The organism is Pseudomonas sp. NPDC007930 (assembly GCF_042958985.1).
Lineage (GTDB): Bacteria > Pseudomonadota > Gammaproteobacteria > Pseudomonadales > Pseudomonadaceae > Aquipseudomonas.
The window spans coordinates 1-227301 of the sequence record NZ_JBIBKC010000007.1 but is presented as its reverse complement, the minus strand read 5'-3'; the positions used below and the strand labels follow the sequence as shown (position 1 = coordinate 227301).

The window sequence follows — 227301 nt, the reverse complement described above, 5'->3', positions numbered from 1 at the left end:
CCGGCGGGTAATCGCGCTGATCGCTGCTTGCAGGATGCCCTCCGCCGCGCCTACGTATTGCGCGGCGAACCCGAGGTCAGCCTTCACCGACCATTGCCCGCTGAAATGCTCGTTGCAAGCCCCGATGGTATCGGCCCAGCCTACCTTTACCGCGTCCAGTTTCACTGTCGGGCTCACGGCGGCGCGCATGCCGAGCGGGTCCCACGAGCCCTCCACGAACGAAACGCCCGGCGCCGAGACCGGTACGGCGAACGCAACCCGCTGCTGGGCAACAAAACGCTCACCCTCGGGGCTTGTTGGATTGACCGCCGCGCCGAATACTCCGTCTGCCAGTACCAGCAAGTATCGCGAAGCACTGGCCAATGTGGCGTAGTTCTTTACACCGTCCAGCTGCCAGCCCCCCTCACGCGCCCGGGCGGTCGTCTGGTGGCGCGCGCCGCGGGCCGTTCGCCCGGGCTCGCTGCCCAGGGTTGTCATCAGCGCGCCGTTGTCTATGACATCGCCCAGAATACGCTGGCGCTGCGCTAGGGTCGCGGTCTGGTCGATGTAATGTGCAGCGTGGCAGTGCACCTGCAGGCAATGGCTGGTGGCCAGGCATACCTGGGCTATCTGCTCCAGCGCTAGCAGGTAGGCCAACGGGTCATCACCTTGAATGCCGCCCCCCGCCCCACCCACGTCGCGGCCGATGACCAACCCCAGCAGCCCGTGGTGGCGAAGGTCGGCCAGGTTCTGGAGAGGGACTTCGGCCAGTTGGTCGTAGTGCTCCGCGCGCGCGGCAAAGGCATCTCTGGCCAATTCACGTGCCAGCCCCTGGACCCTCGATTGTTCGGCGCTCAGCGATAGGTTCATGCCGCCCCCACGCTGGCGTCTGAAGTACGGGTTACACTGCTTTTGCCATCGATGGCGGTCGCGAAAGTACCGCTGACGGTAACCCGGCGCACCACCCGCGGAGCATCGTTGTAGTCATCGACAGCCTTGTGCAATGTCGCGCGGTTATCCCAGATCGCCACATCGCCTGGTTGCCAGCGCCAGCGCACGATGTTCTCGTGAGCCGTGGCGTGGTCGTGGAGAATGGCCAACAAGCGGGCCGAGTCGGCGCTGTTGAAGCCCACCAAACGCTTGATGAAATGACCGAGCAGCAAAGCGCGCTCGCCGGTTTCCGGGTGTACGTGAACGAGCGGATGCTCGGTCTCGATGACACGTTTTTTCGCCAGTTCCGCGTGAAAGCTGGCAGCCGTGCTTGACCCCGCGGGCACCAGCGCGCTGCTGTCATAGACGTTACTGTGCACCGCCCATAGCTCGCCCACCAAACCTTTCAAGGGTTTGGGCAAGTAGGTATACGCCGCTGCGGTATTGGCCCACAGCGTGTCACCTCCGAGCGCGGGAATCTCCACGCCGCGTAGCACCGATAACGCAGGAAATGCATTGAGAAAGGTCAAGTCAGCGTGCCAGGTGCTGGAGCGGGTATCGCGGCTGTCCAGGTTCAACGTCGCTTTCGTGCCTTGCAGCGCAGCGCGCGCGGGGTGCCCCTGAAGCGGGCCGAAGCGCGCGGTAAACGCTTCATGGTCGGCCTCGTCAAGGTGCCCCTGCCCGCGGAAGAACAGTACCTTATATTTCAGCAGCGCCTGGCGCAGCGCAGCCACCGTGCTTTGCGGCAGGTCACCAGCCAGCCGTACTCCGTGAACTTCGGCACCGGTGCGCACGGTCAATGGGCGTATATCCAGCTCGGGCGTCGTGGCGGGCAGGGTCATTCTCGGTATCTCCTCGTGAGGGTCGGGCAATCAGCCCGCCGGTGCTTCAGGGGCGCCCGCCACGGCATGGGCGTAGTCGTCGAAATGCAGCTCCGCCGGTACTTCGCTCAGCAAGCGGGCAACCTGTTGGTCGATGTCCTCGAGAAAGAAATCCTCGACCAGGTGGCGCACCAGCCTCGGCACGCCAAAACGAATGCTGCCGACGTCACCGACGTGGCGCCCGAAGCTGGTGATCGCGGCGAAGTTGAAGCAGTAGATGTTTTCAACCCAGGGTGTGGTGCCCGGTACCCGCGGCTGAAACTGGTACCCCGGGCCTAGGTACGGATAACCGGCGTTGGGGCGCAGCAACTCGGCATCAGGCATTGCATAACGGTCGCGCCACAGCGCGATATGCTCGGCAACCCCTTTGAGCTCGTCGCGCAAAGCCAGATCGCAGCGGTAACCAGTGCCGGCAATGACGTGGTCCGCCTGCACCCGCAGGCCACGGCTGGCGAGCACGGCGCGCTCACCATCGAAGCCAGCCTTCAGGTCGCTGGCCTCCAAGTGCACGGTAAAGTTCTCGAAGCGGGTCGCGCGGGCGACCACCTCCGGCGTCGGCCCCGGCGACCGCTCGCGAAAATGCCAGGCCAGCTTCCAACGCACCGCATCGGGCAGGCTGGCAAAGTTCTCCTGGGCCGCTGGATACTTCAACGTGCCCATGTTCGAAGCCGCTGCCAGCCGCGCATGCCGGCAATACAGATGGACCCACGCCGCGCCCGCCTCCAAGGCCGTCGCCGCGGCATCGAACGCCGCGGAGCCCGCGCCGATTATCGCCACCGTGCGCCCAGCCAGTGCCGCGAAATCGATAGGTGCGTCAGTGTGAGCAACGATCCGGGCGGGTAGCGCCTCGCTGATGGCCTCGGGAATATACGGCGCGCCACTGCCCGCGATACCGGTGGCCAGCACCACCTTGCGGGTGGTCTCGGTAAACGTCCGGGCGCCCTCTCGCAGGTGCAAGCGCAACAGCCCGGCGTGGGGTTCGATACGCAGCAGCTCAATGCCAAAACGCACTTCAACACCGGCTTGCTCGCGCAACCACTCCAGATACCTGGCCCACTCGCTGGTCGGGATCCGTGGCAGCGCGTCATAGGCCGCCAGCCCATGCTGCGCCTCGTACCAGGCGCGGAAGGTCAGCGAAGGAATATCCAGGTCCGGGCCCGCGCTGCTTTTTGCGGTGCGCAGGTTGCGCATGCGCGCTTTAGCGCGCCAGGCACCGGTGCTCGCCGGCCGGCGGCTTTCGATGACCGAGGTGCGGGTCACCCCGGCACGCGCCAAGGCAAACGCGGTGGTTACACCACTCTGCCCGCCGCCGACCACGACCACATCGTGATCACTGCCCAGATGATCGGGAACCCAGTTTTCGGGTGCCTCTCCCAGCAAGCGCAAGTCGTCGTGGACGCGTTGTTGCAACAGCTCAAAAGTGTTCATGGGTATGCCGTACAGGTTGTCATCTTGGAAAATGAGGTGGCCATCACGCCCAGCGCGCTTCATGGAGGCGCAGCGCGGCAGTGCCTTCGGTGGGTGACCATTGCAGGCGTTTCTTGCGGCCATAGACGCGATGAATTTCTGAAATGAAAATCGCCGCCGCATCGTCATGCAGGATCCGGCTGATGCGCTGGAACAACGCGCTGCGCCCCGCGGTATCACTGGTGCGCGCAGCCTCGGCGAACAACGCCTCTACCTCGGGGTGGCTGTAGTCGGACCACGCACCTGACTTCACGAACAGGCCGCCGACCGGATGTGAAGGGTCGTAGATGGCGTTGGCCACCTGTTGCACCGTCATCGGAGTGGTCCGACGGGTGTCGTTCCAGCTGACCCAAGTGGCGTAATCGACCACTTGGATCTGTGCGATAACGCCGACCTGCGACCAGTAGGCCGCCACAGCCTCGGCGACTTCCTTGGGCGTATCGCTGGAAATAAGCAGCTTGGTGTTGAACCCCTTGGCGAAGCCTGCCGCCTTGAGCAGCTCCCTCGCCTTCGCCGGGTCGTAGGGGTACGGCTGCAAGGTGGCGTCGAAGCCGTAGGGGTAGTGGCGCGAAATACCGCTGGCCAAGGGCTCGCCGATCCCCTGCAAGACGGTTTTGATGATGGCGTTCTTGTCCAGTGCGTAGTTCAGTGCCTGGCGTACCTTTACTTCGGAAAGCGGCAGCTGAGGGTCGGTGGTGTACGGGCGCACCAATAGCGGCGCGGCCACCGGGTTGGCGACGGCGGTAAAATCCGCGGCCGCCTTCAAGCGCGAGAAGTCCTGCGCCGGGACGCCCACCACGAGGTCAATTTCCCCGGCCAGCAACGCATTCAGGCGGTTGGTGGGGTCTTTGATGGCACGGAACACTATGCGCTTGATCGCGGGCTTGGCGCCCCAGTAGCCCTCGTAACGCTCCAATTCCAGCAGGTTGCCATCAGCACTCAACGACACCACCCGATAGGGGCCGGCAGCCACCGGGCTGCGCGCGAAAAATTCCAGCGCGCTCACGGCGCCGGCGTTGCCGGCCAGATCGTAATGGCGCGGGATAATAGGCAGGTAGCCGGCAAGCTTGTTATGAAAGGCGCCGTCTGGCTGGCTGAGGTGAAAGCGCACGGTGAGGGGGCCTAGCACTTCGACGCGCTCTACGAACGGCGCGAAAAAAGCACGCCGCGCGCTCTTGTTGGCCGGGTCAAGGGCGAATTCCATGGTGAACTTGACGTCATCGGCGCTCAGCTCACCGCCGTGATGAAAGGTGACCCCGGGCCGTAGCCGATAGGTGTAGCTGAGGCCGTCATGGGCAATTTCGAAGGCGGTGGCCAGGCTTGGCTGCAATGTACCTTGAGCGTCGAAAGCATAGAGCCGGTCAAACACTTGCAGGGTATAGCGGTCAGAGTCACCGGTGCCTGCCACCACCCCGTTCAGGTTGACGAAACCTTTGTCGAGGCCGATCACCAGCGTATCGGTGTCTACCGCCGGGCCTTGCCCCGCCGCCGCCCAGGTGGCCGTGGCGGGTGCGAGGCCCGCAGCCGCGGCCAGGGCCATGGAGGCCTTCAGCAGGCTCCGGCGCCCTAGCGCGGCGGGCCGTTCAACCGCGTGTTCGTTGTCGTGCTGTGTATCGCTCATGGTAGGTTTCCTGAAACGTCAAAGGGCGGTAGCGGTGCTCAAGCGTGGTGGCAAGCGGCAAAGTGCGCCGGTGCCACTTGCCGAAGTGGGGGGGCCTTTTCGCGGCAACGCTGGGTCGCAAGCGGGCAGCGCGGGTGAAACGCGCAGCCCGAGGGCGGCCGTAAAGGCGACGGCACCTCACCCTGCAACGCCGCGGTGAGGCTGCCGCGAGCAGGCTCCGCCGCCGCGATCAGCGCGCGCGTGTAGGGATGGCGAGGCGCCTCGAGCACCGACTCCACCGGCCCCTGCTCCTGCACGGTGCCCAGATACATCACCCCGACGTAGTCACTCATGTGCGCCACGACGGCCAGGTCGTGGGAAATCAGCAGGTAGGTCAGGCTGCTGGCCACCTGCATGTCTTGTAGAAGGTTAAGCACCTGCGCCTGCACCGAGACATCGAGCGCCGACACGGGCTCGTCAAGTACCAGGCACTGGGGCGCCAAGGCCAGTGCCCGCGCGATCGCCACGCGTTGCTTCTGGCCTCCGCTCAACTCGGCGGGATGGCGCGAGGCCAATGCCTCCGGCAGGCCCACCTGTTCCATGAGGTGATTGACCCGTAAGGTCATCTGCCGGGCACCGAGGCCCTTGCGGTGGATGCGCAACGGTTCATCGATCAACTCACGCACCCGCAATGTGGGGTTGAGCGAACCGTACGGGTCTTGCAGTACGGGCTGCAAGCAGGTGCGCAACCAGGCCAAGGCGCGTTGGCTGCCGTCCATTGCCCGGCCGTCGATCTGCACAGCGCCCGCGCTGGGCCGCTCTGCGCCCATGATGATCTTCGCCACGGTACTCTTGCCTGAGCCAGACTCGCCCACCAGGCCATAGGTGCCGCCACGCGGCACCTCCAGTGACACACCTCGCACCGCGTGCAAGGCGTGCCCGGCGCGCAGCAGGCCGGCGCCTACCGGGTAGACCTTGTGCACATCCTTGATGGAAATAAACGCGCTCATTGAAGGCTCACCTTCCCGCTGAGTAGTTCATCGCTGCGCCAACAGGCAGCGCCTTGGGCCCGGCTGCCCTGCTCCGAAAACCTGGGCTGCCAATCAGGGTATTGCTGATGGCAGCGTGGCTCGGCGAGCGGGCAGCGGGGGGCGAAACGGCAGCCATCAGGCAACGCCGAAAACGCCGGCGGTTGGCCTTCGATGGCCAACAGGCGTGGGCGCCGACGTGAAAGCTTCGGGATCGCCTGCAACAACGAGGCGGTGTATGGGTGTGCAGGTGCCTCGAACACCTGCTCCACGGGCCCCTGCTCGACGATGCGGCCGGCGTACATCACCGCGATGTCGTCGCTGAAGTAACGCACGATGTGCAAGTCGTGGGTCACCAAAAGCATCGCCATGCGGTGCTCGGCCTGAAGCTCTGCGAGCAGCCGCAGAACCTGCATACGCAGCGTGACGTCGAGCGCGGTAGTCGGCTCGTCGGCGATCAGCAGGCCAGGATTACACGCCACCGCCATGGCGATTGCCGCGCGCTGGCGCATGCCGCCCGAGAATTGATGGGGGTAGCTGCCATAACGTTCCTCGGCCGCCGGGATATGCACTCGGCGCATGGCCTCGACACTGCGCTGGCGGCTCACGCCGCGGCCCGGCGCCAACTGGTAATCGATGATCTCGCTGATCTGCCGCCCCACGCTGAACAATGGGTCGAGCGAGGTGTGCGGGTCCTGCAGCACGGTGCCGATGCGGCTGCCGCGCAGGCGATGCATCGCGTCGTCCGGCAACCCCAATAGGTCCTGCCCTTCGAAACTGATCTTACCGCCCACCACCCGCGCGCCCTGGGGTAGCACTCGCAGCAAAGACAGACAGCTCAGCGACTTGCCCGAACCGGACTCACCGACCAACGCCAGGGTACGGCCAGCCTCGACGGCGAAACTGACGTCATCGACGGGGCGTATCACACCATGGGCAGTCACGACCTCGACAGCCAGGTTCTTGACCTCAAGCACAGGGCTAGACAACGGCCACCTCCAGCCTGGACCCATTGCCCTGGCGCAGCCGCTTACCGGTCACATTGACCGCCAGAATGGTCAGCACCAGCACCGCGCCGGGCATAGCAGTGAGCCACCAGGCCTGGGTAAGGTATCCACGGCCATCGGCAATCATGGTGCCCCATGACGGGTCTGGCGGCTGCACGCCGAGGCCGAGAAAGCTCAAGGTGGCTTCCAGGGTGACGATCAAACCAATATCGAGGGTAACCAGCACCAGCACGGTGTTCAGCATGTTCGGCAACAGGTGGCAGCCGAGCACTCTTGCCACCGAAGCACCGCCCAACTCGGCGAGCAGCACAAAGTCCCGTTGGCGCAGATGCAGGGCCTCGGCGCGCACGATGCGCGCAAAGCGTGGCCAGGTGGCCAGTGAAATCGCCATCACCAAATTGAGGATGCCGGTGCCGAGCGCAACCGTCGCGACCAGCGCCAGGATCACCGGCGGCAAGCTGTACTGCAGATCTGCCGCGCGCATGATGATCGCGTCGAACCAGCCTCCGCGATAACCCGCCAGCAACCCCAACAGGCAACCCAGCCCGCCGCCGGCGCCCACCGCGGCGGCGACAATCGACAGCGAGGTGCGGCTGCCATACACCACGCGGGTAAAGGTGTCGCGGCCCAGGTTATCGGTGCCGAACCAATGCGCGGCGGAGGGGGCCTGCAACGCCGCGCCCAGGTCGATAGCGTCACGGCTGAACAGCGGCAACCAAGGTGCAAGCAACGCGGCAAGCACCACCACGGCCAGGAAAGCCGGTGCCAGGTAATGATCAATTCGCAAGACGAATCCTCGGGTCGAGCCAACCGTACAAGACGTCGACGATGAGATTGATGAGCACGAACAACAGCACCACCACCAGCGCAACGGCCTGGATCACGCTGTAGTCGAACTGTGAGATCGCATCGACCATGGCGCCGCCGATGCCAGGCCAGCCAAAGATCACCTCGACCGACACTGCACCTGCGATCAGCAAGCCGAACTGCGATGCGGTGAACGTCAAAATCGGCAAGCTGGCGTTCTTCAGCGCGTGCTTGAAGATGACCGCGCGTTGCGAGATGCCCTTGATACGCGCAAAGCGAATGAAGTCAGCGCGCAGAATGTCGGCCATGGTCGACTGTGTGAGTTTGTAGAGGGCGGCGGTTGAATAAAGGCTCAGCGACAGCGCCGGAATGACCAGATGCGCGAGCGAACCATAGCCATTGGTGGGCAGCCAGCGAAGGTCGACTGACAACCAGCGAATCAGCAGTAACGCGACCAAAAAGGCTGGCGCGGCCAGCCCAAGGGCGGCGATTCCATCGGCGACACGGGCAAGGTTGCCCCGCGGGCGTTGCGCGGCGGCGATACCCGCTGGCACGCCGAACACCACACTCAACAGCAAGGCGGTACCCGCCAACAGGATGCTGGGCACCACACGCGGGAGCAGCACCTCAAGCGCCGGCTGCCCGGTGATAAAGGATGCTCCCACATCGCCACGCAGCAGGTTGCCGGCATAGATGCCGTACTGCAGCAGCACGGGTTTGTTCAGCCCCATCTGCTCGCGCAGTACTTCACGGTCTTGGGCAGTGGCTTCAGGGGGTAACAACAGGTGAGTGGGATCGCCGATCAGGCGCACGCTGACGAACACCAGGACTGACATCAGCCATAGCGTGACCAGCGCGGAGCCTATGCGTAGCAGCAAGTATTTTTTCATGTGCCGTCGATCCCTCAAGCCCAGGCAGGGCAAGTTCGGGCTGCACAATAGAAAGGCTCCGTTACCTGTCAAAATACTTTGTACGCATTACCTAATAACCACGAACCGTTATGTTCAGAACAAATGAACATAACCAGGAATTGCCATAAAACGCTTCTAAATAGGTATATAGGGAAGGCACAGACTCCATGGATTTATCCTGGGCGATCACATAGAGTGGCCTGCCGGCGTACACGGCCGTGATCATATTTTTATGTTTTCAGATATGTACCTACGAGTTCCTCCGCCCTTCCCCGCTGCTCAGCCAGCGCAATTCAGGAGACCGCTGTGCTACAGCCAGTGCAAAGCCTGTGGTTAGCTGGCCACATAGAATCCGTGGCCAGTGATGGCATCGCCACGGCCCTGGCGGAGTTGATCCAAGCAGGTACGGTGCCCCACGGTGCGCGCTTGCCAACCGTGCGTGAATTCGCCGCTGTGCTGGGTACCAGCGCGGGCACCGTGGCCGCGGCCTGGAGTGCGCTGCGTGATCGGGGGCTTATCGAAACACGCCGCCGCGGAGGCACCGTTGCCGTCAGCCCGGCCGCTGTACCGGCCCAGGGCACCGTCACTCTTGCTCCCAGGCAATGGCTTGCGGTGCAAGAGCCCCACTGGGCAGCGATCGATCTGTCACGCGCAAGCGCCGACCCAACCTTACAACCGGACCTGGCGCCGGCCTTGGCGGCCGGGCTACAGGTCAAACACCTGCACGCAGCAGAAAAAGAGCACATGATCGAAGCGTTGCGTACGGCGGTTGCGCCGACCTGGCCGGCGCAGGTGCAGGCGTGGACCACCGCTGGGGGTGGTACCGAAGGCATGCTGCTGGCGTTGCAGGCATCGCTGCACCCAGGTGACGCGCTCGCTATCGAAGAACCCACCAGCCCACGGTTGCTCGGCTTGCTCGAGCTGTTGAAGGTACGGGCAATTGCCGTGCAGTGCGATTACCAGGGCCCGCTGCCTCAATCGTTGCGAGCAGCGCTGGCGCAAAGCCCCACCGCGCTGCTCTACCAGTTGCGCGCGCAACTGCCGACCGGGTCGGCGTTGACGGCGCAGCGCCGCGACCAATTGGCAGAAGTACTTGCTGACTACCCGCATGTGGTGGTGCTGGAAGACGATCACATGGGCACGGTTTCCACCGCGCCCGCGCACAGCATGGCCGAACGGCTGCCTGAGCGTACCCTCTTGGTACGCGCCTACTGCCGGGCGTTCGGCGTTGACCTGCGAACATCCGTATTAGGCGGGGCGGCCAGGCTCATCCAGGCCATTGAAAACTACCGCAGTGACCGCGTGGCGATGACCAGCCGGATCTTTCAGGGCGCGCTGGCGTTCTTGCTGACGGATCCCTCCGCGGTTGCAACGCTCGAAAATGCTCGCCAGCGTTACGCCTGGCGCCGGCAAACGCTCACCCGCGCGCTGGCGGAGCGAGGGTTCAAAGTAGATGAAGGCACCGGCTTGTCGCTCTGGCTACCGGTCGCTGACGAAACCGCGGCGATCGTCAGCCTGGCGTCGCAGGGCGTGGTGCTGGGCAGCGGTTCGCATTGCTTTAGCGGTGACCAGCCACAGCCTGGGCTGCGCATTGCGATCAGCCGGTTGCCTGATGATGAACAGCGTATTGCCGAGCTGGCGCAACTGATCGCCGAAGGTGTCAAGCGGCCACGCCAAGAGGGGTTTGACTGATGCCAATGCTGGCCGTTGCCCATGGCGCTCGGCGAATGTGTAAAGCGTCCTACTTCATCCCCGCCAAATATGCCCAAGGGTAAATCCCCCGGGCATGGCCATCGCTGAACACCAACTGCACCCCATAACCTTGGGCCACCACCTGCTCCACGCGAACCCCCGCCTGGGCGCTGTCGATGCGCCCGCCCAGGCGCGCGGCGCGGCAGGCCGAGCACGGGCAAGCCGCACGCAGGCGCGCATGGGCCAGGGCCTGGGTGCCCTGCCCCGGCCAGTCGAGCTCCAGCACGCCCTCGCCGCGGCGGTTACGGATCGCCCTCGGTGCGTTCATCGCTGCAATTGCACCAGGGCAATGCGCACCGCCTTGCGCACCTCCGGGTCGCTGTCTTCGGCGGCGGCCTGCAGGGCGCTTACGGCCAGCTCATCGCCCAGTTCCCCCAAGGCCAGCGCGGCTTCTTTGCGCAGGTTGCTGATGCCATGGCCGAGCAGGCTGATCAATGCCGGTTGTGCTTCAGCCAGCTTGAGGCGGCCAAGGGCGCGCGCCGCGCGCAGGCGCACTTGCCAGTAGCCATCGGCCAATGCCTGCACCAGGGCCGCGCCGGCGCTGGCGTCGCCCACCTTGCCCAGGGTGGTGGCGGCCTCTTCGCGCACGGCCCAGGCCGGGTCACCCAGGGCGCCTTGCAGGGCCTGCACCACCGCTGGCTGAGCGGCAAAGCCGAGCGCACCAGCGGCGGCGCGGCGCACTTGGTCGTCTTCATCCTCGGCCAGGCGCTGGGCCAGCGCCGGTACCGCGGGGGTGTGGTGCAGCCAGCCAAGGATGCCGACCGCTTCACGGCGGATCGCCGCGGCGGGGTCCGCCAGTGCGGCCAAGGCCACCTCGGCACTGGCCGGCAAGCGTAATTCGCGCAGCGCGCGCAGGGCGCTGACCCGCACGAACGCCTCCGAGTGGTGTGCCCAGGGCAGCAGCAGCGCCCCGGCCTCGCTGCTTTTGAGCTGCGCCAGGCTTTGCGCGGCCGCCTCGCCGACCGCGCGCTCGCGGTCGGCCAGTGCTTCGCACAAGGCCTGAACCACGGCCGGTTCCTCCCAGGCCTCCAGCCGCGCGGCGGCCTCCAGGCGGACACTGGGGTCGCTGTCGCCGGCCAGCGCGGCGGTGAGCCAGGGCAGCGCCTCAGGCTCGCCGAGGTCGGCGAGCTCAATCAGCGCAATGCGCCGCACACCGGGGTCGGTGGCGGCCAGGCGCGGCAGCAGCGCGGCGATGTCGGGGTTGTCGCAGGTCACGGTCATAAGGCTATCTTCGTGTCGGTGAAATCGGTCGGCAGGCCGAGCGGCGTGAGCCGCGGCAAGGGCCGGTGATCGGGGTGCAGCAGCGCCAGGCAGTGGCGCTTCAGCGCCATGAATTGAGGGTCGCCCAGCAGCGCCTCGGCCCGCGGCCGGGCGAACGGCAAGGCAATGTCGTCGATCAGCCGCCCGGGGCGCGCGCTCATCATCAGTACCCGGTCCCCCAGCAGCAGGGCTTCGTCAAGGTCGTGGGTCACAAACAGCACCGTGGTCCCCAGGCGTTGCCAGATGCTCAGCAGCAACTGCTGCATGTGCGCGCGGGTCAAGGCATCGAGTGCGCCGAAGGGTTCGTCCATCAGCAACACCCGCGGCCGGTTGATCAACACCCGGGCGATCTCCGCGCGCTGCTGCATACCGCCAGACAACTGCCGCGGCCAATGCCGTTCGAACCCCTCCAGGCCCACCCAACTGAGCATTTCCCGCGCCCGGGCGTGGCGCTCGGCGCGGCCGATACCTTGCATCTTCAAGCCGAAGGCGACGTTGTCGAGCACCGTGCGCCACGGCAGCAAGGTGTGCTGCTGAAACACCATGCCGCGCTCTGGTGCCGGGCCAGCAATTGCCTGGCCGTCCAACGCCAATTGGCCGCTGGAGGGCCGCAGGTGCCCGGCCAGGGCGCCCAGCAGGGTCGACTTGCCGCAGCCCGAGGGCCCCAGCAGGCAGGCGAACTGCCCCGGCTCAACGCTGAAACTGACCGCTTGCAGTGCCTCGAAGGCCTGCGCACCCTCGCCCAGGCGGAGGCTCACGCTGGCGCCGGTGACGCGCCCGGCACTCATGAACGGGCCCCGCCGGCGGCATACCAGGGCATGGCCCAGGCCCCCAGGCGCTTGACCAGCAGGCTGCTGAGCAGGCCGAACAGCCCGATCAGCAGCATGCCGACGATGATGTCGGGGTAGTTTTGCAACGTGTAGGCCTCCCAGGTGTAATAGCCAATGCCCCATTGGCCGGAGATCATCTCGGCGGTGACCAGGCAGAACCACGAGGTGCCCATGCCGATCGCCAGGCCGGTGACTACGCTGGGCGCGGCGCCGGGCAATACCACCTCGCGCAGCAAGGCCCAGCGCCCGGCGCCCAGGCCGCGGGCGGCGGCCACCAGGCGGCGGTCGATCGCCTCGACACCGTGCACGGTGTTGAGCAGGATCGGGAACAGCGCGCCGGTGAAGGTGATGAACACCATCGACAGCTCCGACGATGGAAACATCAGGATCGCCAGCGGGATCCACGCCACCGCCGGGATCGGCCGCAGCACCTCCAAGGGCGGTAGCAGCACATCAGCCGCCCAGCGCGAGCGGCCAATCGCCACGCCCAGGGCAATCCCCAGCAGCGCCGCCACGCCGTAGCCTTCGCCAACCCGCGCCAGGCTGGCGAGCAGGTGCCGGCTCCAGGTGCCGGAGGCGAACAACGCCTCCAGCGCCCGCAGCACGTCGGCCGGCGGCGGCACGTTGCGGAAGGTCACCAGGCCAAGGTCGGCGTGCTGCCGGGCCAGCAACTGCCAGGCCAGCAGGCACAGCAGCAACGACAGCCCGCGCACGCCCCAACGGTAACGTTCAGCGCCGGCCATGGTTCAACGCACCGCCACGGCGGTGGCGGTGACCCCGGCGTAGTCTTTCACCTCACCGCCGTGGGCTTGGGCGTAGGCCGTGGCATCGGCCTTGAGCAAAAAGGCCGTCAGCGCACCGGCCTGGCCTTGCACGAACCAGGCTTGCTGGGCCAACAGCTTGATGCCGCTGCCTTCAGCCTGGGTGTACACCGCGCGAATGCCCTTGCCGGCGGCCTTCAGCCGGGCCACCTCGGCCAGGGCCTGCTGGGCGCTGCTGTAGCTGCGCACCAGGGGCTCGCCCTGCACCCACACCTGGGCCAGGTGGCGTACGTCGGTGATGGGCTTGCCGGTGCCGGCGTCTTTGCCGCTGAGCGGTTGTGCCGCGTAGTTGGCCAGGGCCGCGTTGTAGTCCAGGCCTTGAGCCTTGAACGCCTGGCGGATGTAACGGTCGTCGATGAAGGTCTCGGTGTTCAGCCCGCGGTCGGCCTTTTTCAGCAGCTTCAGCGTATCGATCGCGGTGCTCACCGCTTGGCGATACTCAGGCTTCCAAGTCAGGTCGCGGGTTTGCAGGCCCAGCGGGCCGTGATAGAGGTAGGCCACGCTGGCATCGATGCCGGTGACCTTTTCGATCAGCTCGCTGTACTTCTCTGGCTCGGCCGCCAGCAACTGGTTGGCCTCGATCGTGGCGCGCAGGTATGCGACGACGATTTCCGGGTACTGCCTGGCGAAGTCTTCTTCGACCAACGCGCCGTGGAAGGTCGGTGCCTTGGCCTGGGAGCCGTCGTAGATCTTGCGCGCGAAGCCCTTGCTCTCGAACAGCTCGGCGAACGGCACGAAGTCGGCGTGGGCCGCGACCTTGTTGGCCTGCAGCGCGGAACCGGCGACTTCCGGCGGCTGCGCGATGATCGTCACGTCGGTTTGCGGGTCCCAGCCTTGCGCGGCAATCGCCCGCAGCAGCATGCCGTGGGCAGTGGACGCGAAGGGTACGGAGATCACCTGGCCCTTGAGGTCTGCCAGCGACTGCGCGGGGGAGTCCTTCGGCACCACGATGCCGTTGCCGCTGCCCTGCACACTGCCGCTGAGCACGTTGATGAACAGGCTGTGGCGCCCGCCGGCTTCATGGGCCACGCCGTTGAGCGCGCCGGGGAAGTCGGCCATGGCGCCGAAGCCGAGCTTGCCGGCGACCATTTCATTGGTCAGTGGCGCGCCGCTGGTGAAGTTCTTCCATTGAATGTCGTAGTCGGCATTCTGGTACTGGCCACTGTGGGGCAAGTACTTTTGCAGCAGCCCCAGCTCACGGATCATCAACCCGCCGGCGGCGCAATTGATGGTGGTGTCCTGGGTGCCGATGGCGATACGGATGGTCTGCGCCTGGGCGCTCAGGGTAAAGGCGGCCAGGGCAAGGCCGGCCAAAGCGGTGCGTAGCATGGGTGGTTCCCCTCGAGTCTATGAAGTGCTGTCGCTTCCGCCGGGCGTCGGGCCGGTGGGAAACGAGGGGGTGCGGCGGTCAGGCTTCCGGTGGTTGGCCGGTGGGCATTTTCTTGATTTTCTGGGTGTTCAGGGCTCAGCGCAGCAGGTACGGGATCTCCACTTTCACCGCGCCGGTGGGGCAGTCGGTTTCACAGGGCATGCAGTACCAGCATTCGTCGAAGGCCATGTAGGCCTTCTGGCTGGCTGGGTCGATGGCCAGCAGGTCCATCGGGCACACGTCTACGCACACGGTGCAGCCCTTGTCGGCAATGCACTTGTCGGCATCGACGGTGACCGGGGCGCTGCTGCGCAGAAAAATATCCTGGGGTTGGAAGGCCATGGGCAACTCCGCCAGTCAGGCCGCGTGGCCGGGCGCGACGCGCAGCCGGTCATAGGCGGTGAGTTCGTCTTCAGCCAGTGGCACCACGTAGGGCTCCACCGGCACTTTGCTCGAGGCCATCGCGCCGTCGGCGCCCTTGGCCAGGTGGGTGTGGCAGAACCACTGGGCATCGTCACGCCGCGGATGGTCGACGCGGTGGTGGTACAGGCCCCAGCGGCTCTCTTCGCGGAACAACGACGCCCGCGCGGCCATTTCAGCGCAGTCACGGATCACGCTGACTTCCAGCGCGCGCATCAGTTCGTGGGGGTTGTGCGCCTTGATCTGGTCGATGTCATGGGCAATCGCGGCAAAGCGCTCCAGGCCGATTTCCATTTTGCGGGTGACCTTGGGCGGCTGCAGGTAATCGTTGACCATGCGCCGCAGCTTGTACTCCACCTGGGCTGGGGCCAGGCCGTGTTCGCGCAGCAGCGGCGCGTACACCCGGGCGCGCTCGGCGGCGACCTGGGCGGCCGGCACCGGCGGGTGCTCGCGGCCGGCCACATAGGCGGCGGCATTGACCCCGGCGAACCAGCCATAGGTGAAGGCGCCCAGCATGTAGTTGTGTGGCACCGCGGCCATGTCACCGGCCGAATAGAGGCCTTGCACCGAGGTTTCGGCGCGGGCGTTGACCCACACGCCCGAGGCGCTGTGGCCGCTGCAAAAACCGATTTCGGAAATGTGCATCTCGACCATTTTCTGCCGGTAGTCGGTGCCACGCCCGGCATGAAACTGGCCGCGGCTGGGGCGCTCGTTGCTGTGCAGAATGGTTTCGATGGTCTGGATGGTTTCTTCGGCCAAGTGATCGAGCTTGAGGAACACCGGGCCGTTGCCGCCTTCGAGTTCCTGGTGGAACTCCCACATCATCTGGCCGCTCCAGTAGTCGCACTCGATGAACCGCTCGCCCTTGTTGTTGGCGGTGTAGCCACCCAGCGGGCCGGTCACGTAGGCGCAGGCCGGGCCGTTGTAGTCCTTGATCAACGGGTTGATCTGAAAGCACTCGAGGTTAGCCAGGCGGGCACCGGCATGGTAGGCCATGGCGTAACCGTCGCCAGCGTTGGTGGGGTTCTCGTAGGTGCCCATCAGGTAGCCAGACGCGGGCAGGCCAAGGCGGCCGGCGGCGCCGCAGCAGAGGATCACCGCCTTGGCCTTGATCACATGGAACGCCCCGCTGCGGCAGTCGAAGCCCATCACGCCGCTGGCGGCGCCGTGTTCGTCGAGCAGCAGGCGGGTGGCGATCACGCGGTTGGTGATCTCGACCCGGCCACGCTTGAGCTGGCGGTACAGTACTTTCTTGATGTCGTGGCCTTCAGGCATGGGCAGCACGTAGGCGCCCATGTGGTGGACCTTCTTCACCGCGTAGTCACCCGTTTCGTCCTTCTCGAACTTCACGCCCCAGCGGTCGAGCTGCTCGATCGTGGCAAAACTGTGCTCGGCGTAGGCCAGCACCGCGGCCTGGTCGACGATGCCGTCGTTGGCGACGGTGATTTCCCGGGTGTACTGCTCAGGCGTGGCGTGGCCGGGGATCACCGCGTTGTTCAGGCCATCCATGCCCATGCTGATCGCACCGCTGCGCTTGACGTTGGCTTTGTCGAGCAGCAGCACCTTCAGTTCACGGTTCTGCTCCTTGGCCTTGATCGCCGCCATGGGGCCGGCAGTGCCGCCGCCGATGACCACGATGTCGTACTCGCGCTCCAGGGTTGGGTAGTCGCTCATTGGGTCGCCCCCTTGTGGCGGTCGATGCGCAGCCGATATTGAAAGGCATCGCCGCGGTAGTAGAGAAATTCGTAGTCCAGCGGCGCGCCCTGGGCGTCGTGGGTCAGGCGTTCGATGCGCATGATCGGCCCGCCCTCCTCTACCCCCAGCGCGGCGGCCAGTTCGCTGTCGGCAAGGATCGCATCGACCGCCAGGTCGGCATGGCCGAGGGCGATGCCGGCGTCGTTTTCGAGGATCAGGAACAGGTCACGGCTGGCCAGGTCGGCGCGGCCGACCACGTCGGCCAACGATGCCGGCAGGTAGGTCACTTCCAGCGACACCGGCTCGCGGTTGATCAGCCGCACCCGTTTGATCTGCAACACCGGCGCGCCTTCCTTGAGCTGCAGGCGCTGCGCGACCGCGGCATTGGCCGGCAGTGTGCGCAGGCTTCGCACCTGGTTGAGCACTTCATAACCCTGGGCCTGCACCGCCTCGCCGAGGCCGCGCAAGGTGGTCACGTTCTGAAACGCCTTGGGCTTGGCGACGAAGGTGCCTTTGCCGGGAATCTTGAAGATCAGCCCGTCTTTTTGCAGGTCACCCAAGGCCTGGCGCACGGTGATGCGGCTCACTGAGTAGCGGCTGCACAGCTGGTATTCAGACGGCAGCTTGCTCATCGGCGGGTATTCGCCTTCGAGAATCTTCTGCCGCAGCGTATCTTTCAACTGCGTGAACAGCGGCACGGGAGACAGCGGAATCAACGGGGCCATGGCTACTCATAACTTGTCATAACAGGTTGTTACGCAAAATATAAGCAGGGTTTTTCTTAGGCCGAAAGACTCTTTCGGAATAGCCTTAGGCCTGCCGGCCCCCGATGATCGACTGTCCGTTGCCGTCAGCCAGCCCGTGCGTTCTGGGCCTTGGCATGGGTCGCCGTAGCGCGCAGTCGGGCATTTTCGATTTTCTCGATGTCCTCAACGCTGACGTAGTAGCCTTCGTCATCCCGCGCAGCATGGCGGATGAAACACGCGATGCTTGCAACCAGCGAAGCGATCACTAGCCACCAGATGTGCCAGACCATCGCAAACCCGAACAGGCCGATCAGCCCCCCGAGCACCACACCGGTGGCGGTGTTGTTGGGCATATGGATCGGCCGATAGGTCACCGGCTGGGCCTCGCCGCGCTGCTTGATCTCATGCCAGGCGTCGAGGCCATGTACCTTGGGCACCACTGCAAAATTGTAGAATGGCGCCGGCGACGAGGTAGACCACTCCAGGGTACGGCCGCCCCAAGGGTCGCCAGTGGCGTCGACATGCTCGTGACGGCGCTTGAAGCTCACGTACAACTGAATCAACTGGCAGGCGATACCGATAGCGATCAACACCGCACCAACCATCGCGATATGCAGCCAAGGCGTCCAGGCGGGGTTGTCGGTATGGTTCAGGCGGCGGGTCATACCCATGAAGCCCAGCGCATACAGTGGCATGAAGGCCATCAGGAAGCCCACCGACCAGAATGCAATGGCCGCCTTGCCCCATTTTTCATCCAACGTGAAGCCGAACACTTTCGGGAACCAGAACGCCATGCCGGCCAGATAACCAAATACCGCGCCGCCGATGATCACGTTGTGAAAGTGCGCCACCACGAACAGGCTGTTGTGCAACACGAAGTCGGCACCCGGCACCGCCAGCAGTACGCCGGTCATCCCACCCAGGGTGAAGATCACCATGAAACTCAGTGTCCACCACACCGGCGTGGTGAAGCGCAGCCGGCCACGGAATATCGTGAACAGCCAGTTGAACAGTTTCGCGCCGGTCGGAATCGAAATCAGCGTTGTCGCAATGCCGAAGAAGGCATTGACGTTTGCCCCGGACCCCATCGTAAAGAAGTGGTGCAGCCACACCATGAAACCCATGAAGGTGATTGCACCGCTGGCGTAGATCATCGAGCGATGGCCGAACAATGCCTTGCCGGCGAACGTAGACACCACCTCCGAATAGATGCCGAAGGCTGGCAAAACGAGGATATAGACCTCCGGGTGGCCCCAGGCCCAGAACAGGTTCACGTACATCATGGGGTTGCCGCCCAGATCGTTGGTGAACAGGTGGAAGCCCAGGTATCGATCGAGCGTCAACATGGCCAGCGCGGCAGTCAGGATCGGGAACGAACTGACGATCAACACGTTGGCCCAAGTGCAGGTCCAGGTGAAGATAGGCATGTCCAACAGCTTCATGCCCGGTGCGCGCATCTTCAGCACCGTGACCAGAAAATTCACCCCTGTCAGCGTTGTACCGATACCTGAAATCTGCAACGCCCAGATGTAGTAATCGACCCCCACCCCAGGGCTGTAGCCCAGTTCGGAAAGCGGCGGGTAAGCGATCCAGCCTGTTTTGGCGAACTCGCCCACGCCCAGAGAAATGTTCACTAACGCCGCGCCCGCGACCAGCAACCAGAAGCTCAGCGAGTTCAGAAACGGAAAGGCCACGTCGCGAGCACCGATCTGCAGGGGCAGCACGATGTTCATCAAACCGGTGAAGAACGGCATGGCCATGAAGATGATCATGATCACGCCGTGGGCGGAGAAGATCTGGTCGTAGTGTTCCGGGGGCAGGTAGCCGGTGCTGCCGTCGGTCGCCAGTGCCAATTGGCTGCGCATCATGATGGCGTCGGCAAAGCCGCGCAGTAGCATCACCAGCGCAACGACGATATACATCACACCAATGCGTTTGTGGTCCACGGACGTCAACCACTCACGCCACAGGTAACCCCATTTTTTGTAATAGGTGATCGCCATGACCAGTGCCGCGCCGAGCACGGCGACACAGGCCAGCGTCATCATTACGATCGGCTCGTGCCATGGCACAGCCTCCAAGCTGAGTTTTCCGAACATCTTGATTCCCCGGCGGGTTCGCGTCCGCCATTGATTTAAGGCAGGCGCATGATGAACCTCCGGAACTGACCTGTTTAGCTTCAGATGAATGCAAAAAAAACGGATCAGATAAATTTTCCACACTCGATGCTATCCACCGAGCATGGCCAAGCTGTGCTCCTTTATACTGCCGCCTTTGAACCGGAGGCAGATCAGATGATCAAGCTCAAGCGTTATGAAAAGCTCGCCGATGAAATCTCTGCCTTGATTCGCGAAGGCGTGCTGGCGGCGAACGATCGCATCCCTTCGGTTCGCCAGGCGTGCAACACCTATAACGTCAGCCCGGCCACCGTGTTCAAGGCCTATTATCTGCTCGAAGATCGCGGCCTGATCCAAGCGCGAGAGCGCTCTGGCTACTACGTGCGCGAGCATGTACAGCAAGCCCTGGCCGAGCCCGCCATGCAGGCGCACGACGCCGCCGCCACCGATGTGGACGTCAGCGAGTTGGTGTTCTCGGTACTCGGCTCGTTGAAAAACCCGCATACCGTTCCGTTTGGCTCAGCCTTCCCCAGCGCCGACCTTTTCCCGCTGGCTCGGCTGGCACGCTCGATGAGTCAGGGCCTGCGGCAACTGTCCCCGCACGCCATCATTGCCGACCAGACCGATGGCAACGCCGAGCTGAAACGCCAGGTTGCCATGCGCTACATGATGACCGGGGTGATGCTCCCCATGGAGGAACTGGTCATTACCAACGGTGCGATGGAAGCGCTGAACCTGTGCTTGCAGGCGGTGACCGAACCCGGCGACCTGGTGGCAATCGAGGCGCCAGCCTTCTATGCCTCCTTGCAGGTACTCGAACGCTTGAAACTCAAGGCGGTCGAGATCCCGATACATCCGCGCGACGGCATCGACCTCGACCGCCTTGAAGAAAGCCTGGCGACATTGCCGATCAAGGCCTGCTGGTTCATGAGCAGCTTTCAAAACCCGATCGGTGCCAGCCTGTCCGACAGCAGCAAGCAGCGCCTCAGCGACTTGCTGCATCGCCACCAGATCCCCCTGATCGAGGACGACGTTTACGCCGAGCTACATTTCGGCTTCCGCCCTACCCGCCCGCTCAAAGGGTACGATAACGATGGTCTGTTCATGCACTGTGGCTCGTTCTCCAAGTGCTTGGCACCGGGTTACCGGGTGGGCTGGGTGGCCGGGGGGCGGTACACCCAGAAACTCGCCCAGCTCAAACTGATGACGACCATTTCCCCGGCGATCCCCAGCCAGGCGGCGCTGGCAGATTACCTGCAACATGGAGGCTTTGACCGGCACTTGCGCAAACTCAGGCACAGCCTCGAGTTGCAGCAGCAAGCCATGCTCGCGGCAGCGGCCCGGCACTTCCCGAAAAGCACGCGGGTCACCCGGCCGAATGGCGGGTACTTTCTCTGGTTCGAGTTCCCGGAGCAGGTGAACGCCTTGAAGTTGTTCCAGTTGGCGCTCGCCCAAGGCATCAGCCTGGCGCCGGGGCCTATCTTTTCCGCCAAGCGGGCATTCAATCACTGCGCGCGCTTGAACTACGGCCACCCATGGGGCAAGACGTCGGAGCGCGCCATGGAAGTGCTCGGCCAGATCATTCACTCATTCTGACCTGTAACGGGCTTTAGCACTCGCTGGGGCGGCGTTACTACAGCTGTAGTGTGGTGAGTTGGCGTGCGCGAGGGTACGTTGTTGTAGTCGCGCAGCCGTGGGGCACAGCGAGCGCGGTAAAAATCCGACAAGGAGTACCCATGCAACCCGTACCCATCGCCCGCTGGGCAATCCTGTTGATCAGTGGCTTCACCCCCTACGCACTGGCAGGGGGCGCCTGTAACGATTACGGCTGCACGTCCGGCGGCAGTGATAACGGGCAAAAGCAGCGCGTGATTAAAGGCGCGGTGCAAGGCTTGGGAGATTTCCTCCAAAATAACGCTGACCGCCAGGCCGAGCAGGAACAGCACGCACGCGATGCAGAAAACGCGCGGGAAGCGGCAAAACAGGCCGATGCTGCCCGGCGCGCAGCCCAGTTCGACCAGTATGTGAACCAATTGGGCGGTGACGATTGGGAGGCGGACGCTGCTCGCCAGGCGAATACCGGCAAAGCCGTCGGCGCGTCGTCAGGCTGCAACTGCCGGCAGGTGATCGGCCAGTGCCAGGCCACACTGAGTGACCTGAAGAAAACCGGAAAAACTGGCTGGACCGTGCGCGTAAGCTCATCTGAAGCCCAGTGCTCACGGGTCAGTTGGTACCTCGATAACACGCCACAACTGACCGTACTCAACCACCGCGCCAGCACCGTCGAGGCGATCTCGAGTCAAAAACCGCTGAGCCGAACGAACTTGGATGTCGAGCGCTGCGAAATTTGCGCACCGCAGTAACCGCACTGGAGCTGATGATGAAGCGTTGCATGGCTGCTGTAGTGATCATTGCGGGCCTGCCAGTGCAGGCCGCTGACTTACCCAAACTACGTAACTTCCCGGTGAACCTGCCCGGGGTACCGGCTGAGCTGATACGGCAATATGAGTACAACCCCGACATCGGCCCCTACGGCACCCGTGAGCACAAGCTGATCTCTTTAACCGACGCAAAGACCGGGCAAACGTCAGCGAGCACGTGGGGCATTGATTTGATGCAGCAGGGCGTACATACCGTGGTGGTCTATGTCTATAGAGGGTTCACCGCTCTCAGTTGGACCAGCATCCCAGTGCCTGCGATGAACTGTGGCCCGCTGCCAAACACCAGCGCACCCACGCAAATGAAACTGATCAAAGACGGCCCGTGGCCGAGCCGTTCGTTCAAAATTTACACCGAGCAGGTGAATGAAAATTACGCACTGACCTGTGGCTACTATAAAGACGGCCGGCGTGAGCGCTTTCACACTAAAACGCTAATGGAATGTGCCCAACAGCACACTTCAACCCTCAATGGGCTGCCAGGTAAGGTCTATGCGTACCGCTGCGACATCACCAACTCTGGCGACTATGAGGGCGCCAATCCCACCACCCAGCAGGGGGTGCGCTATCTGTATTCGGACTACCTAGACACCGTGATTGCTGTGCGCGTGCCGGGGCTCGATGAAGCCACAGGGCGCACTCGCACGCAGTTGAATTTCAAAGGGCTTGATGGGGGTACACAAGGTGTAATGGTGGACAACTTTGACTTTTAGCCTTGCCGCATGGCAACGCCAGTGGTTGCGCTGCGCGCCTGGCCTGACTGGCCCATCGCGCACTACCCAATCCACAAACAAAAACGCCGCCCGGCTTTCGCCGGGCGGCGTTTTTGAGAATCTGGAGCGGGAAACGAGACTCGAACTCGCGACCCCGACCTTGGCAAGGTCGTGCTCTACCAACTGAGCTATTCCCGCGCTGTGTTGCGGGGGCCATTCTATAGAATCCTCAAGCCCCGTCAACCCCTTGATTCAAAATACTTTTATGAATCACTCCCCCGCCATCGGCGAAAGGTGCGGCCAAGCCGCGCGCAGGTAGTTGACCATCGACCACAGCGTCAGCGCCGCGGCAACGATCAGCAGGCCGTAGCCGATGAGCACCCACATCAGCGAAATCGACGGCGGGTTGGCCAGCAGGATGACCAGCGAGGCCATTTGCGCGGCGGTTTTCCATTTGCCCAGGTTCGACACCGCCACATGGGCGCGGGCGCCGACTTCGGCCATCCATTCGCGCAGGGCCGAGACCACGATTTCGCGGCCGATGATCACCGCCGCGGGCAGCGTGAGCCAGATGTTGGCGTGTTCCTGCACCAACAGCACCAAGGCCACGGCGACCATGAGTTTGTCGGCCACTGGGTCCAAAAACGCCCCGAATGGGGTGCTTTGGCCCAAGCGCCGGGCGAGGTAGCCGTCGAGCCAGTCAGTGGCGGCGGCGATGGCGAAGACCGTGCTGGCGGCGGCGTAGCTCCAGGTGAACGGCAAATAGAACAGCAGGATGAAGATCGGGATGAGCACGACACGCAGAACGGTAAGCAGGTTCGGGATATTCATCGGCACGACTGGCGGCTGGTTGAAGGGGCATTCTACTCGCTGTGCAGGTTGGCATAAATCGACTCGGCGAGCTTTTTGCTGATGCCAGGCGCCTTGGCGATTTCCTCGACGCTGGCGCGAGCCAATTCCTGCAGGCCGCCAAAGTGCTTGAGCAACTCCCGGCGGCGGGTGGGGCCGACCCCAGCCACACCCTCGAGCGGCGAGGTGCGGCGGGTTTTACCGCGGCGCGCGCGGTGGCCGGTGATGGCGAAGCGGTGGGCTTCGTCACGGATTTGCTGAATCAGGTGCAACGCCGGCGAGTCGGCCTTGAGGGTGAACTCATGGGCGGCGTCGTTGAGGTACAGGGTTTCAAAACCCGCTTTGCGCGTGACCCCCTTGGCCACGCCGAGCAGGATCAACTCCGGCACGGCCAGCTCCTGTAGCACTTCACGGGCCATGTTCAGCTGGCCCTTGCCGCCGTCGACCAGCAGCACGTCGGGCAGCTTGCCCTCGCCGTCCTTGAGCCGGGCGAAGCGCCGGGTCAGGGCCTGGTGCATGGCGGCGTAGTCGTCACCGGCGGTCACGCCCTCGATGTTGTAGCGGCGGTAGTCGCTTTTGATCGGGCCCTCGGGGCCGAACACCACGCAGGAGGCCACCGTCGCCTCGCCGCTGGAGTGGCTGATGTCGTAGCACTCCAGGCGCTGCGGCGCTTCGTCGAGCTGCAGCACCTCGGCGAGGGCGTCGAAGCGCGCGGCCAGGTGCTGGCGGTTGGCCAGGCGCGCGCCGAGGGCCTGCTCGGCGTTGGTCACTGCCATCTGCTGCCAGCGCGCGCGGGTGCCGCGCACCCGGTGGCTGGCGCTCATCTCGCGGCCGCGCAGGGTGGCCAGGGCCTCGACCAGCGCTTCGATGTCTTCGGGCAGCACGTTGAGGATCACCTCGGCCGGCAGTTCACGCTCGCTGCTGCCCAGGTAGTACTGGGACAGAAAGGCCGACATCACCTCGCCGAGTTCTTCCTCGATGCCCACCTGCGGGAAGAAGTTCTTGCTGCCCAACACGCGCCCGCCGCGCACGCTGATCAGGTGCACGCAGGCGCCGCCCGGGTTGGTAAAGGCGGCGATCACGTCTACGTCGCCGGTGCCGCCTTCCATGCTCTGCTGGTCTTGCACGCGGCGCAGCACGCCGATCTGGTCGCGGATCTCCGCGGCTTTTTCAAACTCCAGGCCCATCGCGGCCTGTTCCATTTCCTGCGACAGCTCTTGGGTCAACTGGTGGCTGCGGCCTTCGAGGAACATGATCGAGTGGCGCACGTCCACGGCGTATTCGGCCGGCTCCACCGCCGCCACGCAGGGCGCCTTGCAGCGTTTTATCTGGTATTGCAGGCACGGCCGGGTGCGGTTCTTGAAGTAGCTGTCTTCGCACTGGCGCACCAGAAAGGTTTTTTGCAAAAGGCTCAGGCTTTCACGGATGGCGCCAGCGCTGGGGTACGGGCCGAAGTAGCGGCCCTTGCCCTTTTTCGCCCCGCGGTGGATCGACAAGCGCGGGTAAGGCCCGTCCGACAGGTACACGTAGGGGTAGCTTTTGTCGTCGCGCAGCAGGATGTTGTACGGCGGGCGCCACTCCTTGATCAGTGTTTGCTCAAGCAGCAGCGCTTCGGTTTCGTTGCTGGTGATGGTGGTTTCAACGGTCGCAATGCGCCCCACCAGGGCGGCGGTTTTCGGCGCCAGGCCGGTTTTGCGAAAGTAACTGGCCAAGCGCTTTTTGAGGTTTTTCGCCTTGCCCACGTAGAGCAGGCGCGCGCCCTCGTCGAACATGCGGTATACCCCCGGCCGCCCGCTGCAGGTGGCGAGGAAGGCGGCGGGGTCGAAGGTCTGGGCCATGTCAGGAGTTAGCGTCGACCATGCCGTGGCGAACGGCCAGCAACGCGAGTTCAACGTCACTGGTGATGGAAAGCTTTTCGAAAATACGGTAGCGGTAGGTGTTCACGGTTTTCGGCGACAAACACAGCGTATCGGAGATGTGTTGCACCTTTTGGCAACCGACGATCATCAACGCGATCTGGATCTCCCGCTCCGAGAGCAGGTCGAACGGCGAAGCGCTGGTTTGCGGCTGGAACGATTTCAACGCCATCTGCTGGGCGATCTGCGGGCTGATGTAACGTTGCCCGGCGAAGGCCAGGCGGATCGCCTGGACCATTTCCTCAAGCCCCGCGCCCTTGGTCAGGTAACCGGCGGCGCCGGCCTGCAGCAGGCGGGTGGGGAATGGGTCTTCCTCGTGCACGGTGACCACCACCACCTTGATCTCGGGGTAGCTGCGCTGCAACTTGCGGGTGGCCTCGAGCCCGCCGATGCCGGGCATTTTCACGTCCATGAGGATCACATCGGGCTTCAGCTCGCGGGCGCACAGCAAGGCCTGCTCGCCAGACTCCGCCTCGCCCACCACCTGGAAGCCGTCGATGTCGGCAAGCATGCGGGTAATACCGGTGCGCACCAGATCGTGGTCGTCGACCACCAGGACCTTAATCAAGCGGACACCTCTCGTTACGCATTTGCAATCGGATCCCTACCTTAACAAACATCCTGGCATGAACCTAGCCGCGGCCACGCAGCGCCTGGGCTACACGCAGCACCACGGCCTGGTCGGCCGGCGCCAGCGCGCGGTAATCGAGCAGCAGGTTGTTTTCTTCGGCGGCCAGGCGGTCGGCCGGGGCCGGCGTGCGCCGCCCGGTCAACACATAAAGCATATCCACCCCAGCCTCGGCGACCTTTTGCAGATAGTCGGCCTTGGGGTGGCGCTCGCCACTCTCATATTTGCCCTGGGCATTGGGTTCTACGCCGCCGATTTCACCGAAGCGGCGTTGGGTCATTGCCAGGCGTTCACGTTCTTCGCGAAGACGCGGACCAATTACTTCCATTTGAATGTATAATCCGCTCTCAACACCCCAAATGGGTGGAATCTTACACTTAAATGAGTCATTCGACACGGATTTGAACTATGCACGGTATCAGGACCCCCGCACAAGCGAGAGCATGGCTCGACCGCCAGGGCAAGTCGGTTCAGCAATTCGCCCGGGAACATGGCGTAGACCCCGCCACCACCTATCAGGTGCTGTCGGGCAGAAAAAAAGGCCGCCGCGGCGAAGCGCACAAGGTCGCGGTGCTGCTCGGGATCAAAGACGGGATCATTCCCGAACCGGCGCCGCAGGCGCCTGGCTAGGCGCTGGGCAAGGGCATTCCATGCGCCAGAAGCAGCCCTCCTCGCCCACCGTCACGAAGCCCTGGCGGGCATACAGGCGCTGGGCGGGGTTGTCCTTGAAAACGGTCAGGCGCACCGCCGGGAGGCGCCGGCGCCGGGCGTCTGCGTGCACTGCCTGGAGAATTTGCCCGCCGTAGCCGCGGCCACGGGCGCTTTCGAGCAGGTGCAGTTCGCGGATGTACAGCGCCCGGCCGTCGTGGCTGAGGCTGATGAAGCCCAGGTCGGCGCCGGCGCCCCGCAACCGGTAGTTTTCCCGCCAGCTCCAGCCGGCGTCGAAGTCTTCGTCGCGCCACAGCAGGCCGTGGCGGGTGTAATACGGCATCATCGCGCGCCGCGCCAGGGCCTTGGCAAAGGCCAGGTCCTGCGCGTTGTCGGCCGGCGCCCACTGTACTTCGCTGAGCATTTTCTCTCCCAAATACCGTTGCAGGTGTACGGGCTGTCTTGTAAGCTCGCCGCAACACTTGGAGACATTAGCATGCCGCTAGCCCTGCACACCGCCCCCCTCGCCGCCCGCGCTTGCCGCCCGCTGCGTGTGGCTGTGCGCGCGGCCGTGGCAGCGCTGTATTCCTATTATGGGTATTGGTTTAGCCACTGGCGCGCCTGACTCCCATACAGGCGCCCAACACCCGGGCCGCCTGCCATAGCGTTTGAAAAAACCCCCGGTCGGCCCTCCCGCCCGGGGGTTTTGTTTTTTCAGCGTTCAACCTTTTTGGATTATCACGAGGACACCCACCATGTATTACGCCTATTACCGCAGCTACCGCACCCAAGCCTGGCGATTTAGCCCCCTCCGCTCGGATCAGTGCGCCACCTCCGACCGGCCCCTTATGGGTGGCGAACCCCTTTGCCCGGCGCTAGGCCGAACACCCTCATTATCCCGCTCGCTCAGTTGACGCAGCGGGCGCTCAAGGACGCCCCCATGAACGTATCGCTCAATACCGCTACCCTGAATTCGGCCCAGGCCCACGCTGGCATCGGCCAACGCTTGCCCACCCCGTTCACCCTCAAGCAGCAACTGCCCCTGCCCGGCCGCCTCGCCGCCCAGGTGCACAGCGACCGCCAGGCCATCCGCGCCATCCTCGAAGGCCACGACCCGCGCTTGCTGGTAGTTGCCGGCCCATGCTCGCTGCACGACCCACAAGCCGCCCTCGACTACGCCCAACGCCTGAGCAGCCTGGCCCGCGAATGCGCCGACCAGTTGTTGATCGTGATGCGCGCCTACGTGGAAAAACCTCGCACCACGGTGGGCTGGAAAGGCCTGGCCTATGACCCCCACCTGGACGGCAGCGACGACATGCTCACCGGCCTTACGCTGTCGCGCGAGCTGATGCTGGAGATCCTCGGCTGCGGCCTGCCGGTGGCCACCGAGTTGCTGCAGCCGCTGGCCGCCGGTTACTTCGATGACCTGCTGGCCTGGGCGGCGATTGGCGCGCGCACCACTGAATCGCAGATCCACCGGGAGATGGCCAGCGGCCTGGCCCTGCCGGTGGGCTTCAAGAACGGCACCGATGGTTCCACCGCGGTGGCCTGCGACGCCATCCGCAGCGCCGCCCACGGCCACCGCCACTTCGGCCTCGACGCCCATGGCCACCCGGCGGTGGTGCGCAGCGAAGGCAACCCCCACGGCCACCTGGTGCTGCGCGGCGGCCACGCCGGGCCCAACTACGATGCCGCCAGCGTGGCCCGCGCCCGCCAGCAGCTGGAAAAAGCCGGGGTGGCGCCACGCATGGTGGTCGACTGCAGCCACGCCAACAGCGGCAAAGACCCGCTGCGCCAACCCGAGGTGCTGCGCGAGGTGCTGGCCCAACGCCGCGCCGGCGAGCGCAGCGTGGTCGGGGTGATGCTCGAGAGCAACCTGTTCGAAGGCTGCCAGCCGCTGGGGCCGAACCTGCGCTACGGGGTGTCGATCACCGATGGCTGCCTGGGCTGGGAGGCGACCGCCGCGCTGTTGCGCGAGGCGGCGTTGGGGTGAGCCTGTAGGGGCCCTTCGCCCGGCACAGCCGGCCTCCCACGAGATTTGTGTAAGCACTTGATTTACAAGGCAACACAGAACCCGTGGGAGGCCGGCTGTGCCGGGCGATAGGCCCTGAAGCTCATGCACACAATCAGCAGAGCTCACAGATTGATCCCTTCCATGAAGCCGTGAAATGGCTCAAGTGAACACCATTACGGCGCTGCCAGGCGAAGGGCCATCAAACCCCACCAACCCGCTATACTCCCGAGCCATTCCAGCCCGCGAGACGTTCCGCCTTGTCGTTCAAGCCCTCCTGGTTCAGCAAACTGCGCCGCCCTGCCCCGCTGCCTGCCCTGCCCGCCGAAGGGCCCGGGCAGGCGCTGGCCGAGCACTTCGAACAGGCCGCCGGCCAGCGCGGCTACACCCTCAGCGCCGGCCAGCGGCAGGTGGTCGATAGCCTGGCGCGGCGGGTCGGGCCGTTGCTGGCCTGCGCTGAAGGCAGCGGCCCAACCCCGCAAAGCCTGTACCTTCATGGCAAGGTGGGCCGCGGCAAAAGCTGGCTGCTCGACACTTTCTTCCAGGCAGTGCCGCTGGCGGCCAAGCGGCGGGTGCACTTTCATGTGTTCTTCAACCAGCTGCACCAGGGCATGTTCAGCCACCGCGCCCACGCCGACGCCCTGGGCGCCACCCTCGATGAACTGCTGCACGGCTGCCTGCTGCTGTGCTTCGACGAATTCCACGTGCACGACATCGGCGACGCGATGCTCATCACCCGCCTGTTCAAGGCGCTGTTCGAGCGCGGCGTGTTGTTGATCGTCACCTCCAACTATGCCCCCGAAGGGCTGCTGCCCAACCCGCTGTACCACGAGCGCTTCTTGCCGGTGATCCGCCTGATCCACAGCGACATGCAGGTGCTCGAGGTCGGCGGCGAGCAGGATTACCGCGCCCTCAGCGGCTCCGGCACGGGCCAGCGCTTCGTCAAGGGCGCCTACGTGTGGCCTGGCGATGCCGAGCAGCGCCAGGCCCTGGGGTTGGCCCCCACCGGGCCGGGGCAGCCGTTGGCGGTGGGCCACCGCACCCTGCGGGTGCAGTTCGCCGAGCAGGGCCGCATCGGTTTTACCTTCAGCGAACTGTTCGAGCAGGCCACGGCGGTGATGGATTACCTGATCCTCTGCGAGACCTACCACGACTGGACTATCGACCAGTTGCCGCTGCTCGATGACTGCCCGATCGCCGTGCAGCAGCGTTTTATCAACCTGGTCGACGTGCTCTACGACCAAGACAAACGCCTTACCCTGATCAGCGCCTACCCGCTGGCCGAGGCGCTGCACGCCAAGGCCATCGACCTGATGCGCAGCCAGAGCCGGCTTGGCCAGTTGCAGGCGCGCGGCCCGCTAGAACAGCCCTAGCTGGGCGCCGACGAACTCATCGAAGCGGCGCCCGAGAAACGGCAGGATGGCCTCGGCCACCGGGCGCAACTGGCGCTCGAGGTAGTGCTCGTAATCCAGCGGCGACTGCCGCGCCTCCAGCGGTTCCGGCCCGGCGGTGGCCATCACGTAGCTGATCCAGCCGCCGCGCTGGTACTGCCGCGGCCGGCCGAGGCGGTCGTTGTGCTCATCGGCCAGGCGCGCGGCGCGTACCTGCGGCGGCACGTTGCGCTGGTAGTCGGCCAGCGGCCGGCGCAGGCGCTTGCGCAGCACCAGCGCGTGGTCCAGCTGACCGGCGAGCAACTGCGCCAGGTACTGGCGAATGTAGTCATCGAACGGCTCACCCATGAACACCCGCCGGTACAGCTCCTGCTGGAACGTTTGCGCCAGTGGCGACCAGTCGCTGCGGGCCGTTTCCAGGCCCTTGAAGACCAGCTTGCCGGTGCCGCCCACCCAGCCGGCGTAACGCTTTTTGCTGCCCTCTTCGGCGCCGCGGATGGTCGGCATCAAAAAGCGCTGGTAATGGGTTTCGAACTGCAGCTCCAGCGCGCTGGCCAGGCCCAGCTCGGCCTGCAGGTGCTCGCGCCAGAGGCCGTTGATGTTCCGCGCCAGGCCCTGGCCAATCGCGGCCGCCTCGGCCTGGGTGTGGGCGCGGCCGAGCCAGACGAAGGTCGAATCGGTGTCGCCGTAGATCACCTCATAGCCCTCGGCTTCGATCCAGGCGCGGGTGCGCGCCATGATCTGGTGCCCGCGCAGGGTGATCGAGCTGGCCAGGCGCGTGTCGAAAAACCGGCAACCGCTGGAGCCAAGCACCCCGTAGAAGGCGTTCATGATGATCTTCAGCGCCTGCGACAGCGGCGCGTTGCCATCGCGCTTGGCCGCCTCGCGGGCTTGCCACACCCGCTCGACGATCAGCGGCAGGCAGTGCGCCGTGCGGGAAAACCGCGCATCGCGAAACCCCGCCACACTGTGGGCGTCGTCTGGCGCCGCCAGGCCCTCGATCAGCCCCACGGGGTCGATCAGAAAGGTGCGGATAATCGACGGGTAGAGGCTTTTGTAATCGAGCACCAGCACCGAGTCATACAGCCCCGGGCGCGAATCCATGACAAAACCGCCAGGGCTGGCCTGGGGCATTTTTTCGCCCTGGTTCGGCGCCACGTAGCCCAGCCGGTGCATGGGCGGCAGGTACAGGTGGGTGAAGGCCGCCACCGAGCCACCGCTGCGGTCGCCGACCAGGCCGGTGACCGCCGCGCGCTCAAGCAGGAACGCCAGCACCCCGGTGTGGGCGAAAATCCGCGTGACCAGCTCACAATCCTTGAGGTTGTAAGTGGCCAGCGCGGGTTTGTCGTCGCGGAACATGCGGTTGATTTCGTCCATGCGCTGGTACGGCGTGGAGATCGCCTTGCCCTCGCCCAGCAGGGTTTGCGCAACGTTCTCCAGGCTGAACGAGGGGAAGTGCCAGGTCGCCGAGCGCAGCGCCTCGATGCCGTCGACCACCCAGCGCCCAGCGACCTCAGCGAACAGGTGGCCGCCGTTGGGATGTTCGCGCAGGCGCAGCGCGCCGCCGTCACGCCCCCAGGGCAGCGCGATGCCCAGGCGCTGGGCGTGTTCCTGCAGCACGCGCAGGTCGAACTGCACCAGGTTCCAGCCGATGATCACGTCGGGGTCGTGCTCGGCCAGCCAGGCGTTCAGGCATTCGAGCAACTGCCCCGGGCTGGCGCAGTAGTGCAGGGCAAAATCCACCTCGGCGGCCTGCGCCGGTTGCGCGCCGAGCATGTACACCTGGCGCTGGCCGCAGCCGTGCAGGCCGATGCTGTACAGCGCGCCGCGCTCACTGGTTTCGATGTCGAGCGACACGCAACGCAAGGCCGGCCGATAGTGGGGCTCCGGGCGCAACTGCACCGCCTGCTCGGCGCCGCTGAAGCTGACCCCAGCGGTGATGAAGCGCTCCATCAGGTAGCGCTCCGGCGGGCGAATGTCGGCCTCGTACACGTCTACCCCGCCTTGGCGCAGGCGTTTTTCCAGGGCCAGCAGCTGCCGGTATTGCACGCAGTACAGGCCCACCACCGGCCGTTGGCGAAAGTCTTTCAGGGCCAGCTCGCGCCAGTGAATGCCCGCCTCGCCGGCCAGCAGCGCCTGGGCCCGCGGCCACTGCGCCTGGGGTATGAACGCCACCTGCGGCTGCGCCGCCAGGCTGACCCGCAACGGGCCCTGGTCAGTGGCCAGCCAGCAGTGCACCTGGCAGCCGGCGTCGGTGTCTTGCCAGTGGCGGGTGAGCAGGAAGCCTTGGCGGGGGGCGGCGTTCACGGGCGGTAAGGGGCCTGAGGGCTGGGTGGCGTATCTTACCTTGAAAAGGCTTCCGGGCCCTTCGCCCGGCACAGCCGGCCTCCCACGGGTTCTGTGTTGCCTAGTAAATCAATTACTTACACAAACCTGGTGGGAGGCCGGCTGTGCCGGGCGATAGGCCCTGAAGCCAGTTACCGATACACCAACCCGCCATCGATCATCACCGACTGCCCGGTCATGTAGTTGGCGTCGGCGCTGGCCAGGTAGCTCACGAACGCCGCCACGTCTTCAGGCGTCTCGGCCCGGCCCAGGGCGATGTTACCGACGAAGCGGTCGTAGCTTTCACCGAGCTTGGCCCCGGTCACCTCGCTCATGCGCCGGTCGATCTCCACCCACATGTCGGTGCCGACCACTCCAGGGCAGTAGCTATTGACGGTGATGCCGTCGTGGGCCAACTCCTTGGCGGCGGCCTGGGTCAGCGCGCGCACGGCGAACTTGGTCGCGCAGTACACCCCCAGCAGCGGATAGCCTTCGTGGCCGGCGATCGAGCAGGCGTTGATGATCTTGCCGCCACCGCCCTGGGCGCGAAACGCCTCAGCGGCGGCCTGGATGCCCCACAGCACGCCTTCGAGGTTGATCCCGAGAATCCGCCGCACATCATCGAGGCGGGCGTCGAGCAGCGGCGCCACTTGGGCGATGCCGGCATTGTTGACCATCACGTTCAGCGCCCCCAGGCCCTTGCGCGCCTGCGCCACGGCGGCCAGCACCTGCTCGCGGTCGGCAACGTCACAGCTGATTACCTCGCTGCGCCGGCCAAGGGCGCGCACCTCCCCGGCCACCTGGTCGAGCTTGTCGGCCTTCACGTCGGCCAGCGCCAGGTCAAACCCATCCCCGGCCAGGCGCAGCGCAATGGCGCGGCCAATGCCCTGGCCGGCGCCGGTGACCAAGGCAACGCGTGCGGCAGTGTTCATGGTGTAGCCCTCTTTTGTTGTTGTGGTCCGGCCATGGTGCCCAGCTCCGGCGCGGCGTCCAGCAGCGCGTGCGGCGCTGCCGATCTGAGACCGGGCGTCTCAGCGTCTCTCAGCGTTGCACCGGCGCCAGCACGGTTGCGTCACCGGCGGGGCTCTGGTACTTAGGAACGCTGTTTTGCGCCACTCAAGGAAAGCCTGCCCATGACCGTCGCCTCGGTTCGCGCCTGGTTCGAGCAACACGCGCCTGACCTTCACCTGATCGAAACCCCAGAGCCCACCGCCACCGTGCAGCAGGCCGCCGCCGTGCACGGCGTGGAGCCGGGGCAAATCGCCAAAACCCTGAGCCTGCGGGTGGCCGAGCGCACCCTGCTGGTGGTGGCCCGCGGCGATGCGCGGCTCGATAACCGCAAGCTGCGCGAGGCCTTTGGCGCCAAGGCGACCATGCTCGATGCCGACACCGTGGTGGCCCTTACCGGCCACCCGGTCGGCGGCGTTTGCCCGTTCGGCCTGGCCACCGCGCTGCCGGTGTACTGCGACCGCTCGCTGCTGGCCTTCGGCGAGGTGATGCCGGCCGCCGGCGGCACCCACACCGCGGTGCGCATCACCCCACAACGGCTGGCCGAACTCACCGGCGCCGAGTGGGTAGACGTGACCCAGGCCCTGCCCGCCACCGCTTGATACCCCAACCCCCAGCCGAGCACTCCACATGGAACCTCGCAGTAAACTCGCCCAGCGCCTGTTGCCGGGCGGCACCGAGCCAGACCCGCGTTTCACCCTGGCCAACGAACGGACCTTCCTGGCGTGGATCCGCACCTCGCTGGCGCTGATGGCCGGCGGCATTGCCGTCGAGGCGTTCACCGCCGACGTGTTCATCCCCGAACTGCGCAAGCTGCTGGCGATCGCCCTGCTGCTGCTGGGCATGCTGCTCAGCGCCAGTGCCTGCGTGCGCTGGCTGAACGTCGAGCGGGCGATGCGGCACAAAGCGCCCTTGCCGTTCCCGCTGCTGGTGCCGCTGCTGTCGTTGGGCGGCGCGCTGGTGACCGCGGTGCTGGTGGTGTTCGTCGCGCTGCGCGGGCTGTAGCCGATGGCCCCGCCGCGCGGCCACGAAGACCTCGGCCTGCAGCCGGAACGCACGCTGCTGGCCTGGCGGCGCACGTTGCTGTCGTTGGTGGGGGCCAGTGTGCTGTTCTTGCGCTGGGTGCCACACCACGGCGCGCTGGCGGTGTCGCTGGTGCTGCTGGCGCTGCTGGCCGCCGGCGGCATCTGGCTGGGCCAAGGCCACCGCTACCGGGTGAGCGTGGCCGGGATCAGCGCCGACCGCACCCCGCCGCCGTTACTGCCGGTGCTGGCGCTGGGGCTGGCGGCCTGTACGCTGGGAGGGTTGGGGGTGTTTGTGGTGCTGGTGCTCGGCTGAAGGGCCCATCAACCCGCCTCCTTCGCCTCGTTTTCCTCGTCCGCGGCAAACAACCGCTCCAGCTCGGCGCGCGCCTGCTGTGCACTTTGCAGCACCTTGGCTTCGTCGTCGTAGACCAAATGCTGGGCGCGCAACACCTGCTCGTCGTGCTGGCGAAAACGCTGGATGCGCGCCTGCGCCTGGGCTTCGCTGAGGCCCAGGCCGACCAGCGCGAGGCGGCTCATCTCCAGGCTGGAATGGTAGGTTTCGCGCACCGGGCGGGCGCCGAGGTCGACCAGCTTATGCACGTGCTGGCGGTTGCGCGCGCGGGCGATGATCTTGATGTGCGGGTACAGCCGCGCCACCACCTCGGCGGTTTTCAGGTTGGTGTCGGGGTCGTCGGTGGCGATCACGAAGTACTCGGCCTGCTCCACCTTGGCCGCGCGCAGAATGTCCTCGCGCAGCGGGTCGCCATAGAACACCGGCATGCCGCCAAAGCTGCGCGACAGCTCGATGGTTTCGACCGAGGTGTCCAGCGCCACGAACGGCACCTGCTGCGCGCGCAGGATCCGCGCCACGATCTGCCCCATCCGGCCCATGCCGGCGATCACCACCCGCGGGCCGTCGGTGTCGATCGCGCGGTACTCCTCGGGCACCGGCTTGGCCGGCCGCGGTTGCTGGGCCAGCCAACGCTGGCCGAGCAGCAGCATCAACGGCGTCAGCGCCATCGACAGGGTGATGGTCAGTACCAGCACATCGTGCAGTTGCTCAGTGAACAGGCCCTGGTCGCGGCCCAGTTGGAACACCACGAAGGCGAACTCGCCGCCGGCGGCCAGCACCATGCCCAGGCGCAACGCGCTGCGTTTGCTCAAGCCGCCGGCCAGGCGGCCGATCAGCCACAGCAACGGCAGCTTGGTGAGCAACAGCAGCAAGGTCAGCCCCACCACCAGCCCCGGCTGGGCGGCCAGCAGGCCAAGGTTGGTGCCCATGCCCACGCTCATGAAGAACAACCCCAGCAGCAACCCCTTGAACGGCTCGATCTGCGCTTCCAGCTCGTGGCGGTATTCGGAGTCGGCCAGCAGCAGCCCGGCGAGGAACGCGCCGAGGGCCATCGACACCCCGGCCAGGTCCATCAACCAGGCGGTGCCGATCACCACCAGCAACGCCGTGGCGGTCGACACCTCACGGATGCCGGTGCGGGCGACGATGCGAAACACCGGGCGCAGCAGGTAACGGCCACCGATGACCACCACGGCGATGCTGCCGGCGGCCTTCAAGCCCTGGTTCAGCCCGTCACCGCCGCCCAACCCGGCGCCCGCCAGCAGCGGCACGGCGGCGATCAGCGGGATCGCGGCGATGTCCTGGAACAGCAAAATGGCAAAGGCCAGGCGGCCATGGGGCGCGGTCAGCTCTTTGCGTTCGGCCAGGCTTTGCAAGCCAAAGGCGGTGGACGACAACGCCAGGCCCAGGCCCAGCAGCACCGAGGTCGCCAACGGCTGGCCAAAGCCGAGCAAGGCGATCGCGCCGATCACCAGCCCGGTCAGCAGCACCTGGGCTAGGCCCACGCCGAACACCGCCTTGCGCATCACCCACAGCCGCCGCGGCGACAGTTCAAGGCCGATGATAAACAGCAACAGCACCACCCCCAGCTCGGAGATATGCGCGATGTTTTCAGTGTTGCTCACCAGCCCCAACGCCGCCGGGCCAATCACCACCCCGGCCAGCAGGTAGCCGATCACCGCCCCCAATTGCAGGCGGCGCGCCAGCGGCACGGCGATCACGGCGGCGAACAGAAAGACGACAGCGGCTTCGAGCAGGTTGCCCTCGGCTGGCATGGGAGCTCCTTATCCCGATTGAGGCGGGGGTATCAGTAGGAATCGGGCAGCACGAACTCGCGGATTTTGCTGATCACCGCTTCGATGTCGAAGGGTTTGTCGAACACCGCGGCGAACAGCTCAGGCTTGGTACGGCCGATGCCGCCCTGAGCGCCGCTCATCAGCAGGATCGGCAAGTGCGCCGAGGTGGGCCGCTCGCGCACGGCCTTGGCGAACTCGAGGCCGTCCATGACCGGCATCATGAAGTCGGTGATCACCAGCGCCGGGCGCTCGCGGTCGAGCACCTCCAGCGCCTTCTTGCCGTTGCTCGCCTTGACGACCATATAGCCTTCATCCTCCAGGGCGTAGCCCAGGATGTCGGCAATCAGGTACTCGTCGTCGACGATCAGGATGGTAGACATTGTCGGATCGATTCGGCTGGCATTAACGGCTCTCTGTGGTCGAGGCGCTGCCGGTCAGTACGGCCTCGGCCTGGGTAAAGGCTTTTTTCAGTTCCACGCCCTGCCCGCCGATCACCAGTTCCCTGAGCGACGCATCGTAGTCACTGTCTCTGATTTTCAGAATGGTCAGGCAACGTTTAAGTTCAGAGACATGTTCAACGAAGCGCATCACCACCACGTTGTCGACGATGCTGGAGAGGTCTGGCAGTGGCGAACTCACCTCGGGGCCGAACAGCCCGCGCAGCTCGTAGGTACCCACCACGGTCACGCCACGGGCGCGCAGCTCACTCACCAGCGCGCTGAAATAATCGCCCAGCCGCGCCGGGTTGCCGTTGGTGCGGGTCAGCCCGCCGAGGCTGTCTATCAGCACGCGGCGGATGCCGTGGCGCTCGACCAGCGCGAGCAGGCGCGCGCCGAGGCCGTCCATCATGCCCTGGGTGATCGGCTGCCATTCAACGAACAGCGCGCCGCTTTGCTGCAGCGCTTCGAAATCCACGCCCAGCGCCTTGGCCTTGGCCGTGAGCCGCTCCGGGCCTTCATAGAAGCCGAAATGCAGCGCCGGCGCCTCGGGCGTGGCGGCGCCGAGAAAGTGAATGCCCAAGGTGGTTTTGCCCACCCCGGACGGGCCCATCAGCAGCGTGGCCGACGCTTGGGGCAGGCCGCCGCCGATCAACTCGTCGAGGGCCGGCACGCCACTGCTGACCCGCTTGGGGTCGTAATGGTCATGGCTGATGAAGTGCGGGAACAACGCTTCGAGGCGCGGGTGAATGACCAGCCCGTCGTCGTTGATTTCGCACTCGTGCAAGCCCGACAACGCACCGCTGCCACGGGTTTTGCGCATCTGGATGCGGCGCACCGAGCGGGTGCCGAACAGCTCTTCGCCCATTTCGATCACGCCATCGACCATGGTGTGCTCGGGGCTGCCGTCGTCGAGCCGGGCGCTGGTGAGAAACAGCACCGTGCAGCCGGCAAAGGCGGCATGGCCCTGCAGCTCGGAGATGAACTTCTTGGTGTCGATTTGCGAGTCGGCCTTGGAGCGGGCATTGAGCAGGCCGTCGACGATCAGCACCGTGGCCTTTTGCCGGCTGATTTCACGGCGCAGCAGCTTGACCACTTCGTCGAGGCCTTCGTTCTCGAGGGTGTCGAAAGCGCTGACGAACTGGATTTCATTGCCAATGCGCGCCGGCTCGAAGAACGACAGCGTTGAAAGGTACTGGAACAGCCTCTCGTGGGATTCGGACAACAGCGTGACCACCAGCACCCGCCCGCCCTGGCGCGCGTGGTTGAAGCCCAGTTGGTTGGCTAGGATGGTCTTGCCCGAGCCCGGCCGCCCCTGAACGATGTACGAAGCACCCGCCACCAAGCCACCCTTGAGCAGGGCATCGAGGCCCGCAATCCCGGTTTCTAGGCGCTTTAGCTTATCCACGTGAGGTCCTGCCTGTAGAGATGAACACGAACAGGCACGCCCACACGCGCCCGCCTGAAAACTTGAGTGGCGGTAAGCTTACATGGCTTTGCCACAAAGCGGGAGTAAAAGCCCCTCGCCGCAACCTTTAGTGCGGCAAACAGTGAACGGGTTCAACTCGTGGGCGCCGGTGCAGTCATAACACTATCACCCTCCCACCAAGGACCCTCATGACGTTCATCCTGTGCCTGAGTGTAATGGGCGCGCTGCTGTTGATGCTGGCGCTGGCCTCGGCCTACCTGCGCTGGCTGCCGGTGACCACCTCGGCGGTGTGCCTGGCGTTCGGCCTGGCGATCGGCCCGGCGGGCCTGGCGCTGATCGACCTGAACCTGCGCGACGCCAGCGGCTGGCTGGAGCGGCTGGCCGAGGTGGCGGTGCTGTTCTCGCTGTTCGGCACCGGCATCAAGTTGCGCCTGGGCTTTCACCGCAGCGCCTGGCGGGCCGCCTACTGCCTGGCCGGGCCGGTGATGCTGGCGAGCATCGCCGGGGCCTGCGCCGCGGCCCATTACCTGCTCGGGCTGGGCTGGGGCGCGGCGCTGCTGGTGGCGGCGATGCTGGCGCCGACAGACCCGGTGCTGGCCAACATCGTGCAGGTCAGCGATGCCCAGGACGACGACCGCCTGCGCTTTGGCTTGAGCGGCGAGGCCGGCTTGAACGACGGCACGGCCTTCCCGTTCGTGCTGCTGGGGCTGTTGTTGATCGAACACGGCCAGTGGAACAGCCAATGGCTGACCACCTGGCTGCTGCAGGATGTGCTGTGGGCGGTGCCGGTGGGCCTGGCCAGCGGTTACGGGCTGGGCCGGTTGATCGGCCACTGGATGATCAACCTGCGCGTGCGCCACGACGACAGTACGCTGTCGCCCAATGACTTCCTCGCCCTGGCGCTGATCGCCGTGGCCTATGTGGTGGCCTACGCGCTGGGCGCCTTTGGCTTTCTTGCGGTGTTCGCCGCCGGCCTGGGCCTGCGCCAGGCCGAGGCGCGGTTGTCCGCCTCCGACGTGCCCTCCGAGCACCTCACCCAACCCGTGCTCGGCCACCACGACAAACCGCTGGACCAAGCCACCGCCGCCGACGCCAGCGCCCTGGAAAAACCCCAACTGGCCGCCGGGGTGATGATGGGCGACATGCTCGCCTTCGGCAGCCTGGTGGAGCGCAGCATGGAGGTGGTGCTGATCACCCTGCTCGGCACCCTGCTCTACCGCTACTGGGACTGGCACGCGGTGGGGTTGGGGCTGCTGCTGTTCTGTGTGATCCGCCCGCTCGCGGTATGGCTGCTGGGCGGCGGCCGGCGCCTGCTCAGCGGCCACCAGCGGGCGCTGCTGGGCTGGTTCGGCATCCGCGGCATTGGCACCCTGTATTACCTGTGCTTTGCCCTGAACCACCACCTGGCCGCGGCGGTGGCCGAACAGGTGGCGCCGGTGGCGCTGACGGTGGTCAGCCTGAGCATCCTTGCCCATGGGGTGAGCGTGCAGCCGTTACTCGAAGGGTACCGCCGGCGCCAGGCTTGAGGGCCTATCGCCCGGCACAGCCGGCCTCCCACCGGTTTTGTGTAAGTACTTGATTTACGAGGCAACATACAACCCGTGGGAGGCCGGCTGTGCCGGGCGATGGGCCCTGAAGCTCAAGCACAAAATCAGAAGAGCTCACAGATTGATCTCTTTCATAAAGCCGTGAAATTGCTTAAGTGAACAGCATTACGGCTGTGCCGGGCGAGGGGCCAGCCGCCCCTAGCGCAAATCAAACCGATCCAGGTCCATCACCTTGGCCCAGGCCGCCACGAACGCCTTGACGAACCCCGCCTCGCCATCGCTGCTGCCATACACCTCGCTCACCGCGCGCAACTGCGAGTGCGAGCCGAACAGCAGGTCGATGCGGCTGGCGGTCCATTTTTGCGCGCCGCTGGCGCGGTCATGGCCGGTGAACCCCTCGCGCGCGGCGGAAGTGGGCTTCCACTCGGTGTTCATGTCCAGCAGGTGCACGAAGAAGTCATTGCTGAGCACCCCCGGGCGCTGGGTGAACACCCCCTCCTCGCTGCCGCCGTAGTTGCCACCAAGCACGCGCAGGCCGCCGACCAGCGCGGTGAGTTCCGGCGCGGTGAGGGTCAGCAGGTTGGCCTTGTCGATCAACAGCGCTTCGGTCATCTCGCCGTAATGGCCCTTGCTGTAGTTCCTGAAACCATCGGCCAGCGGCTCGAGCACGGCGAAGGCTTCGACGTCGGTCTGTTCCTGGCTGGCATCGACCCGGCCCGGGCTGAACGGCACCACCACCTGGTGGCCGCCAGCCTGGGCGGCCTGCTCCACCGCGGCGCTGCCGGCCAGCACGATCAGATCCGCCAGCGACACCTGCTTAGCCCCACCGACGTTGAAGCGCGCTTGCACCTGCTCGAGCGCCGCCAGCACGCTGGCCAACTGCTCGGGCTGGTTGGCTTGCCAGAACTTCTGCGGCGCCAGGCGCAGCCGCGCGCCGTTGGCGCCGCCGCGTTTGTCCGAACCGCGGAAGGTCGAGGCCGAGGCCCAGGCCGCGGCAATCAGCTGTGCCGGTGGCACACCACAGGCAAGCACCTGGGTTTTCAGGGTGGCCACATCGCTGCTGTCGATCGGCGCGCCGCTGGCTTTGGGCAATGGGTCTTGCCAGAGCAGTTCCTCGGCCGGGGTGTCGGGCCCCAGGTAGCGCGCCAGCGGGCCCATGTCGCGGTGGGTGAGCTTGAACCAGGCACGGGCAAAGGCATCGGCCAGTTGTTCGGGGTTGTCTTTGAAGCGCCGGGCAATCGGCTCGTAGATCGGGTCGAAGCGCAGCGCCAGGTCCGAGGTGAGCATGGTCGGCTGGTGGGTTTTGGCGGGGTCGTGGGCATCCGGCACGGTGCCGGCGCCGCCGTTGTTTTTCGGCCGCCATTGGTGGGCACCGGCGGGGCTTTTGAACAGCTCCCAGTCGAACTGGAACAGGTTGGTCAGGTAACCGTTGCTCCACTGGGTGGGGGTGCTGGTCCAGGTCACCTCCAGGCCGCTGGTGATGGCATCGCCGCCCACCCCGCTGCCATGGCTGCTGCGCCAGCCCAGGCCCTGTTCCTCCAGCCCGGCGGCTTCTGGCTCGGCGCCCACCGCGGTGGCCGGGCCGGCGCCATGGGTTTTGCCGAAGGCGTGGCCGCCGGCGATCAACGCCACGGTTTCTTCATCGTTCATGGCCATGCGGCCGAAGGTTTCGCGGATGTCCTTGCCCGAGGCGACCGGGTCGGGGTTGCCGTCAGGGCCTTCGGGGTTCACGTAGATCAAGCCCATCTGCACAGCGGCGAGGGGGTTTTCCAGGTCGCGGCCGGGCGCGCTGTTACGGCTCTGCTCGCTGCCGTGCAGCTCGGGCTCGGCCACCAGCGGGCCGTCGCCGCTCTTGCCGTAGCGCACATCGCCGCCCAGCCAGGTTTTTTCGTTGCCCCAGTACACCGAGTCGTCCGGCTCCCAGGTGTCGGGGCGGCCGCCGGAGAAGCCGAAGGTCTTGAAGCCCATGGTTTCCAGCGCGATGTTGCCGGTGAGGATGATCAAATCCGCCCAGGAGATTTTCTGCCCGTACTTCTGCTTGATCGGCCAGATCAAGCGCCGGGCTTTATCGAGGCTGACGTTATCCGGCCAACTGTTGAGCGGGGCGAAACGCTGCTGCCCGGCGCCGGCGCCACCGCGGCCGTCGGCGATGCGGTAGGTGCCGGCGCTGTGCCAGGCCATGCGGATGAACAGCGGCCCATAGTGGCCGAAGTCCGCCGGCCACCAAGGCTGGGAGTCGGTCATCAGCGCGCGCAGGTCTTGCTTGACCGCTTCGAGGTCGAGGCTTTTGTAGGCCTTGGCGTAGTCGAAATCAGCGCCGAGCGGGTCGGACAGCGCGGAGTGCTGGTGGAGGAATTTCAGGTCCAGGCGCTTCGGCCACCAGTCGTGGTTACGGGTGCCGCTGCCGGCGGCGTGGTTGAACGGGCATTTCGATTCGCTTGCCATTGGAGGTTCCCTCGGTCGTCATCAGGTGGCGGGCCTTCGCTGGGCCGGCGCGCCCTTTTTATTGTGGATGGGCTTGGTGAAGCTTAGCCCGGTGGCGCGAGGGGGTTATTGGATGGATTGATCAGGGGGATAGGGGCGGGCTATCAACCGGCCTCCTGAGGCCGACGCGCAGTAATTGCAAACCGTTATCACTCTCCTGGCACTCGGCGTTTTGCTATTACCGCCCCTACCGCCATGCCCACCCCGCCCGCTCACCTGCACACGTTTCTCGGCCTGCGCCGCGAACTGGTCGGCTATGCGGCGAAAATCACTGGCGACCGCGCCCAGGCCGAAGTCATCGTGCAAGAGGCCTGGCTGCGCTTCAACCCCGCCACGGCGCTGGGTGGCGGCGGCGGTGGTGCTGGTGTGGGTGGGGCTTGCGCTGTGGGCGGTGGGGTGGTTTATGCGGGGGTACCTGGAGCGGCCCATCGCCCGGCAGCTCACGCACACAATCAGCAAAGCTCACAGATTGACCCCTTCAATGGAGCCGTGAAATGGCTTAAGTGAACAGCATTACCTGAGCCCATTCCTGACCCAAAAGAACGGATCACTGACCTGCCGCGCGACTTGACGCGTCGTATCCATCAACGCCCGCACTTGCAGCCCTGTAGGCTGATAATCGCCTGTAAAGTTTGGCGGTAATGCCCGATCGATTGCCGATTGGGCCCAAGCCCAATCAGGCGGAACATCACCTGCCGCACCATAGAATCGACTCATGCGTTGCGCTTGATCCCGATCACTCATGCCCGCCAAATTCGGCATCCTGCGCCGGTGGTCTGCCTTGCTCTCTCCAGTGAGCATCAGGCTGGCACGCTCAGGCACGCTGCCATGGGAAAACACATCATGCATCACGCCCGGGCTGCGGCGAGGGGGCCGATAAAACTCTGTCCCGATGATTCCCATGTATTGCTCAGCGACAGAGGGCATGTCCTGCCCAAGAGCCGCTGCGGCGCGCCCCAGTTTCTTGAATCGAGCAGTTCCGGTGATCGCGGTTCTCACCGTTCGGGAAGTGTTCTTCAGCGCAACCATTGCCTTGGGGTCCAGCCAGGATGCCAGCTCCTCAGCAATCAGGTGGTTTTGCATCAGCGCCTCGAATGGCGCCAATACCGCCTGGGCCAACCCGTGCACGTGCCCTGAAGGGTCCACCCTGTTCACGGGGTCGGCGCGACAAAAAGCATAGGCATTGATTCCGCCCGCGCCGAACGGGCTGAGGTTGTCTGGAGCATTGAAGCGCCCGAGCGTACCGAGCAATGCCCGGTAGCCGTTACCCAACAGGTAACGCCCCCCGCCCTCCAACCACTCACCCTGCAAGCCCGGCCCGCTGCGCTGCCCATGCACATAGCCCCAGGGCGTAACCGGCAGTGCCGCGCGCCCGTTGGCGAAAGTGCCTAGCACCGTGCGTGTGGTGTCAGTCTGGATCAACATGCTGAATGCTCCCGTTGCGGTGCACTGAGCATATCTGCCGTGGCCGGCCAGGGGACCTAGTGATGTTGAGGGGTAGGCGTGTGTGCCTGAGCGCAAGGGCCCTTCGCCCGGCACAGCCGGCCTCCCACGGGGTCTGTGTTGCTGCAAAAATCAATGGCTTACACAAATCTGGTGGGAGGCCGGCTGTGCCGGGCGATGGGCCAGTCAGGTCATGCGCTCAGTAAAACCACCTGAAGTCATTAGGGCTTTTCACCCCCGATTTAGCGCTCTGATTGCTTAAGTGAACAGCATTACGGCTGTGCCGGGCGAAGGGCCGGCCAGCCTTACACAGTAAAACGCCGCACCAGGCTATTGAACGACGCCGCCAGCCGCGACAGCTCCTGGCTCGAGGCGCTGGTCTGGTTGGCGCCGGCGGCGGTCTGGGTGGAGAGGTCCTGGATGTTCACCAGGTTACGGTCCACTTCCCGGGCCACCGCGGCTTGTTCCTCGGCGGCGCTGGCGATCACCAGATTGCGCTCGTTGATCTGCGACACGCCGCTGCTGATGCGCTCCAGCGCCTGGCCGGCTTCGCTGGCCAGGGCCAGGGTGCTTTGCGCCAGCGCCTGGCTTTTGCCCATGGCCTGCACGGCGTGGTCGGCGCCGCTGCGCACGGCGTTGATCATGGTCTCGATCTCGCCGGTGGAGGCCTGGGTGCGGTGCGCCAGGGCGCGCACCTCATCGGCCACCACGGCGAAGCCACGGCCCTGCTCACCGGCGCGGGCCGCCTCGATGGCGGCGTTGAGCGCCAGCAGGTTGGTCTGCTCGGCAATCGCGCGGATCACGTCGAGCACCTTGCCGATGTCCCGCACCTGCTCGGCCAGCGCGCCCACCTGGGCGGTAGAGGCGTCGATCTCGTGGCTCATGCTGCTCATCGCGCTCACCGCTTCCTGCACTTGGCGCTGGCCGCCCTGGGCCTGGCTGGCGGTGTCGGCGCTCACCTGCGAGGTGCTCGAGGCGTTGCGCGCCACTTCTTCGACGGCGGCGGTCATTTCGTTCACGGCGGTGGCGGCTTGCTGGATTTCATCGTTCTGGCGCACCAGCCCGCGGCTGCTGTCGTCGGTCACGGCGGTCAGTTCTTCAGCGGCGCTGGCCAGTTGCTCGGAGGCGCTGGCGATCTGCGTGACGGTGGTTTTCAGGCTCGCCTGCATGCCCGCCAGGGCGCTGAGCAACTGCCCGGTTTCATCGCTGCCGCGCACCGCGATGGCCTGGGTCAGGTCACCGCTGGCCACCCGCTGGGCAGACGCCACCGCCTGCTGCAACGGCCGGGTGATCATGCCGGTGACGATCAGCCCCAGGCCGATGGCGCAGCACACCGCGATCAACGCGCCGATGGCCAGGGTCCAGGTCACTTCGCTGTTGGTTTGCACCGCCAGCGCCCCGGCTTCACGGGCCTGGCGGCTGTTCGAGTCGATCATGATCTTCAGCTCGCCGATGGCCTTGCGGTAGGCCGGCGTGGCCACGTTCAGCGCCTGGTCGCGGGCCTGGTCGAGGTTACCGGCGCGGGCCGTGGCGATGGCTTGGTCCAGCGCGCTGATGTACGCCGGCCAATCCTGCTCGAAGGCATCACCGGCGGCGCGCTCATCGGCTTCCAGTGGGGTCGCGCGGTACACGCGGAAGTCCCGCTCGGCCTCGGCCTGGTTGTCCTTGAGGGATTTGAGCGTGTCGTCCATCAGTTGCGGCTCAGCCTTCAACGCCGCCAGCGCCAGGGCGCGGTAAAAGTCGCGGTTGGTAGCGATGGCGTTGGCCTTGACCGAGTCGGTCTTGACCACCGACATCAGGTTGTCGTTGAGCAGGGTGTCGACCTGGCTGTTCAGCCGGCTGATGCCGAACTGGCCCAGCAGGCCTACCACCACGGTGATCAGCGCACACAGGCAAAAGGCGACCAACAGTTTTGTTTTGAGTTTCAAGTGGGAGAGCCAGGCCATGGGTGGGTACTCGGCAAAAGGGCACGGGGCGGCCCACCGCGCGGGGCGGGCCTTCAACCGGGGTATCGGCGCACCGGCGCTGGGCTTGAGGGGCGGTACTGCAGTTTCCCACTGCGCACCTAACAATCCATTTTTTCTACACTCTAAAGCCACTAAAAAGGCATTTTATTCAGCACTCAACCTTCCCAGAATGGTTTCACGCGCGGCGTAACGGGCCGCGACAACAAGAATTCGGGAGCCCCCCATGCACCAGCCCTCTTCCGGCCCCCTGGCCGGCATCACCGTCCTCGACCTCAGTGCCTACATCGCCGGCCCCTATGGCTGCTCGCTGCTGGCCGACCAAGGCGCGCGGGTGATCAAGATCGAGCCGCCGGCCGGCGACAACCTGCGCAAGTACCCCTCGACCCTGGCCAGTGAAAGCCGAGCCTTTCTCGGCGTGAACCGCAGCAAGCAAGGCGTGGCGCTGGACCTGAAAACCCCGGGCGGGCGCGATGCGCTGCTGGCGCTGGTGCGCGAAGCCGACGTGCTGGTGCACAACTTCCGCCCCGCCGTGCCGGCGCGCCTGGGCATCGCCTATGAAGACCTCAAGGCGATCAACCCGCGGTTGATCTACTGCAACGTCACCGGCTACGGCAGCCGCGGCCCACTCAAAGACAAAGCCGGCTACGACCAGGTACTGCAGACCATGACCGGCATGTGCGCGGCCCAGGCCAGCGCTGGCGGCGCGCCGGAGATCCTCTACGGCTCGGTGGTCGATTACTACGCCGCGGCGATGGTCGCCGGCGGGGTGAGCTCGGCGCTGTACGAGCGCGAGCGCACCGGGCTGGGCCAGGAGGTGGGTGTGTCGCTGCTGCGCAGCGCCCTGGCGATGCAGTCGGCGCGGCTGGTGTGGGCCGCCAGTGAACCCCGCGCGCTGGACCGCGACATGCGTTCGGGCGGCATCACTGGCCTCCACCCCACCGGCGAGGGTTACCTGTACATCTCGGCCAACACCCCGCACTTCTGGAAGGCCCTCTGCGAACTGACCGGCCTGGGCGAGCTGGCCTTGGACGAACGCTTCGACAGCGTGCGCAAGCGCGCGGAGAATAAAGACCTGCTGATCCCGCAACTGCACCAGGCGCTGCAAGCGCGCAGCGCGCTGGGCTGGGAAGCGCACTTCGGCGAGGCAGTGCCTTGCGCGGCGGCGCGGCGGGTGGAAGACATGTTCGACTTCCCGCAATGCCAGGCCGAGGCACTGGTGACCGACTACCAGCACCCGGTGGTGGGCAGCTATCGCGGCTTTACCCGGGCGGTCGAATTCAGCCGCACGCCGGGGCCGGCGCCGTTCGCCGCGCCGGTGTTCGGCGCCGATTCCGACCAGGTGCTGGCCGAATATGGCTTCAGCGCCGAGCAGTTGGCGGCGCTGAGGGCGCAGGGGGCGGTGCTCTAGCCAGAGGCCCCTGCGCAACCACTGTTTTTCCCACAATCACAACAATCAGGGAACACCCGATGAACCACTCACTGGCCGCGCCGCGCAGCCTGCGCACCCGCTTTACCGAGGGCACCATCAGCCTGTTCGAACGGACCATTCCCGACCCGTTCGTGCTGGCGATCTTCATCACCGTGCTGGTCACCGCGGCGTCTTGGCTGGTGGCCCCGCAGGCCTCCATCGACGCCATGTTCAACGGCTGGTTCAAGGGCTTTTGCAACATCTTCGGCTTTGCCCTGCAGATCACCCTGGTGCTGGTGCTGGGCCACGCCCTGGCCCACGCGCCGTTGATCCAGCGCGGCTTCACCCGGGTGGTGGCGCTGGCGCGCACGCCTAACCAGGCGGCGGCGCTGTTGTTTCTCTGCGTGGCGATCACCTCGTTCTTCAACTGGGGCTTCGGCCTGGTGCTGTCGGCGCTGTTGGCGCGGGAAATCGCCAAGCGCATGCGGGTGGATTTCGCCTGGCTGGTGGCGGCGGGGTTCTCCGGTTGGGTGGTGTGGGCCGGCGGCGTGTCGAGTTCGATCGTGCTTGCGCAAACCACCCCCGGCAGCCCGATGAACGTGGTGCAGAAGATCACCGGCCAGGTGCTGAGCCTGGGCGAGATGGTGTTCGTGCCGTTCAACCTGGTGCCGACCCTGTTCATGCTGGTGGCCATGCCGTTTGTGCTGGCCGCGCTGCGCCCGCGCGATGAAGACGTGATCGCCCTGGACATCAGCCGCCACCCCGACCCGACCCCGCGGGCCAAGCCCCAGGGCGCCCGCAGCTTTGCCCAGCACCTCGAGCACTCGCCACTTGGCAGCCTGCTGATGGGCGCGCTGGGCATCGGCGTGGTGGTGTATGCCGCGTTCGGGCATTTGTCGCTGTCGGGGGTCAACGGGGTGATCGTGGTGATGTTCACCCTGGGCATCCTCCTGCACGGCAGCCCGCTGGCCTACGCTGACGCGGTCAAGGCCGCGGCCAAGCAAAGTGGCTCGATGATGCTGCAGTATCCGCTGTACGGCGGGATCATGGGCATCATGGAGGCCTCCGGGTTGCCGGCGGTGATCGCCAAGGGCTTCGTGGCGATTTCCACCGCGCAAACCCTGCCGTTCTGGAGCTACGTGTGCTCGCTGCTGGTGACCTTCTTGATCCCCAGCGGCGGCGGCCACTGGGCAGTGCAAGGGCCGTTCGCGATCCCGGCGGCGGTCGAGCTGCACGCCTCGCTGGCGGCCACCACCATGGCCGTGGCCATGGGCGAGCAGGTGTCGAACATGCTCCAGCCGTTCTGGGCCGCGCCCTTGGTGGCGATGGCCGGGGTAGGCCTGCAGCGCGTGCTGGGGTATACCTTCGTCACCTTCCTGGTGGCCGCCGTGGCCTACGGCGCCGCCCTGCTCTGGCTGGTTTGAGGGGAACGCCATGCAATTGCCGCCGAACGCCTGCGACGCCCACTTGCACATCATGGACCCGCGCTTCGGCGGCGAGGCGGCGTTCAGCGCCGCCACCTACCAGGCGCTGGCGCAGCCGCTGGGCCTGGCCCGGGCGGTGATCGTGCAGCCGAAAAACTACGGCACCGATAACCGCTGCACCCTCGACGCCATCGCCCAATTCAAGGGCCAGGCCCGCGGCATCGCGGTGCTCACCCCCGAGGTCAGCGACGCCGAGCTACAGCAGTTGCATGCCGGCGGCATCCGTGGGGTGCGCTTCAGCCTGTGGAACCCGGGCAACGCCGTGGTCAGCCTGGGCATGCTCGAGCCGCTGGCGGCGCGCATCGCCGAGCTGGGCTGGCATGTGCAATTGCACCTGGGCCCGGAGCAGGCACTCGATGCCCAGGCGTTGATCGCCCGGCTGCCGCTGCCGGTGGTGTTCGACCACCTTGGCCGGCTGCCGCCGGCGCAAGGCACGCGGCACCCGCTGTTCCGCTTTATCGCCGAGCGGATCGACGCCGGCCAGGCCTGGGTCAAGCTGAGCGGTGCCTACCTCAACACCGCGGTGGGCGCGCCGGCCTACCCGGATGCCAGCGCGGTGGCCCAGGCCTTTGCCGAACTGGCGCCGGAGCGGGTGGTGTGGGGCAGCGACTGGCCCCACGTGACCGAGCACGGCCACGCCGACACCGCCGGCCTGCTGGCGCTGCTGGGGGATTGGGTGGGGGCTGGCGGGCTGCGCCGGGTGCTGGTGGATAACCCCGCGCGGCTGTACGGCTGGGCTTGATGTGCCTGGGCGCCAGGTGCGGTACCATCGGCGCCATGATCATTCCCTTTGATGCCCTCGAACCCGACACCCTGACCCGCTTGATCGAAGATTTCGTCACCCGTGACGGCACCGACAACGGCGATGAAACCCCACTGCAAACCCGCGTGCTGCGGGTGCGCCAGGCCCTGGCCAAGGGCCAGGCGTTCATTGTGTTCGACGGCGAAAGCCAGCAGTGCCAGCTGCTCGCCAAGCACGATGTGCCGCGCGAGCTGCTGGCCGGGCTGTAAGCGGGCTTAGTCCAGTACGGATGGGTCCATCTGGATCATCAGTTCTTTCATCTCTTCGAAGTGCCGCTGCGAGAAGTCGGTAATGCCTTCCCAGCCGCGCGCGGTTTTTTCCGCCACTTCATCCGACAACACCTTCACCGGCTGGCCGGTGGACCACGCCGTGACGAGGATCTGGCAGGCCCGCTCGAGGGTCCAGATGTCGTCGAAGGCCTCGCCCACGGTGGGCGCGGTGACCATCACCCCGTGGTTGCCCATCAGCAAGCGGCTTTTGCCCTGCAGCAAGGCGGCCAGGCGCGCGCCCTCGGCGTCGGTGTCGGCCATGCCGCCGTACATCTCGTCGATCGCCACGCGGTTGAAGTAGCGCGCGGTGTTCTGGTCGATCGGCGGAATGTGCGGGTTGGCCAGGCACGCCACCGCGGTGGTGTACACCGGGTGCAGGTGCAGCACCACGCGCACCTCGGGCAGGCGCTGGTGGATCTGCCCGTGGATCGCCCAGGCGGTGGAGTCGACGTCGGGGCGGTCGGCGCCGGCTGGGTCATCGGCGTTGAGCAGCAGCAGGTCGCTGGCGCGGATGCGCGAGAAGTGCTTCCACTTCGGGTTCAGCAAAAACTGCTTGCCGTCGGCCGAGACCGCGGCGCTGAAGTGGTTGGCCACCGCTTCGTGCATGCCCACGTGGGCGATGATGCGAAAGGTCGCGGCCAGGTCGATGCGGATCTGTTCTTCGTGGGATAAGCCCATGGGGGCACTCCTTGGGGCGTGGCACGGCGTTGAGTGCACTCAGGATCGGCGCGGTGGGCGGTGGCGTCAATTAGGCGATCTTGGGGGGGTGATTAGGATGGGCCTATGCAAGCGCCGCGGTTGGGCTTGACGGCTTGCGGGGGGCTTGAGGGCCCTTCGCCCGGCACAGCCGGCCTCCCACGGATTCTATATTTACAACTAAATCAAATACTTACACAAGCCTAGTGGGAGGCCGGCTGTGCCGGGCGAAGGGCCAGTCAGCCCGTGCGCTTGGTAAAACCACCTAAGAAATCAGCGCTCATCACCCTCAATTTAGCGCTATGATCGCCGCCTTTGCCCCCACCTGCCCTGCCTGCCCATGCCTTTCGACCTCAGCGTTGCCCCCACCACGCTGGCGATTCTCGCCGCCGTGGCGTTCCTTGCCGGTTTCATCGATGCCATCGCCGGCGGTGGTGGCCTGCTCACCACGCCGGCCTTGCTCACCGCCGGGCTGCCGCCGCACCTGGTGCTGGGCACCAACAAGCTCAGCTCGACCTTTGGCGCGGCCACCGCCAGCGTGCAGTTCTACCGGCGCAAACTGTTTCGCCCCAAGCACTGGAAACGCGCCTTCTGGTGCACCCTGGCCGGCGCGCTGCTTGGCGCCGGCACGGCCCATTACCTGCCGGCCGAGTGGCTCAACCGAATGCTGCCGGTGATCGTCTTCGCCTGTGCGCTGTACGTGCTGTTCGGTGGCACGCCGAAGGCGCCGCTGGACGCCGACGCACCGATCGCCAAGCGCCGGCAGATCCCCCAAGGGCTGGGCCTGGGGTTTTACGACGGGGTGGCGGGCCCCGGCACCGGGGCGTTCTGGACGGTCAGCACACTGCTGCTGTACCCGGTGGACCTGGTCCGCGCCAGCGGCGTGGCGCGCAGCATGAACTTCGTCAGCAATGCCGCGGCGCTGGCGGTGTTCATCGCCAGCGGCTCGGTGGATTGGCTGATTGGCCTGAGCATGGGCGTGTGCGTGATGGCCGGGGCGTTCTTCGGCGCCCGCACCGCGATCGGTGGCGGGGCCAAGTTCATTCGCCCGGTGTTCATCTGCGTGGTGCTGGTGCTGACCGCGCGCCTAGCGTGGCAGCACTGGTTCGGCCAGGCCTAGGCGGCGCGCCACGTAGAGGTCGATCAGGTAGCGGGCGATCGAGCGCCCGGCGGGCAGCGCCGGCAGCGCGCGCACGTTGAACCACTGGGCGTCTTCGATCTCGTCGGGCTGCGGCACAATCTCGCCACCGGCGTACTCGGCGTGAAAGCCCAGCATCATCGAGTGCGGGAACGGCCAGCACTGGCTGGCCACGTACTGGATGTTGCGCACCGCCACGCCCACCTCTTCGAACACCTCGCGCACCAGGCAGTCTTCAGCGGACTCACCCGGCTCGGCAAAGCCGGCCAGGGTGCTGTAAACGTTCGCCACAAACCGCGGCGAGCGCGCCAGCAGCACCTCGTCGCCACGGGTGACCAGCACGATCATGCTCGGTGAAATCCGTGGGTAGGCGCGCAGCTCGCACACACTGCAGTACATCGCCCGTTCGCCCGGCACCTGCGTGGTGGCCCGCCCGCAGCTGCCGCAAAAGCGGTGCTCGCGGGCCCAGGTGCCGATCTGCGCGGCGTAGGCCAGCAGGCGGAAGTGCTCGAACTCCGGCTGCAGCATGAACTGGCGCAGGCCCTGCCACTGGCAGCCTTCTACCTGCACCGTGCCGTCGAACTCGAGCAGGTACACCGGCTGGCCGTCGAGGTGGCCGATGCCGTGCTCGAACAGCAGCGGCAGGCCCAGCCCCTTCAGCCAATCGCGGGAGAACAGCGCGCCCTGTGGGTTGAACATAAAGCCCTGCGCCGAGCGCGCGACCGCCAGGCCACCTTCGGCGGCGGTGCCGAGCACCGCGGTTATCCAGCCTTCAGCCATGCTTGGCATCCTTCACGGTCAATCGTCGAAAACCGCTGGCTGGCGGTTCATGGCCGCCAGCAGCGCTTGCTTGAGGTCTGCGCCCTGAAGCATCGCGGCGTTCCAGCTCGCGACGTATTCAAGGCCCTCGTCGATACGGTGGTCGCGCATGTAGTCGAGCATGCGCTTGCTGCCCTGCACGGCCAGCGGTGATTTCGCGGCGATGCTGCGGGCAATGGCAAAGACGCCGGCCTGCAGCTCGGCGTCACTGCCGTACACCCGGTTGACCAGCCCGGCGGCCAGCGCCTCGGCCGGCTCGACCGTGCAGCCAGTGTAGGCCCATTCGCGCAAGCGGCCTTCGCCGACGATCCGCGGCAGCCGCTGAAGGGTGCCAACGTCGGCGGCCATGCCCATGTCGACCTCCTTGATGCTGAAGCGCGCGCTGCTGCTGCAGTAGCGCAGGTCGCAGGCCGCCAGCAGGTCGACGCCAGCACCCAGGCAATGGCCACTGACCGCCGCCAGCACCGGCTTGGCGCACGCGGCCACGGCGCTGAAGGCCGCCTGGAAGCGCAGAATCTGCCGGCGTAACAGCCGCGCGTTGCGCGCCACGTCGTGGCCCAGTTGGGTTGCCACCTGGCCGAGCAAGGCCAGGTCGATGCCGGCGCAGAAGTGCTCGCCATGGGCGCCGAGCACCACCACGCGCACCGCGTCGTTGTCGTCCAGGGCCTGGAACAACCGTGGCAGCTCGTCCCAGAACGGCTGGTCGAGGGCGTTGCGTTTGTCTGGGCGGTTCAGCCGCACCACGGCGATGGCGCCGTCGTACTGCACATCAAGGGCATGGTAGGCCTGCATAAAACACTCCTGGGCTCATGGGCGAACGGCCGGGCCATGATAGCCCCGGCGGGCCCGGCCGGGCCGTGGCGAAAGCGCCAAACTCAAGAAGCCCGCTGCTGTGCCGGCGCGGCCGGCTCGCTGCGTTGGGCGCGGGCCTGGGCCGGGCACTCAGCGCGGTGCAGGTTCAGCGCGGTGTTGATGATGCCGATGTGGCTGAACGCCTGCGGGAAGTTACCCAGCATGCGCTGGCTCAGCGGGTCGTACTGTTCAGCCAGCAGGCCGACGTCGTTGCACAGCCCGGCCAGCCGCAAGAACAGCGCCTCGGCATCGCCTTTGCGGCCCAGCAGCGCGTATACGTCGGCCAGCCAGAAAGTGCACACCAGGAAGGTGCCCTCGCCCGGGGTGAGGCCGTCGTCCACTTCATGGGAGCGATAGCGCAGCACCAGCCCGCCCTGCACCAACTGCTGCTCGATCGCCGCCACGGTGGCGACGAAGCGCGAGTCATCGGCCGGCAAGAAGCCGGTCAGGCCGATCTGCAGCAGGCTGGCGTCGACCTCATCGCCGCCGTAGCTTTGCACAAAGTGGCCACGCTGCGCGTTGAAGCCCTGGGCGCAGACCTGGGCGTGGATTTCATCGGCCACCGCGCGGTAGTGCAGGCTCATCTGCTGGCCTTCCTCGGTGGCCTGGTCGGCCAGGTTGGCGGCGCGGTCGAAGGCGACCCAGGCCATGACCTTCGAATGCACGAACTGGCGCGGCTCGGCGCGGATTTCCCAGATGCCTTCGTCGGGCTTGCGCCAAGCGGTTTCGAGGTAGCGCATGATCAAGCGGAACACCGAGGCGCTGCGCGGGTGGCGCGGCATGCCGCCGCGAATCGCCTGGCTCATGGCATCGGCCACCTCGCCGTACACGTCGAGCTGGGTTTGCGTGGAGGCGGCGTTGCCGATGCGCACCGGGCGCGAGCCGGCGTAGCCGGCCAGCCAATCCAGCTGATACTCCGGCAGCCGGCGCTCGCCGCCCAGGCCGTACATGATCTGCATCTGCTCGGGGCTGCCGGCCACCGAGCGCAGCAGCCATTCGCGCCAGGCGCTGGCTTCCTCGAGGTAGCCCAGGTTGGTGAAGGCGAGCAAGGTCATGGTGGCGTCGCGCAGCCAGCAGAAGCGGTAATCCCAGTTGCGCTCACCGCCCAGGCTTTCCGGCAGCGAGGTGGTGGCGGCGGCGACGATGCCGCCGCTGGGCTGGTAGGTCAGGGCCTTGAGGGTCAGCAGCGAGCGCTTCACCTGGGCGGTGAAGCGGCCCAGGTCGGGGCAGCGCCCGGCGAATTCGCGCCAGTACTGCTCGCTGTGCTGAAGCGCCTGTTCGGCGTCGAACGCCTCGGCCAGCGGCAGGGTGGAATTCTGGTGGCTGAGGGTGAACACCAGGCGGTCGCCGGGGCGCACGGTGAATTGGCTGGTGGTGTGGTGGTCGCGGGCTTCGAGTTCCTTGGCGCTGTACAGCACCAGCCGCTCGGGCCCGGCCACGGCGCTGAGCACCCGCTCGCGCGGCTGCTCGACCCAGGGGATGCTACTGCCGTAGTCGAAGCGCATGGTCAGGTCCATGGCCATCGGCACCTCGCCGTCCAGCCCAACCACGATGCGCACCACGCTGTTCTGGCTGTGGCCCACCGGCATGCAGTCGATCAGCAGCGCGCGGCCCGTGGCGGTGCTGAAGGTGGTTTCGAGGATCAGCGTGTCTTCGCGGTACTGCCGGGCCACCGTGGCCTCACCGGCCGGGCCGATGCGCCAGCGGCCGTTGTCTTCATCGCCCAGCAACGCGGCAAAGCACGCCGGGCCATCGAAGCGCGGAAAGCACAGCCAGTCCAGTGAGCCGGTTTTGTCGATCAGGGCAGCGGTGCGGCAATTGCCGATCAAGGCATAGTCTTCGATCAGAGCAGGCATGCAGGCGGGTACCTCTGGTTTTTTTAAAATGCAGTCACACCCTCGGCAGGATCAGGCGCTCGATGGCCCGGGCAACACCGTGTTCGGTGTTGCTGGCGGTCACCGCGCCGGCTTCGGCCTTGACCGCGTCGCTGGCCTGGCCCATGGCAATGCCGAGGCCGGCGCGGCGGAACATCGCCACGTCGTTGTGGCCGTCGCCGAGGGCGGCGGTTTGCCCCAGCGGGATGTTCAAGTGCTCGGCCAGGCTGGCCAGGGCATCGCCCTTGTTCGCCGCCAAGGCGGTAACGTCGAGGTAATAGGCCTGGGAACGAGCGGCCAGGGCCTGGCCTTGCAAGGCCTGCTGGGCCTCGCCTTCCAGGCGTTCGAGCAGGGCGAAGTCGGCGCAGGTGGCCACCAGCTTGTCGGCCCGCTCCAGGTACGGCTCGAAGCTCGGCACCTGGGTCGGGCCGTAGCCGAGGGTGGTGTGTTCTTTTTCCAGGTAGGCGGCGCCCAGTTCGGTCACCAGCCACTGGTCATCGGCGAACAGCCACACCGCCACTGGGTGCTGGGCAAACAGCGCCAGGGCGGTGCGCAGCGCCTGGGGGGCGATGAAGTGGCGCAGCAGGTAGCTGCCGTCGGGGTTGACCAGGGTGCCGCCGTTGAAGGCGGCGGTGGCGACGTCGTCGATGCCCAGCGCCTGCACCTGGGCGCGCATCGCCCGCGGCGGGCGGCTGCTGGCCAGGCTGAAGTGGCAGCCGGCGGCGCGCAGCTGGGCAATCGCCGCGCGCACCGGTTCGCTGATGCTGTGGTCGGGCATCAGCAGGGTGCCGTCCATGTCGCTGAGTACCAGGCGCAGCGGCCCGCCGCTCATCCGAGCGGCTGCCATTTGCGCCCGTCACGGGCCAGCAACTGGTCGGCGGCATCGGGGCCCTCGCTGCCGGCCGGGTACTCGTGCACCTCGCCGCCCTCGGCCCAGGCATCGAGGAACGGCTGCACCACGCGCCAGCCGTTCTCGATGTTGTCGGCGCGCTGGAACAGCGTCTGGTCGCCGGTCAGGCAGTCGTAAATGAGGGTTTCGTAGCCGGTCGACGGCGCCATCTGGAAGTAGTCTTTGTAGGCAAAGCCGAGTTTGACATCTTCCATCACCAGCGCCTGGCCTGGGCGCTTGGCCTGCAGGTCGAAGTACATGCCTTCGTTGGGCTGGATCTGGATGGTCAGGTAGTTGGGCTTGAGCCGGTCTACCTCGGTGTCACGGAACTGCGCATAGGGCGCCGGCTTGAAGCAAATGGCGATCTCGGTGTCGCGCACGCCCAGGCGCTTGCCGGTGCGCAGGTAGAACGGCACGCCAACCCAACGCCAGTTGTCGACCATCACCTTCAGCGCCACGTAGGTTTCGGTGCGGCTGTCGGGCTCGACCTTGGGCTCTTCGCGGTAGCTGGCCAGCTTGCCGTTGTTGGCGTACTGGGCGCGCACCGAGTTGGCCCGGGCTTCTTCCTTGCTCCAGGGGCGGATCGAGGCGATCACCTTGGCTTTTTCACCGCGCACCGCGTCGGCGCCAAACGCCGCCGGCGGTTCCATGGCGACCATCGCCAGCAACTGGAACAGGTGGTTCGGGACCATGTCGCGCAGGGCGCCGGTGCTGTCGTAAAAGCTGCCACGGGTTTCGACCCCCACCGTTTCGGCGGCGGTGATCTGCACGTGGTCGATGTAGTGGTTGTTCCAGAACGCTTCGAAAATCCCGTTGGAGAAGCGGCTGGTCATGATGTTCTGCACCGTTTCCTTACCCAGGTAATGGTCGATGCGGTAGATCTGCGCCTCGCTCATGTCTTGCAGCAGGTCGCGGTTCAGCGCCTCGGCCGAGGGCAGGTCGTGGCCAAAGGGTTTTTCCACCACCACCCGGCGGTAGGCTTCCGGGCGCTCGTACAGCAGCCCGGCGCGGCCCAGCCGGCGCGACACTTCGCGGAAGAACCGCGGCGAGGTGGCCAGGTAGAACACCGCGTTGCCGGTGCCGGTTTCCTGAATCTTGCGGCCGATGGCCTGGTAGGTTTCGTCGTCGGTGAAGTCACCGGTGAGGTAACTGATGCGCTCGGCCAGCTTGCCCCAGACCGCGGGGTCGATGGCGTTGCCGGCGGTGTCGGGGTTTTTCGCGCGGGCCTGTTCGAGGATGAAATCGTGCAGGCGCTGGGCGAACTCGGCGTCGCCGACCTGGTTGTGGTCAACCCCAACGATGTGCAGGTTGTCATCGAGCAGCCCGTCGCGGGCCAGGTTGTACACTGCTGGCATCAGCAACCGCTTGACCAGGTCGCCGTGGGCGCCGAACAGGAACAGGGTGGAAGGGGGAGCCGGGTCGACCTTGGATTTGCCTCGCTTCATTGCGCTACCTCGATCTGAACGGGAACACCACGCCCCGGCCGCGATGGCCGGGGCGCTGCTGTGTGCTGTTACTTCTTGACCTCGATGTGGCCGCCAAAGCCGAAGCGCATGGCCGAGAGCATCTTGTCGCCGTAGGTGGCGTCCTGGCGGGAACGGAAGCGCGCGAACAACGACGCGGCCAGCACCGGTGCTGGCACCGCTTGCTCGACGGCGGCGTCGATGGTCCAGCGGCCTTCACCGCTGTCGCTGACCGAACCGGAGTAGTTGGCCAGGTCCGGGTCGCCGACCAGGGCGTCGGCGGTCAGATCAAGCAGCCACGACGACACCACGCTGCCGCGGCGCCAGACCTCGGCGATGTCGCCCATGTTCAGCGCCAGGCGCTGGTCTTCGGGCAGTTGCTCGCTGTCTTTGGTCTTGAGGATATCGAAGCCTTCGGCGAAGGCCTGCATCATGCCGTACTCGATGCCGTTGTGGATCATCTTGACGAAGTGCCCCGAACCCACCGGGCCGGCATGGATGTAGCCATGCTCGGCGCGCGAGTGCTCGCCTTCGCGGCCCTTGGTGCGGGGGATGTCGCCTACACCTGGGGCGAGGGTGGCGAACAGCGGGTCGAGGCGTTCGAACACTTCGGTTTCAGCGCCGATCATCATGCAGAAGCCGCGCTCCAGGCCCCACACGCCGCCGGAGGTGCCGACGTCGACGTAGTGCAGCTGCTGCTCGGCCAGGGCCTTGGCGCGGCGGATGTCATCTTTGTACATCGTGTTGCCGCCATCGATGATCACATCGTCCGGCTCGAGCAGGCTGGCGAGCGCGTGGATGGTTTCTTCGGTCGGCGCGCCGGCGGGGAGCATCACCCACACCGCCCGCGGCCGTTCCAGTTGGGCGACCAGGTCGGCAAGGTCCTTGGCCGGCTGGGCACCATCGCCCGCCAGTGCCTGGACCGCTTGCTCGCTGCGGTCGAATACCACCGTGCTATGACCGCCGCGCATGAGGCGTCGCGAAATATTGCCACCCATGCGACCCAGTCCCACGATTCCCAATTGCATGCCGGTAACTCCAAGAAATAAGAAAAAGCCCTGACAGCTTATCGCAGAGCAGCGGATGTTCGTTAGTCCGAGTGCGCTTTCGAAGGTTTCGTGAAACCTGCGCCAGCACCAGCCGACAAACGGTTGGCGCCACGAAAACCACGCCGCACGGGCACTTGCGGGAAAAAACCGAAAAGGCACGCGGACCCTGAAAAATAAAAAAGTTCCCAACGCGCCCTAAAGAAATCATTATCCGCCCCGACAACGGTAGCAGCCAGGTTGATTGCTGTAAGGCAAAACCCACGGCCAAGGCCGTCTAACACCACCCTCTGCGCTTTGAGGTGCACCATGGGAACCGTAGTAGCCGCAAACATTCCGCAAACCCTGTATGTTTCCGTTCGCCGCGACGAGCTGAACGAACTCAAGGACCAGCGCGACGCGCTGGCCGCCGAGGTCGCTCACCTGACCGCGCTGCTGGTGCAAGCCCAGCGTGAAGTGCTCGCCTACCAGGGCCAGGCGCGTATCGCCTAAGCCCGGCCGCTGGCAAACGAAGCCGCGCCATCCCCCAGGGGTGGCGCGGCTTCGTCGTTACTGGGCAGTCAGCGCGCCGGGGAACAGCTCGCGCACCACCGCCTCGGGCAGGCGCCCGCGGTAGATGGCCGTGACCTGCTGGCCGGCGCTGGCCTGCTGGCGCTGCAGGTTCAGGCCGTCAAAGCGTTGCGCTTCGGTTTTCAGGTGGGCGGCCAGCAGGCGCCCGCTGTTGTCGTAATGAAAGTGCGCGTACCACAACGGCTGGCCCTGAGCGTCGCTGATCACCGCCTCGCGCAGTTGCTCCCCTTCGCTTTTGCGCCCCAGTGGCCGGGCCGGGCCGGCGGCGCCCAGCCGCGCTTCACCGAGCGCACTGAGGTACTGCAGCGCCGCGGCGGTGGGCTTGCCCATCAGGTAGGTGGCCACGCGCAGCCGCTTGCCCTCCTCGCGCAGCTGCGCCGCCTGGTTGTTCATCGCCAGGGCCAGGCGCTCGGCCGAACCGGCCTCGGTGGCGACGTCGGTTTCATTGCTGCGGCCCACGGCCTGGTCGATCCTCTCGGCCAGCGCCTCCAGTGATTGCGCCGGGCCGGTCAGCAGCTCTTCCATCTCCACGGCGATGCGCTCGGCGCTGAGCCAGCGCTGGGCGCGGCTGATCAAGCCCGGCGCGGCCGCCAACTGGCGCTCAGCGTCACGAACCATGGCGGCCAGTTCGTGGGTGCGCGGTGCCAACTGCAGCCGCGCCAGCGCTTCGGCGGCTTCGACCGGCTCGCGGCTGACCTCGGGGGCCGGCGCCTCGCCACTGGTGCCGGGCCGGGCGCCACTGCTCTGGCCTGGGCGGCGCCCGGGTTGGCTGGCCACCTTGTGCGCGCGGCGGCTGCTTTTGCGCTGCTGTTTGCGCTGCAGGCGGCGGGCACGCAGGTCACTGTCAAGCACGCTGGCCAGTTGCGCCTCGACCTCGCCGCGCAGCGCCGCCAACTCCGTGATGAGCTTGCCCAACCAGGGCGCCTCGGCCAGGCTGGCCTCACCCTCACGGGTAAAGGCCAGGCCGTCCTCGGCGCCCGCCAATTCGCCAGCGAGGGTTTCGAGCCGCGCCGCGGCCTCTGCCCAGCCTGGCGGTGCACTGCCCGGAGCGTTGCGGCCGGATAACTCATCGAGCAACTCATTGAAGCGGTGCACCGTTTCACGGGCCTGAATCAAATAATTGCGCACTGGCCCGGCCGCGGCGCCAGCGTCGATGACTTCCTTGAGCCCCAGGTTGCCCCAGATCTGCAACCGCGACCACCGCCAGTCCAAGGTATTGGGCAGCGAGGCGATGTCATCGAGCAAGGCATCACGATGCTTCGGCCCATCGCCAGGCAGTTGCCCCAAGGCCTCGCTTTCGGCGTCGAGGCGGTCGTTGACCTGTATGAGCTCATCCAGCCACTGCGCGGTGCTGCGCAGGTACTCCAGGTAACTGGCATCGTCGAGGGTTTCGGTGTAATCGGCCGGATGCGCTTCGCGGCGCAGCAAGGTGTGCTCCACCACCTGCAACTGGCGGTTGCGGGCGATGTCCAGCAGCAGCGCGATGCGTGCCTGCTTGATCGAGGCCAGCCGCTCAACGTAGCGCGGCACCACCACCTCACGGTTGACGCTCAGCAGTTGCTGCTCGATCGCGTCGGTGCCCGCAATCGCCTGCTGGGCGCGGCCATGGTAGTTCTCGCGCAAGCGGTTGGCTTGCTCCAGGCGGTCCGGGTGGGTACCGGCCAGGGTGCGGTTGATCAACTCATAAGTGAAGATCATCTGCTGGGTTTGCTGTTTGGCGCGGTCGATCCAGGCAGTCAGTTCGGCCTGGAACCGCGCCACCCTGGCCCTGCCCTCGCCGCCTGCGCGCACCTGCCCGCCACGTAGGCGCAGGCCGAGGTCCAGGCGCCAGCGCCCCGCCTCATCGCGGCTGACCGCCGGGCCCGGGCCATCCGGCTGGGCGGGGTCGACGATTTGCCCCTGCCCGGGGCGCTCACCGAGCGCCACCTCGAACCAGCCTTCGGCCAACGGCGCCAACAGCCGGTTACCGTCCAGCACCAGGCCCTGGGCCGGGCCGCTGGGGGCCGGCTCCGCCGCCGGCGCCGGCACCTGCATGGCCAGCAAGGCGTTGCGCCGCTCGGCCGGCAATTGCCCAAGCGCCTCGCTCCAGCCCAGCACCAAGGGGCTATTGGGCTGCTGGGCAAACAGGCTGGCGGCGGCCCAGCGCGGCGCCGGCAGGGTGCCGGCCGGCGCCGCGCTGGCTTCGGGTGGGCGGCCCCACTTGCCGGGCACGTGCAGGGCCTCGGCGAACACGAAGAACGCCAGGTTGAACAGCAGATCGGTGAAGGCCGCTTCGCGGCTGGCCGGCTGCGGGTCCGCCTCGGCCCGCAGGGCTTCGCCGAGCACTTCGAAGGCCTGCAGCATCCACCCGGCCGTGGCGATGGGGCCACTGAGCACCGGCAGCAGGCTGTTGAACAACACCCAGCCGAGTTGGCTGTACGACAGCCAGCGATTCTCTTCATTGGACACCGACTGCCGGTCGGCCACGCTGAGCAGCGCCTGCACACACTCGTCGTACACCACCCCGGGCCAGTCGCCATCGATGCGCTGCTCACGCAGTGCCGCCGGGCCCGGCACCGGCAGCGGCGCAAACTCGCTGCCTTGGCCAAAGCGTACGATGTGGGGCTCGTCCAGCCCGCCCGCGGTATAGCGGGCGCGCACATCGTCCGCCAGCCAGGCCAGCACCTGCTCACGCAAGGCGGGCTCCTGGCGCACGGCGGTGTCCAGCGCGTGCAGGTCAGGAAACTCGCGCAGCACCTGCCGGGCCAGCGGGGTGTACAGCACCCGTGGCCCGTCGCTGCCGTCGAGCGGGGCGAACAGGTACACCCCGCGCACCACGTCCAGCGCGGCGCCGGGCTGGGCCTGCAGCGCCACCCGGCAAAGTACCGCGCCGGCGGCGCTGTCTGGCCACGGCAGGCTGGCGTGGCGCAGCCGCTGCACCCCGGCCTCGGTAAAGCCGGCTTCTTGCTGTAACTTCAGCCGCAGTGCCGCGTGGGGTAACTGCACTTGCACCTGGCTGGCAAACGCGCTGCGCCGGCCGGCGCCTTCCTCGGTACTCGCCAGCAAGTGCTCACGCAAGTAGGCCAGGTAGGTACTGCCGGCATCCACCGCCTGGACCAGCCGCTGCACTTCATCGGCATCGCACCAGGCGGGCAACTCGGCGCCTGCCGCCGGGCTGACGGCAAGGTTGCCACCGGGGCGGCTGGCAAGGTTGGTGAGCGCCAACTCAACCCAGCCGAAGTGGCGTACCTGCAGGTCGGAATCGCCCGCGTTGACGATGTTGAGCAAGGCGTTGGGCACGGTCAGCAATTGAATGTCTACGTCCTCGAGTGCCGGCCAGGGGCCCAGCGGGTGGTCGTGGCGCATCTGCTGGGCGAGGCGCTCGGCAGCGAAGGCTTCGATCGGCTGCAACCCGGCGAGCATGCCCTGCACCGTGCCGGCCGCCTGGCCCAGCGCCAGTTGGCCGAGGCCGGCAGCGAAGTGGCGTTTGTCGTGCAACGAGGCGCCCTGCAACCAGCCGGGCAACTGGGCGTTGATCAGTTGCCCGGCGGTCGAGGCTTGCTGCGAGTCGAGGTCTGCCAGGCTGGTGAGCAGTTCGCAGCCGGTGGCCAGGTCGGGGCCACCCGCCGAACTGTGCAACAGGGCTTCGCGCAGCAGCGGCAACTGGCTGATCTGCTGCTCGAGCAAGCGCCGCGCCATGGCCTCGAAGGTATCGCCCAACGGCGCCTGCAGGGATAGCTGCGGTTGCGCCGCGAAGACCGCCTCGCCAAGGTAGCCGGCCAGGTACAGGCACAGCGCTTCGCTGCTGGGGTGGCGGGCAAACCCGGCGACCGGCGACCAGCTCAGCCACGGCCCGGCTTCGCCGTGCAAGGCCAAGGCCAGGCACGGGTTCAACTCAGGCGGCAGGCCCGGCAGGATGCTCGCCGTCGCCACTTCGAGAAACCCCGCACCGGCCGGCAACGCCTGGTCGCGCTGGGCCAGGGCGATAAACGCCTGGGCCTTATCGGCCTGCACCTGGCCCGCGCGCTCGGCCACCGCCACGGCGGCGCGGGCCTCTTCGCGCAGGTGCTCGGCCAGCCAGGCCCACTGGCTCACGCCCTGGCTGTCATGGCGGTTCCAGAACGCCAGCAACTCTTGGGCAAACTCGCCCATCAGGCGGTCACCCCAGGCATCCAGCCAGCGCTCCAGGTCGACCATGTGCAGCGCCAACTGCCGTGGGGTTTCGGCACCGGCCTGGTCGGTGACGAAGTGGAAGCCCTCCACCAGGTTGAAGGTCATCGCCTGGATATAGCGGTCGATCAGCACCCAGGGCAAGCCGCTGCAGGCATAGCCTTCAAACTGCGCGGGGTCGTTGTCGCGGTATTGCGGGATGGCCAGGGACAGGCCGGCCACGCTCAGGGTGTGCTCGGGGTAGTCGGCGTCGAGCTCGGCCTGCAGCAGCCGGGCGGCAGTACCATACAGCGTAGGGCGCCCGGCAAAGCGCCGGCCGACGGCGCCGGCCAGGGTGGCGCGGCGGGTGACTTCGGGGAGGATCGATAAGGTGTCGTACATGGGCTGGGCCTTGGGTGAAAGGGCCCGCATTCAAGCCTTGCCGCGTGTGCGCGGGGTGATAGGTATTTGTGGTTTTCCCTGAGGGGGCTTGGCCCGGCGTAGGCTGCTGATCTTGTGCACGAGCATCAGGGCCTATCGCCCGGCACAGCCGGAGTGCCGGACCACGGCCTCCCACCAGATCTGTGTAAGTCATTGATTTATTTGGGCAACACAGAACCCGTGGGAGGCCGGCTGTGCCGGGCGATGGGCCCTCAAGCTCGTGCACCAACGCCGCACAACTCACCGGCTGCTTCCCCGAAAATCCCGCTTAAACGTTAAACCCAAGACCAACGGTCGCCCCGCGCGCTAACTTTCCTGCCAGCCAAGCGGCGTTTTGCCAGCGCCGCTCTACACTCAGCTTTGCACCCCCGCGGCTGTACGGAATTTTCCCCAAAAAAAACCTGAAACTTCTGATGCGCCGCGCAGGTCAGCTTTAAGGTAAGCCGCAGCCCACGTGCGTTAGCCCAGCGCCGCGGCCTACCCTTCTCGTGTTTTCGATGAACGCCTACGGCCGGGCCGAGGTGGCGGGCTGTTGTGCCTGCCCTTTGCATGGAAAAACAACGGGAACGGATTAAAACGAAAAATGAGTATTGCCAGATGTAACTTTGACAACTTCGGGAGAAAGTAATGATCAGTGCCGCTGTCGAAACCCACGGAGAACGCTTCAATCAGCAGGCCGCCGAGCTTCACTCGCTGCCGGCCATCACTTCGACGAGCAAGGTACTGCAGGCCGACCCGACCACCCACATCAACCGCAAGCGGGTGCTGTTCGTGACCTCGGAAATGGCCGACCTGGTCAAGAGCGGTGGTTTGGGCGATGTGTCCGCCGCGCTGCCACGGGCCATGGCGCACTTGCATGACGTGCGCGTACTGATTCCCGGCTACCCGCAGGTGGTCAACAGCGGCCACCCGATCCACACCGTCGGCGAGCTCGGCGGCCACGCCGCGCTGCCGCCGTGCAAGCTCGGGCGCATGGACATGCCCGACGGCCAGGTGATCTACGTGCTGCTGTGCCCGGAGCTGTTCGAGCGCGACGGCACGCCCTACGGCGCCAACAACGGCCGCGACTGGCCCGACAACCACATTCGCTTCGCCCGCCTGGGCCTGGCCGCCTGCGAAATCGCCGCCGGCCACGCGATGGTGCACTGGAAGCCCGATCTGGTGCACGCCCACGACTGGCCCGCGGGCTTGGCGCCGGCCTACATGCATTGGCGTGGGGTGAACGTGCCCACCCTGTTCACCATCCACAACCTCGCCTACCAGGGCGTGGTCAGCCTGGCCTGTTGCCCCGAGCTGGGCATCCCCGAGCACGCGCTGCAGCAGGAAGGCATGGAGTTCTACGGCAAGCTGTCGTTCCTCAAGGCGGGCCTGGCCTACTCCAGCCACATCACCACGGTGAGCGCCACCTACGCCAAGGAAATCACCACCCCCGAATTCGGCTGCGGCCTCGACGGCTTCCTGCGCAGCAAGGCCCACCAGGGCCTGCTCGGCGGCATCCCCAACGGCATCGACGAAAGCTGGGAAGCCGCCACCGACACGCACCTGATCGCCCCGTTCAGCCTTAATGACTGGGACGGCAAGCGGGTCAATGCCGACTACGTGCGCGAGCTGTTCGAGATCGACGCCGGCGACGGCCCGCTGTTCGCCGTGGTGTCGCGGCTGGTGTACCAGAAGGGCCTTGACCTGACCATCGGCGTGGCCGACTTCATCGTCGAGCAAGGCGGCCAGATGGTCATCATCGGCCGCGGCGAGCCGGAAGAAGAACAAGCCATGCGCGAGTTGGCCAAGCGCCACCCGGGCAAGGTCGGCGTGCGCATCGGCTTCAACGAAACCGAAGCGCGGCGGATGTTCGCCGGCAGCGACTTTCTGCTGATGCCGTCGCGCTACGAGCCCTGCGGCCTCAGCCAGATGTACGCACAACGCTTCGGCTCGCTGCCGATCGCGCGCAACACCGGCGGCCTGGCCGACACCATCGAAGATGGCGTGACCGGCTTTTTGTTCGACGAGCCGAGCATCGAGGCCTACCGCGAGGCGGTGGCCCGCGCCCTTTACACCTACAGCAAAGATGACCTGCTCGGCGCGATGCGCTGCCGCGCCATGACCCAACCCTTCAACTGGAGCCAGGCGGTAGAACCCTACGCCGAGCTGTACGTGAAGTTGGTACAACGCGCCGTTGCCCGGCAGGGACGATTCTGATCGCAGGAGTGGCTGGATGTTGCAAACCGAAAACTGGGGCCACGGTGCCTTGAGGCTGGAATCGGGGCTGACGCGTTTTTCGCTCTGGGCCCCAGACGCTGACACCGCCAGCGTCGAATTCGAAAACGGGGTGTCGTTGCCGATGCTGCCCAAGCCCGAGGGCTGGTTCGTGATCGAAACCAGCTGCCCGGCCGGCAGCGCCTACCACTACGAAGTGACCCACGGCACCGACTCTATGAAGGTGCCCGACCCCGCCTCCCGCGCCCAGCAAGACGACGTACACTCCCCCAGCCTCACCGTCGACCCCGACAGCTACGCCTGGCGCCACACCCACTGGACCGGGCGGCCTTGGCACGAGGCGATCATCTATGAGCTGCACGTCGGCGCCATGGGCGGCTTCGACGGCGTGCGCGCGCAACTGCCACGGCTGGCGGCGCTGGGCATCACCGCCATCGAGCTGATGCCGATCAACGAGTTCTCCGGCCACCGCAACTGGGGCTACGACGGCGTGCTGCCTTACGCCCCGGAGGCCAGCTACGGCACCCCCGACCAGCTCAAGCAGTTGATCGACGCGGCCCACGGCCACGGCATCATGGTGCTGCTCGACGTGGTGTATAACCACTTCGGCCCCGACGGCAACTACCTCGGGGTATACGCCAAGTCGTTCTTCAATGAAGACAAACATACCCCCTGGGGCGCGGCGATCGACTTCAGCCGCCCACAGGTGCGGGAGTTCTTCATCGATAACGCGCTGATGTGGCTGTTCGAGTACCGCTTCGACGGCTTGCGTTTCGACGCCGTGCACGCGATCGAGTCACCCGACTTCCTCCAGGAAATGGCCAAGCGCATCCGCGCCCGCACGCCCCATGGCCGGCACATTTACCTCACCCTGGAAAACGAACACAACCAGGCCAGCCTGCTGCGCCAGGGCTATGACGCGCAGTGGAACGACGACGGCCACAATGCCCTGCACGTGCTGCTGACCGGTGAAACCGACCATTACTACGCCGACTACAAAGACGACACCATCGCCAAGCTGGCCCGCTGCCTGGCCTCGGGCTTCGTTTTCCAGGGCCACCTCAACCGCCATGGCGTGGCCCGCGGCGAGCCCAGCGGGCACCTGCCGCCGAAAGCCTTCGTGCTGTTCTTGCAGAACCACGACCAGATCGGCAACCGCGCCTTTGGCGAGCGCCTGGCGCGGCTGTGCCCGGCGCCGGCGCTGCGCGCCGCCACCACCCTGCTGCTGGCCAGCCCGATGATCCCGCTGATGTTCATGGGCGATGAGTGGGCCGCCGAGCAGCCGTTCCAGTTTTTCACCGACTTCCACGACGAACTCGCCGATGCCGTGCGCAACGGCCGGCGCAAGGAGTTCGCCGACCTCGCCGCGTTCCAGGACCCCGCCCAGCGCGAGCGCATTCCCGACCCCAACGCCCTGGCCACCTTCGAAGCCTCGGTGCCGGCCTGGAACGACTTCGCCGCGCAGCAACATGGCCCATGGGTCAGCCTGTACCGCGAACTGCTCACCCTGCGCCGCCGCGAGCTGTTCGAGCGGCTACCGGGCAGCCGCCCGCTGGGCTGCAAGGTGATCGGCCCGAAGGCGCTCAGCGCGCGCTGGCGCCTGGGCGACGGCAGCGGCTGGCAGATCGACCTCAACCTGGGCAGCGACAGCCTTGACGCGCCACTGCCCTTCCCCACCTACCGGATGTTCGACAGCCGCGAAAACCCGCAGGGCGAACTGGACCGGCTGCCCGGCTATTGCGCCGTGGTCAGTTTGATCCCCGCCGATGCCATGGAGACGTAACCGATGGCGCATGACGCTCTGGAACACCTGGCCAAGCTCGCCGGCATCGCTGTGGAATGGGTCGACGCCAACGGCCACGCGCAACGGGTACAACCCGAGGTGCTGCGCCGCGTGCTCGGCGCCCTGGGCCACCCGGCCGAAGACGACGCCGCCATCGGCCACAGCACCGCCGAGTTGCAAAACACCCTGCAAGGCAGCACCCTGCCGCCGCTGCTCACCGCCGACTATGGCCAGCCGCTGGCGCTGGCCCGCTGGTTCGCCGCTGGCGATGGCTGCCGGGTGCTGCAGGAAGACGGCGCCGAGATCGAACTCAAGCTCGATGCCCAGGCGCAACTGCCCGGGCTGCTGCCGGTGGGCTACCACCAACTGCGCGTGCAGGGCCGCGACTTCAGCGTGGCGGTGGCCCCGGCGCACTGCTACAGCGCCCAGGACGTGGCCGCCAGCGAGCAGCCGCGGCTGTGGGGGCTGGGGGTGCAGTTGTACTCGCTGCGCCGCGCCGGCGACGGCGGCTTTGGCGACACCCTGGCGCTGGAGGCGCTGGTCAGCGCCGCCGGCCAACGCGGCGCCGACGCCCTGGCGATCAGCCCGATGCACGCGATGTTCTCCAGCGACAACGGCCATTACAGCCCCTATTCGCCCTCGAGCCGGTTGTTTCTCAACAGCCTTTACGCCGCCCCGGCCAGCGTGCTCGGCGAGGCCGCGGTGTGCGAAGCGTTGGAGCGCACCGGGTTGGGCCGCACCTTCGCTGAGCTCGAGCGCCTCGAACTGATCGACTGGCCGGCCGCCGCCGGCGCCAAGCAAGCCTTGCTGCGCAGCCTGTTCGACGCCTTCGTGGCCGGCCACAGCCCGCTGCGGCAAGACTTCGAAGCGTTCCGCCACAAGGGCGGCGAGGCGCTGGAAAACCACTGCCGCTTCGAGGCCCTGCAAGCCGAATGCGCGCGCAAGGGCGAAGCGCAAGACTGGCGCCAGTGGCCCGAACACCTGCGCCACCCCCGCGCCGAAGCGGTGGCCGCGTTCGCCGCCGAGCACGCCGACGAGGTGGCCTACTACGCCTTTTGCCAATGGCTGATCGCCCGCTGCCTGGAAAACGCCCAGCAAAAAGCCCGCAAGAGCGGCATGGGCGTGGGCCTGATCGCTGACCTCGCGGTCGGTGCCGACGGCGCCGGCAGCCAGGCCTGGAGCCGCCAGGACGAACTGCTCGCCTCGCTCACCGTCGGTGCGCCGCCGGATGTACTGAACCGCGCCGGGCAAAGCTGGGGCATTTCTGCGTTCTCCCCCGAGGGCCTGGTGCGCCATGGCTTCCGTGCGTTCATCGAGATGCTGCGGGCCAACTTCGCCCACGCCGGCGGCCTGCGTATCGATCACGTACTGGGGCTGAACCGCCTCTGGGTGATCCCCCAGGGCGACTCGCCCAAGGCCGGTGCCTACCTGCACTACCCGCTGCAAGACATGCTGCGCCTGCTGGCGCTGGAGTCACACCGGCACCAGGCGATCGTGCTCGGCGAAGACCTCGGCACGGTGCCCGATGGGCTGCGCGAGCAACTGGCGGCGCGGCGCATTCTGGGCATGCGCGTGCTGCTGTTCGAACAGCACCACACCGGCCACTTCAAGCGCGTCGAAGAATGGCCCGACAACGCCCTGGCCACCAGCAGCACCCATGACCTGCCGCCACTCAAGGGCTGGTGGCGCGCCAACGACATCGACTGGAACCAGCGCCTGCGGCTGATCGATGCCAACGTTGAGCAGCACTGGCGGGAAAGCCGCGGCCATGAGCGCAATGGCCTGCGCCACACCCTGGGGCAAGACCCACAGAACTTCCGTGAAGAACATCAGGGCAGCGACGAGGCGGACCCGTTGATCGACGCCAGCGTGCGCTTTCTCGGCCACACCCGCGCGCCGTTGGTGCTGCTGCCGATCGAAGACGCCCTCGGCCTGGTCGAGGCGCCGAACCTGCCCGGCACGATAGACGAACACCCCAACTGGCGGCGGCGCCTGCCCGCCCCCTGCACCGAATTACTGGATACCCCCGATGCCGCGCGACGCCTTGAACTGCTGGCCGCGGCCCGGCAACAAGCCCAGGACCGAAACCGATGAAAGCACTGAGCGCGACCCTGCGGCTGCAATTTCATAAAGGCTTTACCCTCGACGACGCGGTCCCCCTGGTGCCCTACTTCCACCGCCTGGGCATCAGCCATGTGTATGCTTCCCCCCTGCTCAAGGCGCGCCCGGGCTCGATGCACGGCTACGACGTGGTCGACCCGACCCAGGTCAACCCCGAGCTGGGTGGCGAAGCGGCGCTCAAGCGCTTGGTGGCGGCGCTGCGCGAACACGGCATGGGTTTGATCCTCGACATCGTCTCCAACCACATGGCCGTGGGTGGCCCGCACAACCCCTGGTGGCTTGAATTGCTCGAATGGGGCCAGCGCAGCCGCTACGCGAAGTTCTTCGACATCCAGTGGCACTCCCCCGACCCGCAACTCGAAGGCCAACTGCTGGTGCCGTTTCTCGGCGACGACTACGGCAAGGTGTTGCAGGCCGGGCAATTGCCGCTGTGTTTCGACGCCGAGAGCGGCGGCTTCTATGTGGAGCACTACGAGCACCGCTTCCCGATCTGCCCGCCAGACTACGCCGAACTGCTCAACGCCTGCCCGGAGCCCGCCGTGCAAGCGCTGGCCCAGCGCTTCGCGGCGCTGGCCCACGCACCGGGCGCGGTGGCCGAGGCCGCCGGCCTGCGCGGCGAGCTGGCGGCGCTGGTGCGCGACCCGGCCGTCAGCAGCGCCCTGGCCGAGGTGCTCAAGGCCTATGACGCCAGCACCGAAGCCGGCCTGCCGCGCCTGCACCGGCTGCTGGAAAAACAGCACTACCACCTGGCCAGTTGGCGCACCGCCGCCGACGACATCAACTGGCGGCGCTTCTTCGACATCAACGAACTGGGCGGCCTGCGGGTCGAGCGCAGTGAAGTGTTCGAGGCCACCCACGGCAAGATTTTCCAGCTGGTCGCCGAGGGCCTGGTCGATGGCCTGCGCATCGACCACATCGACGGCTTGGCCGACCCGCGCGGCTACAGCCGCAAGCTGCGCCGGCGCGTGCAAAGCCTGCTCAAGCAACGCCCGGCCGGCACCGAGCTTGCGCACTTTCCCATCTATGTGGAGAAAATCCTCGGCCACGGCGAGCACCTGCACACCGACTGGAACGTCGACGGCACCACCGGCTACGAGTTCATGAACCAGGTGTCGCTGCTGCAGCACGAGCCGCGCGGCCAAGAGCCGCTGACCGAGGCCTGGGTCCGCGCCAGCGGCCGCCCGGGGGACTTCCTCGTCGAAGCCCGCGGCGCCCGTGAACTGGTGCTCGGCGGCACCCTCGCCGGCGATTTCGAAACCGTCGCCCAGGCCCTGCTACGGGTGGCGCGCAACGACCTGATGAGCCGCGACCTGACCCTCGGGGCGATCCGCCGCACCCTGCAGGCGCTGATCGTGCACTTCCCGGTGTACCGCACCTACATCAGCGGCTGCGGGCGTTCGGCAACCGATGAGCCGTTCTTCCAGCAAGCTTTGGAAGGCGCCCGCGCCACCCTCAACGAGGGCGACTGGCCGGTGCTCGACTACCTTGCCCGCTGGCTCGGTGGCGAGCCCTGGCGCCGGCTCGGCCCGGGCCGCGCGCGGCGCGACCTGCGCCATGCCTGCACGCGGTTTCAGCAGCTGACCTCACCCGCGGCGGCCAAGGCGGTGGAAGACACCTCGTTCTACCGCAGCGCGGTGCTGCTGTCGCGCAACGATGTGGGCTTTGACCCGGAAGTGTTCGCCGCCCCCGCCGAGGCCTTTCACAGCGCCTGCCTGGAGCGCCAGCGGCACTTCCCGCTGAACCTGCTGACCACCGCCACCCACGACCACAAGCGCGGCGAAGACAGCCGCGCGCGCCTGGCCGTGCTGAGCGAACGCGGCACCTGGTACAACGCCCTGCTCAACCACTGGCAGGCCCTGGCCAGCCCGCTGCGCAGTGAACAGGAAGGCGCCAGCGTGCCCAGCGGTGGCGACGAAGCCATGCTCTACCAGGCGCTGCTGGGCAGCTGGCCGCTGGAGCTGGCCGCAGACGACACCGCGGGCCTGGAGGCCTACCTCGAGCGCATGCTGCAGTGGCAACAAAAGGCCCTGCGCGAGGCCAAGCTGGTGAGCAGCTGGAGCGCGCCGAACGAGGCCTACGAGCAAGGCTGCCGGGCCTACCTCACGCAGTTGCTGACCGCCCCCGAGGCACTCGACCTGCGCCAGTCGCTGGCCTCGGCGGTGCAGGTGATCGCCCCGGCCGGCGCGCTGAACAGCTTTGCCCAGTGCCTGCTGCGGATGGCCGCCCCCGGCGTGCCGGACCTCTATCAGGGCGCGGAGTACTGGGACTTCAGCCTGGTCGACCCGGATAACCGCCGCCCGGTGGACTACACTGCTCGAAGCCTTAGCCTGGAACAGGCGCCGCAAAGCCCTGCGGCGCTGCTCGAGCGCTGGGGTGATGGCTGGGCCAAGCAAGCCTTGATTGCCCGGGTGCTGGAACGCCGCCAGGCCTATCCTGAGCTGTTCCAGCAGGGGGATTACCAGCCACTGGAGGTGGCGGGCGAATACGCCGGCAAGGTGCTGGCGTTTGCCCGTACCTGGCAGGGGCAACGGGCGATCGTGATTGTGCCACGGTTGTTCAGCGAGGCCCTCGGCGAACACCGCCAGCCGCTGATCGAGCACAGCAAGTGGGGAGACACCCACCTCAAGCTTCCACTGAGCCCTGCCTTGCCCTCGAAGTTGAAGGGACTTTTTTCGGACCTAGCAGTCACAGCAGAAGGTAGCGTTTCGATTGCCGAGGCCCTGAAGGATTTTCCCGTCAATCTTTATCTACAAAGCGACTTGTGATCAGGAGCGTTGAAATGAGTGTCAGCGACAAGCGTATCGAAGAATTCGCCTATTACCTTTGGGAGTCTGAAGGCCGGCCGGAAGGCAAGCACTTCGAACATTGGGAGAAAGCCCGCAAGCTCGCTGAAGCCGAGGCCCTGGCCCCGGCCAAGCTGCCGCGCAGCGCCCCGAAAAAACCCAAGGAGGCGGCCGCCGCCAGCGCTACGGCCAAGCCCAAGGCCGCCCCCAAGGCTGCTGCGGCCAAGCCTGCCGCCGCGGCTAAACCCGCAGCGCCGGCGAAAAAACCGGCGGCGCCCAAGCCACCCGCGGCCAGCGCCGCCAAGCCCGCGCCAAAGGCGGAACCGGCGGCCAAGCCCGCCGCGGTGAAGAAACCGCGCGCGCCGAAGAAGCCCGCCGCCAGCTGACACCTCCGGCCGCCGCCGGCGGCCGTTCACCCCATGAACACTCCTGCGCCGGGTTCGCCCCCGGCCGCAGCAACCTCCTGCACCCTGACAAAAGCACTTTCGGTAACCCCCAAGGATTGAACATGGCCCGGTCAAAGAAACCCGAACCCCAACCCGTTGCTCAACCGTCGCGCATTCGTGAAGGCCAGCCGTTCCCCCTGGGGGCGACCTGGGATGGCCTGGGCGTGAACTTCGCGCTGTTCTCGGCCAACGCCACCAAGGTCGAGCTGTGCATCTTCGACGACGACGGCAAAGAAGAAATCGAGCGCATCGAGCTGCCCGAATACACCGATGAGATCTTCCACGGCTACCTGCCCGACGCCCACCCGGGGATGATCTACGGTTACCGCGTGTACGGCCCCTATGACCCCAAGAACGGCCACCGCTTCAACCACAACAAGCTGTTGATCGACCCCTACGCCAAGCAACTGGTGGGTGAGCTGAAGTGGTCCGAGGCGCTGTTCGGCTACACCATCGGCCACCCCGACGACGACCTCTCGTTCGATGAGCGCGACAGCGCGCCGTTCGTGCCCAAGAGCAAGGTGATCGACCCGGCCTTCACCTGGGGCCGCGACCAGCAGTTGAACACCCCGTGGGACAAGACCGTGATCTACGAGGCCCACACCCGCGGCATGACCATGAACCACCCGGCGGTGCCGGATGCGGTCAAGGGCACCTTCGCCGGCCTGGTGCACCCGGAAGTGATCGCCCACTTGAAGAAGCTCGGCATCTCGGCCATCGAGCTGCTGCCGATCCATGGTTTTGTCCGCGACCAGCACCTGCTCGACAAAGACCTCGACAACTACTGGGGCTATAACAGCATTGCGTTCTTCGCGCCGCACAGTCGCTTTCTCGCCAGCGGCAAGATCGCCGAGTTCAAGGAGATGGTCGCGCGCATGCACAACGCCGGCCTCGAGGTGATCCTCGACGTGGTCTACAACCACACCGCCGAGGGCAACGAACGCGGCCCGACCCTGTCGATGCGCGGCATCGACAACGCCTCGTATTACCGCCTGATGCCCGATGACAAGCGCTTCTACATCAACGATTCCGGCACCGGCAACACCCTCGACCTGAGCCACCCGTGCGTACTGCAGATGGTCACCGACTCACTGCGCTACTGGGCCACTGAAATGCACGTCGATGGCTTTCGCTTCGACCTGGCGACCATCCTCGGCCGTTACCGCGACGGCTTCACCGAGCGCCATAGCTTCCTCACTGCCTGCCGCCAAGACCCCGTGCTGCGCAGCGTGAAGCTGATCGCCGAGCCCTGGGACTGCGGCCCGGGCGGCTACCAGGTGGGCGGCTTCGCCCCCGGCTGGGCGGAATGGAACGACCGCTTCCGCGACACCGCGCGGGCGTTCTGGAAGGGCGACGACGGCAAGCTGGCCGACTTCGCCAAGTGCCTGACCGGCTCTGGCGAGATGTTCAACCAGCGCGGCCGCCGCCCGCACAGTTCGGTGAACTTCATCACCGCCCACGACGGCTTCACCCTCAAGGACCTGGTGTCTTACAACCAGAAGCACAACGAGGCCAACGGCGAAGACAACCGCGACGGCAGCGACAACAACATCTCGTGGAACTGTGGGGTGGAAGGCGAGAGCTACGACCGCAATATCGTCGAGCTGCGTTTGCGGCAGATGCGCAACTTCTTCGCCACCTTGCTGTTCAGCCAGGGCACGCCGATGATCGTCGCCGGCGACGAGTTCGCCCGCACCCAGAACGGCAACAACAACGCCTATTGCCAGGACAGCGAGCTGGGTTGGGTCAACTGGAACATGGACGACGACGGTGCCGGGCTGATGAAGTTCGTGCAGCGGTTGATCCGCCTGCGCATGGCGTACCCGATCCTGCGCCGTAACCGTTTTCTGGTGGGCACCTACAACGAAGACATCGGCGTCAAGGACGTGACCTGGCTCAGCCCCAGCGGCGAAGAGATGACCGCCGAGCAGTGGCAGGAAGGCCACAGCAAGGCCCTGGCGATGGTGCTCGACGGCCGCGCGCAGCCCACCGGTATCCGCAAGCGCGGTGACGACGCGACGCTGATGGTGATCGTCAACGCCCACCATGACGTGGTCAACTTCACCCTCCCGGAAGTACCCGAGGGCGACCACTGGGTGTGCCTGGTCGACACCAACCGCACCGACGTCGACACCTCCGAGCAACTGGGTTTTGGCCATGAGTTCATGGTGACCGGGCGCTCGTTCCTGTTGTTCGAGTTGCGGCGCTAGGCCTCAGGGCCCTTCGCCCGGCACAGCCGGAGTGCCGGACCACGGCCTCCCACCTACGAGACAACACAGAACCCGTGGGAGGCCGGCTGTGCCGGGCGATAGGCCCTGAAGCTCATGCACACAATCAGCAGAGCTCACAGATTGATCCCTTACATGAAGCCCTGAAATGGCTTAAGTGAACAGCATTGCGGCACAGCCGGGCGAGGGGCCTTTAACGCAACCCTCCTAGCCAAACCACCTACACTGCACGGGGCCTACAATAAAAAGGATGCCCCGATGAAAGTACCGCTCAACCCCTTCAAAGCCCAACTGGCCACAGGCGAGCCGCACTTCGGCTGCTGGGCCGGCTTTGCCACTGGCTACGCCACCGAAGTGCTGGCCTCGGTCGGCTACGACTGGCTGCTGATCGACGGCGAGCATGCCCCCAATACCGTACCGAGCATCCTCGCCCAACTGCAGGCGGTGGCGCCCTACGCCAGCGCGCCAGTGGTGCGCGCGGTGAGCGGCGATGCGGTGCTGATCAAGCAGTTGCTCGACATCGGCGTACAAAGCCTGATGGTGCCCATGGTCGACAGCGCCGAGCAGGCCCAGGCGCTGGTGCGCGCCATGCGCTACCCGCCCCATGGCATTCGCGGCGTGGGCGGCGGGCTGACCCGCGCCACCCGTTGGGACGCGGTGGAGAACTATATGCAGCACGCCCATGAGCAACTGTGCTTGGTGGTGCAGGTGGAATCGCGGCTGGGCTCGGACAACGTCGAGGCGATCGCCGCGGTAGACGGCGTGGATGCGGTGTTCATCGGCCCGGCCGACCTCTCGACCGACCTCGGCCACGCCGGCAACCCCGGCCACCCGGAGGTGCAGCAGCGCATCCGCCAGGCGATCGACGCCACCCGCGCCGCCGGCAAGGTGTGCGGCATCCTCGCGCCGCGGGAAGACGACGCCCGGCGTTATCTGCAGTGGGGTTGCCAGTTCGTGGCGGTGGGTTTGGACGTGGTGCTGATGCGCCAGGCAGCGCTGGCGAACCTGGGGTTGTATCGTGAGGTGGCGAAGCCCAGTGAGGCTTCGCGGACCTACTAGGTTGGGTTTGAGGGCCTCTCGCCCGGCACAGCCGGAGTGCCGGGCGAAGGGCCCTCACAGGCCCCCGACTACGCCGGCATCACCGCCGGGCTCAGCGCCAGGTCGGCCAGCTCCCGGTTCGCCACTGCGTACATGGCGTAATCGGTGCCGCTGGCAGCGCGCAGGTCTTCGAGCATGGCGCGCCAGCGCTCCACGTGCAGGCGGTGCTGGTCAAGCCACAGCGCTACGCGCTCGTCGACTTCTTCCGGCGCCTGGTGCATCTGCAGGGTGGCGATGGTAATGGCCCGCTGTTGCAGGTCAAGGTCGTCGCGGAACGCTTCGCGGGCCAGGGCTTGCCAAGTGCTTTGCACCGGCAGGCTGCTGATCTGCTGCAGGTACCAGTTCAGGTCGAGCGAGGCGCCCATGGCGAAGTACGCCTTGGCCACCAGCGCGGCATCCTGGCCGGTCACATCGCTGGCTTCGATGATCGGCAACAGCGTGTACAGGTGGCTGGTGCCGGCGACCATGCGCGCCAGCAACTCCGGCACGCCCGCCTCCACATAGGCCTGGTAGCGCTCCTGCCACAGCTCGCGGGTCGGGCCTTCGAGCAGTTCGTTGAGCTTGAGCCCCAGCGCCGCGATGTGCGGCCCGAAATGGGCGACGTCGCGGCCTGGGTCCTGCTCGTTGCGGCGGTTGCGCAGGAACCAGCGGGTGGCGCGGCGGCCGAGGCGCATCAGTTCTTCCATCAGCTTGAGCTGGATGTCGGCTGGCACCTGGTAGTCGAGGGCTTCGATCTGGCGGAACCAGTGCGGCAGGTGGAAGATGTCGCGCACCACCACGTAGGCCCCGGCGACGTTGGCCGCGCTCATCCCGGTGGACTCCTTCAGGCGCTGCACGAAGGTGATGCCCATGTTGTTGACCAGGTCGTTGGCGATCTGCGTGCTGACGATTTCGCGCTTGAGCCGGTGGCGGCGCATGGCCTCGCGGTAGGGGTTGGCCAGGCTCGGCGGGAAGGCGCTTTCCATGTCACGGGCCAGGTAGTCGTCGTCGGGCACCGCCGATTGCAGCAGGGTTTCCTTGAGGTCGATCTTGGCGTAGGAAATCAACACGCACAGCTCGGCGCGGGTGAGGCCCTGGCCGGAGGCGGCGCGCTCGGCGAGCACGTCTTCGCCGGGGAGGAACTCGATCGCCCGGTCGAGCTTGCCGCGGCCCTCGAGGTCGGCCATCAGCCGCTTGTACTCGGCCATCCGCTCGGCGGCGCGGCGCGCGGCCAGCGACAGCGCCTGGGTTTGCTTGTAGTTGTTGCCCAGCACCAGGTGAGCGACTTCGTCGGTCATGCTGCCCAGCAACTGGTTGCGCTGCTTTTGCGTCATGTCGCCGGCAGCCACCGCCTCGTTGAGCAGGATCTTGATGTTCACCTCGTGGTCGGAGCAGTCCACGCCCCCGGCGTTGTCGATGAAGTCGGTGTTGGTGGCACCGCCACACAGGCCGAACTCGACCCGGCCGAGCTGGGTCATGCCGAGGTTGCCGCCCTCGCCCACCACTTGGCAACGCAGCTCGTTGCCATTGACCCGCAGCGCGTCGTTGGCCTTGTCGCCAACGTCGGCATGGGACTCTTCGCTGGCCTTCACGTAGGTACCGATGCCGCCGTTCCAGAGCAGATCGACCGGTGCCTTGAGGATCTGGTTGAGCAGCTCGGTGGGCGCCAGGCGGTCGGCGCTGATGTCGAAGCGGGCCTTCATCGCCGGGCTGATCGGGATGCTCTTGGCGCTGCGCAGGAACACCCCGCCGCCTTCGGAGATCAGGCTGGCGTCGTAGTCGCTCCAGGCCGAACGCGGCAGGTTGAACAGCCGCTGGCGCTCGGCGAAGCTGCTGGCGGTGTCGGGGTTGGGGTCGATGAAAATGTGCAGGTGGTTGAACGCGGCCACCAGTTGCAGCTTGTCGCTCATCAGCAGGCCGTTGCCGAACACGTCGCCGGCCATGTCGCCGACGCCGACCACGGTGATCGGGTCTTTTTGCACATCGATGCCGCGCTCGCGGAAGTGCCGCTGCACGCCGACCCAGGCGCCGCGGGCGGTGATGCCCATGCCCTTGTGGTCGTAGCCGGCCGAGCCGCCGGAAGCGAACGCATCGCCCAGCCAGAAGCCGTAGTCGATAGCGATGCCGTTGGCGATGTCGGAGAAGGTCGCCGTGCCTTTGTCGGCCGCTACTACCAGGTACGGGTCATCGGCGTCGTGGCGCACCACGTTGGCCGGCGGCAGCACCTCGCCGTCCTTGAGGTTGTCGGTGATGTCGAGTAACCCGGAAATGAACAACCGGTAGCAGGCGATGGCCTCGGCCTGCACCTCGTCGCGGCTGCCGCCCAGCGGCAAGCGCCGTGGCACGAAGCCGCCCTTGGCGCCCAGCGGCACGATCACCGAGTTCTTCACCTGCTGCGCCTTGACCAGGCCAAGCACCTCGGTGCGGTAGTCTTCCTCGCGGTCCGACCAGCGCAGGCCGCCACGGGCCACGTTGCCAAAGCGCAGGTGCACGCCCTCGACCCGCGGGCTGTAGACGAAAATCTCGAACTTCGGCACCGGCTTGGGCAGCTCGGGCACCAGCTTGGGGTTGAACTTGAAGCTAAAGTACCCCTTGGCCTGGCCACTGGCGTCGGTTTGGTAGAAGTTGGTGCGCTGGGTGGCTTTGATCAGGTCGAGGTAGCGGCGCAGGATGCGGTCTTCGTTGAGCACCTGCACGTCGTCCAGGGCGCTGAGGATCGCCTGCTCCAGGCGCTGCTGCATGCCCTCGAGGTCATCGCCACTGAGCTTGCGCGCCAGGTAAAAGCGGGTTTTGAACAGCCGGGTCAGCTCGCGGGCGATCGGCGCGTGGTTGTTCAGCGCCGCGGCGATGTAGCCCAGGTCGAAGCCCAGGCGGATCTGCTTCAGGTAACGGGCGTAGGCGCGCAGCAGCGCCACGTCGCGCCACGGCAGGCCGGCGCTGAGCACCAGGCGGTTGAAGGCGTCGTTTTCGGCATCGCCCTTGACGATGTGCACGAACGCGTCCTGGAAGGTGTCGTTGAGCTGCTGCAGGTCGAGCTCGCGGGTGTCGGCGCAGGTGAAGGCGAAATCGTGAATCCAGTATTCGCGGCCGCTTTTGTGGCGCAGCCGGTAGGGGAACTCACCGAGCACGCGCAGGCCGAGGTTCTCGAGGATCGGCAGCACGTCGGACAACGCCAGCGGTTGGTCGGCCTGGTACAGCTTGCAGTGCAGCAAGTGCTGGCCGCTTTGCGCCAGCGGCTGGTAGAAGCTCATCACCAACGGGCGGTTGTCGCCCAGGGCCATCAGGTGCTGCAGGTCGACCACCGCCGAATGCGGGGCGAAGCGCTCGCGGTAGCCGGCCGGGAAGCCCTTGGGGAAGTCTGCCAGCAGGTTGGTGCCCTGGGCTTCGCCAAAGCTCTCGATGGCCAGCGCCTGGTAGTCGTCCTGCCACGAGCGGCAGGCCTGGATCACCTCGCGTTCGAGCTGGGCCGGGTCGATGTCAATGCGGTTTTTCGGGTCTACCCGCAAAATCAGTTGCACGCGGGCCAGCACCGATTCGGAGAAGAACGTCCAGAACTCGCAGTCGCTGGCCTTCAGGCGCTCCATCAGCACCTGCTGGATTTTCTGCCGGACTTCGGTGGAGTACACCTCGCGCGGCACGTAGGCCAGGCAGTAGCAGAACCGGCCGTACGGGTCTTTGCGCAGGAACACGCGGATCTTGTTGCGCTCCTGGATCTGCACGATCGCCATCACCGTGCTGAACAGCTCATCGACCGGGGTCTGGAACAGGTCATCGCGGGGCAGCACCTCGACCACCTGGGCCAGCTCTTTGCCCAGGTGCGCGCGCGGGTCGAAGCCGGAGCGGCGTTCGATTTCGGCGACCTTGCTGCGAATGTACGGAATGCGGTGCACGCTCTGGCCATACACCGCCGAGGTGTACAGGCCCATGAAGCGGCATTCGCGCACCACCTGGCCGTGTTCGTCGAGCTGGCGGATCGACACGTAGTCGGGGTAGGCCGGGCGATGCACGCGGCTGGGCGCGGCGGCCTTGGCGAACGACAGCAGGGTCGGCTCGTGCAGGTAGGCGGCGGCGTAGTCCTCGATGCGCAGGTCTTCGGCGGAAAGGCCAGCGCGCAGCAGGCGGGTCAGGCCGAGGAAGGCGCTGTCGTCGTAGTGAAGCTGGGCGCCATCGGCATCGGCTTGCACCACGAACTCTTCATAGCCGAGGAAGGTGAAGTGGTTGTCGAGCAACCACTCCAGGAACACCTTGACCTCCTGCTTCTCTTCGGCGGAGACCTTGGCGAAGGGGGTGGCGTCGACCAGCGCGGTGAGTTCGGCGATTTTCGCCTTCATCGGCTCGAAGTCTTCCACCGCGGCGCGCACCTCGACCAGCACCTGCAGCAGCTCGCTGACCAGGGTGGTCATCTGCGCCGGGCTGGCGCAGCGGTCGATCTCCAGGTACATCAGCGACTCGTGGGCCACGCCCTCGCCCGCTTCGCCCTTGGGCAACACCTCGAGCAGCTCGCCGCTGGCGTTGCGGCGCACGCTCAGCACGGTGGTTTGCAGGGTATGGATGCTGTAGCCGCGGCGGTTGAGCTCGGTGCGCACCGAGTCGACCAGAAAGGGGAAGTCTTCATGCAGCACTTCGACCACGCTGTGGGTCGATTGCCAGCCATGGCGTTCGTAATCCGGGTTGTACACCCGCACTTCCCCCTGGCCGGCGCTGAAGCGCTGCAACAGGCGCCAGGCCGACAGCGTGCAGCCGGCGAGGTCGGACAAACGCCGCTGGGTGAGCTCGTCGAGGGAAATGATGCCAAAGAACTGATCGGCGAACAGGGCCACCTGTGGCAGGGCCTGTTCACTGACGTGCTGCGCCAGGACCGCTCTCAGTTGATGCTGGAAGTCGGCTTTGCTGGCTGCGGTGAAGAACGCCATGTTAAGAATTACTCCGCTGGAATGTGTTTCGAGCCGCCCGGGGGCGGGTGAACAACCTTGTTTTTGATCGAAGCGTCGTAGAGAGTTCCCTTGCCGGCCAGGTAAAACGGGCAGTGGCCGCGCAAAAGCGACCCAGCTTACCGAGCCCTTGGCGGCAGGGTCTTGCGCTGGGGCGACATATTCGGTCATGGCCGAGTTGTCTGACCTCCATGCCCATTCTGAACAGTAGCCCCACCGCCGGCCCGGCGCCTCTCGACAGCATGATGGCCAATTGGCACAATCTCCCGCCGCACCGCGTGTCGCCCTCCCTCAAGGCGTTGCGAACCCTGCCGATAAGCCGTGTGTCAGCCCTCGGCCATTTACCGCTCGCGAGCCACCATGCCGTTTCCCCGCCTCTTGTTCAGCGCTGTTGCCACCTGGCTGTTGTGCCTGGGGCCGGCGGCTGCGCAAAACGCGCCGATCCAGGTGGTGACCGAAGAACTGCCGCCGTACAACATGACCGAGAATGGCCAGGTCACCGGCATGTGCACCGAGCTGGTTCGCGCCGTGCTGAAGGAAGCCGGGCTCGACGGCCAGGTGCAGGTGATGCCCTGGGCACGCGCCTACGACATGGCGCTGCATGTAGACAACGTGTTGATCTACTCGATGAGCCGCACCCCGGACCGGGAAAAACTCTTCCAGTGGGTCGGCCCATTGCTGCCGGTGCGCTGGTACCTGTACACCCTGGCCAGCCACCCGCTGAACCTTACTACCCTGGAAGATGCCCAAGCCCTGCAGGTGGCCACGGTCAACCAGGATTCCGGCGAGCAGTTTCTGCAAAGCCATGGCTTCGAGATCGGCCGCAACCTGCAGTCGAGCAGCCGTTACGCGCTGGATTACGAAAAACTCAAGAGCGGGCACGTGGATTTGTGGATCTCCGACGAGCTGAACGCCTATTACATCGTGCGCCAGGCCGGTGACGAGCCTGGCCGCGTGCTGATGCCGGCACTGGCGTTGCCGCAGCTGGGGCAAGACACCTTCAGCATCGCCATGAGCCGCGGCACCGCGCCGCAAACCGTTGAGCAACTGCGCAAAGCGTTGGCGCGGCTGCACCAGAACGGCACCTACGACGCCATCCTGAAGAAGTGGATGTAAGCCTTGAGCGCCCCTCTCTACAAGGACGACCCCACCCACGCTTCGATGGACCGCGAGCGCCCCCTGGCCCACCGCCTGGTGGTGGCCACGCTGTGCTTTTGCCTGTTGTTCACCCTGGCCACCGTGGGCCTGCGCACCTGGTTCGCCTGGAACTCGGGGCTGGCCAACATGACCACCGAGCTGAACCTCGTCGACCAGGTGTTCCAGGGCCCACTGGCCAAGGCCATCTGGGAGCTGGACAACGACAGCCTGAACGCCCAGCTCGACAACGTCGCCAAGGCCGCGCCGGTGGGCCGGGTGATCCTGCGCATCCCGAGGCCGGGGCGCAACGACGAGGTGCTGGTGCGCCAGCGCGACGGCTTCACCACCCTCGGCGCGGCGCCAGTGCTGCTGCGTGAGCTGAGCGTGAACCCCTACCCCGACGCCCACCAGCCGGTCGGCACGCTGTTCCTCGAAGGCGACCCCACCCTGCTCTGGCAGCGGCTGTGGCGCGAGCTGGCGTTCATCATCACCACGCAGTTGATCCAGTCGGTGGCGCTGGCCGGGTTGATCATGCTGATGTTCAACCGCCTGGTGACCGTGCACGTGCGCCACATCGCCCGCCACCTCGACGAACTGACCCCGCAAACCCTCGGCGAGCCGCTGCGGCTGGGCCGCCTCGGCACCCGCAACGACGAACTCGACCTGCTGCAGAACGGCATCAACCAGCTGCAAAGCAGCATGAGCACCTACCTGGCGCGCCAGCACGAGGCCGAGCAGGCACTGGAGCGCAGCCGCGACGACCTGGCCGGGCAAGTGGATGCCCGCACCGCCGAGCTGAAGGCCGCCAACGCCCGGCTCGAATCGCTGTCTCGGCATGACCCGCTGACCGGCCTGGCCAACCGCCGGCACTTCGATGAGGTCAAGGAAGTGGAATTCCGCCGCGCCCTGCGCAGCCACCAGCCGCTGGCGGTGCTGATGTGCGACGTCGACCACTTCAAGGCTTATAACGACCGTTACGGCCACGGCCAGGGCGATGAGTGCCTGAAAACCATCGCCCGCGCCATGCAAACCCTGTTCAACCGCACCGGCGAGCTGTGCGCGCGGCTGGGCGGTGAGGAGTTCGCGATCATCCTGCCGGCGCACAACGCCGCCCAGGCGCGGCTGGCCGCCGAACGCCTGCGCCAGGCGGTGAACGCCCTGCAGATGCCCCACGGGGCGTCGTCGGCGGCCGATTGGGTGACCATCAGCATCGGCACCGCGCAACTCGACGCCGACACCATGGCCGGCTTCGACCACCTGCTGCAGCGCGCCGACCAAGCGCTGTACCGGGCCAAGGCCGACGGCCGCGACCGGGTGCACGCATGAGCCGCCGCTGGCTGGCGCTGTGCCTGGCGGCGCCGCTGCTGTTTGGCGCCCAGGTGCGCGCGGCGGCGGTCGAGGCAGTGACCGAGGAGTCGTCGTACACCTATTACCTGCAAGGCGAGCTGGCCGGGCCGCTGACCTACCTGACCCAAGCGCTGCTGGCGCGCGCCAAGCTGGACTACGCCATCAGCGTGTACCCCTGGGCGCGTGCCTACGACATGGCGCTGGCCGAGCCGAACGTGTTGATTTTCCCGATCCTGCGCACCGCCGAGCGCGAAGCACGCTTCAAGTGGGTGGGAGAATTCGCCCAGATCCACTCGGTGCTGTACCGCCGCAGCGACCGCCAACAGGTGCAACTGGGGCGCTGGCAAGACGCCCAGCGCTACACCGTGGGCGTGGTGCGCGATGATTTTCGCGAGGTGTTCCTGCGCGGCCAGGGCTTCACCCGGCTGGTGGTCTCGGCCTCGCCCCAGGAGAGCGTGCGCAAGCTGCTCAATGGCCAGGTCGACCTGATCCCGCTGGCCGAATCCGATGCCGAGCGCTTCAGCCAACTGCTCGGCCCGGGCGAGGCGCCGCTCACACCGGTGCGCACCATCGACGAGATCACCGCCCACGCCTGGTACGCCTACAGCCTGAACACCCCCGACGCGGTGGTGGAACGCACCCGCAAAGCGCTGCAGGGGCTGCAGGCGGAGGGCGCGGTGGGGCGGTTGATGATGGGTGGGCGCTGAGTAGAAAGCCCTGATTGCTTCAAGCGGTTTTACTAAGCGCATGGCCTGACTGGCCTCTCGCCCGGCACAGCCGGCCTCCCACGGGTTTTGTGTGGACTCGTAAATCAATGGCTTACACAAATCTGGTGGGAGGCCGGCTGTGCCGGGCGATGGGCCCTAAAACCCGGCCAGATAATCCCGCGTGCGGCTTTGCGCGCACCCGGCGAGGCCCGCCGGCACCCCGGCGTAAACGATCGTCCCGCCCGCGTCCCCGGCCCCGGGGCCGAAATACCCCCGACGCGGTGGTGGAACGCACCCGCAAAGCGCTGCAGGGGCTGCAGGCGGAGGGCGCGGTGGAGCGGATGATGATGGGTGGGCGCTGAGCGATTGATTGAGGGTAGAAAGCCCTGATTGCTTCAAGCGGTTTTACTAAGCGCATGGCCTGACCGGCCCATCGCCCGGCACAGCCGGCCTCCCACTAGGTTTGTGTAAGTGCTTGATTTACTAGGCAACACAGAACTCGTGGGAGGCCGGCTGTGCCGGGCGAAGGGCCCTACAACCCGGCCAGATAATCCCGCGTGCGGCTTTGCGCGCATTCGGCGAGGCCCGCCGGCACCCCGGCGTAAACGATCGTCCCGCCCGCGTCCCCGGCCCCGGGGCCGATGTCCAGCAGCCAGTCGGCCTGGGCCACCACCGCCATGTTGTGCTCCACCAGCACCACCGTGCTGCCTTCGTCGACCAACCGTTGCAATTGCGCCATCAGCCGCTCGACGTCACTGGGGTGCAAGCCGGTGGTGGGTTCGTCGAGCACGTAGAGGGTGCCGCCGCGCTGGGCGCGTTGCAGTTCGGTGGCGAGTTTGATCCGCTGCGCCTCGCCGCCGGAGAGTTCGGTGGCCGGCTGGCCCAGGCGCAGGTAGCCCAGGCCCAGCTCGCGCAGCACCGCCAGCGGCCGCAGCACCGCCGGTTGCTCGGCGAACAACTCACACGCCTGGCTGACCGTCAGCCCGAGCACGCTGGCGATGCTGTGCCCCTGCCAGTTCACCTGCAGGGTTTCCGGCGCATAGCGCGCGCCGTGGCAGGCCGGGCATGGCGCGTACACACTGGGCATGAACAACAGCTCAACGCTGACAAAGCCCTCGCCCTCGCACTGGGCGCAACGGCCCTTGGCCACGTTGAAGGAGAACTGCCCGGCGTCGAAGCCCAGCGCGCGCGCCTCGGGGGTGGCGGCGAACAGCTTGCGCACCGCGTCGAACAACCCGGTGTAGGTCGCCAGGTTCGAACGCGGGGTGCGGCCGATGGGCTTTTGATCGACCCGCACCAAGCGCTTCACGCCCTCCAGCCCGGCGCTGATGCGCCCTTCGGTGGCCTCGAAGCGCAGGTCTTCCAGCGCCGGCGGGTCTTCCTCGGCCGGGGCGGCGCGGCCCAGGGCTTCGCCGACCAGCTCCAGCAGCGCCTGGCTGACCAGGCTCGACTTGCCCGAGCCGGACACCCCGGTCACCGCGGTCAGGCACTGGAGCGGGAATGCCGCGTCCAGGTTGCGCAGGTTGTTGCGGGTCACCCCGGCCAGGCGCAGCCAGCCCTGGGCCGGGCGCGGCGCGCGGGCGGCGCTGGGCGCGGTGCCGAACAGGTAGCGCGCGGTGACCGATTCGGCCACCTCGGCCAGCCCCGCCAGCGGCCCGCTGTAGAGCACCTGGCCGCCCTGCTCGCCGGCCGCCGGGCCGACGTCGACGATCCAGTCGGCGCGGCGCAGGGTGCGCAGGTCATGTTCGACCACGAACAACGAGTTGCCCGCCTGCTTGAGGCCGTCGAGGGCGGCGAACAGCGCCTCGCTGTCGGCCGGGTGCAGGCCGGCGGAGGGTTCGTCGAGCACATAGACCACGCCGAACAACTGCGACGCCAACTGGGTGGCCAGGCGCAAGCGCTGCAGCTCGCCGGCCGACAAGGTGGTGGTGCCGCGCTCCAGGGTCAGGTAGCCCAGCCCGAGGCCGGTCAGGGTGCGAATACGCTCGCACAGGTTGGCCGCCATGTGCCGCGCGGCCAGGGCTTTTTCCACGCTCAACGGCTCGCTCGGGTGGCCCTCGGCCACGGCCTGCAGCAATTCGGCCAGGGCGGTCAGTGGCAGGCGCTGGAACTCGCCGATGTCCAGCCCGCCGAAGGTCACCGCCAGCGCCTCGGGCTTGAGCCGCTTGCCCTGGCAGGCCGGGCACAGGCTGCCGACCATGTACTGCGCCACGCGTTTTTTCATCAGCGCGCTTTGCGACTGGCTGAAGGTGTGCAGTACGTAGCGCCGGGCGCCGCTGAAGGTGCCCATGTAGCTGGGTTCGAGCTTCTGCTTGAGGGCGCGCTGGGTATCCCGCGGGCTGAGCCCGGCGTACACCGGCACGGTGGGGGTGTCTTCGGTGAACAGTATCCAGTCGCGCTGCTGCTGCGGCAGCTCGCGCCAGGGCCGGTCGACGTCATAGCCGAGGGTGACGAGGATGTCGCGGTAGTTCTGCCCCTGCCAGGCCGTGGGCCAGGCCGCCACCGCGCGCTCGCGAATGGTCAGGCTGGGGTCGGGCACCATCGAGCGTTCGGTGACCTCGTACACCCGGCCCAGGCCGTGGCAGCGCGGGCAAGCGCCCTGCGGGGTGTTGGCGGAAAAATCCTCCGCGTAGAGCATCGCCGCCCCGGCGGGAAAATGCCCGGCGCGTGAATACAGCATACGCACCAGGCTGCCCAGGCCGGTGACGCTGGCCAGGCTCGAGCGGGTGCTGGGCGTGCCGCGCTGCTGTTGCAGCGCCACCGCCGGCGGCAGGCCGTCGATGCTGTCGACATCCGGCACCCCAACCTGGTCGATCAAGCGCCGCGCATAGGGCGCCACCGACTCGAAGTAACGCCGCTGGGCCTCGGCGTACAGGGTGCCGAAGGCCAGCGACGACTTGCCCGAGCCCGACACCCCGCTGAACGCCACCAGGGCGTCCCGGGGGATGTCTACATCGACGTTTTTCAGGTTGTGTTCACGGGCGCCGCGCACGCGGACGAGATTCGAAGGGGGCATAGGCACCAGCGCGTTGAGTGAGGGTCAGTCGGTGTCGCCAAGCATTTTGCGCAACAGGAAGGCGATCGCCACCCGCTCCCCAGGGTTGAGGTTGGCCAGGGTGGCTTCGGTGATTTCGAGTGCCAGCGGCACGGTGCGTTCCACCACCGCGCGGCCTTCGTCGCTCAGGTGCACGATGACCTTGCGCTTGTCCTGGGCGTCGTGGCCCAGTTGGATCAGCTCGCGGGCCTTGAGCCGCTCGATGATGCCGCGGATGGTCGCCTGGTCCACCGCGGTGGCCGCCACCAGTTCGGTGAGCGAACTGGGGCCGCGGTCGCGCACGGCGCACAGGGTGATGAACTGCACCGCGGTGAGCTGGGCGTCGCCCACCTGCTGCTGGAAGATCGCCATGTGGCGCTGGTAGGCCTTGCGCAGCAGGTGCCCGACCTGCTCGGTGAAATCATACGGCGCTGAAGTCATGCCTGAAGGGTTCCTTGCCTCGCTGTGCGCCGATGGTATCACGAGGCCAGCGATGCGGGCGGGGCCACCACCTTGCCGTCGATGACCACGGGTTCTTCATCGAGGAACACGCTGCAATTGCGCAGCGGAATGTCCATGTGACACGGGGTTTTGCGGGTGCCGCCCACCTCGGTGTTGGGCCCGGTGGAGAACAGGAAGTTGCCCTCGAAGGCGCGCGCGTCCATGCACATGCCGTCGTTGCGGTCGTGCAGGCCCATGGCGGTCCATTGCGCGCGCGGCTGCAGGCCCCAGCCGATATGGGAAATACCGTACACCTCAGGGTCATTGAAGTACTTCATGTAGTCGCGCAGGTACTCAGCCTCGAAGCCGCCGTGGATCTTGGTGATAAAGCCCTTTTCGATCTCCAGGGTGACGCGTTCGCGGCAGTAGTTCTTGAACGGCAGGAGGATGTCACCCACGTCGAGCACCAGCACGCCCTCGGCGCTTTCTTCGTTCGGCCAAGAGAACAGAAAGCCGCTGGGCCAGTGGTCCCAGCGCCCTGGTTGGTCCACGTAGCCGTATTCGGTGACCACCGGGTATTGGCCGAGCCTGGCCGAGAAATCACTGCCGGCGGCCGAGCGCACCTGGATCGAGCGGGCCTGCTTGAAGCGCGCCTCGGCGGCTTGCACGCGGTGTTTGTCGGCCTCGCTGGGGAGCATCCGCGCTAGCACCTCTGGCGGTTCCACCGCCAACAGGATGCGCGTGCCGGTCTTGAGGATCTGCTCCTGCTCGGGGGAATGCAGCAGCATCATGGTGTCGATGATCATGTCTGCCGCCTCCAGCGCCCGCTGCGCGGCGAGGTTGCCGGTCAGCGCGGTGTCGCCGCAATAGGCGGTCATGTCGTTGCCCATGGCCATCGGCGCGTTGAACGACGGCAGCTCGACGGCATACACCTTGGCCTTCAGGCGCTGCGCGGCGTCCATCGCCGCCTTCACCGTGCGCGGGTTGGAGTAGTGGCTTTTGAGGATGGCCACGCTCTGGGTGGCGTCGACCTTCGAGAGGGTCAACACGTGCTCGAACATCTGGGTCAGTTCGCTATCGCTGACAGGCATCGCAGGGCTCCTTCTGGGCCACGCACCGGCAAAGGGCAGCGTGCATGGCATGGGTGCATGAATATAACGTGTACGCTGTTTGTTACCGCGTTGCATCTAGCCAAAACCCTGCAACCATCGGGCCATTGCCAGGCCGGCACGCTCATTGCGTGGTTTTTTTCGCGTGTACCCTACTTTTACGCGGAGGCGCCATGCAGCCTTTGGATCAACAGGTGGTCGCCCATGCCCGGCAGTGGCTGGCGGCCGGCCGCGGCACCTGGCTGTGCACCGTGCTGGCCACCTATGGCTCGGCGCCACGCGGCCCCGGCGCGATGCTGGCGTTCAGCCCGGGCCTGCCGGCGTGCGGCTCGTTGTCGGGTGGGTGCGTGGAAGACGACCTGCTCGAACGCCTGGCCGCCGGCCAGTTGCCAGCGGTGAGCACCCTGCGCTACGGCGCCGGTGGCCTCGCCAGCGGCGTGCAACTGCCCTGCGGCGGCAGCCTCGAGGTGCTGGTCGAGCGCCTCGACCCCAGCCATTTGCCGCAACTGGAGGCCATCGCCGAGGCGCTGGGCGGCGGCGCGCCGGTGCTGCGCAGCGTGCTGCCGCGGGGCTCGGCGCTGGAGCCCTGCCACAGCCCGGGGCCCGCGGTGGCGCGCGACGGCGAGCAGGTCAACATCCGCCTGGGCGCGGTGCAGCGCCTGTTGATCGCCGGGCTGTCGCCGGTGGCGCTGTACTGCGCCGAGTTTGCCCGCGCCCTGGCCTTCGAGGTGGTGGTGTGCGACCCCCGCGACGGCGCCTTCGACGGCTTTGCCGTGGCCGGCGCGCAGTGCGTGGCGCAGCTGCCGGCACGCTACATTGCCGCCGGCCACTGCCACGGGCAAACCGCGGTGGTGGCGCTGACCCATGACCCCCGCCTGGATGACCTGACCCTGATGGAAGCGGTGCGCACCCCGGCGTTTTACATCGGCGCCATGGGTTCGGCACGCACCAGTGAAAACCGCTTCGAGCGCCTGCGCCGCGTCGGCGGGCTGAGCCATGCCGAGCTGGCGCGCATCCAGGCGCCGATCGGGCTGAACCTGGGCAGCAAAACCCCGGCGCAAATTGCCCTGGCGGTGATGGCCGACATCGTTCGGGTGGGCAACGGGATTGCCCGTGAACACGTGTAAATACGCACCGGCTTCGCACAGGGCCGCGGCATGCGGCGCCAAAAGGGTGCAGTTTAGTAGCGTGTACACTTATTTCGTTTCAAATAGAAACATCGCCCCAGCGCCGCTCACGCAACGAATAAAATGGCGCCAGAGTGTTTGAACGGGCTTTTTCGAGGGCCACGGCAAAAACGGGAATAAATAGTGCATACGCTATTTATCAAGGCAATCACGCCCACCCCATGACCCAACGGGAGACCTGGTCGATGAGCAAGCAACCTCGAATCGCCGTGATCGGCGCTGGCCTGGGCGGCGCCGCCGCCGCCGCCCTGCTGCAAAAAAGCGGCTTCAACGTCGATGTGTACGAACAGGCCCCGGCGTTCTCGCGCCTGGGCGCCGGCATTCACATGGGCCCCAACGCGATGAAGGTGTTCCGCAAGATCGGCATCGAGCAACCGCTCGAAGCCATGGGCTCGCACCCGGATTACTGGTTCAGCCGCGCCCAGGACGGCAGCTACCTGTCGCGCATCGCCCTCGGCGCCCACGCCCGCAAGGAATACGGCGCCGCCTACATCACCGTGCACCGCGGCGACCTTCACGCGCTGCAGATCGACGCCCTGCTACCCGGCTCGGTGCACTTCGGCAAGCAGTTGGCGGGCCTGGAAGACACCGGCGACGAGGTGCGCCTGGCCTTTACCGATGGCAGCACCGCCAGCGCCGACATCATCGTCGGCGCCGACGGCATCAACTCCTACGTGCGCGAGCACCTGCTGGGCTTCGAAGCGCCCACCTACAACGGCTGGGTCGGCCACCGCGCGCTGATCCCGGGCGAGGCCCTCAAGGCGTTCGATTTCGACTTCGAGAGCTGCGTGAAGTGGTGGTCTGAAGACCGCCACCTGATGGTCTACTACACCACCGGCAGCCGTGAGGAATACTACTTCGTCAGCGGCGTGCCACAGGCGGAGTGGGAAGGTGGCAACGCCAGCTTCATCGACAGCAGCCAGGCCGAGATGTACGACGCCTTCAAGGGCTACCACCCGAGCGTGCAGGCGCTGATCGCCAGTGCGCAGTCGATCACCAAGTGGCCGCTGCTCAACCGCAAGCCACTGCCGCTGTGGAGCCGCGGGCGCATGGTGCTGCTCGGCGACGCCTGCCACCCGATGAAGCCGCACATGGCCCAGGGCGCGGCGATGGCCATCGAAGACGGCGCCATGCTCGCCCGCTGCCTGGGCGAAACCGGCCTGGGCGACTACGCCACGGCCTTCAGCCTGTACGAAGCCAACCGGCGCGAGCGCGCCTCGCGGGTGCAGGCGGTGTCGAACGCCAACACCTGGCTGCGCACCCAGGAAGACCCGGCCTGGGTGTTTGGCTATGACCTCTACGGCCACGAGCTGAAAACGGAGAGCGCGGCATGAGCACTTACCTCTATGGCGGCCAAGTCCAGGCCAACGGCATTCGCCAGCATTACCTGCGCTACGGCGGCCAGGGCCCGGTGCTGTTGCTGATCCCCGGCATCACCAGCCCGGCGATCACCTGGGGCTTCGTTGCCGAACGCCTGGGCGAGCGTTACGACGTATACGTGCTCGACGCCCGCGGCCGCGGCTTGTCGAGCAGCGGCCCTGAACTGGACTACGGCACCGACGCCTGCGCCGACGACATCCCGGCCTTCGCCGCGGCGCTGGGGCTGGCCCACTACCACCTGCTCGGCCACTCGATGGGCGCGCGCTTTGCCCTGCGCGCCGCCAGCCGCCACCCCGAGGCGCCGATCGGCAAACTGGTGCTGGTTGACCCGCCCGTCTCCGGCCCGGGCCGCCGCGAGTACCCAGGCAAGCTGCCGTGGTACATGGACTCGATCGCCGAAGCCCTCGAAGGTATGGATGCCGAGGCCATGCGCGCCTACTGCCCGACCTGGACCGACGCCCAGCGCCAACTGCGCGCCGAATGGCTGCACACCTGCTACGCCCCGGCGATCCGCCGCGCCTACGACGACTTCCATGCCGTGGACATCCACCAGGACTTCCCCCACGCACCACAGCCCGCGCTGTTGATGGTCGCCGGCAAGGGCGGGGTGATCGAAGCGGCCGACGAGGCGGAGATCGCCGCGCTCAAGCCCGGCATTGAAATCCGCCGGGTCGAAGGCGCCGGGCACATGATCCCCTGGGACGATTTCGATGGTTTTTTCACCGCCCTGGGCGGTTTTCTCGACTGAATGGAGTGCCGCATGAACCCTCTTTACCGTATCGGCCAGATCGTGCCCAGCTCCAACACCACGATGGAAACCGAAATCCCGGCGATGCTCACCGCGCGCCAGTTGATCCGCCCCGAGCGCTTTACCTTCCACAGCGCGCGGATGCGCATGAAGCACGTGAAAAAAGAAGAACTCGCCGCCATGGACGGCGAATCCGACCGCTGCGCGGCGGAGTTGTCCGACGCCCGCGTAGACGTTCTCGGCTACGCCTGCCTGGTGGCGATCATGGCCATGGGCCGTGGCTACCACCGTGAATCCCAGGCGCGGCTGACCCAGGTCACCCATGAAAACGCTGGCCCGGCGCCAGTGATCACCAGCGCCGGCGCCCTGGTCGACGGCCTCAAGGTGCTCGGCGCCCGGCGCATCGCCCTGGTGGCACCGTACATGAAGCCGCTCACCGAGCTGGTGGTCGACTACATCGAACACGAAGGCATCGAGGTGAAGGTCTGGCACGCGCTGGAGATCGCCGACAACCTCGCCGTGGCCCAGCATGACCCAGCCAACCTGCCGGGCATCGTCGCCGGGCTTGAGCTCGACGGCGTCGATGCCATCGTGCTCTCGGCCTGCGTGCAGATGCCGTCGCTTGGCGCGGTGGCCAAGGTCGAAGCGCAAACCGGCAAGCCGGTGCTCACCGCCGCCATCGCGACCACCTACGCCATGCTCAAGGCGCTGAACCTTGAGCCCATCGTGCCGGGTGCCGGCGCGCTGTTGTCGGGTGCTTACTGAAGAGGGTTTGGCCATGAGCGACGCTCAAAGCAACTACGAAGGGGTATGGGGCAACCGCATCGGTTTCGGCCAGCGCGGCGCCCTGCTGGTGATCGACTTCATGCAGGGCTACACCCAGCCCGGCGCGCCGCTGTACGCGCCGGGGGTGGTCAGCGCGGTGGCCGAGGCCCCGGCCCTGCTGGCCGCCGCCCGCGGCGCCGGGGTGCCGGTGATCCACACCAACATCCGCTACCACCCCGGGCATTTCGCCGACGGCGGCATGTGGGTGAAAAAAGCCCCGGTGATGAAAGACATGGTCGAGGGCAACCCGCTGGCGGCCTTCTGCGAGCCGGTGGCGCCGCAGCCCGGCGAAGTGGTGATCAGCAAGCAGTACGCCAGTGCGTTTTTCGGCACCAGCCTGGCGCCGATGCTCACCAGCCTGGGGGTCGACACCCTGATCCTCAGCGGCTGCTCGACCAGCGGCTGCGTGCGCGCCACCGCGGTAGACGCCGTGCAGCACGGGTTTCGCTGTATCGTGGTGCGCGAGTGCGTGGGCGACCGCCACCAAGCGCCCCACGAGGCCAACCTGTTCGACATCGACAGCAAGTACGGCGACGTGGTGAGCAAGGCCGAGGCCATCGCCTGGCTCGCCGGCCAGGCCCGCTGATAAACGCGCATTTATTGGAGAATGACCATGGCTTCAATCCCCGCGCACGCCACCGCGCTGCCGGCCGACGACTCGGCGAACGCCGCCTACCGCAAGGTGATCTGGCGGCTGATTCCGTTCCTGTGCTTTTGCTACCTGGCGTCGTACCTCGACCGCATCAACGTGGGCTTTGCCAAGCTGCAGATGCTCGACCAACTGCACCTTTCGGAAACCGCCTACGGCCTCGGCGCCGGGCTGTTCTTCGTCGGTTACATCCTCTTCGAAGTGCCGAGCAACCTGGTGCTGGAGAAGGTCGGCGCGCGCATCTGGATCGCCCGCATCATGATCAGCTGGGGGCTGCTCTCGGGCCTGACCATGTTCGTCACCAGCGAGTGGCAGTTCTACACCCTGCGCTTTTTGCTCGGCGCCGCCGAAGCCGGCTTTTTGCCGGGGGTGCTGTACTACCTGTCGAAGTGGTTCCCGTCGTGGCGGCGCAGCCGCATCATCGCCCTGTTCATGATCGGCCTGCCGCTGTCGAGCCTGGTCGGCAGCCCGCTTTCCGGGTGGATCATGGGCCATTTCAACGGCACCTCGGGCCTGGCCGGCTGGCAATGGCTGTTCCTGCTCGAAGCGGTGCCCACGGTGGTGCTCGGCGTGCTGTGCTTTACCGTGCTGCCCAACGGCATCGCCCAGGCGCCCTGGCTGAACAGCGAGGAAAAACAGCGCCTGCAGGGCATTCTGGATAAAGACGAGGCGCAGAACCCCGGCGGGCATTCGTTCCGCGATGGGTTCTTCGACATCAAGGTGTGGATGCTCGGCGGCATCGATTTTTCGATTTTGCTCAGCGCCTACGCCATGGGTTTCTGGCTGCCGACCTTCATCCGCAACGCCGGCGTGGCCGACCCGCAGCAAATCGGCCTGCTGGTGGCGATCCCGAGCCTGGCCGGGCTGGTCGGCATGCTCGCCATCGGCGCCAGCTCCGACAAGCACCGTGAACGCCGCTGGCACATCATCGTGCCGTTCATCATCGGCGCGGCGTCGATGTTCCTCAGCACGTTCTTCACCCAGAACGTGGCGGTCACCGTGCTGTTGTTCTCGCTGGCCTCGCTGACCATCATCGGCGCGGTGCCGGTGTTCTTCAGCCTGCCGGCGACCTTCCTCAAGGGCACCGCCGCGGCCACCGGCTTTGCCCTGGCCTGCTCGGTGGCGAACATCGCCGGGCTGGTGAGCAACTCGCTGATGGGCGCGGTGATGGACCACTTCCACAGCCCGCAGATCGCGTTGTGGATCTTTGCCGGGTGCTTGCTGTTGAGCAGCCTGTTGGTAGTGGGGTTGCCGGCCAAGGTGGTGAATAGATAGAGGCTGACCGTGCCGTAAGGCTGTTCGCTTGAGTCATCAGCGCGCTGGATCGTGGGTAGAAAGCCCTGATCTCTTCAGGTGGTTTTACTGAGCGCATGACCTGACTGGCCCTTCGCCCGGCACAGCCGGCCTCCCACCAGATCTGTGTGGTCCTTGATTTACGGGGCAATACACATCTGGTGGGAGGCCGGCTGTGCCGGGCGAAGGGCCCTGTAGTTGAAATACCCCAGCCACCCCCCCCCGCTCTGCCACAATAACCGCTCGATTGGCTGAACCCCGAGCACCGCACCATGCACATGACCGCCGCCCTGCTAATGGGCAACCCTTGCGACGAAGAAGAAGACAACATGGCCCTGCTCGCCTGCCAGAGCGCCGACGGCCGGATGTTCCTGATGTCGCGCTACCCCGGCGAAGACGAAATCGACATCGCCTTCGACGAAGACGAACCGGCCGGCGTGCGGGATATAAAGGTCACCCTCAGCGCCAGCGCGCTGGTGGTTGAGGTGGCCGCCGAAGATGCCGACCTGTTCGGCGGCGACATGCTGCTGGAAGTGGCCCATAGCAGCGATGCCGAAGACCTCGCGGAACTGGCCGCCACACTGGAAGTGATCCTCGCCGGCACCGGTACGCTGGTGCGCGCCTAACCCTGGGGGATGGCGTCCTTGAGGAACGCCGGGGCGATGTAGCGCTCGTAATGCGCCTCTGAGAGCAAAAAGAACTCGCGGTCGATGGCGTCGCGCAAAGCGGGCAGGTCCCAGTCGCGAAACTCCGGCAGCACGGTGAAGCCATAGGCCTGCACCTGGGTGATCATCCGCGCGCCACGGGCGATCAACTGGTAGGCCCAGGTGTACTCGCTCTGGTGGGCGACAAAGCGAATCTGCCGCTGGGTCAGCTGCTGACGCAGCACGGCGGCGTCGAACACCTGGATCTTGGCCTGCATCACCTGCACCAGCAGGCACTCCAGGCGCAGCCAGACCAGGCGCTTTTGCTCTTCGTCGTAGCCATTCCAGTTCACCACTTCATGGTGGAAACGCTTGCAGCCCCGGCACACCAGGTCTCCATAAACGGTGGAGCACAGGCCCACGCAGGGCGTTTTGATCGACTGGTTGGGCATCGGGGCAACACTTTGACGCGTGAACGGAGGGCGTATGGTAGCCCCATGTGGGGGTGGGTTTCACCCTTGGGGTTGTGCGGGTTAGGGTGCCCACGTTCAGGGCAAGGGTTCACCGCTAAAATTTTGCTTACATTTAATCTCCCTTCACACCCGCCGGTTGTTTGTACACTCACCGCTTCGCTTCCTCTTAGGGCGCACGGGTACATCCCTCGCTCGATACACCCACTAAAATAATAAGTCACGCAGTGTTCAAAACAATTCGAATAGCCCCCCTGTTAGTACTTCTGGTACTTGTCAGCCTACTCGCGGTATTCCCTCTCGATGTGATGTTGCCGTCCGTTTCCGCCATGGCCGGCCACTTCAGCGTCGCACCGCAAGCCATCACCGCCAACATTGCCCTGTTCCCCATCGCCTACGCGTTCGGCCAACTGCTGGTGGGTGCCGCCGCCGACCGCTATGGCCTACGCGTGGTGATGGCGCTGGCGGTGGCGATCAGCGCCCTGGCCGCGCTGGCGGCAGCCACGGCGACCAGCTACGGTGCCTTCAATGCCTGGCGCGTGCTCCAGGCGCTCGGTTGCGCGGGTTTTGGCCTGTTGCATGCCGTGGTGCAGGCGCACTACCCCGCCGCGCAGCGGGCCACCGTGCGCATCGGCTTGACGATGCTCGGCGGCATATGCCTGTCGATGTCGCCCTTGCTGGGGGTGTGCCTGCAGGTGCTGGGCGGCTGGCAGCTGAGCTTTTGGGTTTACGCGGCACTGGCGCTGGCCGTAGCGCTGGCCGTGCCGCTGTGCCTGCCCGCCGCAGGCCAGCAGCAACCCGCCCTGGCGCACACCGGCGCCCTCGCCACCAGCCGCTTTGCCCATGGCGCATTGGCCGCCAGCCTCGCCTTCAGTGTGCACTTTCTGTTCATCGTCGTCTCGCCTCTGCTCTTCATCGAACGCCGGGGCCTGAGCCTGTGGGCCTATGCCGGAGTGATGCTGGTGTACGGCGGCTTTTACCTGCTGGGCGGGCTGGTAGCGCTGAGGGTTGCCAAGGCGCTGGATACCCAGCAACAAATCCGCGCGGGCTTCAGCCTGATCATGGCCGCAGGCGTGCTGATGCTGGGCCTGTACCTTTATACCGGCCTGCAGGCCTGGGTCGCGTTGCTGGTGGCGGTCATCGCCACGTGCGGCGTATGCATCGCCCGCCCCGCCGCCAACTGCTTGGCGATGGATGCCTGGCCCGGCCGGCCAGGCGCGGCGGCCGGGTGGCTGGGCATGCTGACGTTCATGGGCGGCGGGGTGCTCAGCCTTATCGCCAGCGCGCTGTTGGGGCTGGGCGATCAATGGCTGGTGGCGTGGCTGGTGGTGCTGGCCGGTGCCGGGCTGGCGCTGGCCATGCGCCGGGGTTCAGGGCTGCCCCAAGCCGCGCCTTAGCCGTATGTCTAACCCCACTACCCCGGTGCTGTGCAGGGCCTAACTTACCTTTCTCGCAAAAGTAACGTAGAATCTTAGCGCCCCAAGCGTGCGGCATAGCGCCGCACCTTTAGGCAACCATATCCGTTGGAAGCTGTTTTCAAAGCGTCACGAGCACAGTCGTCCGCCGGAACGGTAATGGCACCCGGGCCCTCCCCGCGTGCCAGCCCTCATCAGCTACCGTTTCGCGGCGTAAAACTTTGAAAGCAGCTTCTGTATGGAGTGCCTGCACCTGGCCAAGCGGCTCAAAAAGCCGAGGGTTCGCGCTATCGCGCCAGCCCAGTGCGCAGGAAGCGGTATTTCACTGGATGAGCGTCCCTAGCCGGGACCACTGATGAGGGTATTACTGTGCTTGAAGCCTACCGCAAACACGTCGAAGAGCGGGCCGCGCAGGGGATCGTTCCCCAGCCGTTGAACGCCGAACAAACCGCAGGCCTGGTCGAGTTGCTGAAGAACCCGCCCGCCGGCGAAGAAGCCTTCCTGCTTGACCTGATCACCAACCGCGTACCCCCAGGGGTCGACGAGGCCGCCTACGTCAAGGCCGGCTTCCTCTCCGCCCTGGCCAAGGGCGAAGCCACCTCGCCGCTGCTCGACCGCAAGCGCGCCACCGAGCTGCTGGGCACCATGCAGGGCGGCTACAACATCGCCACCCTGGTCGACCTGCTCGACGACGCCGAACTCGCCCCTGTGGCCGCCGAACAACTCAAGCACACCCTGCTGATGTTCGACGCCTTCCACGACGTGGCTGAAAAAGCCAAGGCCGGCAACGCCAATGCCCAGGCCGTGCTGCAATCCTGGGCCGACGGCGAGTGGTACACCAAGCGCCCGGCGATCGCCGACAAATACAGCCTGACCGTGTTCAAGGTCACCGGTGAGACCAACACCGACGACCTGTCCCCGGCCCCAGACGCCTGGTCGCGCCCGGACATCCCGCTGCACGCCCTGGCCATGCTGAAAATGGCCCGTGACGGCATCGTGCCGGAGCAGCAAGGCGCCATCGGCCCGCTCAAGCAAATCGAAGAAATGAAAGCCAAGGGCTTCCCGGTCGCCTACGTCGGCGACGTGGTCGGTACCGGTTCGTCGCGTAAATCGGCGACCAACTCGGTGCTGTGGTTCTTCGGTGACGACATCCCCTACGTGCCGAACAAGCGCGCCGGTGGCTTCTGCTTCGGCACCAAGATCGCCCCGATCTTCTACAACACCATGGAAGACGCCGGCGCCCTGCCGATCGAATTCGACGTCTCGAACATCGAGATGGGTGACGTGATCGACGTGTACCCGCACGCCGGCAAGGTGTGCAAGCACGGCACCGACGAGGTGATCACCACCTTCGAACTGAAAACCCCCGTGCTGCTCGACGAAGTCCGCGCAGGCGGCCGTATTCCGTTGATCGTTGGCCGTGGCCTGACCGAAAAAGCCCGCACCGAGCTGGGCCTGGGCCATTCGGACCTGTTCAACAAGCCTGACCAACCGAAAGACACCGGCAAGGGCTACACCCTGGCGCAGAAGATGGTCGGCAAGGCCTGCGGCGTGACCGGCGTACGCCCGGGCACCTACTGCGAGCCGAAGATGACCACCGTCGGCTCGCAAGACACCACCGGCCCGATGACCCGCGACGAGCTCAAAGACCTCGCCTGCCTGGGCTTCTCCGCCGACCTGGTGATGCAGTCGTTCTGCCACACCGCGGCGTACCCCAAGCCGATCGACGTGACCACCCACCACACCCTGCCCGACTTCATCCGCACCCGTGGCGGCGTGTCGCTGCGCCCGGGTGACGGCATCATCCACAGCTGGCTGAACCGCATGCTGCTGCCCGACACCGTCGGCACCGGTGGCGACTCGCACACCCGCTTCCCGATCGGCATCTCGTTCCCCGCCGGCTCCGGCCTGGTGGCCTTCGCCGCCGCCACCGGGGTGATGCCGCTAGACATGCCCGAGTCGATCCTGGTGCGTTTCAAAGGCAAGCTGCAACCGGGCATCACCCTGCGTGACCTGGTTCACGCGATCCCGTACTTCGCCATCCAGAAGGGCCTGCTGACCGTCGAGAAGAAGGGCAAGAAGAACATCTTCTCCGGCCGCATCCTCGAGATCGAAGGCCTCGACGAGCTGACCGTAGAGCAGGCGTTCGAGCTATCCGACGCCTCTGCCGAACGTTCGGCCGCCGGTTGCACCATCAAGCTGCCGGAAAAAGCCATCGCCGAGTACCTGCAGTCGAACATCACCCTGCTGCGCTGGATGATCAGCGAAGGCTACGGTGACGCGCGCACCCTCGAGCGCCGCGCCAAGGCCATGGAAGAGTGGATTGCCAACCCGCAACTGCTCAGCGCCGACGCCGACGCCGAATACACCGAAGTCATCGAAATCGACCTGGCCACCGTCACCGAGCCGGTACTGTGCGCCCCGAACGACCCGGACGACGCGCGCCTGCTGTCGACCGTGGCCGGCGAGAAAATCGACGAAGTGTTCATCGGTTCGTGCATGACCAACATCGGCCACTTCCGCGCTGCCGGCAAGCTGCTCGACAAGGTCAAGGGTGCGATTCCGACCCGCCTGTGGCTGTCGCCGCCGACCAAGATGGACCAACACCAGCTGACCGAAGAAGGCTACTACGGCATCTACGGCAAGGCTGGCGCGCGGATGGAAATGCCAGGCTGCTCGCTGTGCATGGGTAACCAGGCGCGCGTGGCGTCGAACGCCACCGTGGTGTCGACCTCCACCCGTAACTTCCCCAACCGCCTGGGCGACGGTGCCAACGTGTACCTGGCCTCGGCCGAGCTGGCCGCGGTGGCCTCGATCACCGGCAAGCTGCCGACCGTGGCCGAGTACATGGAGTACGCCAAGAACATCGACAGCATGGCTGCCGACGTTTACCGCTACCTCTCGTTCGACCAGATGGCCAGCTTCCGCGAAGCGGCAGCCAACGCCAAGATCCCGGTGGTCGAAGCCTAAGCTTCAGCACTGGTAACGCAAAAAACCCGCTTCGGCGGGTTTTTTGTTGGGGGTGTTGCCGGTCGCCGGGCCCTAAACGCCGGGCACAAAAAAACCCGCCGAAGCGGGTTCTTGTTCCTCACCCTCCAACATCCTGTCGGCGGCCCTCCCAGGCCCGGGTCGATCATCCTTTACCGTCAGCGCCAATCCGTAGCGCCGTGGGATGGGTATAGATTACGGCCTGGCTCAGGCCTGCAACAGTGGAGATCGCTGCAACCTGTTGTAAGCCTTTGGCCATGGCCGTTGTCGGATCAAGCCGGCGCCGAGCTGCGGATCAGGTGGTCGAAGGCCGCCAACGACGCCTTGGCGCCCTCGCCCATGGCGATGATGATCTGCTTGTACGGCGCGGTGGTCACGTCGCCCGCGGCGAAAATCCCCGGCAGGTCGGTTTCACCGCGGGCATCGACCATGACTTCGCCGCGCGGCGACAGCTCGATCGCACCTTTGAGCCAGTCGCTGTTGGGCAGCAGGCCGATCTGCACGAAGATGCCTTCCAGCTCGACATGCTTGAGCTCGCCGGTCTGGCGTTCCTTGTAGCTCAGGCCGTTGACCTTCTGGCCGTCGCCGGTCACCTCAGTGGTCAGCGCTTCGGTCAACACGGTCACGTTCGGCAGGCTGTGCAGCTTGCGCTGCAGCACCGCGTCGGCGCGCAGTTGGCTGTCGAACTCCAGCAGGGTCACGTGGCTGACGATACCGGCCAGGTCGATGGCCGCTTCCACGCCCGAGTTACCGCCGCCGATCACCGCCACACGCTTGCCCTTGAACAGCGGGCCGTCGCAGTGCGGGCAGTAGGCCACGCCGCGGTTGCGGTATTGCTGCTCGCCGGGCACGTTCATTTCGCGCCAGCGCGCGCCGGTGGCGATGATCAGCGCCTTGGCCTTGAGCGACGCACCGCCGGCGAAGCGCACTTCGTGGGGCTCGCCGTGCAGGCCGGGGATCACCTGCTCGGCGCGCTGCAGGTTCATGATGTCAACGTCGTACTGCTTGACGTGCTCTTCCAGCGCCATGGCCAGTTTCGGGCCTTCGGTTTCTTTCACCGAGATGAAGTTCTCAATGGCCATGGTGTCGAGCACCTGGCCGCCGAAACGCTCGGCCGCAACCCCGGTACGGATGCCTTTGCGCGCGGCATAGATAGCCGCCGCCGCGCCGGCCGGGCCGCCGCCGATCACCAGCACGTCGAACGGTGCCTTGGCGTTGAGCTTGTCGGCCTGGCGCGCGCTGGCGCCGGTGTCGAGCTTGGCGAGGATTTCTTCCAGGCCCATGCGGCCTTGGCCGAACGGTTCGCCATTGAGGTACACGCTGGGCACCGCCATCACCTGGCGGGCGTCGACTTCGGCCTGGAACAGCGCGCCGTCGATGGCCACGTGCTTCACGTTAGGGTTGAGCACCGCCATCAGGTTCAGCGCCTGGACCACGTCCGGGCAGTTCTGGCACGACAGCGAGAAATAGGTTTCGAAACTGAAGCTGCCCTCCAGGGCCGCTACTTGCTCGAGTACCTCCTGGCTGGCCTTGGACGGGTGGCCGCCCACTTGCAGCAGCGCCAGCACCAGCGAGGTGAATTCATGGCCCATGGGCAGGCCGGCAAAACGCAGGCTGATGTCCGCGCCAGCGCGGTTCAGCGAGAACGACGGCTTGCGGGCGTCGGTACCGTCATCGCGCAAAGTGATCAGCGAAGACAGGCCCTGGATGTCGCGCAGCAGGCCGAGCATTTCCTGGGATTTGGCACCGTCGTCGAGGCTGGCGACGATCTCGATCGGCTGGGTGACCCGCTCCAGGTAGGTTTTCAACTGGGCTTTAAGATTGGCGTCGAGCATGACGAAGGTTCCCTATCAATGGTTCAGAAACAAGAACGCCCAGGCGCAGGCGCCCGGGCGTTCAGGTGGGCGGTGTTGAAGCTAGTCGCGGTCAGCCACCGCCAGGTACGGCATGGTCAGATTTTGCCGACCAGGTCCAGCGATGGCGCCAGGGTGGCGTCGCCTTCTTTCCACTTGGCCGGGCACACTTCGCCTGGGTGGGCAGCCACGTACTGGGCAGCCTTGACTTTGCGCAGCAGCTCGGAAGCGTCACGGCCTACGCCACCGTCGTTGATTTCGACGATCTTGATCTGGCCTTCAGGGTTGATCACGAAGGTACCGCGGTCAGCCAGGCCGGCTCCTTCGATCAGCACGTCGAAGTTGCGCGAGATCACCTGGGACGGGTCACCGATCAGCGGGTACTTGATTTTGCTGATGGTGTCGGAGGTGTCGTGCCAGGCTTTGTGGGTGAAGTGGGTGTCGGTAGACACGCCGTAGATCTCAACGCCCAGGGCTTGGAACTCTTCGTAGCGGTCGGCCAGGTCACCCAGCTCGGTCGGGCATACGAAGGTGAAGTCGGCCGGGTAGAAGAACACCACGGACCATTTGCCCTTCAGGTCTGCTTCGGTCACGTCGACGAACTTGCCGCCATGGTAAGCGGTGGCTTTGAACGGCTTGACTTGGCTGTTGATCAGAGGCATCGATAAGGCTCCTTGGTTGCTTGAGGTGGTAACTGTCTGAAGCTGATGGTGAGTATGCTAACGAAACATTGCAGGCCGTGTGATTGGCAATGCATATGCAGCCCATTGGTTTTGCCTATGAGCGCCCTCCCCAATGCCGCTCTAAATGGAGGCACACGCGAACATTTTCAAGGCCGCGGCTGCCGTAACAGGGGCCGTTAGCTGTTGATTTTTCCTACCTTTTCAGGCGTGTTTTCCTACATAACCGCCAGCCAGCGCCGCGTAAGCTGCCCCCCTGTCATAAAGGACAGGTGCCCCGGGCCGAATGCAGCGCTACAACAGGGTAAACATCAAGAGAAGGAGCCTCTTCATGGGTTACCCCCTGCCCTTGCCAGCAGCCCCGGTGGTGCCGGTGTTCGAAACCCTGACCGAGCGCGAGCGCCAGGTGTTGTTCTGGTGTTGCCACGGTAAAACCGCCAGCGAAATGGCCCTGCTGTTGCGCTGCGCCACCTCCACGGTGAACTTCCACATGAACAACCTGCACGCCAAGTTCGGCATCACCTCCACCACTTACATCGCCGCGATCAGCGCGGCCCGCGGCCTGGTGCCGATCGAGGTGCCGCAGCACCTGGCCCCGGCCAAAGGCTTGCGCGCATGACCCTGCGCATCCTCCTCGCCGACGACCACCCGCTCACCCGCGCCGGCCTCGCCCACTGGCTGCAGGCGCACAGCCGCGGGCGCCTGCAGGTGCACGCCAGCGTGGCCAGCACCGATGCACTGCTCGAGGCGCTGCACGGTGGCGGCGCCGACCTGCTGATCTGCGATTACTACCTGCCGGGGGGCAGCCAGGCCGATGGCCTGGCGTTGCTGGCACAACTGCGCCAAGCGTTTGCCCGCCTGCCAGTACTGGTGCTAACGGCCTTGAGCGAGGCGTGCGCGCTGGGCGGCATTCTCGCCAGCGGTGCGGCCGGGTTGGTCAACAAGCGCGCGCCGCTGGCCGAATTGCTCAAGGCCACGCTGCAGGTGGCCAATGGCAGGCGCTACGTGTGCCGCCATAGCCAGGCGATACTGGCTGAGCGCTACCTGGCTCCCAGCCATTGGCCCAACGAAGGCCGCTGCGTGCTCAGCGAGCGCGAAACCGAGGTGATGGCCCTGGCCCGCGCCGGCTTGACCATCCCGCAAATGGCCGCGCGGCTGGGGCGCAGCGCCAAGGCCATCGCCGTGCAACGGCGCAACGCCTTCGACAAGCTCGGGCTGCGCGCCGAGGCGCTGATCTACCACGGGCCAGAGGCTACTGGCGGGTCACGCTGCGCAGGGTAACGAACTCTTCGGCTGCGGTAGGGTGCACGCCAATAGTGGCGTCGAACACCTGCTTGGTCGCGCCGGCCTTCAGTGCCACGGCCATGCCCTGGATCAACTCGCCGGCCTCTGGGCCAACCATGTGGCAGCCAAGCACGCGGTCGCTGGCGCGGTCGACCACCAGCTTCATCAGGATGCGCTCCGGGTCGTCGGTGAGGGTCAGCTTCATCGGCCGGAAGGTGGTTTCGAACACGTTGATCGCATAGCCCTGTTCACGCGCCTGCTCCTCGGTCAGGCCCACGGTGCCGATCGCCGGCTGGCTGAACACCGCGGTGGGAATGTGCGCGTAGTCCACCGGGCGGAACTCCTCCGGCTTGAACAGCCGCCGCGCCACGGCCATGCCTTCGGCGGTGGCCACCGGGGTGAGCTGCACGCGGCCGATCACATCGCCCAGGGCGAGGATCGACGGCTCGGCGGTTTGATAGTGCTCATCGACCTCGACGAAGCCGCGCTCGTCGAGGGCCACGGCAGTGTTCTCCAGGCCCAGGTTGTCGAGGTACGGGCGCCGGCCGGTGGCGTAGAACACGCAGTCGGTGAACTCGCTGCTGCCGTCGGCGAAGGTTACAAGCAGCGAGCCGTCGCTGTGTTTGTCGATGCGGGTGATGTCGCTGTTGAACTTCAGCGCCACGCCCTTTTTGTTCAACTCATCGCGCAGGTGGGTGCGCACGCTGCCGTCGAAGCCACGCAGGAACAAGTCGCGGCGGTACACCAGGGAAGTACGCGCGCCCAGCCCGTGGAAGATACCGGCGAACTCCACGGCGATGTAGCCACCGCCGACCACGATCACCCGCTCGGGCAGGTGCTCGAGGAAGAACGCTTCGTTCGAGCTGATCGCGTGTTCCTTGCCAGGGATGTCGGGGATTTGCGGCCAGCCGCCGGTGGCGATGAGGATCCGCTCGCAACTGTAGCGTTGCCCGGCGACTTCGACCTGGTGCGGGCCGAGGATGCGCGCATGGCCTTCGTGCAGGGCCACCCCGGCATTGACCAGCAGCTTGCGGTAGATGCCGTTGAGCCGTTCGATTTCGGCGTTCTTGTTGGCGATCAGGGTGGCCCAATCGAAACGTGGCGCCTCCAGCCCCCAACCATAGGCGGCGGCGTGGGCGAAGTCTTCGCGGTAGTGGGCGCCGTACACCAGCAGTTTTTTCGGCACGCAGCCGACGTTCACGCAGGTGCCGCCGAGGTAGCGGCTTTCAGCCACGGCCACGCGGGCACCGAAGCCCGCAGCGAAACGCGCCGCGCGCACACCGCCGGAACCGGCGCCGATCACGTACAGGTCGAAATCGTATTGCATCGTTTTTGCTCCACACATGAAAACGCCGCTATCGCTGAACGATAGCGGCGTTTCTCTACACGTTACAGCCTGGGCCCGGGGCTCAGAGCTGGCCTTTCTTGTAGAAGTTCTCGAAGCAATAGTTGGTCGCGTCGATATAGCCTTCGGCGCTACCGCAGTCGAAACGCTCGCCCTTGAACTTGTACGCCAGCACGCAGCCGTCTTTGGCCTGTTTCATCAGGGCGTCGGTGATCTGGATCTCGCCACCCTTGCCCGGCTCGGTTTCTTCGATCAGCTTGAAGATGTCGGGGGTCAGGATGTAGCGGCCGATGATCGCCAGGTTCGACGGGGCGTCTTCGGGTTTCGGTTTTTCCACCATGGTGTTCACCCGGTAGATGTCGTCGCGGATCATTTCGCCGGCGATCACGCCGTACTTGTTGGTTTCCGCCGGGTCGACTTCCTGGATGGCGACGATCGAGCAGCGGAACTGGTTGTACAGCTTGACCATCTGCTGCAGCACGCCGTCACCGCCGGGGTTGACGCACAGGTCGTCAGCCAGCACCACGGCGAACGGTTCGTCGCCGATCAGCGAACGGCCGCTGAGGATGGCGTGGCCCAGGCCTTTCATTTCGATCTGGCGGGTGTAGGAGAAGGTGCACTCGTCGAGCAGCTTGCGAATACCGACCAGGTACTTCTCTTTGTCGGTGTTGCGGATCTGGTTTTCCAGCTCGTAGCTGATGTCGAAGTGGTCTTCGAGGGCGCGTTTGCCACGGCCGGTGACGATCGCGATGCCGTTGAGGCCGGCTTCCAGTGCTTCTTCAACGCCGTACTGGATCAGCGGCTTGTTGACCACCGGCAGCATTTCCTTGGGCATGGCCTTGGTAGCCGGCAGGAAGCGAGTGCCGTAACCGGCTGCCGGGAACAAGCATTTCTTGATCATGAAGTGTCCTTAATGAAAGGGCGGGCCTACGTATTCGGCGAAGTCTAATCAGGCCGGAACAACGTTACAATGGCGCCGTGCGGTGAATACTGCTGCTTTCTACTGAACCATTCGAAAAAACCCGCCGCGTTAAGTTCCATGGCACGCGCCGATCAGCCGGAAATGCACGCGGTGGCGGCGTTGCGCACATCGTGCAGGCGCAGCGGCAGGTTGCTCAGGCGCTCGTGCACCTTGATCGCGCTGCCACTGGAGCGCTCGGTCACGAGGATCACCGCCGCCGGGCTCGAGGAGAATTTCTGCGGCACGATCACCCGGTAGCCCCCTTTGTAATCTTCGATGGTCAGCGGCGCCCGGCTGCTTTCCAGGCGCTGGGCCAGGCACGCGGCGTAGTCCTTGGGCGACTTGCCGGAGATCACGTCCATGGTTTCGTGGGTTTTCTCGATGTCCGCCACATTCGCGCAGCCGCCGAGGGCCAACGCCAACCACGCACACACTGCAGCCTTCTTCAACATCGCTCCTCCTGCGGGTAAAAGGGGTATGACCATGGTGATAGCACAATGTTCAGCCGGCGGCCGAGAGAGGCGCTGGCACAACGCCTGTGGTAATGTGCACGCCAGCAGCCCCCACGTTTTACCGGAGTTTTCATGAAATTCGTCCACCAGCGCGAGCACCTGAACGAAGACGACCTCGTCGTGATCGAATGTTCGCAGCGCTGCAATATCCGTTTGATGAACGACGCGAACTTTCGCGCGTTTCGCAACGGCGGCCGGCACACCTACCATGGGGGGGCGTTCGACACCTTCCCGGCGCGCATCACCGTGCCCAGCACCGGGTTCTGGAACATCACCCTGGACACCGCCGGCCCGCGCCTGCGCAACCAGCCGTTGAAGAACACCGCGTTCAAGCACAAGATCAAGATCGTGCGGCGCACGTCGTCGTCGTTCAACTGAGCCACCTCCTTCCGGGACCGCCTCGTGACCAAGTACGTGATCCACTACACCTTGAATGGCCAGCGCCGCTGGGACTTCGCCCACCTCGAAAGCGGCACCGCCGAACAGGCCCTGGCCGCCCTGCTGGCCTTGCACGGCGAAGCCGAAGCGCCGGCGATCGCCGACATCCGCGTGACCCGCGCACTCTGAGCGCGGCGCCCTGGGGTTGAGCTGGATCAACCCCAGGCTGAACTTCACTTCAGTTTAAGAAATTTCCCCGTTGCCCCTCGCCACCCGGTGCTATGTTGAGTGTCCATACCACGGTTTTTTGAGAGGGGGGCGACGTGCACAAGATGACCTTCCCCAATGCCTGCCAGGTCATGCGCTGGCACTTCCACCCGATGGGCCTGGAAGCCACCATGGACGCCCCTGGCAGCATGGTTGCGCGGCTGTTCGACCGCGACAGCGGCCACACCCTGATCGCCATCGCCGGCATCCCCTGCGCCACGGTGATGAGCGCCACCGATGTGGAGCGGATCATCGAGGCGGTAGAGCTGGAGCTGGAAGCGTTCATCCCGCCGCAGCGGCTGGCCGAGGCGGGCTGAGGGCCCCCACACAGATCGGGTGGGAGGCCTGCTACGCGGCGATGGTGTTCAGGGTTTTACTGAGTGCATGAGCTGACTGGCCCTTCGCCCGGCACAGCCGGCCTCCCACGGGTTCTGTGTTACCCCGTAAATCAAGTAGTTACACAAATCTGGTGGGAGGCCGGCTGTGCCGGGCGAAGGGCCCGCGAATCCTCGAACAACGCACTGCCCGCCACCTTCGCCGAGGCCTTGGCGGCGTTGCCCCCGGGGCTGCCCGGCTCCAGGTACCAATAGCAGTGCTGCCGCGCCCGGGTGATGGCCACATACGCCAGGCGCAGCGCCTCTTCGGCCTGGGCCTGGTCGTAGGGGGCTTCGGCTTCTGGCGTGCCCAGCCCGGCCAGGCGGTACAGCGCGTTGCGCCAGGGCGAGCTGCCCTGGTATTGGCAATCGCCCACCAGCATCACCGCGTCGGCTTCCAGGCCCTTGGCGCTGTGGTAGGTCATCAGCCGCACGCCTTCGCCCTGCACCGGTTTGAGCAGCTTGGCCAAGCCGGCGCGCTCGGCGCCCTTGCGGAACAGCACCAGCACGCTGTGGCCCTGGGCCTGGTGGGCCTGCACCCGCTCGAGCAGGTGATCGTCGTTGCGGCCCAGCACCTGCACCGGTAGCACCGGCAGCTCGCCGACGGCGCGGCCCTTCTTGCCCTTGAGGCTGGCGGTGCCCTTGACCAGGTGCTCGGCGGCGTCGATCACCCCCTGCTGGCTGCGGTAGTTCTCGCGCAGCATCAAGCGGGCGTGGGCGGGGGCGGCGAACACCTGCTCGAACTCCAGGAAAAACCGCGGGCTGCTGCCGCGCCAGCCGTAGATCGACTGCCAGTCATCGCCCACGCACAGCAACGAGCCGGGCGCCAAGGCGCGGCGCTGGCGCTCGCCCTGCACTGCCTTGAGCCAGTTCACCAACAGCGGTGATACATCCTGGAATTCATCCACCAGCACATGGCTGAAGCGGTCGAGCTGCTCGTTGGGCAAGGCCTTGAGTGGCGCGCAGCCAGGCGCGCTGAACAGGCTGAACACGCCGTTGTAGGTCATCAACGGTGGCTGTTGCGCCTGCAGGTGCGCCTGCAGCGCTGGCCAGTAAAGGGCCAGGGCCTGGAAGAACAACCCATCGCCCTCCTCCACCGCCAGCCCAGCCTGCTCGATGGCCGCGGGCACGCCCAGGCCGAGGGTTTCGATAAAACTGCCCACTTCATAGAAGGCATCGAGCAGCGGCAGCGCCTTGCGCTCGCCGCCCAGGGTGTAGTCCAGCCCCGGGCCCTGGCTGAGGTCGGCGGCATCGGCCTGCTGCAATTGCTTGGCCGCGGCATAGGTGTCGAGCCAGATCACCGGCTGCTCGCAGAACGCCTGGAACAGCGTGCGCTTGACCGCCACTTCCGCCGCCAGCGGCAATTCGCCCTGGGCGCGGCGCAGGTCCTGGGCTTCGCGTGGGTCGACGCCAAGCATCACCCAGGCCTTCAGGCCCGGGTGGTAGCCGTTGCAGTAGAACGGCAAACCGCGCAGCTCAAGCGGCCGTACCCCGGGCTCGACGCCGGCCAGCGGCCACTGGCCGGCGCCGCGCCAGAGCGCCTCGGCGCTTTCGCAGAGGGCCTGGTCGCGGCGGGCGGCGAGCTCCATCACCACCGCGCGCTTGCGCACATCGGGGTGGTCGGTGCCCAGCCTGGGCAGTTGCAAGGCGCGCTGGCGCAACGCCTCGATCAACCCGGCAAAGGCCGGGGCCTGCGCGTGCAGCGCTTGGTAGGCGCGGTTGAAGTGCTCGCGCTGGGCGTTGTTGAGGGTGTGCGCAAAGGGCGGTTCGTCCGGGTCGGCGGCGCCGCCCTGGCCGAGGGTTTCGAACGCCTTCAGGCCATCGAGCCCCGGCAACCCCTGGGCCCAGCCGAGGGCGCGGGAGTGGAAGGTGCGCACCACCTCCTTGGCCTGGCGCTCGCCCAGGCGCCGCTCCCACAGCGCCAGGGTGCGCACCAGGCGGGCGATGAAATCCTTGCGCGATTCACGGGTGAAGGTCACCACGCTGATCGCCTCCAGGGGCACCTGCAGGTACTGCACCAGCAGCACCACGCGCAGCACCAGCGAGGCCGATTTACCGGCCCCGGCCCCGGCAACCACGCAGGTGGCGGGGGCGGCGCTGAAGATCATCTTCCACTGCGCGCTGCTGGGTTGCTGGTTCGCGGGCAACAGGCGGGCGACGTCGGCCTTCATCTGCTTGCGCACGGCGGCGCTGATCGGCAGGCAGCCTTCGGCCGGCACTGGCGCGGCCTTGGCCTTGGCGGCGGGTTTGGCCTTGCTGGCGCGGGCCTTGGCCGGTGCGCGGGGCTTGGCGGGGGCAGCGGGCTGCGCGGGGCCGTTGTACACGGCGGTGATCTCGCGCAACTCGCCCAGGTAGGCTTTGATGCGTTTCAGCCAACTGCGCGGTGGCGCTGGCTCGGTGGAACGGCGTGGCACACGACCTCCTGCCCACGGGAATGGCCGGGCATCATCGCCCGGCCCGCCGCGTCAGGCAATGGCCTTGTCGACCAGCGCCTGGGCTTCGCTCACCAGCCGCTGCAGGTGCTCCTGGCCGAGGAAGCTCTCGGCGTAGATTTTGTAGATGTCTTCGGTGCCCGAAGGGCGCGCGGCGAACCAGCCGTTGGCGGTGACCACCTTCAGCCCGCCGATGGCCTGGTCGTTGCCGGGGGCGCGGCTGAGCACCGCGGTGATCGGCTCACCGGCAAGCTCGGTGGAGGTCACCTGCTCCGGCGCCAGCTTGCTCAGCGCGGCCTTTTGCCGGGCATCGGCCTTGGCGTCGACGCGGGTGGCGAACGGCTCGCCCAGTTCGCTGGCCAGGGCCAAGTAGCGCTGGTGCGGGTTCTGCCCGGTCTTGGCGGTCATTTCGGCCGCCAGCAGCGACGGGATCAGGCCGTCTTTGTCGGTGCTCCACACCCCGCCGTTCAGGCGCAGGAACGACGCCCCGGCGCTTTCTTCGCCACCAAAGCCAAGGCTGCCGTCGAACAGGCCCTGGGCGAAGTACTTGAAGCCCACCGGCACTTCGAACAGCTGGCGGCCCAGGCGCGCGGCCACCCGGTCGATCAGGCTGCTGCTCACCGCGGTTTTGCCCACGGCGGCGTCGGCGCGCCATTGCGGGCGGTTCTGGTAGAGGTAGTCGACCATCACCGCCAGGTAATTGTTCGGCGCCAGCAGGCCGCCCTGGGGCGTGACGATACCGTGGCGGTCGTGGTCCGGGTCGCAGGCAAAGGCCACGTCGAAGCGGTCTTTGAGCGCCAGCAGCCCTTGCATGGCATCGCGGGAGGATGGGTCCATGCGGATCTGCCCGTCCCAGTCGAGGGTCATGAAGCGGAAGGTCGGGTCGACGTTCGGGTTCACCACCTCGAGGTTGAGCTGGTAATGGTCGGCGATCGCCGCCCAGTAGCGCACCCCGGCGCCGCCCAGCGGGTCTACCCCGAGGCGCAGGCCGGACTGTTGGATGGCGGCCATGTCGACCACGTTGGCGAGGTCTTGCACGTAGGTGTTGAGGTAGTCATGGCGGTGGGTGGTGGCGGCCTTCAGGGCCTGGCCATAGGGCATGCGCTTGACGCCCTTGAGGCCGCCCTCGAGCAGCTCGTTGGCCTTGGCTTCGACCCACTTGGTCACGTCGCTGTCGGCCGGGCCGCCGTTGGGCGGGTTGTACTTGTAGCCACCGCTTTGCGGCGGGTTGTGCGAGGGGGTGATCACCACGCCGTCGGCCAGGTGCTGGCTGCGGCCTTGGTTGTAGCACAGGATGGCGTGGGACAACGCCGGGGTGGGGGTGTACTCGTCGTTGGCGGCAAGCATCACCTCTACCCCGTTGGCGGCGAACACCTCCAGCGCGCTGGCGCCGGCGGGGGTGCTCAGGGCGTGGGTGTCGATGCCGAGAAACAGCGGGCCGTCGATGCCCTGGGCCTGGCGGTACAGGCAGATGGCTTGGCTGATGGCCAGCACCTGCGCTTCGTTGAAGCTGTCGTTGAACGAACTGCCACGGTGCCCGGAGGTGCCGAAGGCTACCCGGTGCGCCGCCACCGCAGGGTCAGGGCGGCCGGTGTAATAGGCGCTGACCAGCTTGGGGATGTCTACCAGGGATTCGGCGGGGGCCGGCTTGCCGGCCAGCGGATTGTGCGTCATGCAAACCTCGGAGTCGGAGGGCTATCAAAAGGGCATCAGTTTACTGAGCATTGGACCGGCTGGCGACGGCTGGCGTTCACTGCCACGCCAACGGCAGGGTGTGCCCTGGCAACCCCGGCGGCACCACCGGGCAAGGCTGCGGCGCCGGCCACCAGCGCGGCAACAGCGCCTGCACGCGCGGCTCGGCGAAGCGGTCGTCGATCAGCACCACCACGCCGCGGTCGGTTTCGCTGCGGATCACCCGCCCGGCCGCCTGCACCACCTTGTGCAGGCCCGGGTAAAGATAGGCGTAGTCGTAGCCGGCGGCGAATTGTTGCTGCAAGCGCAGGCGCCGCTGTTCGTTGACCGGGTTGAACTGCGCCAGGCCCAGGGTGGCGACGAACGCGCCGATCAGCCGCGCCCCCGGCAGGTCGATGCCTTCGCCAAAGGCGCCACCGAGCACGGCAAAGCCGATGCCCTGCCCGCCCGGCTCGAACCGCGCGATGAACGCGTCGCGCTCGGCCTCGTTCATCTGCCGCGCCTGGGCCCACACCGGCAGCGCCGGGGCGCGCGCGCGCAATGCGGCCAGGGCCTGCTGCAGGTAATCGAAGCTGCTGAAGAACGCCAGGTAATTGCCTGGGCGCGCCTGGTACTGCCCGGCCAGCACCTCGGCCAGCGCCGCCAGCGAGGCCTCGCGCTGATGAAAACGCGTGCTCACATGGCCGGCCAGGCGCACCTCCAGTTGCCCGGCGGCGAACGGCGACGGCACATCGAGCCAGGCGCTGCTGGCCGGCATGCCCAGCAGGTCGAGAAAATACCGCGCCGGGCTGAGGGTGGCGGAGAACAGCACCACGCTGCGCGCGCCCTGCATGCGCGGCGCCAGTTGCGCCGCCGGCACCAGGCAGCGCAGGCACAGCCGCGACTGGCGCTGGCGGCCTTCGCCGTGCAGGTGGCTGTCGAACACATGGCCCGCGCCGAACAGCTCGGCGATGCGGTTGACCTGCAGGGCCGCGAAGTAGAAGTCCAGCCAGGGCCCGGTCACGCTCTGCGGGGCCTCGTTGAGCTGCTCGCCCAGCGCCGCCACGCAGCGCTGCAGGGCGCCGAGCCAGGCCGCCGGCGGGCTGGCACTGGCCTGGTAAGCCTCGGTTTGCGCGGCGTTCAGCGCCTTCCATGCTCGCGCCAAGCGCGCCAGCGGCGCCTTCAGCCCAGGCAGTGGCGCCTTGCGCAGCGGCGCCAGGCAGCGCTGGTGCAGTTCAGCGCTGTACATGTCGCGGCCGCGCTCGACCAGGTTGTGCGCCTCGTCGACCAGCACCGCGGTGCGCCACTGCTGCGCTTGGGCCAGGCCGAACAGCCAGCCGCTGAGGTCGAACCAGTAGTTGTAGTCGGCGACGATCACGTCGGCCCAACGGGCCATTTCCTGGGCCAGGTAATAGGGGCATACCTGGTGCCGGCGGGCGATTTCGCGCAGTGCCGGCTGGTCGAGCCAGGCGGCGCCGGCGGCGGCTTCACGGGCGGCCGGCAGGCGGTCGTAGAAGCCCTGGGCCAGCGGGCAGCTGTCACCATGGCAGGCCTGGCCGGGGTACTCGCAGGCTTTGTCGCGGGCGATGATCTCAAGCACCCGCAGGCCCGGCGCCTGCTCGCGCAGTTGGCCAAGGCCATGCAGGGCGAGGCCGCGCCCCGGGGTTTTGGCGGTGAGAAACAGCAGTTTATCCAGCTGGCCCATGGCCTTGAGCGCCGGGAACAAGGTGCCCAGGGTTTTGCCGATGCCGGTGGGCGCCTGGGCCAGCAGGCATCGGCCACTGGCGATGGCCTTGTACACGGTTTCGGCCAGCTCGCGCTGCCCCGGGCGAAACCGCCCCGGCGGGAACGCCAACTGGCCGAGCGCCGTGGCACGCGCCTCGAGGTGGGCTGCTTCATGCTCGGCCCAGCCGAGAAAGCACTGGCACTGCGCGATGAAGAACGCCTGCAGCTCGGCCGCGCTCAAGCGTTGCTCAAAGCGGGTTTGGCGTTGGCTGTCGACCTCCAGGTACACCAGCGCCACGGTCAGTTCGGCCAGGCCGCGGGCCTGGCAGAGCAAGGCGCCGTACACCTTGGCCTGGGCCCAGTGCAGCAGGCGGTGGTTGGCCGGCTGGCGGGCGAGGTCGCCGCGGTGGGTTTTCACTTCTTCCAGGCACTGCCGGGCAGCGTCGTAGCCGTCGGCGCGGCCGCGCACCTGCAGGCTTTGGTACTCCCCCTGCAGGCTGACCTCGTCCTCGTACGCGGCGCCGCGGCCGCTGGCCACCCGGCGGTGCCCGGCCATGCCTTCGAGGGCGCTGGGCGACGGGGTAAAACGCAGGTCGAGGTCGCCCCGCCGAGCGGTGAACTCGCACAGCGCGCGCACCGCCACCCGGTAGCTCATGCCGGCACCTCGGCGTGCCAGCTGACGTAACACACCTGCACCGGCAGGCCGTGTTCGGCGAAGTAGGCCATCCAGCGCAGTTGGTTATCCTGCAGGCGGTCGCCCGGGCCCTTGACCTCGATCATCCGGTAGCGGCCCTCGGCAGGCCAGAACTGCACCAGGTCCGGCAGGCCGGCGCGGTTGCTTTTGAGGTCTTCGAGCAAGCGCGCGAACAGCAGCTTGAGGTGCGCCGGCGGGATGCACGCCAGGGCCAAGGCGAGCAACGGCTCACTCAACGCGCCCCAGAACACGAAGGGGCTGGCCAGGCCGTACTTGCTGGCAAAGCGCGCAAGGATGGTCGCCTGGTAGCTGCCGCTGTCGAGCTCGCCCAGGCAGGCCTCGAACAGGGCTTGGCGGCGGCTGTAGAAATCCGCCTGGTGCAGGTCGGCCGGGGCGTGCTGGAACGGGTGAAAGAACGCCCCCGGCACTGGCGCGAAAATCGCCGGCCAGCAAAGCAGGCCGAACAACGAATTGAACAGGGCGTTTTCCAGGTACAACACCGGCGCGCCCTCCTCGGCCAGCGCCTGGCACACCGCGGCCTCAACGCTACTGGCCTGGGGCAGGCAGAGGTCAAGCCGCGCAGGCCCGGGCGCGCGCCGGCGCGGCGCGACCGGCAGGCCCAGGGCCCGTTGCAGGCGCGGCAAGGCCCGTGGCAGGGCCTGGGCCTCGGCGGGGCTTTCCGGCGCCGCCCAGGCCTGCTGCCACAGCGCCCAGGCCTCGGCGTGGCGGCCCTGTTGTTCATACACCCGCAGCAGCCGCCAGCGCGCGCCGGGGTAGGCACACTCGCGGTACAGGCCTTCGGCCTCGGCCCAATGGCCGAGGCGCTCGCAGTGGTAGGCCAGCAGGTAGGCCAGCTTGGCGCGCCGGCCTTGCAGCCAGGGGTTGGCGGTGTGGATCGCCGCCAGCCGGGCCAGCAGCGCGCCCACCGCCTCGCCGAGCTCCAGCGCCTCGCGGGCGGCGTGCACGGCCAGCGCCGCGTCGACGTCTTCGCGGCAGGCCAGGGCGCGGCTGCCGGGGGCGAAGGCCACCTGCTCGAAGCGCTGCACGCCCAGGTCAGCCAGCACGAACTGCGACCAGTCCTGGTAGAGGTTGCCGAAGAACATCAAGCGCAGCCGCTCACACAGCGGCCGCAGCGCCAACTGGTACAGCGCGCCGAGGCCCGGGCACCACTCAGTGAACGGCCGCGGTTCGGGGTAGTGGCCAGCCAACTGTTCGAACAACGCATCCTTGCGCTGGCTGGCGCGCAGGCCGTGGCCAGGGAAGCTGCGCAGCACCTCGGTTTTGTCGAGCACGCTGAACAGCTCGGCCAGTGACAGCGGCGTGCCAGCGCACAACCAGCCCAGCGCCAGCAAGGGCTGGGCGGCGGCGCCGATGGCGCCGATTTCCAGGTAGGCCAGCTTGCTCTCGCGGTACAGCGGGCCCTTGCGCATCACCAGCCGCACCAGCAGCGCCTGGCTCGGTTCGGGCAAGGCGGTGAACTGCTCGATGAAGCGCTGCTCGCTGGCGCCGAGCACGTCGCTGTAGTGCTCGGCCAGCCAGGCCAGCACGTAGCGGAAGTTCACCAGGTAATAGAGGGGGTTATCGAGCGGGTTCACGGTGGGGCGCTGTTCACGGTGGCATGGCTTCAACGTTCGGGTAGCTGTTTATACATACAGCGTAAAGCGCCGGCAACCCCGCCGGGACCAGCGGGCGTTTGAGCCTCCCGCGCCTGGCTGCTACCCTGCGGGGCTTCTCAGGCTGGATCCCTCGCCATGCTCAATGCCCTGTTGTTCGACCTCGACGGCACCCTTACCGACACCGATACCCTGCACCTGCTGGCAATCCAGCAACTGCTGATGGAAGAAGACGGCCGCGCCTTCAGCGACGAAGAGTTCATGGAAAAATGCAGCGGCCGCGCCAACCCGCAGATGTGCGCGCTGCTGTTCCCCGAGCGCAGCGTGGCCGAACACCAGGGCTTCGCCGAGCGCAAGGAAGCGCGCTTTCGCGCGCTGTCTACCAGGCTGGAACCGATCCCCGGGTTGCTGGCGCTGCTCGACTGGGCGGTGGCCGAGGGCCTGGGCCGGGTGGTGGTGACCAACGCCCCGCGCGCGAACGCCGACCACATGCTCGGCGCGCTGGGCCTGGCCGGCACCTTCGCCCACGTGGTGGTGGCCGAAGACTTGCCACGGGCCAAGCCCGACCCGCTGCCCTACCAGACCGGCCTGCTCAAACTGGGTGCCAGCGCCGCCGAGGGCATGGCGTTTGAAGATTCAGTGCCCGGGCTGACCGCGGCCAAGGCCGCCGGCCTGTTCACCGTGGGCCTGGCCACCAGCCAGCCGGCCGAAGCGCTGCTGGCGGTGGGCGCCGACCTGGTGATCGATGACTTCACCGACCCGCGCCTGTGGCAAGCGCTGAAAGCGCGCCGCGCGGGGCGTTGAGCACTGCGTTAGCCCTGCGCCTCGCGCTTCACCCGGGCCTTGCGCGCCCAGATGTTCAGGCACTCGATCGCCGCCGAGAAGGCCATCGCCGTGTAGATGTAGCCCTTCGGCACATGGGCGCCAAAGCCTTCGGCGATCAGCGTCATGCCGATCATGATCAAGAAGCCCAGGGCCAGCATCACCACCGTCGGGTTGTCGTTGATGAACCGCGCCAGCGGCTCGGAAGCCAGCAGCATCACCAGCACCGCGGCGATCACCGCGATCACCATGATCGGCAAGTGCTGGGTCATGCCCACGGCGGTGACGATGCTGTCGATCGAGAACACCAAGTCGAGCATGAGGATTTGCGCGATCGCTGCGGTGAAGCCAATCGCAATCTGCCCGCTGGCGGTGTCTTCCTGCTTGCTGACCGGGTCGACGCTGTGGTGGATTTCGGTGGTGGCCTTCCAGACCAGGAACAGGCCGCCGGCGATGAGGATCATGTCTTTCCAGGAAAACGCCTGGCCCGCGACCTCGAACACCGGCTCGGTGAGGGTCACGATGAACGCCACGGTACTCAGCAACGCCAGGCGCAGCACCAGCGCCATGCTGATGCCGATGCGCCGCGCCTTGGTGCGGAACTGCGCCGGCAGCTTGTTGGTGAGGATCGAGATGAAGATCAGGTTGTCGATGCCGAGGACGATTTCCATCGCCACCAGGGTGGCCAGCGCGGCCCAGGCGGCGGGGCTGGCGGCGAGTTCGAGAAGGTATTCCATGGGGTAGGCCTGATGTTGAGGTGATGGCGAAGGAGAATAGCGGCGCCTATACTTCCTGAAAATTCGTATTTTTATACAAAACCATTCGGTTTTAACGAAGTATCAAGCCCATGCTCAATTACCGCCAGCTGTACTACTTCTGGATGGTCGCCCGCACCGGCGGCATCGCCCGCGCCTGCGAGCAACTCAACCTCACCCCGCAAACGGTCAGTGGCCAGCTTAGCCTGCTGGAGGAACACCTCGGCGTGGCCTTGCTGCAAAAAGCCGGGCGCCAGCTAGAACTGACCGCCGCCGGGCGCCAGGCCTTGCCCTACGCCGAGCGGATTTTCCAGGCCGGGGCGGAGCTCGAGGCGTTGCTGCGCCACCAGCCGGCCGAACAGCCGGTGCTGTTTCGCGTGGGGGTGGCCGACGTGGTGCCCAAGTCCATCGTGTACCGCTTGCTCGCGCCGACCATGGAGTTGCCCGAGCCGCTGCGCATCACCTGCCGCGAAGACAAACTCGAACGGCTGCTGGCCGACCTCGCCATCCAGCGCCTGGACCTGGTGATTTCCGACAGCCCTATGCCGCCGAACCTCGACATCAAGGGCTTCAGCCACAAGCTGGGCGAATGCGGCGTGGCGTTCTTCGCCACCGCCGCGCTGGCCGAGCGCCTGCCGGGGGCGTTCCCGGCCCTGCTGCAGGGCCAGCCGTTGCTGATCCCCGGCCCCGACAGCGTGATGCGCGCGCGCCTGCTGCGCTGGTTCGATGAACAGCACATCCAGCCGCGGGTGGTCGGTGAGTTCGATGACAGCGCGCTGATGCAGGCCTTCGGCCAATCCGGCGCGGGGGTGTTCGTCGCCCCGGCGGCGATCGCCACCGAGGTGTGCCAGCAGTATGGCGTGGTGTGCCTGGGCCAGGTCGACAGCGTGATCGAAACCTTTTATGCGATTTCCGTCGAGCGGCGCATTCGCCACCCGGCGATCGTCGCGCTCAACGAAGGCGCGCGCCGCGAACTGTTTCACCAGGGCTAGGGTGATGGCACTTTCGCCGCACCGGCACAACGCCTAAGCTATCGGCTTTTCTGCCCGCAGGTACGCGCCGATGTCTGACTTCCAGGAAGCCCCCGCCACCCCGCACTTCACCCCCGCCGAGCTGCGTGTGCTCGGCGCGCTGGTGGAAAAAAAGGCCACCAGCGCCGAAGCCTACCCGCTGACCCTCAACGCCCTGGTGCTGGCCTGCAACCAGAAGACCAGCCGCGAGCCGATCAGCAACCACACCCCCGGCGAAGTCGGCCAGGCCCTGCGCGCCCTTGAACAACGGGGCCTGGCCCGGTTGCAGATGGGCAGCCGCGCCGACCGCTGGGAGCACTGCCTGGAAAAAGGCCTGGAACTGACCCCACCGCAAGTGGCGTTGATGAGCTTGATGTTCCTGCGTGGCCCGCAAACGCCGAACGAGCTGGTCACCCGCAGCCAGCGCGTGTATGCCTTCGACGACACCGAGTAGGCCGTGCACCAGTTGGAGCGGTTGATCAGCCGCGGCCTGGCGGTGCTGATCGGGCGCCAGCCGGGGCAGCGCGAAGACCGCTACACCCATGCGCTGGGCGACCTGGCCGATGCCGAGGCGATCCTGCAGGCCCGCGGCAGCGCGGCCGGCGCCGCCAGCCCCGCGCAAGAGCGGCTGGACGCGCTGGAGGCGCGGGTGGCGGAATTGGAAGCGCGCCTGGCCCAGGCCGGGTTGTAGGGTTTCAGGGCCCTTCGCCCGGCACAGCCGGAGTGCCGGACCACGGCCTCCCACCAGATTTGTGTTAGTGCTTGATTTACAAGGCAACACAGAGCCCGTGGGAGGCCGGCTATACCGGGCGATGGGCCCTGAAGCTCATGCACAAAATCAGCAGAGCTCACAGATTGATCTCTTCCGTAAAGCCGTGAAATGGCTTAAGTGAACAGCAGTACGGCACAGCCGGGCGATGGCCCGCAACCCTCACCCCCGGGCAAACGCCGCCGCCTCGCGCACCAGCGCCTCATCCGGGCGCACCCCGGTGTACAGCACGAACTGCTCCAGCGCCTGCAGCGCGACCACATCCAGGCCGGTGATCACCGGCTTGCCCAACTGCTCGGCGAGCTGGATCAACGGCGTGCGCGGCGGCAGCGCGACCACGTCGAACACCCACTCGGCGGCCTCCACCGCCGCCGCCTCGAAGGCCAGCGTGTCGGCGCCTGGCCCACCGGCCATGCCCAACGGCGTCACGTTGACCAACAGCGCCGGGCGCAGCGCGCCGAGGGCGTGGCGCCAGTCGTAGCCGCACTGCTGGGCCAGCGCCGGGCCGGCCTGGGTGTTACGCGCAACGATGGTGCCGTGGCCAAAGCCGGCATCGCGAAACGCACAGGCCACCGCCTTGGCCATGCCGCCGCTGCCATGCAGGGCAAAGGGCATGGCCGGGTCGAGGCGGTGGCGCTCGATCAACTGACCAATGGCCAGATAGTCGGTGTTGTAGGCCCTCAAATAACCGCCGTCGTTGACGATAGTATTGATCGAGGCAATCGCCGCAGCCGAGGGGTCGAGCTCATCGACCAAGGGGATGCTCGCCTCCTTGAACGGCATCGACACCGCGCAGCCGCGAATGCCCAGCGCGCGGATGCCGCCGATGGCGGCGGGCAGGTCTTGGGTGGTGAAGGCCTTGTACAGGTAGTTCAAGCCCAGCCGGGCGTAGAGAAAGTTATGGAAGCGGGTGCCGAAGTTACCGGGCCGCCCCGCCAGGGACATGCATAAAAGAGTGTCTTTATCGGGGGCGTTGAGCATCTAAGCATCCTGAAGCAGGCTGTTGATTTCGTAAGCAAAACGATACGTTGACCTTACACAAAATTTACCGTTTGCAGTCGCAGTTTCTTACATTTTCGCTGTCATAGTGTGTACGGCAGACCATGATCCCGAGGCGGGCTCATCGCGCCATGTCGTTATACGAGGAAACATCATGATCCGTCATTTATCCAAGGTTGCCCTGCTGGCCGGTGCCCTCACTGCCGCCCTGGCAGGCCCCGCTTCAGCCCATGGCGGCCCTGGCCCGGGTGCCTGGGTTGGCGCGCTGGTGGGTGGCGCCGTGCTCGGCGCGGCCGTGGCCTCGCGCCCGGCACCGGTGTACGTGCAGCAACCAGTGTACGTGGCCCCGCCGCCTCCGCCGCCGGTGTATTACTCGGCGCCGCCGGTGGTGTACCAGCCGGCCCCGGTGTACTACGCCCCGCCACCACCACCGCCTCCACCGGGGTACTACTACGGCGGCCACTACGGCCGCTGGTAAGCCGAGCGCCGGCAGGCACGATGCGCTCGCTCAATGGTTGCTATCGAGCGCATCGATTTCCCCCTGGGATCGCGGCGCTCTAGCATGGGCCCATCGATTCAGGAGGTTCCCTATGTACAGTTTGAGCATCATGTCCGTGATTGGCAGCGCCGTACCGGAGCGTATCCGCGACCTGGGCCTGTTGGCCTGCTGGTACGTGGTCCGCGAAGGTGAAATCGTCAGCCGGCCGCTGCTCTCCCGCGCCGAGGCCCAGGCCGTGCGCGAACAACTGCAGAACGCCTTGGTTGCCTGATTTCACTGTACCGTTTACCTGGCCTGCCCTAAGCTCCCCCTGCCCCGCCTTGTGCGGGGCTTTTTTATTGCAGTATTCGACGAAGTGCCAAAGATGAAGAAACATTCACCCGGCACGGCAATCGACAGGCAGATAGCCATCCTCCTAGAATGTGACAGCTTTTTTCATCATCATTTTTTTGTGATCTTCATTTTTAGCTGAGTGCGTATTTCCGTGAAAAAAACCCTGTCCATGCTCAGTCTGTTCGTAGCCTTGGCCGGCGCTGTGATCGTCACCCCCGTGCAGGCCAACGAAGCGGCCCTGGCCCGCGACCCGTCGCAACTTCACCTGGCCTCCGGTAGCGCCATGTTGATCGACCTGCAAACCAACAAGGTCATCTACGAGAACAAACCCGACCTGGTCGTGCCGATCGCCTCGGTGACCAAGTTGATGACCGCGATGGTGGTACTCGATGCCAAGCAATCGATGACCGAAGAAATCAACGTCGACATCAGCCAGACCAAAGAAATGAAAGGCGTGTTCTCCCGGGTGAAACTCGGTAGCACCCTAGACCGCCGCAACATGCTGCTGATCGCCCTGATGAGCTCGGAAAACCGCGCCGCGGCGAGCCTGGCCCACCACTACCCGGGCGGCTACAACGCGTTCATCAGCGCCATGAACGCCAAGGCCAAGGCCTTGGGCATGAGCCACACCCGCTATGTAGAGCCCACGGGGTTGTCCGAGCACAACGTGTCGACCGCCCGCGACCTGTCGAAGCTGCTGATGGCCGCGCGCGGCTACCCCATGCTGCGCGAGCTGTCGACCACCCGTGAAAAAACCGTGGCGTTCAAGCACCCCAACTACACCCTGGGCTTTCGTAACACCGACCACCTGCTGAACAACGAAAAGTGGGAAATCCAGATCACCAAGACCGGCTTCACCGACAAGGCCGGGCACTGCCTGGTGCTGGTCACGCGCATGGCCGACCGCCCGGTGGCGATGGTGATCCTCGATGCCTACGGCAAGTTCACCCACTTTGCCGACGCCACGCGCCTGCGCAACTGGATGGAAACCGGCCGCAGCAACAAGCCGGCGGCGGTGGCGATGCAGTATCGCTCGGAGAAGAACCGGCAGATGGCCGACTGAGCAAGCCGGCACAGCCGCCTTACCGCCGATGCTTATGCCGGTACATCGCCGTATCGGCATCGGCCAGTAACGCCGGCAGCCCGTCGTGGCGGGCCAGGTCGTATTCCACCCGGCCCACGCTGTAGGCGATTTCATAGCCACGCGCGCCGTCACGGTTGCGCGTGGCCAGGGCTTTGTCCAGGCGTTGCAGCACGTGCACGCTTTCGCCCTGCCCGGCGCCCATCAGCAGCACCACGAACTCATCGCCGCCCAGCCGGCCGATGCTGTCCATTTCGCGCACCACCGAGCGCAGCACGTCGGCGAACACCGCCAACGCGCGGTCGCCCTCGGCGTGGCCGAAGCGGTCGTTGATCGCCTTGAAACCGTCGAGGTCGAAAAACAGCAAGGTGGCCGGCGTGCCCACCCGCCGGCAGATGCTCAGCGCGTACTCGGCCATGTGCTCGAAGCCGCGGCGGTTGGCAACCTGGGTCAGGTGGTCGACGGTGGCCACCTGCTGCGCCTCAAGCTCCAGCTCGGCCATGATCGCGAGGTCTTCCATCGCCGCGCGGTCTTCATCATCGAACTGCCGCGGCGCCCGGTCGATCAGGCACAGGGTGCCCATCGGGCTGCCGTTGCTGGCCTTGAGCGGGCGCCCGGCATAAAAGCGAATGTGCGGCTCGCCGACCACCAGCGGGTTGTCGCTGAAGCGCGGGTCATGGATGGCGTCGCTGATCACGAACAACTCGTTCTGCAGGATCGCATGGCCGCAGAACGACACATCCCGCGGGGTTTGCGTTGCGCTCAGCCCGCTGCACGACTTGAACCACTGGCGGTTGGTATCCACCAGGCTGACCACCGCGATCGGCACATCGAACAGCCGCCGGGCCAACCGGGTCAGGCGGTCGAAGCGCTCCTCGGCCGGCGTATCGAGCAGGCTCAAGGTGCGCAAGGTATGGATGCGCAGGTTTTCGTCAGGGTGGTTGGCGGGCGCCTGCATAACGACTCCAGAAAATAAAAGGCCGTGCAGCTATTTAGCGTAACTGCACAGCCCCGTATTTCAAGGCGCGAAGCGAAACGGCCTCAGGCGGTGGTGCTGACCATCGAGCCGGAGGTGCTGCTGCCACTCTCGGTGAGGGCCTGGGTCAGCTGCGCGGTGAGGGTTTGCAATTGCCCGGCGAGGGTTGCCACCTGGGCTTGCGCCGAGGCGGCCTCGGCGGCCTTGGCCGGGTCGCTGCCGTCGCTGTTCTGCTCGGCCTGGGCCGCCGCCTGCTGGGCTTGTTGCAGTTCTTTCTGCACCTGGGCGATCTGTTTTTTCAGGGCTTTGACGGTGTCGGACTCGCTGTCGCTGCTGTCGCTGTCTTCGCTGCTGCTGGCGCCACCGGCGCCGCCCACGCCGCCGCCGGCATTGCCCTTGAGCTGTACGCTGGTGGCCGCGGCGGAACCGGCGGCGCTGCTGGTGGTGCTGTCGTCATCGCTGGCGCTGGCGGTGCTGCTGCTGGCCGAGGTGCTGCTGATGTGCAGGTTGGTGGCAAGGGTGCTGCTGATGCTGGTCATGGCGTTGGCGTCCTATGAATGAAGATGTCCCTGGCAGGCCATCGGCCAGGCGCCACGCGGCTTTAGCAACAATTTGGTACCATTTCCCGTACACACGCGTACAAAGGCGTAGTTATTTGCCACCGTTCGGGTGGGTAATGCCCACTTAACGCCAGATGAAATAATCTTCAGAGAGCCATTGCGCAAAGCTTGGCACAATGCCACGGTCTGAAGCCGAACCTCGGGTACCCCACACCATGACACGCGTATTGACCATCGAAGACGACGCCGTGACCGCCAAGGAAATCGTCGCCGAACTCACCAACCACGGCCTGGAAGTGGATTGGGTCGACAACGGCCGCGAAGGCCTGGTCAAGGCGGTCAGTGGCGACTACGACGTGATCACCCTCGACCGCATGCTGCCCGAACTCGACGGCCTGGCGATCGTGACCACCTTGCGCACCATCGGCGTGTCTACCCCGGTATTGATGATCAGCGCGCTGAGCGATGTAGACGAACGCGTGCGCGGCCTGCGCGCCGGCGGCGACGACTACCTGACCAAGCCCTTCGCCTCCGACGAAATGGCCGCCCGGGTCGAAGTATTGCTGCGCCGCAAGCAGGCCTCCACCACCCAAGACAACTCACTGCGCGTGGCCGACCTCGAACTCGACCTGATCACCCGCGAAGCGCGGCGGGGCGACCAGCAGCTGAACCTGCTGCCCACCGAGTTCAAGCTGCTCGAGTTCCTGATGCGCAACGCCGGGCAAATCCTCACCCGCATGATGATCTTCGAAGAAGTCTGGGGCTACCACTTCGACCCGGGTACCAACCTGATCGACGTGCACATCGGCCGCCTGCGCAAGAAGATCGACCCCGCTGGCCTGCCACCCTTGATCAAGACTGTACGGGGCTCGGGCTATGTCATTGCCGAACCCCTCTAAGGGTTGGCGCTCCTCCAGCAGCCGCTTGCTGGCGCTCTACAGTTTCCTCTTCGTGGCCTGGAGCAGCATCCTGCTCGGGGTGCTGTATTTCGAAGTGTCGGACTACCTCAACAGCCTCGCCCGGCATTCGTTGATGCAGCGCCAGCATCTGTTTTCGCGCTTTGCCGGCCGTGACCTGGAAGACGCCCTCGCCGCCAGCGAAGCCTTCGACGACCGCGCCTACGACGCCTGGGGCCTGTTCGACGACCAGCTCTACCCGCTGGGCGGCGAGCTGCGGCGCATCCCCCGTGGGCTGGCGCTAGACGGCAACATCTACGAGCTCGACGACTGCATCGACTCCAACGACCCGAAACTGCCGCAAGACAGCTGCGCCGCGGTGGCCATGCCCACCCGTGACGGCCGCTGGCTGGTGCTGGTGCGTGACAACGGCTCGTTGTTCCAGGTGACCCACATCATCCTGCGCGCGCTGCTCTGGGGGGTGTCGCTGACCATCCTGCCCGGCGCCCTGGGCTGGCACATCCTGCGCCGGCGGCCGCTGCGGCGGATCCGCCAGATCCAGCTCAGCGCCGAGGCGATCATGGCCGGCGACCTGGCCAAGCGCCTGCCGTTGTCTAACCGGCGCGACGAGCTCGACATGCTCGCGGTGATCGTCAACGCCATGCTCGACCGCATCGAGCGGCTGATGATGGAGGTCAAGGGCGTGTGCGACAACATCGCCCACGACCTGCGCACCCCGCTGACCCGCCTGCGTGCCCAGTTGTATCGGATCAAGCAGCAAGCCGAGGCGGATTCCGCCCACGCCCTGCAGCTGGACCAGGTGATCGCCGAAACCGACACGCTGATGGCGCGCTTTCGCGGCCTGCTGCGCATCTCCGAGCTCGAAGACCAGCAGCGCCGCTCTGGCTTCGTGCTGCTCGACCCGCTGCCGCTGCTGCACGAACTGCACGACTTCTACCTGCCGCTGGCCGAAGAAGGCGAGCTGCACCTGAACCTCGAACTGCCCGAGGCGCTGCCGAGCATCCACTGCGACCGCGCGCTGATGTTCGAGGCGATCGGCAACCTGCTGTCGAACTCGATCAAGTTCACCCCGCCGGGCGGCCAGGTCACCCTGCGCGCGCGCGCCGATCAGGGCGCGCCGCTGATCGAGGTGGAAGATTCCGGCCCCGGCATCCCCGAGAGCGAGCGCGAGGCGATCTTCCAGCGTTTTTACCGCAGCGACGAAAGCGGCGGCCAGGGCGGTTTCGGCCTGGGCCTGTCGATCGTGGCGGCCATCGTCAACCTGCACGGCTTCAACCTTGTGGTCGGTAGCGGCAGCCTGGGCGGCGCAAGCCTGAGCCTGGCCTGCCGCCCCGGCGCCAACCTGGTGGTGTCATGAACGTTCTCTACCTTGCGCAGCACGCCGACCTGGAGCTGGTCCAGGCCCTTGAGCTCAACGGCATGGCCTTGACCTACGCCCTGCCCGAGCACTTCGAACACCTGCTCGGCGAGGGCCTGGCGTTTATCGTGCTCGACCTCGCCAGCCCCGACCCGCGCCTGTTGCGCCAGTGCGTGCAGCGCCGTGGCGCGGCGGCGATCGTGGTACTGCTCGACAGCGGCGACCACGCCGAACGCATTCAGGCGCTCAAATACGGGGCCGATGTGTGCCTGTCGCGGCCGTACAGCGTCGACGAACTGCTGGCGCGGCTGCAGGCGCTGATGCGCCACTTCCCGGCGGCGCCAGCGGCGGAACCGGCGGCCAGCGGCCTGTGGCTGTCGAACAACCGCCTGCTGCTGGGACGCGGCGGCCGCCACAAGAGCGTGACGGTGACCGAACAGCGCCTACTGGCGCTGTTGGCGGTGCAGCCCGGCGCGATCAGCCGCCAGGCCATCGAGAAACACCTGTGGGGCGAAGGCGGCCAGCACCGCGGGCCGCTGATCGAGCGGCACATCTGCAACCTGCGGCGCAAGCTGTCCGACCTCGGCGCACCGTTTGCCCTGCAAACCTTGCGCGGGTTTGGTTACTGCCTGAATGAAGGGTTGCGGGTGAGGACAGACTGACCGGCCCTTCGCCCGGCACAGCCGGCCTCCCACGGGTTCTGTGTTTCCTGTTAAATCAAGTACTTACACAAATCTGGTGGGAGGCCGGCTGTGCCGGGCGAAGGCCCCCCCCTAGCGCCGCACCACCCGCCACACCGTCCCGGCCAGGTCATCGGCAATGATCAGCGCCCCTCGTGGGTCCACCGTCACCCCCACCGGCCGGCCACGGGTCTTGCCGTCGTCGCCGCGAAACCCGGTGGCGAAGTCCACCGGCTCGCCGGCCGGGCGGCCGTCCTTGAACGGCACGAACACCACCTTGTAGCCCACCGGGTTGTCGCGGTTCCAACTGCCGTGCTCACCCACGAACACCCCCTCGGCGAAGGGCTCGCCCATCACCGGCAAGGAGAAGTCCACCCCCAGCGCCGCCACGTGCGAGCCCAGGCTGTAATCGGGCTTCACCGCCGCGGCCACCTTGGCCGGGTTCGGCGGTTGCACCCGGGTGTCGACGTTCTGGCCCCAATAGCTGTAGGGCCAGCCGTAAAACGCCCCCTCGCGCACCGAGCTCAGGTAATCGGGCACCAGGTCCGGGCCGAGTTCGTCCCGCTCGTTGACCACCGCCCACAGTTGCCCGGTACCGGGCTGCACCTTCAGCGCGGTCGGGTTGCGCAGGCCGGTGGCGTAGGGCCGGTGGGCGCCGCTCTGGGCGTCGACCTGCCAGACCATCGCGCGGTCCACTTCCACCTCCAGGCCCCGCTCGGTGATGTTGCTGTTCGAGCCGATGCCCACGTACAGCCAGCGCCCATCGGGGCTGACCGCGAGGGACTTGGTCCAGTGGTGGTTGATCTGCGCCGGCAGGTCGGTGAGCTTCACCGGCGCGCCGCTGGCCTGGGTTTGCCCCGGCTGGTAGTCGAAGCGCACCAACGCGTCCTGGTTGGCCACGTACAGCGCGCCGTCGTGGTAGGCCAACCCGTAGGGGGCGTTGAGGTTCTCGGCGAACACCGTGTTCAGTTCATACTGGCCATCGCCGTCGGCATCGCGCAGCAGGGTCAGGCGGTTGCCGCCCTTCTCCGCGGTGTTGCCCTGGGCCTTGATGTAGGTGGCGATCACGTCCTTGGGCTTGAGCTGGGCGGCGCTGCCGCCCTTGCCTTCGGCCACCAGAATGTCGCCGTTGGGCAGCACCAGGGTTTGCCGCGGCACCTTCAGGCCGGTGGCGATCGCCGCCACGCTGTAGCCCTGGGGCACCGTGGGGGTTTGTGCCCCCCAGGCCACCGGCTCGGCGATTTTCATGCTCGGCAACAACCCGCGCTGCGGCGCCGGCAGTTTAGGGTCCGGCCCACGGGCCTGGGTGCTGTCGGCCTCACCGCCACAGGCGCTGAGCAACAACGCGGCGCCGAGGGCCGCCACTGTGTTCATCGGCTTCATGCTTCGCCCTCCCCGCGCAGGCTGCCCAGGCCGGTCCAGGCCGCGGCCAGGGCCAGCAGCGTGACCAGCATCGACAGCACCAGCCCTTGCGGCATCACCGCCCAGGCGTCTTTGGCGTGCTCGAAGGCATTCACCAACCCCAGCAGCCAGGCCGCCAGCAACAGCAGCACATACACCAGCGGCCGCCCGGCCTTGCGCCGGGCGCGGGCCAGGTTCACCAGGGCGAACAACCCCGCCAGGCCGGCCAGCAGCAGGCCACCGGCGATCAGCCAGGAGGCGAAGTTGCTCCATTGCACCTGGAAGGTTTTGAAGTAGGCCACGTCGCTGAGCAGCGCGCCGAAAAACAGCGGCACCGCGCCGGCCAGCAGCAGTGCATGCAACGGGCCAGGGCGGTGGCGATAGGTGAGTTCAGGGGTGGTCACGGGCGCTCCTTGGCGTTTGGCGGGTACAGAGCAAGAGAACGCCTGGCGTGCGGCTTAGTTCGGCTGTGTAACATTTTGCAATACCGCGGCGGGCAATACCGTGGCCAGGGCAACAGCCCCTATCCTTTGGCCACCCTTCCCGCCGCCACCTTCAGCACCTGCTCGGTCAGTTTGTGCAGCGTCCAGGGTTTATCCAGGCACACCACATTCGGCGCGAGGGTGCCGTCGAAGTGGTCTGCCAACACGATTGGCAGCGCCGGCAGGCGCTCGGCCAGCACGGTGGACAGGTCGATGCCGTTCATGACCCCGGCGAGGTCGGCGTCGGCCACCACCACCAGCCTGCCTGGCCCATGGTCGAGCACGAAGGCCAATGCCGCGCCGGCCTCGGTGAACGGCTTTACCTCGAACCCCACGTCCATCAGCGCCGCGATCAGCCGCGGCAGCAAGGGGGTATCACGGAAGGCCAGCACGGCCATCCCCAGGGAACGGCGTGGGCGTGCGGGGAATGCGGTCATGGGAATCCATCCGGCGGGGTATACAGGTTAGGAACCGCGCCGCGAGCGCTTCGTTCCCACCTCACCGGCGATGCCGGCACAACAAACCTCCTGTACGACAACTAGATGTGTGAATGACTTCGCAAAAATACAAAAAACACACTAGCAACCGCTCTATCTCAACAAACACGGCAAAAGCCCTGCGACACCCCGCCCGGTTGACACCCTTGAAAAATCACTAACACACTTTGTAACAAGTAGTAGTATGATGACTGACCCGTGATGAGCCAGACGATACCCGAGTATCGCGCCCTCAGTGGCGGCGCCGGCAGCCTGCCCGCCGCCCCGATGTGACCAGCACAAGTAGAGCAGCCAGCAGGCCTGCCACCCCTCCCTGCAATGCCGCGGCGCCCCCCGCCCCAACGTTGGCCCTGCCCTGGCCTACGCGGGAGGCGTGCGCGCGAAAATTGCCCCAGGGGCCGCACAACGTTGAGCGCGCTAGGTGTTGCCTGCGCCGCACGGTTTTTGCCAGCAGCTTAGGTGAGCCGAATATGTTGTTAGCCTCGCAAACGTCCCGACGAAAATTCCTGCTGTCCTCGCTGATCGCCCTGCCCGCCATGGGCGTGGCGGTCAAGGGGCTGAGCGCCGCCATGGCCGCCGACATGGTCGCGCCCAGCCTGGACACCTATAAACCCGCGTTTTTCGACGCCGCCGAATGGGCGTTCATCCTCGCCGCCTGCGACAGCCTGATCCCCGGCGGCGGCCGCGCCCCAGGGGCGCTAGACACCAACGTGCCGGTGTTTCTCGACCAGCAACTGGCCGGCGACCTCGGCAGCGAGGTGTACCTCGAAGGCCCGTTCGACCTCAAGGCCCCGCCCACCCTGGGCTACCAGTTGCCGTACCGCCCGCAGCAGATCTGCCGCAACGGCATCAAGGCCGCCCAGGCCTGGTGCCAGCAAACCCACGGCGCCAACTTCGCCGCCCTCGACGCCGCCGGCAAGGCCGACGCGCTGAAGAACCTGCAGGCCGGCAAGGTCGACTTCGCCGCCTTCGGCGAAACGGTGATGGGCTCGAAGCTGTTCTTCGGCGAACTGCTCAAGCTGACCAAGCAGGGCTACCTGGCCGACCCGATCTACGGCGGCAACAAGGGCATGAAGGCGTGGATCGCGATTGGCTTCCCCGGGGCGCGCGCCAGCTACCTGGAATGGGTTGCCCAGCACAACGTGAAGTACCCCCTGGGCCCGGTCAGCCTCAGCGGCCAGCGCGGCTAAGCCGCCTCAACAGAACAGGATTTTTATGGCAAACATTACCAATGATGACGTCGATGTGGTGGTGGTCGGCCTCGGCTGGGCCGGCTCGCTGATGAGCATCGAACTGGCCCAGGCGGGCCTGAAAGTCCGCGCCCTGGAGCGCGGTGAAGACCGCAACAACGCCGACTTCGCCTACCCCAAACCGGCCGACGAATACGCCTACGGCGTGCGCAACAAGATCATGGTCACCCCGCGCGACGGCGCCCTCACCGTGCGCCACGACATCAGCGGCACCGCCCTGCCGACCCGCCAGTGGGGCGCCTTCGTGCCCGGCACCGGCGTCGGTGGTTCGGGCCTGCACTGGACCGGCGTGCTGATCCGCCCTACCCCTACCGACATCAAGCTGAAAACCTACGCCGACCAGGCCTACAAGCCCGGCCAACTGGGTGAAGGCATGCAGGTTCAGGACTTCCCCTTCACCTGGGAAGAGATCGAACCCTACATGGACCGCTTCGACCAGATCTGCGGGCTGTCGGCCAAGACCGGCAACCTGCGCGGGCAAATCCTCGAAGGCGGCGACCCATTCGAAGGGCCACGTTCGCAGCCCGCGCCGCTGCCGGCGCTGGAAGACACCCTCAACTGCTCGATGTTCGCCGGGGCCGCGCGCAAGCTGGGTTACCACCCCTTCCCCAACCCCTCGGCCAACGTTTCGCGGGCCTGGACCAACCCCTACGGCAACCAGATCGCGCCGTGCAACTACTGCGGCTATTGCAGCAAGTACCCGTGCCTGAACTTCTCCAAGGCCTCGCCGCAAACCGCGGTGATGGACGCCCTCAAGCGCCTGCCGAACTTCTCTTACCGGGCCAACGCCAACGTGCTGCGGGTCGACCTGCACCCCGACGGCAAAACCGCGCGCGGCGTGACCTACGCCGACGAGCACGGCAATGAAGTGTTCCAGCCGGCGAAGATCGTGGTGCTGGCGGCGTTCCAGTTCGTCAACGTGCGGCTGATGCTGCTGTCGAAGATCGGCCAGGCCTACGACCCGGTGAGCAACACCGGCACCGTCGGGCGCAACTACGCCTTCCTCAGCAACGGCGCCACCACGCTGTTCTTCAAGGACAAGTTCTTCAACCCCTTCGCCACCGCTGGCGCCACCGGGCAGATGTTCAACGACGTCTCCCCCGGCAACTTCGACGGCCCGGGCCTGGGCATCATCGGCGGGGCGAAGATCCACAGCTCGCAATCCACCGGCACGCCGATCGGCACCTCGCTGCCCAGCGGCACCGCGGACTGGGGCCAGGGCTGGAAAGACGGCATGGTCGACTGGTACGGCCACTCGATGAAGATCGGCATCACCACCAGTTGCATGAGCTACCGCGGCCACTACGTTGACCTCGACCCCACCTACAAAGACCCCTGGGGCCTGCCGCTGCTGCGGATCACCTTCGACTGGAAACAGAACGAACTGAAGCTGCAGCAGTACCTGCGTGGCATCGTCAAGAACATCACCCAGGAGCTCGGCCCGGACAGCTACAGCGAGAGCTACCTGGGCATGAACGACCACTGGGACATCACCAAGTATGTGTCTACCCACAACGTGGGCGGCGCGGTGATGGGTGATTCGCCGCAAACCAGTGCCTTGAACCGCTACCTGCAAAGCTGGGACGTGCACAACGTGTTCGTGCCGGGCGGCAACGCCTTCCCGCAGAACTTCCAGGCCAACCCCACCTCTATGATTGGCGCGCTGACCCTCTGGGCGGCCCAGGCGATCAAGGAGCAATACCTGAAGAACCCCGGCCCGCTGGTGAGCGCATGAGGAGCGAGAAGATGAACAGCAAACACCGTTCCCCCTGGCTGCTGGCGCTCGCCGTGCTGGTGCTGCTGGCCCTGGCCGCCTGGGCCGTGAGCCTGCTGCTGAACCGCGGCGGCGATGCCCAGGCCAAGCTCAGCCAGGCGCTCACGCCCGAGCTGGTCAAGCAGGGCGAGTACCTGGCCCGCGCCGGTGACTGCGTGGCCTGCCACACCGCCCCGGGCGGCAAGCCGTTCGCCGGCGGCCTGGGCATCGAGTCGCCGATCGGCACCATTTACTCGACCAACATCACCCCCGACGCCCGCACCGGCATCGGCGGCTGGAGCTACGGCGAGTTCGAGCGCGCGGTGCGCCGCGGCATCGGCCACGACGGCAACGCGCTGTACCCGGCGATGCCGTTCCCGTCCTATGCGAAGGTCAGCACGGCCGACACCGAAGCCCTGTACGCCTACTTCATGCAGGGCGTGGCACCGGTGCAGCAGGCCAACCAGGCCAATGGCATTCCCTGGCCGCTGTCGCTGCGCTGGCCGCTGGCGTACTGGCGCAGCCTGTTCGCGCCCAGCCCGGAAACCACCCCGGCGCCGAACGCGGCCAGCAGCGATGCGCGCATCGCACGCGGCGCCTACCTGGTGCAGAGCCTCGGCCACTGTGGCTCGTGCCACACGCCCCGGGCCCTGACCATGCAAGAGCGCGGCCTGGACGACAGCGCCCCGGCCTACCTCACCGGCGCCGAGCTCAACGGCTGGGCCGTGCCGGCGCTGCGCGGGGTCAAGCATTGGTCCGAAGATGACCTGGTGGCCTACCTGGCCGGCGGGCGCAACAGCAGCGCGGCGGTGGCCGGCGAGATGAAAGACGTGGTCGCCAACAGCACCTCGCACCTGAGCGAGCCTGACCTGCGCGCCATTGCCGCCTACCTGCAATCGCTGCCGGCCGGCGCACCCCGGGTGTACCAGCCGCAGGCGGCGCGCAGCGAGGCCACCACCCAGGCGCTGACCGCGGCGACCCAGCTCAGCCTTGGCCAACGGCTGTACCTCGACAACTGCGGCGCCTGCCACTTCGTCACCGGCCAGGGCGCGCCACGGGTGTTCCCGCGGCTTGACGGGGCCTCGCTGGTCAATGCCGAGAACCCGGCCGGGCTGATCCACGTGATCCTCGCCGGCGCGCAAACGCCGTCGACTGAACAGGCCCCCTCGGTGCTGCCGATGCCAGGCTTCGCCGGGCGCATGGACGACGCCGAAGTGGCAGAACTGGCCACCTTCCTGCGCCAAGGCTGGTCGAACCAGGCGCCGGCGGTGAACGCCAGCCAGGTCAAGGCCGTGCGCGCGGAGCTGGGCAAGCACCGCGTGGGTGAAGCGGCGTTGGGGGCCAATAACGGGCAGTGACACTGCCCCCTTCGCCCGGCACTCCAACTGTGCCGGGCGAAGGGCCCTCCCACCACACCCCGCCCGCCCCCGCCCAGGCAGCCATCCTCTCAGGCAAATGGCACAAGGCCATTGATCGCCCCCCTCCGCTGTGATCCAATCCCGCCCTCAACCGAAACGGATACATTCGGAAGCCTCTATTTCACGGACGAACACCAGGCGCCTGCGCTCGGCTGTGGCGTTCGCGAAGGTTTTCGCGCGCGACAAAGGAGTGCATTGCAGTGAAGTACGTTCATCCTGGCAAGCTGGCGGTGTTGGCCCTGGCGGTCACACTCAGCAGTTGTGCCAGCTTCGACCACGCTGGCCGTGACTACGGTACGGTCATCGGTTGCGCCGGCGGCGCGCTGCTCGGCGCGGGGCTGACCTACGCGGTCACCCGCGACGCCGGCAAAGCCGCCGCCGGTGGCCTGGTGGGTGGCGCGGCGGGCTGCGCGGTGGGCCATGTGTGGCAAAACCGCCAGCAAGCGCTGGAGCGCATCGCCCAGGAAGAAAACCTCAAGATGCAGGTGCAAACCCTGCTGGCCCAGGCCCCCACGGCGAACGGCCAGGCGCCCACGGCGGCGCCGAGCGATGCCGGCCTGGTCGCCCAGGTCGAAGACCAAGGCATGTTCCCCACCGCCAGCGCCGAGTTGAGTGCCGACGGCCTGCGCCAGGTGCGCAAGCTGGCCGAGGTGTTCAAGCCCACCGATGGCAAGCCCCAGGCCATTCTGGTGGTGGGCCACACCGACGCCACCGGCAGCGCCGAATTCAACCAGCAGCTCTCCGAGCGCCGCGCCCGCGCGGTCGGCCAGGTGCTGGCGCAGGCCGGAATCGCCAAGCAAAACCTTTACTTCCAGGGCGTTGGCGCGGCGCGGCCGCTGGCCGACAACACCAGCGCCGAGGGCCGCGCGCAAAACCGCCGGGTGGAGATCGTGCAACTCGAAAGCACCGCCCTGCTCGAGCAACGCGTGGCGCAAGAGCGCAGCAACCCGCGCTACCTCGCCCACGGTACCCGCACCCAGCCCGCGCCGGCTGCCAAGCCGGCGCCGGCGAGCGCCCCCAAGGTGCTGGCCAACGCCCCCGAGGCCAGCCCTCCCGCGGCCAAGCCGAGCCTGCCGGCGAGCTTCATCGACTTCGGCGGCCGCCCGGTGACCAGCGACGCCACGCCCCTGGCGCAGTTGCTCAAGCCCCTGCGCAGCAGCGGCCTGAGCCTGCTGCCCCAGGCCTACGCCAGCACCCCGGTGAGCCGCTGCGACGCTGACCGCCCACGGGTGATGGGCGAGGTGAAAAACCTCGCCAACGGCCAGGCCCTGAGCCAGCACGGCACTGATCAATACCTGCCCGGCTACAACGGCCGGGTGTGGGCCAACGCGGTCAACGGCAACCTGGTGACGATCACCCCACTGGCGGTGCTGCGCGAAAGCGCCCAGGTCGGCCAGCAGCCACGGGTGCAGTTGGTCAAGGGCTACGAGCAGAACAAAAAAGCCAAGGCCACCACCCTCAACGCCGTGGCCAATACCTTCGAAGGCCAGGACACCGTGCTGTACCGGGTGTTCATCGACGACGCCCAGGCCCCGCTGAGCTGCATGGACGTGGTCCTGGAGAAATTCGGCGCCAAAGCCGTAGACGGCGAGCTGTTCTACGACCAGGCCGGCGACCGCTACGTGGCCAAGTTCGTGCCGATCCGCACCTGACCCGCATTCAAATCAAGGACAATCATGGAACAGTTTTCAATGGACAGCCTGTCGGCCTTCTTGCTGCTGCACCGCGTGGCGGTGGGCGTGATCCTCACCACCATGGTGCTGCTGGTGGCCATCAAGGTGTGGTGGGCGAAGGTCAGTTATTTCTACATGAACGTGGCCTATGCCTTCCCGCTGTTCGGGCGCATTGCCAGCGACAGTAAAAAACCGCCGATGCCCAGCGAAGATGGCTGGCTGAACAGCGAAAGCAAGCTGTGCGCCGACTACTACGCGTATTACCACGAGCTAAACAAAAGCCCGGCGTTCTACGACAAATGCCGGGACTACCTGAACAAGGTCCACGAAACCGGCCGCCGGGAAAAAGGCTTTCTGCTGTGGCTGTTGATCATCGGCCTGATCTTCTTCGAAGCGGTGGGCTTTGCCTACGTGCTGGCGCCGTTCATGGTGCAGAACATCTCGGCCAATGTGGCCGGCATGCTGGCCTGGTTCACCGCGTTCTTGCTGTCGGTGGCAGCGGTGTTCTTCACTGAAATGGCCGGCCGCGAAATGCACCACAGCAGCCTGATCAGCAAGATCCGCACCTGGTACGAGCAATCGCGCACCCCGCGCGACCTCGAGGCCGACACCAAGGTCGACATCGATAACACCTACCGCGACGACGACGAACCCAACTACCTGAAGGTGCTCAACCGCACCGAGCACAACGCCCGGGTCACCCCCAAGTACACCTGGACCACCGTGTGCCTGGTGTATGTACTGGCCATCGCCATTGGCGCGTTCGTGATCCGCAACTACAGCCTCAAGTCGATCGAAGTCGACCTGGTCAGCAACCCCGATGCTTTCAGCCAGGCCCAGGCCGGCGGCGCCAAGCTGCCCGACTCGCCGTTCGAGCTGCCGGCCGAAAGCGCCGAGCAAAACCAGGCCGCCGAACACAACTCGGCGCAAGACAAAATGGAAGCCATCCGCGCCGCCTCGCTGACCACCTACATCATCCTCTCGGTGATCTTCCTCGGCATCCAGGGCGTGGGCATCGTGCTGTCGAACCGTTTCTCCTTCGCCGGCAAGCAGTCCGCGCAGGCCTGGCACTACACCCGCGGCTTCAACAACGCCGAAGAGTTCGCCGTGCACTTCCAGAACCTGCGCGAGCGGGTGGCGCGCGATGCCCAGGCCAAGCTCACCGTGCTGCAAAGCCGCCTGGCGAACCGCATCACCACCTCCGGGCATGAGCGCGAGCACATGCTCAAGGGCTTTGGCCATCGTAACTTCGAAGCGTACGTGGCCAAGCGCCGCAAGGGCTCGCGCCAGAGTGACAAAGACCAACAGCAAAGCCACCGCCAGCAGCGTGAACACTGGGAAGCCGACCAGGCCGAGCAGCGTGCCCGGGCCAAGCCACAGGCCGCCGCGCCGGTCGCCGAAGCCACCCCGCCTGCGCCGCCTGCGCCTGTGGCGGCACCTGCCCCGGCCGCCGCCGCCACCCTGGCGCTGGACCCTGACCGCTTCGAAGACCTCAGCGACTTCGACGACGACGAGCTGGCGTTCCTCGCCGGCAAGTTCCAGGTCACCGTCGAGCAACTGAAGAAAGTTCAGCGCCTGCAGCGCATGGCGGCCAAGGCCGGCACGCCGCCCCAGGAGGTGTGAGCATGGCCTGGCGCGCGCTGTTGGCCTCGACCGCCTTGCTGCTCAGCCCACCGCTGCTGCACGCGGCCGAGCGCAACGACCTGCCCAGTTGCTACGACTTCGCGAAGTTGAGCCAGCAGCGCCCGGCGCCGTCCGGGCGGGAGCTGGTGATCATCATCGACCAGACCGTGCAACTGCCGCAGGCGCTTAAAGAATCCACCTACCGCCACGCCCTGCGCTACCTGCAGCCCGGCGACAGCGTGCGGCTGTATGGGTTTTCCGCCTACCTGGCGGGCAACTACATGAACCTGGCCTACGCCGGGCAACTGGAGGGCACCCTGGCGCCCAAGGCCCGCGACGACATCGGCATGAACAGCCTGCGCCAACTGGATGCCTGCCTGGGCAAGCAGATGGCCTTCCTGCAAAAAGCGCTGGGGCAGAAGATGGTCGAAAGCTTCGCCAAGCCCGGCGAAGACATCGCCAAGAGCGAGATTTTCTTCAGCCTCAAGCAGATTGGCGATGACATCGCCCAGCGCCCGGCGCCTGAAAAAGTGGTGCTGTTGGCCAGCGACATGCTGGAGAACAGCGATTTCGGCAGCTTCTACAGCAACAACGGGCTGCGCGGCATCGACCCTGCCGTGGAGCTGAAGAAGGTCGAGCAGAAAAACCTGTTCGCCGACCTCGGCGGCGCCAAGGTGTACGTGATCGGCGCCGGGCTGGTGCCGGCCGCCAACAAAGCCGGCTACCGCCCCGGCACCGCGGTGCAAAAGCTCGAGGCGTTCTGGGGCGGTTACCTGGCCCGTTCCCACGCCCAATTGGTGAGTTTTGGCGCACCTTCGCTGACGGTTGATCTACAGTAGCTGGCATCCACCGTTCAGCCGGCTGCCCCCCGGGGCAGCCACCCTCCTCAACCAGGGCGCCTTATGCATTTCGATCTGATCCAGGCCTTGAGCCTTGCCGGTAAACCTTCCGTTCCCAACGACGACCGCCTCGGCTGCGCCGACACCCACGCCTGGGTGATCGACGGCGCCACCGACCTCGGCGCGCCCGGCCTGCTCGGCGCGCGCGGTGGCGCGGCGTGGCTGGCCAGTGCCGCGCAGCGGGCCTTCAGCCAATTCAGCGGGCCGCTGCCGCAGTTGTGCGAGCAGGTGTTCCACAGCCTTGAACAAGCGTACCAGCACGCCAAGCAGCGCGAGCCGGTGGCCGCCTGGGAACTGCCACGGGCCTCGTTCGCCGCGGTGGCGCTGGAAGGTGAACAACTGGTGTGCGGCTTCATGAGCGACTGCGTGGTGCTGCAGCGCAGCGCCGCCGGGGTGGCGTTCCTCACGCCGGCGCCAGACCGCGCCACGGAAATGGCCGAGGCCGCGGCGCTGGGCCCGGGGGCCGGCGCCGGCATCCTGCGCTCACCGGAGGTGCTGGCCGACCGCCGCGCCGCCCGCGAGCGGCCCAAGGCGGTGCTCAGCGTCGATGCCGCCCAGGCCACCGCCGGCACCCGCTACATGCGCGCGGCGGTGGCCCCTGGCGACGAGCTGATCCTCATGAGCGATGGCTTCGCAGCGTTGTTCGACACCTACCAGGTGTACAGCCCCGACGCGTTCTTCGCCGCGGTGCTGGCCGAAGGCCTGGGCCCGCTGGCGCAGCAACTGCGCGCCATCGAGGTGGAAGACGCCGCCTGCGTGCGCTACCCGCGCTTCAAGGCCAGCGACGACGCCTCGGCGTTGTGGCTGCGGGTGGCCTGAGCGGCGTCGGCCGCCACCGCCGCCAGCAGCCACTGGCGGAACACCTCGGCGCAGGGCGAGCGCGGGCGGTGCTTGGCCGCCACCAGGTACTCACCGTTGCCGGTCACGCATTCAAAGCCGGTGACCCGCTGCAACTCGCCACGGGCCAGGGCTTCGTCGCCCATGAAACTCCAGGCCAGGCCGATGCCCATGCCCTGCTGCACGGCGCGGAAGGCCAGGGTCAGTTGGTTGAACACCGGCGCCTTGGGCAGCGGCTGGTAGCGCTGGCCAAAGTGGCCGAACCACTGCTGCCAGTTCAGGCAATGCCAGGCCGAGGTGTCGATCTGCACCAGGTTGGCCTGGGCCAGTTGTTCCAGGGTGTGGATGCCAGCGACCGGCAGCGCCGGGTGGGCCACCGGGTAGACGATTTCCGGCAGGAGAAAATCCGCCGCCAGCGAGGCCCATTGGCCATCGCCGTACAAGATGCCCAGGTCGAAGTCGTTGACGCTGCCCTGGTCGAATTCATTGGTGGCGTGCACGTGCACGGCGATGTCCGGGTAGGCGCGGTTGAATTCGATCAATTTGGGGAACAGCCAGAACTGCGCCAGCGCATGGGTGGCCAACACCGACACCGCATTGGGCTGGTGCACATTGCGCAGCCGGCTGACGCTGTGCTGCAAGGTGCCGAGCACGCCAGTGACGGTGGCCTGGAACTCTACCCCGGCGGCGGTCAGCGCCACCCCGCGCGGTTTGCGCTCGAACAGCGGCACGCCGAGGGCGGCCTCCAACTGGCGCATCTGCTTGCTCACCGCGCTTTGCGTGAGGAATACCTCGGTGGCGGCGTGAGTGAAGCTCAGGCGCCGCGCCACCGCGTCGAAGGTGACCAGGGTTTCCAGCGGCGGCAGGGTACGCAAGTAGCGGTTGATGGCGAGCACCTCGAACACGAGAGGCATTCCGTGGCGGAATGCCTGGCAGCGTTTTTATCGCAGGTGCCGAGTATGCGCCACCGCTAGAATCGGCTCCAGTGTTCAGAGCAGGTGGCGTATGAAAGGCGCGATGGGGTTTGCATTGTTGGCGGGGGCCATCTGGGGCGGGGTGATCATCGGCCCGTCGCTGCTGCCTGAATTCAGCGCCGTGCTGATCAGCTGCGTGCGCTTTGCCCTGTACGGGCTGGTGTCGCTGCTGATCGCCCTGCCCTTTGCCGCCGGCCTGCTGCGCCGGCTGACCCGCGAAGACCTCGGCATGCTGCTGCGCCTGTCGCTGGCCGGCAACGTGGTCAACTACGCCCTGCTCGGCGCCGCCGTGCAACTGGCCGGGGTGACCACCGCCTCGTTGGTCAACGGCGTGCTGCCGGTGGCGATCACCTTCCTCGGCCGCGGCGACGCCGGCTCGCTGCCACTGCGCCAGCTCAAGCTGCCGCTGGCAATGATCGTGCTGGGCCTGGCCACCATCACCCTCGAGCACCCCGGCGGCGGCACCGCGCACACCCTGGGCGAGCAACTGCTGGGCCTGGCCTGCGGCGCCTGCGCGGTGGCCAGTTGGGCCTGGTACGCCACCCACAACGCGCGCTACCTCAAGCGCAGCCACTTCAACAGCAGCGAATGGTCAACCTTGCTCGGGATCATCACCGGCGCGGTGGCGGTGGCCTTCGGCGGGCTGGCCTGGGGGCTGTTCCCCGGGCTGCTGCCGAGCGAGGTCGAGCCGGCGCGCTGGGCGGTGTTCTTCTGGGTGTGCCTGTACCTGGCGGTGTGCGGCTCGTGGCTGGCCAACGCGCTGTGGAACGCCTGCTCGCGGCGCCTGGCGGCGTCGCTGAGCGCGCAGATGATCGTGTTCGAAACCCTTTGCGCCTGCCTCTACGGGTTCATCTACACCCAGCGCTTGCCGAGCCTCGCTGAGGTGGCGGCCATCGCCCTGCTGGCCGGCGGCGTGGCCTGCGCGGCGCACCGCCACCGGGTGCCGGCGGTGGCTACCTAGGCGCCCGCAGCACCAGGGCAATGCCCGCCGCGGCGACCACCATCCCCAGCAGCATGCCGCCCCCCAGCGGCTCGCCAAACAGCCAGGCGCCGGCCAGCAGGGTCACCGCCGGGCTGAGGTACAACACGCTGGCCACGCGCGCCGCCGAGGCCCGCCGCAGGCACAGCCAGTACAGCCCGTAGCCGCCGAGGTTGGCCAGCCCGGCGGTCCACAGCACGCTGAGCACGAAGCCCTGCTCCAGCCGCGGCGCCAAGCCGCCCTGGGCCCAGGCCAATAGCGCGAAGGCGCCCGCCGAGGCCAGGCTTTGCACCCACAGGTTGGCCAGCACCCCGAGGCCGCCCTCCCCCGGCTGCCAGAGGGTGGCCACCGCCAGCGAGAGCATCCCCAGCAGCGGCAAGGCGTACGCCCACAGCGGCGCATCGCCCAGGCGCAGCGCGCCAGCGGTCATCAGGCCAACGCCCAGCGCGCCCAGTAGCATGCCCAGCCACACCCGTGGCGCCAGGCGCTGGCCGAACAGCAGCACGCCGAGCAGCGCGGTGCCCATCGGCAGCAGGTCGGCAATCAGCGCCGCCAGGCCAGACGGCACCCCCAACGCGATGCCGCCGACCACCCCGGCCAGGTACCCGGCCATCGCCAGCAGGCCCAGCGCGGCGTGGCGCAACAGCACCCGCGCCGGTGCCCGGCGCACCTCGGCAAGCACCCAGGGGGTGAGCACCAGCGCCACCACCAGGCAGCGCCAGAACACCACCAGAAACGCCGGCGCATGGCCGATGGAAAACCGCGCGCCAATGAAGCCCGAGCTCCAGCACAGCACCAGCGCGGCCTCCAGCAGCGGCAGGGGCAGGTGGGTGGCGGCGCTGGGTATCGCGGTGGATTTAGTCATGGCCCCTACGCTAGGGGCTGGCTATGCTTTCGTATATCAAAACGTTTTAGCCGAGTGCTTCATAAAAGGTGAACCATGCCCACGCTGGACATCGAGCTGCTGAAAACCTTTCACGCCATCGCCCGCCTGGGCAAGTTCCGCGCCGCCGCGCAACTGCTGCATAAAAGCCCGGCGGCGATCAGCGTGCACGTGCAACGCCTCGAGGCCCTGGCCGGCGGGCGCCTGCTCGAGCGCGACAACCAGGCGGTGACCCTCACCGCCCTCGGCCTGCGCGTGCTCGGCGCCACCGGCGCGTTGCTCAGCGCCCATGACCAGGCCCTGGCGCACATACAGGGGCCGCCGCTGGAGGGCCGGGTGACCCTTGGGGTGCCGGATGAATACGTGGTGCACGTGATCGAAGACATCCTCCCGGCGTTCGCCGCGCAGTGGCCGCAGGTGGCGGTGGAGGTGGTCACCGCGCCCAGTTACAGCCTGGTCGAGCAGGTGCAGCAGGGGCACTTGCAACTGGCGGTGGCCAGCCAGCCGCTGGCCCAGCCGCGCGCCGACGGCGAGCTGCTGCAGCGCACCACCCCGGTATGGGTGTGCGGCCTGCGCTACGTGGCCAACCCCGGCAGCCCGCTGCCGCTGGCGCTGTACGCCGCGCCCTGCCCCTACCACGACGCCGCCCGCGAGGCCCTGGCCGCCAGCGGCCAAGCCTGGCGAGTGGTGCTCGACACCCAGTCCGGCCAGGCCGTGCGCGCCTGCATCGAGGCCGGCCTGGCGATCGGCATCGTCGACCGCGGCCGCATCACCGAGCGCATGCGCCTGCTCAGCGGCCTGCCGGCGCTGCCCGAACACCGCATCCTGCTGCTGCGCCAGCCACGCGAGCGCAGCGAAGCGGCCACGGTGTTGGCGCGGATGATCGGGCAGCGGTTTGTGGTGTGAGGGGGAGCAGTTTGTGGGCTCTGGCGATTTTGTGCAGGGCTTTAGGGCCTATCGCCCGGCACAGCCGGCCTCCCACCAGATTTGTGTAAGTAATTGATTTACATAGCAACATAGAACCCGTGGGAGGCCGGCTGTGCCGGGCGATAGGCCCTGAAGCCCCTGCACCTGAAGAGTCATTCAGCCTCGGTACAGCAACAAACGATTACAACATTGTTGTTGCCCGTCCGCTGGAGTGTTGCTCATGAACCTTCGCTTGCTTGCCCTCGCCGTTGCCGTGCTCAGCGCCTCCGGCTGCGTTGTCCACGAACACCCACGCTACGCCTACCGCGAGCGGCCGCCGCGGGAAACCGTCGAGGTGGTCGCGCCGCAGGCGCCGCCGGTGGAAGTGATCGAAGCCGAGCCGGCGCCGCGCCCCGGTTACGTGTGGGCACGCGGCTACTGGCACTGGAACGGCAACCGCTACGTGGCCACCCGCGGCCACTGGGAGCCGGTGCGCCCGGGCTACCACTACGTCGCGCCCTATTGGGAACCGCGTGGCGATGGCTGGCACTGGCACGTCGGCGTGTGGGTCAACGGCTGACCGTGTGGCGGTTGGCCGGGCGCGGCAGCCCCAGGTGTTCGCGCAGGGTGCTGCCGCTGTACTCGTCGCGGAACAACCCATGCCGGCGCAAAATCGGCAGCACCCCTTCGGTGAACAGGCTCAGCCCCTCCGGCACGTAGGCCGGCATCAGGTTGAAGCCATCGGCCGCCTCGCCCTCGAACCAGGCGATCATCTCTTCGGCCACCTGCGCCGGCGTGCCCACCACGATCTTGTGCCCACGGGCACCGGCGGTGAGGTGGGCAACCTGGCGCAGGGTCAGGCCGTCGCGGTGTGACAACTCCAGCAGCAACTGCGCGCGGCTGAGCATGTTCTGCGGCAACGGCAAGGGCGGCAGCGGCTGGTCAAGGTCAAAGCCGCTCACGTCTACCCCCAACCGCTCACTGACCAACCCCAACGCCGCGCCGAGGTCGTTGTACTGCTGCAGGCGGTCGAAGCGCGCCTGCGCCTCGCTGCGGGTGGCGCCGATGATCGGCATCAAGCCCGGCATCACCAGGCAATGCTCGGCGGCGCGGCCGTGGGCCACGGCTTGGGCTTTGATGGCGCGGTAGAACGCCTGGGCGTCGGCCAGCGATTGCTGGGCGGTGAACACCACCTCGGCAATCCGCGCCGCCAGGGCCATCCCCGGCCCGGAAGACCCAGCCTGGATCAGCACCGGGTGGCCCTGGGGCGGGCGCGTGAGGTTGAGCGGGCCGGCCACGTTGAACGCCGCCCCGGCGTGGTCGAGGCGGTGCATCTTGGCGGGGTCGAGGTACACACCGGTGTGGGCGTCGCGCACGTAGGCGTCGTCTTCGAAGCTGTCCCACAGGCCGCGCACCACCTCCACGAACTCCTCCGCCACCGCGTAGCGGCTGGCGTGGTCGGGGTGGGTGGCGCGGCTGAAGTTGGCCGCGCTGTCGTAGCCAGTGGTGACCACGTTCCAGGCCGCGCGGCCCTTGGAGAGCATGTCGAGGCTGCCGAACTGGCGCGCCAGGGTGTAGGGCTCGCTGTAGGTGGTCGAGGCGGTGGCGGCCAGGCCGATGCGCTCGGTGACCATCGCCAGCGCGCCGAGCAGCACCAGCGGCTCGAGGCGCACGACCATCGACGGGTGCTCGCCGGCGCTGGTGACCAGTTTGTCGCCAAAAAACACCAGGTCGAACTTGGCCTGCTCGGCCTGCCGGGCCAGTTGCACGATCAGCTCGACGTTCTCGCTGCCGCTCTGCGCGCCAGGGTAGCGCCAGCCCGAGGCGTGGTGGCCGGCGGCTTGGATGAACAGGCCAAGGCGCATCTGTGCGAGCGTACGAGGCATGGTAGCGGTGTCCTTGATGGCGAAAAGCCGGCCAGCTTATAGGCGTTCAAAACCTCCCAGAAATAACCGATATGCATATGCATAGAGCGCGAACATGTCGCCTACCCAACCGAATGCGTCCGCTCAGCCAAGGCAGGGGTTGTCATCCAATTGTAATAATTGCCGAACAATGACAATCACAAGGACTGCCGATGTTCGCTTTCTTCCGCCCTGCCCCTCACCGCCCGCCGCTGCCGGCGGAACAGGTTGACCCCCTCTACCGCCGCCTGCGCTGGCAGATCTTCGCCGGGATCTTCTTCGGCTACGCCGGCTACTATCTGCTGCGCAAGAACTTCTCGCTGGCCATCCCCTATCTGGTCGACAGCGGCTACAGCCGCGGCGAACTGGGCCTGGCGCTGTCGGCCATCGCCATCGCCTATGGCTTGTCGAAGTTCCTCATGGGGCTGGTGTCCGACCGTTCCAACCCGCGCTACTTCCTCACCGCCGGGCTGTTGCTGTCGGCGGCGGTGATGTTCCTGTTCGGCTTCTCGCCCTGGGCCACCTCCAGCGTGGCGGTGATGTTCGCGTTGTTGTTCGTCAACGGTTGGGCCCAGGGCATGGGCTGGCCGCCGAGCGGGCGGACGATGGTGCACTGGTGGTCGCAGAACGAGCGCGGCGCGGTGGTATCGCTGTGGAATGTGGCGCACAACGTCGGCGGCGGCTTGATCGGCCCGCTGTTCCTGCTCGGCCTGGGCTGGTTCAACGACTGGCACGCGGCCTTTTACGTGCCGGCGGCGGTGGCCGTGGCGGTGGCGGCGTTTGCCTTCGCGACGATGCGCGACACGCCGCAGTCAATGGGCCTGCCGCCGGTGGAGCAATGGCGCAACGACTACCCCGAGGGCTACAGCGCCGCCCACGAGCGCGAGTTCAGCGCGCGGGAGATCTTCGTCAAGTACGTGCTGCGCAACCGCATGCTCTGGTACATCGCCCTGGCCAATGTGTTCGTTTACCTGCTGCGCTACGGCGTGCTCGACTGGGCACCGACTTACCTGAAGGAAGCCAAGGGCTATTCGGTCGACACCAGCAGTTGGGCGTACTTTTTCTATGAGTGGGCGGGCATCCCCGGCACCCTGCTGTGCGGCTGGTTATCTGACAAATTGTTCAAGGGTAACCGCGGCCTGACCGGCATCGTGTTCATGGCCGGGGTGACCGTGGCCACCCTGGTGTACTGGCTCAACCCCAGCGGCCACCCCGCCGTGGACCTCGCCGCGCTGCTGTGCATCGGCTTTCTGATCTACGGCCCGGTGATGCTGATCGGCCTGCAGGCGCTGGAGCTGGCACCGAAAAAAGCCGCCGGCACGGCCGCCGGCTTTACCGGCCTGTTCGGTTACCTCGGCGGCTCGGTGGCGGCCAGCGCGCTGATGGGCCACGTGGTCGACCGCTTCGGTTGGGACGGCGGCTTCATCCTGCTGATCGCCGGCTGCGTGCTGGCGATCGCCTTCCTGCTGCCCACCCTGGGCCAGCGCAAGGCTCAGGCCAGCGCCGGGCCGCGTAGCAGTTCGTCGTAAAGCAGCCACAGCGCGGTGCCGGCCAACAGCCCGGCCATGCTCAGGTTGAACACGGCCAGCGCCCGCGGGTTGCCCAACCAGCGGCGCAGGCCCTCGCCGCCCCACACCCAGCACAGCAGCGACGGCACGCCGATGCAAAAGGCCGTGGCGGTGAGGGTCAGCGCGGCCAGCCACTGGCTGCCGGCGGGGGTGAACAGCACGGTGGCGTTGATCACGATGATCCACGCCTTGGGGTTCACGCACTGGAACAGCATCCCGCCGATGAAGCGCACCGGCTGGCCCACCTCGCGCTGGCCCGGCGAGCCGGCCCTGGCCAGCTTCAGCGCCATCCACAGCAGGTACAGGCAACCGGCCACCGCCAGCGGCAGGCGCACCGGCGCCAGCACCCCGGCGGCGCTGGCCATCAGCAGGCTGCAGCAGAAAAACTGCACGCCGTTGCCCACCAGAATCCCGAACATGTGCGGCAAGGTGCGGCGCACGCCGAAGTTGGCGCCAGAGGCGGTGAGCATGATGTTGTTCGGGCCAGGGGTGATGATCATCACCAGCAGGTAGCTGGCCAGGGCAAAGAATTCAGTCATGGGGGCGGGTCCTGTGAAATACCCGGCCTAGGCTAAGCGGCTGGCCAGGGTGGGTACAGCACCAGCCAAACTGAATTTTTAAGGTAACAGTTGCCTACTTCGGCGTGGGCCCCTCGCCCGACAGCCAGCGCTTGAGGATGGCGTCATAAGTGCCGTTCTTGCGCACCGTGGCCAGGGCCTGGCGGAACTGTTCCACCCGCTCGGGCGGCGTGCCTTTGCTGAAGGCCATGTTCAGGCCCTCGGCGCCGCCGAGGTCTTTCAGCTCCAGCGAACGCACCAGTTCCTGGTCTGGGTCCGCGCCGTTGCGGCGGGTGAGGTAATAGGCGTTGAGCTCGTTGGAAATCCACAGTTCGACGTGGTCGACCTTGAGCATGTGGTAGTTGTTTTCGTACTTGGTGGTGGACTGCAGCTCACGGCCCATCACAAAGCCCTGGCTGAGCAGGTATTCCTGCCCGGCATCCTTGTTTACCGTAGCGATCTGATGGCCGTGGGCGTCGGCGAGGCTGTTCAGGTGGATCGGTTTGTCGGCCAGGCTGTAGAGAAACCAACGGGTTGGCGCGATCGCCCCAACCCACTGGAACAACGGCTCGCGCTGCGGCGTGCGGGCGATGGAGTAGATCAGCACGTTGGGGATTTCCGAAGCGCGGTCATAGGCCCGCGCCCAGGGCATCACCTGGATCGGCGCGCTGACCCCGGCCTGTTTCATCACCGCCTGCACAATCTCGGTACTCAGGCCCGTGACCTGGCCATTTTCGGTCATGTTGTAGGGCGGGAGTTCTTCGGTGACCACTTCGATATCGGCCGCGGCCTGGGCCATGGCCGGGTAGCCCAGGAGGATGGAAGCGATCAACAGCAGCGGCTGGAGAAGGGTTTTCACTGCAAGGCCCTTGTGCTGGTTTTACCTGCTTATGCTAGCTCAACCTTGCCGTTGTGGCGGGCGCTGGGCGCACGGCTACTTCGTGGCCCTGATCCGCTCATCGAGGTGGGCGCGCATCGGGATGTTCAACGCCGAGGTGGCTTTGTCGGCGATCTCGACGGTGGTCCAGTCAAACACGTGGGACACCGAGTAGGTCAGCTCACCGTCCGCGACCAGCACCTCATGGCGGCCGTCAGTGCCGGGCACCAGGCGCGCGTCGCGCATCAGCGGCACCAGCGGCTTGATGCGTTCAACATCGGTGACGTTGAAACTGATGCTCAGTTGCTTGAGGCGGTCGGCCTCGTCGAAGTAGGCACCCACCAGATAGATGGGCACATCCCCGAGCAGATACGGGCGGTTGGGTTCGAGCGCGCGGTAGTAAGGCATCGGTGCGGCGTAGGCGAGGTTGTATTGCTGCTCGACTTTCGGGAAGTAGCGATTGAGCACTTCCATGACCTGCTGGCGCGGCATGCCCAGGGTGAAATCACCGATCGCCAGCGCCGACCAGGCCGGCAGCGGGAACAACGCACAGCAGAGCAACACCGAGAAAATCTTACGCACCGTTTGCCTTCCTAGCAGGGGATATTCGAGGGGCAATGATAGTGCCTGAGAAGTGGCGGAACGTCTAAAAAAGCTTGCAGTCTATGGGTACGATGGTGCCATATAGCCATTACCACTTCCGGCACCTGAGTCCCGTTCAAACCCGTCGCAAGGTCTAACGCTATGGCGCTGTTTCATTCGTATGGTTACCCCCGCAAGGCCCCCAGGGTATGGATTACATTTGGCCGCAGCAACGGCGCGCCGCCCCATGTGGCCTGGCTTTCACGGTTCGACCGGGCCAACCCGGGGCGGCCCTATGAGCTGGAGGTGAAGGGGCCGTGGGCGGACCACGCGGCCGCCTACCGGGCGCTGGATGTAGCGGCGCAGCGGTTGTTGGAGCAGCGCGCGGGGTGAGCCGTGCTTCAGGGCCCATCGCCCGGCACAGCCGGCCTCCCACGGGTTGTATGTTGCCTCGTAAATCAAGTACTTACACAAAACCGGTGGGAGGCCGGCTGTGCCGGGCGATGGGCCCTCAACCCTCACCCTCATCGATGAGTACAGCCCCCACCCGGGCATGTTTTAATGGTGGCAGTTCCCCGCCGCGAGCCCACCCGCCATGCCCACCCTCGCCCCTCCGCGCACCCGCTACCAGGCCCTGGCCCGCGAGCTGGCCCAGGCCATCCAGGCCGGCCGCCTGCCGGCCGGCAGCGCCCTGCCCTCGCTGCGCGACTGTGCCAGCCAGCGCGGGCTCAGCCTCAATACCGTGACCGCCGCCTACCGCCTGCTCGAAGACCAGGGCCTGATTGCCGCGCGCCCGCAATCGGGCTTCTACGTGCGCAGCGTGCTCGCCGAACCCAGTGCCTCGCTGCGCCGCCAGCCCAGCCAGGTGCAGGGCAACGCCCAGCAACAGCTGCTCAGCGAAGTGCTGCAGGCCCAGGGCCGCCCCGGCCACCTCAACCTGGCCCTGGCGATCCCCAAGGGCCCGCGGTTCTTCCCCCAGGAACGCCTGGCGAAAACCACCGCCAGCCTGCTGCGCAGCCAGCCCGAACTGCTCGGCCAATACGCCCTGCCGCCCGGCCCGCTGCCGTTGCGCGAACAAGTGGTGCGCCGCGCCCGCCACCTCGGCATGGCCCTGCGCGCCGACGACCTGACCATCACCCACGGCGCCATGGAAGCTCTGCAACTGGCCCTGCGGGTGACCACCCGCCCCGGCGACACGGTCGGCATCGAGGCGCCGAGCTACTTCAACCTCTACGCGTTTCTCGCCAGCATGGGCCTGAACGCGGTTGAAATCCCCACCCACCCGCAACAAGGGCTGGACCTCGACGCCGTACAAAGTCTATTCGAAGCCGGCCGCCTGGCCACCCTGGTGTGCATGCCCACCGTGCACAACCCGCTCGGCTGCAGCATGCCGGTGGCGCACAAACAGCGCCTGGCCGCCCTCGCCCAGCAGTACAAGGTGCCGGTGATCGAAGACCTGGTGTACGCCGAACTGCAATACACCGAACCGCCGGCGCCGGCGCTACGGGCCTTCGACCCGGACGGCTGGGTGTTGGTCTGCTCGGGCTTCTCCAAGGCCATCGCCCCGGACTTTCGCCTCGGCTGGATCGACGCCGGCCGCTACGCCGACGCCGTGCGGCACTTGAAGTTCTCCTCCACCGGCGGCGAGTCGCAGCTGCTGTGCATGGCGGTGAGCGAGTTCCTCCGCCACGGCCACTACGACCACCACCTGCGCAGCGTGCGCCGCCTCTACGAGCAGCAAGTGGCCAGCGTGCGCGGGCTGATCGCCGAACACTTCCCCGCCGGCACCCGCGCCACCCAGCCCGATGGCGGCTTCCTGCTGTGGCTGGAACTGCCCAACGGCGTCGACAGCCTGGCGCTGTACCGCGCCGCCGTGGCCGAACGCATCGTGATCATGCCCGGGCAGGTGTATTCCCAAGGGGCGCGCTACCGGCATTGCGTGCGGATCAGCTGCGGGCAGGTGCTGGATGAGCCGTATGTGCAGGGGATCAAGACCTTGGGGGCGTTGGCGCGGGGGTTGTTGGAAGGGGCTGTGGGGTGAAAACAGGCGTTTGGCCAGGAGCAGGTTTTTCGGCAGGCGCGTTAGCGGTGATGCCAGCGGCAAGCACCCAGGGGCGTTGAACACCCCCTGGGGAATCCGCTCGGTTCAGAAGTCGAGGGTGCCTGAAAATTTGACCAATCGTGGGTCGCCCTGGCTGAGGTAGCCCCCATTGGCCGAGGCCCAATAGTTCTTGTCGGTAAGGTTCTCTACATTGACGCGCAGTGTCAGGTCCTTCCTATCGACCTTGAATTTATAACGTGCCCCCACATCGAACCGATTCCAGGTGGGCAGGCTCAGGGTATTGGCTTGGTTTGCATACTGGCCTCCAGTGCGGAGCATGCGAGCGCTGAGCGCAGCGCCGGCCAAGCCCGGAATGTCCCAGTCAACACTGGCGTTGAGTTGGAAGGTAGGCACGCCGATGGCATGGTTGCCATCCGTGAGGCCTCCGGAGGTCTTCTTTAGCTCGGAGGTCATGCGGGTCCCCCCCGCCATCAGCCGCAGGCCCTCGATGGGCTCACCGAACACGCTCAGCTCGACCCCCTTGTTAACCTGCTCGCCATCGCGGATGTACAGGCGCTGCGCAGTGTCAACGTAGCCATCGCTGGGCTTCTCGATCCTGAAGACACCGAGATTGGCACCGAAAGATGGCATGTCCAACTTGATGCCCGCTTCCAATTGCTTGGTACGCCCGGGTGGAAACGCCTCTCCGAGGTTGGTGATGTTGGTACCCGATGCGACGGGGCCTTTAGCGAGGCCTTCAATACGGTTCGCGTACAGCGAAATAGTATCTGTGGGTTTGTAAACAATGCCGTACACCGGCGTAGTGACGGACTCGTCGTACAGCGAAGTGCGGCTGCCGTCGTTCGCCGGGTTGGCTACGCCATTGGAGGTCGTGCCGTCGTATGAGTAGTTCTCTACCCGCAACTGCTGCCGCCGAACCCCGTAGGTGAGCAGCAAACGGTCATCGAATAGCCCGATCGTATCGGAGATGGCCAGGCTGCGGTTTCGCGTCTTGCCCGTGACCCCCGGATCACCCATCTCGCCACCGGTGCTGGACACGTCCGTTGGCTTGCCCAACGCCGGCGTGTTGTAGATATTGCTGTTCCCGGCGACCGAACGGTAGAACGTGTAAGCGTTCTCTTGCTGGGTCCAGAGGGTCGAGGCTCCGATTGCAATTTGATGACTGAGCGGGCCGGTTTGCAGCAGGCCGTTGAGGCCTGCCGCGAAGCTGGTGTTGTCTTCCTTGTGTGGGATCTCCGAGCCGCCCACGGTTGCGACGCCATCATTCCCCACGAGCGTCGGCGTGGCGTACACACCGGTTTCGCGCGTGTGCTTGGCGCCACCGGCCAAGTAGGCTGTCCAGTTTTCGCTCAGGTCCCAATCGCCACGAATCATGCCGAAGGTGTCTTCAGTTTCGCTGTAGGTCCAGTCTTGGCCGTAGTTGTGGCTCGCGTCCGGAGCAGTGGGGATCTTAGTAGCGCTGCCCACTTGCACGCTATTACGTAGGCCGTTTATGCGTTGTTTCTGGTAGCCAAGGTCGGTAGATACGCGGAAATTGTCACCCCGATAGTCCAGCCCAGCCACGAACAGTTTGCTGCGTTGGCTTTGGTCATCAATCGCCGTATCGCCTTCACGCTGGCTGAGGTTGACTCGCGCTCCGAAGCGGTTGCCTTCGCCAAACCGCTGGCCAAGATCCAGGTGCTCACCGATGCGGCCATCTGAACTGATGTCCTGGGAATAGCGGCGAGTAGGCACGTCTTCAGCACGCTTTGGCTGCAAGTTCACACTGCCACCCAAACCTGTGCCGGTGGGGCTCACGCCGTTGATGAATGCGTTGGGGCCTTTGAATACCTCTACCCGTTCGATGGCGTCGGCGGCCAAAATCTGCCGAGGGAGTACACCGTACAACCCGCCGTAGGAAATATCGTCGCCCGCAAGCGGCAGGCCGCGAATGACGAAGACTTGCGACTGGTTACCGAAGCCATATGACTGGCGCACTGAAGGGTCATTGAGGAGTACATCGCCAACATCTTCAGCCTGCTGATCCTCGATGAGTTTGGAGGTGTAACTTGCCATGGCGAATGGTACGTTCATGCTGTCCTGATTGCCCAGCACGCCCATCTGCGCGCCCCTGGCTAACTGCCCGCCGGCATACGCTTCAGGCAGCGTATTCGAGTTGGCGTTTACAGCATTGGCATTGACGTCGGTTGCACCTAGCTCAACGACCGAATCGGCAGCGTTGGCGGCAACGCTGAACGAACAGCACAGTGCAAGCACAGAGGGGCGAAAGGGAAAAGACGGGAACATTAGGCAATTACCCAGCAAGGTGGACGGAACGGATGAAAGCCGCGCGTTAATGCAATGAATTCTCAGATACGAAAGTCTATCAGAATAATTCATTTGAAAGTTGTCATCGCTGGGTTGCGCTGCGTACACGCTTTGGGAAATGTGCTGGGCCAGAGCGCTCGCTTGAACGCCGCGCGCAGCTGGGCCCCCGCCCAGGGCCGCTGAGTGGGTGAATCCGTAGCGGGCAGGTGAAGGGAATTGAAAACATTGGGGGCCACCGCGGGGTTGCTGGCCAACCCCCTACCTTTTTGCTTGAATACGCGCAGCGGAGACTGAATCCTCTTTCAACCTCATAGGCAGGATGCCCAGGTGCCACTTTACACCTACGTAGTTTCGTACAAAGGCGCGACACATGTGACCCAAGGAAGCCATAGCAACTTCAAGGGTTTCATTTCCACCTGGTGCTCAAACATACCGCCTGGGGCACTTCCCGCCTTGACCCCGGCGCTTCACCGCCAACTCTCGGAAAAAGCGTATCGCGGCGAATTCCTGCCAGTCACGAACATAACCCATGCCTGGAGGAAATCCATTGAACTCGCCGGAAGTGAACTGATTGTGGTCGCGGTACAAACCCAACGCTGAATCCAGGCCTTCCCCCCCGGCGCCGGCCATAACCTTCAACAATCCAACACCACATCCCCCGCCGGCACCGCCGCGCACAACAGCGCCTGCCCCGTGCCCGCCCGGGTCGCTTCCAGCAGCGACAACACTTCCCCCTCCACCACCCCGCACGCGCAGGTTTGGCACAGGCCCGCGCGGCAATGGGCGGGCAGCACCAGCCCCTTGGCCTCGGCGAAGTTAAGCAACGGGCCGTCCTGGGGCGACCATTGGGCAACGACGCCTGAGCGCTTGAAGGTCACGCGGAACGGGCCGCTGGCGGGGATCGGGCGCATCTCTACCGGGGTGTCGGGGGTGGCGAAGCTGTCCATGTGCAGGCGCTGCGCAACGCCGGCCTCGGTGGCCACGGCCAGCACCTGCGCCTGAAACCCTTCTGAGCCGCACACGTGAATCGCCGCGTTCAGCCGCGCCGCGGCGCTGACCAGCGCAGTGATGTCGGGCCGGCCGGCCACGGCGTTGTCAACGCCGGCGCTGCCTTGGGTTACGTGCAACACGGCCGAGGCATCGCGCAACTGCCGCACCAGCGCGCCCACCTCGCCCCACAGCGCCAACTCGTGGCCAAAGCGCACGCTGTGCACCACCCGCACCGGCCCGGTGTAGCCGGCATCCACCAGCGCCTTGAGCTTGGTGGTGGTCGGGGTAATGCCAATTCCCGCGCTGAGGATCAGCATCGCGGGGCTGTCGAGGGCGACGGTGTCCGGGCCAAACGGCCCGCTGATACGCAGCGCCTGGCCCACCGCGAAGGCGTGCAACGCCTGGGAACCCTCGCCCGCGTCGCGCTTCACGGTAATGCGCAAGCGATCGCCGTCACGCCCGGATACCGTATAGCGGCGCCACACCCCGCTGCGGGTCAGGCCGTGCAGCGCGATATGCTGGCCGGCCTTGAAGCCGTCGAGCGAGCCCAACGCGGCGAGCGGGTCTTCCAGCCATAGCGAGCGTATGCCGCTGGCCTCGTCGATGATCTGCATGACCCGCGCCGGCCGCGGCCATGACACCAACGGCGGCGCCTTGGGCACCGTGGCGGCGATCGCCAGCTTCGCCGGGAAGCGCTCGTCGGTGGCCTGCACCCGGTCGCCCGGGGCCACGCGGCCGCCGCGTTCGACCTGCGCGTACACTCCGCAATACAGGTGGCCAAAGTGCCGGTTCAACTGGGCGGGGGTGTTCATGTCAACCTCGCCACTGTGCGGGTTCACCGAGGTGGCCCGGCAGCGCTTGATCGGCCGGATGATCGACAGGCAGGTGGCGCCAACGCGCACGCCGCGGCCGAGCCAGTCAAACTCCGAGAACGGTTCGGCTTCGATATAAATGTTGCCGCGAAACCGCATCGGGTCGACCGGCACGCCCAGCTTGGCCTCGAGCGCCTTGACCGTGTTGACGTTGATGATCGACAGCATCGAGTCATCGAAATCCCAATGGCCGAGGGCATCCTCGCGCTGGATGACCGCCGCCTGCGCGCCGAACACTTCACGCAGGCGTGCCGGGTCGCTCAGCAGGTCGGCGCTGGCGCTGGGGCCGTGCTGATGCAGGGTGAGCGCGCCGGCGCGGTGGCCGGAGCTAAAGTGCACCAGGCCTTCATGGGTAGTCAGTTGAAAGAACGGCGCGGCGCCCGTGGCCACCTGGCCGCGGGAGATCCCCGTGGCGCGGTCGCCCGGCACCCCTTCGCCGCAGGCCAATAAAACGCTGGCCAGGGTTTCGCCTGGGAAACCTTTGATCGGGTAGCGATGCAGCGAAACGACGCAAGCCATCAGCGAGACTCCTGAAACGCCCTGTGGGTGATGCCGATACTGCCACGCTTATGCCGGGGGTGAATGCCTGCCGTCGCCGCAAGGGCGTTGGAATGCGACCTTGAAGCGGTAAACCCGCGGCTGACGTGGTTTGCCTGAGGCATTACCCGGCCCAACAGCAGCCTTGAGCGACCGGGGATCAATCGCATACGATAAGCATTATCAAGCACGCATCGATCTCTCGCTTATCCGGGCCCACCCCATGCCGCCACCTGACAGCCAGCCTTGCGTCGACATCCAGGCGCTCTACACCGACCACCATGGCTGGCTACACAACTGGCTGCGCAAGAAGCTGGGCTGTGGCAGCAGCGCCGCGGACCTCACCCACGATACCTTCCTGCGCCTGCTGACCAAGAAAGACCCGATCGAAATCCGTGAATCCCGCGCCTTGCTGGTGACCATCGCGCGCAGCGTGTTGAGCAACCATTTCCGCCGGCAAAAGCTCGAACACGCCTACCTCGAGGTGCTCGCCCGCTTGCCTGAACCGGTGCTGCCCTCGCTCGAAGACCAGGCGATCCTGCTGGAAACGTTACTTGAACTGGACCGCCTGCTCGATGGCCTGGCAGCCGATGTGCGCCAGGCGTTTCTCTGGTCGCAACTCGATGGCCTGGCGCATGCGGACATCGCGGCGCGCCTGGGCGTTTCGCTGACCACGGTCAAGCGCTACATCGTCAAGGCCGGTGTGCAATGCTTCTTCGCCGCGTGATGGGGGCCCACCGATGAGCGCCGTATCACCCGCGGTGGCCGAGCGCGCGGTCGAGTGGATGGTCGAACTGCAAACCCCGCCGGTGGCCCCGGCCACCCTGGCGCAATGGCAACAATGGCGCGCGCAAAGCCCTGAGCATGAGCGCGCCTGGCAGCGCATCGAAGCCTTCGGTGAGCGCTTTTCGGCCTTGGCCGAGCATGCCCATATCGCCCAGGCCACGCTGAGCACGGCCGCTGCCCCTGACCTCGCCCGGCGCCGGGCGCTCAAGGCGCTGGCGGCGCTGCTCAGCCTGGGCGCGGGTGCCTGGGCCGGGCGCGATAGCACGATCTGGCAGAACGCTAGCGCCGACTACCACAGCGCGGTCGGTGAACAACGCCAGCTCACGCTGGCCGACGGCACGCGGGTGCTGATGAACACCGACACCGCCATCGGCGTCCGCTTCGAGGCTGACCGCCGCGTGCTGCGCCTACTGCGCGGCGAAGTGCAAGTCCGCACCGGGCACGACCTGATGGCCAGGCCGCTGCTGGCCCACACCACCGAAGGCTACATCAGCACCCTCGGCAGCCGTTTTTTGCTGCGCCAGGCCGCCGGGTACAGCCGGGTCGCGGTCGCCGAAGGCAACCTTACCTTGCGTGTGGCGGCACACCCGCCGCTCACCCTGAACGCCGGCCAGCAGGTGATGTTCACCGCAAGCGAGCTCGGCCCGCCGCGGGCGCTGAGTGATGCCGACCTCGCCTGGACCGACCGCATCATCATGGCCAACGGCCAACGGCTGGAGGACTTCCTCGCCGAGGTCAGCCGCTACCGGCCCGGCCACCTCGGCTGCGCCAGCGCCGTGGCAAACATCCGCGTGGCCGGCACCTACCCGCTGGCCGACACCGACAAAATCCTGCAAACCCTCGGCGCAACCCTCAACCTGCGGGTGCGCAGCTTCACCCCCTACTGGGTCACGCTCGAGGCCAAACAGCCACGCGCCTGACGCCGTTGAAAAAGTTGCGCAGAGGGTGGTCCATTCGGCGTTCTCGCGAGACATGGAAATAAAGGCCCCTTTTTTCCTTGCACACGTCTTGTGGAGTTCGACATGAATCACCCCCTGCGCCTTCGCGCCCTTCCGCTGGCGCTCGCCTGTAGCCTGGCCCCCGGCGCGTTCAGCGGCGCACTGTTGTTCGCCCCGGCACTGGCCAGCGCCGCCGACAACACGCGCTATTACGCCATCCCCGCCGGCAGCCTGCTGGGCGCCCTCAACCAGTTCGGCCACCAGGCCAACCTGATGCTGGCGTACCCGGCGCAACAGGCCGCGGGGCGCGAGAGCCCAGGCTTGCAAGGCGACTACACAGTGGAGCAAGGGCTGGCGCTGCTGCTCTCCGGCACGGGGCTGCAAGCGCTACGCTTGAGCAACGGCAGTTACACCTTGCAAACCGCGCCGGAAGGCCCGCTGACCTTGCCCACCTCGACCATCAACGGCAGTACCGAGCAAAGCCTCAGCGAACCGGTCGAAGGCATTGTCGCCAACCGCAGCAGCGTGGGCACCAAGACCAACAGCGCCCTCAATGAAGTGCCGCAATCCATCTCGGTGATCACCCGCGATGAAATGAACAAGCGCGGCGTGCAGGACTTCAACTCGGCGGTGGCCTATACCCCCGGCATCCGTGCCATCGACTACGTCGGCGGGCAAGGCGCCCCCGATATCTACATGCGCGGCTTCCGCGCGTTCAACCTGTTCGGCCTGTACAAAGACGGCCTGCGCACCGGCTTCAACCAGTACGACACTGACTTCGAAACCTTCGCGCTAGAACGCATCGACGTGATCAAGGGGCCAGCCTCGGTGCTGTATGGCCAGATGGCGCCCGGCGGCATGGTCAACCTCAGCAGCAAACGCCCCACCAGCGACCCCGTGCACGAGGTGCAAGTCCAGGCCGGCAACCATGGCCGCCGGCAGGAGGCCATCGACCTGGGCGGGCAGCTCGATGACGAGGGCAAGCTGGCCTATCGCTTCGTTGCGCTGCAGCGCGACAGCGGCACCCAGGTTGACCACTCCCCCGACGACCGTACCTACGTAGCGCCGTCGCTGGCCTGGAAACCTGACGACGCGACGACCTTCACCCTGCTGGCCAGCTACCTGAAAACCCGCAAGGGCGGCGCCGAACAGAGCTTCCCGGTGAGCGGCACGCTCAATGGCACGGCCTTGGGCCACGTGCCGGCGAGCACCTATCTGGGCGACCCGCGCGCCAGCCACTACGACGTTGAAAACACCTCGCTGGGCTACCTCTTCGAGCGCCAGTTGAGCGAGCACTGGACGTTCGCGCAGAACGCCCGCTACATGGCGGCCGACGTTGACTACGTCAGCAACGGCGCGCGCAACAGCGCGCAACTGGGCAGCGACGGCCGCACCTATACCTTTGGCTACCAGAAGCGCCCCAAGAAAACCGATACGTTCTTGCTCGACAACAACCTGCAAGGCCAATTCGACACCGGCCCGGTCAATCACCAGGTGCTCTTCGGCCTCGATTACGGCCATTATTCGGGGCGCGAATCCCGGAGGGGGTCGAACAACCAAACCGTCGACATCTTCGACCCGGTGTACAACGCCAACGTGGTGTGGAACGCGGCGAAATCCACCGACGGCAAAAGCGTGATCGTTCAGCAAGGCGCTTACTTCCAGGACCAGCTCAAGCTCGACAACTGGCGGCTGACCCTCGGTGGCCGCCAAGACTGGCTGCAAGACCGTGAATACAGCTACCTCGGCAGCGGCGGGCGCAGCGCGCAGAACGACCACAAGTTCACCGGCCGCGCCGGGCTGGCGTACCTGTTCGATAACGGCGTCACCCCCTACGCCAGCTACAGCACGTCCTTCCAGCCTACCTCCGGCACCGCCCAGGATGGCAGCACGTTCAAGCCCACCGAAGGCGAGCAATACGAACTGGGCGTGAAATACCAACCGCCAGGCCACGACAGCTTTATCACCGCCTCGGTGTATGAGCTAACCCAGAAGAACGTGACCACCACCGACCCGACCAACTCGAGCTTTCAGGTGCAGACCGGCGAACAACGCTCAAGAGGCCTCGAGCTGGAAGGCAAGGCTGCACTGACCGCGAACCTCGACGTGATCGCCGCCTACAGCTACACCGACGCCGAAGTGACCCAAGCAAATACGGTGGGCAGCGGTACCACGGCCTACAGCCTGAAGGGCAACCGGCCCATCGCGGTGGCGAAAAACAGTGGTTCGTTGTGGTTGGACTACAGCATCGACCAAGGCCTGTTCGATGGCTTGCAGGTGGGCGCCGGGCAGCGTTATGTGGGGGCGTCCTACAACGCCAAGAATACCGTCAAGGTCCCGGGTTACAGCCTGACCGACGCCAGCCTGCGTTATGACCTAGGCAAGCTCGACGCCAGCCTGGCCGGCGCCCGCGTTGAACTGAACGTGAATAACCTGTTCGACAAAACCTATTTCACCCCGGGTTTTTACGAGTACAGCGTGTTCTACGGTACCCGCCGCACGGTGATGGGGACGTTGGCGTATACCTGGTGAGTTGGGGTTGATTGGGCCTTCGCCCGGCTGTGCCGTAATGCTGTTCACTTAAGCTATTTCAGGGGTTCATGAAGGGGATCAATCTGTGAGCTCTGCTGATTGTGTGCATGAGCTTCAGGGCCCATCGCCTGGCACAGCCGGAGTGCCGGGCGATGGGCCAGACAGCTCATGCGCTTGGTAAAACCGCCGGGAGAGATCAGGGCTTTTTAACCTCGACTTAGCGCTCTGATGGCTTAAGTGAACAGCATTACGGCTGTGCCGGGCGAAGGCCCTGAAGCTCATGCACGGAATCAGCAGCACTCACAGATTGGGCGCTACCCCCGCGGCACCCGCGCCAACGCCTCCACCTCCAGCCAATACCCATGGTGCAACTCAGGCACCGGCACCACCGCCCGCGCCGGCCGATGCTCCCCCACCCACCCTGCATACACCCGGTCGAACACCGGCCAATGCTCGATCCCCACCACATACACCGTCACTTTCAGCAAATCCCCAACCCCACACCCGGCCGCCCGCAAAATCCCCTCAACGTTGGCCAAGGCCACCTCGGCCTGCACCTCGAACGCCTCGCCAACGGTGTGAGTGCCGCCTGCCCGCACCGGCAACTGCCCGGACACGAACAGCACATCCTGATACCGCACCGCCTGTGAGTAATGCCCACCCGGCGCGCTCGCCTGCGCGGTGTGAATGCACTCGATAGGGTTACCAGCCATACAACCGCCCCCACTGTTCAACCTCACCCTGCGCATTGACCGCGCTGTAAAAAGGGAACTGCGCCCCGGTGGCGCACGCGTGGTTCGGCGTGATGCGCAACCGATGCCCCACCGGGAAGCGCTCCAGCAACAGGCGGTTCTCCACCCCCGCCACGGTGACAATCCCGTGCTCCTGGTTGGCGCTGTGCAGCAGCGCGCCCTCGATCCACTCCCCCGCCGCCGTGCACACCTGGCCATAGGCGAAGTCCCGTTGCTGGCGCTGGGTGCCGCGGTCGCGGCTCATGGCCATCCAGCCGGCGTCGGTGATCACCCAGCCTTTGTCCAATTGGTGGCCGATCACCGTGGCCAGCACACTCAGCGCCAGGTCCTCGGGCTGGCACACGCCCACGTTGAGCATCACCAGGTCAAAGAACACGTACACCCCGGCGCGTACCTCGGTCACCCCGTCGAGGTTCTGCGCCGACAGCGCCGTCGGCGTAGAGCCGATGCTCACCCCCGGGCACGGCAAGCCCGCCGCGCGAAGACGCTCGGCCGCCAGCACACACTCACGGCGCTCCTGCTCGGCCAGCCGCTGCAAGGCCAAGGGCTCGCTCAGTTCATAGCTGGAGCCGGCATGGGTGAGCACCCCGGCAATGGCCATACCGCCCTGGTGCAGCAACGTGGCCACCTCGAGCAAGGCCGGCGCCGCGGCGGGCAGGCCCGAGCGATGGCCGTCGCTGTCTACCTCGATCCACACCTCGAACTGCGCACCCTGGGCCCGGGCGAAGTCGACGATCGCCTGGGCGCCCTGCACGCTGTCGGTGAGGACGGCCAACCGGCAACCACGGTTTTGCAACGCCAGCGCCTGGGGCAAACGCCCCGGCGCCATCGCCACCGCGTACAGCACATCGCGGATACCCGCAGCAAAGCAGTGCTCCGCCTCCTTCAATGTGGACACCGTCACCCCGCTCGCCCCGGCAGCAAGCTGCCGCTCGATCACCGGCAAGCATTTACTGGTTTTCACGTGCGGGCGCAGGCGCACGTTCAGGCGGTTCATGCGCGCCTGCAGGCGCTCGATATTGCGCTGCATGCGAGGTACGTCCAGCAACAACGCCGGAGTGTTCAATTGCTCAAAGGGTGTGCTCATGGGGGCAAGCTCCTGCTGATCGAGGCCTGACTGTACCCAAGCGCGATTAAGCTGTGCTTCAATCAAGTTTCATCAAACATTAAGCACAGCTAAATGGTTTCCATCGACGACATGCGCCTGGCCGCCGCCCTCGCCCAGGCCGAATCCCTCAGCGCCGCCGCCCGCCGGCTGAACGTCACCCCACCGGCGCTGTCGATGCGCCTGCGCAAACTCGAACACAGCCTGGGCAGCAAACTGGCCAACCGCGACGCCCGGCGCCTCAGCCTCACCGCCGAAGGCGAACGCTTCGCCCAGCAGTGCGCCGCCCTGCTGGAACAGATCGAAGCCCTGCCCGACAACTTCCGCGCCCCCGGCGCCGAACTCAGCGGCACCCTGCGCTTGGCCGCGCCGTTCGGCTACGGGCGCAAACACATCGCCCCGCTGCTGTCGCGCTTCGCCCGGCTGCACCCGCAACTCACCGTGCACCTCGACCTGCGCGAAACCCCCTGGCCCGACCGCCACGACAGCGACGCGGTGATCCACATCGGCAGCGTGCGCGACAGCTCCTGGGTCGCGCGCACCCTGGCCCACAACGAGCGCTGGCTGTGCGCCAGCCCAGCCTACCTCGCCGCCCACGGCGTGCCGCAAGGGCCCGAGGATTTAGCCGCGCACCGGTGTATCTGCATTCGCGAGAATGAGGAGGATGTAACGCTGTGGCAGTTGCGCAAGCCCGGGCTGAGCCGCGCGGTGCGGGTGGCGCCAGCGATGCTGTGCAATGACGGCGCGGTGGCGCGGCGGTGGGCCGAGCAAGGGCATGGGGTGGTGTTGCGCTCGGAGTGGGACGTGCGCGATGCGGTGGCGCGGGGGGTGTTGGTGCGGGTGCTGGCGGATTGGCGGGCGGGGGCGGCGCCGGTGCAGTTGTTGGTGCCGGTGAGGAAGGATCGGAGTGCGCGGGTGCAGGCGTTGGTGGGGTTTTTGGAGGGGGGTAGGTGGGGGTGAGGGGGCTGCGTTCGGCTTGAGGTGGATGTTCGTGGGATGGCTGCTATCGGGCGGAAACAGCCTCTCGCATCTCAGGTCGGAGTCTTTTGGTTTCATAGCTTGTTGAGTAATGGTATTTTGACATATCTAAAATACTCCGACGGAAGGGAGCAGGATGAACATCGCGAAGAGCCTAGGTCTAAAGGGAAATCCTTTTGAGCATTATAATGCCGAAAAAGAGCCTGACATTGCTGCTTACGCAGTTCGACCTCCTTATCTAGAAACGATTGCGCAACGCTCAATAGGGCTTAGTTCTTTTATATTGTTTGGAGACCGAGGAGCCGGAAAGAGTGCCACAAGGCTGACTGTATACAAAGAGGCGTGGGAGGCAGCTGCCAGAGAATCCATAGTTTCGCAACCGTTCATTGTCAACCTAACCGACTTCGGACAAATCCTTGACAAATTCAAACGCGGCCAATTATCAGACAAAGACATATGCGCGCTTGCTGCATTTTTCGTAATAGAACAGATGTTCGCGTGGCTTTCTTCTTTGGAAGACGAAGATCGCGAGAAACATTTAAGCGAGCTGGATAAGCATGACAAAGCATTAATTCTGGCTTTGCTAGAAGGTTTGTACTTACCGATCCCTGAAATGGATAGAGATACGTCCACATCAGAAGCATTCAAATTGCTCGGCAGCGCATGGACTACTAAAAGCAAAATTTGGCTTGCAAGAAGATGGGGATCGGTAAGCAATATCTTTGCGGGATTACTTCACGCCTTTGTCAAAAACAAGGTGGATGAGAGCTTAGACATCAAAGACTCTGCCGAGCGAATATTGACCAGCCTGATTAGCGACTCTGCCAACACTCCCAGGGCAATTATTTCTAAGCTAGTCGAACTTAGCCGAATGTTTGGTTTTACAGGTGTGTGTGTTCTTGTCGATAAACTTGACGAAACTAGCGAAACCGACAACTCTGTAGAGGCCACTGCGCGCCTCATCCACCCTCTACTCGCAAACATTCAACTTCTTGAAGTAGAAGGTTTTTCCTGGATGTTCTTCGTCTGGGGCAATGTTGAAGACCACTTCAATAACAAACTAAAAATTCGACTAGATAAAATTGCTAACGCTAAAATTGTTTGGACGGCGGAGCAACTTCAGAAAATGCTAGATCGAAGAGTTGAGTTCTATTCTGACGGCGCAGTTAGCTTTTCCGACTTATTTTCTCAGGATTTAAATTCAGACAATATATTTAAGCAATTTTGCGCATTAACATTACGGTCTCCACGAGAACTGATCAGGCTAATGGATACTCTCTTCAGGGAACATGATGCCCGAGGAAGTGAAGCTCCTCCAAAGATTGACTTAGTCTCGATCGAACTTGCCCAAGACAAATACGCGAGAGACACCATCCAAACCTGGTACAAAAAGGAAACTCTACTTCAACTTTATCGTCTTGGAAAAACCATCTTCATTAACAAGGACGTTCAAACTACATTCCGCATCGGTGACCAGGGCGCTCGCAACAAGATCACCAAGTGGAGCGATGCTGGCTTAGTCCGTCAGAGCGGCTCCGTGCCCGGCGACTCAGGAGGAAAACCCTCCTTCTTATACGAAGTTTCGGATCCTCGAGTATCTAGAATTATTGAAAGAGGGCTTGATGAATTGGTCGGAGCCTCCTTGGAGTCAACAGGCGGCAAAGACGAGGACTATATTTCCGGTGAGGTTGAAGCATAAGATTCAGAGGTCAGCCCCATAGCCTAAGCACTCTGGTAGTCAGCATTCGACAGTTCAGTTCTGAGACGGACATACGACCCAATGCTGACCAGCAGCAATAGATTGTCAGTAGCCCTCTGCGGGAGGCCGCTTCGGGTCGGAAGCGGTCGGTCGCGAACAGCTTCGGTAAATGAACCGCTGGCCGCTTGCCCCTGTGGCAGGGCACTCGGTGATTTGTTGCTAGTCTCTATTGGTTTTTGGCCTTCATTTTTTAAACGCGATACTTTGTTTTAGAAAAGTAAACGCTTCGCCCCTCATTTAATCGTGAGAATTTTAGACATGGACAACGGACACACCGAGCAGAGCGTGCACGTCGAAGCGTTTTTGCAGGTGTAAGGAGACAAGGACGCGCTGCTTATGCTAAGCATGGAAGTTTTGGCGCTGCTGGCAGTCCAAAGTATCCATTGGACTGGATGATGTTCGCTGCCATTACGGGGGCATCGCGGGAGTAACGGGGGGCAGCAGCGCTGCTGTGACCGAACTCGCGCCCGGATACCGTTGCTTCTAAGTAGCAGGAGTTATCGAGTCGTAACGATTTGTAGTAGAGACCGATTAGCTTGGCCCCCGGTCAGTCAGACTATGACATGGCCATCAGGAGTTCTTTTGTTGCGCCGCCCGATATACTGCATGAAGGGTAGAATGGCGTTCTCCTTATCGCCGATGATGTGCGTCATGGATTGAGTTGCGACTTTGCTATTGAGCTCTAGGGCGGCGATCTCATTAACCTCATTTCTACCCGTCACGAATCGTTCGGAATTACAGATGATGTAGGCGACCCTCGGCGAGATCGGGTAGTAGAAGTCGATATACTCAGGTGCGGCGAATTCTGTCTCTGAGACACAAGAGTGCACGTTGACTACAGGGTGGTCGGGCGTATTGAAAGGCACTCTAGTGTCATTCACCAGTAGCACATGCCTATCCTCGTGGCGGCTTACGTACAGGCTCAAGCCGTGACTCATACCGAACATGTAGCTTAGCAACCACCATGCATGCGCCGTAGCATCGGCCACTTCAATTCCAAGGTTGTTGCTCCATGACTGAACCTGGATCACGCCATCTCGGAAATTTTTCGTGCGGGAGATTTGGTGACCAAAAAACATCATGAACTTGATCATATGCCGCTTATCTTGCAGCACATCGATTTTTTCATCAGCGAGCGCTGCTAACACTGGCAATGCCTTCTCTTCGTGAAATCCGTGGAGATTTTCCAACAGGTTGCACTTCACCGCATTAAGATGCAGCTCGGCTTTCTGATCTTGAATACCAGATTTTCGGTAGATGGTCTAAAACCGCTGCATCATAAGAAAGTCATTAAGATACGACATGTGCTGTTTATGAAGATGGCCGGGGCTTTTTCGGGAGAAGGCTTTAATCACCTGAACATCCATGCCGGTAAGCGTGGTCGTCCTGTAGAAATAGTCGTCAACAACTATGGCTCGCACGCTGTCGTGAACAATCTTTCCAGTTTTCGTGGTGAAAAAAAACACTTTTCGTGCCGCGCCCCCAGCGGGTCAGGTATTTCGCCCAGACGTAATGGTATCACTTCTTGGCTTCAAGGCGTTCGTGCGAAATGTTCGCCCTTTACGTTGGGTATCGGCTCGCAGACTCTCAGCCTACCAGCGCCGCGTCCAGCAATTCGAGTACTGGCCCGAAGGCCACTGCTCACGCGTGAAATCGCGGCCGGATGCCAACTTGGACCACTGTAAAAATTAAAACGGTTGCAGCCTTAAATAAAATTCAGAACTTAAGCTTGCATAATACTTGATCGGACAGTTCGGCTTTATGTCTGCCTCGTCGTGCTGATATATTGAAAACATCCCATCATCTGGTAAGCGTTCGGAAATACAGAAGAGAAGAATATCCTCTAAAAAATAAAGCATATTATTTAGATAAGCATCAAGCTCTTGATGAATAGAAACGGAGGATTCTTTTACGTTTATCTTATTTGTAAGGTCGTAGCTCCAAGTGGGGAGCGAGAATTTATTACCTGGGTGAAGCTTTGTGTTTTCTATCACAATAGATTGGCCTGGCCCTGGGTGCTCAAGAGCATTCCGGCACTCCGACAGTCTACGAACCCAAGACAGGTCATTGCCCAGGACTAAAGATAGTTTTTTTAAAGCAGAGCGATTCTGCTCTAGCCATTTTATATGTTTATCGAAATGCGCCTCATCTCGAGTCCCTAAAGGCAAGCCTGTGAACAAGCTTATTAGCTTAAAACAATCTATTAAGAATTGCTTCCCAACCAAAAGGAAAGATTTCGCATCACTTTCTAAATTTTTAACTTTAGCGAGTGGCGGAATGGCGCGATTGGACTTGCTCTGCTCAATGATGATGTCACATTTCTGCACAACCTCATCAAGTTGCTCACGAATATTAGACTCAAACTGCGCACAGAGTAGCAGTTGCTCGTTTAGACTCCAAATTTGTTCCAGAAGCTTAGGCTTTATGGAGTCCTCCGGAAAAACCTGATCAATAATTTTTTTAAACTGAAGAAATATCCGGGCTACATAGGGGGAGGCAGCACCAAACGCTGCTATTTTTTCATATGTGTGCCCAGTATCTGGTTGGGTTTTTTGTGGATCAGTTAAATCAGCGGTCAACAGTTTGTAAACAGTGTTCTCTTTAAATATCAAAAGCAATACATCGTTAATGTTCTCCATTGCTATTATTGCAGACCCGTCAATCAAGTCAGGATCATCAATCGCAATAGAAAAGGCATCGTCTCTTTTCCACATATTCCAAACACTCTTTCAATAGTGACACAACTAGTAAAAACACCCAACCTTGCCCAGGCGGTGTTTCTTGAAATAACAGAGCGACCGCTGCATTGACTGCTTCAGAATTCCCGCTGCTCAGGCACAAGCTACCGATGATAATCGAGATCATTGATTCGTGTCTAACGAATAGGCAGCGGCCAATACGTGGCGACGTTTGGCATTTACGTACTCATTTACCAATATCCGCTATAGTCCACGCCATCTATGACTGTACGCAACGCACGACAGTCATAGCTACAATCGCCGCATCGAATTCGAAGTGGAGGCTGCCCGCACTGAACGGCTGCTTTTAGCCGATAACTACCCATAGCCACAGCCCACATCCGCCCCGTAACCGCCAACTCTCCCGTAAGTGGTTGAACCCTACTGATAAACTTGCAGCCCCTCACCCGGCACAGCGTAGATGCCGATCACGGCCTCCCTCAAGTTTGGTGTTGCCTGTGATTCTCTAAGCATCACACAACCTATAGGCGGAGCGCATGCGTGCGAGGCTTTACCTGGCTACATACTCGCATCGCCGTTGGAATACCCAGCGAATACACTGTGCTACGGGTATTCCAATGCATTTTTTGCAGTGCCGCGCCTGGCCCCTTCGCGCGCAAGCGAGGCTCCTACTGGATCTGCGGTGCCCCCCCAAGCCCCCCCCTCAATACCCCAACGGCAACACCGTCGTCGCCTTGATCCGCTCCATCGCGAAACTCGAGCTGATGTCGGTAATCCCCGGCACTTCGATCAGGCGCTTGTACACCGCGTCATACCCGGCGATGTCGGCCACTACGATGCGCAGCAGGTAGTCGGTGTCCCCGGCCATCCGGTAGCACTCCATCACCTGCGGCAGCGCTTCGATGTGGTCGTGGAACACTTTTAGCCAGGCTTCGTTGTGTTGCTGGGTGCGAATGGCGGCGAACACGGTGACCGGCACGCCCAGTTGGTCGGCGTCTAGCAGTGCCACGCGCTGGCGGATCAGCCCGCTGTCTTCGAGCTTTTGAATCCGCCGCCAGCAGGCGGTGGCGCCGAGGCCGACGCGCTCGGCCAGCTCTGCCATGGGCAGGCTGCAGTCGCGCTGCAGCAGGTTGAGCAGCGCGCGGTCGAATTTGTCCATCGGGGGCCCTGGTGAATATTTTTCGGAGTGTTCGCAAATTTAAGCAATAAATTTGCTCACTCATAGCCACGCTGCGCGAAAACATCAAAAAAACTGCCCGCTGGCGGCTTTAGGCTGTTGTGCATTGCCTTGAACGCTCACACAGGACGCGCCCCATGCCCACCCTCCCCGCTTACCTCGACTACGCCGCCACCACCCCGATCGACGACCGCGTGCTCGCGGCGATGCTGCCGTGCATGGGCCGCCAGGGCTGTTTCGGCAACCCGGCTTCCAGCGGCCATGCCTATGGCCAGGCCGCGCGCCAGAGGGTCGAAGCGGCGCGGCGGCAGGTGGCGGAGGCGTTGGGGGCGCAGGCCAGTGAGGTGGTGTGGACCTCCGGCGCGACCGAGTCGAACAATTTGGCGCTGAAGGGCATTGCCGAAACCGCGGGCGCGGGCGCGCACATCGTCAGCAGCGTGCTGGAGCACAAAGCCGTGCTCGACACCCTGGCCTACCTGCGCGGCCGCGGCTGTGAGGTAACCTTGCTCGAGCCCGATGCCGCCGGGTTGATCCAGCCTGCGGCGGTGCAGGCGGCGCTGCGCGACAACACCGTGTTGGTCAGCCTGATGTGGGTGAACAACGAGCTGGGCACGCTGACCGATGTGGCGGCGGTGGGCGCGATCGTGCGTGAGCACGGCGCGCTGCTGCATGTAGACGCCGTGCAGGCGGCGGGCAAGTTGCCGATCAACCTGGCGGCGCTGCCGGTGGATGTGCTCTCGGTGTCGGCGCACAAGCTGTATGGGCCGAAGGGGGTGGGCGCGTTGTACGTGGGTGAGCGCGCGCGGCCGCGCTTGGCGGCGCAGGTGCACGGCGGTGGGCATGAGGGCGGTTTGCGCTCGGGCACCCTGGCCACCCACCAGGTGGTGGGCATGGGCGCGGCGTTCGCCTTGGCCGATGCCCTGCGCGAAGACGAAGCCGCGCGCCTGGGCGCGCTGGCGGCGCGGCTGCGCGAGGGGCTGTTGGGCTTGCCGGGGGTGAGCCTCAATGGTTGCCCGCGCCAGCGCATTGCCAACACCCTCAACGTGCAGGTGGCGCAGGCGGGCTTCAGTGCCCAGGCGTTGGCGGCGGAGGTGGCGGTGTCGGGGGCCTCGGCGTGTTCCTCGGCCACTGGCGGCGCCTCCCACGTGCTGCGGGCGCTGGGGCTGAGCGATGAGCAGGCGCGCCGCTCGGTGCGCCTGAGCCTGGGCCGCTACAGCGACGCGGCCGAGGTGGAGCGGGCGATCGCCGCGGTGCGGGCGGCGCTCAGTGCCCCTGCGCCACTGTGGTAGGCACCTGGCAGGCGGGGCCGGCGAGCCAGCCGAGGGTGGCGTCGGCGCTCATCGGCCGAGCGAAGTAGTAGCCCTGCACCAGGCGCGCGCCGAGGGCTTCCAGGGCTTGCAGTTCGTGCTCGGTTTCAACGCCCTCGACGATGCAATCGAGCTGCATGTCGAGGGTCAGCGCCAGCAGTGATTTGACGATCTTCAGGCTGGCCGGCTTGTGCTGCAGGTCACTCACAAAGCTGCGGTCTACCTTGAGCTTGGTCAGGGCCAGGGCGTGCAACTGCGACAGGCTGGAAAACCCCGTGCCGAAGTCGTCGAGGGAAATCCCACAGCCCAACTCGCGGAACAGCGCGATGGCCGCCTGCACCTGGGCCATGTCTTGCATCACCGCGGTTTCGGTGATTTCCAAGTCGACCCGGGCCGGGTCGAAGCCGCTGCTGCGCAGGGTGCCGGCGATCACCCGGGCGGCGTCCAGCGAACCGCAGTCACGGGCCGACAGGTTGAACGACAACCGCACCTGCTCCGGCCACTGCCGGGCGGTGGCCAGGGCCTTGCGCAGCAACGGCACGGTGAGCTGGTTGATCATGCCGATGCGCTCGGCCACGGCGATGAACTGCCCCGGCGGCACGTGGCCGAGGGTCGGGCTGTGCCAGCGCGCCAGGGCCTCGAAGGCCATGGTGTGGCCGCTGCGGATGTCGACGATCGGCTGGAACACCACGGCCAGCTCCTGGTACAGGTCGGCGCGGCGCAGGGCTTGTTCGGTGAGGTTGTCTCGCTGCAGTTGGGCGTGGTGCTGTTCGGAGAACACCGTCACGCTGCCGCGCTGGGTGCGCTTGCTCTGGTAGAGGGCGTAGTCGGCAAACTCGAAAATCTGCTCGGCGTCAGCGGCGCGGTCGGGGAAGGTGGCGATGCCCAGCGAGGCGCCGATCTGCACGGGCATGTCGGTCAGGCTGAACGGCACCCCCAACACCTGGCAGAACAGCCGGCCCACCTCTTGCAACTGGGCGTCGCTGGCCACCTGCTCGATGATCAGCGCGAACTCGTCGCCGCCCAACCGCGCCAGCTGGATGTTGCCACTGAGCAACGGCGTCAGGCGCTCGCCCACCAGCGTCAGCAGGCGGTCGCCGACGCCATGGCCGTAGAGGTCGTTGACCGGCTTGAAGCCGTCGAGGTCGAGAATGCCCACCGCCAGCCGGCTGCCATCGGCCTGGGCGCGGCCCAGGGCCTGGCCGAGCACGTGAAAGAACTGCCGGCGGTTGGGCAGCCCGGTGAGGCTGTCGCGGTGCGCCAGGTGCAGGTTTTCGTCGCTCAACTGCTCGCTGCGGGCCTGCTCGGCGATCAGCCCGGTGAAGGTGCGGTAGTGGTTGTCGAGAATCAACAGCATGGCCAGCGACACCAGCAGGATGTTCACTGCGCAGGCGATGAACACCGGGATGCCGGTGCCGATGAAAAACACGATGAACGCCAGGTCGACCACCGCTGCGGTGATCAGCGCCGCGCGGCGCAGGTGCATCATCGAGAAGATGCAACCGATCACCGTGATCGCCATGTAGAAGGCCACGTGGGCGCGGGCGTACTCGTCGCCATAGGGGTACAGCGCCAGTGACCAGACGGTAAACCCCGCCGCCACCGGGCAGGCCAGCACGCTGGTGCGCAGCAGCGCGCGGTGGATGTACTGGTCGCTGGGTTGCTGGCCGCGCTGGCGGTACCAGAACACACTGCGCGAGGCACCGACCACGGTGAGCACCAACGGCACGCCGAAAGTCAGCCACAGCGGCGCCAGCAACAAGTGGGTGGCTACCAGGGCCCAGGTATTGACCAACAGGATGAAGTACATCATCGGCAACTGCCGCGACAACGCCGTGTACTGGGCACGCATCAGCCGCGGGTTGTCCCGCGGCAATGCGATCACCGCACGCACCTTGGCGCTCCACTCTTTCATCGCTACCTCAACCATTGACCACGCTGGAATGTGCCCGCTTGAGCGGTACAGGCTGTATATCGGCCCAGTGCGTCAAAACTGAAACGGCAAAAGCTTGGCGCGCGGGGCTTACACGCGTTCGTCGGGCATTTGTATCGAGTTTTTGACACATGCCCAGGCCCTTCCTACACCTAAGTGCTTCTGAAGGATCCTGGCAAGGCAGCCCCATGAATAATCACAACACGCCGTTGATCGCCCGCACCCCACTGGCCTTGGCCATCGCCCTCAACTGCGGCGCCCTGCCCTCGCCCGAGGCCTTGGCGGCAGCCTGCCCGGAGGTGGTCAGCAGCGCGCGCGCCAGTGGCTGCCGAGTGCCGGCCGGGCAAAACCTGCAGGTGACCGCCAGCGGCGCGATCAACGGTGGCGGCAACGCCGCGGTGTTGATCGACCACCCCGAAGCCGGCGCCAGCACCCTACGCAACAGCGGCAGCCTGAGCAGCGAAGCACTGGGGGTGATCTGGCTGCGCCACACCGAGGTGACCGGTGACCTGCTGAACAACCGCGCCGGCACGGTCACCTATACCAGCGACGCCCCCGAGTCCGTCGCGCTGCGACTAGACGCCAGCACCCTGCACGGCAGCATTGCCAACAACGGCACCCTCAACGGCGGCCTGCGCAGCGACCATAGCCAGCTCGACGGCAGCCTGACCAACCGTGGCGTGATCGACGCCCAGGAGTGGGGCAGCTACGGCGTGCGCCTGCTGTACACCGAGGTCGGCGGCGATGTGGTCAACCGCGGCGAGGTGCTCGGTAGCCCGTTCGGCACGGCCATGGCGCTGAGCTTTGGCAGCGTGGCCGGCGATGTGATCAACAGCAACCTGATCAGCGGCAACAACGGCATGGTGATAGGTACCGAAACCCTCGGCGGCAGCTTTATCAACAGCGGGGTGATCGAGGCGAAGTTCAACCCCGACGGCGGCGGCCGCGCGCTGTCGATCGGCAACACCCAGGTGCAGGGTGATGTCAAAAACAGCGGCACCGTAGAAGGCCCCAGCGCCGGCCTGGTGCTGACCAACACCCAGGTGGCCGGGCGCCTGTACAACAGCGGGCGCATCAGCGCCGGCTACGGCAGCAATGGCGACAGCAGCGCCATCGGCGTGGCGGTCAACGGCACCACCCAGCTCAACGGCGGGCTGGTCAACAGCGGCCTGCTGCAAGGCCGCGCCTACGCGCTGTACGTGCAGCCCACGGCGCGGCTGGATGCGCTGAACATCGCCGGCAACAACACGGCGATTTTCGACGGCGCGGTGTATGCGCCGAGCACCACGGTCAACCTGTACAGCAACGCCACCTACACCCTGCAGGATGGCAACCGGTTCAGCGTAGCGAATTTCATCAACCGCGGTGTGCTCGGCGTGGCCGCCACCAGCCCGGGCGGTGCCTCGGCACTGGCGACGATCGACGGCGACTACCACCAGGCCGCCGGTGCCACCCTGCGCACCCAGGTGCTCGATGCCGAGCACTATGGCCAACTGGTGGTGAGCGGTACCGCCACCCTGCCCAGCCAGGCGAAGATCGACGTCGACGTGGCCAACGCCAACCAGCCGTTCACCACCGCGCGGCTGAACGCGGTGCTCAGTGCCGGCAGCTTGAAGTCAGACGGCAGCTTTGCGGTGAGCAGCAATTCCGCGTTGTTCGACTTTGGCGCGCAGAAGGTCGGCAACCAGGTAGACCTTACCCTCAGCGCCAAACCCACCAGCAGCGCCCGCGCCGCGGTGCAGGGCGCCGGGCTGGCCGAAGCCGGCGGTGCCGCCCAGGTGCTGGACGCGCAGTTTGCCCAGGGCAGCGCCAGCCCGCTGAGCGCGTATTTTGTTTCCGCCACCTCCCAGGCCGAGGTGGCGCGGGCGGTCGGCCAGGCGCTGCCCAGCGGCGACGCCAACCTGCGCGCCAGCCAGGCGGCGTTGGGGCAGATCAGCGACGCCCTGCAAGCGCGGCTGGTGCCGGCGGGCCTGCCGGCCATTGGCCTGGCCCAGGCGCCGGCGTTCTGGAGCCAGCCGTTCAACAGCCTGGCCAACCGCCCCGGCGCCAGCCAGGCGAGCAGTGGCCAGGTGCTTGGCTTCGACACCCGCACCTCGCCCACCCAGCGGGTGGGCATGGCCTTCGCCTACGCCCGCGGCGCCAGCCAAGGGCAAAGCCTCGGCCCGGCCCAAGACAGCCGCCTCGACCTTTGGCAGTTCACCGGCTACAGCGCCCACAGCCTGGCGCCAGGCACCGAGTTGCTGCTGTACGCCGGCGCCGGCCATAACCGTGTCGACAACCAGCGCGCCCTCGCCCTCGGCGGTGCCAGCGGCGCGGCCAAGGCCAGCTACGACAGCCTGTTCGCCACCCTTGGCGCCAGCCTGGGGCATGCCTATCAGGTGAGCCAGGCCACCCGCCTCACGCCCTCGCTGCGGCTCGACTACAACCACATCCGCGACGATGGCTACCGCGAAAGCGGCGGCTCGGCCATCGCCCCGCTGCTGCTGAGCGTTGATGGCCGGCAAACCGACCAGTTGATCGCCGGCCTCGACGGCCGCCTGGAACACGCCTTCAGCCCCGGCGGCGCCAGCCTGCGGCTGACCCTTGGCGTGGGCTACGACCTGCTCAACCAACCCGGCGAGGTCACCGCGCGCTTCGCCGGCGCGCCGGGGCAGCGCTTTACCGTGCGCGGCGAGCGCGCCGACCCCTGGCTGCTGCGCGGCGGTGTAGGGCTGGCGGCGCCGCTGAGCGCGACAGCGAAGCTGACGGTGGGCTATTCGCTGCAGCAGCGCAGTGATTTCACTGATCAGGGGGGGAATGTGGGGGTGGAGTGGGCGTTCTAGGGTTGAGGGCCCTCGCCCGGCACAGCCGGCCTCCCACGGGGTCTGTGTTGAGCCCAAAATCAATGGCTTACACAAAACTGGTGGGAGGCCGTGGTCCGGCACTCCGGCTGTGCCGGGCGATGGGCCCTGAACACCTACCCCTGCTTCACCAACCCCTTCTCCCGCAAGAACCCCCTCGCCACCGCCTCGGGGCTTTGCCGGTCGATGTCGACCTTGGCATTGAGCGCGCGCATGGTCTCTTGGTCCAGCAGCTTGCTCAGGGCGTTCAGGTGCTCGGCCAAATCCGGGTGGGCGTCGAGGTAGGCTTGCTTGACGATCGGCGCGGCGGTGTAGTCCGGAAAGTACCCCTGGTCATCCTCGAGCACCTTCAAGCCAAAGGCGTTGATGCGCCCGTCGGTGGTGTAGATCAGCCCGGCGAACACTTGGCCGTTGGCCAGCGCGGTGTACACCAGGCCGGGGTCCATCGAGCGGTAGCCTTCGCGGTTCAGCGCCAGGTGGTAACGCTCGGCCAGCCCGACCAGGCCGTCGGCGCGGTTGGCGAACTCGATGTCGAGGGCGATCAGGTGATCCTGCCCGGGCTGCTGCTGAAGCAGCCGGGCCAGGTCGCTGATGCTGTTCAGCTCGGGGTAACGCGCCGCCACCTCACGCGGCAAGGCCAGCGCGTAGGTGTTCTGGAACGGCGCCGCCGGCAGCCAGGCCAGGCCCTTGCGCGCGTCCAGGGCTTTCACCTTGGCGTACACCTGGGCCTTGGGCACCGGCTCGGTGACCTGGTTGTACACCAGCAGCGCGGTGCCGGTGTAGTCCCAGGTGAGGTCCAGTTCGTTGTTCTCCATGGCCGCGCGCATCAGGCTGCTGCCCAGCCCCCCGGTGATCGCCGGCTGGTAGCCGAACTGCGCGAGGTATTGGGCGGTGACCTGGGCGAGGATGGCCTGTTCGGTAAACACTTTGGCGCCGATACGGATCGGCGCGGCCATCAGGCTGGTGCTGGCGAGCAGCATCAGGCCCAAGGCCACATGGCGAAGGCGGCTATTCAAACGGTAATTCCCTGGCTGGCGTAAGGTTATGGCAGTTCGGCATTAAAGACCGCAACGCCACGCCAGCGTTCATCACCCGGCCTGGCGCGCCTGGGTCTGGTCGACCAGGCGGATGCTGTCGCGGCCGCCGCGCTTCGACGCATACAGCGCCGCGTCGCCCTGCTCGATCAGCGCCGCCAGGCTGGCCGGGGGCTGGTCGAAGAGGTTGGCACCCATGCTCAGGGTCACCGCCGCGGGGGTGGCGAAGGCCTGGGCGGCGGCGCGGCCGAACTGGTCGCGCAGGCGGCCGCTGAGGGCCACCACCTGCTCCACGGTGGTCGCCCGCAGCAGGATCAGAAACTCATCGCCGCCCAGCCGCGCCGCCAGCGCGCCCTCGGGCAGCGCGGCGCGGATCATCTCGCTCAGGGCCACCAGCAGGCGGTCGCCGGCGGTGTGGCCGAAGAGGTCGTTGACCAGCTTGAAGTTGTCGATGTCGATCAACAGCAAGGCCCCCGGCTGGGCCACCGAGGCCTCGGCCAGCAGGCCGCTGGCGCGCACCTCGAGGGCGCGGCGGTTGTACAGCGCGGTGAGCGGGTCGCGCGCGGCCAATTGCTCGATGCGCTGCTCGCGGCGGTGGCGCTCGGAGCCGGTCATCGACAGCGCGATCAGCATGATCGCCATCGCCCCCTCGACCAGCGACACCTGAATGATTTCGCCGCGGAACGACGCCAGGTCGAGCAAGGTGCCCGGCATGACCGCGGTCACCGCCTTGGCGATGTAGAACACCCCGTGGGCCAGCAGCACGTAGCGCAATTGCACCGCGCCCACGCTCAGCGACTGCCCCAGCGGGCGCAGCAGCGCACTGGCGCGCAGCATCAGCAGCGCCACCAGCGAGGAGTTGGCCAACAGCATGGCGTTGGACCACCATGGCGCCGGCGGCAGCAGCAATAGCCCGGCCCAGGCGGCGAAGATCAGGTACCAGGCCGGCGACAGCCGCGCCTGGGTGAAGCGCGCCACCCCTTGCAAAAACAGCCAGTGGGCCGTTACCAGCAAGCCGTTGGCGAACCAGATGCCCACCAGCAGGATGCCCTTGCTGCGCAGCAGGGCCAGCACGCAGCCGACGCTGATGGTGGCGAACCCGGCGCTCCAGAACAACAGCGAAGGCTCGCGCACGCTGCGCCACTCGATCGCCAGGTACAGCGCGGCGGCCGCCGCCAGGGCGATCGAAAGGGTGAGCATGGTGATTGGGTCGAGTGCCATAAACTGCCAGGCCTGTGTGTGCCGCGGAGAAAACCGCGATTGTAAGCGCACCGGCGAGGTTTTCGCAGTGTGCAGCGGCTGAGCGGCAAGCCGCCTATGCTCAATGGCAAGGCTTTTTCAGCCAAACCGATGGCCCACCTCAAGCGGAGCGCCCCAGCATGGCCAGCCACCCCCACGACCTGCTCATCACCCGCTCATTGCAGGCCCCGCGCGCCGCGCTGTGGCGGGCCTGGGCCGACCCTACCCTGCTCGCCCGCTGGTGGTGCCCACAGCCCTGGCGGACCGAGGTGCGCGCCTTCGAGCTGTGGCCGGGCGGGGCCTTCCATACCTTTATGAGCGGCCCGGACGGCGCCAGCAGCGACAACCCCGGCAGCTTCCTCGAGGTGGTGCCCGAAACCCGCCTGGTGTTCACCTCGATGCTCACCGGCGGCTGGCGCCCGGCCACGCCCTGGCTGGGCTTCACCGCGGTGATCAGCCTGGCCGACGAGGCCGCTGGCTGCCGCTACAGCGCCCAGGTGATGCACCCCGACGCCGCCAGCCGCGAACGCCATGAACAACTGGGGTTCTTCGAAGGCTGGAACCTGGTCATCAGCCAGCTCGATGAACTCGCCCTCAGCCTGCGCTGATTCGCCGCACCCACAGGAGCCCCACCATGCCCCTCACCTTCGCCGTATTGCTCGGCTCTGTGCGCAGCGAGCGCCAGGGCATCAAGGCCGCGCGCCTGCTGCTCGGCGCGCTGGAAGCCCGCGGCCACGAAGCGGTGCTGGTCGACCCGTTGGTCACCCGCCTGCCGCTGCTCGACCGCATGTACAAGGAGTACCCCCAGGGTCAGGCCCCGGCCGAGCTCGAAACCCTCGCCACGCTGTACCGCCGCGCCGATGGCTTTTTGATCGTCAGCGCCGAGTACAACCACGGCATCCCGCCGGCGCTGAAGAACCTGCTCGACCATTTTCTCGAAGAGTACCTGTGGCGGCCGTCTGCCATCGCCTGCTATTCGGCCGGCGGCTTCGGCGGCGTGCGCGCGGCCATGCAACTGCGCATGACCCTGGGCGAGCTGGGCATGCCGAGCATCCCCAGCCTGTTCGCCATCCCGCGCATCGGCAGCGCCCTGAGTGACGACGGGCAACCGGCCGAGCCGCGCACGCGCCAGCAGATGGAGCGTTTTCTCGATGAACTGCAGTGGTACGCCGAGGCGCTGAAAACCCAGCGTGCCCGTGGCACGCCGTACTGAGCCTGGGCATTGTGAAAAAACCCTTACACAGCGTGTCGGCGGGGATACCCGAAAAGGCTTCGCCGGCCCTGGGGGCCTGACTATCATGGCCCATCGCCCACCCCCGACTGCCCGCTGCCATGTCTGCCATCGCCCAGATCGACCCTGACCACATTCACATCGAACGCCTGTTCACCACCCCGGTAGCGCGCCTGGCCCACCCCGAGGCCGAGGCGCTCAACGCCGCCCTCAGCGCGGCGATCCTGGCCCGCGCCGCCGAGGGTGCCGGGGTGCAGCACAGTAACGAACGCGGCTGGCAGTCGCCGGATGACTTCGAGCAGTGGAGCGGCGAGGCCGGCGCGCAACTGGTGGCCTTCGCCCGCGCCTTCGCCAACGAACTGACCGCCGTGCACGACGCCCAGGCCGGGCTGGTCGCGGCCGACCTGCAATGGCGCTACAACGCCTGGGCGAACGTGAACCGCGCCGGCGACGCCAACGCCCTGCACGGCCACCCAGGGTGCTTCTGGTCTGGGGTGTACTGGGTCGATGACGGCGGCTGCGGCGAAGACCCAGCCCTCGGCGGCCAGCTGGAGTTCGTCGACCCCCGCGGGCTGATGCCCTCGGCCTACAACCCGCAACTGCGGATGCGCATCCAGGGCTGCCTCACCGCCGGCTATTGCTCCCACGTCGCGCCGCGCTCGGGCACGCTGCTGATGTTCCCGTCCTGGCTGCTGCACCGGGTGGTGCCGCACACCAGCGCGCGGGCGCGGATTTCCGTGGCGTTCAATTTTGGCGTGTAGCGGCTAGCTGCTCGCTGAACCTTATGCCCACCCACTGCTCCGCCAGCGCCCATAGCTGCTCGGCGGCGGCCGGGTTGCGCGCCGGCGCCGGCAGCGCCAGCTTCACCGGCGCGCCCTTGAGCTGCCAGGGCCCGGCCGGGCCGAAGTAATCGCCACCCTGGCTGCCCGCCTCGGTCAGCGCGCGCAAGCTGGGCAGCGCGCCCTGCGCCGCGCTTTGCGCCAACACCCGCGCCGCCAGGCGCTGGCCCAGGCCCATGGCGCGCTCGGGGCCGGCGGTGTGCAGGCGGGTCATCGCCCAGCCCGGGTGGCTGGCATTGCTCACCAGCGCCAGCCCCTCGGCCTGGCTGCGCCGGGCCAGCTCAGTCATGAACAGCAGGTTCGCCAGCTTGCTCTGGCAATAGGCGGCGTGGGGTGAGTAGTGGCTGGCGCCACGTACCCCGGCGACGTCGACCCGCCGGGTGCCATGGGCCGCCAGAATACTGCTGACAGTAGTCACCCGCGGCCGCGGTGCGCGGCACAACGCCGGCAGCACGCCCAGGGTCAAGGCGAACGGGCCGACCACATTGGTCGCCCACTGCCGCTCGAAACCATCGGCGCTCAGCCGCTGGGTGGGGATGCGCATCACCCCGGCGTTGTTCACCAGCAGGTCGAGCCGCGGCCATTGCGCCACCTGCTCGGCCAGTTGCCGCACCGACGCCAACTGCGCCAGGTCGAGCAACACGTAGCGCACCCGCGCCGCCGGTAGCTGGGCGAGCACCCGCGCCACCGCGCCCTCGCCATCGGCCGCGCTGCGCGCGGTCAGCACCACCTGCGCCCCGGCCCGCGCCAACTCCAGCACGGTGTGCCAGCCGATGCCGCTGTTGCCGCCGGTCACCAGCGCGATCAGGCCGTGTTGGGAGGGGATGTCGGCGGTGGACCAAGGCTTGGGCATGGGGGGCTCGTGGGGGGTGGGTGTGTGGGGGGAGCATTGTAGGCGTGCATCGCTCGGGCTGCATCGCGTGAGGGGTGTTGATTTAATTTCACTATTTTTTATCCAAACCTCACTGAACCGGCTTAAGCCACAATATTCTGTAGATAGCCGCTTTCATCAAAATCTTTTAAAACCTATAATCTTGATTCTTAAACCGATCCATCCCTCATAAGACGCAAAATGATGAACCTACTCTTCAGGTCGCCCAGTGAGGTGGTCCAATTGCTCTGCGCTCGCCTGCGCAAGGAGCGCCTGGCCCAACAGATGCCCCAGGCAGAGCTCGCGGCACGCGCCGGGATCAGCGCTGGCACCCTGTCGAACCTTGAAGCCGGCCGCGGCGTTGCCCTCGAGAACCTGGTGCGCGTCGCCTTGGTGCTGGGGCGGATGCAGGAACTGGAAGGGTTGTTCCAACCCAAGCTCGACACCCTCAACGACATGCTGCGCTACGAGCGCAGCGCCAACCGCCAGCGCGCACGGAAGAAAGCCACCGATGCCTGAACGAATCGAGGTGTACTACCAGGGCTGGGGTGAGCACTGGAAGTGGGGAACCCTGGCGGCCTCCGCCGCCGTCAATGGCCGCCCGCTGATCGCCTTCGAGTACAGCGACAAGGCCAGGCAACGGCAGCTGGAACTGGCGGCCTATACCTTGCCACTGATAGGCCCCAGCCTGCGGACTGGGTTCCCGGCGCACCAACTCGGCCTGCCCGGCCCGGTCTACGATTCGCTGCCTGACGGTTGGGGCATGCTGCTGATGGACCGCCTGTTCAAACGGCGCGGCCTGAACCCGGCGCGTATCGGCCCGTTGCAACGGTTGGCATACGTTGGCCATCACGCCATGGGCGCGTTGGCATTTGAACCCGCCGCCCCCGAGTTCGATCAGCCTTCAGCTGCCATCCCGCTGGCCCAGTTGGCGGCCGAAGTTCAGGAGGTTCAGCGCGGTGAAGGAGGCGAGTTCCTCCAGCGGCTGCTACAGATGGGCGGCTCCCCGCAAGGCGCCAGGCCCAAGGCGTTGGTGTATCGCGACGCCAGCGGTGCCTTCAGCACCCAGCCCAGCGCGAGCGCCGAGGCCTGGCTGATCAAGTTTCCGGCCCAACACGAACATCCAGAGGTATGCGCGATAGAAGCGGCCTACGCTGAAGGCTTGCGCCAGTGTGGCATCTGCACCCCCGCGACCGTGCACTTCGACCTTCCTGCAGGCCAGGCTGCCTTCGCCACTCAACGCTTCGACCGCCAGGGTGAGTTGCGGGTACCCATGCAAAGCCTGGCAGCCTTTACCGGGGCCGATTACCAAACACCCGGCGCGCTGGACTACACCACATTTTTGCGGGCCACCCAGCTCTGCACCCAGGATGCCCGGCAAAAAGCCGCCGCCTTCAAGCGGGTGGTGTTCAACGTGGTCTTCAACAACCGGGATGATCATCCGAAGAATTTTGCCTACCTGATGAAGGCCAACGGCCAATGGGCGCTAGCTCCAGCCTTCGACGTGACGTTCTGCGAAGGGCCTGGGGGCTATCACCAAATGGATGTGATGGGCGAAGCGCTACGGATCACCCGCAAGCAACTGGCTCAACTGGGCCAGCTAGAAGCCGAACTGCCGCTTGCTGAGGTGCACAGGATTATCGAGCAAGTGTGCGAAGCCGGCAGCCAATTCGCGGCCACCGCTCAGCGCCTGCTGCCTGGGCGTATCACCCTGACTACCCTGCAAACCATCGCCGAGCGTATCGACAGTAATATCCGGGAACTGCGCTAACCCGCTTATCCCTCAATCACTCACCGCCCCCGCCAGCAACCCGGCCAGAAACTCGATCGTTTGCGCATTGCCAATGTCGTTGTGGCCCTTGATCAAGCTGCCGTCGACGCTGATGTTCAGGTACGGGTCGCGCCGCGGCGGGGTGTCTGGGCTGCCCGCGGGGCGTGGCCAGGGGCTGAGGTTGAGGCCGGCGGCGCCGCTTTGCCGGGCGACCAGGCTGGGGCGGGTGCACGGCCCGGGCGGCGGCGGGGTTTGCGCGCCGGGGCTGAGGTCATGGGTGAGGAAGGGGCCGTAGTGGCCTACCGCGGTGGTGTTCGCCGGCGCCCAGCTGCCGTGCTGGAACATCGACGACAGCAGCCGGCCCAGTGGGAAGGCGAGCTTGGTGGCGTCGTCGCTGCGCGAGGTGAGGATCACCTCGATCGGCCGCTGCTCGCAGCCGTAGCTTTTGCGCTGCACCGCCACCTGGCGCAGCGGCGCGTAGGCCTGGGCTTCGAAGGCCGGGTTGATCAGCACCACCAGGTCGCCGAAGCGTTCGATGTCACCCACATAGCCTTGGTTGCCGCCCTCGGTGCGCACCGCGCGGTCGACCATGATCTGCCCCAGCGCGTTGTGCACCACCAGCCCGCCGAAGCTGTGCCCCACCACCACCAGCCGGGTGCGCCCGGGGCGCGCTGCGGGGCCGTCGATGGCATCGCGGCTGCGCTTGATCTGCTCGAGCTCGGCGAACAACTGGGTCACCGAGCCGTAGCCCACCTTGGCCGCGGTGTTCTTGCGGTCCCAGAAGGTCAGTTCATTCAGCCCGCCCAAGGTGATCGAATTGCCGCGCCAGCCCACGTACACGCCGATCACCGGCCGCCGCAGGTTGGCCGGGCGCTGCGCTTCGTTGGCGGCAAGGCCGGCGAGCACCGTGCGCAGGGTGTCGATGTTGCTGTCGCCGGCGGCGGCCGAATGGTGCCAGCCGTGCACGAAGGCCACCAGGATCACATCGCCCTGCCCGGCCAGGGTATTGGCCTGGCCGACCACCGCGCGCAGCTGCGCGGGCGCCCCGCCCTCGGCCTCGGTGACGGTGGGCTGGCCTTGGTCATCGAATTCCACAAAGCCCAGGTAGTAGCCCTGCGGGCCAGTCACCTGTTCGAAAGCGGCCTGGGCGCATCGATCCTGCCCGGGCGCCGGCGGCGCCTGGGTGCACACTTGGCCCAGTTGCGGGCGCAACGGGCCATGCCCGGCGCAGCCCAGCAGCAACAACGGCAGCAGCAAGATCAACAGGCGCGGCATGGCATCGGCTCCACAGGCGATGCTCGGCACCCACAGCACACCACGGGGCGAACGGTTGGCAAGCGCAACGGCGTTCAGCGCAGTGAAGCAGAGCGCAACGGCCGGCCACCGAACGGCCGACCAGCGGCGCTAGCCCGGCGCGGCCAGGGCCTGTTCCAACGCGGTTTTGTCGAGCAGCGAGTGCACCTCGGTGATCTTGCCGGCGGCGAAGGTGTAGAACACATGCTCGCTGAACTGCACCCGCCGGCCAGTGGTGTCCAGGCCGAGAAACGGCCCCTGGGGCGAGCAATCGAACAGCAAGCGCGCCGCCACCACCGGCGGCTCGGCCACCAGCAGGCCAACGTTGAAGCGCAGGTCGGGGATGGTCCGGTAGTCGTGTTCGAGCATCGCCTGGTAGCCCGCCACGCCCAGCCAGGTGCCGTTGTGGCGCACGCTGTCGTCGACGAACTGGCCGAGGTTGGGCCAGTCCTGGGCGTTCAGGCAGGCGATGTAGGCGAGGTACTGGGCGCTGAGTTGGGCAGGGGTCATGGGGGTGGGCCTCAGTGCTAGGGAGGGCGAAGCGCCCATCAGCCATGCAGCTAAAGACCCTCCCCCCTGCCCTGCGTTCCCCAGCCTCACGCGGCGATGGTGGAGTCCTCGCCGCCCGGCCAGTCTTTGGTCGGGATGTCATCGATGGTGCCGTCTTTCACCCCGTCAACGCCGTAGCGCTCGATCGAATCCCCGAGCACCTGGGCGAAATCATCCTGCTTGGCCTGTTGCTGGCCTTCCTTGACCAACCCCGGGATCAGCGCCCCGAGCACCGCCACGCCGGCGCCGAGCACGCCAAGTACCCCGGCGGTGCCGGCCAGCATCGGCAGGAAGCGCGGCAGGTTGGCGCCGATCAGGCCCAGGGTGCCTTCGGCCGCCGAAGCGGTGCCGGCCAGCACGCCGAGGGAGCCGGCGGTGATGCCGAAGCCGCCGGTAAGGGTGTCGCCACGGCGGATGGCGTTGACCCCGTCAAAGATGCCGTAGGCACCGGCAGCGATCCCGGCCAGGCCACCGATGCCCTTGGCGGCCTCTTCGAAGTTTTTCGAGATCTTGACGAAGTTCTCGCCTTTGTCGACGTTGGCCTGCACCTTGTCGAGCAAGGTGCCGGTCAGGCCGCTGTTGGTCATGTCGGTGACCACCTCCTTGCCGTTCTTGATCGCCGAGGCCATGTACTGCTGGTAACCCTTGCTGCCGCCCTCGGTGAGCACGGTGGCGGTCTGCACTGAGCCGGTGGTGATGTCGACGATGTTGCGGTCGGTGAGCTTGCCGCCGTTCTGGGCGCCACGGGCGATGGTCACCCCGGCCAGGAACAAACCGCTGACCGCGTGCAGGGTGCCGCTGCCGTAGGCACCCTTGGCGTCGCCGCTGGGGTCGAAGTCCGAGAGCTTGCCGAATTTATCCAGGGCCTTGGTGCCCTGGCGCAACACGTCCCAGTTGCCACGGAAGCCCGCCAGCACCTGGTCGGTGGTGGCCATGGTGCCGTCGGCGTTCATCAGCAGCTCGGGCGATTCGGTGCGCATCTGGTCGACCAGCTTGCGCACCTTGTCTTCGTCGAGTTCATCGCCACCGTTTTTGCCAAACGCGGCTTTGATGTCGTCGAAGCTCGAGCCTTTGAACAGGTTCTCCTGGGTGATGGTGGAGAAGTTGTCGTTGAGCTGTTGGTCGAGCTTGCCGGTGAACTCCGGGTCGAGGGTGGCGTTGTACAGCGCCACTTCCATGCTGAAGCCAGCCGCGGCCTGCTCTGGGGTTTCGCTCTTGAGCAGTTCGCGCATGCGCTCGCCGGAGGCGAGCTGGTCCTTGTAATAGGTTTTCAGTGCTTCGGCATGCTTGGAGGCGCCCACCCCGGCTTGAATCTGGCTGGCGTCGTTGATCCCGAGCATGGTCTGCAGGCTTTGCGCGGTGGCGTAGTAGCTGGCCAGCGCGGCGGTCTGGTCGGTCTTGCCGTCTTTGGTCGCGGCGTCCCACGCGGCGTCCAGCGCCTTGCCGGACGTCACCTGGTCTTCGTAGGTTTTACCCACGGCGTCCTTCAGCCCCGGGTTGGCCTCGAAGAGGTCTTTCATCGCCTGGTCGCCCTGGGTTTTCAGGTACTCGGCGGTGGCCGGGTCGTTCTGCAATTGGGTGATGTGGTCGTTGATGTCTTGCAGGACCTTCTCCGGCTCCCAGTAGGCGCCGGAGCCGTTGGCGATTGCCACCTTGCCGTAGTCGGTGCTCCACATGCCGGCGTTGGCGCCGTCGAGCACCAGCTTCTGGGCGTTCTGCAGGTCGAGCAGCACCGCGGCCTTTTGTTCGGCGCTGTAGTTCTCCGGGTGCTCGAACACGTCCTTGCCCAGTTGGCTGGTATCGACCTTGCTGCTCAGGTTGCCGGCCACCACGCTCTGCATCAGGCTGGTCAGGCTGGTGGCGTCGGTCGGCGCGCCGCTGCCGAGCCAGGCGCTGATGTCGGCCTTGCTGGCCTTGCCGTCGGCGCTGCCACCGAGGTTATTGCTGGCGGTGTCGAGCAGCTTGAAGGCGCCGGGCTGGGAGAAGAAGTCCAGCGCTTCTTTTTGCTCCTGGCTCAGCTGCGGGTTGGCGTCTTTGTAGTCTTTGATGTTCTGCTCGGTGAGGGCATCGCCGGCACCCGTTTTGCCGCGGATCGAGTCGTATTGCTGCTCGAGAATGGCCGCGTACTGGGCGACCTTCTTCGAGCCTTCGTCGGCATCCGGGTTGGTTTTCAGGTAGTCCTTGTAGCTGCCGATGTCGCTGCTGGCCTCGGCCTTGGGCAGCGCCGAGAAGCCGTATTTGCCGAAGTCCTGCAGGCGCCCGGCCTCGGTGCCGTGCTTGGCCTCGCCGCCCTTGGTAAAACCATCGACGCTGCTGTTGGCCACTTCATCGCCGCTGAGCACCTTACCGTTTTCGTCGTAGCCGACGATACGGTCGAGCACCTGGCTGGCGCGGAAGGCGGCGTTGGCGTCGTGCTCGAAGTCGCCCACTTTGTCTTTGAGCGCGTCTTTCACGCCGCTCTGGTTGCCGAGGTTTTTCAGCAATGGGTTGGCGTCGATGATGTCTTGCGCGCTGCGCTTGTCGCCCTCGGGCAGTTCCCAGACGATGCCGGCGGCCTCGCCCTCTTTGCGCGCTTCGGCGTCGCTGCCCACGCTGCTGGGGTTTTCCAGCTTGCCCTGCAGGTTGCCAAAGCCGTACTTGCCGAAATCCTGCAGGCGCCCGGCTTCGGTGCCGTGCTTGGCGTCACCGCCCTTGGTGAAGCCATCGACCTTGCCGTTGTTGACGTCACCGCCGGCCAGGCGCTCGCCGGTTTCGCTGAGCTGCTCGATGTGGTCGAGCACCTGCACGGCGCGGTAGGCGGCGTCTGGGTCGTTCTCGAAGTCGCCCACGCGCTCCTTGAGCTTGTCTTTCACCCCGCTCTGGTTGCCGAGGTTCTTCAGCAACGGGCTGTCGTCGATGATCTGCTGGGCCGAGCGGTTGTCATCCTTGGGGCGCTCCCACTCGATGCCAGCGTCTTTGGCCTTGGCGCGCTCGACGGCATCCCCCCACTGGGCGTCGGAGGTGCTTTTGGCCTCGGCCTTGGTCAGCTTGTTGACGGCGACATTCATCGGGGTGGCTCCTGGGCAGTGGGGGGCAGTCAAGGCACCCTAGGAAGCGCAGATGACGCTGGCGTGACGTTTGGATCACAAGCGCCCCGGGGTGGCGCTGCAGGCCAGGGCTGGCGCGGGTTGTGGGGGGTTGTGAAACGTTGTGAAGTTGCAGGGCCGTTCGCCCGGCATGGTTGTAATGGTGTTCACTCAAGCTGTGAACTCCGCTGATTGTACGCATGGGCTTCAGGGCCCTTCGCCCGGCACAGCCGGCCTCCCACGAGTTCTGTGTTGCCAAGTAAATCAAGTAGTTACACAAATCCAGTGGGAGGCCGGCTGTGCCGGGCGAAGGGCCCGCGAGCCCCCCTTACAACCCGGCAAACACCCGCTCCCCCCTCGCCACGCACAAATGCGCCACATTCACCCGCATCCACTCCGACACCTGGCCATCGGCGCTGAACAGCACCCCCGGGGCCAGCAGCACGCCCTGCTCGAACGCCGCGTTCAGTTGCTCGTCCCCCGGCCGCCAGCGCGGGTGGCGCACCCACAGGAACAACCCCTCGCTGGCCGGGTGGAACACCTCCCAGCCCCAGCGGCGAAACGCCGCGCGGGCGGTCGCCTGGGCGGTTTGCAGGCGCCGGCGCAGGCGTTGCAGGTGGCGCTCGTAACTGCCGTCGGCGAGAATCGCCGCCAGCACCCGCTCGCACAGCCCCGGCACCGACACGCAGGTGGCCAGTTTCAGGTCGGCCAGGGCGCTGATCAGCGGCTCGGCCGCGGCGATGTAGCCCACCCGCAGGTTGGCCGACAAGGACTTGGAAAAACTGCCCACATACACCACCCGCTCGAAGCCATCGAGGCCCAGCAGCGGGCTGGCGCCCTCGGCGCAGAAGTCGCCGTACACGTCGTCTTCGACGATCAGCAAGCCATGCTGCTGGGCCAGGCGCAGCAGGCCGAAGGCGTTCTGCGCGCTCACCGAAGTGCCGGTGGGGTTGTGCAGCCGGGTGTTGACGAACAGCGCCCGCGCCGGCCCCGCGGCCAGGGCCTGGGCCATGTGCGCCAGGCGCGGGCCGTCGGCGCCGCGGGCGATGCCCACCACCTCGGCGCCGCGCAGGCGCAGCAGTTGCACCAGGTTGCTGTTGCACGGGTTATCCACCAGCACCCGGTCGCCCGGCTGGATGCACTGGCGGATGAGCAGGTCTAGCGCATGGGTGGCGCCGAGGGTGGTGAGCAGTTGCTCGGCGCCCACGGGGGCCTTGAGCTGGCGCGCCAGGCGCGCCGCCAGGGCCTGGCGCAACGGCAGGTGGCCGCAGGGGTCGCCGTACTCCACCAGCGAACTGTGCGCGAAATTGGCCGTGCGCCGCACCACCCGGGCGAACGCGGCGGTGTCGCGCCAGCCTGGCGGCAGCCAGGCGCAGCCGAGCTTCATGCAGTGGTCGTTGCCGTGGAACAACCGCCAGAACGCCTTGAGCGGGTGCGCGCCGGCCAGGTGGATCGGCCCCGCCGCGGGCAACGGCGCTGGCGCCGGCGGCTGCACGAAGTAACCGCGCCCGGCCTGGGCTTCGATCAGGCCGCTGGCCTGCAGCCGCTCGTACACGCTGACCACGGCGTGAAAACTCGCCCCGCGTTCGGCCACCGTGGCGCGGATCGACGGCAAGCGTTGCCCGGGTTGCAACTGGCCCTGCTCGATCGAGGTGATCAAGGCCTGCCAGAGTTGCTCCTGCTGCGAAAGTGCCAGCCCTTGCTGGGGGCCGTTCGCGGTGGTTGTCATGTGCCGCTTCCTGGGCCAAAGGGTTTTTTTAACAAGCTCACCGGCCCTTGGCAAACGTTGCCTGCTGTTAGCAAAACCCTGCCAAACAGTTAGGCCGCGCAGGCCCGAACTGTCAGGGCGCCGGCCGCCCTTGGCCCCTAACATGGCCGCAGTCGAAGGCTTGGCCAAGGAGTGCCCCACATGCCCCACAATGCCCCGGCCAGCGCCCAGGTAGACTGGCGCTGGCAGCAACGCAACGCCCTTCAGGACGCCGCCGCGCTGGCCGCGCGCTTCCCGGGCCTGGCGAACAGCCCGCAGCACCCCGAACTGCTGCGCAACCTCGGCCAGCGCAAACTGGGGCTCACCCCCTACCTGGCCAACCTGATCGCCACCGACGCCCAAGGCTGCCCCCTGCCCGACGACCCGATCTGGCTGCAAATGGCCCCGGTGGGCGAGCCAGACGGCGGCGCCGCCCTGGCCTACGACGGCCACACCGAGAACTGGGAAATGCCCGGCGAAATGGTCACGCCGATCTGCCAGCACAAGTACGACAACCGCGTCATCCTGCGCTGCGCCAACGTGTGCCACGCATACTGCCAGTTCTGCTACGAAGCCCTGCGCACGTTGGAGCCGGCCTCGGGCAAGGCGCCGCTGAAAAAAACCGAATGGCAGCACACCCTCGCCTACCTGGCCCAGCAGCCGAAGGTCGAGGAGGCGATCCTCAGTGGCGGCGAGCCGCTGATGCTCTCCGACGAGCGCCTGGCCAGCCTGCTGGCCGACCTGCGCGCGGTGCGCCCCGACCTGCTGCTGCGCCTGCACACCCGGGCGCTGACCTTCAACCCCTACCGCATCACCCACAGCCTGGTCGAAACCCTTGGCCAATACCGGGTCAACGCGGTGGGGCTGCACGTGGCCCACCCGCGGGAGCTCACCCCGGCTTTCGAGGCCGCCGTGCGCCACTTGCACACCCGGGTGCCGCTGCTGTTCGCCAACATCCCGCTGCTGGCTGGGGTGAACGCCGACTACGCCTGCCTCAAGGCGCTGTGCATGCGCCTCTACGGGCTCGGCGTGCTGCCCCATTACCTGTACCAGTTCATGCCGTTTTCGCCTGGCGCGCAGCGCTACCGCACGCCCATCAGCACCGGGGTGGCGATCATCGCGAAGATGAAGCGGCGCTTGTCGAACATGGCCGTACCAGAGTTCGTGGTGCCGCACCGCAGCGGCAAGTACAGCGTGCCGCTGGAGCTGGGCGGCACCCCGGCGCGGCTGTTCACCCAGGCCGACGGCAGCGAGGCGCTGGCCTTCACCAACTGGCAGGGCACGCCCTGCGTGTTCCCGGAGTGAGCGCGGTGAATATCCTGATCCTCGACTCTCAGCGGCACAGCTACGTGCACACCGCCGACCTCGAACAGGCTGTGCTCGGCCCCGGGGTGCAACTGCACCACGTCGACTGCGTGGCGCAACTGCCGCCCCAGGCGCTGGCCTGCGAGGCGATGATCGCCTGGCACCGGGTGCCACTGCCGGCCACCGCGCTGGCGCAACTGCCACGCTGCCGGGCGATCGTGCGCGCCGCGGTGGGGGTCGACAACATCGACCTGGCCTACGCCCGCAGCCTGGGCATCCAGGTGGCCAACGTGCCGGACTACGGCACCGACGAAGTCGCCGACCACACCCTGGCACTGGCCCTGGCGTTGCTGCGCCGGCTGCCCCAGGCCGACCGCGCAGTGCGGGGTGGCGACTGGAACTGGCGCAGCGCCGGCAGCCTGCCGCGCCTGGCCGGGCTGCGGGTGGGGCTGGTTGGCCTGGGGCGGATCGGCGCCGCGGTGGCGCGGCGCTTCCAGGCGCTGGGCTGCCAGGTGGGGTTCTTCGACCCGTACCGCCCCAGCGGCTGGGAAAAAACCCTGCAACTGGCCCGTTACGAGCGCCTCGATGACCTGCTCCAGGCCTGCCAGGTGGTCTCGCTGCACGCGCCGCTGAGCGCCGCCACCCACCACCTGCTGGGCCGCGAACAACTGCGCCTGTTGCGCGGCAAATGGCTGATCAACACCGCCCGCGGCGCGCTGGTGTGCAGCGAAGCGCTGGCCGAGGCCCTGGGCACCGGCGGCCTGGCCGGCGCCGCGCTGGACGTGCTCGAAGACGAAACCCAAGCCCCCGCCGGCGCGCTGCTCAGCGACCGGGTGATCTGGAGCCCGCACATGGCGTTTTATTCCGAACTGGCCCTGGCCGAGTTGCGCCGCAAGGCCGCCGAGTGCCTGCACCAACTGCTGCGCGACGGCACCCACCGCAACCTGCTCAACGCCGGGGAGGCGCGGTGATGCCGTGGCCCGCCAAAGCCCTGCGCGGCCCTCGCGCGCCGGCCAACCCGTTCCCTGGCCTGGCCGCGCTGGAGCGCGAGCTCGGCCAGCCGCTGCCGGCCCGGCTCAGCGCCAACGAAGCGCTGGCGCTGTACCCCCGGCCCTGGACCGAAGCCTTCGAGCCGGCCCTGCTCGAACACTGCCGGCAATACCCAGACCCCTCCGCGCTAGCCTTGCGCCAGGCGCTCAGCCGCCATGAAGGGGTGGCGCCAGAACACCTGCTGGTGGACGCCGGCGCCGACAGCCTGATCGCGCTGATGCTGCGCGCCTACGCCGATGCCGGCGAGCCGGTGCTGTGCAGCGAGGGCACCTACCCCACCTTTGCCTACTTCGCCCGCGCCCAGGGCCTGGCCTTGCACACCGTGCCCTACGCCGGGCACGGCGCAAGCCGCGCGATCGACCTGCCCGGGCTGTTGCAGGCGGCCCAGCAACTGCGCCCACGGCTGCTGTACCTGGCCAACCCCGACAACCCCAGCGGCCGCTTCGTGCCGCTGGCGGCGCTGAAGGCCTGGGCCGCGCGCTTGCCGCCCGGCACCCTGCTGCTGCTCGATGAGGCCTACCTGGGCTTTGCCGAGCACTACGGCGACCTCGGCCCGTGGCCGGCCACGGTGCGCCTGCGCAGTTTTTCCAAGGCCTGCGGCCTGGCCGGGTTGCGGGTGGGTTATGCGGTGACCAGCGAGGGCCTGCTGGCACCGGCCCAACGCACGCGCATCCATTACGCGGTCAGCGGCCTGTCGGCCTGGCTGGCCGAACGCATGCTCGCCGAACCCAGGCACCTGCTGGCCCTGCGCGCGCACACCCTGGCGCTGCGCGAACGCTTCGAGCTGTTCGCCCGGCTGCGCGGCCTGCCCTACCTGCCGTCGGCGGCGAATTTCGTCAGCCTGGTGTTGCCCGCCAGCCCGGCGCTGCGCCACTGGCACGCGGCCTGGCTGCGCCGGGGGGTGAGCATGGCGCTGCCGCCGCCCTGGGGGGATGACCAACTGCTGCGCCTGACCCTCCACCCCGAGCTGTTCCAGCCGGCGCTGCTCGAGGCCCTCTCCGAACTGCCTGGAGCGCTGCGATGAAAACCCTGTTGATCATCGGCATCGGCAATGTCGCCCTCAAATACCTTGACCAAGCCCTGCAACGCCAGGGCCTGCGCGCCGTGGTGCTGGGCCGCCGCGCCGGCCTGTGCCGGGCCATGGAGCCGTACCTGCGCGGGGTGTGCTGGTACGACGTAGACGCCGACGACGACGGCGCGCTGGAAGCGGAAATCCGCCTGCACCCGCGCCGCTACGCCAACGTCTGGGCGGTCACCACGCTGTACGACGAGCGCTTCCCGGCGGTGCTGCGGCTGGGCCAGCAATTCGGCTGGCGCACCCCGCCCTACTGCCTGGCGCAGCTCAGCGCCAAGCGCCGGGTGCAGGCGTTCATCCCCGAATACAGCCCGCCGAGCCTGTGCTTTCGCGCCGACGAAGCCGCCACGGTCGACCTCGCCGCCGCCGCGCGCTGGGGCGAGCAGGTGATCGTCAAGCCGGCGCTGGCCTCTGGCGGGCTGGGCATCGCCTACCTGCCCAGCGTGGCGCTGCGGCCGCGGCTGCTGGAGCACCTGGCCGCGCAAGGCGGGCCCGGCGATGCCCAGTGGCTGCTGCAACGCTGCCTCGACGGCCGGCTGCTGAGCTTCGAGGGCTATGCCTTCGACGGCAGCTTGCGCCGGTTGGGGATTTCCAGCCGCTCGCGGCTCGGCCTGACCGAAGTCGGCAACCGCTTCCCGGTGTGCGAAGGGGTGCCCACGGCGGTGCGCGAAGCCGGCTGGGCCTGCATCCAGCAGTTGCTGGAACGGGCCGGGCTGAACTTTGGCTACTTCCACTGCGAGTTCATCCAGGGCCTGGACCACCTCTGGCTGATCGACGCCAACGCCGGGCGCATCGGCGGCGCCACCTTGCTCGAACAAATCGCCCAGGCCTACCAACTGAACACCGCCGACCTGCTCGCCCACGTGTTGCTGCTACCGCTGCTCGAGGCCGCGGCGCCCTGCCCGTTCGCGGCGATCCAGGCCGAACCGCAGGCCACCCTGGGCATCTGGTACGGCTGCCCGGCCAGTGCCCGCCTGGAACACCTCGACGCCGCGGTGGTGCAGTGCTGCCACACCCAGTTCGCCGCCGAGGGCCACCGCGTGCCGGCGGTGGGCAGCTCGGACCACGCCTGGGTTGGCATGCTCAGCGGCGAGCCCCGGCGGGTGCTGCAGGCCATCGAGCAGATCAGCCTGCTCACCGACCGCGGGCGCTTCAAGCCCGCCTACTGCCTGGACTGAGCCCATGGCCCTGTACGCGTTGCGGTTTTTCACCTGGGGCTGCTGGAGCGTGCTGTTTTCGTTCTTTGCGGTATGGCTGACCGGGGTCACCCCGTTCAGCGCCGCTGAGGTCAGCGTGCTGGCCGGCACCCTGGCCCTGGCCAACCGCGCCGGCTGCCTGCTGTGCGTGCGCTGGGTCGAGCGCTGCGCGCTGCGCACGCTGATGCTCTGCACCCAGGCGGTGCTGGTGCTGGCGCTGCTCGGCCTTGACGGCCTGTACGCCGCGGGCAACAGCAATTGGTGGCTGTGGCTGCCGTGCGCGGCGCTGTTCGGCCTGGCCAGTTCGGTGAGCAGCCTGGCGCAACTGAGCTTCATCGCTTCGGGGCAAACCCGCGCCGACACCCTCACCGCCTTTTCACTGGAGAACGTTGCGCTGAACCTCAGCGCCGGGGTCACCCCGTACGCCTCGGCCTGGGTGCTCAACCATTGCCGCGCCTGGTACCTGCTGGTGCCGCTGCTGTACGTGCTGCCCGCCCTGCTGCTGTGCCTGTGCCTGCCGAACCGCCCGTGCGGCGCCAGCACCGCCCAGGCCCCTGCCGCCGCGCCGCCGGCAGCGCTGGCGCCGTGGCGGTTCCTGCTGCTCAACGGGCTGACCTTCCTCGCCTTCAGCCTGTTCTACAACGTGTTCCCGCTGCACGCCGCCGGCACCCTGGGCGCCGAGCAGGTGGGGCTGTTGTTCGCCGCCAGCAGCGCGTTGATCGTGCTGCTGCAAGTGCCGCTGACCCGCCTCAGCCGTGGCCTGGGCCACACGCCGCTGCTGCTGGCGGCCAACGCCAGCCTGGCGCTGGGGCTGTGGGCGTTGTACAGCGCCCACAGCCACCTGGGCGCGGCGGCGCTGGCCATCGGCTTGCTGACTCTCGCGGAGATGATCTTCGGCCCGGTGTACCAGGCGCTGGCGGTGCGGGTGTTCCCCGGGCGGCCGGCGCGGGCGATGGCCATCGTGACCCTGACCTGGGCCAGCGCCGAAACCCTGGCCACCGCCGGCGGCCTGTACGGCGTGGCCCAAGGCCAGGGGCTGTGGGTGTTTGCCGTGGGCGTGGCGGCGGCGCTGCTGGCCTGCGCGCTGCTGCGCCCGCGCCTCAGCAGTGCTTGAAGCGCGGCGGGCGTTTTTCCACGAAGGCGGCCATGCCTTCTTTCTGGTCATGGCTGGCGAAGGCGGCATGGAACACCCGCCGCTCGAAGCGCACGCCTTCGGCCAGGCTCACCTCGAAGGCGCGGTTCACGCTCTCCTTGACCATCATCGCCACCGGCAGGGATTTCTCGGCAATCAGTGTGGCGGCCTTCAGCGCCTCCTCCAGCAACTCGGCGCGCGGTACCACGCGCGCCACCAGCCCGCTGCGCTCGGCCTCCTCGGCGTCCATCAGGCGGCCGGTCAGGCACAGTTCCATGGCCTTGGCCTTGCCCACCGCGTGGGCCAGGCGCTGGGTGCCGCCCATGCCCGGCAGCACGCCGAGGTTGATCTCCGGCTGACCGAAGCGGGCGTTGTCGGCGGCGAGGATGAAGTCGCACATCATCGCCAGCTCGCAACCGCCGCCCAGGGCGTAGCCGGCCACCGCGGCGATCAACGGCTTGCGCCGGGCCGCCACCTGGTCGGCCTCGGCGAACAGGTTGTTCATGTAGATGCCAGGGTAGGCCAGGCCGGCCATTTCCTTGATGTCGGCGCCGGCGGCAAAGGCTTTGTCCGAGCCGGTGATCACGATACAGCCAATGCCGGCGTCGGCCTCGAAGGCGCTGAGGGCCTGGTTGGTTTCATCGACCAACTGGGCGTTGATCGCGTTCAATGCCTGCGGCCGGTTGAGGGTGATCAAGCCCACCCGGCCGTGGGTGCTGACGAGGATCGCGTGGTAGTCGTGCATGGGGGCCTCACGGGTTGAATGAAGTGTCAGGGATTTCCAGCGCCATCGCCGTGGCCTCGCCGCCACCGATGCAGATGGCCGCCACCCCGCGGCGCAGCCCGCGCTGGCGCAGGGCGTGCAGCAAGGTGACCAGAATACGCGCGCCAGAAGCGCCAATCGGGTGGCCGAGGGCGCAGGCGCCGCCGTTGACGTTGACCTTGTCCGGGGCCAGGCCGAGCACCTGGATCGCCGCCAGGGTGACCACGGCAAAGGCCTCGTTGATCTCGAACAGGTCCACCTCTTGCAACTGCCAGGGCAAGTGCGCCATGAGTTTTTCGATCGCACCGATCGGCGCCAGCGGAAACTCGCCGGGCTCGCCGGCGTGCACGCTGTGGCCACGGATGATCGCCAGCGGCGCCAGCCCCTCGGCGCGGGCGTGGCTGGCGCGCATCAGCAGCAAGGCGGCGGCGCCGTCGGAGATCGAACTGCTGTTGGCGGCGGTGACCGTGCCGCCATCGCGGAACGCCGGCTTCAGCGTGGGAATTTTCTCCAGGCGCGCCTTGGGCGGTTGTTCGTCGTCGCGTACTTCCTGCGTGTGCTTGCCCACGGTGGCGCTGAGCGGGACGATTTCCTCACGGAACAGCCCCTCGCTGATCGCCTGCTGGGCGCGGGTCAGCGAGGCAATGGCGAAGGCGTCTTGCTGTTCACGGCCGATGCTCAGGCGCGCGGCGCAGTCTTCGGCGAACGTGCCCATCAGCCGGCCCTTGGCGTAGGCGTCTTCAAGGCCATCGAGAAACATGTGGTCGATCACCTGGCCATGGCCCATGCGGTAGCCGGCGCGGGCGCGGGCCAGCAGGTACGGCGCGTTGCTCATGCTTTCCATGCCGCCGGCCAGCACCACCCGGGCACTGCCGGCCAGCAGTTGGTCGTGGCCGAGGATGGCCGCCTGCATGCCCGAACCGCACATCTTGTTGAGGGTGGTGCACGGCGTGCCCTTGGCCAGCCCGGCGCCAAGCGCGGCCTGGCGCGCTGGGGCCTGGCCGAGGCCAGCGGGCAGCACGCAGCCCATCAGCACCTGGTCGACCTCGCGCTCGCCCCAGCCGGCGCGGGCCAGGCAGGCCGCCAGCACGGCGCTGCCCAGTTGCGGCGCGGCCAACCCGGCCAATTCGCCCTGCAGGCCGCCCATGGGGGTGCGGGCGGCGGCGACGATCACCACCGGGTCGTCGTTGACTGTGTTCATGTGTGCCTCCTGTGTTGTGCCTGTTGTGGCCCTTCGCCCGGCACAGCCGGAGTGCCGGACCACGGCCTCCCACCAGATTTATGTAACCACTTGATTTACTTGGAAATATAGAACCCGTGGGAGGCCGGCTGTGCCGGGCGAAGGGCCCTCAGCCCTTCATCCTCAACGCGCCATCCAGGCGGATCACCTCGCCGTTGAGCATGTCGTTCTCGATGATGTGGCGCACCAGCGCGGCGTATTCCTCGGGCTTGCCCAGCCGCGGCGGGAACGGCACGTCGGCGCAGAGGCCGGCGCGCACCGCCTCGGTCATGCCGGCCATCATCGGGGTTTCGAACACCCCAGGGGCGATGGTCATCACGCGGATGCCGTGGCGCGCCAGCTCGCGGGCGGCGGGGAGGGTCAGGCTGGCCACCGCGCCCTTGGAGGCGGCATAGGCGGCCTGGCCGACCTGCCCGTCAAAGGCCGCCACCGAGGCGGTGTTGATGATCACCCCACGCCGGCCCTGGTCGTCGGCCGGGGTGCTGGCCATGGCTTCGGCGGCCAGGCGCATCAGGTTGAAGGTGCCGATCAGGTTGACCTCCACCACCCGGGCGAAGCTGGCCAGGGCATGGGCGCCCTGGCGCCCGACCAGCCGTTCGCCATGCACCACCCCCGCGCAATTGACCAGCCCCTGCAGGCTGCCAAAGCGCGCCATGGCCTCGGCGATCGCCGCCTGGGCGCTGGCCTCCTCGGTCACGTCGGCGACGGCGAAGGGTTGTTCCAGCTCGGCGGCGCGGGCCGCCAGGGCGGCTTCGCTGCGGTCGAGCAGCAGCACCTGGGCGCCGCCTTGCACCAGTGCCTGGGCGGTGGCCAGGCCGAGCCCAGAGGCGGCGCCGGTGACCACGAAGTGTTGCTGTGCCAGTTGCATCGGGGTGGCTCCTCTTTTTGTTGAAATGAGGTTAGCCCCGATGCTCGCGCCGTGCCCGCCGGCCGGCAATGGCCGTGGCGCTCAGCCGCCCTGAGCGGTTTGGCCCGCCCGCCGGTATTGCCCCGGGCTGGTGCCGAACCACGCGCGGAACGCCTTGTGGAACGAGCGCGCGTCGGCAAAGCCGAGGCGCTCGGCGACCTGCTCCAGGGCCAGCCCCGGCTCGGCCAGCAAGGCCAGGGCGCGGCTTTGCCGCTCGCTGGCACGCAGCGCCTGAAAGCTTTCGCCCTGCTCGGCCAGGCGCCGGCGCAAGGTCGCGGCCGACACCCCCAGCGCCTGCGCCACCGCCTCGGCGCTCGGCCACTGGGCCGGCGCCAGCTGTTGCAGCCGCGCGCGCACCTGGTACACCAGGTTGCCGGGGTCGCGGTACTTCACCAGCAGGTTGCCCGGCGCCTGGGCCAGGAACGCCGCCAGCTCGGCCTCGCTGCGGCGCACCGGCAGCGCCAGGCAGGCGCTGGGGAACAGCAAGCGGTTGCGCGGCTGGCCAAAGCGCAGGTGCGGGCCGAACAGCCGCTGGTAATCCTCGAGGTAGTCTGGCGCCGGCCCTTGCAGTTCCACCGCCAGCACCGGCACCCGTTGCCCAGCCCACCAGCACAGCGCGCCGTACAGCAGCAACCACAGGGTAAAGCAGGCAAACGCCCGCGGTGGCGCGCCGGCCGGCTGCAACACCAGCGCGGCGAGGGGGCCTTGTTGCTCCAGCGCGGGGGCCAGCCGCTGCAGCATCAGCGCCAGGAAGCTACAGCCCTGGGCCAGCGCCGCCCGCACCGTGGGCTGGCCCAGCCCGGCCCGGCACAGGAACGCCAGGCTGCCACGGCGCAGTGGCCGTGGGTCCATCCCGAAGAATTCGTCATCGAGTTGGCCGGCGAGTGCTTGCCATACTTCGGCGTACTGCGCCACCGCCACCCGCTCGGCGCCCGCGGCAATGCCCGCCGCCGCCAGCCAGCGCGGCCAGTGTTCGGCCGGTACGCTTTGGCGCAGGGCCTCGTGCAGCAGGTGTAGGGAAATCGTGTCCTTGGCGACCATGGCCTTTGTCTCTAGAGCCGTGCGCCGGGCATCATAACGCTGAACGTTCGCCGCCGCGGCGAGTCTTTGCCCCATGCCGCTTCGATTAAGGAACCGCCTCGATGAAGTTCACCCGCACCGTGCTGCTGGCCGCCCTGCTCGGCGCCGCCGGCGCCCAGGCCGATGAGCGCCCCACCACCTACGGCCCGGAACTGCAAGGCTTCGACTACCCCTACACGCTGCACCACTACAGCTTCGACTCCCAGGGCCAAACCCTGCAAATGGGCTACATGGACGTGGCGGCCAGCGGCAAGCCCAATGGCAACACGGTGGTGCTGTTTCATGGCAAGAATTTCTGCGGCGCCACCTGGGAAACCACCCTCGCCACCCTCAGCCAGGCCGGCTACCGGGTGATCGCCCCGGACCAGATCGGCTTCTGCAGCTCGACCAAGCCCGAGCACTACCAGTACAGCTTCCAGCAACTGGCGGCCAACACCCATGCGCTGCTGGCCGACCTCGACGTGAAAGACCCGATCCTGCTCGGCCACTCCACCGGCGGCATGCTCGCCACCCGCTACGCGCTGATGTACCCCGACCAGGTGCAGCGCCTGGCGATGGTCAACCCGATCGGCCTGGAAGACTGGAAAGCCCTCGGCGTGCCCTGGCGCTCGGTGGACGACTGGCTGGAACGCGAAACCAAGCTCGACGCCGCGAGCATCCGCCAGTACGAACAGCGCACCTACTACGGCGGCCGCTGGAAGCCCGAGTACGACCGCTGGGTGACCATGCTCGCCGGGCTTAACCAAGGGCCGGGGCATAACTTGGTGGCGTGGAACTCGGCGCTGATCTACGACATGATCTTCACCCAGCCGGTGGTGTACGAATTCAAAGACCTGAAAATGCCCACCCTGCTGTTGATCGGCACCGCCGACAGCACCGCCATCGGCAGCGACATCGCCCCGAAAGAGGTCAAGGCGCGCATCGGCCACTACGATCAACTGGGCAAGCGCGCCGCCCAGGCCATCCCCCACGCCACCTTGGTGGAGTTCGACGGCCTCGGCCACGCGCCACAGATGGAAGAACCGGCACGCTTTCACCAGGCGCTGCTGAACTGGTTGAACACCCCTCAATAACCGACAACATCAGGGTTTCGCGCACATGTCTGAACTTCGTATCGCGGTCATCGATGATTGGCAGGACGTCGCCCAGGACGTGGTCGACTGGTCGCCGCTGGCGCGCCTCGGCCAGGTGGATTTTCTCCACGACTACCCGGCGCCCAACGCCACCCTCGCCCAGCGCCTGGCCCCTTATAGCGTGATCTGCGTGATGCGCGAGCGCACCCCCTTCGACGCCGAACTGCTCGCCGCCCTGCCGCGGCTCAAGCTGTTGGTCACCGGCGGCATGCGCAACGCCGCGCTGGACATCGCCGCGGCCAAGGCCCGGGGCATCACCGTGTGCGGCACCGACAGCTACAAGCACGCCGCCCCGGAACTGACCTGGACCCTCCTGATGGCGCTGAACCGCCGGCTGTTCGCCGAGGTGATCTCGCTGCAAACCGGCGGCTGGCAGATCGGTATCGGCGCCGACCTGCACGGGCGCACCCTGGGCCTGCTCGGGCTGGGCAGCATCGGCCAGAAGGTCGCCGGCTTCGCCCAGGCGTTCGGCATGAAGGTGATCGCCTGGAGCCCCAACCTCAGCGAGGAGGCCGCCGCCGCGGTGGGCGTGCAGCGGGTAGAAAAACAAGCGCTGTTCGAGCAGGCCGATGTGCTCTCGGTGCACCTGGTGCTGGGTGAGCGCAGCCGCGGCCTGGTCGACGCCCAGGCGCTGGGCTGGATGAAACGCGGCGCGTTGCTGGTGAACACCTCGCGCGGGCCGATCGTCGATGAAGCCGCGTTGATCGAGGCGCTGATCGACGGCCGCCTTGGCGGCGCGGCGCTGGATGTGTTCGACCAGGAACCGCTGCCCGCCGAGCACCCCCTGCGCACCCTGCCCAACGTGCTGGCCACCCCGCACATCGGTTACGTGACCGAGAACAACTACCGGCTGTTCTACAGCCAGATGATCGAGAACATCCTGGCCTGGCAGGACGGCCAGCCGATCCGCGCGCTATAACGCCCGCGCGGCCGCACCGTGGCGGGGCAAGGCGATCCGCCCCGGTGCGACATCCAGTTTTCGATTGGCGACATCCCGTGCAATAAAACGAACAGGCCTTTTTGTTTTGCCCCAGTTGGGTGCAGAAGCACCAAAATCAGGCACTCAGCGCACCATCCCCGCCCCGCGCAATACCCGCCCTCGCCCGCATTGACACATAAATGCAATGTTTCACCGGCGAACCCCTCATGCTGGCCAACTAATTGCAATCGCAGCCGCGACCATCATGAAGGAGTCCGCGATGCCGTTGCAGAGCGAGTCAATGAACCTGTCGCCCACCGAACGCCGCTGGCTGCCCTGGTGGGGCCACACCGGCAAGGCGGCCATGGCCTGGGCCTGCTGGCTGAACCGCAGCGCCTACCCGGCGCTGGAGCATACGTTCGAGTCCATCGCGCACACCCGCGCCACCCTGCTGCAACGCTGGGCCAGCGGCCAGTGGCAACAGTTGCAGGAACTGGCCCAGGCCTTGCGCGGCAGCGCCCCGGCAGCCGCCCAGCCGTCGCTGGCGCGGGCCCTGGCGCAGTGGGCCGACGCCAGCGAGGTGTTCATCATCGACCACCAGGGCAGCGTGCTGGCCTCGACCCATGCCGCCCACCTCGGTGGCCGCGACCTCAACCCTCAGGCCGTCAGCGCCGGGCTGCGCGCGCCGCTGCTGCACGGCCCGTACACCGACCCGCTGACCCTGGCCATCGGCCCGTCGAGCTCGGCCTTCCACGACGAAGTCACGCTGATGTTCTACCAGCCGCTGGTGCTGGCCGAGCAGGCCCAGGGCTGCCTGTGCATGCGCGTGCCGAACGATGTACTGGGCGATTTGATCCAGCGCGAAGCCGGGCACATCTACCCAGACTCCGGCGACAACTACCTGTTCATGGTGCAGGCGCAGTTCGACCCGCGCATCGCCCCGGGCACCGCGCTATCACGCTCGCGCTTCGAAGACGCCACCTTCAGCCTGGGCGACAACCTCAAGGGCGGCATCCACACCGCCTTCGGCACGGTGCGGGTGCAGCGCCACACCGAGCTGGAGCTGCGCTTTACCAACCCGGCCACCGGCCAGTTGCACGCCGGCGTGCGCGAGACCATCGCCCGTGGCAGCAACCTGTTCGTGACCTACCCCGGCTACGCCGATTACCGGCACATCCCAGTGGTGGGCAAGGGCCTGACCTTCCAGTTGCCCGGCTCGCCAGACCGCTGGGGGATGATGTGCGAGGCCGACCTCGAAGAGGTCTACCGGCGCCGCTCGCTCAGCCATGGGCTGATGCGCCCCTTGCTCGGCACCCTGGCCGCGGCGCTGGCCGGCAACTACGCGCTGGTGCACTACAGCGGCCTGCCCCAGGCCTGGCTCGACGGCCTGCAGCCGGCGCTGCTGCTGGGCGCGGCGTTGCTCTACCGCCAGCTTGGGCCCCGCCCGCTGGCGGCCCGCCTGGAGGCCATGGCCGAGGTACTGCGCACCCTCGCCGAGGGTGAAGGCAACCTGCGCCAGCGCCTGCAGGCCAACACCCTGGCGCGCGACGAAAGTGGCGCCATGGGGCGCTGGATCAACAGCTTCATCGACCAGCTCGACGGCGTGGTCGGGCGGGTGATCCACGCCTCGGCGCGGGTTGCCGACACCAACGCGCACATGCTTCAGCGCAGCGACCTGGCCCAGCGCAGCAGCACCGAGGTGAACGAGGCGATCCACCGGATGATGCTGATAGTCGAGGCGCAGTTGGGGGAAATCCAGCAAGCCTCGCTCACCGCCGAGCAGATGAAGCACGCCATGGACGCGGTGGTGCTGCGCGCCCGCGAGCAGTTCGAGCAGGTGCAGGCCGGCACCCAGTCGATCCGCGACGTGGTGGCGCGCTCGGCGGCCAGCGTGCAGGCGCTGGACCAACGCATGGGCGAGATCGGCAACTTCACCGCGTTGATTACCGACATCACCCAGCAAACCAACCTGCTGGCGCTGAACGCGGCGATCGAAGCGGCCCGCGCCGGCGAGAACGGCCGCGGCTTCGCGGTGGTGGCCGATGAGGTGCGCACCCTGGCCACGCGCACGGCCAAGGTGGCCGAGCAGATCCGCGGCATGGTCGACGGCCTGCAGGGCGAAACCCGCCAGGCGGTGACGGTGATGGAAAAAGGCGTGGGCGATGTGGACCGCAGCCTGAAACTGGCCGCCGGCGCCAGCGAGGAGAACGTGCAACTGCACGAGGCGGTGGAGCAGTTGTTCGGGGTGATCCAGCAGCTCAACGACAAGAGCCTGGATTGCGGGGCGACGGTCAAGCAGGTCGGCCAGGCCTCGACCGACATGCGCCAGACCGTGGCGGTGCTGCACAGCAGCGCCGCGCAGGTGCGGCATGATGCCGGCACGCTGCAGGCGCTGGTGGGGCGGTTCGAGGTGAGTGCCTGAGGGTGGGGCTTGGCTTGAGGGCCCTTCGCCCGGCACAGCCGGCCTCCCACCAAAGGACAACACAGAACGGGTGGGAGGCCGGCTGTGCCGGGCGAAGGGCCGCTAAGCCTGGCGCGGGTTAATCATCCAACCCCGCCGGTGGCGCGGTGGCCTTGCCGGCCTTGCCCTTGGCGGGCTTGCTGCCTTCCTGGGCCGGTTCGGCGGCGGGGGCCTGGGCCGCGGCGGGGGCGGCGCTCTGTTCCTGGCCGGGGATTTTATCCACCGCGCTGAACAGCTCTTGCGGGGTCACCGGGCCGTCTTTCTGGAAGTACTGCTCGCCATCCTTGCCGTACACCAGGGTGCGCGTGCCGTTGAGGGTGCCCAGCTTCAGGTCGCGCACCAGCCCGGCGGTGGTCTGGGCGTCGAGGTTCTCGCCGTTACGCTTGCCGATCATGTCGGCCACGGTGTACAGCACCATGTTGCGCTTGCTGAACTCCTGCTGGTTGGCCGGCTCTTTCAGGGCCTTTTGCAGGTTCAGCAGTTCAGGGTCTACCGAGCTGCGGGTGATCACGATCACGGCCCGGGAATGGCCGCGGTCCTTGGCCAGCGGCGAATCGCTGTCGGCGGCCAGCAGCGGCGCGGATGCAACAAACAAAGTGGCCAGGGCCAGCGAGCGGATGAACATGGGTGCCTCCATTACGTGTTCGTACTTCAATAATCGCTCATCGTAGGGAAATAACCAGCCTATGAGCCTGAATCCATGACACTTTTTTCATCGGTTGGTTTCATGCCGGCAGGTCGAGCAACGCCTGCAGCCCGCCACCTTCGCGGTTGCGCAGTGTCAAGCGGCCACCGTGGGCCTTGGCCACCGCGTCGGCGATAGCCAAGCCCAAGCCATAGCCCTCGCTCTGGCGCGCCGCGTCCAGGCGCAGAAACGGCTCGGTCACCTTGGCCAAGGCGGCCTCGTCAATGCCCGGGCCGCGGTCGGCCACCGTCACCCGCCAATAGGCGCCCTCGCGGGCCAGGCTGACCTCGGCGGCGCCGGCATGGCGCACGGCGTTCTCGATCAGGTTATGCAGGCAGCGGTGCAAACTGCGCGCGTAGCCGCGCGCCGGCGCGCTGGCGCGGCCCTGCACGGTCACCGCCTGGCCCTGGTCGGTGAAATCCGCCTCCAGGCTCATCAGCAGGGCGTTCAGGTCGATGCGCTGCTGCGGCTCGCGGGTTTCGCCACTGGTCACGAACTCCAGGGTGGCGTCGACCATCTGCCGCATGTGCTCGAGGTCTTGCTGGAGCATGCCGCGCACGGTGGCGTCATCGATGCGCTCGGTGCGCAGGCGCATGCGCGTCAGCGGCGAGCGCAGGTCGTGAGACACCGCCGCAAGGAACCGCGTGCGCTGGCCGAGGCTTTCGCTGAGCTGGCGCTGCATGGTGTTGAACGCCGCGCAGGCCTGGCGCACCTCGCTCGGCCCCTGCTCGGGCAGCGGCGCCTGCTGGATGTTGCGCCCCAGCCCGTGGGCGGCGGCGGCCAGGCGCTTGAGCGGGGCGATCGCCCAGCGCACCGCGAACAGCGTGACCGCCAGCACCAGGAGGATCCGCAACAGGTAGATGCGCAGCACGTAGTCGGCGATCAGCTCACCGCTGGCGCGCGGGCTCCAGCCCTGGCTCTCTTGGGCATCGACCAACAGCCAGCGGCCGTCGGGCAGGCGTAGGTCGATCAGAAACCGCCCCACCGTGGGCCGGGCCGACAGCAACACCGGCAAGCCGGCCTTGTGCTCGGCCTGGTCGAGCAGCTCCAGGCGCAGCAGCTGGAAGGTTTGCGGCTGCCCGGTTTTTTCCGCCAGCACGCTGCGCAGCAGGTCTTCGGCGGCCTGGGAGTCGACGTCGAGCGGCACGTCGGGGTGGGTCGGCGCGGCGTTTACCTGCACGCTGAAACCCGGCGCCCGCAGCAGCTCGGACAGGTGGTCGACCTGGTCCGGCTCGCGCTCGGCGACCCGCACGATGTCGGCCAGGTGGGTGGCCACCAGCCGCGTGGGGATCTCCAGCGACTGCGCGTGGCGCACGTCGAACCACACCGTGCTGGTCACCAGTTGGGCCAGCAACACCCCGCCGATCATGATCAGCACCATGCGCCCGTACAGCGACGCCGGCAGCCAGCGCCTCACTGGCTGGCCACGTCGCTGGCGCTGAGCATGTAGCCTTCGTTGCGCACGGTGCGGATCAACTCGGCGCTCAGGTGCTGGCGCAGGCGGCTGACGCACACGTCGACCGCGCGGTCGAACGGCTGGCTGTCTTTGTCGAAGGCGTGGTTGCGCAGGAACTCCCGGCTCAGCGGCCGGTTGGGGTGCTGCAGCAGCAGGCGCAGCACGCGGAAGTCCGAATTGCCCAGGTGCACCACCACGCCGTCGGGCGACAGCACATGGCGCGCGCGGGTGTCGAGCTCCCAGCCGCTGAAGCGGATGCTCGCCGCCTCGTCGATGCGCGCCCGCTGCGGGAAGCTCAGGGCCCGGCGCAGCACGGTCTGGATGCGCAGCAGCAGCTCGCGCGGGTCGAACGGCTTGGCCAGGTAATCGTCGGCGCCCTCCTCCAGCCCGGCGATGCGGTCGTCGAGGGTGCCACGGGCGGTGAGCATGATCACCGGCACGTTCGACACCTCGCGCAGTTGCCGGCACAGCGCCAGGCCGTCGACGCCGGGCAGCATGAGGTCGAGCACGACCAGGTCGATCACGTTGACATCGAGCTTCAGGCGCATCTCGCGGCCGTCGCAGGCGGTGCTGACGCGGTAGCCGGCCTGGGTGAGAAAATCGCTGAGCAGGCCGCGGATGTCTGGGTCGTCATCGACGATCAGCAGGTGGTGGTCGGGGGTCATTGAAATTCCTGGCTAACGTTCGAGGTAATAGGCCTGGCAACGGCTGAAGTAATCCTGCTGCGGGTCGCTGTCCAGGGTGGTGCCCTGGCCGCGGTACACCCAGGCGGTCACCGCCGAGGCCATCCTCGCCTTCCAGGCGGCGTTGTACCCCAGCGCGTCGACTTGCGCCAGCACCTGGTCACGGCTCAGGCCCTGGCTGTAGCCCTCGCGGGCCATGCCCACCACCTGCTTGCCCCATTCGCAGCGCTGCCGCGGGCCGTCGCCCAGTTGCGCGCTGGCCGCGCCCACGGCCAAGGCCCACACCCCCAACACCCACCCACACAGCAGCGTCGCCCTCATGGCAGTCGCATCCCGGCTGAACACTTTTTTACGCTAAGGCAAAGCGCCCGGGAAAAACCGCACTGTGCAAAACCATTACAAATTAGCCCCGCCGCCCAGGCAACGGCCACCGCGCCGGGCCGGTCACACCCTGCGCAGTGGCTGCGGGGGGCCGACCCTCGCCTTTCAAGATGAATGCAGAGGTACGCGCACATGGTTTTCAACGTCAAGGACTACGGGGCCGCCGGCGACGGCGTGACCGACGACACCGCCGCCATCCAGGCGGCCATCGACGCGGCGGCAGCGGCCGGCGGCGGTGAGGTGGTGATCCCAGAGGGCACGTTCATCATCAGCGGCACCGGCGACCCGACCGATGGCTGCCTGCAGATCAAAAGCAACGTGACCATCAGCGGCCAGGGCATGGGCGTGACCACCCTGAAGCTGGCCGACGGCTCCGACCAGAAGATCACCGGGCTGATCCGCTCGGCCTACGGTGAGGAAACCCACGACTTCGGCGTGAACAACCTGACCCTGGACGGCAACCGCGACAACACCACCGGCAAGGTCGATGGCTGGTTCAACGGCTACATTCCCGATGGCGACGGCCAGGACAGCAACGTGCTGCTCGACAGCGTCGAAATCAAAGACTGCTCCGGCTACGGTTTCGACCCCCACGAGCAAACCGTGAACCTCACCATCAGCAACAGCGTGAGCCACGGCAACGGCCTGGACGGTTTCGTCGCCGACTACCAGAGCGACGGCGCGTTCATCAACAACGTGGCCTACGACAACGACCGCCACGGCTTCAACATCGTCACCAGCACCCATGACTTCACCCTGAGCGGCAACGTCGCCTACGACAACGGCGGCGCCGGCATCGTGGTGCAGCGCGGCAGCGAAGACCGCGCCCTGGTAGACAACGTGGTGATCAGCGGCGGCGCGGTGTACGGCAACGCCGCCGAAGGCATCCTGGTGAAGATGTCTACCGCCATCACCGTGCAAGGGGTGGACATCCATGACAACGGCAGCGCCGGGGTGCGTTTGTACGGCAGCAGCGGCAGCCAGTTGCTCGACAACAACATCCACGGCAACGCCCAGGCCAGCGCCGTGCCGGAAGTGATCATCCAGAGCTACGACGACAGCGACGGGGTGTCTGGCCGGCTGTACAAGGGTGAGAACAACCTGGTGCAAGGCAACACCATCGTCGGCGGCGACCAGTCGACCTACGGCATCGCCGAGCGCCGCGAAGACGGCACCAGCCACAACAGCCTGTACGGCAACAGCGTGGAGCACACCACCAAGGGCACCACCCTGGTGTACGGCGACGGCAGTGTGGTGCTCGATACCATCCCGGAAAACCGCATCGACGGCAGCGCCGGCAAGGACACCCTGGTCGGCACCAGCGGCAACGATGTGATCGTCGGTGGCGGCGGCGCCGACAAACTCACCGGCGGCGACGGCCACGACACCTTCCGCTACTACGAGGTCAGCGACAGCTACCGCACCGCCACCAGCAGCCACGCCGACCTGATCACCGACTTCGACCCCAGCCAGGATGTACTCGACCTCGCCGGGCTGGGCTTCACGGGCCTGGGCAACGGCCGCGACGGCACCCTGGCGGTGCAGTACAACGCCAGCACTGACCGCACCTACCTGAAAAGCCTGGAGCCCGACGCCGATGGCAACCGCTTCGAGGTGGGCCTGGCCGGTAACCTGGTCGGCCAGTTGAACGCCAGCAACGTGCAGTTCGAGCACCTGCTGCAGGGCACCGACGGTGAAGACCGGATCACCGGCACTGACGCCAGCGAAACCCTCATCGGCGGCCTCGGCGCCGACACCCTGAGCGGCGGCGGTGGCCACGACACCTTTGTGTTCACCACCCTGGAAGACAGCTACCGCAACTACAGCCTGAGCAAGGAAGAAGGCAACCACGGCGACCTGATCACCGACTTCGACGCCAGCACCGACCGCATCGACCTCTCGGCCCTGGGTTTCACCGGCCTGGGCAATGGCCATGACGGCACGTTGATCATGGTGCTCAACGACAGCGGCGACAAAACCTACTTCAAATCCCGCGATGCCGACGCCAATGGCAACCAGTTCGAGTTCGCCATGAGTGGGGACCTGACCGCGCAGGTCACGGCAGCGAACTTCGTGTTCGCCCAGCCCGAGGTGGAGGTGGTAGGAGTGCAGCAGGGGCTGCATGAAGTGGCCTGACTGAAGGGCCTTTCGCCCGACACAGCGAAAACGCACTGGAATACCCCGTAACGCCGCATGTTCACGGGGTACTCCAGCGGCAACGTGAGGGTGTGGCCAAGTACGCCCTCGCACGCCAGCGCGGCGCCTACAGTGCCAACAACTCCCGCACCCGGCCGCTCAAAAGGTCTACCGCGAAGGGCTTGGTCAGCACCTGCATGCCCTGCCCCAACTGGCCTTCCTGCAACGCCGCGTGCTCGGCGTAGCCCGTGATGAACAGGGTTTTCAACCCCGGGCGGAGCAAGCGCCCGGCGTCGGCCATCTGCCGGCCGTTCATGCCGCCGGGCAGGCCGACGTCGGTCACCAGCAGGTCGATGTGCACGTCCGAGCGCAGCAGCTTCAACCCGGCGGCGCTGTCGGCCGCCTCGATCACCGTGTAGCCCAGTTCGTGCAACACATCGGCCAGCAGCATGCGCACGGTGGGCTCATCGTCAACCACCAGCACGGTCTCGCCGGGCTTGGCCGTGGCCTCGGCGGCCCGGCCCGGGGCGAGTTCATCCGCTGGCGCGTCGCCATGGTGGCGCGGCAGGTAGATGCACACCGTGGTGCCCTCGCCCACCTTCGACAACAACCGCACCTGCCCACCGGACTGCTGGGCAAAGCCGTAGATCATCGACAGCCCCAGGCCGGTGCCCTGGCCGATCGGCTTGGTGGTGAAGAACGGCTCGAACACATGGGCGATCACCTCCGGCGGCATGCCGGTACCGGTGTCGCTGACGCTCAGGCTCAGGTACTGCCCCTCGGGCATGTCCAGGGCGCGGGCGGCTTCGCGGTCGACCCACTGGTTGGCGGTGCGCAGGGTGATGCGGCCGCCGCCGGGCATGGCGTCGCGGGCGTTGATGCAGAGGTTGAGCAAGGCGTTTTCCAGCTGGCTGGCGTCGACGAACGCCGGCCACAGGCCTGGGGTCGCGGCGGTATCGATGGCGATCGCCGGGCCCACCGTGCGCTGGATCAGTTCGAGCATGCCGTGCACCAGGCTGTTGACCTGGGTCGGCCGCGGCTCAAGGGTTTGCCGGCGCGAAAACGCCAGCAAGCGGTGGGTCAGCGCCGCGGCGCGCTTGGCCGCGCCCTGGGCGGCGGCCATGTATTTGTCGATCTCGCCGAGGCGGCCCTGGGCAATGCGCCGGTCCATCAGTTCCAGCGCGCCAGAGATGCCCGCCAGCAAGTTGTTGAAGTCATGGGCCAGGCCGCCGGTCAGTTGCCCGACCGCTTCCATCTTCTGCGCCTGGCGCAGTTTTTCTTCGGCCTGCATCAGCTTGGCGGTGCGCTCGCTGACCCGTTGCTCGAGGGTTTCGTTGAGGCTGCGCAACTGCGCCTCGGCCTGGCGCAGGGCTTCTTCGGCCATGGTCCGCTCGAGCAGGTCGGCGGCCTGGCGGGCGAGCACGTCGAGCAGGCGCAGGTCGCGTTGGCTGGGTTGGTACGGGTAGGCCCAGTGGGTCGAGATCATCCCCAGCAGGCGGCCGTTGCGGTCACGCAGTGGGGTGGTCTGGGCGGCGCGGATGCCGGCGCGGCGAAAGGCGAAGAGGTCTTCGCTGCCGGCGATGTCGGGCCACTGCTCGAAGTCTTCGATGATCGCCCGCTCGCCGAGCTTCAGTGCCTGGGTGCAACTGCTGTAGGCACAGGGGTTGACCCACTGCCAAAAGCCCACGGCATCCGCCGGCAGCCCGCGCGAGCAGAGCAGTTGCAGCTCACCGCCATGCCCGGAAGGGTGCCCGGCCGGGCACAGCAGCTGCATCGTGCCGAATTGCGAGCCGGTGATGGCCACCGCGGCGTCGACGATCTTGCCGTAGAGGGCTTCGAGGTCTTGTTCGCCGATCAGCGCCACGCTGATGCTGTGCAGCAGTTCGAGGTCGGCGACGTCATCGCCCGGGGCCGGCACGGCAGCGGTGGCGTGCTCGGGAAAAGCCAGAGGCAAGGCGGGCATGGAATGCTCCTGCGGAGCGCAACAGAGGGGCTGGCGGAAGCCTAACAGCAAATGGCCATTAACGCGACGGAACGGCACGCTAAGCCATGGACCACGCCGACCGCCGGCCGTTCCCAGGGCTCAAGGGGCGGCGCGCCAGGCGCTCACCACCTGCCAGGTGCCGAGCAGCAGGGTGGGGTTTGAACGATACGAAGCATATGTTTAAGATATACGAAACGTATATGGAGAGCCCCATGGGCATTGTCAACATCGACGACGACCTGCACGACCAACTGCGCCGCGCGATCAAGGTGTCCTGCCGCTCGATCAACGCCCAGGCGGCGTGGTGGATCAAGGTCGGCCTGCTCTGCGAAAGCAACCCTTCGCTGAGCTTCAACGAGATCGTCCAGCGTGAGCTGAACGCCGCCGGGGTCACCCCGCCCGCCCTGGTGGCGGCTGAGGCATGATCAAGACCCCCGCGCAAATTGCCCTGATGGCCGACGCCGGCCGGCTGCTGGCGCAGGTGTTCGAGCGCCTTGACCGCACCGCGCTGGCCGGGCTGTCTACCCTGCAGGTCGACACCCTCGTCGAGCGCCAGATCGTCGATGAACTGGCCGCGCGCCCGGCAAGCAAAGGCCAGTACGGCTTTGGCTTCGTGCTCAATGCCTCGATCAACGACGAGGTGTGCCACGGCGTGCCGTCGGCCACGCGGGTGCTGCGCCCCGGAGACATCGTCAACTTCGACATCACCCTGGAAAAACACGGCTTCATTGCCGATTCGAGCAAAACCTACGTGGTCGGGGTGGCCAGCGCCGGCGCCCAAGCGCTGGTGCAACAGGCCTACCAGGCGCTGTGGCAAGGCATCTACGCGGTGCGCCCGGGCGGGCGCCTGGGCGACATCGGCGCGGCCATCGAGCGCCACGCCAGCGCCCATGGCTACAGCGTGGTGCGCGAATACTGCGGCCACGGCATCGGCCGCGACATGCATGAAGACCCGCAAGTGCTGCACTACGGCCGCCCGGGCACCGGCCTTACCCTGCGCGAAGGCATGGTGTTCACCATCGAGCCGATGCTCAACCAGGGCGGGCGCGGCGTGCGCACCCTGGCCGATGGCTGGACGGTGGTCACCCGCGACCAAACGCTGTCGGCGCAGTTCGAGCACACCGTGGCGGTGACCGCCGAGGGGGTGCGGGTGTTGACCTTGCGCGCGGATGAAGTGGGGATGCTCGAGGCGCTTCGCCCGGCTGTGCCGTGATGCTGTTTAACGCGTGAGTGCCGGGGGTTCAGTGCACGGCTTCAGGGCCTCTCACCCGGCACAGCCGGCCTCCCACGGGTTCTATGTTGCCTTGTAAATCAGGTACTTACACAAAATCTGTGGGAGGCCGGCTGTGCCGGGCGAGAGGCCCTGCAACCCTACCTCAACGCCCCAACAACGCCTCCACCAAGCCCCGTACCGCCCCCGGCAGGGCCTCCAGCTCGCGCACCAGCACGCTGCGTTCGCGCACCGCCCAGGGTTCATCCAGCGCCACCGTGGCCAGTTGCATGGTGCGGCTGTGCCGCAGCGCCGCGGACTCAGGGATGATGCCAATGCCCACCCCCGCCTCGACCATCCGGCACACCGCCTCGAAGCTGGCCATCTGGATGCGCAGTTGCAGGCTCAGCCCCAGCCGCTCGACGTGGTCGCGCAAAAAGCTCAGCAAAGTGCTGCCCTCGTGCAGGCCAATGTGCTGGAACGCCAGGGTTTGCCGCAGCGTGACCGCCCCTTCGGCGGCCAGCTCATGGCCCAGCGGCACGGCCAGCACCAGCCGGTCGGTGCTGAAGTGGATCACCTCCAGCCCCGCCGCCTCCACCGGCCCGGCGATGATGCCCATGTCGGCGCTGCTGTCGAGCACGCCACGGACGATGTCCCGCGACAGCCGCTCTTGCAGGTCGACGGTCACCCCCGGGCGTTGCGCGAGAAAGGTCGCCAGCACCTCGGGGAGAAACTCGGTCACCGCCGTGGTGTTGGCGAAAATCCGGATGTGCCCGGCGGCATCGCCGCCGTACTGCTCGAATTCGCTTTTCAGGTAATCGGCCTGGCGCAGGATCAACCGCGCGTGGCGCAGCAGCTTGTGCCCCGCCGGGGTGAGCTCGACGCCGCGGCTGTCGCGGTACAGCAGGCGGGTGCCGAGCTGGCCTTCGAGGGCTTTGATCCGCGCGCTGGCCGCCGCCGGCGAGAGGAAGGCGCGGCGCGCGCCCTGGGTCAGGCTGGGGGATTCGCCGATGTGCACGAAAAGCCGCAGGTCAGGCAGGTCGAAGTGCATGGGTAGCCTTTGTTGTTGGAATGGCGTTCGGCAACCATGAACGCCGGCTTACAGAAATGCAAATTCACAGAATGCCAACGCACTTCCATGATCGGCCCATAACAACACCCAGAGGCCACGCCCACCATGACTGCCGCCGCTTCGCCCACCGACTACAGCGCCTGGCTGAACCGCACGGTCGAGAGCCACGACCACTTCAGCCAGGGGATGATCCAGCGTATTGCCGCCACCTTCGGCGAAGCCGCCCCGGCCGACGGCGAGGCGCTGCCGCTGCTGTGGCACTGGTGCTTCTTCCAGGATGCCCACCCCGAGGCGGCCCTGGGCAGCGACGGCCACCCGGCCCGTGGCGGCTTTTTACCGCCGGCGGCCAACCGCAACCGCATGTGGGCCGGTGGCCGCCTGAGTTTTATCGCGCCACTGGCGGTGGGCGCCGCGGCCCAGCGCCGCAGCAGCGTGCTGCGCATCGAGGAAAAACACGGCCGCAGCGGCGCGCTGCTGTTCGTCACGGTGCTGCACGAGTACCACCAGCACGGCCAACTCTGTGTGCGTGAAGAACAAGACATCGTTTACCGCGAGCCCACCCCGCCCAAGCTCGACAGTGGCGCCGCTCCCGGCGCCGGGCACTGGCAGGAAACCATCGAGCCCAGCCCGACGCTGTTGTTCCGCTACTCGGCAGTGACCTTCAACGGCCACCGCATCCACTACGACTACCCCTACACCACCGCGACCGAAGGCTACCCGGGGTTGGTGGTACACGGGCCGCTGATCGCCACCCTGAACCTGCGCGCCTTCTGCCGCGCCCACCCCAGCAAGACCGTGCGCCAGTTCGCCTTCCGCGGCGTGCGCCCGCTGACCCTGCCCACGCCGTTTCAGGTTGGCGGCGAGCTGGGCGCCCCCGGCAGCGCCCAACTGTGGGCCGGCAACGCCCAGGGCGTGGCGCAAAGCGCCGAGCTGACCTACGCCTGAGCCCTTTTCCCGCCAGCGCCTGGCACCGACTGCGAGAACGCCCATGAGCCCCACCGAAGACCAAGACCTGCAGGCCATCCGCGACGGCGTGCGCGCCCTGTGCGCGGAATTCCCCGCCGAGTACTGGCGCAAGATCGACGAAGCCAAGGGCTTCCCGGAAGCCTTTGTGAAGGCCCTGACCGAAGCCGGCTGGCTGTCGGCGATGATCCCCACCGAGTACGGCGGCTCCGGCCTGGGCCTGGCCGAGGCGTCGGTGATCCTCGAAGAAGTCAACGCCTGCGGCGGCAACTCCGGCACCGTGCACGGGCAGATGTACAACATGTTCACCCTGCTGCGCCACGGCAGCGAGGCGCAAAAGCGCGAGTACCTGCCCAAGCTTGCCAGCGGCGAGCTGCGCTTGCAGTCGATGGGGGTCACCGAACCCACCACCGGCACCGACACCACCAAGATCAAGACCACCGCCGTGCGCGACGGCGAGCACTACGTGATCAACGGCCAGAAGGTGTGGATCTCCCGCGTGCAGCATTCGGACTTGATGATCCTGCTGGCGCGCACCACGCCGCTGGCCGAGGTGAAGAAAAAATCCGAGGGGATGTCGATCTTCCTGGTCGACCTGCGCGAAGCGATCGGCAACGGCCTGACCGTGCAGCCCATCGCCAACATGGTCAACCACGAAACCAACGAGCTGTTCTTCGACCAGCTCAAGCTGCCGGCCAGCAGCCTGATCGGTGAGGAAGGCAAGGGCTTCAAGTACATCCTCGACGGGCTCAACGCCGAGCGCACGCTGATCGCCGCCGAGTGCATCGGCGACGGCCGCTGGTTCATCGAAAAAGCCAGCCACTACGCCCGCGAGCGGGTGGTGTTCGGCCGCCCGATCGGGCAGAACCAGGGCGTGCAGTTCCCCATCGCCGAGGCCCACATCGAGGTCGAGGCGGCCGACCTGATGCGCTGGCGCGCCTGCCGCGAATACGACAGCGGGCAGAACGCCGGGGCCAGCGCCAACATGGCCAAGTACCTGGCGGCCAAGGCCAGCTGGGAAGCGGCCAACGCCTGCCTGCAAACCCACGGCGGCTTCGGCTTCGCCTGCGAGTACGACGTCGAGCGTAAATTCCGCGAAACCCGCCTGTACCAGGTGGCGCCGGTCTCGACCAACCTGATCCTCTCCTACGTGGCCGAGCATTTGCTCGAGCTGCCCCGCAGCTTCTGAGGGCCTGCCCGTGAACCATACCCCCGCGTTGGCAGCCTTTCTGGCTGACCTCAGTTACCCGCAATTGCCCGAGGCGGTGCTCGACCGCACCGAGGAGTTGTTCCTCGACTGGCTCGGTTCGGCCCTGGCTGGGGCCGGCGCCCACCCGGTGCCGTTGTTCGAGCGTTATGCCGAACGCATGGGCCCGGCCGGCGGCGATGCGCGCATCCTCGCCAATGGCCGCGCCACCTCGGCGTATTTCGCCGCGCTGGTGAACGGGGCCTCCTCGCACCTGGTCGAGCAGGACGACCTGCACAACAGCTCGGTGCTGCACCCCGGCACGGTGGTGTTTTCCGCCGCGCTGGCCGCCGCCCAGGCGCTGGATGCCAGCGGCCAGCAGTTGATCGTGGCGGCGGTGGCCGGCTATGAGGCCGGCATCCGCATTGGCGAGTTCATGGGCCGCTCGCACTACCGCACCTTCCACACCACCGCCACGGTCGGCACCCTCGCCGCGGCGGTGGCGGTGGGCAAGCTGCTGGGCTTCGACCAGGGCCAGTTCGTGCACCTGCTCGGCAGCGCCGGCACCCAGGCCGCCGGGCTGTGGGAGTTTTTGCGTGACGCCGCCGACTCCAAGCAACTGCACAGCGCCAAGGCCGCCGCCGACGGCGTGCTGGCGGCCTACCTCACCGCCGACGGCCTGACCGGCGCGCAGAACATCCTCGAAGGCGAACAGGGCCTGGCCGCCGGCATGAGCCAAGACGCCACCCCGGCCAAGCTCTCCAGCCAACTGGGCGAGCGCTGGGCGCTGCTGGAAACCTCGTTCAAGTTCCACGCCTCGTGCCGCCACACCCACCCCGCCGCCGATGCCTTGCTGCGGCTGATGCAGCGTGAAGGCCTGGGTCACGAACAGGTGGCCAGCGTGGTTGCCCATGTGCACCAGGCGGCGATTGACGTGCTTGGCCGGGTGCAGGTGCCGAGCACCGTGCACCAGGCCAAGTTCTCCATGGGCACGGTGCTGGGCTTGATTGCCGTGCACGGCAGCGCGCAACTGCTCGAATTCCGTGACCTGGCCCTTAGCGACCCGCGGGTGGCGGCGTTTCGCGAGAAGGTCAGCATGCAGCTGTGCCCACGCATCGACGCCGCCTACCCGGCGCAGTGGCTGGGCCGGGTGAGCGTGGTCAGCACCGACGGGCGCCAGTTGGAATGCGCCATCGACGACCCCAAAGGCGACCCGAACAACACCCTCAGCCGGCCGGAGCTGGAGGCGAAATTCCAGCGCCTGCTGGCCTTCGCCGGGCAACGTTCACCCGCCCAGGCCGAGGCGCTGATCGCCCAGGCCTGGCAACTGCGCCAGGCCCGCAGCCTGCGCGAGCTGGTATAGGAGCCCGCCATGACCGACGCCCCACGGCCGCTCGACGGCATCACCGTGATCAGCCTGGAACACGCCATCGCCGCGCCGTTCTGCACCCGCCAACTGGCCGACCTCGGCGCCCGGGTGGTGAAGATCGAACGCCCCGGCAGCGGCGATTTCGCCCGCGGCTACGACACCCGGGTCAACGGCCTGGCCTCGCACTTTGTCTGGACCAACCGTTCCAAGCACAGCCTGACCCTCGACCTCAAGCACGCCGCCGCCGGCGGTATTCTCCACGGCCTGCTCGGCGAGGCCGACGTGCTGGTGCAGAACCTCGCCCCCGGCGCGGCGGCGCGCATGGGCCTGAGCTTCGAGGCGCTGCACGCGCAGTACCCGCGGCTGATCGTCTGCGACATCTCTGGCTACGGCGAAGGCGGCCCGTATGAAACAAAAAAAGCCTATGACCTGCTGATCCAGAGCGAGGGTGGCTTTTTGTCGGTCACCGGCAGCCCCGAGGCCGCCGGCATGGCCAAGGCCGGCTGCTCGATCGCCGACATCGCCGCCGGCATGTACGCCTATACCGGCATCCTCTCGGCGTTGATGCTGCGGGGCAAAACCGGGGTGGGCAGCCGCATCGACGTGTCGATGCTCGAAAGCCTGGTGGAGTGGATGGGCTACCCGATGTACTACGCCTACGACGGCGCCACGCCGCCACCGCGCGCCGGCGCGGCACACTCGACCATCTACCCCTACGGGCCCTTCCCCACCGGCGGCGGCGGCACGGTGATGCTCGGGCTGCAGAACGAGCGCGAGTGGCTGGTGTTTTGCGAACAGGTGCTGCAGGCCCCGGCGCTGGCCAGCGATGCGCGCTTCAATGCCAACCCGCTGCGCTCGGAACACCGCGAGGCGTTGCGGCAGATCATCGTCGACGGCTTTGCCATGCTGAGCCTGGAAGAGGTGGTGGCGCGGCTGGAGGCAGCCGGCATCGCCAATGCCCGGGTCAACGACATGCACGGGGTGTGGCAACACCCGCAACTGAAGGCCCGCGACCGCTGGCGCCGCATCGACAGCCCGGCCGGCAGCCTGCCCTCGCTGCTGCCGCCTGGGCGCAACGCCGCGTTCAGCCCGCGAATGGGCGCGGTGCCGGGGCTGGGCGAACACACCCGGGAGATTCTCCAGGGGCTGGGAATCGGGCCCGAGGAGCAGGCACGCTTGGCCGCGGACGGGGTGATCTAGGCACCTGCCACCGGCCCTTCGCCGCCCACGGCGAAGGGTGCTTAACCTTCTCAGATAAGGCCCCCTACCATGCGCACCGCCCTGTTCGTCCCCGGCAGCCGCCCCGAGCGCTTCGCCAAGGCCCTGGCCGCCGGCGCCGATGCCGTGATCGTCGATTTCGAAGACGCCGTTGAAGAACCCCTCAAGCCCCAGGCCCGCGCGCACCTGGCGGCGTTTCTCCAGGCCACCCCGGCGGCGCGCCTGTGGGTGCGGGTCAATGCCGCCGGCCACACCCAGCACCTGGCAGACCTAGCCCTGTGTGCCGAGCAACCTGGGGTGCTCGGCATCGTTTTGCCCAAGGCGCAAAGCCCGGCCGAGGTGGCGCGCGCCGCGGCCACCAGCAAGCCGGTCTGGCCGATCATCGAGAGCGCCCAGGGGGTGCTGGCCCTGGCCGAGCTGGCCCGCGCCCCCGGGGTGCAGCGGCTGGTGTTCGGCGGGCTCGACCTGGCCCTGGACCTAGCCCTCGACGCCAGCCTCGCGGCCGGCCAGCAGGTGCTCGACCACGCCCGCGCTCAGCTCTGCCTGCACGCCCGCGCCGCCGGCCTGGCACCACCGCTGGACGGCGTGTACCCGGCGCTGAACGACCCCGCCGGGCTCGCCGCGGCCACCCGCCACGCCCAGGCCATGGGCTACGCCGGCGCGTTGTGCATCCACCCGGCGCAGGTGCCAGCGATCCACGCCGCGCTGGCGCCCAGCGCCGAGGCCGTGGCCTGGGCCCAGCGGGTGCTGGCGGCCAGCCAGGCCGAGGGCGGCGCCGGGGCGTTTCGCTTCGAGGGGCAGATGGTCGATGCGCCGGTGCTGGCGCGGGCCCGGCGCGTGCTCGGGGAGCGTGCCTGAGGCATTGGCTGGCGTTCACCTAGGCCGAACGCCGACTTCAACAAAAGCTGATTCTGCAAACGCGGTAACTGCGCCATGGTGACCGCCAAAAGCCTTACAACAACAACAAAAGGTAACCCGCATGTTCAAGCTGACCCAGGCGCTGTACTGCGCCGCCGCGTTGTCTTTCACCAGCCTCGCCCAGGCCGCCGAACCCGTGGTGATCAAGTTCGCCCACGTGGTGGCCGAGAACACCCCCAAGGGCCAGGGCGCGCTGATGTTCCAGAAGCAGGTGGCCGAAGACCCGCTGCTCAAGGACAAGGTCAAGGTGGAGGTTTACCCCAACTCCTCGCTGTTCGGTGACGGCAAGGAGATGGAAGCGCTGCTGCTCGGAGACGTGCAGATGCTCGCGCCATCGCTGGCCAAGTTCGAGCAGTACACCAAGCAGGTGCAGATTTTCGACCTGCCGTTCCTCTTCAATGACCTCGCCGCGGTCGACCGCTTCCAGCAAGGCCCGCAGGGCAAGGCGCTGCTCACCTCGATGGACGACAAGGGCATCCACGGCCTGGCCTACTGGCACAACGGCCTGAAGCAGCTGTCGGCGAACAAGAAGCTGATCGAACCGAAAGACGCCCGCGGCCTGAAGTTCCGCGTGCAGGCCTCCAGCGTGCTCGAGGCGCAGTTCGTGGCGCTGCGCGCCAACCCGCGCAAGATGAGCTTCGCCGAGGTCTACCAGGGCCTGCAGACCGGCACCGTCAACGGCACCGAGAACACCTGGTCGAACTACGAAAGCCAGAAGGTCAATGAGGTGCAGCCGTTCTTCACCGAGACCAACCATGGCCTGATCGACTACATGGTGATCACCAACTCGAAGTTCTGGAACGGCCTGGCGCCGGAGGTGCGCGATGAGCTGCAGAAGATCATCGACCGCGTCACCGTGGAAGTGAACAAGCAGGCCGAAGCGCTGAACCAGGCCGCCAAAGAGAAGATCGCCGCAGCCAAGACCAGCGAGATCGACACGCTCACCCCCGAGCAGCGCGCGAAATGGCGCGAGGTGATGAAACCGGTGTGGGACAAGTTCTCCGAAGAGATTGGCGCCGACCTGATCAAGGCCGCCGACGCCGCCAACACCGCGCCCTGACCCACCCTGCTTGGGAGACAGCCTATGCAAACGCTCAGGCGTGCCTGGGAGCACCTGGAGGAAGGCATGATCGCCTTCCTGCTGGCGGCCATGACCCTGGTGACCTTCACCTACGTGGCGCTGAACAACATCTACACGCTGTTCTACGCCCTCAGCGATCGCTGGGCGCCGACCAGTGACTTTTTCGGCGCCATCGGCGACCACCTGATGGGCTATGCCCAGGGCATGACCTGGAGCGTGGCGCTGACCAAAGCGCTGTTCGGCTGGTTGATCTTCTTCGGCATCGCCTACGGCGTGCGCACCGCCGGCCACCTGGGGGTGGACGTGCTGGTGCGGAAAACCTCGCGGCCGGTGCAACGCCTGCTCAGCCTGCTGGCCTGCGCCTGCTGCCTGGCCTACGCCGGGCTGTTTCTGGTGGCCAGTTGCAAGTGGGTGGCGGCGCTGCTGGCCGCCGGCATCGGCGCCGAAGACCTCGACCGCTACGGCATCAAGGTGGGCTACATCACCTTGATCGTGCCGGTCGGCTTCGCGCTGGTGATCGCCCGCTACCTCGAGATTTTCTACCGGCTGTTCACCGGCCGGCAAACCGGGCTGGGGCTGGCCGATGAAGCCGCCGAGGCGACCAAGCTGGCCAACCCCGGCGAGGAGCCACGCTGATGACCGTACTCTGCCTGTTCGTGCTGTTGTTCGTGTTCATGTTCCTCGGCGTGCCGATCGCGATCTCCCTGGGCCTGGCCGGGGCCACTTCGATCCTGCTGTTCAGCCAGGATTCGCTCAGTTCGCTGGCGATCAAGCTGTTCGAAACCTCCGACAGCTACACGTTTTTGGCGATCCCGTTCTTTTTGCTGTCGGGCGCGTTCATGACCACCGGTGGGGTGGCGCAGCGCCTGATCGACTTCGCCAACGCCTGTGTGGGGCACATCCGCGGCGGCCTGGCGATTGCCGCGGTGCTGGCGTGCATGCTGTTCGCGGCGTTGTCGGGCTCGTCGCCGGCGACGGTGGCGGCGGTGGGCTCGATCGCCGTGGCGGGGATGGTCCGCTCTGGCTACCCCAAGGCGTTTGGCGCCGGGATCATCTGCAACGCGGGCACCCTGGGCATTCTGATCCCGCCGTCGATCGTGATGGTGGTGTACGCCGCCGCCACCGAAACCTCAGTGGGCAAGCTGTTCGTGGCCGGGGTGGTGCCGGGCATCCTGCTCGGGCTGGTGCTGATGGTGGTGATCTACATCGTGGCGCGGATCAAAAAGCTTCCGGCGCAGCCGCGGGTCAGCCTGCGGGAATGGCTGGCCAGCGCGCGGCGGGCGTTCTGGGGCCTGCTGCTGTTGGTGATCATCCTCGGCGGCATCTACAGCGGCATGTTCACCCCCACCGAGGCGGCGGCGGTGGCGGCGGTGTATTCGGCGTTCATCGCGCTGTGCGTGTACAAAGACATGCGCCTGCGCGACTGCCCCAAGGTGCTGCTGGAGTCCGGCCGCTTGAGCATCATGCTGATGTTCATCATTGCCAACGCGGTGCTGTTCGCCCACGTGCTCACCACCGAGCAGATCCCCCAGCAGATCACCGCCTGGGTGGTGTCCGAGGGGCTGACGCCGATCGGCTTCCTGATCATGGTCAACGTGGTGTTGCTGGTGGCGGGCAGCTTCATGGAGCCGTCGGCGATCATTCTGATCCTGGCGCCGATCTTCTTTCCGATCGCCATGCGCCTGGGCATCGACCCGATCCACCTGGGCATCGTGATGGTGGTGAACATGGAAGTGGGCCTGGTGCACCCGCCGGTGGGGCTGAACCTGTTCGTGACCTCGGCGGTGACCGGCATGCCACTGGGGCAAACGATCCGCGCGGCGCTGCCGTGGTTGTCGATCCTGTTGCTGTTCCTGCTGCTGGTGACCTACGTGCCGTTCATTTCGCTGGCGCTGCCGAACTGGCTGGGGATGCCGTGAAGCCGTGCTAGGGTTGTGGCATGTTCAGAACAGCGGAGCCCAACATGCCCACCCAGGCGGAAAAATTCGAGCGCTTCAAGGCGCTGCATCAAGGCCCTGGGCCATTGGTGATGGCCAACCCTTGGGACGCCGGCTCGGCCAAGCTGCTGGCGAGCCTGGGCTTCGAGGCGCTGGCCACCAGCAGCGCTGGCTTTGCCTTTGCCAACGGCACGCTGGATTCGCGCGCCTGCCTGCCGCGTGAAGCACTGCTCGCCAATGCCGCGGCGATCGCCGCCGCCACCGCGTTGCCGGTCTCGGCAGACCTCGAAGACGGCTTTGGCGCGGCGCCCGAGGCCTGCGCCGAAACCATCCGCCTGGCCGCCGCGCTGGGCCTGGTCGGTGGCTCGATCGAAGACGCCACCGGTGACCCGGCGCAGCCGCTCTACCCCTTCGAGCACGCCGTAGAGCGGGTACGCGCCGCCGCCGAAGCCGCCGCCGGGCTGCCGTTCCTGCTCACCGCGCGGGCCGAGAACTTCCTCTGCGGCCAGCCGGACCTGGCCGACACCATCGCCCGCCTGCAGGCGTTTTCCGCCGCCGGCGCGCAGGTGCTGTACGCCCCCGGGCTGCCGAGCCTCGACGCCATCGCCCAGGTGTGCGCGGCGGTGGATAAACCGGTGAACGTGGTGATGGGCCTTTCCGGCCCGCGCTACAGCGTGGCGCAACTGGCCGCCGCCGGCGTGCGCCGGGTCAGCGTCGGCGGCTCGTTCGCCCGCGCCGCCCTCGGCGCGCTGATGCGCGCGGCGCGGGAAGTGCGTGAACACGGCACCTTCGAGTACGCCGCCGAAGCGTTGCCGGGGAAGGTGATCGTAGAGCTGATGGGCGGCTGAGGCGCCCGGCCCCTCGCCCGGCACAGCCGGCCTCCCACGGGTTCTATGCTGCCTCGTAAATCAAGTACTTACACAAATCTGGTGGGAGGCCGGCTGTGCCGGGCGATGGGCCCTGAAGCTCATGCACAAAATCAGCAGAGCTCACAGATTCATCCCTTCTTTAAAGCCGTGAAATTGCTTAAGTGAACAGCATTACGGCACAGCCGCCCCCCACCAGACCCGTGGCACTCCGGCTGTGCCGGGCGAAGGGCCCTGCGCGTCACCCCACCACCGGCAAGCCAAACCTGAACGTCGCCCCCTGCCCCGGCACCTCGAGCAGCTCGATGCCCACCCCGTGCAACTGCAGGATCTGATACACGATGCGCAAGCCCAGGCCGCCATCGCGGCGGGCGCCGCCGATGGTGAACGGGCGCAGGAACAAGCCCTCGCGCAACTCGGCGGCGATGCCCGGGCCGCTGTCGAACACCGTCACGTTGACCACCCCGGCGCCCGCCGCCAACTGCACGGTCACCTGCCCGCCGGCCGGCGTGTGGCGCAGGGCGTTGTCGAGCAGGTTGGTCAGCACCCGCTCGATCAACCCGAAGTCGGCTTGCACCGCCGGCACGCTGCCGGCCACCCGCGCGTGCAGGCTGACCTCGCGGGTTTCGGCGGCCAGCTCGAACTTTTGCAGCACGTCCTGCACCAGGTCGAGCAGCGAAAACGGCTCGATCACCGGCTTGACGAAACCATGCTCCAGGCGCACCAGCTCGAGCAGCGCCTGGGCCAGGCCGCCGACCTTGCGGCTTTGCTCAAGCGCCGTGGCCAGGTAACGCTGGCGCTCCTCGGCGCTCAGCCGCTCACCCTTGACCGCCAGCACCTCGAGGTAGCCATGCAGCGAGGCCAGCGGCGTGCGCAGGTCGTGGGAAATGTTCGCCACCAGGTCGCGGCGGTCTTGCTCCTGGCGGTTGAGCGCGCGCAGTTGCTCGGCCAGGCGCGCCTGCAACTGCGCGAAGGTCGCCTCCAGCGCGCCGATTTCATCGCCGCGGCCACTGGCCGCGGGCAACGCCGGGGCATCGATGTTGAAGCCCGCCAGGGCGGTGGTCAGGCGCCGCAGCGGCCGGGTGATCCAGGCGAACGCCGCCAGCCCGGCGAGCAAACACAGCGCGGCGATCAGGCCGATGGCCCACACCGCGGTGCTCAGCGCCTCGCTGGTGGCGCCGCGTTCGGCAAAGCGGTCATGGGCCTCACCGAGCAGCACCACATAGAGAAACCCGGCGCGCTGGCCGCCGACCATCAGCGGCGCCACGCTGAACACCTTGCGCCCACTGAGGCTGCGCGGGTCGCTGCCGAGGATCGGCAACGCCTCGCCCGCCAGAAAGCGCTGGATCGGCGCCAGCTCGACCTGGTCACGCAACAGCCGGTCACGCGGGGCGGCGTCGCCGATGACGCGGCCGTTGACGTCGAGCAGGTACACCTCCACGCTCGGGTTGACCAGCATCAACTGGCCGAACAGCGCGCGCAGCGCGCCGGGCATGAGGCCGTCGGCGTCCATCAGTTGGGTGTCGCTGGCGATGTGCCGGGCCAGATCGCGCGACAACCCCTGCACCACTTCCAGCTCGTGCATGCGCCCCGAGCGTACCTGCAGCCACACCGAGGTGCCGCTGCACACCAGCAGCAGCACGGCGAACACCAGCGCCAGGCGGCGCGTGAGGGTCAGCTTCACGCACCCTCCCCGGGCCCGGCGAACTTGTAGCCGCGGCCCCACACGGTGAGGATCCGCGCCGGGTTGGCCGGGTCGGCTTCGATCTTCGCCCGCAGGCGGTTGATGTGGGTGTTCACCGTGTGCTCGTAGCCCTCATGGCTGTAGCCCCACACTGCGTCGAGCAGTTGCAGGCGGGAGAACACCGTGCCGGGCTGGCGGGCAAAGAAGTACAGCAGGTCGAACTCCCGCGGGGTGAGCTCCAGCGCCCGCCCCTCGAGGCTGGCCACGCGGCTGATCGGGTCGATGTTCAGGCCCGCCACCGCCAGGCTGCCGGCCTCCAGGCGCAGGTTGCGCGCCAGCGCCTCGACCCGCCGCAACAGCGCCTTGACCCGCGCCACCAGTTCCATCATCGAGAACGGCTTGGCCAGGTAATCGTCGGCGCCCAGCTCCAGGCCAAGGATGCGATGCATCTCGCTGGAGCGCGCGCTGGTGATGATGATCGGCGTGTAGCGGGTCATCGCGCGGGCGCGCCGGCAGATTTCCAGGCCGTCGACATGGGGCAGCATCAGGTCGAGGATCAGCGCGTCCCAGCCGCCCTGCTCGAGCAGGCGCAGGCCCTGCTCGCCGTCGGCGCTGTGCACCACCTCGAAGCGCTCGTCACGCAGGTGCAGGCAGATCAGCTCGGCGATGTGGGCATCGTCTTCGACCACCAGCACGCGTTTGGGCTGTTCCATCGCTACAGGGCACCTAGGCTTGTTGGGGTGGCCATTCTCACACAGGCGGCCGCCGGCAGTTATCACGAATTGTTTAACTCTCGGTGAGGATTTGGCGACCCACCCGAGCCCAGGCTTGACCCCATTCCCACCGGATGGAGACGACCATGCTGTCACGACGCCAACTGTTATTGACCAGCGGCGCCCTTGGCGCCAGCGCCCTGGCCCTCGGCGCGTTGCCGCGGCTGGCCAGCAGCGCCGCACAAGCCCCCGAAGACGACGCCGTGGGCAGTTTCGAGGTGCACCACAGCGACGCCGAATGGCGCCAACGGCTGAGCGCCGAGCAATACCAGGTGCTGCGCCAGGAGGGCACTGAACGCCCCTACAGCAGCCCGCTCAACGATGAGCACCGCGCCGGCAGCTTCGCCTGCGCCGGCTGCCAACTGGCGCTGTTCGCCTCAGCGACCAAGTTCGACAGCCACACCGGCTGGCCGAGCTTCTGGGCGCCTTTGGCCAACGCGGTGGGCCAACGCACCGACCGCACCTACGGCATGCTGCGCAAAGAGGTGCATTGCCGCCGCTGCGGCGGCCACCTCGGCCACGTGTTCGACGACGGCCCCGCCCCCACCGGCCTGCGCTACTGCATGAACGGCGCGGCGATGACCTTTACCGCGCAGGTGGCCTGAGGCATGAACATGTTGCTGATCCTGCTGGCCTACCTGGGCGGCCTGCTGACCATCGCCAGCCCGTGCATCCTGCCGGTGCTGCCGTTCGTGTTCGCCCGTGGCGGGCGGCCGTTCCTGCGTAACGGCCTGCCGTTGCTGGCCGGCATGGCCCTGACCTTCGCCCTGGTGGCGACCCTGGCCGCGGTCGGCGGCGCCTGGGTGGTGCGGCTGAACCAGTACGGCCGCTGGCTGGCGCTGGCGTGCATCAGCGTGTTCGCCCTGACCCTGCTGCTGCCACAGTTGGCCGAGCGCCTGGCGCGGCCGCTGGTGGCGGCCGGCAACCGCCTGAACAACGCCGCCGGCCCGCAGGCCCAGCCGCGCGCCGGTGCCTCGTTGCTGATCGGCATCGCCACTGGCCTGCTGTGGGCGCCGTGCGCCGGGCCGATCCTCGGCCTGCTGCTGACCGGCGCCGCCCTGCAGGGCGCCAACGCTGGCACCAGCCTGTTGCTGCTGGCCTACGCCGCCGGCGCCGGCACCTCGCTGGCCCTCGCCCTGCTGGTAGGCGGCAGCTTGTTCAGCGCCATGAAGCGCGCCCTTGGCGCCGGCGAATGGCTGCGCCGCGGGCTGGGCGCGGTGATGCTCGCCGGCGTTGCCGCCATCGCCCTGGGGCTCGACACCGGCGTGCTGGCGCGGCTGTCGAGCGCCAGCACTGGCGGGCTGGAACAACAACTGGTCGAACGCCTCGGCCCGCGGCCCGAAGGCGGCGCGATGATGCGCGCCGCCGCCGGCGACGGGCAACGCCTGCCGGTGGAAGGCCAACTGCCGCCGCTGGACGGCGCGGTGCAATGGCTGAACTCGCCGCCGCTGAGCGCCGAGGCGCTTAAGGGCAAGGTGGTGCTGGTGGATTTCTGGACCTACTCCTGCATCAACTGCCTGCGCAGCCTGCCCTACGTGAAAGCCTGGGCCGAGAAATACCGCGACCAGGGCCTGGTGGTGATCGGCGTGCATGCCCCGGAATTCGCCTTCGAGCGCGACCTCGGCAACGTCGAGCGCGCCAGCCGCGCGCTGGGGGTGAACTACCCGGTGGCGATCGACAACGACTACGCGCTGTGGCGCGCCTTCCATAACCAGTACTGGCCGGCGCACTACTTTGCCGACGCCCAGGGGCGCATTCGCTACCACCACTTTGGGGAAGGCCGTTACGCGGAGTCCGAGCGGGTGATCCAGCAACTGCTGCGCGAGGCCGGCCACAACGAGGTGGGCAACAGCCTGGTGCAGGTCAACGCCAGCGGCGCGGAACAGGCCCCGGCGGCGCAAGCGGCGAACTCGCCGGAAACCTACCTGGGCTATGCCCGCGCCGAGCGCTTCGCCTCCCCCGGCGGCGCCCAGGCCGACCGCGTGGCGGGCTACCAACTGCCCGCGGCGCTGGCGCTGAATGCCTGGGGCCTGGCCGGCCAGTGGCAGGTGGGCGGCGAAAACGCCGAGCTGCGCGCCGCCGGCGGGCACCTGAGCTATCGCTTCCAGGCACGCGACCTGCACCTGGTGCTGGGCCCGGGCGCCGGCGGCCAGCCGGTGCGCTTCAAGGTGCGGGTAGACGGCCAGGCGCCGGCCGCCGCCCACGGCAGCGACGTGGCCGCCGACGGCAGCGGCACGGTGACCGAACAACGCCTGTACCAACTGCTGCGCCTGCCCGATGGGCCTGGCGAGCACACCTTCGACATCGAGTTCCTCGACCCCGGCGTACACGCCTACGCCTTTACCTTCGGTTAACCGAACAGGAGCATTGCCATGGGTTTGCCCTTCAACCGCCTGCTGCCGGCCCTCGCCAGCCTGGCCTTGCTACAGCTGAGCGCCTGCGCCCTGGCCGGCGAAGACGCGGTGGTGATCCCGCCGCCGGCCCAGGACCTGGCCGAACCCGGCGGCAGCGCCACGGCGGTGTTCGCCGGGGGCTGCTTCTGGGGCGTGCAGGGGGTGTTCCAGCACCTGCGCGGGGTGCGCCAGGTGCTGGCCGGCTATGCCGGCGGCAGCGCCAACACGGCCCAGTATGAGACCGTGAGCGGCGGCGACACGGGCCACGCCGAGGCGGTGCAGATCACCTACGACCCCCAGCAGGTGAGCTACGGCACCTTGCTGCAGGTGTTCTTCTCGGTGGCCCACGACCCCACCCAGCTCGACCGCCAGGGGCCGGACCGCGGCAGCCAGTACCGCTCGGCGATCTTCGCCCACGATGACGGGCAAAAAGCCGTGGCCCAGGCGTACATCCGCCAGCTCGACGCCGCGCATGTGTACCCCAAGGCCATCGCCACCCGCCTGGAGCCGCTGGCGGGCTTCTACCGGGCCGAGGATTACCACCAGAACTACCTGACCAACCACCCCGGCGCCGGCTACATCGTGGTCAATGACTTGCCCAAGGTGGAGCACTTGCAGCAGTTGTTCGGCGAGCGCTACCTGAAGGCGCCGGTGTTGGTGCCGTAAGGCGCTAGGGTTCGCTGGCCCATCGCCCGGCATAGCCGGCCTCCCACTAGTTTTGTGTAACCCCTTGATTTACCAGGAAACACATAACCCGTGGGAGGCCGGCTGTGCCGGGCGAAGGGCCGTGAGGCTCATGCACAAAATTAGCAGAGCTCACAGATTGATCCCTTCCTTAAAGCTGTGAAATTGCCTCAGTGATCTAAGCGCTAATTGAGGGTAAAAAGCCCTAATTTCTCTAGGTGGCTTTACCGAGCGCATGACCTGACTGGCCCCTCGCCCGGCACAGCCGGCCTCCCACTAGTTTTGTGTAACCCCTTGATTTACCAGGACACACATAACCCGTGGGAGGCCGGCTGTGCCGGGCGATAGGCCCTGAGGCTCATGCACAAAATCAGCAGAGCTCACAGATTGATCCCTTCCTTAAAGCTGTGAAATTGCCTCAGTGATTTAAGCGCTAATTGAGGGTAAAAAGCCCTAATTTCTCTAGGTGGCTTGACCGAGCGCATGACCTGACTGGCCCCTCGCCCGGCACAGCCGGAGTGCCGGACCACGGCCTCCCACTAGATTTGTGTAACCCCTTGATTTATAAGGAAACACAGATCCCGTGGGAGTCGCCCCGCCGCCAAGGCGCCGCGCTGTCGCGCAGCAAACAGGGGGCGCACGGCATTCGAGCCAAGGTGATCCGACCTGATTAAA

Annotated in this window: 190 protein-coding genes, 1 tRNA gene and 3 pseudogenes (1 of these 194 only partly in view); 100 read left to right on the top strand and 94 right to left on the bottom strand. The window is 66.4% G+C overall.

Features of this window, described 5'->3' with window-relative positions; all coding sequences use genetic code 11:
• The 8 genes in view from ACFZCE_RS16915 to ACFZCE_RS16880 are tightly spaced (at most 43 nt apart) and all read right to left on the bottom strand, a layout consistent with a single transcriptional unit that may run on beyond the window.
• Positions 1-849 carry the 5' portion of an acyl-CoA dehydrogenase family protein gene (locus ACFZCE_RS16915; RefSeq protein WP_390941002.1) on the bottom strand. The gene continues 375 nt to the left of window position 1, outside the view, so the window shows 849 of its 1224 coding nt (coding positions 1-849); the start codon lies at positions 847-849; its stop codon lies off the left edge, out of view.
• The gene (locus ACFZCE_RS16910; RefSeq protein ID WP_390941000.1) at positions 846-1751 is read right to left on the bottom strand and encodes a TauD/TfdA family dioxygenase; all 906 of its coding nucleotides are present in this window, start codon (positions 1749-1751) and stop codon (positions 846-848) included. The genes ACFZCE_RS16915 and ACFZCE_RS16910 overlap by 4 nt, the downstream gene beginning before the upstream one ends.
• A gap of 30 nt (positions 1752-1781) precedes the next feature.
• A complete protein-coding gene (locus ACFZCE_RS16905) occupies positions 1782-3218 on the bottom strand; it encodes an FAD-dependent oxidoreductase (protein ID WP_390940998.1) in 1437 nt (478 codons plus the stop codon).
• Between the two features lie 43 nt (positions 3219-3261).
• The gene (locus ACFZCE_RS16900; RefSeq protein WP_390940996.1) at positions 3262-4878 is read right to left on the bottom strand and encodes an ABC transporter substrate-binding protein; all 1617 of its coding nucleotides are present in this window, start codon (positions 4876-4878) and stop codon (positions 3262-3264) included.
• A 38-nt stretch (positions 4879-4916) separates the two neighbouring features.
• A complete protein-coding gene (locus ACFZCE_RS16895) occupies positions 4917-5867 on the bottom strand; it encodes an oligopeptide/dipeptide ABC transporter ATP-binding protein (RefSeq protein ID WP_390940994.1) in 951 nt (316 codons plus the stop codon).
• The gene (locus ACFZCE_RS16890) at positions 5864-6874 is read right to left on the bottom strand and encodes an oligopeptide/dipeptide ABC transporter ATP-binding protein (protein ID WP_390940992.1); all 1011 of its coding nucleotides are present in this window, start codon (positions 6872-6874) and stop codon (positions 5864-5866) included. The genes ACFZCE_RS16895 and ACFZCE_RS16890 overlap by 4 nt, the downstream gene beginning before the upstream one ends.
• Entirely contained in the window at positions 6867-7679 is an 813-nt protein-coding gene (locus ACFZCE_RS16885; protein ID WP_390940990.1) for an ABC transporter permease subunit, read from the bottom strand. Before ACFZCE_RS16885 ends, ACFZCE_RS16890 begins: the two co-directional genes overlap by 8 nt.
• Positions 7669-8589: an ABC transporter permease subunit gene (locus tag ACFZCE_RS16880; protein WP_390940988.1), complete on the bottom strand. Its 921-nt coding sequence runs from the start codon at positions 8587-8589 to the stop codon at positions 7669-7671. The genes ACFZCE_RS16885 and ACFZCE_RS16880 overlap by 11 nt, the downstream gene beginning before the upstream one ends.
• 339 nt (positions 8590-8928) lie before the next feature.
• Here ACFZCE_RS16880 and ACFZCE_RS16875 point away from each other — a divergent pair, with 339 nt between their 5' ends.
• Complete coding sequence (locus ACFZCE_RS16875; protein ID WP_390940986.1) at positions 8929-10302, top strand: aminotransferase class I/II-fold pyridoxal phosphate-dependent enzyme; 1374 nt, start codon at positions 8929-8931, stop codon at positions 10300-10302.
• A 49-nt stretch (positions 10303-10351) separates the two neighbouring features.
• Here ACFZCE_RS16875 and ACFZCE_RS16870 read toward each other — a convergent pair whose 3' ends face one another.
• From ACFZCE_RS16870 to cyoB, 9 genes are all read right to left on the bottom strand, one after another.
• Positions 10352-10630, bottom strand: a complete 279-nt coding sequence (locus tag ACFZCE_RS16870; protein WP_390940984.1) for a gamma-butyrobetaine hydroxylase-like domain-containing protein — start codon at positions 10628-10630, stop codon at positions 10352-10354.
• The gene (locus ACFZCE_RS16865) at positions 10627-11583 is read right to left on the bottom strand and encodes a HEAT repeat domain-containing protein (RefSeq protein ID WP_390940982.1); all 957 of its coding nucleotides are present in this window, start codon (positions 11581-11583) and stop codon (positions 10627-10629) included. Before ACFZCE_RS16865 ends, ACFZCE_RS16870 begins: the two co-directional genes overlap by 4 nt.
• The gene (locus ACFZCE_RS16860; protein WP_390940980.1) at positions 11580-12410 is read right to left on the bottom strand and encodes an ATP-binding cassette domain-containing protein; all 831 of its coding nucleotides are present in this window, start codon (positions 12408-12410) and stop codon (positions 11580-11582) included. Before ACFZCE_RS16860 ends, ACFZCE_RS16865 begins: the two co-directional genes overlap by 4 nt.
• Positions 12407-13195, bottom strand: a complete 789-nt coding sequence (locus ACFZCE_RS16855) for an ABC transporter permease subunit (protein WP_390940978.1) — start codon at positions 13193-13195, stop codon at positions 12407-12409. Before ACFZCE_RS16855 ends, ACFZCE_RS16860 begins: the two co-directional genes overlap by 4 nt.
• Positions 13196-13198: 3 nt before the next feature.
• Positions 13199-14602, bottom strand: coding sequence for an ABC transporter substrate-binding protein (locus tag ACFZCE_RS16850; protein ID WP_390940976.1), 1404 nt, complete (start codon positions 14600-14602; stop codon positions 13199-13201).
• Positions 14603-14738: 136 nt separating this feature from the next.
• Complete coding sequence (locus ACFZCE_RS16845) at positions 14739-14984, bottom strand: 4Fe-4S dicluster domain-containing protein (RefSeq protein WP_390940974.1); 246 nt, start codon at positions 14982-14984, stop codon at positions 14739-14741.
• A gap of 15 nt (positions 14985-14999) precedes the next feature.
• The gene (locus ACFZCE_RS16840) at positions 15000-16736 is read right to left on the bottom strand and encodes a fumarate reductase/succinate dehydrogenase flavoprotein subunit (RefSeq protein WP_390940972.1); all 1737 of its coding nucleotides are present in this window, start codon (positions 16734-16736) and stop codon (positions 15000-15002) included.
• A complete protein-coding gene (locus ACFZCE_RS16835; protein ID WP_390940970.1) occupies positions 16733-17482 on the bottom strand; it encodes a UTRA domain-containing protein in 750 nt (249 codons plus the stop codon). Before ACFZCE_RS16835 ends, ACFZCE_RS16840 begins: the two co-directional genes overlap by 4 nt.
• Positions 17483-17607: 125 nt before the next feature.
• Positions 17608-19602 carry a cytochrome o ubiquinol oxidase subunit I gene (gene cyoB / locus ACFZCE_RS16830; RefSeq protein WP_390940968.1) on the bottom strand — a complete coding sequence of 665 codons (1995 nt, stop codon included), beginning with the start codon at positions 19600-19602 and terminating at the stop codon, positions 17608-17610.
• A gap of 195 nt (positions 19603-19797) precedes the next feature.
• Here cyoB and ACFZCE_RS16825 point away from each other — a divergent pair, with 195 nt between their 5' ends.
• From ACFZCE_RS16825 to ACFZCE_RS16815, 3 genes are all read left to right on the top strand, one after another.
• Entirely contained in the window at positions 19798-21216 is a 1419-nt protein-coding gene (locus tag ACFZCE_RS16825) for an aminotransferase class I/II-fold pyridoxal phosphate-dependent enzyme (RefSeq protein WP_390941183.1), read from the top strand.
• Positions 21217-21356: 140 nt separating this feature from the next.
• Positions 21357-21983, top strand: coding sequence for a hypothetical protein (locus ACFZCE_RS16820; RefSeq protein WP_390940966.1), 627 nt, complete (start codon positions 21357-21359; stop codon positions 21981-21983).
• Between the two features lie 29 nt (positions 21984-22012).
• A complete protein-coding gene (locus ACFZCE_RS16815) occupies positions 22013-22771 on the top strand; it encodes a hypothetical protein (protein WP_390940964.1) in 759 nt (252 codons plus the stop codon).
• A gap of 122 nt (positions 22772-22893) precedes the next feature.
• Here ACFZCE_RS16815 and ACFZCE_RS16810 read toward each other — a convergent pair.
• From ACFZCE_RS16810 to ACFZCE_RS16790, 5 genes are all read right to left on the bottom strand, one after another.
• Positions 22894-22969, bottom strand: a tRNA-Gly gene (locus tag ACFZCE_RS16810).
• A gap of 72 nt (positions 22970-23041) precedes the next feature.
• A complete protein-coding gene (pgsA, locus tag ACFZCE_RS16805) occupies positions 23042-23602 on the bottom strand; it encodes a CDP-diacylglycerol--glycerol-3-phosphate 3-phosphatidyltransferase (protein WP_390940962.1) in 561 nt (186 codons plus the stop codon).
• Between the two features lie 32 nt (positions 23603-23634).
• On the bottom strand, positions 23635-25458 hold the full coding sequence (gene uvrC, locus ACFZCE_RS16800; protein WP_390940960.1) for an excinuclease ABC subunit UvrC: 1824 nt from the start codon (positions 25456-25458) through the stop codon (positions 23635-23637).
• A gap of 1 nt (position 25459) precedes the next feature.
• Complete coding sequence (gene uvrY, locus ACFZCE_RS16795) at positions 25460-26104, bottom strand: UvrY/SirA/GacA family response regulator transcription factor (protein WP_390940958.1); 645 nt, start codon at positions 26102-26104, stop codon at positions 25460-25462.
• 64 nt (positions 26105-26168) lie between these two features.
• Positions 26169-26492, bottom strand: coding sequence for a helix-turn-helix domain-containing protein (locus tag ACFZCE_RS16790; protein ID WP_390940956.1), 324 nt, complete (start codon positions 26490-26492; stop codon positions 26169-26171).
• 80 nt (positions 26493-26572) lie between these two features.
• Here ACFZCE_RS16790 and ACFZCE_RS16785 point away from each other — a divergent pair, with 80 nt between their 5' ends.
• Positions 26573-26794, top strand: a complete 222-nt coding sequence (locus ACFZCE_RS16785) for a DNA-binding protein (protein WP_390940954.1) — start codon at positions 26573-26575, stop codon at positions 26792-26794.
• Here ACFZCE_RS16785 and ACFZCE_RS16780 read toward each other — a convergent pair.
• On the bottom strand, positions 26760-27236 hold the full coding sequence (locus ACFZCE_RS16780; RefSeq protein WP_390940952.1) for a GNAT family N-acetyltransferase: 477 nt from the start codon (positions 27234-27236) through the stop codon (positions 26760-26762). The genes ACFZCE_RS16785 and ACFZCE_RS16780 overlap by 35 nt on opposite strands.
• A gap of 516 nt (positions 27237-27752) precedes the next feature.
• Between ACFZCE_RS16780 and ACFZCE_RS16775 the strand changes: the two genes are divergently transcribed.
• A complete protein-coding gene (locus ACFZCE_RS16775) occupies positions 27753-28805 on the top strand; it encodes a 3-deoxy-7-phosphoheptulonate synthase (protein ID WP_390940950.1) in 1053 nt (350 codons plus the stop codon).
• A gap of 326 nt (positions 28806-29131) precedes the next feature.
• Entirely contained in the window at positions 29132-30196 is a 1065-nt protein-coding gene (gene zapE, locus ACFZCE_RS16770) for a cell division protein ZapE (protein ID WP_390941181.1), read from the top strand.
• Here zapE and ACFZCE_RS16765 read toward each other — a convergent pair.
• Together ACFZCE_RS16765 and ACFZCE_RS16760 are read right to left on the bottom strand one after the other, a co-directional pair.
• Positions 30182-32521: a DNA polymerase II gene (locus ACFZCE_RS16765; protein ID WP_390940948.1), complete on the bottom strand. Its 2340-nt coding sequence runs from the start codon at positions 32519-32521 to the stop codon at positions 30182-30184. The two genes, zapE and ACFZCE_RS16765, sit on opposite strands and share 15 nt — an antisense overlap.
• A gap of 170 nt (positions 32522-32691) precedes the next feature.
• Positions 32692-33471 carry an acetoin reductase gene (locus ACFZCE_RS16760; RefSeq protein ID WP_390940945.1) on the bottom strand — a complete coding sequence of 260 codons (780 nt, stop codon included), beginning with the start codon at positions 33469-33471 and terminating at the stop codon, positions 32692-32694.
• 201 nt (positions 33472-33672) lie between these two features.
• Between ACFZCE_RS16760 and ACFZCE_RS16755 the strand changes: the two genes are divergently transcribed.
• The 3 genes from ACFZCE_RS16755 to ACFZCE_RS16745 are packed head-to-tail and all read left to right on the top strand — an operon-like array spanning position 33673 to position 34885.
• Positions 33673-34149: a YbaK/EbsC family protein gene (locus ACFZCE_RS16755; RefSeq protein ID WP_390940943.1), complete on the top strand. Its 477-nt coding sequence runs from the start codon at positions 33673-33675 to the stop codon at positions 34147-34149.
• A 28-nt stretch (positions 34150-34177) separates the two neighbouring features.
• Entirely contained in the window at positions 34178-34552 is a 375-nt protein-coding gene (locus ACFZCE_RS16750; protein WP_390940941.1) for a DUF202 domain-containing protein, read from the top strand.
• A gap of 3 nt (positions 34553-34555) precedes the next feature.
• Complete coding sequence (locus ACFZCE_RS16745) at positions 34556-34885, top strand: DUF202 domain-containing protein (protein WP_390940939.1); 330 nt, start codon at positions 34556-34558, stop codon at positions 34883-34885.
• 8 nt (positions 34886-34893) lie between these two features.
• Here ACFZCE_RS16745 and ACFZCE_RS16740 read toward each other — a convergent pair whose 3' ends face one another.
• From ACFZCE_RS16740 to ACFZCE_RS16730, 3 genes are read right to left on the bottom strand one after another with little or no spacing between them, the layout of a single operon-like run.
• Complete coding sequence (locus ACFZCE_RS16740; RefSeq protein ID WP_390940937.1) at positions 34894-36699, bottom strand: monovalent cation:proton antiporter-2 (CPA2) family protein; 1806 nt, start codon at positions 36697-36699, stop codon at positions 34894-34896.
• 32 nt (positions 36700-36731) lie between these two features.
• Positions 36732-37100 carry a response regulator gene (locus tag ACFZCE_RS16735; protein WP_390940935.1) on the bottom strand — a complete coding sequence of 123 codons (369 nt, stop codon included), beginning with the start codon at positions 37098-37100 and terminating at the stop codon, positions 36732-36734.
• A gap of 22 nt (positions 37101-37122) precedes the next feature.
• Complete coding sequence (locus tag ACFZCE_RS16730) at positions 37123-38565, bottom strand: ATPase domain-containing protein (protein ID WP_390940933.1); 1443 nt, start codon at positions 38563-38565, stop codon at positions 37123-37125.
• Between the two features lie 209 nt (positions 38566-38774).
• Here ACFZCE_RS16730 and ACFZCE_RS16725 point away from each other — a divergent pair, with 209 nt between their 5' ends.
• A complete protein-coding gene (locus ACFZCE_RS16725) occupies positions 38775-40112 on the top strand; it encodes a cation:proton antiporter (RefSeq protein ID WP_390940931.1) in 1338 nt (445 codons plus the stop codon).
• 219 nt (positions 40113-40331) lie between these two features.
• Here the strand turns inward: ACFZCE_RS16725 and katG are convergent, their stop codons facing one another.
• Entirely contained in the window at positions 40332-42578 is a 2247-nt protein-coding gene (gene katG / locus ACFZCE_RS16720) for a catalase/peroxidase HPI (protein ID WP_390940929.1), read from the bottom strand.
• A 234-nt stretch (positions 42579-42812) separates the two neighbouring features.
• Between katG and ACFZCE_RS16715 the strand changes: the two genes are divergently transcribed.
• Positions 42813-43124 (top strand): hypothetical protein, encoded by a 312-nt coding sequence (locus ACFZCE_RS16715; protein WP_390940927.1) that lies wholly within the window; start codon positions 42813-42815, stop codon positions 43122-43124.
• A gap of 6 nt (positions 43125-43130) precedes the next feature.
• Here ACFZCE_RS16715 and ACFZCE_RS16710 read toward each other — a convergent pair whose 3' ends face one another.
• The 3 genes and pseudogenes from ACFZCE_RS16710 to ACFZCE_RS16700 all read right to left on the bottom strand — a co-directional run.
• Positions 43131-44042 (bottom strand): RHS repeat-associated core domain-containing protein, encoded by a 912-nt coding sequence (locus tag ACFZCE_RS16710; protein WP_390940925.1) that lies wholly within the window; start codon positions 44040-44042, stop codon positions 43131-43133.
• Between the two features lie 323 nt (positions 44043-44365).
• Positions 44366-45229 (bottom strand): methyl-accepting chemotaxis protein, encoded by an 864-nt coding sequence (locus ACFZCE_RS16705; RefSeq protein ID WP_390941179.1) that lies wholly within the window; start codon positions 45227-45229, stop codon positions 44366-44368.
• Positions 45224-46006 (bottom strand): annotated as a pseudogene (locus ACFZCE_RS16700) (MCP four helix bundle domain-containing protein); the annotation flags it as partial. The gene ACFZCE_RS16705 and the pseudogene ACFZCE_RS16700, both read right to left, overlap by 6 nt.
• Before the next feature lie 244 nt (positions 46007-46250).
• Here ACFZCE_RS16700 and ACFZCE_RS16695 point away from each other — a divergent pair.
• From ACFZCE_RS16695 to ACFZCE_RS16680, 4 genes are read left to right on the top strand one after another with little or no spacing between them, the layout of a single operon-like run.
• Entirely contained in the window at positions 46251-47435 is a 1185-nt protein-coding gene (locus ACFZCE_RS16695) for a CoA transferase (RefSeq protein WP_390940923.1), read from the top strand.
• Positions 47436-47494: 59 nt separating this feature from the next.
• Positions 47495-48859, top strand: coding sequence for a TIGR00366 family protein (locus ACFZCE_RS16690; protein WP_390940921.1), 1365 nt, complete (start codon positions 47495-47497; stop codon positions 48857-48859).
• Positions 48860-48869: 10 nt separating this feature from the next.
• Entirely contained in the window at positions 48870-49661 is a 792-nt protein-coding gene (locus ACFZCE_RS16685) for an amidohydrolase family protein (RefSeq protein ID WP_390940919.1), read from the top strand.
• A 35-nt stretch (positions 49662-49696) separates the two neighbouring features.
• Positions 49697-49930 (top strand): YheU family protein, encoded by a 234-nt coding sequence (locus ACFZCE_RS16680; RefSeq protein WP_390940917.1) that lies wholly within the window; start codon positions 49697-49699, stop codon positions 49928-49930.
• Positions 49931-49936: 6 nt separating this feature from the next.
• On the opposite strand, the gene ACFZCE_RS16675 is transcribed toward ACFZCE_RS16680, so the two are convergent.
• Entirely contained in the window at positions 49937-50668 is a 732-nt protein-coding gene (locus tag ACFZCE_RS16675) for a class II aldolase/adducin family protein (protein WP_390940915.1), read from the bottom strand.
• Positions 50669-51026: 358 nt separating this feature from the next.
• Between ACFZCE_RS16675 and ACFZCE_RS16670 the strand changes: the two genes are divergently transcribed.
• Positions 51027-51806 (top strand): TSUP family transporter, encoded by a 780-nt coding sequence (locus ACFZCE_RS16670; RefSeq protein WP_390940913.1) that lies wholly within the window; start codon positions 51027-51029, stop codon positions 51804-51806.
• Here ACFZCE_RS16670 and nudC read toward each other — a convergent pair.
• The 6 genes from nudC to gnd form a co-directional block, all read right to left on the bottom strand.
• On the bottom strand, positions 51774-52604 hold the full coding sequence (gene nudC / locus ACFZCE_RS16665; RefSeq protein ID WP_390940911.1) for an NAD(+) diphosphatase: 831 nt from the start codon (positions 52602-52604) through the stop codon (positions 51774-51776). The genes ACFZCE_RS16670 and nudC overlap by 33 nt on opposite strands.
• Before the next feature lie 18 nt (positions 52605-52622).
• On the bottom strand, positions 52623-53435 hold the full coding sequence (locus ACFZCE_RS16660) for a crotonase/enoyl-CoA hydratase family protein (protein WP_390940909.1): 813 nt from the start codon (positions 53433-53435) through the stop codon (positions 52623-52625).
• 83 nt (positions 53436-53518) lie between these two features.
• On the bottom strand, positions 53519-55351 hold the full coding sequence (locus tag ACFZCE_RS16655; RefSeq protein ID WP_390940907.1) for a glycoside hydrolase family 15 protein: 1833 nt from the start codon (positions 55349-55351) through the stop codon (positions 53519-53521).
• A 34-nt stretch (positions 55352-55385) separates the two neighbouring features.
• Positions 55386-56201, bottom strand: a complete 816-nt coding sequence (locus ACFZCE_RS16650; protein ID WP_390941177.1) for a Cof-type HAD-IIB family hydrolase — start codon at positions 56199-56201, stop codon at positions 55386-55388.
• Complete coding sequence (gene zwf / locus ACFZCE_RS16645; RefSeq protein WP_390940905.1) at positions 56198-57703, bottom strand: glucose-6-phosphate dehydrogenase; 1506 nt, start codon at positions 57701-57703, stop codon at positions 56198-56200. The genes ACFZCE_RS16650 and zwf overlap by 4 nt, the downstream gene beginning before the upstream one ends.
• Positions 57704-57771: 68 nt before the next feature.
• Complete coding sequence (gnd, locus tag ACFZCE_RS16640; RefSeq protein ID WP_390941175.1) at positions 57772-58791, bottom strand: phosphogluconate dehydrogenase (NAD(+)-dependent, decarboxylating); 1020 nt, start codon at positions 58789-58791, stop codon at positions 57772-57774.
• Positions 58792-59076: 285 nt separating this feature from the next.
• Between gnd and ACFZCE_RS16635 the strand changes: the two genes are divergently transcribed.
• Positions 59077-59259: a DUF6026 family protein gene (locus ACFZCE_RS16635; RefSeq protein ID WP_390940903.1), complete on the top strand. Its 183-nt coding sequence runs from the start codon at positions 59077-59079 to the stop codon at positions 59257-59259.
• A gap of 57 nt (positions 59260-59316) precedes the next feature.
• On the opposite strand, the gene ACFZCE_RS16630 is transcribed toward ACFZCE_RS16635, so the two are convergent.
• Positions 59317-63867, bottom strand: coding sequence for a hypothetical protein (locus tag ACFZCE_RS16630; protein WP_390940901.1), 4551 nt, complete (start codon positions 63865-63867; stop codon positions 59317-59319).
• 666 nt (positions 63868-64533) lie between these two features.
• Between ACFZCE_RS16630 and glgA the strand changes: the two genes are divergently transcribed.
• The 7 genes from glgA (at position 64534) to ACFZCE_RS16595 (ending at position 76540) form a co-directional block, all read left to right on the top strand.
• Positions 64534-66102: a glycogen synthase GlgA gene (gene glgA, locus ACFZCE_RS16625; protein WP_390940899.1), complete on the top strand. Its 1569-nt coding sequence runs from the start codon at positions 64534-64536 to the stop codon at positions 66100-66102.
• A gap of 16 nt (positions 66103-66118) precedes the next feature.
• Entirely contained in the window at positions 66119-67903 is a 1785-nt protein-coding gene (gene treZ, locus ACFZCE_RS16620) for a malto-oligosyltrehalose trehalohydrolase (protein WP_390940898.1), read from the top strand.
• A 3-nt stretch (positions 67904-67906) separates the two neighbouring features.
• Positions 67907-69997: a 4-alpha-glucanotransferase gene (gene malQ / locus ACFZCE_RS16615; protein ID WP_390940896.1), complete on the top strand. Its 2091-nt coding sequence runs from the start codon at positions 67907-67909 to the stop codon at positions 69995-69997.
• The gene (locus tag ACFZCE_RS16610; protein WP_390940894.1) at positions 69994-72789 is read left to right on the top strand and encodes a malto-oligosyltrehalose synthase; all 2796 of its coding nucleotides are present in this window, start codon (positions 69994-69996) and stop codon (positions 72787-72789) included. Before malQ ends, ACFZCE_RS16610 begins: the two co-directional genes overlap by 4 nt.
• 14 nt (positions 72790-72803) lie before the next feature.
• Positions 72804-73193 (top strand): DUF2934 domain-containing protein, encoded by a 390-nt coding sequence (locus tag ACFZCE_RS16605; RefSeq protein WP_390940892.1) that lies wholly within the window; start codon positions 72804-72806, stop codon positions 73191-73193.
• A gap of 122 nt (positions 73194-73315) precedes the next feature.
• Positions 73316-75463: a glycogen debranching protein GlgX gene (gene glgX, locus ACFZCE_RS16600; protein ID WP_390940890.1), complete on the top strand. Its 2148-nt coding sequence runs from the start codon at positions 73316-73318 to the stop codon at positions 75461-75463.
• 276 nt (positions 75464-75739) lie between these two features.
• Positions 75740-76540: an aldolase/citrate lyase family protein gene (locus ACFZCE_RS16595; protein ID WP_390940888.1), complete on the top strand. Its 801-nt coding sequence runs from the start codon at positions 75740-75742 to the stop codon at positions 76538-76540.
• A gap of 68 nt (positions 76541-76608) precedes the next feature.
• On the opposite strand, the gene ACFZCE_RS16590 is transcribed toward ACFZCE_RS16595, so the two are convergent.
• Positions 76609-81471, bottom strand: coding sequence for an NAD-glutamate dehydrogenase domain-containing protein (locus ACFZCE_RS16590; protein ID WP_390940886.1), 4863 nt, complete (start codon positions 81469-81471; stop codon positions 76609-76611).
• Positions 81472-81849: 378 nt separating this feature from the next.
• Between ACFZCE_RS16590 and ACFZCE_RS16585 the strand changes: the two genes are divergently transcribed.
• Genes ACFZCE_RS16585 through ACFZCE_RS16575 form a run of 3 tightly spaced genes read left to right on the top strand, consistent with a single transcriptional unit; the run spans position 81850 to position 84680 of the window.
• A complete protein-coding gene (locus tag ACFZCE_RS16585; RefSeq protein ID WP_390940884.1) occupies positions 81850-82605 on the top strand; it encodes a transporter substrate-binding domain-containing protein in 756 nt (251 codons plus the stop codon).
• Between the two features lie 3 nt (positions 82606-82608).
• Positions 82609-83952 (top strand): diguanylate cyclase domain-containing protein, encoded by a 1344-nt coding sequence (locus ACFZCE_RS16580; protein ID WP_390940882.1) that lies wholly within the window; start codon positions 82609-82611, stop codon positions 83950-83952.
• Positions 83949-84680: a substrate-binding periplasmic protein gene (locus tag ACFZCE_RS16575; protein WP_390940880.1), complete on the top strand. Its 732-nt coding sequence runs from the start codon at positions 83949-83951 to the stop codon at positions 84678-84680. The genes ACFZCE_RS16580 and ACFZCE_RS16575 overlap by 4 nt, the downstream gene beginning before the upstream one ends.
• Before the next feature lie 532 nt (positions 84681-85212).
• Here ACFZCE_RS16575 and ACFZCE_RS16570 read toward each other — a convergent pair.
• Genes ACFZCE_RS16570 through ACFZCE_RS16560 form a run of 3 tightly spaced genes read right to left on the bottom strand, consistent with a single transcriptional unit; the run spans position 85213 to position 89246 of the window.
• Entirely contained in the window at positions 85213-87696 is a 2484-nt protein-coding gene (locus tag ACFZCE_RS16570; RefSeq protein WP_390940878.1) for an excinuclease ABC subunit A, read from the bottom strand.
• Positions 87697-87720: 24 nt separating this feature from the next.
• Positions 87721-88155, bottom strand: coding sequence for a MarR family transcriptional regulator (locus ACFZCE_RS16565; protein ID WP_390940876.1), 435 nt, complete (start codon positions 88153-88155; stop codon positions 87721-87723).
• 38 nt (positions 88156-88193) lie between these two features.
• Entirely contained in the window at positions 88194-89246 is a 1053-nt protein-coding gene (locus tag ACFZCE_RS16560; protein ID WP_390940874.1) for a 2,5-dihydroxypyridine 5,6-dioxygenase, read from the bottom strand.
• Between the two features lie 191 nt (positions 89247-89437).
• Here ACFZCE_RS16560 and ACFZCE_RS16555 point away from each other — a divergent pair, with 191 nt between their 5' ends.
• The 7 genes from ACFZCE_RS16555 (at position 89438) to ACFZCE_RS16525 (ending at position 95972) form a co-directional block, all read left to right on the top strand.
• On the top strand, positions 89438-90391 hold the full coding sequence (locus ACFZCE_RS16555; protein WP_390940872.1) for an XdhC family protein: 954 nt from the start codon (positions 89438-89440) through the stop codon (positions 90389-90391).
• A 245-nt stretch (positions 90392-90636) separates the two neighbouring features.
• The gene (locus ACFZCE_RS16550) at positions 90637-91785 is read left to right on the top strand and encodes an FAD-dependent monooxygenase (RefSeq protein WP_390940870.1); all 1149 of its coding nucleotides are present in this window, start codon (positions 90637-90639) and stop codon (positions 91783-91785) included.
• Positions 91782-92579, top strand: coding sequence for an alpha/beta fold hydrolase (locus ACFZCE_RS16545; RefSeq protein ID WP_390940868.1), 798 nt, complete (start codon positions 91782-91784; stop codon positions 92577-92579). The genes ACFZCE_RS16550 and ACFZCE_RS16545 overlap by 4 nt, the downstream gene beginning before the upstream one ends.
• Before the next feature lie 12 nt (positions 92580-92591).
• Positions 92592-93344, top strand: a complete 753-nt coding sequence (locus ACFZCE_RS16540; protein ID WP_390940866.1) for an Asp/Glu racemase — start codon at positions 92592-92594, stop codon at positions 93342-93344.
• A gap of 13 nt (positions 93345-93357) precedes the next feature.
• On the top strand, positions 93358-93990 hold the full coding sequence (locus tag ACFZCE_RS16535; RefSeq protein ID WP_390940864.1) for an isochorismatase family protein: 633 nt from the start codon (positions 93358-93360) through the stop codon (positions 93988-93990).
• 27 nt (positions 93991-94017) lie between these two features.
• Complete coding sequence (locus ACFZCE_RS16530) at positions 94018-95328, top strand: MFS transporter (RefSeq protein WP_390940862.1); 1311 nt, start codon at positions 94018-94020, stop codon at positions 95326-95328.
• A 290-nt stretch (positions 95329-95618) separates the two neighbouring features.
• Entirely contained in the window at positions 95619-95972 is a 354-nt protein-coding gene (locus tag ACFZCE_RS16525) for a hypothetical protein (RefSeq protein WP_390940860.1), read from the top strand.
• On the opposite strand, the gene ACFZCE_RS16520 is transcribed toward ACFZCE_RS16525, so the two are convergent.
• Positions 95969-96442 carry a DUF1289 domain-containing protein gene (locus tag ACFZCE_RS16520; protein ID WP_390940858.1) on the bottom strand — a complete coding sequence of 158 codons (474 nt, stop codon included), beginning with the start codon at positions 96440-96442 and terminating at the stop codon, positions 95969-95971. The genes ACFZCE_RS16525 and ACFZCE_RS16520 overlap by 4 nt on opposite strands.
• Positions 96443-96687: 245 nt before the next feature.
• Between ACFZCE_RS16520 and ACFZCE_RS16515 the strand changes: the two genes are divergently transcribed.
• Both ACFZCE_RS16515 and acnB read left to right on the top strand, forming a co-directional pair.
• Positions 96688-97857 (top strand): MFS transporter, encoded by a 1170-nt coding sequence (locus ACFZCE_RS16515; protein ID WP_390940856.1) that lies wholly within the window; start codon positions 96688-96690, stop codon positions 97855-97857.
• Positions 97858-98244: 387 nt separating this feature from the next.
• Positions 98245-100845, top strand: a complete 2601-nt coding sequence (gene acnB / locus ACFZCE_RS16510) for a bifunctional aconitate hydratase 2/2-methylisocitrate dehydratase (protein WP_390940854.1) — start codon at positions 98245-98247, stop codon at positions 100843-100845.
• Positions 100846-101135: 290 nt separating this feature from the next.
• Here the strand turns inward: acnB and ahpF are convergent, their stop codons facing one another.
• Together ahpF and ahpC are read right to left on the bottom strand one after the other, a co-directional pair.
• Positions 101136-102698: an alkyl hydroperoxide reductase subunit F gene (ahpF, locus tag ACFZCE_RS16505; RefSeq protein ID WP_390940852.1), complete on the bottom strand. Its 1563-nt coding sequence runs from the start codon at positions 102696-102698 to the stop codon at positions 101136-101138.
• Between the two features lie 116 nt (positions 102699-102814).
• Positions 102815-103378, bottom strand: coding sequence for an alkyl hydroperoxide reductase subunit C (gene ahpC, locus ACFZCE_RS16500; RefSeq protein ID WP_390940850.1), 564 nt, complete (start codon positions 103376-103378; stop codon positions 102815-102817).
• Between the two features lie 349 nt (positions 103379-103727).
• Between ahpC and ACFZCE_RS16495 the strand changes: the two genes are divergently transcribed.
• Positions 103728-104015: a LuxR C-terminal-related transcriptional regulator gene (locus ACFZCE_RS16495; RefSeq protein WP_390940848.1), complete on the top strand. Its 288-nt coding sequence runs from the start codon at positions 103728-103730 to the stop codon at positions 104013-104015.
• A complete protein-coding gene (locus ACFZCE_RS16490) occupies positions 104012-104677 on the top strand; it encodes a response regulator (protein ID WP_390940846.1) in 666 nt (221 codons plus the stop codon). Before ACFZCE_RS16495 ends, ACFZCE_RS16490 begins: the two co-directional genes overlap by 4 nt.
• Here ACFZCE_RS16490 and gorA read toward each other — a convergent pair.
• The 3 genes from gorA to ACFZCE_RS16475 form a co-directional block, all read right to left on the bottom strand.
• Positions 104649-106007, bottom strand: coding sequence for a glutathione-disulfide reductase (gorA, locus tag ACFZCE_RS16485; protein WP_390940844.1), 1359 nt, complete (start codon positions 106005-106007; stop codon positions 104649-104651). The genes ACFZCE_RS16490 and gorA overlap by 29 nt on opposite strands.
• Positions 106008-106089: 82 nt before the next feature.
• The gene (galU, locus tag ACFZCE_RS16480; RefSeq protein WP_390940842.1) at positions 106090-106926 is read right to left on the bottom strand and encodes a UTP--glucose-1-phosphate uridylyltransferase GalU; all 837 of its coding nucleotides are present in this window, start codon (positions 106924-106926) and stop codon (positions 106090-106092) included.
• A 152-nt stretch (positions 106927-107078) separates the two neighbouring features.
• The gene (locus ACFZCE_RS16475; RefSeq protein WP_390941173.1) at positions 107079-107435 is read right to left on the bottom strand and encodes a hypothetical protein; all 357 of its coding nucleotides are present in this window, start codon (positions 107433-107435) and stop codon (positions 107079-107081) included.
• A gap of 135 nt (positions 107436-107570) precedes the next feature.
• On the opposite strand from ACFZCE_RS16475, the gene ACFZCE_RS16470 reads away from it, so the two are divergent.
• From ACFZCE_RS16470 to ACFZCE_RS16460, 3 genes are all read left to right on the top strand, one after another.
• Positions 107571-107876 (top strand): DUF1883 domain-containing protein, encoded by a 306-nt coding sequence (locus tag ACFZCE_RS16470; protein ID WP_390940840.1) that lies wholly within the window; start codon positions 107571-107573, stop codon positions 107874-107876.
• 24 nt (positions 107877-107900) lie between these two features.
• Positions 107901-108065, top strand: coding sequence for a hypothetical protein (locus ACFZCE_RS16465; protein ID WP_390940839.1), 165 nt, complete (start codon positions 107901-107903; stop codon positions 108063-108065).
• Between the two features lie 143 nt (positions 108066-108208).
• On the top strand, positions 108209-108460 hold the full coding sequence (locus ACFZCE_RS16460) for a DUF1652 domain-containing protein (RefSeq protein WP_390941171.1): 252 nt from the start codon (positions 108209-108211) through the stop codon (positions 108458-108460).
• Between the two features lie 131 nt (positions 108461-108591).
• Here ACFZCE_RS16460 and ACFZCE_RS16455 read toward each other — a convergent pair whose 3' ends face one another.
• From ACFZCE_RS16455 to ACFZCE_RS16440, 4 genes are all read right to left on the bottom strand, one after another.
• Complete coding sequence (locus ACFZCE_RS16455; RefSeq protein ID WP_390940837.1) at positions 108592-110931, bottom strand: UvrD-helicase domain-containing protein; 2340 nt, start codon at positions 110929-110931, stop codon at positions 108592-108594.
• Between the two features lie 51 nt (positions 110932-110982).
• Entirely contained in the window at positions 110983-112623 is a 1641-nt protein-coding gene (pgm, locus tag ACFZCE_RS16450) for a phosphoglucomutase (alpha-D-glucose-1,6-bisphosphate-dependent) (RefSeq protein ID WP_390940835.1), read from the bottom strand.
• A gap of 76 nt (positions 112624-112699) precedes the next feature.
• Positions 112700-115000, bottom strand: a complete 2301-nt coding sequence (locus ACFZCE_RS16445) for a helicase C-terminal domain-containing protein (RefSeq protein ID WP_390940833.1) — start codon at positions 114998-115000, stop codon at positions 112700-112702.
• Positions 114997-116634, bottom strand: a complete 1638-nt coding sequence (locus tag ACFZCE_RS16440; protein WP_390940831.1) for a VRR-NUC domain-containing protein — start codon at positions 116632-116634, stop codon at positions 114997-114999. Before ACFZCE_RS16440 ends, ACFZCE_RS16445 begins: the two co-directional genes overlap by 4 nt.
• Positions 116635-116790: 156 nt before the next feature.
• Between ACFZCE_RS16440 and ACFZCE_RS16435 the strand changes: the two genes are divergently transcribed.
• A complete protein-coding gene (locus ACFZCE_RS16435) occupies positions 116791-117456 on the top strand; it encodes an HAD-IA family hydrolase (RefSeq protein ID WP_390940829.1) in 666 nt (221 codons plus the stop codon).
• Between the two features lie 8 nt (positions 117457-117464).
• Here the strand turns inward: ACFZCE_RS16435 and ACFZCE_RS16430 are convergent, their stop codons facing one another.
• A complete protein-coding gene (locus ACFZCE_RS16430) occupies positions 117465-118211 on the bottom strand; it encodes a TerC family protein (RefSeq protein WP_390940827.1) in 747 nt (248 codons plus the stop codon).
• A gap of 110 nt (positions 118212-118321) precedes the next feature.
• Between ACFZCE_RS16430 and nhaR the strand changes: the two genes are divergently transcribed.
• Both nhaR and ACFZCE_RS16420 read left to right on the top strand, forming a co-directional pair.
• Positions 118322-119221, top strand: coding sequence for a transcriptional activator NhaR (nhaR, locus tag ACFZCE_RS16425; RefSeq protein WP_390940825.1), 900 nt, complete (start codon positions 118322-118324; stop codon positions 119219-119221).
• A gap of 70 nt (positions 119222-119291) precedes the next feature.
• Positions 119292-119930: pseudogene (locus ACFZCE_RS16420) on the top strand (YceH family protein).
• A gap of 240 nt (positions 119931-120170) precedes the next feature.
• On the opposite strand, the gene ACFZCE_RS16415 reads toward ACFZCE_RS16420, so the two are convergent.
• Positions 120171-120989 carry a shikimate 5-dehydrogenase gene (locus ACFZCE_RS16415; RefSeq protein WP_390940823.1) on the bottom strand — a complete coding sequence of 273 codons (819 nt, stop codon included), beginning with the start codon at positions 120987-120989 and terminating at the stop codon, positions 120171-120173.
• 172 nt (positions 120990-121161) lie between these two features.
• On the opposite strand from ACFZCE_RS16415, the gene ACFZCE_RS16410 reads away from it, so the two are divergent.
• The 3 genes from ACFZCE_RS16410 to pbpG all read left to right on the top strand — a co-directional run bounded on the left by ACFZCE_RS16410 (position 121162) and on the right by pbpG (position 122902).
• On the top strand, positions 121162-121485 hold the full coding sequence (locus ACFZCE_RS16410) for a hypothetical protein (RefSeq protein ID WP_390940821.1): 324 nt from the start codon (positions 121162-121164) through the stop codon (positions 121483-121485).
• Between the two features lie 112 nt (positions 121486-121597).
• On the top strand, positions 121598-121777 hold the full coding sequence (locus tag ACFZCE_RS16405; protein WP_390940819.1) for a hypothetical protein: 180 nt from the start codon (positions 121598-121600) through the stop codon (positions 121775-121777).
• A gap of 213 nt (positions 121778-121990) precedes the next feature.
• Positions 121991-122902 carry a D-alanyl-D-alanine endopeptidase gene (gene pbpG, locus ACFZCE_RS16400; protein ID WP_390940817.1) on the top strand — a complete coding sequence of 304 codons (912 nt, stop codon included), beginning with the start codon at positions 121991-121993 and terminating at the stop codon, positions 122900-122902.
• A gap of 19 nt (positions 122903-122921) precedes the next feature.
• Here the strand turns inward: pbpG and ACFZCE_RS16395 are convergent, their stop codons facing one another.
• Positions 122922-123878, bottom strand: a complete 957-nt coding sequence (locus ACFZCE_RS16395; RefSeq protein WP_390940815.1) for a diguanylate cyclase — start codon at positions 123876-123878, stop codon at positions 122922-122924.
• 83 nt (positions 123879-123961) lie between these two features.
• On the bottom strand, positions 123962-124435 hold the full coding sequence (locus ACFZCE_RS16390; protein WP_390940813.1) for a hypothetical protein: 474 nt from the start codon (positions 124433-124435) through the stop codon (positions 123962-123964).
• Positions 124436-124671: 236 nt separating this feature from the next.
• Between ACFZCE_RS16390 and ACFZCE_RS16385 the strand changes: the two genes are divergently transcribed.
• From ACFZCE_RS16385 to ACFZCE_RS16375, 3 genes are read left to right on the top strand one after another with little or no spacing between them, the layout of a single operon-like run.
• Entirely contained in the window at positions 124672-125355 is a 684-nt protein-coding gene (locus tag ACFZCE_RS16385) for a winged helix-turn-helix domain-containing protein (RefSeq protein WP_390940811.1), read from the top strand.
• Complete coding sequence (locus ACFZCE_RS16380; protein ID WP_390940809.1) at positions 125333-126730, top strand: ATP-binding protein; 1398 nt, start codon at positions 125333-125335, stop codon at positions 126728-126730. The genes ACFZCE_RS16385 and ACFZCE_RS16380 overlap by 23 nt, the downstream gene beginning before the upstream one ends.
• Positions 126727-127392 (top strand): winged helix-turn-helix domain-containing protein, encoded by a 666-nt coding sequence (locus ACFZCE_RS16375; RefSeq protein ID WP_390940807.1) that lies wholly within the window; start codon positions 126727-126729, stop codon positions 127390-127392. Before ACFZCE_RS16380 ends, ACFZCE_RS16375 begins: the two co-directional genes overlap by 4 nt.
• A gap of 111 nt (positions 127393-127503) precedes the next feature.
• Here the strand turns inward: ACFZCE_RS16375 and ACFZCE_RS16370 are convergent, their stop codons facing one another.
• The 3 genes from ACFZCE_RS16370 to ACFZCE_RS16360 all read right to left on the bottom strand — a co-directional run bounded on the left by ACFZCE_RS16370 (position 127504) and on the right by ACFZCE_RS16360 (position 129730).
• On the bottom strand, positions 127504-128793 hold the full coding sequence (locus ACFZCE_RS16370) for a PQQ-dependent sugar dehydrogenase (protein WP_390940805.1): 1290 nt from the start codon (positions 128791-128793) through the stop codon (positions 127504-127506).
• Positions 128790-129215, bottom strand: a complete 426-nt coding sequence (locus ACFZCE_RS16365; RefSeq protein ID WP_390940803.1) for a DUF2231 domain-containing protein — start codon at positions 129213-129215, stop codon at positions 128790-128792. The genes ACFZCE_RS16370 and ACFZCE_RS16365 overlap by 4 nt, the downstream gene beginning before the upstream one ends.
• Before the next feature lie 119 nt (positions 129216-129334).
• Complete coding sequence (locus tag ACFZCE_RS16360; RefSeq protein WP_390940801.1) at positions 129335-129730, bottom strand: hypothetical protein; 396 nt, start codon at positions 129728-129730, stop codon at positions 129335-129337.
• 530 nt (positions 129731-130260) lie between these two features.
• On the opposite strand from ACFZCE_RS16360, the gene ACFZCE_RS16355 reads away from it, so the two are divergent.
• The 7 genes from ACFZCE_RS16355 (at position 130261) to ACFZCE_RS16325 (ending at position 139225) form a co-directional block, all read left to right on the top strand.
• Positions 130261-130980 (top strand): gluconate 2-dehydrogenase subunit 3 family protein, encoded by a 720-nt coding sequence (locus ACFZCE_RS16355; RefSeq protein WP_390940799.1) that lies wholly within the window; start codon positions 130261-130263, stop codon positions 130978-130980.
• A 25-nt stretch (positions 130981-131005) separates the two neighbouring features.
• Positions 131006-132775, top strand: coding sequence for a GMC oxidoreductase (locus tag ACFZCE_RS16350; protein WP_390940797.1), 1770 nt, complete (start codon positions 131006-131008; stop codon positions 132773-132775).
• 11 nt (positions 132776-132786) lie between these two features.
• Positions 132787-134151 carry a c-type cytochrome gene (locus tag ACFZCE_RS16345; protein ID WP_390940795.1) on the top strand — a complete coding sequence of 455 codons (1365 nt, stop codon included), beginning with the start codon at positions 132787-132789 and terminating at the stop codon, positions 134149-134151.
• Positions 134152-134411: 260 nt separating this feature from the next.
• Complete coding sequence (locus ACFZCE_RS16340) at positions 134412-135863, top strand: OmpA family protein (protein WP_390940793.1); 1452 nt, start codon at positions 134412-134414, stop codon at positions 135861-135863.
• 24 nt (positions 135864-135887) lie between these two features.
• Positions 135888-137507 (top strand): hypothetical protein, encoded by a 1620-nt coding sequence (locus tag ACFZCE_RS16335; RefSeq protein ID WP_390940791.1) that lies wholly within the window; start codon positions 135888-135890, stop codon positions 137505-137507.
• A gap of 2 nt (positions 137508-137509) precedes the next feature.
• Positions 137510-138346 (top strand): hypothetical protein, encoded by an 837-nt coding sequence (locus tag ACFZCE_RS16330; RefSeq protein ID WP_390940789.1) that lies wholly within the window; start codon positions 137510-137512, stop codon positions 138344-138346.
• A 63-nt stretch (positions 138347-138409) separates the two neighbouring features.
• Positions 138410-139225 carry a protein phosphatase 2C domain-containing protein gene (locus ACFZCE_RS16325; protein WP_390940787.1) on the top strand — a complete coding sequence of 272 codons (816 nt, stop codon included), beginning with the start codon at positions 138410-138412 and terminating at the stop codon, positions 139223-139225.
• Here ACFZCE_RS16325 and ACFZCE_RS16320 read toward each other — a convergent pair.
• A complete protein-coding gene (locus tag ACFZCE_RS16320; RefSeq protein WP_390940785.1) occupies positions 139168-140157 on the bottom strand; it encodes a LysR substrate-binding domain-containing protein in 990 nt (329 codons plus the stop codon). The genes ACFZCE_RS16325 and ACFZCE_RS16320 overlap by 58 nt on opposite strands.
• Positions 140158-140260: 103 nt before the next feature.
• Between ACFZCE_RS16320 and ACFZCE_RS16315 the strand changes: the two genes are divergently transcribed.
• Positions 140261-141178, top strand: a complete 918-nt coding sequence (locus tag ACFZCE_RS16315) for an EamA family transporter (RefSeq protein ID WP_390940783.1) — start codon at positions 140261-140263, stop codon at positions 141176-141178.
• On the opposite strand, the gene ACFZCE_RS16310 is transcribed toward ACFZCE_RS16315, so the two are convergent.
• Positions 141171-142061 (bottom strand): EamA family transporter, encoded by an 891-nt coding sequence (locus ACFZCE_RS16310; RefSeq protein WP_390940781.1) that lies wholly within the window; start codon positions 142059-142061, stop codon positions 141171-141173. The genes ACFZCE_RS16315 and ACFZCE_RS16310 overlap by 8 nt on opposite strands.
• Before the next feature lie 75 nt (positions 142062-142136).
• Here ACFZCE_RS16310 and ACFZCE_RS16305 point away from each other — a divergent pair, with 75 nt between their 5' ends.
• Positions 142137-142985, top strand: a complete 849-nt coding sequence (locus ACFZCE_RS16305; protein WP_390940779.1) for a LysR substrate-binding domain-containing protein — start codon at positions 142137-142139, stop codon at positions 142983-142985.
• Positions 142986-143226: 241 nt separating this feature from the next.
• Positions 143227-143565, top strand: coding sequence for a hypothetical protein (locus ACFZCE_RS16300; RefSeq protein WP_390940777.1), 339 nt, complete (start codon positions 143227-143229; stop codon positions 143563-143565).
• Here the strand turns inward: ACFZCE_RS16300 and ACFZCE_RS16295 are convergent.
• Positions 143555-144871 (bottom strand): NtaA/DmoA family FMN-dependent monooxygenase, encoded by a 1317-nt coding sequence (locus tag ACFZCE_RS16295; protein WP_390940775.1) that lies wholly within the window; start codon positions 144869-144871, stop codon positions 143555-143557. The two genes, ACFZCE_RS16300 and ACFZCE_RS16295, sit on opposite strands and share 11 nt — an antisense overlap.
• Before the next feature lie 191 nt (positions 144872-145062).
• Between ACFZCE_RS16295 and glpT the strand changes: the two genes are divergently transcribed.
• Entirely contained in the window at positions 145063-146418 is a 1356-nt protein-coding gene (gene glpT, locus ACFZCE_RS16290) for a glycerol-3-phosphate transporter (protein WP_390940773.1), read from the top strand.
• Here glpT and ACFZCE_RS16285 read toward each other — a convergent pair.
• From ACFZCE_RS16285 to ACFZCE_RS16275, 3 genes are all read right to left on the bottom strand, one after another.
• Positions 146382-146996 carry a LysE family transporter gene (locus ACFZCE_RS16285; protein WP_390940771.1) on the bottom strand — a complete coding sequence of 205 codons (615 nt, stop codon included), beginning with the start codon at positions 146994-146996 and terminating at the stop codon, positions 146382-146384. The genes glpT and ACFZCE_RS16285 overlap by 37 nt on opposite strands.
• A gap of 94 nt (positions 146997-147090) precedes the next feature.
• Positions 147091-147813, bottom strand: coding sequence for a transporter substrate-binding domain-containing protein (locus tag ACFZCE_RS16280; protein ID WP_390941169.1), 723 nt, complete (start codon positions 147811-147813; stop codon positions 147091-147093).
• Between the two features lie 135 nt (positions 147814-147948).
• On the bottom strand, positions 147949-148473 hold the full coding sequence (locus ACFZCE_RS16275; RefSeq protein WP_390940770.1) for a hypothetical protein: 525 nt from the start codon (positions 148471-148473) through the stop codon (positions 147949-147951).
• A gap of 162 nt (positions 148474-148635) precedes the next feature.
• Here ACFZCE_RS16275 and ACFZCE_RS16270 point away from each other — a divergent pair, with 162 nt between their 5' ends.
• Positions 148636-148866: a hypothetical protein gene (locus tag ACFZCE_RS16270; protein WP_390940769.1), complete on the top strand. Its 231-nt coding sequence runs from the start codon at positions 148636-148638 to the stop codon at positions 148864-148866.
• Positions 148867-149068: 202 nt separating this feature from the next.
• Entirely contained in the window at positions 149069-150514 is a 1446-nt protein-coding gene (locus ACFZCE_RS16265) for an aminotransferase class I/II-fold pyridoxal phosphate-dependent enzyme (protein ID WP_390940767.1), read from the top strand.
• Positions 150515-150619: 105 nt separating this feature from the next.
• Here ACFZCE_RS16265 and ACFZCE_RS16260 read toward each other — a convergent pair whose 3' ends face one another.
• A complete protein-coding gene (locus ACFZCE_RS16260; RefSeq protein WP_390941167.1) occupies positions 150620-152821 on the bottom strand; it encodes a TonB-dependent siderophore receptor in 2202 nt (733 codons plus the stop codon).
• 656 nt (positions 152822-153477) lie between these two features.
• Positions 153478-155223: an MOSC domain-containing protein gene (locus ACFZCE_RS16255; RefSeq protein ID WP_390940765.1), complete on the bottom strand. Its 1746-nt coding sequence runs from the start codon at positions 155221-155223 to the stop codon at positions 153478-153480.
• Positions 155224-155464: 241 nt separating this feature from the next.
• On the opposite strand from ACFZCE_RS16255, the gene ACFZCE_RS16250 reads away from it, so the two are divergent.
• The 3 genes from ACFZCE_RS16250 (at position 155465) to ACFZCE_RS16240 (ending at position 159497) form a co-directional block, all read left to right on the top strand.
• Positions 155465-155968, top strand: a complete 504-nt coding sequence (locus ACFZCE_RS16250; protein WP_390940763.1) for a sigma-70 family RNA polymerase sigma factor — start codon at positions 155465-155467, stop codon at positions 155966-155968.
• Between the two features lie 13 nt (positions 155969-155981).
• Positions 155982-156947, top strand: a complete 966-nt coding sequence (locus ACFZCE_RS16245; protein ID WP_390940761.1) for a FecR domain-containing protein — start codon at positions 155982-155984, stop codon at positions 156945-156947.
• Positions 156948-157049: 102 nt separating this feature from the next.
• Positions 157050-159497 (top strand): TonB-dependent siderophore receptor, encoded by a 2448-nt coding sequence (locus ACFZCE_RS16240; protein WP_390940759.1) that lies wholly within the window; start codon positions 157050-157052, stop codon positions 159495-159497.
• Positions 159498-159811: 314 nt separating this feature from the next.
• Here ACFZCE_RS16240 and ACFZCE_RS16235 read toward each other — a convergent pair whose 3' ends face one another.
• The gene (locus tag ACFZCE_RS16235) at positions 159812-160210 is read right to left on the bottom strand and encodes a Rid family hydrolase (RefSeq protein WP_390940757.1); all 399 of its coding nucleotides are present in this window, start codon (positions 160208-160210) and stop codon (positions 159812-159814) included.
• Entirely contained in the window at positions 160200-161336 is a 1137-nt protein-coding gene (locus tag ACFZCE_RS16230) for an alanine racemase (RefSeq protein WP_390940755.1), read from the bottom strand. Before ACFZCE_RS16230 ends, ACFZCE_RS16235 begins: the two co-directional genes overlap by 11 nt.
• A gap of 93 nt (positions 161337-161429) precedes the next feature.
• Here ACFZCE_RS16230 and ACFZCE_RS16225 point away from each other — a divergent pair, with 93 nt between their 5' ends.
• The gene (locus tag ACFZCE_RS16225) at positions 161430-162314 is read left to right on the top strand and encodes a LysR substrate-binding domain-containing protein (RefSeq protein ID WP_390940753.1); all 885 of its coding nucleotides are present in this window, start codon (positions 161430-161432) and stop codon (positions 162312-162314) included.
• Between the two features lie 154 nt (positions 162315-162468).
• Entirely contained in the window at positions 162469-164031 is a 1563-nt protein-coding gene (locus ACFZCE_RS16220) for a P-loop ATPase, Sll1717 family (RefSeq protein WP_390940751.1), read from the top strand.
• A gap of 611 nt (positions 164032-164642) precedes the next feature.
• Here ACFZCE_RS16220 and ACFZCE_RS16215 read toward each other — a convergent pair.
• The gene (locus tag ACFZCE_RS16215) at positions 164643-165281 is read right to left on the bottom strand and encodes a hypothetical protein (protein ID WP_390940749.1); all 639 of its coding nucleotides are present in this window, start codon (positions 165279-165281) and stop codon (positions 164643-164645) included.
• Here ACFZCE_RS16215 and ACFZCE_RS16210 point away from each other — a divergent pair.
• Positions 165267-165776, top strand: coding sequence for a hypothetical protein (locus ACFZCE_RS16210; protein WP_390940747.1), 510 nt, complete (start codon positions 165267-165269; stop codon positions 165774-165776). The genes ACFZCE_RS16215 and ACFZCE_RS16210 overlap by 15 nt on opposite strands.
• Before the next feature lie 3 nt (positions 165777-165779).
• Here ACFZCE_RS16210 and ACFZCE_RS16205 read toward each other — a convergent pair whose 3' ends face one another.
• Positions 165780-166805, bottom strand: a complete 1026-nt coding sequence (locus tag ACFZCE_RS16205; RefSeq protein WP_390940745.1) for a hypothetical protein — start codon at positions 166803-166805, stop codon at positions 165780-165782.
• A gap of 688 nt (positions 166806-167493) precedes the next feature.
• Positions 167494-167949, bottom strand: coding sequence for an Lrp/AsnC ligand binding domain-containing protein (locus ACFZCE_RS16200; RefSeq protein ID WP_390940743.1), 456 nt, complete (start codon positions 167947-167949; stop codon positions 167494-167496).
• Between the two features lie 155 nt (positions 167950-168104).
• On the opposite strand from ACFZCE_RS16200, the gene ACFZCE_RS16195 reads away from it, so the two are divergent.
• Complete coding sequence (locus ACFZCE_RS16195) at positions 168105-169256, top strand: aminotransferase class V-fold PLP-dependent enzyme (RefSeq protein ID WP_390940741.1); 1152 nt, start codon at positions 168105-168107, stop codon at positions 169254-169256.
• Here ACFZCE_RS16195 and ACFZCE_RS16190 read toward each other — a convergent pair.
• A complete protein-coding gene (locus tag ACFZCE_RS16190; RefSeq protein WP_390940739.1) occupies positions 169231-171189 on the bottom strand; it encodes an EAL domain-containing protein in 1959 nt (652 codons plus the stop codon). The genes ACFZCE_RS16195 and ACFZCE_RS16190 overlap by 26 nt on opposite strands.
• A 206-nt stretch (positions 171190-171395) precedes the next feature.
• On the opposite strand from ACFZCE_RS16190, the gene ACFZCE_RS16185 reads away from it, so the two are divergent.
• Positions 171396-174029, top strand: a complete 2634-nt coding sequence (locus tag ACFZCE_RS16185) for an autotransporter domain-containing protein (RefSeq protein WP_390940737.1) — start codon at positions 171396-171398, stop codon at positions 174027-174029.
• A 134-nt stretch (positions 174030-174163) separates the two neighbouring features.
• Here ACFZCE_RS16185 and ACFZCE_RS16180 read toward each other — a convergent pair whose 3' ends face one another.
• Together ACFZCE_RS16180 and ACFZCE_RS16175 are read right to left on the bottom strand one after the other, a co-directional pair.
• On the bottom strand, positions 174164-175027 hold the full coding sequence (locus ACFZCE_RS16180) for a glycine betaine ABC transporter substrate-binding protein (RefSeq protein WP_390941164.1): 864 nt from the start codon (positions 175025-175027) through the stop codon (positions 174164-174166).
• Positions 175028-175135: 108 nt separating this feature from the next.
• Entirely contained in the window at positions 175136-176302 is a 1167-nt protein-coding gene (locus ACFZCE_RS16175; protein WP_390940735.1) for a diguanylate cyclase domain-containing protein, read from the bottom strand.
• Positions 176303-176460: 158 nt separating this feature from the next.
• Between ACFZCE_RS16175 and ACFZCE_RS16170 the strand changes: the two genes are divergently transcribed.
• The 3 genes from ACFZCE_RS16170 to ACFZCE_RS16160 all read left to right on the top strand — a co-directional run bounded on the left by ACFZCE_RS16170 (position 176461) and on the right by ACFZCE_RS16160 (position 178312).
• Positions 176461-176928 carry an SRPBCC domain-containing protein gene (locus ACFZCE_RS16170; RefSeq protein ID WP_390940733.1) on the top strand — a complete coding sequence of 156 codons (468 nt, stop codon included), beginning with the start codon at positions 176461-176463 and terminating at the stop codon, positions 176926-176928.
• 26 nt (positions 176929-176954) lie between these two features.
• Positions 176955-177533 (top strand): NAD(P)H-dependent oxidoreductase, encoded by a 579-nt coding sequence (locus tag ACFZCE_RS16165; RefSeq protein WP_390940731.1) that lies wholly within the window; start codon positions 176955-176957, stop codon positions 177531-177533.
• 119 nt (positions 177534-177652) lie between these two features.
• Positions 177653-178312, top strand: coding sequence for a TIGR02466 family protein (locus tag ACFZCE_RS16160; RefSeq protein WP_390940729.1), 660 nt, complete (start codon positions 177653-177655; stop codon positions 178310-178312).
• Here ACFZCE_RS16160 and ACFZCE_RS16155 read toward each other — a convergent pair.
• The gene (locus tag ACFZCE_RS16155) at positions 178296-179243 is read right to left on the bottom strand and encodes an oxidoreductase (RefSeq protein WP_390940727.1); all 948 of its coding nucleotides are present in this window, start codon (positions 179241-179243) and stop codon (positions 178296-178298) included. The genes ACFZCE_RS16160 and ACFZCE_RS16155 overlap by 17 nt on opposite strands.
• Before the next feature lie 219 nt (positions 179244-179462).
• Here ACFZCE_RS16155 and ACFZCE_RS16150 point away from each other — a divergent pair, with 219 nt between their 5' ends.
• Entirely contained in the window at positions 179463-179780 is a 318-nt protein-coding gene (locus tag ACFZCE_RS16150; RefSeq protein WP_390940725.1) for a helix-turn-helix domain-containing protein, read from the top strand.
• Entirely contained in the window at positions 179773-181032 is a 1260-nt protein-coding gene (locus ACFZCE_RS16145; RefSeq protein ID WP_390940723.1) for a HipA domain-containing protein, read from the top strand. Before ACFZCE_RS16150 ends, ACFZCE_RS16145 begins: the two co-directional genes overlap by 8 nt.
• 12 nt (positions 181033-181044) lie before the next feature.
• Here ACFZCE_RS16145 and ACFZCE_RS16140 read toward each other — a convergent pair whose 3' ends face one another.
• From ACFZCE_RS16140 to ACFZCE_RS16125, 4 genes are all read right to left on the bottom strand, one after another.
• Positions 181045-182307, bottom strand: a complete 1263-nt coding sequence (locus tag ACFZCE_RS16140; protein WP_390940721.1) for a hypothetical protein — start codon at positions 182305-182307, stop codon at positions 181045-181047.
• A 129-nt stretch (positions 182308-182436) separates the two neighbouring features.
• The gene (locus ACFZCE_RS16135; RefSeq protein ID WP_390940719.1) at positions 182437-182835 is read right to left on the bottom strand and encodes an ester cyclase; all 399 of its coding nucleotides are present in this window, start codon (positions 182833-182835) and stop codon (positions 182437-182439) included.
• An 86-nt stretch (positions 182836-182921) separates the two neighbouring features.
• Complete coding sequence (locus ACFZCE_RS16130; protein WP_390940717.1) at positions 182922-185921, bottom strand: type III effector HrpK domain-containing protein; 3000 nt, start codon at positions 185919-185921, stop codon at positions 182922-182924.
• Positions 185922-186267: 346 nt separating this feature from the next.
• Positions 186268-187668, bottom strand: a complete 1401-nt coding sequence (locus ACFZCE_RS16125; RefSeq protein ID WP_390940715.1) for an aminotransferase class I/II-fold pyridoxal phosphate-dependent enzyme — start codon at positions 187666-187668, stop codon at positions 186268-186270.
• Between the two features lie 180 nt (positions 187669-187848).
• Between ACFZCE_RS16125 and ACFZCE_RS16120 the strand changes: the two genes are divergently transcribed.
• Genes ACFZCE_RS16120 through ACFZCE_RS16100 form a run of 5 tightly spaced genes read left to right on the top strand, consistent with a single transcriptional unit; the run spans position 187849 to position 193426 of the window.
• On the top strand, positions 187849-188991 hold the full coding sequence (locus tag ACFZCE_RS16120; protein ID WP_390940713.1) for a radical SAM protein: 1143 nt from the start codon (positions 187849-187851) through the stop codon (positions 188989-188991).
• A gap of 5 nt (positions 188992-188996) precedes the next feature.
• The gene (locus tag ACFZCE_RS16115; RefSeq protein WP_390940711.1) at positions 188997-189962 is read left to right on the top strand and encodes an NAD(P)-dependent oxidoreductase; all 966 of its coding nucleotides are present in this window, start codon (positions 188997-188999) and stop codon (positions 189960-189962) included.
• Positions 189962-191065: an aminotransferase class I/II-fold pyridoxal phosphate-dependent enzyme gene (locus ACFZCE_RS16110; RefSeq protein ID WP_390940709.1), complete on the top strand. Its 1104-nt coding sequence runs from the start codon at positions 189962-189964 to the stop codon at positions 191063-191065. The genes ACFZCE_RS16115 and ACFZCE_RS16110 overlap by 1 nt, the downstream gene beginning before the upstream one ends.
• Positions 191062-192294, top strand: coding sequence for a hypothetical protein (locus tag ACFZCE_RS16105; protein WP_390940707.1), 1233 nt, complete (start codon positions 191062-191064; stop codon positions 192292-192294). The genes ACFZCE_RS16110 and ACFZCE_RS16105 overlap by 4 nt, the downstream gene beginning before the upstream one ends.
• Before the next feature lie 4 nt (positions 192295-192298).
• Positions 192299-193426 (top strand): MFS transporter, encoded by a 1128-nt coding sequence (locus ACFZCE_RS16100; RefSeq protein WP_390940705.1) that lies wholly within the window; start codon positions 192299-192301, stop codon positions 193424-193426.
• Here the strand turns inward: ACFZCE_RS16100 and ACFZCE_RS16095 are convergent.
• From ACFZCE_RS16095 to ACFZCE_RS16080, 4 genes are all read right to left on the bottom strand, one after another.
• Entirely contained in the window at positions 193413-194189 is a 777-nt protein-coding gene (locus tag ACFZCE_RS16095) for an enoyl-CoA hydratase (protein WP_390940703.1), read from the bottom strand. The genes ACFZCE_RS16100 and ACFZCE_RS16095 overlap by 14 nt on opposite strands.
• Before the next feature lie 7 nt (positions 194190-194196).
• Positions 194197-195408: an acetyl-CoA C-acyltransferase gene (locus ACFZCE_RS16090; protein ID WP_390940701.1), complete on the bottom strand. Its 1212-nt coding sequence runs from the start codon at positions 195406-195408 to the stop codon at positions 194197-194199.
• 148 nt (positions 195409-195556) lie between these two features.
• Positions 195557-196315, bottom strand: coding sequence for an SDR family NAD(P)-dependent oxidoreductase (locus tag ACFZCE_RS16085; protein ID WP_390940699.1), 759 nt, complete (start codon positions 196313-196315; stop codon positions 195557-195559).
• Between the two features lie 81 nt (positions 196316-196396).
• Positions 196397-197395, bottom strand: coding sequence for an AraC family transcriptional regulator ligand-binding domain-containing protein (locus ACFZCE_RS16080; RefSeq protein ID WP_390940697.1), 999 nt, complete (start codon positions 197393-197395; stop codon positions 196397-196399).
• Between the two features lie 101 nt (positions 197396-197496).
• Here ACFZCE_RS16080 and ACFZCE_RS16075 point away from each other — a divergent pair, with 101 nt between their 5' ends.
• From ACFZCE_RS16075 to ACFZCE_RS16065, 3 genes are all read left to right on the top strand, one after another.
• On the top strand, positions 197497-198507 hold the full coding sequence (locus tag ACFZCE_RS16075) for an alpha/beta fold hydrolase (RefSeq protein ID WP_390940695.1): 1011 nt from the start codon (positions 197497-197499) through the stop codon (positions 198505-198507).
• A 25-nt stretch (positions 198508-198532) separates the two neighbouring features.
• Entirely contained in the window at positions 198533-199486 is a 954-nt protein-coding gene (locus ACFZCE_RS16070) for an NAD(P)-dependent oxidoreductase (RefSeq protein WP_390940693.1), read from the top strand.
• A gap of 205 nt (positions 199487-199691) precedes the next feature.
• On the top strand, positions 199692-201908 hold the full coding sequence (locus tag ACFZCE_RS16065) for a methyl-accepting chemotaxis protein (protein ID WP_390940691.1): 2217 nt from the start codon (positions 199692-199694) through the stop codon (positions 201906-201908).
• Positions 201909-202026: 118 nt separating this feature from the next.
• On the opposite strand, the gene ACFZCE_RS16060 is transcribed toward ACFZCE_RS16065, so the two are convergent.
• The 4 genes from ACFZCE_RS16060 to ACFZCE_RS16045 form a co-directional block, all read right to left on the bottom strand.
• Positions 202027-202572: a DUF4174 domain-containing protein gene (locus ACFZCE_RS16060; protein WP_390940689.1), complete on the bottom strand. Its 546-nt coding sequence runs from the start codon at positions 202570-202572 to the stop codon at positions 202027-202029.
• A 100-nt stretch (positions 202573-202672) separates the two neighbouring features.
• Positions 202673-204049, bottom strand: a complete 1377-nt coding sequence (locus ACFZCE_RS16055) for an ATP-binding protein (RefSeq protein WP_390940687.1) — start codon at positions 204047-204049, stop codon at positions 202673-202675.
• The gene (locus ACFZCE_RS16050; protein ID WP_390940685.1) at positions 204046-204753 is read right to left on the bottom strand and encodes a response regulator; all 708 of its coding nucleotides are present in this window, start codon (positions 204751-204753) and stop codon (positions 204046-204048) included. The genes ACFZCE_RS16055 and ACFZCE_RS16050 overlap by 4 nt, the downstream gene beginning before the upstream one ends.
• A gap of 12 nt (positions 204754-204765) precedes the next feature.
• Positions 204766-205092 (bottom strand): hypothetical protein, encoded by a 327-nt coding sequence (locus ACFZCE_RS16045; RefSeq protein WP_390940682.1) that lies wholly within the window; start codon positions 205090-205092, stop codon positions 204766-204768.
• A gap of 192 nt (positions 205093-205284) precedes the next feature.
• On the opposite strand from ACFZCE_RS16045, the pseudogene ACFZCE_RS16040 reads away from it, so the two are divergent.
• Positions 205285-207234: pseudogene (locus ACFZCE_RS16040) on the top strand (glycosyl hydrolase family 28-related protein); the annotation flags it as partial.
• 181 nt (positions 207235-207415) lie between these two features.
• Here ACFZCE_RS16040 and ACFZCE_RS16035 read toward each other — a convergent pair.
• On the bottom strand, positions 207416-209251 hold the full coding sequence (locus tag ACFZCE_RS16035; protein WP_390940680.1) for an ATP-binding protein: 1836 nt from the start codon (positions 209249-209251) through the stop codon (positions 207416-207418).
• 233 nt (positions 209252-209484) lie between these two features.
• On the opposite strand from ACFZCE_RS16035, the gene ACFZCE_RS16030 reads away from it, so the two are divergent.
• Positions 209485-209697 carry a ParD-like family protein gene (locus ACFZCE_RS16030; protein ID WP_390940678.1) on the top strand — a complete coding sequence of 71 codons (213 nt, stop codon included), beginning with the start codon at positions 209485-209487 and terminating at the stop codon, positions 209695-209697.
• Complete coding sequence (gene map, locus ACFZCE_RS16025) at positions 209694-210485, top strand: type I methionyl aminopeptidase (RefSeq protein WP_390940676.1); 792 nt, start codon at positions 209694-209696, stop codon at positions 210483-210485. Before ACFZCE_RS16030 ends, map begins: the two co-directional genes overlap by 4 nt.
• 163 nt (positions 210486-210648) lie before the next feature.
• On the opposite strand, the gene ACFZCE_RS16020 is transcribed toward map, so the two are convergent.
• On the bottom strand, positions 210649-211533 hold the full coding sequence (locus ACFZCE_RS16020) for a LysR substrate-binding domain-containing protein (protein ID WP_390940674.1): 885 nt from the start codon (positions 211531-211533) through the stop codon (positions 210649-210651).
• Positions 211534-211659: 126 nt separating this feature from the next.
• Between ACFZCE_RS16020 and ACFZCE_RS16015 the strand changes: the two genes are divergently transcribed.
• The 9 genes from ACFZCE_RS16015 (at position 211660) to ACFZCE_RS15975 (ending at position 221074) form a co-directional block, all read left to right on the top strand.
• The gene (locus tag ACFZCE_RS16015) at positions 211660-212499 is read left to right on the top strand and encodes a MaoC family dehydratase N-terminal domain-containing protein (protein WP_390940672.1); all 840 of its coding nucleotides are present in this window, start codon (positions 211660-211662) and stop codon (positions 212497-212499) included.
• A gap of 43 nt (positions 212500-212542) precedes the next feature.
• Positions 212543-213706: an acyl-CoA dehydrogenase family protein gene (locus tag ACFZCE_RS16010; protein ID WP_390940670.1), complete on the top strand. Its 1164-nt coding sequence runs from the start codon at positions 212543-212545 to the stop codon at positions 213704-213706.
• 10 nt (positions 213707-213716) lie between these two features.
• Positions 213717-215066 carry an MmgE/PrpD family protein gene (locus tag ACFZCE_RS16005; RefSeq protein WP_390940668.1) on the top strand — a complete coding sequence of 450 codons (1350 nt, stop codon included), beginning with the start codon at positions 213717-213719 and terminating at the stop codon, positions 215064-215066.
• 9 nt (positions 215067-215075) lie between these two features.
• Entirely contained in the window at positions 215076-216272 is a 1197-nt protein-coding gene (locus ACFZCE_RS16000) for a CoA transferase (RefSeq protein WP_390940666.1), read from the top strand.
• 69 nt (positions 216273-216341) lie between these two features.
• Positions 216342-217148, top strand: coding sequence for an aldolase/citrate lyase family protein (locus tag ACFZCE_RS15995; RefSeq protein WP_390940664.1), 807 nt, complete (start codon positions 216342-216344; stop codon positions 217146-217148).
• A gap of 121 nt (positions 217149-217269) precedes the next feature.
• Positions 217270-218268 (top strand): DctP family TRAP transporter solute-binding subunit, encoded by a 999-nt coding sequence (locus ACFZCE_RS15990; RefSeq protein WP_390940662.1) that lies wholly within the window; start codon positions 217270-217272, stop codon positions 218266-218268.
• A 24-nt stretch (positions 218269-218292) separates the two neighbouring features.
• The gene (locus ACFZCE_RS15985; RefSeq protein WP_390940660.1) at positions 218293-218925 is read left to right on the top strand and encodes a TRAP transporter small permease subunit; all 633 of its coding nucleotides are present in this window, start codon (positions 218293-218295) and stop codon (positions 218923-218925) included.
• Entirely contained in the window at positions 218925-220208 is a 1284-nt protein-coding gene (dctM, locus tag ACFZCE_RS15980; RefSeq protein ID WP_390940658.1) for a C4-dicarboxylate TRAP transporter large permease protein DctM, read from the top strand. Before ACFZCE_RS15985 ends, dctM begins: the two co-directional genes overlap by 1 nt.
• A 44-nt stretch (positions 220209-220252) precedes the next feature.
• Entirely contained in the window at positions 220253-221074 is an 822-nt protein-coding gene (locus tag ACFZCE_RS15975; RefSeq protein ID WP_390940656.1) for an isocitrate lyase/phosphoenolpyruvate mutase family protein, read from the top strand.
• A 259-nt stretch (positions 221075-221333) separates the two neighbouring features.
• On the opposite strand, the gene ACFZCE_RS15970 is transcribed toward ACFZCE_RS15975, so the two are convergent.
• Both ACFZCE_RS15970 and ACFZCE_RS15965 read right to left on the bottom strand, forming a co-directional pair.
• Positions 221334-222776: an ATP-binding protein gene (locus ACFZCE_RS15970; protein ID WP_390940654.1), complete on the bottom strand. Its 1443-nt coding sequence runs from the start codon at positions 222774-222776 to the stop codon at positions 221334-221336.
• Complete coding sequence (locus ACFZCE_RS15965; RefSeq protein WP_390940652.1) at positions 222773-223489, bottom strand: winged helix-turn-helix domain-containing protein; 717 nt, start codon at positions 223487-223489, stop codon at positions 222773-222775. Before ACFZCE_RS15965 ends, ACFZCE_RS15970 begins: the two co-directional genes overlap by 4 nt.
• 146 nt (positions 223490-223635) lie before the next feature.
• Here ACFZCE_RS15965 and msrB point away from each other — a divergent pair, with 146 nt between their 5' ends.
• Genes msrB through msrA form a run of 3 tightly spaced genes read left to right on the top strand, consistent with a single transcriptional unit; the run spans position 223636 to position 226608 of the window.
• Positions 223636-224154, top strand: a complete 519-nt coding sequence (gene msrB / locus ACFZCE_RS15960; RefSeq protein WP_390940650.1) for a peptide-methionine (R)-S-oxide reductase MsrB — start codon at positions 223636-223638, stop codon at positions 224152-224154.
• A gap of 9 nt (positions 224155-224163) precedes the next feature.
• A complete protein-coding gene (locus ACFZCE_RS15955) occupies positions 224164-225903 on the top strand; it encodes a cytochrome c biogenesis protein CcdA (protein ID WP_390941162.1) in 1740 nt (579 codons plus the stop codon).
• An 18-nt stretch (positions 225904-225921) separates the two neighbouring features.
• The gene (gene msrA, locus ACFZCE_RS15950; RefSeq protein WP_390940648.1) at positions 225922-226608 is read left to right on the top strand and encodes a peptide-methionine (S)-S-oxide reductase MsrA; all 687 of its coding nucleotides are present in this window, start codon (positions 225922-225924) and stop codon (positions 226606-226608) included.
• Positions 226609-227301 lie beyond the last annotated feature (693 nt).

What these genes read in the sequence shown, in the direction of transcription:
- ACFZCE_RS16530 (WP_390940862.1), top strand. Translation starts at nt 94,018, where the DNA reads ATGGCTTCAATCCCCGCGCACGCCACCGCGCTGCCGGCCGACGACTCG.
- dctM (WP_390940658.1), top strand. Translation starts at nt 218,925, where the DNA reads ATGACCGTACTCTGCCTGTTCGTGCTGTTGTTCGTGTTCATGTTCCTC.
- ACFZCE_RS16310 (WP_390940781.1), bottom strand. Translation starts at nt 142,061, where the DNA reads ATGACTAAATCCACCGCGATACCCAGCGCCGCCACCCACCTGCCCCTG.
- ACFZCE_RS16880 (WP_390940988.1), bottom strand. Translation starts at nt 8,589, where the DNA reads ATGAAAAAATACTTGCTGCTACGCATAGGCTCCGCGCTGGTCACGCTA.
- ACFZCE_RS16535 (WP_390940864.1), top strand. Translation starts at nt 93,358, where the DNA reads ATGAGCGACGCTCAAAGCAACTACGAAGGGGTATGGGGCAACCGCATC.
- ACFZCE_RS16605 (WP_390940892.1), top strand. Translation starts at nt 72,804, where the DNA reads ATGAGTGTCAGCGACAAGCGTATCGAAGAATTCGCCTATTACCTTTGG.
- ACFZCE_RS16370 (WP_390940805.1), bottom strand. Translation starts at nt 128,793, where the DNA reads ATGAAGCCGATGAACACAGTGGCGGCCCTCGGCGCCGCGTTGTTGCTC.
- ACFZCE_RS16220 (WP_390940751.1), top strand. Translation starts at nt 162,469, where the DNA reads ATGAACATCGCGAAGAGCCTAGGTCTAAAGGGAAATCCTTTTGAGCAT.
- ACFZCE_RS16745 (WP_390940939.1), top strand. Translation starts at nt 34,556, where the DNA reads ATGGCCCCGCCGCGCGGCCACGAAGACCTCGGCCTGCAGCCGGAACGC.
- ACFZCE_RS16335 (WP_390940791.1), top strand. Translation starts at nt 135,888, where the DNA reads ATGGAACAGTTTTCAATGGACAGCCTGTCGGCCTTCTTGCTGCTGCAC.
- ACFZCE_RS16525 (WP_390940860.1), top strand. Translation starts at nt 95,619, where the DNA reads ATGCACATGACCGCCGCCCTGCTAATGGGCAACCCTTGCGACGAAGAA.
- uvrC (WP_390940960.1), bottom strand. Translation starts at nt 25,458, where the DNA reads ATGGCCCAGACCTTCGACCCCGCCGCCTTCCTCGCCACCTGCAGCGGG.
- ACFZCE_RS16300 (WP_390940777.1), top strand. Translation starts at nt 143,227, where the DNA reads ATGAACCTTCGCTTGCTTGCCCTCGCCGTTGCCGTGCTCAGCGCCTCC.
- zwf (WP_390940905.1), bottom strand. Translation starts at nt 57,703, where the DNA reads ATGAAGCGAGGCAAATCCAAGGTCGACCCGGCTCCCCCTTCCACCCTG.
- ACFZCE_RS16435 (WP_390940829.1), top strand. Translation starts at nt 116,791, where the DNA reads ATGCTCAATGCCCTGTTGTTCGACCTCGACGGCACCCTTACCGACACC.
- ACFZCE_RS16905 (WP_390940998.1), bottom strand. Translation starts at nt 3,218, where the DNA reads ATGAACACTTTTGAGCTGTTGCAACAACGCGTCCACGACGACTTGCGC.
- ACFZCE_RS16870 (WP_390940984.1), bottom strand. Translation starts at nt 10,630, where the DNA reads ATGAACGCACCGAGGGCGATCCGTAACCGCCGCGGCGAGGGCGTGCTG.
- ACFZCE_RS16490 (WP_390940846.1), top strand. Translation starts at nt 104,012, where the DNA reads ATGACCCTGCGCATCCTCCTCGCCGACGACCACCCGCTCACCCGCGCC.
- ACFZCE_RS16380 (WP_390940809.1), top strand. Translation starts at nt 125,333, where the DNA reads ATGTCATTGCCGAACCCCTCTAAGGGTTGGCGCTCCTCCAGCAGCCGC.
- ACFZCE_RS16140 (WP_390940721.1), bottom strand. Translation starts at nt 182,307, where the DNA reads ATGCCGCGCCTGTTGATCTTGCTGCTGCCGTTGTTGCTGCTGGGCTGC.
- ACFZCE_RS16570 (WP_390940878.1), bottom strand. Translation starts at nt 87,696, where the DNA reads ATGCCCCCTTCGAATCTCGTCCGCGTGCGCGGCGCCCGTGAACACAAC.
- ACFZCE_RS16575 (WP_390940880.1), top strand. Translation starts at nt 83,949, where the DNA reads ATGAGCCGCCGCTGGCTGGCGCTGTGCCTGGCGGCGCCGCTGCTGTTT.
- ACFZCE_RS16725 (WP_390940931.1), top strand. Translation starts at nt 38,775, where the DNA reads ATGACGTTCATCCTGTGCCTGAGTGTAATGGGCGCGCTGCTGTTGATG.
- ACFZCE_RS16850 (WP_390940976.1), bottom strand. Translation starts at nt 14,602, where the DNA reads ATGCTACGCACCGCTTTGGCCGGCCTTGCCCTGGCCGCCTTTACCCTG.
- ACFZCE_RS16105 (WP_390940707.1), top strand. Translation starts at nt 191,062, where the DNA reads ATGAAAACCCTGTTGATCATCGGCATCGGCAATGTCGCCCTCAAATAC.
- ACFZCE_RS16010 (WP_390940670.1), top strand. Translation starts at nt 212,543, where the DNA reads ATGAGCCCCACCGAAGACCAAGACCTGCAGGCCATCCGCGACGGCGTG.
- ACFZCE_RS16145 (WP_390940723.1), top strand. Translation starts at nt 179,773, where the DNA reads ATGCCTGAACGAATCGAGGTGTACTACCAGGGCTGGGGTGAGCACTGG.
- ACFZCE_RS16240 (WP_390940759.1), top strand. Translation starts at nt 157,050, where the DNA reads ATGAATCACCCCCTGCGCCTTCGCGCCCTTCCGCTGGCGCTCGCCTGT.
- glpT (WP_390940773.1), top strand. Translation starts at nt 145,063, where the DNA reads ATGTTCGCTTTCTTCCGCCCTGCCCCTCACCGCCCGCCGCTGCCGGCG.
- ACFZCE_RS16405 (WP_390940819.1), top strand. Translation starts at nt 121,598, where the DNA reads ATGTACAGTTTGAGCATCATGTCCGTGATTGGCAGCGCCGTACCGGAG.
- galU (WP_390940842.1), bottom strand. Translation starts at nt 106,926, where the DNA reads ATGATCAAGAAATGCTTGTTCCCGGCAGCCGGTTACGGCACTCGCTTC.
- ACFZCE_RS16815 (WP_390940964.1), top strand. Translation starts at nt 22,013, where the DNA reads ATGGCTGCTGTAGTGATCATTGCGGGCCTGCCAGTGCAGGCCGCTGAC.
- ACFZCE_RS16565 (WP_390940876.1), bottom strand. Translation starts at nt 88,155, where the DNA reads ATGACTTCAGCGCCGTATGATTTCACCGAGCAGGTCGGGCACCTGCTG.
- ACFZCE_RS16545 (WP_390940868.1), top strand. Translation starts at nt 91,782, where the DNA reads ATGAGCACTTACCTCTATGGCGGCCAAGTCCAGGCCAACGGCATTCGC.
- ACFZCE_RS16045 (WP_390940682.1), bottom strand. Translation starts at nt 205,092, where the DNA reads ATGAGGGCGACGCTGCTGTGTGGGTGGGTGTTGGGGGTGTGGGCCTTG.
- ACFZCE_RS16245 (WP_390940761.1), top strand. Translation starts at nt 155,982, where the DNA reads ATGAGCGCCGTATCACCCGCGGTGGCCGAGCGCGCGGTCGAGTGGATG.
- katG (WP_390940929.1), bottom strand. Translation starts at nt 42,578, where the DNA reads ATGGCAAGCGAATCGAAATGCCCGTTCAACCACGCCGCCGGCAGCGGC.
- ACFZCE_RS16235 (WP_390940757.1), bottom strand. Translation starts at nt 160,210, where the DNA reads ATGGCTGGTAACCCTATCGAGTGCATTCACACCGCGCAGGCGAGCGCG.
- ACFZCE_RS16270 (WP_390940769.1), top strand. Translation starts at nt 148,636, where the DNA reads ATGGCGCTGTTTCATTCGTATGGTTACCCCCGCAAGGCCCCCAGGGTA.
- ACFZCE_RS16415 (WP_390940823.1), bottom strand. Translation starts at nt 120,989, where the DNA reads ATGCTCAACGCCCCCGATAAAGACACTCTTTTATGCATGTCCCTGGCG.
- pgsA (WP_390940962.1), bottom strand. Translation starts at nt 23,602, where the DNA reads ATGAATATCCCGAACCTGCTTACCGTTCTGCGTGTCGTGCTCATCCCG.
- ACFZCE_RS16305 (WP_390940779.1), top strand. Translation starts at nt 142,137, where the DNA reads ATGCCCACGCTGGACATCGAGCTGCTGAAAACCTTTCACGCCATCGCC.
- nudC (WP_390940911.1), bottom strand. Translation starts at nt 52,604, where the DNA reads ATGGCTGAAGGCTGGATAACCGCGGTGCTCGGCACCGCCGCCGAAGGT.
- ACFZCE_RS16070 (WP_390940693.1), top strand. Translation starts at nt 198,533, where the DNA reads ATGTCTGAACTTCGTATCGCGGTCATCGATGATTGGCAGGACGTCGCC.
- ACFZCE_RS16650 (WP_390941177.1), bottom strand. Translation starts at nt 56,201, where the DNA reads ATGAGCGGCGGGCCGCTGCGCCTGGTACTCAGCGACATGGACGGCACC.
- ACFZCE_RS16015 (WP_390940672.1), top strand. Translation starts at nt 211,660, where the DNA reads ATGACTGCCGCCGCTTCGCCCACCGACTACAGCGCCTGGCTGAACCGC.
- ACFZCE_RS16265 (WP_390940767.1), top strand. Translation starts at nt 149,069, where the DNA reads ATGCCCACCCTCGCCCCTCCGCGCACCCGCTACCAGGCCCTGGCCCGC.
- ACFZCE_RS16390 (WP_390940813.1), bottom strand. Translation starts at nt 124,435, where the DNA reads ATGACCAGCATCAGCAGCACCCTTGCCACCAACCTGCACATCAGCAGC.
- ACFZCE_RS16630 (WP_390940901.1), bottom strand. Translation starts at nt 63,867, where the DNA reads ATGTACGACACCTTATCGATCCTCCCCGAAGTCACCCGCCGCGCCACC.
- ACFZCE_RS16075 (WP_390940695.1), top strand. Translation starts at nt 197,497, where the DNA reads ATGAAGTTCACCCGCACCGTGCTGCTGGCCGCCCTGCTCGGCGCCGCC.
- ACFZCE_RS16460 (WP_390941171.1), top strand. Translation starts at nt 108,209, where the DNA reads ATGACCTTCCCCAATGCCTGCCAGGTCATGCGCTGGCACTTCCACCCG.
- ACFZCE_RS16735 (WP_390940935.1), bottom strand. Translation starts at nt 37,100, where the DNA reads ATGTCTACCATCCTGATCGTCGACGACGAGTACCTGATTGCCGACATC.
- ACFZCE_RS16780 (WP_390940952.1), bottom strand. Translation starts at nt 27,236, where the DNA reads ATGCTCAGCGAAGTACAGTGGGCGCCGGCCGACAACGCGCAGGACCTG.
- ACFZCE_RS16660 (WP_390940909.1), bottom strand. Translation starts at nt 53,435, where the DNA reads ATGCAGGCCTACCATGCCCTTGATGTGCAGTACGACGGCGCCATCGCC.
- ACFZCE_RS16360 (WP_390940801.1), bottom strand. Translation starts at nt 129,730, where the DNA reads ATGACCGCATTCCCCGCACGCCCACGCCGTTCCCTGGGGATGGCCGTG.
- ACFZCE_RS16760 (WP_390940945.1), bottom strand. Translation starts at nt 33,471, where the DNA reads ATGAACACTGCCGCACGCGTTGCCTTGGTCACCGGCGCCGGCCAGGGC.
- treZ (WP_390940898.1), top strand. Translation starts at nt 66,119, where the DNA reads ATGTTGCAAACCGAAAACTGGGGCCACGGTGCCTTGAGGCTGGAATCG.
- ACFZCE_RS16020 (WP_390940674.1), bottom strand. Translation starts at nt 211,533, where the DNA reads ATGCACTTCGACCTGCCTGACCTGCGGCTTTTCGTGCACATCGGCGAA.
- ACFZCE_RS16330 (WP_390940789.1), top strand. Translation starts at nt 137,510, where the DNA reads ATGGCCTGGCGCGCGCTGTTGGCCTCGACCGCCTTGCTGCTCAGCCCA.
- ACFZCE_RS16755 (WP_390940943.1), top strand. Translation starts at nt 33,673, where the DNA reads ATGACCGTCGCCTCGGTTCGCGCCTGGTTCGAGCAACACGCGCCTGAC.
- ACFZCE_RS16540 (WP_390940866.1), top strand. Translation starts at nt 92,592, where the DNA reads ATGAACCCTCTTTACCGTATCGGCCAGATCGTGCCCAGCTCCAACACC.
- ACFZCE_RS16840 (WP_390940972.1), bottom strand. Translation starts at nt 16,736, where the DNA reads ATGAGCGACTACCCAACCCTGGAGCGCGAGTACGACATCGTGGTCATC.
- ACFZCE_RS16750 (WP_390940941.1), top strand. Translation starts at nt 34,178, where the DNA reads ATGGAACCTCGCAGTAAACTCGCCCAGCGCCTGTTGCCGGGCGGCACC.
- ACFZCE_RS16180 (WP_390941164.1), bottom strand. Translation starts at nt 175,027, where the DNA reads ATGCTGCTCGCCAGCACCAGCCTGATGGCCGCGCCGATCCGTATCGGC.
- ACFZCE_RS16000 (WP_390940666.1), top strand. Translation starts at nt 215,076, where the DNA reads ATGACCGACGCCCCACGGCCGCTCGACGGCATCACCGTGATCAGCCTG.
- ACFZCE_RS16690 (WP_390940921.1), top strand. Translation starts at nt 47,495, where the DNA reads ATGAACCACTCACTGGCCGCGCCGCGCAGCCTGCGCACCCGCTTTACC.
- ACFZCE_RS16835 (WP_390940970.1), bottom strand. Translation starts at nt 17,482, where the DNA reads ATGGCCCCGTTGATTCCGCTGTCTCCCGTGCCGCTGTTCACGCAGTTG.
- ACFZCE_RS16225 (WP_390940753.1), top strand. Translation starts at nt 161,430, where the DNA reads ATGGTTTCCATCGACGACATGCGCCTGGCCGCCGCCCTCGCCCAGGCC.
- ACFZCE_RS16680 (WP_390940917.1), top strand. Translation starts at nt 49,697, where the DNA reads ATGATCATTCCCTTTGATGCCCTCGAACCCGACACCCTGACCCGCTTG.
- ACFZCE_RS16110 (WP_390940709.1), top strand. Translation starts at nt 189,962, where the DNA reads ATGCCGTGGCCCGCCAAAGCCCTGCGCGGCCCTCGCGCGCCGGCCAAC.
- ACFZCE_RS16910 (WP_390941000.1), bottom strand. Translation starts at nt 1,751, where the DNA reads ATGACCCTGCCCGCCACGACGCCCGAGCTGGATATACGCCCATTGACC.
- cyoB (WP_390940968.1), bottom strand. Translation starts at nt 19,602, where the DNA reads ATGTTCGGAAAACTCAGCTTGGAGGCTGTGCCATGGCACGAGCCGATC.
- ACFZCE_RS16095 (WP_390940703.1), bottom strand. Translation starts at nt 194,189, where the DNA reads ATGCACGACTACCACGCGATCCTCGTCAGCACCCACGGCCGGGTGGGC.
- ACFZCE_RS16135 (WP_390940719.1), bottom strand. Translation starts at nt 182,835, where the DNA reads ATGACCCCTGCCCAACTCAGCGCCCAGTACCTCGCCTACATCGCCTGC.
- ACFZCE_RS16065 (WP_390940691.1), top strand. Translation starts at nt 199,692, where the DNA reads ATGTTTCACCGGCGAACCCCTCATGCTGGCCAACTAATTGCAATCGCA.
- ACFZCE_RS16060 (WP_390940689.1), bottom strand. Translation starts at nt 202,572, where the DNA reads ATGTTCATCCGCTCGCTGGCCCTGGCCACTTTGTTTGTTGCATCCGCG.
- ACFZCE_RS16675 (WP_390940915.1), bottom strand. Translation starts at nt 50,668, where the DNA reads ATGGGCTTATCCCACGAAGAACAGATCCGCATCGACCTGGCCGCGACC.
- ACFZCE_RS16860 (WP_390940980.1), bottom strand. Translation starts at nt 12,410, where the DNA reads ATGAGTGCCGGGCGCGTCACCGGCGCCAGCGTGAGCCTCCGCCTGGGC.
- ACFZCE_RS16190 (WP_390940739.1), bottom strand. Translation starts at nt 171,189, where the DNA reads ATGAAAGAGTGGAGCGCCAAGGTGCGTGCGGTGATCGCATTGCCGCGG.
- ACFZCE_RS15990 (WP_390940662.1), top strand. Translation starts at nt 217,270, where the DNA reads ATGTTCAAGCTGACCCAGGCGCTGTACTGCGCCGCCGCGTTGTCTTTC.
- ACFZCE_RS16255 (WP_390940765.1), bottom strand. Translation starts at nt 155,223, where the DNA reads ATGGCTTGCGTCGTTTCGCTGCATCGCTACCCGATCAAAGGTTTCCCA.
- ACFZCE_RS16470 (WP_390940840.1), top strand. Translation starts at nt 107,571, where the DNA reads ATGAAATTCGTCCACCAGCGCGAGCACCTGAACGAAGACGACCTCGTC.
- ACFZCE_RS16035 (WP_390940680.1), bottom strand. Translation starts at nt 209,251, where the DNA reads ATGCCCGCCTTGCCTCTGGCTTTTCCCGAGCACGCCACCGCTGCCGTG.
- gorA (WP_390940844.1), bottom strand. Translation starts at nt 106,007, where the DNA reads ATGCAATACGATTTCGACCTGTACGTGATCGGCGCCGGTTCCGGCGGT.
- ACFZCE_RS16185 (WP_390940737.1), top strand. Translation starts at nt 171,396, where the DNA reads ATGAATAATCACAACACGCCGTTGATCGCCCGCACCCCACTGGCCTTG.
- ACFZCE_RS16080 (WP_390940697.1), bottom strand. Translation starts at nt 197,395, where the DNA reads ATGGTCGCCAAGGACACGATTTCCCTACACCTGCTGCACGAGGCCCTG.
- ACFZCE_RS16670 (WP_390940913.1), top strand. Translation starts at nt 51,027, where the DNA reads ATGCCTTTCGACCTCAGCGTTGCCCCCACCACGCTGGCGATTCTCGCC.
- ACFZCE_RS16325 (WP_390940787.1), top strand. Translation starts at nt 138,410, where the DNA reads ATGCATTTCGATCTGATCCAGGCCTTGAGCCTTGCCGGTAAACCTTCC.
- ACFZCE_RS16050 (WP_390940685.1), bottom strand. Translation starts at nt 204,753, where the DNA reads ATGACCCCCGACCACCACCTGCTGATCGTCGATGACGACCCAGACATC.
- ACFZCE_RS16155 (WP_390940727.1), bottom strand. Translation starts at nt 179,243, where the DNA reads ATGCCCAAGCCTTGGTCCACCGCCGACATCCCCTCCCAACACGGCCTG.
- ACFZCE_RS16150 (WP_390940725.1), top strand. Translation starts at nt 179,463, where the DNA reads ATGATGAACCTACTCTTCAGGTCGCCCAGTGAGGTGGTCCAATTGCTC.
- ACFZCE_RS15965 (WP_390940652.1), bottom strand. Translation starts at nt 223,489, where the DNA reads ATGGAACAGCCCAAACGCGTGCTGGTGGTCGAAGACGATGCCCACATC.
- ACFZCE_RS16090 (WP_390940701.1), bottom strand. Translation starts at nt 195,408, where the DNA reads ATGAACACAGTCAACGACGACCCGGTGGTGATCGTCGCCGCCGCCCGC.
- ACFZCE_RS16260 (WP_390941167.1), bottom strand. Translation starts at nt 152,821, where the DNA reads ATGTTCCCGTCTTTTCCCTTTCGCCCCTCTGTGCTTGCACTGTGCTGT.
- ACFZCE_RS16855 (WP_390940978.1), bottom strand. Translation starts at nt 13,195, where the DNA reads ATGGCCGGCGCTGAACGTTACCGTTGGGGCGTGCGCGGGCTGTCGTTG.
- msrB (WP_390940650.1), top strand. Translation starts at nt 223,636, where the DNA reads ATGCTGTCACGACGCCAACTGTTATTGACCAGCGGCGCCCTTGGCGCC.
- ACFZCE_RS16170 (WP_390940733.1), top strand. Translation starts at nt 176,461, where the DNA reads ATGGCCAGCCACCCCCACGACCTGCTCATCACCCGCTCATTGCAGGCC.
- ACFZCE_RS16900 (WP_390940996.1), bottom strand. Translation starts at nt 4,878, where the DNA reads ATGAGCGATACACAGCACGACAACGAACACGCGGTTGAACGGCCCGCC.
- ACFZCE_RS16200 (WP_390940743.1), bottom strand. Translation starts at nt 167,949, where the DNA reads ATGGACAAATTCGACCGCGCGCTGCTCAACCTGCTGCAGCGCGACTGC.
- ACFZCE_RS16295 (WP_390940775.1), bottom strand. Translation starts at nt 144,871, where the DNA reads ATGCCTCGTACGCTCGCACAGATGCGCCTTGGCCTGTTCATCCAAGCC.
- ACFZCE_RS16285 (WP_390940771.1), bottom strand. Translation starts at nt 146,996, where the DNA reads ATGACTGAATTCTTTGCCCTGGCCAGCTACCTGCTGGTGATGATCATC.
- ACFZCE_RS16695 (WP_390940923.1), top strand. Translation starts at nt 46,251, where the DNA reads ATGCACCAGCCCTCTTCCGGCCCCCTGGCCGGCATCACCGTCCTCGAC.
- ACFZCE_RS16775 (WP_390940950.1), top strand. Translation starts at nt 27,753, where the DNA reads ATGAACGTATCGCTCAATACCGCTACCCTGAATTCGGCCCAGGCCCAC.
- ACFZCE_RS16685 (WP_390940919.1), top strand. Translation starts at nt 48,870, where the DNA reads ATGCAATTGCCGCCGAACGCCTGCGACGCCCACTTGCACATCATGGAC.
- ACFZCE_RS16550 (WP_390940870.1), top strand. Translation starts at nt 90,637, where the DNA reads ATGAGCAAGCAACCTCGAATCGCCGTGATCGGCGCTGGCCTGGGCGGC.
- ACFZCE_RS16555 (WP_390940872.1), top strand. Translation starts at nt 89,438, where the DNA reads ATGCAGCCTTTGGATCAACAGGTGGTCGCCCATGCCCGGCAGTGGCTG.
- ACFZCE_RS16495 (WP_390940848.1), top strand. Translation starts at nt 103,728, where the DNA reads ATGGGTTACCCCCTGCCCTTGCCAGCAGCCCCGGTGGTGCCGGTGTTC.
- ACFZCE_RS16395 (WP_390940815.1), bottom strand. Translation starts at nt 123,878, where the DNA reads ATGCAGGCGCCCGCCAACCACCCTGACGAAAACCTGCGCATCCATACC.
- ACFZCE_RS16385 (WP_390940811.1), top strand. Translation starts at nt 124,672, where the DNA reads ATGACACGCGTATTGACCATCGAAGACGACGCCGTGACCGCCAAGGAA.
- ACFZCE_RS16635 (WP_390940903.1), top strand. Translation starts at nt 59,077, where the DNA reads ATGGGAACCGTAGTAGCCGCAAACATTCCGCAAACCCTGTATGTTTCC.
- ACFZCE_RS16845 (WP_390940974.1), bottom strand. Translation starts at nt 14,984, where the DNA reads ATGGCCTTCCAACCCCAGGATATTTTTCTGCGCAGCAGCGCCCCGGTC.
- ACFZCE_RS16100 (WP_390940705.1), top strand. Translation starts at nt 192,299, where the DNA reads ATGGCCCTGTACGCGTTGCGGTTTTTCACCTGGGGCTGCTGGAGCGTG.
- nhaR (WP_390940825.1), top strand. Translation starts at nt 118,322, where the DNA reads ATGCTCAATTACCGCCAGCTGTACTACTTCTGGATGGTCGCCCGCACC.
- glgA (WP_390940899.1), top strand. Translation starts at nt 64,534, where the DNA reads ATGATCAGTGCCGCTGTCGAAACCCACGGAGAACGCTTCAATCAGCAG.
- ACFZCE_RS16250 (WP_390940763.1), top strand. Translation starts at nt 155,465, where the DNA reads ATGCCGCCACCTGACAGCCAGCCTTGCGTCGACATCCAGGCGCTCTAC.
- ACFZCE_RS16205 (WP_390940745.1), bottom strand. Translation starts at nt 166,805, where the DNA reads ATGTGGAAAAGAGACGATGCCTTTTCTATTGCGATTGATGATCCTGAC.
- ACFZCE_RS16315 (WP_390940783.1), top strand. Translation starts at nt 140,261, where the DNA reads ATGGGGTTTGCATTGTTGGCGGGGGCCATCTGGGGCGGGGTGATCATC.
- ACFZCE_RS16280 (WP_390941169.1), bottom strand. Translation starts at nt 147,813, where the DNA reads ATGGCCCAGGCCGCGGCCGATATCGAAGTGGTCACCGAAGAACTCCCG.
- ACFZCE_RS16785 (WP_390940954.1), top strand. Translation starts at nt 26,573, where the DNA reads ATGCACGGTATCAGGACCCCCGCACAAGCGAGAGCATGGCTCGACCGC.
- ACFZCE_RS16790 (WP_390940956.1), bottom strand. Translation starts at nt 26,492, where the DNA reads ATGGAAGTAATTGGTCCGCGTCTTCGCGAAGAACGTGAACGCCTGGCA.
- ACFZCE_RS16320 (WP_390940785.1), bottom strand. Translation starts at nt 140,157, where the DNA reads ATGCCTCTCGTGTTCGAGGTGCTCGCCATCAACCGCTACTTGCGTACC.
- glgX (WP_390940890.1), top strand. Translation starts at nt 73,316, where the DNA reads ATGGCCCGGTCAAAGAAACCCGAACCCCAACCCGTTGCTCAACCGTCG.
- msrA (WP_390940648.1), top strand. Translation starts at nt 225,922, where the DNA reads ATGGGTTTGCCCTTCAACCGCCTGCTGCCGGCCCTCGCCAGCCTGGCC.
- ACFZCE_RS16825 (WP_390941183.1), top strand. Translation starts at nt 19,798, where the DNA reads ATGATCAAGCTCAAGCGTTATGAAAAGCTCGCCGATGAAATCTCTGCC.
- ACFZCE_RS16430 (WP_390940827.1), bottom strand. Translation starts at nt 118,211, where the DNA reads ATGGAATACCTTCTCGAACTCGCCGCCAGCCCCGCCGCCTGGGCCGCG.
- ACFZCE_RS16195 (WP_390940741.1), top strand. Translation starts at nt 168,105, where the DNA reads ATGCCCACCCTCCCCGCTTACCTCGACTACGCCGCCACCACCCCGATC.
- ACFZCE_RS15985 (WP_390940660.1), top strand. Translation starts at nt 218,293, where the DNA reads ATGCAAACGCTCAGGCGTGCCTGGGAGCACCTGGAGGAAGGCATGATC.
- ACFZCE_RS16345 (WP_390940795.1), top strand. Translation starts at nt 132,787, where the DNA reads ATGAACAGCAAACACCGTTCCCCCTGGCTGCTGGCGCTCGCCGTGCTG.
- ahpC (WP_390940850.1), bottom strand. Translation starts at nt 103,378, where the DNA reads ATGCCTCTGATCAACAGCCAAGTCAAGCCGTTCAAAGCCACCGCTTAC.
- ACFZCE_RS15955 (WP_390941162.1), top strand. Translation starts at nt 224,164, where the DNA reads ATGTTGCTGATCCTGCTGGCCTACCTGGGCGGCCTGCTGACCATCGCC.
- ACFZCE_RS16410 (WP_390940821.1), top strand. Translation starts at nt 121,162, where the DNA reads ATGATCCGTCATTTATCCAAGGTTGCCCTGCTGGCCGGTGCCCTCACT.
- ACFZCE_RS16590 (WP_390940886.1), bottom strand. Translation starts at nt 81,471, where the DNA reads ATGGCGTTCTTCACCGCAGCCAGCAAAGCCGACTTCCAGCATCAACTG.
- ACFZCE_RS16710 (WP_390940925.1), bottom strand. Translation starts at nt 44,042, where the DNA reads ATGTTGATCCAGACTGACACCACACGCACGGTGCTAGGCACTTTCGCC.
- ACFZCE_RS16520 (WP_390940858.1), bottom strand. Translation starts at nt 96,442, where the DNA reads ATGCCCAACCAGTCGATCAAAACGCCCTGCGTGGGCCTGTGCTCCACC.
- ACFZCE_RS16585 (WP_390940884.1), top strand. Translation starts at nt 81,850, where the DNA reads ATGCCGTTTCCCCGCCTCTTGTTCAGCGCTGTTGCCACCTGGCTGTTG.
- ACFZCE_RS16655 (WP_390940907.1), bottom strand. Translation starts at nt 55,351, where the DNA reads ATGCCTGCTCTGATCGAAGACTATGCCTTGATCGGCAATTGCCGCACC.
- ACFZCE_RS16610 (WP_390940894.1), top strand. Translation starts at nt 69,994, where the DNA reads ATGAAAGCACTGAGCGCGACCCTGCGGCTGCAATTTCATAAAGGCTTT.
- malQ (WP_390940896.1), top strand. Translation starts at nt 67,907, where the DNA reads ATGGCGCATGACGCTCTGGAACACCTGGCCAAGCTCGCCGGCATCGCT.
- ACFZCE_RS16165 (WP_390940731.1), top strand. Translation starts at nt 176,955, where the DNA reads ATGCCCCTCACCTTCGCCGTATTGCTCGGCTCTGTGCGCAGCGAGCGC.
- ACFZCE_RS16030 (WP_390940678.1), top strand. Translation starts at nt 209,485, where the DNA reads ATGGGCATTGTCAACATCGACGACGACCTGCACGACCAACTGCGCCGC.
- map (WP_390940676.1), top strand. Translation starts at nt 209,694, where the DNA reads ATGATCAAGACCCCCGCGCAAATTGCCCTGATGGCCGACGCCGGCCGG.
- ACFZCE_RS16355 (WP_390940799.1), top strand. Translation starts at nt 130,261, where the DNA reads ATGTTGTTAGCCTCGCAAACGTCCCGACGAAAATTCCTGCTGTCCTCG.
- ACFZCE_RS16085 (WP_390940699.1), bottom strand. Translation starts at nt 196,315, where the DNA reads ATGCAACTGGCACAGCAACACTTCGTGGTCACCGGCGCCGCCTCTGGG.
- ACFZCE_RS16895 (WP_390940994.1), bottom strand. Translation starts at nt 5,867, where the DNA reads ATGAGCGCGTTTATTTCCATCAAGGATGTGCACAAGGTCTACCCGGTA.
- ACFZCE_RS16705 (WP_390941179.1), bottom strand. Translation starts at nt 45,229, where the DNA reads ATGCAGGCGAGCCTGAAAACCACCGTCACGCAGATCGCCAGCGCCTCC.
- ACFZCE_RS16375 (WP_390940807.1), top strand. Translation starts at nt 126,727, where the DNA reads ATGAACGTTCTCTACCTTGCGCAGCACGCCGACCTGGAGCTGGTCCAG.
- ACFZCE_RS16130 (WP_390940717.1), bottom strand. Translation starts at nt 185,921, where the DNA reads ATGAATGTCGCCGTCAACAAGCTGACCAAGGCCGAGGCCAAAAGCACC.
- pgm (WP_390940835.1), bottom strand. Translation starts at nt 112,623, where the DNA reads ATGACGCACAATCCGCTGGCCGGCAAGCCGGCCCCCGCCGAATCCCTG.
- ACFZCE_RS16560 (WP_390940874.1), bottom strand. Translation starts at nt 89,246, where the DNA reads ATGCCTGTCAGCGATAGCGAACTGACCCAGATGTTCGAGCACGTGTTG.
- ACFZCE_RS16125 (WP_390940715.1), bottom strand. Translation starts at nt 187,668, where the DNA reads ATGACAACCACCGCGAACGGCCCCCAGCAAGGGCTGGCACTTTCGCAG.
- ACFZCE_RS16350 (WP_390940797.1), top strand. Translation starts at nt 131,006, where the DNA reads ATGGCAAACATTACCAATGATGACGTCGATGTGGTGGTGGTCGGCCTC.
- ACFZCE_RS16740 (WP_390940937.1), bottom strand. Translation starts at nt 36,699, where the DNA reads ATGCCAGCCGAGGGCAACCTGCTCGAAGCCGCTGTCGTCTTTCTGTTC.
- ACFZCE_RS16820 (WP_390940966.1), top strand. Translation starts at nt 21,357, where the DNA reads ATGCAACCCGTACCCATCGCCCGCTGGGCAATCCTGTTGATCAGTGGC.
- ACFZCE_RS16175 (WP_390940735.1), bottom strand. Translation starts at nt 176,302, where the DNA reads ATGGCACTCGACCCAATCACCATGCTCACCCTTTCGATCGCCCTGGCG.
- ACFZCE_RS16230 (WP_390940755.1), bottom strand. Translation starts at nt 161,336, where the DNA reads ATGAGCACACCCTTTGAGCAATTGAACACTCCGGCGTTGTTGCTGGAC.
- ACFZCE_RS16120 (WP_390940713.1), top strand. Translation starts at nt 187,849, where the DNA reads ATGCCCCACAATGCCCCGGCCAGCGCCCAGGTAGACTGGCGCTGGCAG.
- ACFZCE_RS16160 (WP_390940729.1), top strand. Translation starts at nt 177,653, where the DNA reads ATGTCTGCCATCGCCCAGATCGACCCTGACCACATTCACATCGAACGC.
- ACFZCE_RS16595 (WP_390940888.1), top strand. Translation starts at nt 75,740, where the DNA reads ATGAAAGTACCGCTCAACCCCTTCAAAGCCCAACTGGCCACAGGCGAG.
- ACFZCE_RS16715 (WP_390940927.1), top strand. Translation starts at nt 42,813, where the DNA reads ATGCCCACCCCGCCCGCTCACCTGCACACGTTTCTCGGCCTGCGCCGC.
- ACFZCE_RS15975 (WP_390940656.1), top strand. Translation starts at nt 220,253, where the DNA reads ATGCCCACCCAGGCGGAAAAATTCGAGCGCTTCAAGGCGCTGCATCAA.
- ACFZCE_RS16445 (WP_390940833.1), bottom strand. Translation starts at nt 115,000, where the DNA reads ATGAGCTACCGGGTGGCGGTGCGCGCGCTGTGCGAGTTCACCGCTCGG.
- ACFZCE_RS15995 (WP_390940664.1), top strand. Translation starts at nt 216,342, where the DNA reads ATGCGCACCGCCCTGTTCGTCCCCGGCAGCCGCCCCGAGCGCTTCGCC.
- ACFZCE_RS16865 (WP_390940982.1), bottom strand. Translation starts at nt 11,583, where the DNA reads ATGACCGTGACCTGCGACAACCCCGACATCGCCGCGCTGCTGCCGCGC.
- ahpF (WP_390940852.1), bottom strand. Translation starts at nt 102,698, where the DNA reads ATGCTCGACGCCAATCTTAAAGCCCAGTTGAAAACCTACCTGGAGCGG.